Genomic DNA, 171,746 nt, shown 5'->3' on the forward strand with positions numbered 1-171,746 from the left:
GACTTTCCCATGGTGCTGGCCATGCCATTTGCACATGGTGTGGCCAGTGGCGACCCTTTGGCGGACCGCGTTATTTTGTGGACCCGAATTACCTTGCCCGAATACCCGGCACAAGGTGTGCAGGTGCGCTGGCTGGTGAGCACCACAGCCGATATGCAAAATGTAGTGCGCCGTGGCACCCAGCGTGTGGTGGCAGAGCACGATTACACCTTGAAAGTGGACGCTCAGGGTTTGCAGCCCGCCACCACTTACTACTATCAATTCAAAACCGGGCCACACAGCAGTATTGTGGGGCGTACGCGCACTGCTCCGGCTGATATGGTTTCAGCCATTCGACTGGCAGTGGTGTCCTGTTCCAGTTACTGGTCCAGTACCTGGAGCGGATACGGTGCCATTGCAAAACGTGAAGACCTGGATTTGGTGATTCACTGTGGCGATTACATTTACGATTTTGTGGACGAAGACGAACAGGTTCGGGCAAGGCGAAACATTGAGGACACCACCTATGTGGATTATCGTGACTGGCTAAACATCGACGAGTGCAGAAGGCGTTACGCACTGTTTCGTTCAGACCCCAACTTGATGGCCGCGCACCAGCAACACCCCTGGTTCATTACCTGGGACAACCACGACATCGACCCGGGTTTTGGCAATGAATTGCCCACTACCTTGCCGGAGGGTGTCGAGTCCACTTGCACTTTACAAGACACCACACGCGCTTTTTGGGAATGGACTCCCTCGCGCCCTGTGAAAGCCGATGGCAGCGGTGAATTCATTTTTTACCCAGACACCGAATACCCCGTGCCCGTCGATCCTTTGTTGGTGTACCGCAGTTTGAACTTTGGCCCACTGGCCAGCATTCGAGCGCTGGATACGCAAAGTTATCTGCCCGGCTATGGTTTGCAAGCCGATGCATCGCATTTGCCGGAAGGTTCACTGAGCCTCTTCGGCAAAACACAGTTCGATTGGCTACTTTCACAACTTCGCAAAGATGAAGCGGAAGGTGTGGTGTGGAAGGTGCTGAACAACCAAACCTGGATTGCGCCGTGGGTCGTGCCCAATGTAGTGGGCTCACCGGTTGTGCCGTTGCCTGTGCGCTGGAACGACTACAACACCGAGCGCAATTTGTTGATTTCGCAATTGCGCGGCACAGCCGATGTGCCTTCCGTAAATGGCACTGTGTTTGTCTCCGGCGACATGCACGGTAACTGGATTTCTGATGTTGTGGAAGACGATCAAACCGCATTGCTGAATGATTACCAGGTTGCCCCACCGGTGCCCACTTTGAGGCAGGGGACATCTCCAGAAAATCTTGCAGCCGGTTTTCAGCGGGCAGCCACGGCCAATTTGCCTGGTGTGAATTTGCGCGCCGCTTCAGCTGCTGTTGAGTTTGCACCTTCGTCCATGGGGCGGGGCGGTGCTGATGAAATCGTGGCCAATGCTTTGCCTGGCAGTCCATTTGCTGTTCACGTGGCCGCAAGCCGTGCCATTGAGGCCGCTACCATGCTGGGCAACAAGCATGTGCAATTCATGGAATGGGTAGAACACGGTTACGGCATTGTGCAACTGGAGCAAGACAAAGCCGTGTTTGAATGCTGGTGGCAAAACAAGCTGCAAGACAATGCTCCTGATGTGTTGGGTGTACAAATGGTGAGTTTTGCAAATGATGAGCCCACACGTTTGCCCACGCCACGATTCAAAAACCAGGTTGATTCAGTCATCCTGCATGGCATGTCTGTTCAACCCAGCAGCAGCTCTCGGGCAGCGCCTTTGGCTCCTGAACCTGTGCAGGTATTGGCGCGCTAATTGATCAGCAACTGGATTAAGTTCAACCCTAACAGAACCAGGGCCAGCGCCTGCCACAGCAGCACCGGATTTTTCTCGATCAGGGGTTGCCTGGCCACGCTGGCTTCCAGTTTGGTGTTGGGTACGGTGAGGTCTTGCAAAAATTCACTGAGCGCATCATAGCGATATCGTGGGTTTGGTTGAAGCGCTTTGCGCAGGCATGCCTCTACCCACAGGGGTAAATCACGGCGCGAGTGGTTGGCTGGAATGTAACGCAGGTCGCTATAGCTTTTCAGCGTGACTTGCTTCACCGACTTTTCCGCAAAGGGCAGGGAACCAGTCAGCATTTCATACACCACCACGGCCAGTGAAAACAAATCTGATTTGAATGTGCCCACTTCACCCATCAGGTACTCTGGGGCCACATAATTGACGCTCCCCTGTGGTACCGATTTGTCCAAGGGCGAAATCAGTTCATCTGCGCCAGCAATCAGGACTGTGCCGAAGTCGAGAATTTTCACCTGACCTGTTGAGTCAATCATGATGTTCTCGGGTTTGATGTCCTGGTGCACCATGTCGGCACGCTGGAATGCTCGCAGCCCGGCAACTACTTGTTTTACGATGCGACGCACTGTGTCCACACTGGGGGTGGGGTTCTCATAAATCCACTGCCGCAGGTTAATGCCTTCAATGTATTCGCCCAAATAATACAAAAACTGCTTGGGGCGTTTGGGCACATGGGTTCGCATCACATTCACATGTTGCACGCTTTGTCCCACCCATTCTTCGCGAACAAAACCGCTTAGGTACATCGCGTCCTCAGCGAAATTCAGCGAGGGTGTTTTCAACGTAAATTGTTCGCCAGTTTCCATGTCGCGCACACGGTACATGTGGCTGCGGGTTCCGCTGAATATGATTTCCTGTACCTCATAACCGTCTATTTTGTTGCCCACCTGAAGCGCTGGCGGTATGGGTAATTGCGTCAGTTTGCGGTGTACTTCATCCAGCGTTTCATGGGGTAGGGCATCCACCGCCATCAGCAACACAGTCAGGTTGTCATCGCTACCTGCATTCAAGGCGGCTTGTACCATTTTTTTGGCCAGCAGCTCCAAGTTGGTGCTGCCATGCTGTGCAATCAGGGCGAGCATCTCGGTACGTTTCAGAACACCATGAACGCCATCGGTGCTCAGCAACACCAAATCACCTACCCGCAATTCATATGTGCTGTAGTCCAACTCCAGGTGACGGTCAGCACCCAGCGCACGCGACAAATATTCCTGTCCGCGTTCAATTCGCACGTGGTCCTGAGTAAGGCGCTCAATCGTATCGCCACGCACGTGATACACCCTGGAGTCCCCGACATGAAAACAGTGCAGGGTATTGGATTTCAATACCACCACGCTGAAAGTGGTCAAAAGGCTGTCGTTGTGGCTGGCCCGGTTGGTATTCTGTTGATAAATCCACGCATTCAGACCGGAAATGATTTGTCGGGCTGACTTGTGAACGCTCCACGTGTAGGGCGTGGCGGCATAGTCATCGAGAAAACTGGTCACAGCTGTTTGGCTGGCCACATGGGAATCGGCGCAACTGCTCACGCCATCGGCAATGGCCGCCGCAGCACCTTTGAGCAAGTTCGATTCAGCTTGCCCACACCAGGCAGCAAATGCATCCTGATTCACAGGCTTTGGGCCTGCGATGGAATAACCACCAAACCGGACTTGCAGTGTGCTGCTCATGGTGCCTTTGCTTTTCTTTGTCTATTTATCCCACGCGAATCAGTTCAACTGTACCGTCTTCTTTCACCTCGGCCATGTGTCCTTGCGGTTCCTCCATGAACAGCAGTGTAATGAAACCCACCACGGCTGTTAATGCAATCACGAAGAAGAAGGCCTGATAACTGACAAACGACAACACAGTGAGGTAGACCACCGCGCCCACGTTGCCGTAGGCCCCTGTCATGCCAGCGATTTGGCCGGTCAGGCGGCGTTTGATCAAGGGCACTGCCGCAAATACGGCGCCTTCACCAGCCTGCACGAAGAATGAGCAGGCCATGGTGGTGATCACAGCGAGCCATAGCGGCCAGCTGGATTCAGTCAATCCCATCAGGGCATAGCCCACAGCCAACCCTGCCGTCAGAATCAGCAGGGTGCGCTTGCGGCCAAATTTGTCGCTGATCCAGCCACCGCCGGGTCGCGACATCAGGTTCATGAATGCGTACATGGAGGCAACCAGGCCAGCGGTAACCGGGCTCAGGTTGAAGGTCTCGGAATAAAACAGGGGAAGCATCGACACCACGGCCAGTTCAGAACCAAAGGTTGCAAAGTACAACACATTCAACACCGCCACCTGCTTGAACTTGTAGCGGTGCAGTTCGGGCACTGGAGCCTTGAAAATTTCGCTGTTTACCTTGTAAGCGCTGTAGCAGTCGTACACCAAGATCAAGATCAACACGCCGTAAATGCCGTTGGCCACTGCGCTGCTCAGCATGCTGACACCTTCGGGCGACAATTTCCAGGTTAACAAGGCCAGTGCAGCGTACATGGGCAACTTCATCAACAGCATGAAGTAAAAGTCGCCCACACTGGTTACTTCCATGCCACCGCTTTTCTTGGGTTTGAAATAAGTGGAGCCCTTGGGCGTGTCGCTCACATTGAAATACCACACAAAGCTGAACAAGAAGCAAATTACACCAGTAATTGCAATTGCATATCGCCAGCCGTCAGGCCCACCCAGTAACAAGGCCAGTGTAGGTAGCACCATGGCTGCACCTGCCGATCCAAAGTTACCCCAACCGCCGTAAATGCCTTCAGCTGTGCCCAATTGATGGGCTGGAAACCACTCGCTGACCATGCGAATTCCAATCACGAACCCGGCACCGATAAAGCCAAGCAAGAATCGGGAAATGGCGGCCTGTGCAAAGTCGGTTGAAAACGCGAACATGAAACACGGAATGGCCGACACAAACAGCAGCACCGCGTAGACCAGGCGTGGGCCGAATTTGTCGGTCAACATGCCAATCAAGATGCGTGCAGGAATGGTCAGCGCCACATTCAAAATCAACAGTGTTTTAACCTGTTCTTTGCTCAAACTCAGCGATTCAGCAATGGCGCCGAGCATGGGTGCGTGGTTGAACCACACGAAAAAAGTAATGAAAAATGCAATCCAGCTCATGTGCAGGATTTTCATTTTCCCGGCAAAAGAGAACAGATTCAGTTTGGCGTGGTCGTTCATGACGAATGGCTCTTTTCTTGAATTCAAAATAAAAAGCGCCCACCCATCGAATCAATCTGTGGATTGACTCGGTGGGTGAGCGCCTTTGCCCGTTTTTGCTGCATATGAAAGCCAGTTGCACCCAAAAGGTGCACCTAACCCTCCCAGGCAGTCTCAATTTCCAGCTTTGGACTCGAAAACTGCGTGTACGAATGTTGCGATGCAGAAACTGTGCCAGCTTTCAAACCGTGAACCAAGAATGTCTATGACTGTCTATGCAATGTGGATAAAATGAGGTGGTCGTTCAAAGCAGTTGTTTTTGCAGTAACTCGTGTAGCAAAAAGGTGATTCAAATGCGTATGTTCAGCGTGTCAACAGGTGTGGTGCTAGGTGCTTCCTTGTTGTTGAGCGCATGTGCTTCGATGTACAGCGTTCGGCCTGTGGTGGCAGAAAACCAAGTGCCAGTTCAAAACCAGGGGTTTGAGTCGTTAAGCTCTAGTAAAAAACACATGGTGCAAGTGGGCTCGGTGTACAACTCAATGCGCCAATTTGACAATCCTCGCTTCAATGTGACCTTTGTGAACAAGGGAAAGTTTCCGGTGGAGTTTTCAACGGAGAACATCACCGTTACTTTGAATGGCGAGCCGGCCACTGTGGTCAGTTACGAGGCACAAATTCAGGATGTACAAAACCGACTTTCTTTCTATGGTTTCAGAGCTCCAATTTTTTACAGCCCGTTTTATCATTCCCCTTTTCACAGGGGGTTTCACGGAAGCGGTTTTCTGTTTCAAACCGATTTCAATGACAGACTTGATGTGCAGCAAGCCTTTGCCGACTTTGACCGAATTCAAAAGTACAGTTTGAAACCGAAGGTAGTGCGCCCGGGTGAGCAAACACAAGGTGAAATTATTGTGGCCCGAAAGTTATCGGCCAGCAGTGCGCAAGACATCACAGTGACGGTGCGTGTGGATGACGACATGCACAAATTTGATTTTGGTTACCTCCAAACCAATTAATCAGGGGCTGCTTACTGGAGTTCAGCGATTTTCCTGAACTCCCGAAGCTTGGTCCGCAAAAACAAAATCATTGCTTCACGGTCATGAAGTTCTGCACTCAAGTACTCCACCACCGTGGTCAATTGTTCTACTTCGGCCGATCGCTTTTGAATCAATTCACTGGCGCGTTCTTGCAGTTTGGCCAGTTGCCTGCACAAGGCGTCGTTTTCAATCAGCAAGGTATCCATCGATTTATTCATGCACACTGCGGCTTTCATGGGGCAATTCCTTCATGAATCAGTGAAGCGCGCCACCTGCATACTGCCGGTTGTGGCCTTGCAGGGTGGGTTGCTCCAAAGCTTGTTTGATTCTTTGAATTTCGGCTTGTGCAAAGCCCATCATGCCCAGCAAATCCCGAAAGGCGGTGGCTTCAAAGCGCATGGTCATGTAGTGAAGACAGAGGGATACCACCCCGGTTTCCTGACAGTAATAGACTGAACCGTTTTCGCTGCCTGCTAACCATTGACCCAGTTGAGCTGTACAGTTTTCCTGCTGCATGAAGAACTCCCAATTCGTTCAAATGAGAATTCATCGTAAATGATAATAATTATCAATACAAGTGTTTTTTGCAGTTCTGCACGTGAGAGGTATCTAGTTGGTATTTGTCTTCCGCACTACAGTCAATTTATTACCTACAGGGCTACTTTGTTCGCCCAGAATTCCTTTTTCAGTCACCAGTAAATCAGTGCGGGAGAACAGTGGTGGCTGGCCTTGCATGACCTGGGAAGTGCCAGTTGAAAAGGTTAGTGGATTAAATCCATCCACTTGTTCACCCAGAAAATTAAGCTTGATCACCTGCCCGGTAAAAAAGTAAGTGACGGCGAAACCGTCGGGAAGAATTGAAAAGTCGTCAGGCAGGCTTTCCAGCGTGGCCAGCACCAATGGCATTCCGGCGGATCCATCCTTTTGAATCGGCACTACATTCAAGCGGCCCAGGTTTGGTATTTCAGAATCAGTGAAGTACAGCAGATTTCCCCGGCGTTGAACACCATTTGGAAAACGACCTGCCAGGTCTAGCCATGTCGTTTGATTCTCCACTTGCAGCGGGTTGTTGGCGGCAACTTTCAGTTTCACAATTTTTGGAGTGGGCGGGCCATTGGTGGCAATCGGTCCATCCACTGCATACAGTGTTTGGCCGTCTGCACTGCTGGTTAGTCCATTGGCCAATCCCATGCTGTCATAGTCAAATACCGGTGAAATCGTCATAGGGGATTTGTTCAAGCCGCCTGCCCACAAAGTGCCGTCGCCACAATTGGCGTAAAGGGTATTCCTGGCAATCGCCAAACCCGTGAAGTTGCACACCCCGCTGGAAACGGTCTCGGCCGAGAAGTTATCACCATTTTTCACCACCTCAATCACGGATTGCCCGCCGGACACAAACAGCCTGCCTTCAGCTGAGAAAATCATGTTCTCTGCATCCGGAACAGTCAGCAATTCCTGCAAACTGGCACAAGCATTGTTAAAGCAAGGGCTGTTTTGTTCCAGTGATGATGCATTGGTGCGTGTTGTTGGCAGAGCAGTGGGCTCTTCGCCCGCGCATGCAACTAGAAACGATAGAAAAACAAAGAGCGACCAACAAAGACCTGTTCCAGATTGCATGTATCAAACTCCCCATGAGATGAAGCTTGTACTTTGAGAGCAAATGTTTGGATGTAATAATCAAGAATCAACAACATCGCAGGAGCAAATCCCCGTGCTCGAGAAAGTCTGGGCGGGTGTATTGCTGGCATGTCGCATTACGGAAACATTTTGTCGACCTTGAATTACAGCTTGAATCGCACCGCAACTGGGGATGTACCGGACTTGAAGTTGTTTCCGCTCACGGGGCTTTATCGCTATTTTGCCGATGCTGGCCGTTTTATTGAACGTGCAAGTGGCCTTAACTTGCCCGTGGTTACCATGGGTGACAATGCAAAACTTGAGAATGCTTATTTGCAACTAATTGAACCTGCTTGCTGCCACACGCATGGCCTGCTTAAGCAAGGGTAATGTGGATAGTGAACTGATTGACACGCTGACCCAGGTCAGAAGCTGGAATATTCTGGGTCAGCGTATGGAGTTGTATGACCAGCTTGGGCGTTTGCTGGCCAGGTTTGAAGTGCGTTAAGTTGTTTAATTCTGCAACAGCTCGAAAGTAAGGCCCGCATGCTGTTGCAATCGGCTTATCAGTTGTTCGCCCATCAGTGAGGCGGGTGTCCAGAACCCGCCAGCGTGGTTTTGAATGTCCAGGGCCAGGCACACCGCAGCCTCGCCCAGCATTTTTCCGGTTGAGCCATAACCCGGGTCCATATCGCCTGTTACTTTGGCTGTCAAAGTATTGCCCTTGCTGGTGGTGCCATAAAAGCGCAGGTCATAAGAGCCGCGTTGCTGCGAAGTTTCACTGGGGCCTTCGCCAGGTTTGGGAACCACGAATTTTTCAAGCACCCAACGGGTTGGCGGCAGTGCTGCACCGATCAAAAACCCAGCCATGCCGCTGGCCAGTCCCATCGCAGTCATGCGGCCTTTGAATCCATTTCCGGTCATCATCGCTTCGTCGTACTTGAATTCTTTTCCGTATCCATAATTTTGCAGCGCATTGCTTCGATGAACCACGCGCGTATTAATACCCGCCATAACAAAAGGTGCCAGCCAGCTTTTTGCCACGGGGTCAAATTCTGCGAAGCTTACATTGGGCTGGCGTGCAGCCAGGCGGGCAGGGGATATCAAGTATGGGTTGGCCAGTTTCTTCGCCAGTGAACGGTCAGCCGCAACTTCGCGCGTTACGTTGATCATGCTGGCCACGGTGCCACCTGAAAATTCACCCTTCAGTTTCCTGACCCACATGCGTATTTGTTGGCAAGGTTCACCATATTGAACGCTGGCCGCCTTCTGTAGAAACAGCACGCCCAAATCAGAAGGAATTGAATCGAAACCGCAGCAATGCACAATGCGTGCACCGCTTTGTTTGGCGGTGTCTTCGTGGGCTTCAATCATCCGTGCAATCCATTGCACTTCACCGGTGAGGTCGCAGTAGTCGGTGCCGGTTTCAGCACACACTTTCACCAAATCGGAACCATACAAAGCGTAAGGGCCCACTGTTGAAACCACAACCCTGGTTTTTGCACACAGATTTCGCAAATCAGTTTCTTTACCGGCATTGGCCAAAATGGTCGGAAGCTCTCGGGCCTGCTCACCCAAGCGGTTTTTCAACACTGCCAGTTTGTCGGCATCGCGCCCCGCAATCGCCCATTTGATCTCGCCATTCAAGCCATGGCGCTTCCACAGGTACTGCACCAAAATTTGACCGACGAAGCTGCTTGCCCCGAACACGATCACGTCGAATTCTTTCTTTTTCATTGCGCTGTATCTCCTGAATTTATTGTGTTTTGCCAGATTCTCTCACACTCGATAAACCTTGTATTGATATTCCGAATACCGATTATTTCTAGGCCCTAAGGGTGATAGGGAGTGACCGAAGCTTTAACCCGATCGGGGGGACGCAAATTGGATGTGGAATATTTAAGGTGAATCCATTCATCGGAGAACCCCATGGCCAGTCTTTCAGCAGTCAACTTTTTGTTCGATCCAAGCTCCCAATTGTTGCCATTCTGGATTGCGATTGCACAAAACGACCGTGAACTTGAGCTGGCCGCCAAAGCCCGTCAAATCGCTTACGGAAAGCATCTGCCTTTGCTGGGTGAAAAGCTGGCTGTACCCGATGCCGATGATCGCAACCCCGACTTTGCCGTGCTTCTGGCTTTTTCAAAGTTGGATGGAAGTTGCATTGGCACTGTGCGGGTTCAAATTGCCAATCAGCAGCAGCTTCGCCTTGAGGAGTCATATGCATTGCCCAAGGCCCTGAGAACAGGGCGAATTGCCGAGGTATCGAGGCTGGCCATACCTGCGCGTTCGAATGGTTTGGCATTGAGGTTGATGTTGATCAAAGCGGCCTACTGGTACAGCAGGGCGAATTTGGTGGACCGATGTTTTCTTTGTGTACGTTACCCGGTGGACAGGCAGTACCGACGGTTTGATCTGGATGATGTGCTTCAGCCTGATGAGTTTGTGGCCATGAAGCACATTGGCATGATTCCTCACCGAATTCTCTGGTTTGATGTATTTCATATCGAGGCACGCTGGTTATTAAGCGCGAATCCGCTCCACTCAGTTTATTTCTCCAGCTCTCATCCTGATTTGTTGCAAAACATTCAGATGCGTACCTTGCAACTGGAAACGCAAAATCAATTGCGCTCTATCGGATGATTTCCATGCCTATTGCTGTCGCAGACTCATTTCAGAAAACACCTTGGGTGCCCTTTCTGTCGGTGGTGTTGTTGAGTTTTTTTCTGCTGGTGTCTTTTGTCAACTTGTCGGTGCTAGGCGAAAACAGCCCCCCTGAAGTGCCACTGGTATTCTCGAGCCTTGCTGAAGAAGATGTGCAGGGCAGTTTGTTCAATGTAGTAGAACAATTAAAAAACCAAGCTGAGCAGACTGTGCTGCGCACCCACTTGAAAGAGACGCCCTATTGGGTTTATGCAAATGTGTCGCAAACCATGGCACAACAGTATGAACAAATTTTTTTCAGATCACGGCATGTGGTGCAGTCCAGCTGCTGGCTTGCATACCCCAACGGCACCTTGCAGGAAATTCAGCTGGAGACAAACCAGGGGCGTGTGGTGTCAGCAAACCTGACAAATCCTGTCAATCTGCAAGGTGTACTTTGCCAGTTCAAGTTCATCGGGCCCGCCAGTCTTGAAATTGGTTTGCAAACAGCTGCAAATTTCAATGAAACCATTCTGGTCTCCGAACGCCGCCAAAGTTTTCTTGAGGGTGTTCTTTATCTCATGATCGGCATGGTGGCAGTTGCCGCGTTCATGACCCGCAGCGTACTGTTTGTCAGTTACGGGTTCTGGCTGTTTGCCAGTCTTCGATTGGTGGCATTGTCGGAAGGTTGGGACCATTCAATTTTTGGTTTTGATTTGAAATCTGAGCCGCTCATGCGGGCCCGCATGCTGGCCTTGGCCATGTACTTCACCTCAACAGTGCTGATTGTGTGGCACCTGTTTGAAAACATTCGCCGAGAATCGTGGTTGGGTGTATTGCGCGCCCTGCAGTGTGCCAGTGTAATTCTCACTGCCCTGGCGCTGTTCTCTCCGTACCGCACCTTTCTGGAGTTGTTTTGGCCCATGAGCTTGGTTGCAGCCTCGGCTGTGGCTTGGGTAGTAATCCAGAATTTTCTGGAGAAACGTGACCGCGTTGCAATTTACTACCTCGCGGCGATGTTGATTTCCTTGGCTGGTGCAGTGGCTGAAGTTTTGTCAGCCTGGTTTGATCAACGTTTTCTGCTGCAGTATTTCAACAGTGCCTCGGTCACGGTGCTGGCCAGCCTCATGACTGCTGTTGCCTTGGCCGAGTTTTTAAGGAAAGCACAATGGCAACAACAGTTGGCAGCACAGGAAATAAAACAGGCCCACGAGCGCCTGGAGAGTGTTTTTGATATTGCGCCGTCAGCCATGTTTACTTGCACGCGCCATGGTCAATTGATCCACTTCAACAAACAGTTCACCGATTTGTTCCTGAATCGGGAGGGCATGCCCACGCTCGACTTTCTTCAGCCGCAGCGCCTTGCTGCGCTTTTTAATTTGCTGGAGCAACCCGGCAAATCATCACGGCGTGAATTGCCTGTTGTGGTGGGTGAGGGGCAAACACGTTGGTATGAGCTGGTGGTTAGTCGCGATCACCGGGAACTCGTGGGCGTGGTGGCAGACTTTACAGCCAGAAAAGACCGTGAGTTGGCCTTGCAGTACCAGGCCACACACGATGAATTGACTGGCGCCCTGAATCGACGTGGGCTGCAAAACATTATTCACAACAAGCTGAACAAGCGTGCAGCCAGTTTCACTTTCTTTTGTGTCGATATTCAACAGTTTTCGCGTTTGATCAGCGCATATGGCCTTGCGGTGTCTGACCAGTTGCTTCGAGCCTTTCACACTGAGCTGTATCGCCACATGAACGCCCATGGCGAGATTGCACGGCTGCATGTTGATCAATTCGCAATCATGATTCATCAGAACGACACGGAGCGTGCAGAAGAAGCCTTCAATGCATTTTTGTACAGGCTGGATTCAGTGCCGTTTCAATTTGACGGCAGAAGTATTCAAACCTCTGTGCTGGCTACACTGGTATTTCAGGGGCTGGTTGACAACGTGCTCGATGTCATGGAAACCGTTGAAATGTCCATGCGTGAGTCCAAGTTCAAGGCCAAACGCAACAACAAGGTTGAGCGGGTGGTGTTTGAGCAAAACCAGACCCGCAGTTTACTTGATCAATCCAGAACCATTCGCAGGCTCGATGATCAAAAATTGCCCACTGGTTTGACCCTGGCGTGGCAACCCATACTGGCTTTGAATGAGCACAACGGACCTTTGTATGCGGAAGCCCTGTTACGGATCAAGGATGAGAACGGCAAGCTTGGATCGGCCGGGTTTTTGATTGAGGCCTGTGAGCGGGGTGGGCACACCGCATTTCTGGACAATTGGGTATTAAGCCATACACTCGATTTTCTGGCTCAGCATGCACAGCAGTTAAACAAGTTGAGCGTGTTGAGCATCAATGTCTCACCCGGTTCTTTGAACGATGAAATTTTTCTACAGGACACGTTGGCGTTGATTCGCGTACATCAGCAGCACGCCTCAAAGTTGTGTCTCGAAATTACAGAAGTTGGTTCGGTGATCAATCTTCAGGCGGTTCAGAATTTCATTGAACAGGTGCGCAGCCTGGGCGTGCGCATTGCACTGGATGATTTTGGTGCCGGGTACAGTAATTTCCGGTACGCGATGGACCTGCACGCAGATGTCATCAAGATTGATGGATCGATTGTGAAGAACATTTGCCACAGCACGGAAAGCCATGCCGTGATTACTGCCATTGTGGGTTTGGCCCACGATCTGGGTTGCAAATGTGTGGCCGAGTGGGTCGAGGATTTACATACCCTGCGAGAAGTCAAAGAACTTGGCGTTGATTATGTGCAGGGTTACCTGGTATCCCCTGCAGTAGAATGCGAGCGTTTCCTGAACTTGAACAGCACACTGGAATTGATGCCCGATCAAAACCGGGCACGTCTGGTTCAATCTGTTTTGGAATCGGTGTCTGCCTGAACGCTGGTCAATTCACCATACTCCACCCAGAACCGTTTCACGATTGACTTTTCAAGTTGCCCCCGCTTGTTTAGGGGGCAGGCAAACCGCAGGGTCATGCGCAGGCATTTTTCGTCGATGCTTGCCCAGAACACTTCAGGCCTGGCCTTGGGCAAATCGACAAAATTGTCACGTTCAATTGCTGAAAAATGGCGTTCGGCTTCCTCTATCCAGTGTTTTCCAGCCTCGTCGGCCAGTTTCAGCGCAAGCGATTCCGCAGCCTGAATTTTTACAGACTTGTCAAAGTTGAAGTCGATCAGGTGAATGCCGTAGGAGCCATACACTGAAAGGTTTTTCATGGCTTGCGTGAATACGAGGCTGTTGGGCAATGTCAGCAGGCGGCCGGTTTGTTTTTTCGACGGACCAATTTCAGCCAGTTCGAAGGTTACAAAACCTGTATTCACCAACTGCCCTGTGAATTGGCCCACTTCAATCGTGCTGCCAATGCGAAGGCTTTTGTTCAGGGAAATAACCAAAGCGCCCCACAGGCACAAAATGAATTCTTTGCTGACAATCAACAGCGCACCACCAATGGCCGCCAGGGAAATCAGGAAACCAGTAATTTGCCCTGACCACAAAGCAAGTACCAGCAACAGGGCAGTGACCCACACAATGTTTTTACGCCGAACCCAGGTGGCCCGCACATTGCCCGTTTGCGGTGTGGCTCCATTGGTTTCCCGAAGCAGCCGCCAATGCATGAAGCGGTTGATCATGGCGGCCAACGTCAAAATTGCGATCGACAGGATCAGCTTGCCAAGCCGGCCTTCAAGAAAATTGAAAACCTGTTCAACCGTGGGTTCGAGGTCTTTGAAAAATTGAAGAATTTCCATCTTAGCTTCTGTTGGCTGCCCGTTGATCTTGCTGGAATATGGCTTCCAGTTCCTCGCGTCCCTGTCGACCTATTTCAATTACTTTCTCGCTGTCGCCCAGCACTTTGGCTTGCTTGTTCAACAGGCTTTCATCGTGTTGCTTGAATGTTTCTGCTTTCTGCATGGCCTGGCCGTCGCTGTAGCCCAGGGCATGCAGTGCCTCGGTGGCTGCTTCCAGTGCACCAGCGAACAATTCACGGATCACCGAATGCGCACCTGCTGCCTTCAATGCGAGGTAATCGTTTCGATTGTGTGCACGGGCGATGATGGTGATTTTCGGGTAATGATGAACAATGAACTCCACAATGGCTTGCGACATCTTCGGATCATCAATCGCCACAATCACGGTGCGAACTTTTGAAATACCCGCGGCTTCAAGAACTTCGGCACGCGAGGCATCGCCGTAATACACCTGATTGCCGAATTTCTTGACGAACTCAATGTGCTCGGCGTTTTTGTCCAGTGCAGTGAAGTGAATTTGATTGGCTGCCAGAATACGGCCAGTAACCTGCCCAAACCGGCCGAAACCGAGAATAAGTGCTTCTGATTCGCTGCTGTCAAACTTTTCGATGTTCTCGGGCGCTTTTGCAATTTGCTTGTCGGTGAATTTTTCAAACCACAACACCGCCGGCGCAGTCAGCGCCATGGAAATACCAATCATCAAATTGACCATGCCTGCGGTACCTTCGCCCAGCAAACGAAGATCCATGGCTTGCGCCATGATCACGAAACCGAATTCACCGCCCTGACACAACATCAAACCCAGCATCAGGCCACGCGGGAAAGGAACGCCCGCCAGCATGACCAGGCCGATGATGACCAGTGCTTTCAATGACATTAGGCCCAAGGTGCCGAACATCACAGTGAGTGGAGAATCAACCAGTAGACCGAAATTCAAGGTCATGCCAATCGAGATGAAAAACAGACCCAGACTCAATCCCTTGAAGGGTTCCACGTCGGCCTCCAGTTGATGGCGAAACGAGGAGTTGGCCAACATCATGCCGGCCATGAAAGCACCCAAACCCATGGAGAGGTTGACATGTTCCATCACCACCGCAGCGCCCAATACAATCAACAAGGCCACCACAGTCATGATTTCACGTCCGCCGTAGCGGGACAAAAAGTGCAGGGCTGGGTTGATGAGGTAGCGCGCAAATACAATCAATCCGAGAATGGCAGCAGGTGCAAGCCACCACTGTCCGGGGTCGGTGTCGGGCTCTATTGGGGCCAAGGCCTGCACGGCAAACAGAATGGGAACAACCGCGAGGTCTTGAAACAGCAACATGGAAAAACCACGCCGGCCGTCTTCATTGCCCAAGATACCTTTGTCGGCCATCAATTGAATGGCGAACGCAGTCGAGGAAAGGCCCAAAGCCAGGGCGATGACCAAGGCCGCGTTGCTGTTCATCTCGAACAGGAATGCCAGCACCCCGTAAATGATGCCCGCAGTAATGAACAACTGGCCCGAACCCAGCAACAAGACTTGCGCACGCATGGCCCAAAGCTTGGCGGGCTCCAGTTCCAGCCCAATGACGAACAGCAGCAAGATGACGCCAATTTCAGAGAAGTGCAGCACCTTTTCCGGGTCGTCGATCAGCCCCAGCACTTGGGGGCCAATGATTACGCCAGCTGCCAGATAACCCAAAATTGCGCCCAAGCCCAATTTCTTGAACAGGGGCACCGCCAGGGCGGCAGCCAGTAAAAAGTAAACAACACTTTCCATCATTTTGTCTCTCGATGTTTTTAGATCAGTTCGATCGCCAGTGCCGTGGCTTCGCCACCCCCAATGCACAAACTGGCCACGCCGATTTTTCCATTTGTTTTTTTCAATGCGCCGATCAAGGTACATACAATTCGGGCGCCGCTGGCACCAATGGGGTGACCCAAAGCACAAGCGCCGCCGTGAATATTCACTTTGTCTGCAGGCAGGTTCAAGTCAGCCATTGCAGCCATGGTCACCACAGCAAATGCCTCGTTGATTTCAAACAAATCAACCTGTGCGGCGTTCAGGCCGATTTTTTCAAACAGCCCTTGTAACGCACCAACCGGCGCGGTGGTAAACAAACTTGGCTTTTGCGCATGGGTGCTGTGCCCCAGTATGCGCGCCAAGGGCTTGATTCCCAGCTTTTCCGCATGGCTTTGTTTCATCATCACTACCGCGGCTGCGCCGTCGGAAATGGAAGAACTGTTTGCAGCAGTGACTGTGCCGCCGTCACGTCGAAAGGCAGGCTTCAATGTGGGTATCTTGGCTGGGTCTGCTTTCAGGGGCTGTTCATCGGTGCTGACGAATTCCGTGCCTTTGCGGCTGACCACTTCGATTGGTGCAATTTCCCATTGAAAGCTGCCATCCTCTGTGGCCTGCTTGGCGCGAGCCAGCGAGCGGATAGCGAATTCGTCTTGCGCCTGGCGGGTAAAACTGTACTGGTCTGCGCATTCCTCGGCGAAAGTGCCCATCAGCCGGCCTTTGTCATAAGCGTCCTCCAGGCCATCGAGAAACATGTGGTCCATCACCTGGCCGTGGCCCATGCGCATGCCGCTGCGGGCTTTGGGCAGCAGGTAGGGTGCATTGCTCATGCTTTCCATGCCGCCTGCCACCGCCACTTGGGTGCTGCCAGCCAACAGGCTGTCGTGCGCCATCATGATGGCTTTCATTCCGGAACCACACATTTTGTTGATGGTCGTGCAGGCACTACTAAGGGGTAAACCGGCCGTTAGCGCGGCTTGGCGGGCAGGGGCCTGGCCTTGGCCTGCAGGCAACACACAGCCCATGATGACTTCATCAACTTTCTCGGAAAGGGTGGGGTGGCCTGCGCGCAACACGGCTTGTTGAATGGCGTGTGCGCCCAGTTCGCTGGCTGTAAAACCAGACATGCTACCCTGAAAACCGCCCATGGGGGTGCGGGCGGCCGATACGATCACGATGGGGTCGTGGTTCATGGTGTGGGGTCTCCGGGAAAATAGGTGTTATTAATCCTATTTTCCCGTGCCCACAGGGGTTTTACACCCCGGCTCAGCAATTATGCGGCAGTTTTTTCAGGGCTTTTTTCAGCCTTCAGTTCGTCCCGCAATACCTGTGTGGCTTTCACCATAACCGCCAATGCCGCTTCTGTTTCTTCCCAGCCGCGGGTTTTCAGGCCGCAATCGGGATTCACCCACAGGTTCTCAGGTGGAATAACCTGCGCTGCCTTGCGGATCAGGCGCACAATTTCATCCTGTCCTGGCACGCGGGGCGAATGAATGTCGTAGACACCTGGACCAATTTCATTGGGGTAATGGAATTCACCAAAGCCGCGCAGCAATTCCATGTCGGAGCGACTGGTTTCAATCGTAATCACATCGGCATCCATGGCCGCTATGGCCGGCAGAATGTCGTTGAATTCGGAATAACACATGTGCGTGTGAATTTGCGTGTCATTTCGAACCGGGCTGGCTGAAATGCGGAAGGCTTTGCTGGCCCAGTTCAAATACTCGTCCCAGCGTGCTTTGCGCAACGGCAAACCTTCGCGGTAGGCCGGCTCGTCAATTTGAATCATGCCAATTCCTGCTGCTTCCAGTTCGGCCACTTCATCGCGTATGGCCAGCGCAATTTGCAAAGCGGTGGTGGCGCGGGCCTGGTCGTTGCGCACGAAGCTCCACTGCAAAATGGTGACCGGGCCTGTGAGCATGCCTTTTACTGGTTTTTCACTCAGGCTTTGGGCAAAGCGGGCTACATCCACTGTCATTGCTTTGGGGCGGGATACATCACCAAACAGAATAGGTGGCTTTACGCAACGTGAACCATAGCTTTGTACCCAGCCATTGGCGGAGAAAGTAAAGCCTTCCAGTTGTTCGCCAAAATACTCAACCATGTCATTGCGTTCTGCCTCGCCGTGTACCAGCACATCCAGGCCGATACGTTCCTGGAACTCAATGGCTTGGCGAATTTCCTGGCTGATGTGTTGCCAGTAAGTGGTTTCATCAATCTCGCTTTTCTTGAACCGTGCACGCAAGTTGCGAATGTTTTTGGTTTGTGGAAACGAGCCAATGGTGGTGGTAGGGTATGCGGGCAGGCTAAAACGCTTGCGTTGCAATTGCTGGCGAATTGCAAACTCGCTAGCACGCTGGTCGGCAGTGGGAGCCAATGCGGCCAGGCGAGCCCTCACTTCCGGGTTGTTCAGCAAGGGGCTTTGAGCGCGTTGTTTAACTGTGGCCTGGTGTTCATTCCACAAGGTGGCCAATGCGCCTGTCAGTGTTTTGCCTTGCAGTTGTGTTTTTGCGGCTTGCTTCAGTAGCTCCAGTTCTTCGAGCTTCTCGATGGCACCAGCCAGCCAGGGTTTTACAAGCGGGTTTACGGTGGTGTCGTTGCTGAACCGGTAAGGCACATGCAACAGCGAACAGCTGGGTGCTAGCCACACTTCATTTTTACCCGCCTCAAATGTTTTGGCGATTTGGTGAAGCGCTGCTTGCAGATTTGTTTTCCAGATGTTGCGACCATCGATCAAGCCGAGCGACAACACTTTGTAATTGGGCAGCCAGTCCAATACCAAAGGCAAGTCCTCTTCAGCGCGTACGCAGTCAATGTGCAGGCCGTCTACGGGCAATTTGCACACTGGGCTTGTATGCCCTTGCGTTGTTGAAAAATAAGTGGCCAGCAAAATTTTTACGCCGCGGCTTTTCAGTTGCAAGTAGCTGCGTTCGAAAGCTGTCAGGTAATTGCCGGGCAGGTCCAGGCCCAGAATGGGTTCATCCATTTGTACCCATTCAATGCCTTGTGTTTTAAGCTCGGCCAGAATTTGGCCGTACACGGGCAGCAGTTGTTCGAGCAAGTCGAATTGATCGAAATTTGCTTGTTTGCTTTTGCCCTGGTACAGAAAGGTGAGTGGACCAATCAAACTGACCTTGATGGGGTGGTTCAAGGTTTTGGCTTGTTCAATTTGTTCTACAAGGCTCGCTGTATGCGCTTTAAATACTGTGTTTGATGTGAATTCAGGCACCATGTAGTGGTAGTTGGTGTCAAACCACTTGGTCATTTCCAGTGCCCAGGTTTCGTGAACATGGGTACAGCTGTGGTTTTCGGTCGACTTTCCCCGAACCATGGTGAAGTAGCGTTGCAGCTTGGATTGTTCTGCTTTGAACTCGAAACGTGCAGGTTCGCAACCCAGCAATTGAATGTGGTCTGCCATTTGATCGTAGAAGGCAAAGTCGCCCACAGTAATGAAATCAAGTCCGGAATCAATTTGGGCTTGCCAGTGTTTCAGGCGCAATTCATGCGCGGTGCCGCGCAGTTCTTCCTCAGTGGTTTCGCCGCGCCAGTGGCTTTCCAGCGCAAATTTCAATTCACGGTTTTCACCGATTCTGGGAAAACCCAGGGTGTGCGTTTTAATCATGGTGTTTCTTCTTGTGTGGCAATTAAAACATCATGATCTGCATAAACGGAGTATTATTCAAACGAATAATATTATCGAAAATAGTGAATAGAATTCATGTCAAAAAGTATTCTGGAATTGCGCCACCTGCGTACCCTACAGGCCATTGAACAAACCGGCAGCCTTAGCCGTGCGGCCGATGTGCTGTGCATTACCCAAAGTGCGGTGTCGCATCAAGTCAAGGCGCTGGAAGACTGGCTGGGAGAAGAACTGGTATACAAGCAGGGTGGGCAAAGCCGTTTCAGCGTGGTGGGGCAACGCCTGTTGCAGCTGGCCGGGCAGGTGCTGGGGCAGGTAGACCAGGCTGAGCTCGATATTTTGCAAATGAAGCAGGGGGCAGGCGGCCCGCTGCGTGTGGCCGTGGAGTGCCACACCTGCTTTGACTGGTTAATGCCGTCGATGGATGTGTACCGCAACCGCTGGCCAGAAGTGGAACTGGACATTGTTTCCGGTTTTCATGCAGACCCTGTAGGCCTTCTGCACAAGGGCGATGCGGAACTTGCAATCGTTTCCGAACTTTGCGAGGAAGAGGGCATTGTTTCCTTTCCGCTGTTTCGGTTCGAAATGGTAGGCCTGGTGCCAGTGGATTCAAAGCTGGCCAAACGTGCTTATTTAAAGCCCTCTGATTTCGCTGGTGAAACCTTGCTGACCTACCCGGTACCCGACGACATGCTTGACGTGATCAAGCACTTTTTAACCCCAGCTGGTGTGCAGGTGAAGCGCCGCAGCAGTGAACTGACCGTGGCGCTGTTGCAATTGGTGGCCAGCAAACGCGGGCTTTCAGCCTTGCCAGCCTGGGCGGTGAAAGGCTATGTGGACCGCGGTTATGTGGCCCAAGTGCCTTTGGGTAGAAAGGGTTTGATGTCAACCTTGTATGCAGCTTTACCCAAGGCGATTGCGGGCAAACATTACACCGCCGACTTTGTGGCGGTGATGCGGGAAGTGTGCGCGCGGGAACTGGATGGAATTGAGTTGTTGGGGTGATACCTTACAGATTCATTCCACAAAAACATTGCAATAGTCCAGTGTGTATTTGCCGTCTGCTGACTTCTTCATGTACTGCCTGGTGTCGATCTGCAGAAAGACAGGACTTGTGTCTTGAATATTGCTTTTTCTGAGACGTTCCAGCAATTCCCATCGAGATTGCTGGGCGGGGCTAATCCGGTTTTTGATTGGCTCTATGCCTTTGAATCGGATCTGAATTGTTTTTTGGCAGTTTGGCGCTTTTATTGGAAAAAGATTTTTGTCGATTAATAATTCAAATTGTGACCAGTTTCTGACGAAAGATTCGAGCGTGGTTTGAGCGTCTTGATTCACCTTCAAAATACTTGTATCCGAAATATAGATGGTCGGTCTCTCGATGAACCGGATGGGTTCAGCGAAAACGGAGTTTAGATGGCTACAAGTTAAAATCACGAGCACACTAAATTTATTTGGCATCGCCAACCAGCTCCCCAACGGTTTGATTCCACACCTCCACATATTTGTCGGGGAATCCCTTGCTTAAAATTGTGTTGTAGTATTTTTTCCAGTAATTGGCCATGCCTACAATGTCTCCCGCATCAGGAATTGCTTCTTTCACCCTAGCGTAATGTACGCGTGCCATGGCTGTTGCATACGAATCGTTGTTGATGAGTTCTTCTTCTGCATTCGCTTTGTGGGAGGTTTTGAATTGCAAAACCTTGTCAGCCAGAGATTTGCGATAGCTGAGATAGTTGTCCCAAATGTCGTCATGCGTTGCCATTTCCATTTGATACAAGCCGCGAGCAGGACCGTTGCCCATTTGCTTTCGCCAGGTTAATCGGCTTTCAACCAACGCGGTTCCAAGTAGTAATTCAGCGATATTGTCGCCTCCCATATTCATTGTTTTGAGCGTGGGAATGATGATATCTCGATGAAAATAATGACAAATGGCTTTGGTCGGCATATTGGCTCCGTAGAATTAAGAGCCAAAGCGTAAGCCAGCGACTATGGGAGTTCAAATTCAGTGATTTCTACTCACTCCTTGTGATTAGTCCGTTTACCAGCTCGCCAGCTGAACATACACCGGTATACCCACCAAAATATTCAACGGAAATGTAATGCCCAAGGAAAGCCCAACATACAGACTCGGGTTTGCTTCCGGTATTGCATAACGCACCACAGCAGGCACGGCAATGTAGGAGGCACTGGCAGCCAGCACCATGAGCAAGGCCGTATCACCTACACTAGCGCCTGTGGTTTTGGCCAAAACCCAAGCCAGGGCGGCGTGTGCTATCGGCGCAATTACCGCATACGCCACCATCCAGCGAGAAACCGTTTTTAGTTTCGGAAGGTGTTTGGCTGTGGTCAAGCCCATGTCGAGCAAGAAGAAAGCCAGCATGCCCTTGAACAAGTCGCCGGTGAAGGGTTGCATGGCCTGTTTGCCTTCCGCGCCACTCATGTAGCCGATCAGCATGGCTCCCAGCAGCAAAAGCTGTGCGCCTTCGGTGAACGATTCTTGCAGCAGGTGAGCAAAGCCTTTTCCAGGTGCCGGGCTTGAATTAGAACCTTGCCCATGCTTGCGTGCCATGTTGGCAAACAGCACCGCCAAAATAATTGCAGGTGATTCCATTAAAGCCATTGCAGCAGCCATATGACCACCATAGGCTAAATCTGATTTTTCGAGGAACTGCACAGCGGTGATAAAAGTCACGGCGCTAACCGAACCATAGGTAGCCGCGATGGCGGCTGCATCAAATGCGGAAACACAGCGTTTCAATATGGGGTAGCTGATTAATGGCACCAACACCGCCAAAACCATTGCGGTACCCAAGCCGCCTAGCACCTGGGTGTTAAAGCCCGATTCATGCACTGCAAAGCCGCCTTTCAGGCCCAGGGCCATGAGCAGGTAAAGTGAAAGGAATCGACTGACCTGTGCAGGAATTTCAAGATTGGATTTGATCAGTCCACTGAAGATACCCAGGAGGAAGAACAGAATGGCGGGGTCGGTAAAGTTATTCATGATGCACGGAATATTGAAAGTGCGCCCATGCTATGCACAATGATCAATCATGTAAAATAAGAAAAAAAGAAAATATCATCATTAAAAGGTTATGCAAATGGCGAGGTATAAACCATGAACCTGACTCTTCGGCAGCTTCACCTGTTCACTGCGCTTGCTCGCCTCAAAAGCATTACAGCGGTTGCAAGGCATTTTCATGTCACTCAGCCCACAGTTTCAATGCAAATGAAGGAGCTGGCAGACTCAGTGGGGTTGCCTTTGTACGAGGTCATCGGTAAGGCGGTTTACCTAACCCCCGCTGGCCTTGAGCTTGAAGCTACGGCGCGTGCCATGTTGGCGGAACTGGAAGCATTTCAGCAGCGGATTGATGACATCAAAGGTTTTCGGCGAGGCAAGCTGACTGTGGCTGTGGTGAGCACGGCTGAGTATTTCGTGCCCCGCTTGCTGGGCGACTTTTGTGCAAAGTACCCGGAGGTGGAAATTGCACTGGAGGTGTTGAACCGAAATGGTGTTATTCAGCGCCTTGAGCACAATCTCGATGACCTCTACATCATGTCCAAACCTCCAGCGAATCTTGATGTGGAGGCCAAGGCCTTTATGACCAATTCACTGCAGGTGGTCGCACCCGCAGACCATCCATTAACCCAGCGCAAGCGCATCAAACACACCGAACTTGCCCGCTACCCATTTATTTTGCGGGAGAGGGGTTCAGGGACTCGCCTTGCTTGTGATTCGCATTTTGAAAGTTTGGGTTTTGAGCCGACTGTGCGGCTGGAACTGGGCAGCAATGAGGCCATTAAACAGGCGGTGCAAGGCGGCATGGGTTTGGCCGTACTTTCCGAGCATGCCCTGAATGCGGGCACGGCCGCAGGTAGTCTTCAGGTTTTGAATGTACAAAGCTTTCCCATTCACGCCAACTGGTACACGGTTCGGCCCAATGGCAAACGGCCTTCACCGGTGGCTGCCGATTTTTGGCGCTATTTGAATGTGGATTTAAAGAAAGGGCGCTGAATTGGGGTGTGGATTTAGGCCTCGCTTTAAAAACGAACGTTCGTTCGAATTCATCCTCCACCTTGATGGTCTTTTCTGCGTTAACCTTGTGGCTAATCGTGTATTTATTTCATAAAAACAGCAGTTTTGGAGACTTTTGAATGAATCTGAATAATTTGGTAGCCGTGGTTACGGGTGGTGCGTCAGGTCTGGGCCTTGCAACGGTGGAGCAATTTGTTGCTGCTGGTGCCAAGGTGGCGGTGTTCGATATGAACGAAGAGGCGGGCAAGGCCGCGCAAGCTGCGCACCCCGGCAAAGTGATTTTCCAGAAAGTAAACGTCGCGGATGCAGCGTCCGCTCGCGCGGGCATTGATGCAACTTTGGCTGCCTTTGGTGCCATTCACATCGCAGTCAACTGTGCAGGTGTAGGCACTGCAGGCAAAACGCTGGACCGCGACAGCAAAGCACTTCCCCTTGAGGCGTTTGCGAAAACCATCAATATCAACCTGATTGGTACATTCAACATTGCAAGCCTGGCTGCTGAAGCCATGGCAAAGAATGCACCCGATGAAGATGGCCAGCGTGGCGTGATCATCAACACCGCTTCGGTTGCTGCATTTGATGGTCAAACAGGTCAGGCTGCCTATTCGGCCAGTAAAGGTGGTGTGGTTGGCATGACCCTGCCCATGGCCCGCGATTTGGGCCGCTACGGCATTCGGGTCATGACCATTGCCCCAGGCATTTTTGACACGCCGATGATGCAAGGTGTTTCTGAGGAATACCGCCAGCCCTTGATCGCGATGGTTCAAAACCCCAAGCGGTTCGGTGCGCCCGCTGAATATGGTCGCCTGTGCGTGAGTATTGTCGAAAACAATTACCTGAATGGTGAAACCATCCGTATCGATGGCAGCATTCGCATGCAGGCGAAGTAACAGAAGCATTTGAAAAAGGATTCATCATGGGCACAGTAGACCAATTCAAAATGGCTGAAAATGAGGACATCACTTTGTTTCGGGACATGCTGCTGCGTTGTCTTGAAAAGGAAGTGATTCCGCACTACGACCAGTGGGAGAAAGAGGGCTGGATGCCCAAGGAAGCTTGGCTGATGCTGGGTGCAGCCGGCATGCTGGGGCCAGACATGCCCGAAGAGTTCGGTGCTGCCGGAGCTCCGTTCGAAGTGGCCCTGATGATTCTGGAAGAAACCTGCCGTTTGAATTTGCACTCACTCAGCACCGCGTTGAACGTGCATGCCAACATTGTGATGCCCTATATCAACAACCTGGGCACTCCTGAGCAAAAAGCACAGTGGTTGCCTCGTATGGTCACCGGTGAAATTGTGGGTTCAATCGGTATGACTGAGCCAGGGGCGGGTAGTGACCTGGCGGGCATGCGCACCAACGCAGTTCGCGACGGGAACGAATGGGTGATCAATGGCTCAAAAACTTTCATTACGAATGGTTTGCATTGTGGCCTGATCGTATTGGCCGCCAAAACCGACACCACCAAAGGCGCCAAGGGCATCAGCCTGTTTTTGGTGGATAGCAGCTTGCCTGGTTTCAAGAAAGGCAAGGGCATCAAAAAAATGGGTCAGCATTCCAATGACACCGCAGAGCTGTTTTTCGACAACCTGCGCGTGCCCGCCAATGCCTTGCTGGGTGAGGAAAATAAAGGCTTTATTTATTTGATGCAAGAACTGCCGCGCGAGCGCTTGGGCCTGGGTTCACAGGCTGTGGGTGCCTGTGAAGGTGCCATGGCCATTACTGCAGATTATGTGAAACAACGCAAGGCGTTTGGCAGCACCATTGCCCAGTTTCAAAATACGCGTTTCAAAATGGCCGAGCTTCGGGCGCAACTTGAATTGACCAAAGCGTATTTGAAGCAATGTGAAGCACGATTCAAAGTGGGCGCGATGACAACTGAAGAAGCATCCATCTTGAAATTGATGTCGACTGAGTTGCAGGTGAAATTAACCCATGAGTGCTTGCAGCTGTTTGGCGGCTACGGTTACACCGAGGAATATCCAATTTCACGATTCTTCACCGATGCGCGGGTGCAAACCATTTATGCAGGGACATCGGAAATCATGAAAGAGGTGATTGCCCGCGGTGAGTTGGGCCGGTAGGCGACGACTGTTATTTCGCCAACTCGACGGGGTGCCAATTTATCTCCAACTCGTCGGGGTTGCCCGATTCCTCACTGAAAATCGCTTGATCCCTTGTTGCATTCATTCTTGCTCACCGAGCTCGGCAAAAAATATGGCCGAGTCTCGGTGTTGGCTATTCGCCAAACGCCGCGCATGAATTCAAACGGGGCGATTTTCTTGAAGTTCGGAACAGGCAAACCCACTGCCGAGTTGGTTGTAGCTAGACCGGGTTTAAGCTTAATCAGCCAATTGCAATGATCGGACACAAAACCGCAACATCACGCTGGCATAAAGGGAAGTTAGTACTTTTTCAACACTTCCTTGTATCGCCTAAATGAAAAAAATCTTCGAGACTTTGCACGAACAGCGCTGGGACGACCACCGCTACTATCACCACAGCCGTATCAATCAAAGCCTGCATTTGCTCAGCGCGTTGTCATTCCTGTTTGGCTATGTGTTGCTGTTTATCGACCCTGTGTCTGCAGCCCTGGTGGCGTGGTTGGTGGCCATGACCAGCCGTCAAATCGGTCACTTCTTTTTCGAGCCAAAAACCTACGATTATGTGAACGATGCCACGCACGATCACAAGGAAGACATCAAGGTGGGTTACAACCTGCGTCGCAAAGTTATTTTGCTGAGTATTTGGGGTGCTTTGCCTGTGTTGATCTGGTTCAGCCCGTCTACGTTTGGATTGCCTCCCACTGGTGCAGACATGACCAGTTTTGTTCGCAGTGTAGGTGAGTCGTGGTTGTGGCTGGGCTTGGGTGGTTTGGTGTTTAGAACCATCCACCTGTTCTTCATCCGGGACATCGAAACAGGTTTGGTCTGGGCCCTGAAAATTATCACCGACCCATTCCATGACGTAAAAATTTACTACAAATCGCCTTTCTATCTGCTCAAAGGTCAGTTGATTGATCCCATGGACGATGTCAAGGCACGCCAGGTTTCACTGAGCACACGTCGCTGAATTTTCTTGTTGCTGTTGCAGGCCTCGCTGGTGTCCCACCAACCATCGGCCTGCATACAGCGAGCCGCTTGAATGAAGCGGTCGCAGAACACATCAAAATCTGCGTCCGTGTAGTTGTGGCTGAAAATCATTCGCCCTGAACCTACCCAACTCAACATCACGCCAGCTTGCAACAGGTAAAACTGAAACATCCAGTTAAAACGCGATGGGGTGTTGTACAGAATGGTGAAAATTGAAGTCATGTTTTGCACTTCAACAGGCAATTCCAGTTCTGTCAGGCGTTTGTTCAGTGCTGCACGCCTTGTGTTCCAGACAGTGTCGACGTTTTGATACATTCGTTCCACTTCAACACCATCAATGTGCTTGAGAAACAGGTTCATGGTTTGCATTACATAAGGATGCGAATTGAATGTACCCCGCGCAAAGCAGATATCAGCTGGCTTGTCGTTGCGGTAGCGTTTCATCAATTCAGCCTTTCCGCACAACACACCCACAGGCAGGCCACCACCCAGAGTTTTGCCGTAGGTCACCATGTCGGCACGCACCCCAAAATAATCCTGTGCGCCACCTTTGGCCAAGCGGAAACCCAAAAATACTTCATCAAGAATCAACACAATGCCGTTCTCGGTGCACACTTGCCGAAGCTGTTTGAGCCACTGGGTATAAGCCTCTTTGTCGTATCCCGCTTTACGGCCACTGCTGATCAAGGCGGAGTCTCCTGGCGCATTCGTATTGGGGTGCAGGGCCTGCAACGGGTTCACCAATACGCAGGCAATGTCTTTTCGGGTGGCCAGTACATGCAGTGTACGTCGGCTCATCTCTTGTAGCGTCAAGGTTCTATCTGCGCTCACAGGGTTACCGACACCTGGTTGTACATCGCCCCACCAGCCATGGTAGGCACCCGCAAAACGTACTATGCGTTGGCGACCGGTGTGGTATTGCGCAAGGCGTACAGCCTGCATCACTGCTTCGGTTCCGCTCATGTGGTATGAAATTTCATCCTGACCGGCCAATGCCAATATTCTGCGTGTGTTGTCCAGCACCACCGGGTGATAGGGGCCAAGCACTGGCCCCAATGGGTCCATGTCGATGGCTGCCTGGCGGATAAAACTTTTGTAAGTGTCGTAGCCCAGCAGGTTGGTGCCGTAGGCACCGGTCACATCAATGTAGTCGTTGTCATCAATGTCCCTCAGATGAACTCCCTCCGATTTGCTCAGAAAAAGTGCGGGCAACAAATTCTCGTTGACCATGTTTCTGAATTGGAAGGGAACGCGGTACTTGTGAGTAAACTGCGCATCGGAAATGCTGCTGATGGCTTGTTCCAGCAAACGTTTTCCCTGTGGGGCACGCCCCAGCAAATCCCGGGACAACCTGTGGAAACCTTTGCGGCGTTTTTCCACGACCGTATCATGGGCACCGTCGCAATTGAAAAACGAATCGCCCTCGAGGCTGTAATGCGGTATCAGTTTCGATATGCGCTTGGCCATGCGAACATGACCGCTTAAGCCGGGGTGTTTCGCGCGCGACAGTTGAAGCCGGCGGTATGCTTTGAATACAAGGTATGCACTGGCGCTGGCGCCAATGAGTAAAGTCAGGCTGTCAAGGTTCATACACATTTCTGTCAAATACAACAGGTAAGGTTGTACGCCATCTCGGTGACAGGCTGATTAAATTGCAAAAAAACACACAGGTACATTCTGCGCATCAGGCGTCCCGCATTCAGTTGCAGGAAAGCGCCAACTTCATGTTGACCAACCGAATCCCTCGCTTGTTCAGCTCTTGGTTGATGGGCAAGGTGAGCAAAATCAGACACCCATGGTTCGCACAACCTGCCTTGTGGTTGTGGCGCCAATTTGCCGATTTAAACCTGCACGAGGCGCAAAAGCAGCAATTCAATTCCATTCACGATTGTTTCACCCGTGCATTGAAGCCGGGTATGCGGCCTGTGGCTAGCAGTGCCTTGGGTACCAGCCCTTGCGATGGAATTCTGGGCGCCCATGGCCTGGTGGAGGACGGCAGCCTGCTTCAGGTGAAAGGTTTTCCGTACGCCATCGAAGAATTGCTGGTAGACCCAGTAATGGCCATGAAATTTCATGGGCATCAATACCTCACCATCCGGATTACAGCCAGCATGTATCACCGGATGCATTCGCCAATTGATGGGGTGGTGGAGCAGGTGGATTACATTCACGGCGACACTTGGAATGTGAACCCGGTGGCACTTAAGCGGGTAGAAAAGCTGTTTTGTAAAAATGAACGTGCGGTGTTAAGTGGCAGAACCGCGCAAGGTGAACCATTCGCCATTGTGCCGGTGGCGGCTATTTTGGTGGCGGGCATTCGCTTGCATTGCACTGGCCGTGTGTTTAATCAAACCGACCGCGGGCCTCAACGCGTGCGCACCCACACGCCCATTCACAAGGGTGAAGAACTGGGTTGGTTTGAGCACGGATCCACCATTGTGTTGTTGGTGCCACCACACTGGAATCTTGTCGAGAGCTTAAGTGAAGGAAGCCGATTGTTCATGGGGCAAGCCCTGTTTGAATAATTCGGTTATTCTTTCGCCCTATGGACATATTGATCAGCGAAGAAAAGGGCGTTCGCCAACTGCATTTCGGCAGTGACTGGGTACAAGGGGCCATGCGCATTGCAAGGCCCTATGCACTCGAGCTTGAATACACCCGCGAAATGATGGCGCCATTGCTGCTGAATTCTGATTCAAATTGGCCACGCTCCGCTTTGTTTGTCGGTCTTGGGGTGGGGGCCTTGCCCAAGTTTTTACACAAGCACAGGCCCGCCTGCAAAGTCACCGTGGTGGAAATATCGCATGCAGTGGTTGCCGCTGCGCAAATGCATTTCAAACTGCCGCCGTTTTCCCCAACCTTTCAGGTTGAAGTGAGTTGCGGCGCAGACTACGTGGCTATTGCGGCAAGCCGCTATTCCCGGCAATTCGACTTGATCATGGTGGATGGTTTTGATGGCAAAGCCAAAGTAGGTCCGTTGAATTCGACTGCGTTTTACCTGAACTGCAAGGCCTTGTTGAGTGAGCAGGGGTACCTGGTCGCCAATCTTTTAAGCAATCAGAAAGATTCAACCCAGAGCAAGCAGCGCTTGCTGGATGCGTTCGATGGGCATGCAATGGCTTTGGCACCTTGCGCCAGTGGCAATGTGATCGCCGTGGCCCATGCTGGCGCTGGTTTTTCCTTCAGCGAGGCCGACTTGTACAGCAACTGTCAACGCCTAAAAGATGAAACTGCCCTAAATTTGTCTAATACAGTGGCCAAACTTATCGAGGCTTCTCCCAAAGTTTAAATTGCATGCCTAAAATAGGACACAAATTAAACTTACAGAGACTCTGCAGCCATGCAAAACAATCAAGAATCCATTTGGTTTTCCACTCCCAATCTGGAAAACATGAATGCCATGTGTAAAAACACAGCCTGTGAGGCGTTGGGCATCGAAATCACCGAAGTGGGGCCCGATTACATTCGCGGCACCATGCCTGCAGACACCCGCACGTTTCAGCCCTTTGGCCTGGTTCATGGCGGAGCAAATGTGGTGCTTGCTGAAACCTTGGGAAGTATTGGTGCCAATTTGCTGGTTGACAACAGCAAATTTTATTGCGTTGGACAAGAGGTCAACGCCAATCATCTGCGTGGCGTTAGAAGCGGCAAAGTGACGGGCACAGCCAAGTTATGGCATGCCGGCAAAAGCTCGCAAGTCTGGAATATTGAGCTGTACGATGACAGTGGAAAGCTCAGTTGTATTTCCCGACTCACCATGGCCGTTGTGCCCGTTCCCGGTTCAAAATAATTCATGTCGAAAGTTACTGTGAAACAAGATAAAAATGTTCTCGGCGGGCCCTTGCTTGCCTGTTCTTACGCGCCTCTTACTGGTTTTATGCGAGACGGTTGTTGCAGTACCGGTCCCAACGATTTGGGTCGCCATGTGGTGTGTGCAAAAGTCACTCAAGAGTTTCTGGAATTCCAGTTGCGCATGGGCAATGATTTGATCAGCCCCATGCCCCAATATCGATTTGCCGGGCTAAAGCCCGGAGACCGATGGTGTGTATGCGCCAGCCGCTGGCTGGAGGCCTATGAGGCTGGGGTGGCGCCGCCTGTGTATTTGGAGGGAACCAATCAAACTGCACTGGATATCATTCCTTTGGAAACCCTGCTTGAACATTCGATTGTTTGAAGGCTCTCATGGTTAAAAAACTTGCCTCGCAGTGGCTGTCTGCGGCCCGCATAAGCCCCACGGCTTTGTACACGGGGCAGGTGTGGCAAACCACAGGTCGCTCTATTCCCGAATTGAAATCCATGCCCGCCAGTGCATTGCACCTTGCACTGGCACCTTCCATGTTTGTGTCCAGAAGTTTCGGTGGTCCGACACTCGAAGATTTTTTGTTGGCCCGGCATGATCTGATCGATTACCACCTCACTGAACTGATTGAGTCAGGAAAAGTCACTCAAATTATTGAAATCGCTGCCGGTTTATCGCCACGCGGAAGCCGTTTTGTTGAGCGCTACGGCGACAAAATCACCTATATTGAAGCTGACTTGCCGGGTATGGTCGCCCAAAAGAAAAAGCTGCTGGCCACACGCTTGAGGGCCTGTCCGAATCACCACATCAAAGTGGTTGATGCTTTTGCCGAGCAGGGTGCACACAGTCTGGATGGTTTGGCCATGCAGTTGGATCGCAGCCAAGGGTTGGCCATCGTAACCGAAGGGCTATTGAATTATTTTGACAAAGAATCTGTATTGAACCTGTGGGCCAGGATTTCATCGACACTGGCTTTGTTCCAGCACGGGGCTTATCTTTCCGACATTCACTTGCAGGCCCAAAATTCTGATCCCCTCGCACAGGCTTTCGTAGCGGGGCTTGGCATTTTTGTGCGGGGTAAAGTGCACCTGCATTTCGAAACTGCGGGTCACCTGCAATTGGCCATGGAGGAACTGGGCATGGCTTGCCAGGTGCTTAAGCCCAGCGACTTTGCAGCGCAAATTCCTGCGTGTTCAGGCAAAGGTGCAGACTTTTGCCGCATTCTGTTTGCGCGCCCCGCCAGTGCGGTAAAGTAGACTGACAAGAAAAAGCAGAACCACCAGCAGGAGACAACATGCGATTTGAATTATTGCGAGGCGTAGTGGCCTCGGCAATGTGTTTTGCCCTGAGCGGCACCGTTGCCATCGCCCAAACCGGTTCAGTGAACGCCTTGGGCGCTGAAATAGCCGGCAATGCGGCCGGTACCATTCCTGAATGGACTGGAGGGCTTACCAAAGCGCCAGCCGGGTTTGATCCCAAAAAGGGCTACGTTGATCCATTTGCAGGTGAAAAACCCTTGTTCGTGGTGAACCAAAGTAATTTGGCTCAGCATGAGAAATTTTTGCCTGCTGGGCAAATCGCCTTGATCAAACGCTATCCGAACTACAGCATTCCCGTTTACAAAACACATCGCACAGCCGCATTTTCTTCAGAAATGATGACCAGTATCGGAGCCGAAGCTGGCAAGGCCAGGCTAGCGCATGGCGGCCTTGCAGTTGAGGGGGTTCAATCCACCAGCGTGCCTTTCCCTCAACCCAAAAACGGTCTTGAGGCGGTCTGGAACACCTTGCTTCGTCGCCCGGCACAAACTTTAAGGTCGCACACGGCTGGCTTTGTGGCAGGCAATGGCGCCAAGCCGATTACATTTGCCAGCAGCCAAACCATTGCGTGGGCGCCAGCAGTAGGCAAGGCAGGCAGCACGCTGTTGTTTGCACTGATCGGCGAATCTACAAAGCCTTCAGCACAATCAGGCGAAGCGTTGTTGGTGCTTGACACCCTCAATTTCAAAGAGGACACCCGTAATGCATGGATCGTGAATTCCGGTCAGCGTCGGGTATTGCGCGCACCTGAACTGGTACATGCTGCACCGGCGGGCAATACCGATGCTTTGCGTACCGTGGACGATATTTATGGATTCAATGGTTCACCAGAACGTTTTGAGTGGAAGCTGCTTGGCAAGCGTGAAATGTACATTCCTTATAACAATTACAAGCTGAGCGACAAAAGCCTGAAGTACGACAATATGCTCAATGATGCTTTTTTGAAGCCAGAGTTGACCCGGTTTGAACTGCACAGGGTGTGGGTGATCGAAGGCATATTGAAGCAGGGCGCAGAACACATCTACTCCAAGCGCATTATGTATGTGGATGAAGACAGTTGGTATGTGGCATTGATGGACCAGTACGACACTAAGGGAGAGTTGTGGCGCGTCAAAATGTTGTATTTGATGCAGGCCTACGATGCGCCTGGCTTGTATACCTCTGGGGAAGTGCAACATGACTTGAATGCTCGCAAGTCTGTATTCAGTGCTTTCCAGAATGAAGAACCCGCCACTGAATTCAATGTGGCCGTGAAACCGGGCGACTTTACGCCCGCCGCACTTCGTAAACTGATGCGCTGATCCTGAGTGAAAATGCTTTGGTGATTTAGAGTGCTTTTTCATCAGCACCGGGCGACCAGCTACTACAATGTCGCCCAACTTACTTTGTATTCGCAAGGACTTTTCGCAGCATGGCCGAGCAGGACAAACCCGACAACGCCGAAGTCAATTCTGATGCTATCGCCGATGGCAGCACCATGGACCGCATCAAAACCGGTGCGTTTGAGCGAAACGTCGCATTGACACGCATGGGGGTAGGTGCTGGTGCCAAAATTGCTGGGCACACAGTTCGCAATTTCTTCCGCCGTGGTGAATCCAAAGACGAGGCCAATCGGAACTTTTATCGCGCGCAGGCGAAAGAACTGGCTGATGAGTTGGGTCGTCTGAAAGGTAGCGTGATGAAAGCAGGGCAAATGCTTTCTCTCTATGGGCAATATTTTTTGCCTGAAGAGGCTGTGGAGGTGTTGGCCACACTTCAAGACAACACCCCCGCAGTCAGTTGGTCGTTTGTTGAACCGCAATTGATTGATGCGCTCGGTGAAAGAACAATTGCGAAGCTCGACATTCATCGAAAGCCGATTGCTGCTGCATCCCTGGGGCAGGCTCACTTGGCGACCATTAAGGCCACTGGTGAGCAGGTTGTGGTCAAGATTCAGTACCCGGGTGTGGCCAACGCCATTGACACTGACATACGCACCTTGTCGCGCTTGATTTCCGCGACTCGCCTGGCTCCCAAAGCGCTTGATTTGACCGATGTGTTCAATGAACTGCGCGATATGCTTGTGCGTGAATGCGATTATGTCCAGGAGCGGGAATTCACCGAGACGTTTTACGACAGGCTGGCTGATAACCCACGTTTTATTGTGCCCAAGGTGTACCCCGAATTTTGTGCCCAACGTGTGCTGACAACACGCTATGAGCCTGGGTATTCCGTTTCTTCCAAAGAAGTTCAGGCCTTGTCGCAAAGCCGCAGAAATGCTTTGGCTCAAAGCTTTGCCGAGCTGTTTGTCACCGAGTTTTTTGAATGGAATCTGGTTCAGACCGATCCTCATTTCGGAAATTACCGGGTTCGTATTGATCCCGATGGTGAGAACGATCAGATCGTAACGCTCGACTTTGGTGCAACCCGTCCTTTCGACAAATCTTTTGTTGAAAGCTATGGGCGCATTGTTCGGGGATCCCTTCAAGCCGACAGGCAAGAAGTGGCCCGGGGTGTTCTGGACATTGGATTGATGGATGCCAGTACCCCCCAGTCTTTTCTGGAAGGGTTTGGCGATTTGACCGAACTGATAGTAGAGCCGTTTCGCAAACCATTTGACCCCATGGTGCCTGATCGGCTTTATACACCGGGCGGTGCTTACCGATTTGGCGACACCGATTTGCCAGCCAGGGTTGGTCAAACTGCAGCCTTGAAAATGATGTCCAAGCATTTCAAGATACCCCCTCAAGAGATCATTTTTTTGCACCGCCGTATCGGTGGGGTGCTGGTTACCCTGAAAACCCTGCGAGCTGAACTGCGCCTGCATGCGTTGCTGAAACCTTATTTGGATTTGAATTAAGTTCGAATCAAGCCAGTTTTCTTTGTCCGGAATTGTCAACTGAAACTCTGTTTTGAAACAAAAACAGCAGGAACCTTTGCGTCTTAGAGCGCTCTAAATGTGCGTTAATGGTTATCGCACTGCATATTGATTATCTTTATTGAGCATATAGAGTAATTTGCATTGCTCTACCCATCGGCTTGTGATCAAATGATTAGAGTTGTCCTAGACAAAAAGGCGAACAGGATGTCAACAGCGCAAGACTCAATCGGTGTGGTGGTACTGGAACCCAACAAACAGTTGTTGGACAAAATTTGTGTGTTCGCCCAAAAAGTATGGGGTCAACACGAGGTTTTACCCCGTCAAACCGGCAAAGAACTTGCGTTGGCCGCTGAGAACCTAGGTGTGGGAGTTGTGGTTGTTCGTGCCAGCTTTCAACGGTCAAGCGCCCTGATTCAAAACACTTTGCTCGACATGTATGCGGCAGGCACACAAATCCTGATTATTCAGGACACTCCCTTCAGAGTATCCGAGGCAACATGGGCTTCCTTTGCTGGGCTTCACTTTTTGTCCGACAAGGCCACAGACGATCAACTGAATGATTTGCTCACAATGACCTTGGTTCGACATTGCATGCCCCAGTTCAACAAATTGATTTGACCTAGACAGACAATCTAAGTCATTCACAATTATCTGCCACTGTCAGCGTAAATTTATAGTGTCCCCATGCCCCAGCAGCTCAAAGTTGCTGGGCGCCACATTGTGCTTTTCCAGTGCAAGTTTCAAATCGCCAATAGGTTGATCAAGTGGTTCATCGGTCAACTCGAACGTACCCCAATGAATGCCCATTGATTTCGCCGAGCGTACATCTTTGTGAATTTGCACGGCCTCATCCGGGTTAATGTGCTGGGCTTTCATAAACCAGCGAGGTTCGTAAGCGCCCACCGCAATTGCGCTGAAGTCGAATGGCCCCAAGCGCTTCCCAATTTCTTCGAAGTCTTTGCTGTAGCCTGTGTCGCCAGAGAAATAGAAGTTCAGCTTGGGGTTTTTCATCGTCCAGCCACCCCACAGTGATTTGTTCCGGTCTGTCAGCGTGCGCGCAGACCAATGATAAGCGGGTACGAAGGTAATCTGGTTTTCTCCAATGGTGTGAGTTTCCCACCAGTCCATTTCCCTGACCTTTTTAACACCCCAGCTTTTCAAAAGCGACTCAAGACCAAGCGGTACAAGAAAGAGGGCATCAGGCTGCTGCTTGGCCAGTTTGACCACGGTGTTGTGATCGAGGTGGTCGTAATGACTGTGACTTATCACCACCACATCAATTTTTGGCAGGTTTTCAACACGGCTTGGCGATTGAACCTTGCGGGATGGACCCGCCCATTGCACTGGAAAGGCGCGAACTGAAAAGTGAGGATCGGTCAACAGGGTGAAGCCGTTGGCCCGCACCATGACGGTTGCATGCCCAAGCCAGGTGGCTGTGGTTTCCGAGTACTCGGAAAGCTGGCTTTTGTCGAATGCCTTTTGGGGGAAATCAGCGTAGCTGGCTAAGAATTTACCTGGAGGAGGGGGCAAATCTTTTCCGAATCGTTCGCGGTACCAACGAAGCAGGTCAGACATAGGTTTTGAAACAATGGTGCCATCGGAATTTACAAAGCCATCAGGCCTGTGGTGGGGCTTACTCGAATCAAAATAGGGATTTGATGCAGCACAACCCTGAATTAAAAAACCGGCAACGACACTCAGCACACCTGCGACTACATACTTCATGGTTCAACACGGATGAATTAGAGTTCCTTCCACTGCGTCGCCAAATAAACAGCAACAGGCAAGCCGAAGTAGAGCAAACAAAGTACTCTGAAATGGTCCATTGATTCTACCGCAGTGCTGCTGTTTGTGTTTAATTCAAGGCCACCCAGTTGTCCAGGGTTACCGGCAAAGGCCAGCTCAAGGGTGCTGCTGGTTTCAAACAAGGGTGCAATAAATGCAGGCTCAAGGACAAAAGCACAACCCAACACCCACAGCACGAAAAACACAGTGAATCGCTTGATACTCATCTTGATTACTCCTTTGACTATTTTTTGTCGCCCTGAAAACAACTGTACAATAAACACTGTAACTGTGTACAGTATTTTTTAGTTTCTGTGGTTTTTTGTAGTCTTGTACAATGCACCCGTACAAAATCAGACTGTTACAATTCAAATCCACTTGTTTTATCCATACAGAGAGGAGCTTTATGCAGTCCCAAAGAATCTTGATCAACGCCAAAGACGGCGGCCAGTTCGGTGCTTATCTGTCCCTTCCACCCACAGGCAAAGGCCCGGGTATTTTGTTGATTCAAGAAATTTTTGGTGTCAATCAGCATATTCGTGAGGTCGCAGATCAGTACGCCAGCGATGGCTTTGTAGTGCTTGCTCCAGACGTATTCTGGCGTCAGGAAGCGGGTGTAGATATTGGCTACGACGATGCCGGGTTCAAAAAAGGATTTGGACTGATGCAGGGTATGGACTTCCCCAAGGCAGTTGAAGATTTGTGTGTCGCCGCCGAAGCTTTGAGATCTCGTCCCGAAGTGATTGGGAAAGTGGCCAGCCTGGGTTTTTGTATGGGTGGAATGTTGTCCTACCTGGTGGGAACTACAACAGGGGCGGTAGACGCAAGTGTTTGCTACTACGGTGGTGGAATTCACACTGCACTTGATCGTGCTCCACAGGCCAGAATTCCGATGTTGATGCACTTTGCCGAGAAAGATGGCTTCATTCCCATGGAAGCAGTTTCCCAGATCAAAGCGGCATTTCAGTCCAATCATGGCGTGGAAATCCACACCTATCCGAACGTAGACCATGGCTTTAATTGTTGGGGACGCCCAATGTATCAACAAAAGGCGGCAGCATTGGCCAGGGGCCGATCGCTGGATTTTTTGTCCCGAGCCATCTCGGCCTGAGCCAACTTTAAAGGCGGTCTTCTTGAAAGCAACATCGGCCAGCGCTGTATCCCTGAGCAAGGTCGTCGCAAAGGCAATTGACGATTCATGGAGCAGTCATCCATTGCTGTGTTTACTCTTTGCCGTAGGTGTTCTTGCCTCGATTGTGTTTTGGACGCAGTTGGGCGACTTGGCCTGGTTTGGACAGCTTTTGCTGCTGGTCGTGGTTGTGGTGGTTTCCTATGTCGCGGGCAGGGTACTGACCCGCGCATGGATGAGTTTTCAGCTCAAGGAAAGTTTGTTGAACCTGGGCAGTCAGGACGCCGCGCCTGATTATCTGGCGGGAAAAGATTTTTTCGAAACTCTGGTTAACACGGTACACAGGTTGAATCAGCAACAGCATATGTTGCTGGCTGGTTTTGAAGAAGAAAAACGCCGCCTGCTCAGTGTCGAGAACTGCCTGAACGGTTTTGTGGTCGAGTTCAGCGTGACCGAGCAGGGGCGCGTGCGGGTCGAGAATGTCGACAATTCGATTGAACGTTTTTTCTCGCTGACCCGGGCTGAATTCATTGCCGATTGGACTCTCGTTCTTAAGCACATTGATTCAAAGTATCACGCCGCGATACGTACCGTGTTGTCGCGTCCAGAGGCTTTTCCAAATCGGGAGTCGCTGGTTTTTTCAACCACGCGGCGTAGTGGGGTAGAGCCACAATATTTCCAGTTGACACTGCAGCGCGAAGCAAAAGCGCCGGGAGTTGGCATGTATGCGGTTTGTCTTGATGTGAGCGACTTGGTGCTGGCCAAAGAGCAGGCCGAGAGCGCCGATCGCGCCAAATCGGAATTTTTGGCGACCATTAGCCATGAATTGCGTACACCATTGAATGCGATTATCGGTTTTTCCAAGCTACTTGAGGAGCAGCTGGATGACCCAGAGTTGCGTGGTGATGTTCGCAATATTTCCAGCTCTGCAACCAGCCTGCATTTGATTTTAAGTGATGTGCTGGAGTATTCGCGAATTCAGGCCAATGGTTTAAAGCTGGATCCTTCGCCATTTGATCTGGATGCCATGGTGCGCCAGGTGTATTCACTCAACCGCAACCTGGCTCTTAAGAAAAACATCGAGTTTTCTTTGGTGAATGAGTCTGAGGGCCCTTGCTTTGTGCACGGCGACGCAAACCGACTAAGGCAGGTGGTTCAAAACCTGGTTTCCAATGCTTTGAAGTTCACTGACACCGGTTATGTGAGAATGCGTTTAATGACCTCACAACCCACGCAAGGGCGAACAGAGGTTTTCATTGAAGTGGCTGACAGCGGTATAGGAATCAGTCAGCCAGCCTTGCAAAAACTGTTTCAGCGATTCAGCCAGGCCAGCCGTGAAATTAACCGCCAATATGGTGGCACCGGCTTGGGTTTGGCGATTTGCAAGGGGCTTGTCGAGCTGATGGGTGGGCGTATTGATGTGAGTTCTGAACCAGGAGTGGGCTCGGTGTTTACCGTCAGTTTGAATTTGCCGCTGGCCTCTGCCCAAGGCCAGGCCAAGTCGAGTAAGGCGGTTGAGTCGCCCTCGAGGGCGCTGAGTATTCTGGTGGTGGATGATCATCCCATGAACATCAAGTTGCTGGACCGCTACCTTGGAAAAAGAGGGCACCAGGTGGTGCAAGCCACAGGTGGTTTGCCGGCCGTGGAACTGTGCGAGAAACAGTGTTTTGACTTGGTGTTGATGGACATTGACATGCCCGATCTCGACGGGCATGAAGCCACGAAAGTGATCCGGGGATCCGAGAACGCAGCTTCAAAACACAGCTTTATTTGTGCCTTGTCGGGTTTGTCGGATGACAAAAGTATTGCCATGTCGACACAGGCCGGTATGAATTTGCACATGACCAAACCTGTTTCTTTCGAGAAGCTGGACAAATTGATTGAAGAGATCGCCCAGAAAACAGCTTGAATACCGCTTGGAAAAAAGGCTTGGCTTACACAATGCCCAGTTGCTTTTCGAGATAGGACTTTGCTTTTTCCAGCCAAATGGTGAGTGCAGCCAGCAAGTCACTTTGACTGAATGAGCAACTTTCCCCGCCGAACATGGCGGTGCTTTCCAGGCGCTCTAGAATGCTTTCAAGGGCACCTTCGAATACCGCAGGTAAATCGCGTAACAGGTCTTTTTCTTGCCGGAACGCGAAAATTAATGCGCTGGTGTTTTCAAATTCATTATTTTCGAGTGAATCTGATAGCTTTTTTATCCGCAACAGCGGATCTGCTGGTATGTTACTCATGAGTATTATTTAACCAAATTATTATTTCGGCAGTGTACTCCAGCACAAGGAGCACGGCCTGAAAACTGAGGAGAATTTGACATGGACAGCAAACTTTCACTGGATAAAACAGCCTCCGTGGCCTTGAATTACGATGCCGTTCTGGCCGACCTGGAAGCAATTGAGCCGTTGATCTCAATTTTCCCCAAACTGGAAAGTCTGAACAAGCTCGGTCCGAATACTTTTGAGTGGAAGCTTAAGCCCATTGGTGCCATGGGCGTGTCTCATGCGGTTCACTATGCAGCCACTTATGAAGTGGACAAAGCCAACGGGCGTTTAAGCTTCAAAGCCAAAGAAGGCGTGGGTAATGCAAGTCTTTCCGGCTTGTTTCAGTTCAAGCCCAATGGCAAGCAAGTCGATATTGAAATTGAAATCAACGGGCAGCTGCGGGACATCAAAGTACCTATGTTGTTGAAGGCGGCCACACCTGGTTTTATTAAAACCATGTTTGACGGTCTGGTGGATCGATTCATTGAAAAACTGGGGGAGAAGTATGGCAAGTAACAAGCCAGCCAATTACGATACAGGCAAAGCCATGCGCACCAAGGTATTGGGTGCCGACTATGTGGCCAAGGCGGTGTCAAATCCCGATGATTTTGCGGCACCGCTTCAAGACATTGTCACCGCCCATGCTTGGGGCACTGTGTGGCCCCGCGAAGGGCTTGAGCCCAAAATTCGCAGCATTGCAACAGTGTCCATGTTGATAGCGTTGAATCGTCCCAATGAATTGAAGTTACACATGCGCGGTGCAATCAACAATGGCGTTACCGCAAATGAGCTGCGCGAGTTGATCATTCACGCCAGCGTGTATTGTGGGTTTCCGGCTGCCATGGACAGTATGCGCCATGCCAAGGCTTTGCTTGAAGAGCTGGAAGCTGAGAAAACGGCTGCCAAGTAGTTGGGTGGATTTACAACTGAAAGACAAACCGGCGTTGGGAATTAATCCAGACGCCGGTTTTTTTATGGATATCTCGGATTACTTTTCAACGAATGCACGCTCGAACACGTAATCGCCGGGTTCACCCACGCCGGGTGACACCACAAAGCCCTTGGCATCCAGAATACCGCGAATGTCTGCCAGCATGCTTGGGCTGCCGCAGATCATGGCACGGTCAGTTTCAGGATTCAGGGGTGGCAAACCAACATCCTTACACAATTCGCCATTTTCCATCAGCGTTGTAATACGCCCTACGTTCTTGAACTCTTCACGGGTTACGGTGGGGTAGTAGATCAGTTTCTCTCGCACCATGTCGCCAAAAAATTCGTTGTTGGGCAACTCTTCAGTAATGAATTCGCTATAAGCCAATTCGTTCACGTAGCGCACACCGTGAACCAAAATCACTTTTTCAAAGCGCTCATACACATCGGGATCTTTGATCAGGCTCATGAAAGGGGCCAGGCCTGTGCCGGTACCGAACATGAACAGGTTTTTGCCAGGTTTCAAGTCATCAAGAATTAGTGTGCCTGTGGGCTTTTTACCCACCAGTACGGAGTCGCCCACCTTCAAATGCTGCAAGCGGGATGTCAGTTTGCCATCGGGCACCTTGATGCTGAAAAACTCAAGATGTTCCTCGTAATTTGCGCTGGCGATGCTGTATGCGCGTAGCAGTGGCTTGCCTTCAACTTCCAGGCCAATCATCACGAAGTGACCGTTGTGAAAACGCAGCCCTGGGCTTCGCGTGGTTTTGAAGCTAAAGAGCGTGTCGTTCCAGTGATGGACTTCAGTGACTTGTTCTTGAATCAGGTTTGACATGGTTGCGGCTTTAATTCTCGTAAGTTTTTCAAACGGCCCAATAATAACGCACTGCATCAAAAAACGCTGTAAGTCATTCTATTTTTTAGTTATTTGCTTATTTGGAGTTTCTACTCTAACCCGTTGGAAAGAATACGGCTTCAATGGGGGTTATAAAGTGGAGTCGAAGGTACACCACAACAATATCCAATAAGGGCACAAAACCCATGACAGAGACAAACGAAAAACAGCGGCAGATGAGCCAAATGGTTGTACATTCAGGCGATGTGGAACTGGCAGTAAGCAGCCATGGTGAACCCCACAACCCCAGCATTATTCTGGTGCACGGCTACCCAGACTCTAGCACCGTGTGGGATCCCGTGGTTGATATTTTGAAGCATCACTTTCATGTAGTCACTTATGATGTGCGCGGCTGCGGCAAGTCGACAGAGCCCGGCTGGATGTGGGACTACTCTCTGGGCAAACTTTCTGAAGACCTTCAGGCTGTAATGCGGGCTGTGTGTCCCACTCAGCCGGTTCATTTGGTAGCACACGATTGGGGTTCGATTCAAACTTGGGAAAGCGTGACTGACCATCGCTTGAAATCCCGCATTGCCAGCTACACCAGCATTTCAGGCCCATGCCTGGACCACATAGGCATGTGGATGCGAAACAGTTTTGCCGCCAACAATCGAAAAGCCTTGGGCAATGTGATGGGGCAATTGATGCATTCCTGGTATGTGTATGCCTTTCAGCTGCCATTTTTAGCGCCGACCGCGTGGAAAATGGGCTTGGACAAAGCCTGGCCAGGCATAGTGAAAAAAATGGAGGGTGTGGAACACGATACCAACCCCACGCAGCGTAAAGATGGTGTGAACGGCATTAACTTGTACCGTGCCAATATGCTGCCCCGTATCAGCAATCCGCGTTTGCGCCAAACCGAGGTGCCGGTGCAATTGCTGGTGCCGACCAAAGACAAGTTTGTAACCACCGCACTGGTAGAGTCTTGTTATCCATATGCCCACAATGTGTGGCGCCGCGACATTGATGCCCAACATTGGGTTGTGCAAAGCCATTCCGAGTGGGTTGCCAATTGCGTGTCGGAATTTGTGGAGTTTGCGGAAACTGGTCGAGAGAATCCGGGCCTCGCCAAAGCCAGGGTGCAGATATAAATGAAGTGTGATATTGAATGAAAAAAACCCGGCGTTGCCGGGTTTTTTTGTTTCTGCTGAAGCGGTGTTTATATAATGCCCAGCTTTATCATCACCATCAACTGGCCTTCACCCACCAAGCCACCCAGAATGGCGCCAGTCATAATCAAAATCCATTCTTCCTGCTTGAACACCGGGCGCAGCAGCCCCTCGAACTCCAGCGGTGTCATGGCTTGCATTTTCTTGCCCACCACGTTCTCAATATCGAGCGATGTTTGCACGTAAGTTTCGGCATGCATGATCACATCGGCAAGGCGGGCCATCAACATTTCGGAGGTATCTTGCTTCATGCGCTGGAATGATTCTGCGCCCACAGCCATCACCACGAAAGGCTTCACAATGCTGGCCTTGCTGTCCACCATTTCGCGCACGCGCTCGTCTACCATTTTTTGAACACGTTCAGAAAGAGGGCCCGCCACCATTTCACCGATAATGGTTTGGGGGGTAAGAATGTCGCGCGCAATAATTTTTGCGTAATCAGCAGCCACTTTTTGCTGGCGTTTCAGAAACAGGCCCTGAATGGTATACGAACCAAAAGGAATCGGTTTTTTGGGTTCGAATAAAATATTCAGTGCGATCCAGTCCGAAATAAAACCCACCAGGAAACCGAATACAGGCAAAATCCATGGCTCTTTCAGCAGTACCCAAAGAACCATTTGAACCACACCGATCATGAAACCGAAGTAAAGGCCTGACACACCGAAAAATTTGAATTCTTCGCGTCCTACTTCTTGGAAAATTCGGTTGAGAAGGTGTTTGTCCTTCATCAGGATTCGAATGACCAAGGCTTTCAAATCCAGAATTTGATCGATATTGCCCTTGATGTCTTCCATCACGCTTGCGATTACACCCGGCACATCTTTCTTCACTCGATCAATCAGCTTCTTCTGTGCAAAGTTGGGCAAACTTTCCCAAAGACGCGGCTGGTGCTTGGACATTACTTCTCGAATAATCGTCTCTATCACCTCCATTGCAGGGCCTTCCAGTTCTTTGCCCAGGCGTTCTGAATCCAGTTTGGAAACCACTTCATTGACCGACACAAGTTTGGTGGTAATAGTGTCGACTGCAATAGAGGCCATACGCAGTGCATTGCGCGGCACAATGCCTTGCCAGCCAAAGAAGGGAGGGATGCCCACAAACTTCATCGGGTAGAACATCATTTTGACCGCGGCAATCTTGGTGATATATCCAAGGATGGCGGCAACTACAGGGATTGAGAGGTAAAAGAGGTAGTTCTGCTGAACATCAGCGTAAATAGTTGCCCAATCCATGAAAGGCGTCCCCTTAGAATCTTATTTTTTGTTGGTAAAGTATAAAAATATATAGTCGTCGATCTATTTTTTGGACGGCTTTTTCTAATCTGTCTTGTCTCGTTCGCCAGTATAACGATCTATGGCTGCCCGCTAGGGGGTGGAAATTAGATCAATTATTTTAATAATTACTTCAGGATGATCGTTTTGGATTTCTCCTTCCTACATTTGGGGCTTCCTGTCTGGGCCGTTTTCTTGGCCATGGCAGCAGCGGGACTTTTTCTGGCCTGGTTTTTTCAGGCCGCAGCACTTTGGCTGATGTTCAATCCAAAAGAATTCAAGGGTTGGCGTATTCCTTTGTTCAGGAAACTCGGTTTACACCAGTTGGGTCTTGAGGGCTTGGGCTGGCAGGGTTTGGTGCCACACCAAAAATCGGTCATGGCTGAAATAGCGGTGCGTTTGATGACTCACAAACTACTGCCCCTGGATGAAATGATCAAGCGTATTCCAGCACAGGGGTTGTCGGATCGCCTGACCCCACCCATGCAAGAAACCGCAGACCTCGCATGCCGCGAGGTGATGCTGAAGCACAAGCCCACCTTGTGGGAGAGTTTGCCGAGCTTTTTACAGAACTCGATTATTTTCAGAATTCGCGGCATCGTGCCCGAAGTGGCCAAACAGATCATTCTGGATCTGCAAAAAAAGCCTGCTTATTACCTGAGCCTGAAAACGCTCGTTCTGGATGTGGTGACCAGCAAACCATATTTGGTTGTTGACCTGTTCAAGAGCGCAGGCAAAGACCCCATGGCTTACCTCATCCGTTTTTCACTGTTTGCCGGGTTTGTGGTGGGTGTATTGCTGGCAGGAATTTCACTGTTTGATATTCAATGGTATTGGCTGATTGTGGTGGGTATGGTGCTCGGGGCGTTGGCCAAGGAATTGGCGCTGGAAAGCCTGTTTTTCCATCCTGATCACGGCACTATTCGTTTGGGAAAGTTCACGGGTTTCTTTTTCCGCGATCAAAAACACATTGCTGAATTGTTTGCGCAAACTGCGGCACGTGAAGTGTTGACTACCGAAAATATTGTGCTGGCACTTTGCCGTGGGCCCAATGCAAAGAATTTGTCATCATTGATTGATTACCATGTGCAAAGGGTGATGGATCTTGAGTCCAGCGGTATCAAGCCTTTGCTGGTGACCATTTTGGGCGCAGAGCAGTGGGTGGCCATCAAGCGCGATGCTGCAAAAATTTTCGCCAGTAAACTGGAAGCACACTTGATGGCAGCGCGTGTGTACCTCAACGATGCCTTGAGAATTGAGGAAGTGATTGTAGAACGTTTGTCTGGCCTGCCGGCCATGGAGTTTGAGAAGGCGCTGCGCCCAGTATTTTCCCGATATGAATGGATGATGCCCTTGATTGGCGCGGTGTGGGGCGCCGTTTTGGCTGGGGTTTTACTGATCCTGATTTAAATGGAAGTAGTTTTGAATCCGCATTCCAGTTGTCAGAGTATTACTTACAAATTCGACAACACAAACACTTAAAGATTTTGGAGGCGACATGTCCACACAGGTAATTGGTTCAGTCAATGAGTTGGAAGGCCCGGTCAGCATCATGCGTGACGGCGAAACCCGATCATTGGCAGCCGGCGATTCCATCATGGCTGGCGATGTAATCACGGCCAGCGATTCCGGGCGTGCATCCATTGTTTTGTCCAATAGTTACGGCGAGCCGATTGGCAATTTGCTGGTTGCGCCCACTGGCAGCGTGATTGCAGATACCACATTGAAAAACGGTCAAACAGCACTGGTATTCGAAGCCTTGTCGGACGATGGCGTCACGATTGCGAATCTGGATCCTGATTTTGCCGAAATGGTTGAACTGCAGGGTGTTGAGCAAGCGGGTGCGGAAGGCGGCATGTTTGGTTTGTTTGGCGGGGGCTTGCTGGCAGGTGGTTCAATCGGTGGCTCGGCTGCGGCCTTAGGTGCTGGTGCGGTTGGCTTGGGTTTACTTGCTTCTTCAAGTGATGATGAAGGTTCGGGCCCGACCAATTCCACCGGTGGTGGTACTGTGGACGACAACGACGATGGCGGCAATGGCGGTGGCGATGACGGTGGCGATGACGGTGGGGGTGATGCCGGTGGCACAACCGGGACGCCTTTGGATGCAGCGGTAGATCCCGTCTTGGACGCTTTGGCAGGTACGCCCCTGGCGGCAGTTTCAGAGCCTTTGGCCGATGGTTTGGGCATGCTGGGTGATGCAGCCGGTGGTGATGGCAGCGGCGGTGGTGGCGAAACAGAAGGCCCCACAGGAACCCCCCTGGATGCAGTACTCGGCCCGGTAGCTGATGCAGCTGGCGGCGGCGGTGATGGCGATACCGGTGGAGATACCGGCAGCGGTACAACCGGCACTCCCTTGGACGCAGCACTTGATCCCTTGCTGGGCGCAGCGGCGGATTCGCCTCTGGCACCTATTACCAGCATGCTGGACCCAACCATTATTACCGATGCAATCGGCGGTGGTTTGCCGGTTTAATCAAACGCTTTGCAGTGAATTCGCCTTTCTAGCGGGAGGCAAAACGTGACAAAATCGGGCAAGTCTAACTTGCCCGTTTTTGTTTATGGATTTGATCAATGCCAAAGGTGTTCCCACTTGGGGGCGGATGTCTGACTTGCCCAGCCATATCAATTGGCAGCAGTACGATGCGCGCAATGCCATGGGCGCGAAACGCATGGACTGGCAACGGCGTTTTCTGTTTAAGCACTTTGATTTTTACGGTGTGCTGGGCCAGGGTTTTACATTTGGCTGTGGCATGGTTCGCCTTGGCCTGCTGAATTCAACATTTGCGTACCTTCACACCGCACAGGGTTTGCATCGAGTTCAATTTGATATGCCTTTGGATTTGGGCTTTCAAAGCGACTACAAGCCAATTGGTCAAAGTACCTGGACTCACCCATTCAAGACAAATCACCAGGTGGTGGCAGTGCGCGGGGAAACATCACGTTCGCTGAACTTCAGGTTGGGTGATTCATTTCACGGCCAGGTCTCCATTGATTGTCGCAAATCTGAAACCCTTGCTTTGAATACGCCTGTTGCCAACACAGGTTTCGCCTATGCACAGAAAAGCAGTGGCGGGGCTGTTACTGGCCATGTGCATTTGAACGGCGTTGATTACCTGATCGATCCAGAGAAAGACGGTTGTTACCATGATTGGACCGCCGGTTTTTTGCGACGCGAAACCTTCTGGAATTGGGCATGTGCCAGTGGCCGTGCTGCGCCCGGTCAGCCTTTGCTTTCACTAAACGTGGCACGTGGGGTGAATGAAACCAGTGCGCACGAGAACGTACTTTGGGTCAATGGTCAATTGAATAACCTGCCGCTGGTTCTTTTTGAGTATGAGCGTGACAATATTCACGCACCCTGGCGAGTGTATTCGCAGTGCGGCGCTGTCGATTTGCAGTTCACACCTCACGGCAGCATCGACGACCACCGAAACCTATTGGTCTTGGCCAGTCGGTTCAATCAGTGTTTTGGTGAGTTCAGGGGCACCGTTACTCTGAAAGAGACCGGTGCCACCTACTCACTAGATGGTTTGACGGGGTGGTGCGAGGACCATTACGCCAAGTGGTAGTGCTTAAACCTCAACCATTTCGAAATCGCTCTTAGCCACACCACAGTCTGGACAAAGCCAGTCTGCTGGTACATCGGCCCAAAGTGTCCCGGCGGGAATGCCCTCTGAAGGCATTCCGGCAGCCTCGTCATAAATCAAGCCGCAAACGATACAAACATAAGTTTTCATTTCAAGATCTCCAACAACATTTGAATTTTTGTGCCGCAATGCTATCAAGTTGTGTGAAAAAAAGTTGGTACGACGCTCAAGTCATAGGAAATGGCGATGGTTTGATGATAACTAATAGATTTAGGGTAAACGACAATCATTAGAACGCAAGGCTTTCTGTTGGGTGTAAGCCTGCTGTGTGAAAAACAGGCTAGACTCACGCCTATACAAACAAAGACCATACCAGACAAGATTCGAGGAGAGTGTGTATGTCAGTGAGTACCGACACCGTACGCGAGGCATTGCGTAGTGTCATTGACCCCAATTTGAACAAAGACTTCATCAGCGCCAAACTGATCAAGAATATTCAAGTAGACGGCGGCGATGTCAGTTTTGATTTGGAGTTGAGCTATCCAGGTAAAAGCCAGCTGGATGGTTTGCGCAAAGCGGCCATCGCGGCAGTGCGTTCACAGGTTCCAGGCGTTGAAAACGTCAGTGTTAACGCAACCATCAAAATTCAAACCCATGCCGTGCAGCGTGGCTTAAAGCCGATGCCCAACGTCAAGAACATCATCGCAGTTGCCTCTGGCAAAGGTGGTGTGGGCAAAAGCACCACCGCTGTGAACCTGGCCCTGGCGCTGGTTGCAGAGGGTGCACGTGTGGGCATGCTGGACGCGGATATTTACGGACCTTCGCAGCCCACCATGCTGGGCATCACCGGGCGACCACAATCGGACGACGGGCAAATTATCGATCCCATGGAAGGTCATGGCGTACAGGCCATGTCGATCGGTTTTCTGATCGATGAAGACACACCCATGGTGTGGCGCGGTCCCATGGTAACCAGCGCACTTGAACAGTTGTTGAAGCAAACCAACTGGAAAGACCTGGATTACCTGATTGTGGATATGCCACCGGGCACCGGCGATATTCAGCTAACACTGTCCCAGAAAGTGCCAGTGACTGGCGCAGTCATCGTGACCACCCCGCAAGACATCGCTTTGCTCGATGCACGCAAAGGCCTGAAAATGTTTGAGAAAGTGGGTGTACCCATTCTTGGCCTGGTTGAAAACATGGCCATTCATGTGTGCACAAACTGTGGTCACAAAGAACATATTTTTGGTGATGGTGGCGGCCAGAAAATGGCCAAGGATTACAACATTCATTACCTGGGTGGCTTGCCGCTCGACATGCGGATTCGTATGCAGGCGGATTCTGGCAAACCCACAGTGGTGGCCGATCCTGACGGCGATTTGGCGAAAACATACAAGGAAATTGCGCGCAAAGTGGCCATCCGCATTGCTGAACAGTCCAAAGACATGTCCTTGAAGTTTCCTTCAATTGTGGTTCAAAACACTTAAAACCTCTTTTCCAAGGCGCCTCGGGGGCTCATGTGCCTAAAGACGAACTGACCTTTCACAAAGTGGCCAGCCCCGCGCCAAAGGCGGGGTTGGCCGGTGTGTGGTCGGCTCCGCAACTGGTTCTGGATTCTGGCGGAAATCTAGCTGTATGGGCCGAGCAGGGTATGGCCCAACCGCTTGCCAGTCGCGCACATCAATTTCCCTGGCTGGTACTTCACGGTGGCCCAGGCGGAAGTTTGGGTGCCTCCCATGTGGCACCGATTCGATACGCAGGTTTGCCCTGGTTTGGGTTTGATCAGCGCAACAGCGGTTTGAGCGAAGATCTCGATCTCAGCGTGATCGACTTGCAGCGTTTCGTCGATGACGCGCTTGAAGTTGCCGATCGGCTAAATATTCCGAAGTTTCATATACTGGGCGGTTCGTGGGGTGGCACTCTGGCCCTTGCCATTGCGGCTTATCGCCCCTCTAGGGTGGCCAGCGTTGTATTGCGCGCCCCGTTTTTGCCAATGCGTCCGCGTGTGGATGCTTTTTTTGAGTTGCTGGAGCGAATTGCCCCAGATTATTTTGCAGAACACTTCGGACCGGGAGCCCGAACCGATTTTGTTTGCGAATGTTTTGAGGTCGCCACGCCCGAGCACCTTCTGGAATTATCGGTGGCGTGGAACAAACTGGAGACCGCTTTGCTGACTGGCAAAGCAGGGGGCTTTGACAGCAAAAGGCCTTTTTTAAGCGATGTTCAAGAGCTTGCATTGGTACGCAAATACCGCTTGCAAGCGCATTTCCTGCGGCATGACTGCTTTTTGTCTCCACAAGATCTTCTCTCTTTGTTCTCGAAAATTAGCCTGGCACCTTGGCCAATGTCGATTATTCAAGGCATGAATGACCGTGTGTGCCCCCCGGGGGGTTCAAAACTGCTGTCGGAAATTGTTGTGCGTTCTAACTTGATCGAGTTGCCCGGCACAGGGCATCTTCCTGATTCTGCTGAAATGATCAAGGCCATTTCGCAGGAAGTGTCCCGTCATCATCTGTTGGTCTGACGCAAACACGCGCGGAACCTTCCCTGACTCTAGCTTACTTAATACATATCCAGTTAACTGAGTCACTTTACTTCATGAATAAAAACAACACGCCTCGCTCGCCTTTGGGTTCGCAGTCTCAAGCATTCAAAGCTCAAGGGTCGCAAGGGCCTAAATCAGAACGACCCGCCACAGCCCGCATGGAATCGGGCTTCTCCGTGGAAGAGGCAAATTTGCTGCACGAGGCGATTTCTTTGGCCGGAATGCGCTGGTTTGATGGGTTGGGCGTGATCATGGCCAAAAAAGAGCAGTTCGAGTTGTCGTTTCGCGCCGGCGAGTCGCAAAATGCAAGATGGGTGGTGATGGCTTTTCCCCTGTACAACATGAACGAGCCAAGCTCTGCTGAAATATGTCTGCATTTTTTGGCGGAAGCGCATGCCATGGTTCATGTACTTGATTTTCAGTATCAGGTGGGCATCAACATGGAAACGGAAAACCTGGAGTTCCTGATGCAGTTGCCCCTGCAAGGCGTCACGGGTGCACAAATGGCGAATTTGATACAGGTGTTTTTTGATGCCTTGGCCAATTCGGTGATGCAGGAATTAACCGAGATTCTCGATGGGATGAATCAGTGATGTCCTGTCTCATGTAACATTTCGGCTATTGAACTTCATTAAAGCAAAGTGAGCATGAGCATTAAATCGGACAAGTGGATTCGCAGAATGGCTGAAAGCACGGGGATGATCGAGCCCTTTGAGCCGGGCCAGGTTCGTTATGCAGGCGACAAAAGAATCGTGTCGTATGGCACGTCGAGCTATGGTTACGATATCCGCTGTGCCGACGAGTTCAAAATTTTCACGAACATCAACAGCACCATTGTTGATCCCAAAAATTTTGACGAGAAAAGTTTCGTAGATTTTAAAGGCGATGTGTGCATTATTCCGCCGAACTCGTTTGCCCTGGCTCGCACAGTTGAATATTTCCGCATTCCCCGCAATGTGCTCACCATTTGCCTGGGAAAAAGTACGTACGCGCGTTGTGGCATTATTGTGAACGTCACGCCTTTTGAGCCTGAGTGGGAAGGTTATGTGACGCTCGAGTTTTCAAACACCACACCATTGCCGGCCAAAATCTATGCAGGTGAAGGTTGTGCCCAGGTGCTTTTCTTTGAAAGCGACGAGGTGTGTGAAACGTCTTATCGCGACCGTGGTGGCAAGTATCAAGGCCAGGTGGGCGTTACTTTGCCAAAAACCTGATTTCGCAAGGGCGGTTGAATGTTCCCTTTCCAGTCATGGATCAACTGAACATTCAACTTGGCCAACATCAAAGCCAGCAAGGCGACCCCACAAGCTATTGCGCCTACTGTGGAAATTCCGACCAGAAATGGCGACATGGGTATCGAGATCGCTGCGGCGGCGCCCACCGAAACCGTCATTCCCAGCCGACAGCCCAATACGATTCCAAGCTTTTTCCCCAACAAATGATTGCCGATGGCAACGCCAATATGCTTGTCATAAGAAACAAGCAATTTGTTGATGCCCTGAAAAGTACCGTACGCGATGTGCATCAGCGACCGCGTTACCAGACCATACTGATGAAGATTTTGCCAAATGTAGTTGCAGTTGGCTTGTCGTTTCGATACCAAATGCTCTGGCACTGAGCTTCGGTGCCTCGACATGTACTTCACCCAACTTTGAATCGCACAGTTCCTCCGATTTTCGGTCTTGCCAGTCTTGTCCAGTATTTTGGTGAGTATTTGTTCTTTGCATGCAAGCAGCTTCCTCGCTACGATCAAGTAAGCGCTCGAATCAAAACTCGATCTTGTTGTCGCCTGGGCTATTTCTGCCTCGGTTCTGAGTGTGGTCATGCCTGTCTTGATCAAACCCAGGGCTGCAATACTCAAGATTGAAGAAACGCAATACAGTGCAGCACCCGCCACTTTGTGCACAGCCATACCACCCAAATTCAGCTGACCAGAAATTACACGACCAACTGCAGACGCAATCACCAAGGCCATGTCGGATTTTTCACCGGATGAAATGAGGTTTCTTGTCAAACGTTCGGCCAGCCCGGAGATGTCGGCCAAACCTTCAGCCATTTCCTCCGTGTGTTTGGCAAGGTGTATTAATGCGCGAACCCCCCGACTTCTGTATTGCTCCGGCAGTACCAAAGCCTTGTCAAACCCATGGGTGTGACCAGTTTTACTCAACACTTTTGCGCGTATTTTGGCAACACGTTCAAAGCCCATGTCGTAGTTATTCATGTAGTTGTCCAACCGCTTGGTCAAGCTGCGAGCCGGGCGAAAAGTCGCTGTGGACGGGGTAAATTGACCGGGCGAGGCTGATATGGAATTGATCTGCATGTTGGGCAGGTAAGGAGGACAATAAGCAGGAAAGTCGCCTATTGAACCCGCGCCAGATGACATTTCTATGAAGTCACTACATAGAGGGATAAATGCGCGACAATAGGGCTTGGAACAGGGGGCTGCGTAGTGGATAATGCAGCCTTGTTTTGTGTTGAACCCCGATCACAGGAAGATCAATGAAATTTCGTTTTCCCATTGTCATTATTGACGAAGATTTCCGCTCCGAGAACGCATCTGGTCTCGGCATTCGCGCCCTGGCAGACGCCATCGAGAAAGAGGGCGTAGAGGTATTGGGAGTCACGAGTTATCACGATCTTTCCCAATTCGCGCAACAGCAAAGCCGCGCCAGTGCGTTTATTTTGTCCATCGACGACGAAGAATTCGGCTTAGGCAGCAAGAAGGAAATCGAAGACGCCCTTCAAAATTTGAACAACTTTGTGCAAGAAATTCGCTTTAAGAACGCGGATATTCCAATTTACTTGTACGGTGAAACCCGCACTTCGCGCCACATTCCCAATGCAATTTTGAAAGAATTGCATGGTTTTATTCACATGTTTGAGGACACCCCTGAGTTTGTGGCCCGGCACATTATTCGTGAAGCCAAAAGTTACCTGGATTCCCTGGCACCACCGTTTTTCCGCGCCTTGGTGCATTATGCGCAAGATGGCTCTTATTCCTGGCATTGCCCAGGGCACTCCGGTGGTGTGGCGTTTCTGAAAAGCCCGGTTGGGCAAATGTTTCACCAGTTTTTTGGCGAAAACATGCTGCGTGCCGACGTGTGTAACGCGGTGGACGAGCTGGGCCAGTTGCTGGACCACACAGGGCCAGTTGCCGCTTCCGAGCGCAATGCAGCGCGGATCTTCAATGCTGACCATTGTTTTTTTGTGACCAACGGAACTTCGACGTCCAACAAAATGGTATGGCATGCCAACGTTGCGCCCGGCGACATCGTGGTGGTGGACCGCAACTGTCACAAATCGATTTTGCATTCGATCACCATGACCGGTGCCATTCCCGTGTTCTTGACACCCACGCGAAATCACTTGGGCATTATTGGTCCAATTCCGCTGGATGAATTCAAGCCCGAGAGCATTGCCAAGAAAATTGCGAACCATCCGTTTGCCAGCAAAGCCAAGAACAAAAAGCCCCGCATTTTGACGATCACGCAAAGCACCTACGATGGTGTGTTGTACAACGTGGAAATGATCAAGGAAGTACTGGGTTCTGAAATTGACACCTTGCACTTTGATGAAGCTTGGTTGCCGCACGCCAGCTTCCACCCCATGTACAAAGACATGCATGCGATTGGTCGCGACCGCCCGCGCACCAAAGACTCTCTGGTGTTTGCCACGCAATCTACCCATAAAATGTTGGCAGGTTTGTCTCAGGCTTCACAAATTCTGGTGCAGGAAAGTGAAAACCGCAAACTCGATCGCCATATTTTCAACGAAGCCTATTTGATGCACACATCCACCAGCCCGCAATACGCCATTATTGCAAGCTGTGACGTGGCTGCGGCCATGATGGAGCCTCCAGGCGGTACCGCTTTGGTTGAAGAAAGCATCATGGAAGCGCTGGATTTCCGTCGCGCCATGCGCAAAGTTTCTGAGGAGTTTGGAGACGACTGGTGGTTCAAGGTGTGGGGCCCTGACGTGTTGAGCGAAGAGGGCATGAGCCCGCGCGACGACTGGTTGATCCACACCACCGACACCTGGCACGGTTTTGGCAAAATGGCCAATGGCTTTAACATGCTTGATCCGATCAAGGCGACCATTGTTAACCCCGGCCTGGATGTGAACGGTCAGTTCTCTGATGCGGGCATTCCTGCCTCGATTGTGACCAAATATCTGGCTGAGCACGGTGTTATTGTTGAAAAAACAGGTTTGTATTCATTCTTCATCATGTTCACCATCGGCATTACCAAGGGCCGTTGGAATACTTTGGTGACTGCGCTTCAGCAGTTCAAGGACGATTACGACAAAAACCAGCCGTTGTGGCGTGTCATTCCTGAGTTCTGCCAAGCCCATCCACGCTATGAACGCGTGGGCTTGCGTGATTTGTGCAACACGATTCACGACATGTATCGCAAGAAGGATGTGGCACGTTTGACTACAGAAATGTATTTGAGCGACATGCAGCCCGCGATGGTGCCTGCCGATGCCTACGCCAAAGTGGCTCATCGAGAAATTGAGCGTGTGGCAATTGATGAACTGGAAGGTCGCATTACGTCAGCCCTGCTGACACCCTATCCTCCGGGCATCCCGTTGCTGATCCCAGGCGAAATTTTCAACGCCACGATTGTGGATTATTTGCGCTTTGCACGCGATTTCAACAAACAGTTCCCGGGCTTCGAGACCGATATTCATGGTTTGGTCGAGATTGAGGACGAACAGGGCAATGTGAGTTACTTTGTGGATTGCGTGAAGGTATAAAAGGTTTCGGGGACGCGTTGTTGACAGCGCGTCCTCTGCTGCGCTTCGGTTAAGCCCGGTTTGTTGTATCAAGTGCTTGCATCAAATCGGCAATTAAATCTGCCGGCTCCTCCAGCCCAATGGCCAAACGAAGTATTGGTCCGCAGCGGCCGTCCTCGTCTGCAAGGTGGCGTCTTCGGCTGTCAGGGATGTTCACCACCAATCCCAAACTTTCAGGCCCACCCCATGAATACGCAATCTTGAACAGCTTCAAGTTGTCGATGACTGCGCAAGCCTGTTCATCTGTGAACTCAGGATTTAGCACCACAGAAAATATGCTGGCAAAACCATGAAAGTCACGTTTGTAAAATTCATGACCAGGGCACTCAGCGAATTCAGGGTGAAGCACGCGTGCAATCGCCGGGTGTTGTTGCAAGGCTTTGGCCACCACCAAACCATTCTCGGCTTGTTGTTTGTAGCGTAAGGGCAATGTGAGCAGTCCACGCAAGACCAAGTCGCAATCGGCTGGTGAAACGCCGAGGCCCAAAACACGGTTCTTGCGCTCTACATCCGCGAAAGCTCGGGTGTTGTTGCTTAAGACAGCACCCATCAATACATCGGCATGGCCACACTGGTATTTGGTCAGCGCTTGCACACTGAAGTCGAAACCATGCTCGAATGGTTTGTAGGCAATTCCCGCCGCCCACGTGTTGTCGATGCCAGTGCGTGCACCATGGGTTTTCGCAAGGGCCACAATGACTTGTAAATCGGGCACTTCAAAAGTGAGTGAGCCTGGTGCTTCAGTCCACACCAGGGTGGTGTTGGTGCGCAAGCCTTCCGCCACACTACTTGCGTTGCAGGGGTCGTATTCTGAAAACTCCACGCCATAGTCCACATGAAGGCTTCTCGCCAAGGCTTGCACGGGGCCATACACATTTTCCGGAATCAACCAATGGTCGCCGCTTTTCAGGCAGGCTTGGGCTACCAGTGCAATGCCGGTCAGCCCGGAAGGGCACACCAGCGCGTGGGTGGCACCTTCTATTTCAGCCAGTTTTTTCGCCAGCGTGTACTGCGTGGGGTTGCCATGCAAGCCATAGCTGTAGTCAAGCCCGAGTGGGTTTACTGTTGCGCGTTGGGCTGCCGTGTTGTCAAAAAACGTGCTGGATCCTCTGTACACGGGTACGGGCAGCGCGGAGAAGCCCGCGCTACTGACCGGTTTCGAGTGAATGATTTCAGTGCTTTGGCCACGCACGGCGGGCTTGTGTTTGAAGGTACTCATAGGGCGCGCCTTGCATGCTCACTCACAGTGTTTTAATCATGACTTGCGACTTACGGTTCCAGTCGTAAAGGCGTTTTCGTTCGATTGGCAGTTTGTCCACATCTCCTACCACAAAGCCGCGCTTCAGGAAAAAATGCGATGTTTGTGTGGTCAGCACAAACAGCTGCTTTAAACCTTGTTTGCGTGCGTCGTGTTCAATTTTTTTCAGCAAACGTTCCCCATCTCCTGTGCCTTGCCAAGAGGGGTGCACCACCAGGCAGGCCAGCTCAGCCACGCCCTCCGTGTGGTAAGGGTACATGGCCGCGCATCCCCACAAAATGCCATCGTGTTCCAGCACAGTGAAGTGGTCGATGTCCCGTTCAATTCGATCGCGGCCACGGCGCACCAGCACGCCAGCCATTTCAAGTGGTTCGATCAGGGTTTTGATACCGCCAGAGTCATCCAGTGTCGCCTGGCGCAAACTTTCCAGGTTTTCCTCGGAAACCATGGTGCCCACGCCGTCGTGCGAGAACAGTTCCAGCATGACACCGCCATCCAGGTTCAGCGGCACAATGTGCGCACGTCCTACCCCGCCTTGCACCGCCAGAATACAGCACTCCAGATAATCCTTGGTCAATTCGGGCAGGTCCTCCTGAAGCATGATTTCCCGGGCACGGTCCAGCTCGAGTTCTTCCATCAGTTTGCCGCTCTTGTCAAAAATACCTTCAATCTGGGTGACGAAAATCAGCTTGTCTGCTTTCATCGCGCGTGCAGTGCTGGTAGCCACGTCTTCCATGGTCAGGTTAAAAGCCTCGCCAGTGGGCGAAAAGCCAATGGTTGACAGCAACACGATTGCGCTGCTGTTCAAGCTCATTTGAATCGCGGTCACGTCGATTTTTCGAACCAGACCGGTGTGTTGCAAATCCACGCCCTCCAGAATACCCATCGGCCGCGCCGTAATGAAGTTGCCGGAGATGACGCGCATCGAGGAGTGCGCCATGGGTGTGTTGGGCAAACCTTGTGAAAATGCAGCTTCAATGTCCAGCCGCAGTTCACCGGCTGCTTCCTTGGCGCACTCCAGTGCACCTTTGTCGGTGATTCGCCAGCCCTTGTGAAAAGCGGGTTGAATGTTGCGCAAGGCCAATTGCTCTTCAACCTGTGGGCGCGAACCACACACCAGCACAATGCGCATGCCCATGGCGTGTAAGAGTGAAAGATCTTGCGCCAGTGAATTCAGATAGCCCTGGTGGGCGAGTTCACCATCGACAGCCACCACGAAGGTTTTACCCCGAAAGGCATGAATGTAAGGCGCAACAGTTCGCAGCCATTGAACAAAGGTTTGGCTGTTCATGGAAAGGTCGTCGTTGCTGGGGGCGTTACTCATTGGCTTGGGGGCTGTCCTGAAAAAAGGGAATACACTGTGGGCAGCCGCGGCCGCTCGTTCGATTGATTATAATTTCCGATTGAGCGTAGTCCAGTCTTCGCTTTGTTTTTCCCCGATTTGATCGGAATTTGAACCCAATATTGGTTATTTGTGTTGTCAAAAGAACAAACCCTTCAGTCCCCACCCGAAATTCGATACCCCGAAGAGCTGCCGGTTTCCCAACGCCGTGAGGAAATCAAGCATTTGATTGCAGCGAATCAGGTGGTGATTGTGTGCGGTGAAACAGGTTCGGGTAAAACCACGCAGTTGCCAAAAATGTGTCTGGAACTTGGGCGGGGCTTGAACGGGCAAAGTATTGTGCACACGCAGCCTCGTCGATTGGCGGCCACCGCCACTGCCAAGCGCATTGCACAGGAATTGAATTCCGAAGTGGGGCAATGGGTTGGTTTTAAAATCCGCTTTCAAGACCAATCCAATGCCAGCACTGCGGTGAAGTTGGTAACCGACGGCATTTTGCTGGCTGAAAGCCAGACTGACCCACTGTTCAAGAAGTACGACACCATCATCATTGATGAGGCGCACGAGCGTAGCCTGAACATTGACTTTCTTTTGGGATACCTGAAAGACGTCTTGTCCAAGCGCCCCGATTTGAAATTGATTGTGACTTCAGCCACCATCGATGCAGAGCGGTTCTCCAAACATTTTGAAAATGCCCAAGGCAAGCCTGCTCCGGTGATCGAAGTGTCTGGTCGTTTGTACCCGGTGGAAATTCGTTACAAAGACCCCAACGATTTCGACACCAATCGCCGCAAGAATGCACCAGTCAACCCGGCCGACGAAGTGGATGAGGATGCATTTCAGGCAGCCACACTCGATGCGGTAGAAGAACTTTGCCGCGAGGGGCAGGGCGATATTTTGATGTTCTTGCCAGGAGAGCGGGAAATTCGCGACATGGCGAATTTCCTGAGCAAAAACCTGCGGCAATCGCTGGAGATACTCCCGCTGTTTGCAAGGCTCACCGCACAGGAACAGGAGCGCATTTTCAAGCCCAGCGGGCGCAGGCGAATTGTGTTGTCCACCAACGTGGCGGAAACCTCGCTGACTGTGCCCGGTATTCGATATGTGATCGATTCAGGCGTGGCCCGCGTAAAGCGCTACAGCTACCGCAACAAGGTTGAAATGTTGCAGGTGGAAAGAATTTCCAAGGCATCAGCCAACCAGCGGGCCGGCCGCTGCGGTCGCGTTGCGAACGGTGTGTGTATCCGCTTGTACGCCGAGGCCGACTTCGCAGGCCGTGCCGATTACACCGATCCGGAAATTCTTCGATCCTCGTTGGCGTCGGTTATTTTGCGCATGAAAAGCCTGCACCTGACCGAGGTGGAAGACTTTCCCTTTTTGCAACGCCCGATGGGGCGCGCGATTGCCGATGGCTATCAGCTGCTCAGTGAACTGAATGCACTAGACGATGCTGGGCACTTGACCAAAACAGGCCGGGCACTGGCCAAGTTGCCGCTTGACCCCCGAATTGCCCGCATGCTGTTTGAAGCCAGTCAGCGCGGTTGCCTAAACGAGTTGCTGGTGTTGGCCGCTGCCTTGTCGATTCAAGATCCACGCGACCGTCCGATTGACGCTCAAGAGGCTGCAGACAATGCCCAGCAGCAATTCGATGACGCAGAATCTGATTTCATGTCCTTTCTGAAATTATGGAATTATTATATTGATTTAAAACAACAAAATTTGACAAATCGTGACATGAAAAATGCGCTCCAGCGCAAGTTTCTGTCTGCGAACCGCCTGCGCGAGTGGAGTGAAGTTCATCAACAGCTTACCGCCATGGTGAAAGATCAAAAGTGGACTTTGAACGCCACACCCGCTACCTACGATCAAATTCATCTTGCACTGATGGCAGGTTTACTGGGCAACATCGGTTTGAAGCATGAGACGGATCCGGTTTATCTGGGCGCGCGCAGCATCAAGTTTTCAATTCATCCAGGTTCAAACCTGTTCAAAAAGGGTGGCAAATGGATCATGGCTGCCGAACTGGTTGAAACCACCCGCTTGTATGCCCGCAGTGTCGCCAAAATTCAACCTGACTGGATCGAGAAGGTCGGCGCGCATTTGGTGAAGCGTAACCACAACAATCCGCATTGGGAGAAAGGCTCTGGTCAAGCCGTAGCTCTGGAAACAGGCACTATTTATGGCTTACCCATTTACTCTCAGCGCCGCGTGAGCCTGGCGAGGTTTAATCAAGCCGATGCGCGCAGGTTGATGATTCACGAAGGCTTGGTGCCAGGACAGGTAAAGACCACCGTGCCATTTTACGTGCACAACCGCAAGTTGGTTGAAGACCTGGAAAAGCTGGAGCACAAAGCCCGTCGTCAGGATATTTTGGTAGACGAAGCCCTGATTGCACAGTTCTACGACGACAAGCTTCCAGCTGGAGTGTACAACCAGCAAACCCTGGAAAATTGGGCGAAACAAGCCAGCAAGGAAGACCTTGCAGCGCTGTACCTGAACAAGGAAGACCTGCTGAGCAAGAAAGCAGGCGACATTACTACCGAGTTTTATCCTAAAAAGCTGGAAATGGGCGGCTTGGCGTTTGATCTGACTTATCACTTCGAGCCCGGAAGCCCCCGCGATGGAGTCACACTGACCATTCCTCTGATGCTGTTGAACCAGGTAAACCCGGGCCGCACTGAATGGCTGGTACCTGGCATGTTGAAAGAAAAGGCCTTGCTGCTGTTGAAAAGTTTGCCGCAGAAGCTTCGCCGTCACTGCGTACCCGTGCCGCAATTTGCCGAAAAGTTTGCTCAAGCGCATTTCGATTCAAACTTTTATGAAAAGCCGCTTCTGGAACGCCTTCGAGATTTCGTGGCCAGTGAAACTCCCGCACGGCCATTGCTCAGCGATTTCCGAATTGAAACCCTGCCGCCGCACCATTTCATGAATTTCAAGTTGATCGATGAGCATGGGCGCCAACTGGATATGCAACGCAGTTTGTCTACCCTGAAGGCGGAATGGGGCCGCAAGGCGCAAGAAAGTTTCAAAAGCTCCGATGTAGTGGAGCAGGTGCGTGCTCAGGTAGGAGGGCAGGCGGGCGCTGCTTCACCGGCCTCTGAAGCACGCAAACTTTCGCCCAATCCAGCAAAGTCCTCCTCTGGCAGCAACAGTGCGTTCAACGATCATCCAATCACCGACTGGAGCTTTGGCAGTTTGCCCGACATGCTGGAGATCAAGCGTGCAGGTCAAACCTTCTTTGGTTACCCTGCTTTGAAAGACATGGGTGAGCATTGCATTATTGAGGTATTCGATGAAGAGGAGATTGCCCGCAAAGTACATCTGGATGGCGTGCTTCGCCTGTTCAATATTGCCCTGAAGGAGCCCTTGAAGTACCTGACCAAAAACCTGATTGATTTTCAGAAGGTAGCCATGTTGTACATGCCGCTGGGTTCGTCGGAAGAGCTGCAACAGCAGTGGATCAAACTGACTTTGATGCGCAGCGCGCTTGCGGCAGGATTGCCCACCACGCAAGACGAGTTCAACACCAAAGCGCAGGAGGCACGCAGCCGCATGAATCTGATCGCCCAGGAAATCGGGAAAGTTCTTTTGATTATTCTGAATGAGTACAGTGCGCTTAACAAAAAACTCCAGGCAGTGTCGAAATTATTCCCTGAATGCGTTGCTGACATTCAAAACCAGTTGAACTGGTTGCTGCCCAAGGGTTTTTTGCTGAAAAAGCCATGGGAGCAATTGACCCATTACCCGCGTTACTTGAAAGCGGCGCAAATACGCCTTGAGCGAGTGCGTAATTCGGTTGATCGAGACAAACAGTTGATGAAAGATGTCATGGATCTTCAATTACACTGGGTTCGTGCCAGTTCACAATTGAAAGGTCAGGAAGATGAAAGCCTGAGCCAGTTTGCCTGGCAACTCCAGGAGCTGCGAGTTTCGCTATTCGCCCAAGAACTTCGTACGCCAATGCCGGTTTCTGTCAAGCGTTTGCAAAAGGCATGGGAAACCATGGCAAGGCGACAACAATAAAGGGAAGGTTTATGAACAACGCAATGTCCATTCTTTTTAACGCGCTGGTTGATTCATTTCGCCCAAAAATGCTGATGTTGACTTTGGTGTCGGTGGCCATTGCATCGGTGTTCTGGATTGTAATTATCTGGCTGTCGGTTGATCCTTTGGTCAATGCCGCGACCTGGGCACTGGGTTATCTTGGTTTTGACTTTTCCGCCGAAGCAGTCGCAACCGACGCCGCATTCATGGGCTGGTTGAAAGTCATTTTGGTGCCGCTGGCCGTGTTTGGTCTGTTGTGGCCGATCGTGGCCACTTCGGCCGTGTTGCTTGCGGGTTTGTACGTTACTCCACCGGTGGTCAATTACCTTGCTGAAAAGGAATTTCAAGGAATCCAAAAGAGGGGAGACTCTGGCATTGTCATGAGCCTGTGGGTGACTTTGAAAGCAGTGGTCATTTTTCTGATTGCATGGATTGTCACACTGCCTTTGTGGCTCATACCAGGCATGGCATTTGTGTTGCCTATTTTGCTGACCGCCTATTTGCTCATGGCCGTGATGAGGTTCGATTCTTTGGCTGGGCATGCCACCAAACTGGAAATGAAAGAAATCAAAAAGCGCGACAGCACCTCCGCCTGGTTGATTGGTTTGGTGTGCGCATTTTTAAGTTTCATTCCACCAATTTTGTTGATCATGCCGGTGATGTCGGCTTTGGCATTTACCCGCCATTACATGGGCGCACTCGTGCAGGTCAGAAACAACAACACAATCGACATGCCCGCGATTGAATCCAACTAAATACACAAAGAGCAAAAAAATGGCAGTACCTAAAATTGGCCTTATCGTAGTGGGCGACGAGATTTTGTCGGGCTTAAGGCAAGACAAACACATACCTGCCGTGATCGAGCGTTTAACCGCCCGTGGCCTGCATTTGTCTTGGGTGCAAATGGTGGGTGACGACAGGGAGTTTTTAACCGCTACCTTGAAACGCTCATTTGCCAGCGACCACATTGTATTGAGTTGTGGGGGCATTGGCGGTACACCCGATGATCACACACGGCAAGCAGCAGCCCAGGCACTGGGCCTGCCGATTGTGCGCCACGAAGGTGCCGTGGAACTGATTCGTCAGCGTTGCGAGGAAAGCGGGCAGCCCCTGGATGAGTTTCGGCTGCGCATGGCTGATTTTCCGGAAGGCGCCAGCCTGATACCCAACCCTTATAACCGCATTGCCGGCTTCACCATCGGGCAACATCACTTCGTGCCTGGTTTCCCGGTAATGGCCTGGCCGATGATTGAATGGGTGCTCGATACGCTCTACCCTCAGTTTCATCATCGGGAGCTTGAATACAAGAGGGCTTTGTTGTTGTTCAACACACCAGAAGCCCGAATAACGCCAGTGATGGAGCAACTGGAGGCCCAGTACCCCGATTGCAAGTTGTATAGCCTGCCCAGTGTGGGTGACAACAAACTGGCTCGCCATATTGAGCTTGGGGTAAAGGCAAGGGGCGATTTTGCTAAAAAAGAAGTAGTTTCGAATGCGTTTACAGAACTGGTGAAAGTTCTGGAAAGCATGAATTGCGAGTTTGAGTTAATCAATTAAAAAAAAGCCTGCCACAAAAGAGGGCAGGCTTTGAGAATTCGTTCCAGGAGGAACGAGGAGACATCTTTACAGGCAAAACAAGCTTAAGCTGCTTTGCGGGCCTTTGTAGTGGCTGTGTTGGAGGCTTTGATGGTTGCCTTGGTTGCGGCTTCCACGTTGGCTTCTGCCATTTCAACAGCTTGTTTGGTGGCCTTGCTTACACTGTCGTAAGCGGTGTTGGCTGCAGTAATTGCTGATTTCATCAGTGCGACAGCACTTTCTGAACCGGCAGGTGCATTCTTGCTGGCTGACTCAAACAGCTCAACGAATTTTTTGTTGTTTTCGGCGACTTGCTCTTCAACCAGCTTGGCTGCTTCAGAAGCAATACCAGAGGACAGGGAGTACAGGTCTTTGCCGTAGGACACAGCTTTCTCTGACAAAGGTTGTGTCACTGATGTTGACACCGCAACGAATTCTTGAATGTCTTTTGCAGAGGACAAGGCTTTTACGGCCTCAACACTGTCTTCCATGTAAGCTTTAACAGCGTTAAGATTCAGTTCAACCACTTTTTCAACGTTGCTGAACGATTGCTGGCTAAGACCCAGGATCTTTTCAAGGTTGGCTTTTTGAACGTCGAGAAATTGTTCGGGGGTCATCATCATAGTTTGCTCCGTCAGGTTTCGTACCACTAGGGTTATTTTCGACACCGTTTGATGCGGTGCACAAATTGAATTCTACCAAAAAAAATTCTCTTGTCAACAAAAATGTTGCAACGCAATAAATCAAGTTCGTTCTGTTGTATTAATCATGATTGAAGCTTTTTATACCGATGAATTTGTTCTTCCATTGCCCCAAGGGCACAGATTTCCAATGGAGAAGTACCGAATTCTGCGCGATAAAGTGCATGCAAGTGATTGTTTTATAGAATTATCTGTGCCGAACGCCGCAACGCCAGGGCAGTTGGCGTTGGCACATTGCCCTTACTACATTGAACGAATAGAAACTGGCAATGTTTCGAGACATGAACAACGTGACATCGGTTTTCCTTGGTCAGAACGGATGGTGGAGCGTTCCCGTCGTTCCGTGGGTGCCACCGTGTCGGCTGTTCGAAGTGCGCTGCAACACGGCGCTTCGGTCAATTTGGCAGGGGGTACGCATCACGCCAAGCGGAACAAGGGCGGCGGCTTTTGTGTGTTCAATGATTTGGCGGTGGCTGCACGCGTTTATCAAACAGACGCAATAGCCTGGTTAAACACAAATCAAACCAGATCAAATACCCGAGGCCTTGGGAATAAGGTGTTGGTGATCGATCTGGATGTACACCAAGGAGACGGTACCGCTGAAATTTTGGGTGGTGACGACAGCGTGTTTACTTTTTCAATGCATGGCGAGAAAAATTATCCCTTTCAAAAAGAAAAAAGTGACCTAGACATCGAGCTACCCGACGGAACTGGTGATGATGAATACCTCACACAACTGGAAAGGGCATTGAACGAGATCAACCAACGATTTACGCCAAATATGGTGCTGTATGTGGCAGGGCTCGATGTTCACCAATCTGACCGTTTGGGCAAATTGGCCTTGAGCGATGAGGGTATTCGGCTGCGCGATCAAGTGGTGCTGGAATGGGTGCAACACCGCAACTTGCCGGTTGCCGCAGTGATGGCAGGGGGGTATTCCCCAGACCTTGAGCATTTAACCGACCTGCAACTTGGGGTAATCAAGCGCTTGGCCGACTATGGTCGACACTATCAAGAACCCCTAAAAACTACACTGAACAGGTAGATTTAAGAAATCGCTCGAATTAGATGACTTAAAACCCTGTTATCACTCGATCTGGGGCCTTGGCGGTTAACCCAATTCTGCGTAGAATCCAACAAAACATTCGTTCGAATAATAAAGACAACACACCATGATCTACAAAGCATTTCTCGGCTCAACACTTCTTGCTTTATCCATGGTGTTCAGCCCCGCTGTAATGGCTGCTTCCGGCCAGTCCGAGCGTGCAAACCTGAAGGAAGCTCACGATCCGCTGTCTTTGAACAGCTCAGTGGCTTTGGTGGCCGACGCAGATTCCCTCGAAGTGCTGTATGCAAAAAATCCCTCGGCTGTGGTTCCAATCGCATCAATTACCAAGATCATGACCGTCGTGGTCACGCTGGAGGCAGGGCTTGATCTTGATGAGGTGATTACCATCACCACAGAAGACATCGATTACTACAAAAATACCCGTTCACGCTTGAAGCCCGGCAGTGAGTTCACCCGTCGCGAACTGATTCATCTGGCTCTTATGGCCTCCGAAAACCGAGCTGCCTCTGCCTTGGGACGTAGCTATCCAGGTGGTTTGGCAGCGTGTGTCGCTGAGATGAACCGCCGGGCGGCTTCGCTCAGAATGTTTAATACGAACTTCGCTGAAACCACGGGACTTTCGGTTGAAAACAAATCCAGCGCCAACGACTTGGCGCGCATGGTTTTGCATGCCCAGCGCTTTCCCCTGATTCGTCAGTTTTCTACTGATCCCCAGTTTTCGGTGCAGTCGGGCAAGGGGCAATTGAACTTCAGAAATACCAATCGCCTGATCAAAAACAAGGAATGGGATATTCAGGTTCAAAAAACCGGCTTTATCAATGAAGCTGGGCGTTGTTTGGTGATGAAGGCCAAGGTGGGTGATCGTAACCTGGTGATCGTATTGCTGGATGCATTGGGTTCTCAGGCTAGATTTGCCGACGCAGAGCGTATTCGCGAATATGTAATGGCCGTGGCACCCAGCACTGCCGCATATGTAACAAAATAAAGTTAAAGTCGGAATCGTCCGCTAGGTGGGGTTACTCGACCCTGCCAGCCCAGCGATGCGCTTATTCGTTGCGCTGTATGAATCAGTTCTTGTAGCCAATCTTCCTGAATGCGGTCTGCTGGCGCAGATATCGACAGACCAGCAATCAGTTTTGATGAATCGTCATAAATGCCGGCCGCCATACAACGAACACCCATTTCAAGTTCTTCATTGTCGCGCGCGAATCCCTCCGTTCTCACCAGCAACAGTTCCTTTTCCAGCTTTTCAAGCGTGGTCAGACTGTTCAGTGTAGTACCACGCAAAGTGGTTCTCTCGGCGTACAGCTTCAAGTTCTCTGGTGATTCATTGGCAAGAAAAAGTTTGCCTGTTGAGGTTAGGTGCAAGGGCGCACGGCCTCCGATTGCACGTACCACCTGCATGCCTGATCGTTCGCTGTAGGCGCGGTCCACGTACACAATTTCATCACCTTGTCGAACTGACAGGTTCACGGTTTGTCCAGTCAGACGGTGCAATTTGCGCATCAGCTCCAGTGCAGCATCACGTACGTTCAATCGGGCTTTCACCAAATTGCCCAGCTCAAGCAAGCGCATGCCCAGGCGGTACAAACCCGGGTCGGTGCGGTCAACCAGTCGGCAAGCCACCAGGTCATTCAAAATTCGGTGGGCAGTGGAGGGGTGTAGCTTGGTGTCGCGGGCTAGGTCTTTCAATGCAACGGGATCTTGGTGTTCGGCCAAGGCGTCCAACAATTGCATCATTCGCTCAATCACCTGAATACTGGTGCGTCCAACCGACTCTTCGCTCATACGGGGTAGTTCCTTTTCATGCAGTGAGAAGTTTAAACCATATTGTGAAATACGTCACTCGTTATGGTTATCACTACTGGCCGGAAAGCGGCGTGCTGCATACACTTGAACAGTTTTCGTTCATTTTGGGGAAATACCTTGCGCGTCGGTTTGTTTGTTACCTGCCTTGTAGATTCCATGCGACCCTCTATCGGTTTTTCAACCATTGAGTTGCTGGAATCGGCCGGTTGCGAGGTGATGGTACCTCAGGCCCAAACCTGTTGCGGTCAACCCGCCTGGAATTCAGGTGACCACGATAGCACGCACAAGCTGGCCCAAAAATGGCTGGCTGAGTTCGAGCAGTTTGATTACGTGGTTGCTCCATCGGGTTCTTGCGTTGGGATGACAAAAACCCATTACACCGAAGTATTCAAGAACGACCCTGATTTGAAAATGCGCGCGGCCCGTTTGGCTGCTCGCACCTACGAGCTCACTGACTTTTTGGTCAATGTACTGGGCGTGGACAAGATCAAACTTGGTGTGAGCGAACTTAAACAGATTACCTATCATGATTCTTGCAGTGGGCTGCGCGAGTTGGGTGTGCAGAATCAACCCCGCACCTTGATTGGCAAAATGGGTGGCGTAGAAATTCTTGAAATGAAAGACAGTCGGCAGTGCTGCGGTTTTGGTGGCACGTTTGCCTTGAAGTATGGCGAGGTTTCCAGTGCAATTTGTACCGATAAGTGCGAGCAGGTACAAGCGACCGGTGCACAGGCTGTGGTGTTGGGCGACCTGGGCTGTATGTTGAATATTGAAGGCCGTTTGCGCCGCATGGGTGACAACACACAAGTGTTGCATGTGGCCGAATTGCTCACGGGCCGCAAGCCCGGTCAAATTTAAAGTGGGGCAGTAACACCATGCAAGTACAAAGCATGTTTTTTGAACGCAAGGCCAGTGAAAAGCTGAATGATCCGCGCTTGCAGGAAAACTTGAAACGTTTGTCTTCGAAGTTCGTGAATGCACGTGCCACCAGTATTCTAGAGCTGGAAGATTTTGAAGGCACACGGTCTGCGGCAGTTGAAATTCGCAATCGAAGCATCAAGAATCTGGATGTATGGCTTGAATTGTTTGAACAGAAAGCAGCAGAGACTGGTGCCAAGGTATTGTTTGCACGTACACCGCAAGAGGCAGCCCAGCTGGTTGTGAAAATTGCCAAAAAGCACAGTGTTAAATCAGTCATCAAATCGAAGTCGATGGTGACTGAAGAAATGGCATTGAACAAAGCGCTTGAGGCGGCGGATGTGAAAGTGCGCGAAACCGACCTCGGCGAATACATTCTTCAAATCAACGACAACGAGCGTCCCAGTCACATTATTGCGCCGGTGGTTCACAAAGACAAAGAACAGGTGGCGGACCTGTTTGAAAAGCATCACCATTTGCCCCGCAAAACCGACATCGCTGAAATGACCCGAGAAGCGCGTGAAATTCTGCGTCCTCAGTTTTTGGCTGCCGACATGGGTGTCACGGGCGGCAACTTCATCATTGCAGACACCGGCTCAGTGGCTTTGGTGACGAACGAGGGCAACGAAGGCATGTGCACCATTAACCCCCGCGTGCATGTGGCTATTACAGGTGTTGAAAAGGTGGTGCCTACCCTTGAAGACTTTGCCACTTTGATCCGCTTGCTACCACGCTCGGCAACCGGGCAAAGCATTTCCAACTACGTGTCGTTGTTAACTGGCCCCAAGCGGGAAGGCGACCTGGATGGTCCCGAACACATGTATTTTGTGATTCTGGATGGTGGGCGCACTGGCTTGCTGGGTGGGGAGTTTGAAGAAATGCTTCGCTGTATCAAGTGTGGTGCTTGCATGAATCACTGCCCGGTGTATCAAAAAATTGGTGGCCATGCCTACGGTTGGGTTTATCCCGGCCCGATGGGATCAGTGCTTACACCCAGCTATACCGGTATTGAAAAAGCGCTTGATTTGCCGCAGGCGGCTACTTTGTGCGGCGAGTGCCATGTGGTTTGCCCTGTGAAAATTCCGCTGCCCGATTTGCTTCGCAAATTGCGAGAGCAACAATTTTCCAGAGGGCTTCGTCCATGGCAGGAAAAAGCAGCATTCAAGGTGTGGGCTTTTGTGGCACAGCGGCCTGCTTTGTATCGCGTATTGTCACGCATGGGCATTAAGGCCATGGCATGGTGGGGAAAACGCAAAGGCGGTATACACAGTTTGCCGGGCGCCAAGGGCTGGACCGATCAACGTGACTTTCCCGTGCCCACGGGGGAAACCTTTTCAAATCTGTATCAGCAACGCAAGAATAAGTAGACTTATAACTTACATTCAGCAAGATGAATGTCTGAGAACAAGGAGCGGCGTTCAGAAAGCCGCTCCTTTTATTTTGTTCTCATCTTTAATTTGCAATTTACATGGATGGTGGCAGCGCATTCAGTCACCAATTCAGGGCCTTTGTAAATGAGGCCTGTGTATATTTGAACCAGCTTTGCACCCGCGCGAATTTTCTCTACGGCATGCTCACCGCTGGAAATACCGCCCACGCCAATGATTGGGATGTCGTCGCCCAACTCTGCATACAAACGCTTGATCACGTGGGTCGACTTCTCCAGCACGGGTGCTCCGCTTAGGCCACCTTGCTCATCACCATGGGGAAGGCCAGCCACGCTGGTTTTGTCGATTGTGGTGTTGGTTGCAATAACACCGTCAAAACTGAAATGGGTAAGCCGCTTGGCAATCGCATCAATTTGATCGTCATCCAGATCAGGGGCAATTTTCAAGGCCATGGGTTTGTACAATCCATGTTCATCGGCCAAGGCTTTTTGTTTTTCTTTCAGTGAGCCCAATAAAATATCGAGGCTATCGCCGCCTTGCAGGTCGCGCAGGTTTTTGGTGTTCGGTGAAGAAATATTGACTGTGATGTAGCTCGCGTAGGGATACACCGCTTCCAGCGCGGCCAAGTAATCATCTGCAGCATTTTCAACCGGAGTAAGCGCATTCTTTCCAATATTGATCCCCAATATGCCCGGGTAATTGCTGGCCTTTACATTCTTTATCAACGTGTCCACACCCTCGTTATTAAAGCCCATGCGGTTAATCAATGCATTGGCTTTGGGCAGCCGAAACAGCCTTGGTTGCGGGTTGCCGGGTTGAGGTTTGGGCGTTACCGTACCTACTTCAAGAAAACCAAAACCCATCAGGCCCAATTCGCTGATGTAAGCGGCGTCTTTGTCCAGGCCAGCTGCCAGGCCCACTCGGTTCGGGAAGTCGATACCCATGACCTTTACGGGGTCAGCAACCGCTTTGGGTGAAAAAAACTTGAGCAAACCGAGCTTGCGCAGCATTTGCAGATTGCTGAAAGTAATGTGGTGTGCTTTCTCGGGATCAAGGGAAAACAGGGCAGGGCGAACAAGCGAATAGGGAAGCAGCATGGCGGTTTTCAGACACCGGTAATTTGGATTGAATACCCCGCATTGTAACGGGGAAACTACGGGCTTGATTAGCGGCTTGGTTCAGGCGAGGGCTGCCACACGTTGTCCTGAAGAATTTCTGCCGAGGAAAAGCGTGCCTTGTAAGCCATTTTCTCGCTTTCCTTGATCCAGTAACCCAAATACAGGTAAGGAAGTTCAAGGTCCCGACATTGCTCAATTTGCCAAAGCACGCCATAGACTCCCAGGCCGCTTCGTTCCTCAGGATCGAAGAAGGTATACACCGAGGACAGCCCATCGGTAAGGATGTCAATGATGGACACCATCACCAATTTACCGTCAGGGTTTCGGAATTCAACCAAACGGGAATTGACCCGGGTTTGCAGCAAAAATTGGGAATACTGTTCACGGCTGTCTTCATCCATCCCGCCACCGTGATGGCGGGCCGACTGGTATTTCAAGTACAAAGCGTAGTGTTCAGAATTAAAGTGAAGGCGTTGTACGCTGGGTTTCAGGCTTGCAAAAGTCTTTACAGTGCGCCGCTGGCTTCGATTGGTGTGAAACTGGGATACTTTCAAGCGAAGGGGCTTGCATGAATTACAACCGTCGCAATGGGGCTTGTAGGTGAACAAGCCGCTGCGACGAAAACCCATGCGAACCAACTCGCTGTATACATCGGCGTTGATTAAGTGGCTTGGGGTTGCCACCTGCGACCTGGCCAGACGATTGTCCAGATAGCTGCAGGGGTAGGGTGCAGTCGAATAAAACTGCAAGGTAGAGAAGGGCAGTTCCTTAGGTCTGGTCATACGTCCATTTAAGTTCGCGGGGTTCCCAATTCAAGGTGGGCTGCACAATGGAATTCGCCATTTCAGTCTCAAACACCTTTCTGCTTACCGTGCGGGCACCCATTGACATCAAATGCCCGGTAGCCTGCTGGCAATCAATTATGTGCACATTCTGAGATTTTAGCCAATACACAAAATGAGCGAAGGCCACTTTGGAAGCATCGGTTTGCGTTGCGAACATGCTTTCACCGTACACCATTTTACCCAAGGCCACGCAATACAGGCCGCCGATGAGCTGGTTGCCTTGCCAGTGTTCAATCGAGTGGGCCAAACCGCGTTGGTGAAGCGTTGTGTAGGCCGAAATTACTTCTTCGGTGATCCAGGTGCCGTCCTGACCTGGTCTGGGCGCCGCGCAGGCACGCATCACTCTCTCAAAGGCGGTATTCAGGCGAATGGCGCTTCCCGGGGTGCCGTGCATTTTGCGAATCGCCTTGGCCAGCGAGCGGTGTAGCTTGAATTCAGTGGTATACAACACTGCGCGTGGGGAGGTGCTCCACCAAAGCACAGGTTCACCTTGGGAATACCAGGGAAATATGCCGCGTGCATAACTCGCTTCAAGCCAGTCCGCATTGATTTCCATGCTGGCTGCAAGAAGGCCTGGTGGGTATTCAAGCGCTAGTGCAGTGCTGGGGAATTCGCCAGGAGAGTCCAGCCAGGGTATGGTGGTTTTTGTCATCCGGCCTTGAATTGAGAATCAGTCCAGTCCGTGTGATCGAAAACATCGCCCGTATGCAGGGTGTACCGTCCCGCTTTTCGGTCTGCAAAAAACAGGGTCAGTGTTTTTGACACAGTTTTAAAAGCCAGTTCATCCCAAGGAATTTCTTCTTCGGAAAACAGTTTCACATCCAGGCTTTCTTCACCCGCACAGAAGGTGGGGGTGGGCATCTCGGCGCGGAAAAAAATATGAACCTGTTCAGCGCGAATTACATCGAACATGGTGAACAGAGGGCCCAATGTGATTTGAGCGCCGGCTTCTTCCAGTGTCTCGCGGGCGGCACCTTGGTGCGTGGTTTCGTTCAGTTCCATGAAGCCTGCGGGCAGGGTCCAAAAACCGTGGCGGGGTTCAATGGCTCGTTTGCAAAGCAAAACCTTGCCCTGATAGGTTGGAATGGTGCCAACTACAATCTTTGGGTTTACGTAATGAATTGCGCCACATCCTGGGCAACAACTTCGTTCTCGGTTATCGCCGGCAGGAATGCGAAGTTCAAGCGGGGTGCCACATGTGCTGCAGTATTTCATTTGTTGTTTGCTTCTATTTTTTTGAAAAAATCACTTGCAGTGTAACCGACAAATATGTGTATAATTCGGGCTGCTCAAATTGCTGAGGCAATGCAGGCAGAAGGCAAAAAGAATTAAAAGTTTTGCATTAAAGTTTCAACAAATCGTATTAAATACAGTTGACAACTTAAGCGGAATAATTAATAATCTCGGTCTTCGCTTCGGGGGTATAGCTCAGCTGGGAGAGCGCTTGCATGGCATGCAAGAGGTCAGCGGTTCGATCCCGCTTACCTCCACCAAAGCACACGGTTTTAGGTCCCCATCGTCTAGAGGCCTAGGACACCGCCCTTTCACGGCGGTAACACCGGTTCGAATCCGGTTGGGGATGCCAAATTTGGCACAAAACGCTTCTCACCCAAAGGGTCAGAAGCGTTTTTTATTTACGACTGCGAGGTGACCATGGGTCCGATCTTGAATAAAGCAGTTTTCTTCGCACTGGCGGCAGTTGTTTTGCCAGTCATTCAAGGTTGCGCAGTAGTAAGCGCCACAGCGGGCGCTGCCATTTCAATTACCGGGGCCGTTGTGTCAACAGGCATCAAAGTCACGGGCGCTGTTGTTGAAGCTGGTATTGATGCGGTCAGCGATGACGACCAAGAACTTGAAGAGTAAAGCCTCCTCTAAAGCTTGCTTACCAATTCATCTTGATTGTGTCCCAACTTTCTTAACCTACACCCCAACCACTGGGGGATATCAGAACTTATTCACTGCACTTTGGTCTCGTTGAAGGTACTTTCATACGTGATAACCTTTCTCGTCGCATTCGCAGTGGAGCCTTTGGCTTGATCAAACGTCTGGTTTATTTTCTTGTTCTCGTTCTCCTCTTGGGGGCTGCCTACTCTGTTTCTCAAACACTGCTGGGAAATTCGTCTGCCACCGCGTCCAATCAGGGCACCAAAGGCGCAGCGCCCAAGGTCTTGGTTGAGGTTGTAAAGCTTGAGTCCACCGCAAGTTCGTTTGGTGCCATTGCAACCGGCTGGGCCGACAAATCTGCAGAAGTCTTTGCCATCGTGGATGAGAAAGTCACTCAGGTTTTGTTCAAGCCACAACAAAAGGTAAAAAAGGGCGAGTTACTGGTTCAACAAGACGATCGAGAAGAACAGCTGGCTCTTAGGCTTGCGGAAGTGCAACTGAAGAACACAAAAAGCTTGCTGGACAGATACAAACAAGCTGTGGGTAAGGGGGCAGTGCCACAAACCCAAGTTGATTCAGCTCAAGCCGATTACGAGGCTGCGCAAGTGGCTGTTGATCAGGCCAAACTCGCCATCTCCAACCACCAAATTCGTGCTCCATTTGCGGGTGTTGTGGGCATTACAGACATTGATCCCGGCCAGCGAATTGGCCCTGGCGTAATGATCACCGGTGTTGATTCCCGTGAAATCATCTATGTGGACTTTGAGGTGCCCGAGACCTTGGTTGGTCAATTGGACGCTGCCAACATGGATCAAATCGAGGTGGCGGTTACCACGCCATCTGTACCTGGCCAGGAATTCAAGGCGCGTGTGGTTGCCTTGGACAGTCGTTTGAATGCTGAAAAGCGATCGCTGCGAGTTCGGGCAAATATCAGCAATCCCGATGACTTATTGCGCCCGGGCATGTCGTTCGCAGTGCAAATGGCAGTGAAGGGGCAAATGTTGGCTTCCGTGCCTGAAATAGCTTTGCAATGGGATCGAGAAGGCTCTTATGTCTGGATGATTCGAGACGGAAAAGCTTACCGTGAGAACGTGCGCGTGGCCGACCGGCGGCAGGGCCGCGTGTTTCTCGATGGCAAGATCAAAGAGGGCGAATCTGTGGTGGTTGAAGGTGGTTTGCGGCTTGCAGAAGGCGTAGTTGTCGAACAGGTTGAGGATCCCTTGCAATGAGTCGCGCCACCGACGGTTTAACCGCACTGGGTTTGAAAAGACCCGTGTTGATTGTGGTGCTCAATTTGCTGATTATGTTGGCTGGCATTGTCAGCATGTTCGGTATTGAAGTTCGAGAACTTCCGGACATTGACAGGCCTGTCGTGCTTGTGCGCGCGGTTTATCAAGGTGCTTCGCCCACCACTATGGATGCGGAAGTAACATCCAAAGTGGAAGGTGCCGTGGCCAGAGTCTCTGGCGTCTTGCGCATTCAAAGTTCAAGTGAGGAAAACAATATGCGCGTGCGCATGGAGTTTTCTCCGGACATTGATGTAAACACTGCTGCCAACGATGTGCGGGAGGCTATAAGCCGAATTACCAATCAACTGCCTGAGAACCTTGACCAGCTTTTGGTGATCAAGGCCGATGACGATGCACGGCCTGTGGTTCAGCTTGCTGTGTACAGCAATACCTTGGCTATGCAGGATCTGGCCGAACGGGTTGAGCGAGATTTGGTTCCAGCATTTGTCTCAATTGATGGAGTTGCAGATGTTCCCTTGAACGGGAATCAACCCCGCGTACTGCGAGTGCTTCTAGACCCGGCCAAATTGGCCCGGTACGGCATGGTAGCCACTGACGTACTAACCAGCCTTGAAACCATGAATCTCGATGTACCGGCAGGCAGTTACCTGTCGGGCAAGCAAGAATTGCTGGTGCGTGCAAATGCCTCCACCATCGACACTGAAGCAATTAATTCTATTTTGATAAAAAATGGCGTACGGGTTCGCGATGTGGCCGAGGTGTACTACGGCCCCATGTCGGCTGAGTCGTATTCTTTGCTGAATGGCCGGGCTGTGGTCGGCATGGGAGTATTGCGGCAGGCCGGTGGGAACACCATCGCCATTGCCGGCGATGTGAAAAAGCGCATGGCTGAGATTAATGCGCAGTCCAAAGACTTGCAAGTGATCATGATTTCCGACGACTCGGTATTTATCAAAGGTGCCTTGCAAGAAGTATTGATGTCCCTGGTGTTCGCGGTGGTCGTCGTGTTGATCGTGATTGCCCTGTTTCTGGGGCAATGGAAGGCAGTGCTGATTCCTGCGGTAACCATGCCAGTGTCACTCGTGGGTACTCTGGCCGCAATTTGGTTGGCCGGTTTTTCGGTCAACATGTTGACATTGCTTGCTTTGGTGCTGGCAACAGGATTGATTGTCGACGATGCGATTGTGGTGCTTGAAAATATTCAACGCCGCAAAAAACTAGGTGAAAGCATTACCGTGGCCTCGGTATTGGGCACGCAGCAGGTTTTCTTTGCTGTCATCGCCACCACCGCTTCTTTGGTAGCGGTGTTTTTGCCCATCGCTTTTTTGCCGGGTGAAACAGGGCGCCTGTTTCGGGAGTTCGGCATGGTCTTGTCCATGTCTGTGATTATCAGTACTTTTGTTGCCTTGAGTTTGTGCCCCATGTTGGCCGTTAAATTGTTGAAAGACGATGTACCCGCAACAGGTCAAACCGCTCGAATCATGGGCCCACTCCAGGGTTTTGGTGATCGAATAGCCAATGCCTACTTTCGCACTTTGGATACTTTCTTGAAACATCGTCTGGTGTTTTTGCTGGTGTTTCTGGGTATTGCCATTGCGGGTGGCCTGACATTCACTTTGTTGAATCAGGAGTTGGTGCCCCCGGAAGACAGGGGGCGACTTGTGGTGGATTTCACCGGGCCCGACGGTGCTTCTCTTGAATACAGTGGCAGGCAGGGGCAAATCGCCGAGAACATCATGAGGCCCTATCAAGAGCAGGGACTGATCACGGACATGTTCACGATTGTGGGTCGATACGACAAAAACCGTGTGGCCATTCAAGCCAATCTGGCAGACTGGAGCCAGCGCGACACCACTCAGCAGGAACTCGCGGCCAAATTGAGCAAGGAGTTGTCCAGTATTCCTGGTGCTCAAGTGCGTTTTCAAAATGAAAGCAGCTTGAACATTCGCGGTGGCGGCGGTGGTTTGCAAATTGCTTTGCTGGGCGACGACTACGATGTTTTGGCCAACAATGCAGATTCGCTGGCGGATGCCTTGATCAAGCAGATTGATGCGGTTCAGGATGTACGCGTTCAGTATGACACCTCCCAGCCTGAACTTGGATTTGAAATCGATCGCGAGAAAGCCAGTGATTTGCAGGTGCCTGTGAGCCGCATTACCCAAACTTTGCAAATCATGGCTGATGAATATCAACTGCTTGATCTAAGCGTTGGTGATCAGGCCGTGCCAGTGATGCTGGGCTCCAGCAATGGCAGCCTGAACTCACCATTTGACTTGCTGAACATATACACCAGTAGCGACACCGGGCAACTGGTACCCCTTGCTTCAATGATCAAGGTACAAGAAAGGGGTGTGGCTGCAGAACTTGACCGCCATGCACAGCGCAGGGCAGTTGAACTGAACATAGGCATACCGCCAGGTACCGATCTTGGCACCACCATGCAACAAATACGCGCTGTTGCAGATAGCACTTTGCCATCTTCGGCCACATTGATTTTTCTGGGTGAAGCAGCAACGCTGGAAGAAACGTCCAACGAAATGTTGATCACTTTTGCCGTGGCGTTGATTGTGGTGTTTCTGGTGTTGGCGGCGCAGTTTGAAAGTGTTGGCAGTGCGTTGGTGGTGATGTTTACTGTTCCGTTTGGTTTGGCTGCAGCAGTGTTTGCCCTGTTGATTACCAACCAGTCGCTCAATTTGTTCAGTCAAATTGGCTTGGTGTTGCTGATTGGCTTGATGACCAAGAATGCGATTTTGCTGGTTGAACTGATGGATCAGCTTCGCGATGAAGGGTACAGCATTGAATCGGCCATTCGGGAAGGTGCACGTATGCGACTTCGTCCGATTGCGATGACGGTGCTTTCTACCTTGTTGGGTGTGTTGCCCCTGGTGTTGACTTCAGGCCCAGGTGCAGAGGCACGGGAGGCGATTGCCTGGGTGGTGTTGGGCGGTTTGGGATTGTCTACCCTGTTTACCTTATACCTGGCACCCATGGGCTACAGCTTTATTGCGCCTTACATGAAGCCAAGGGCGCATGCCGCGGAGTTGCTGGACAAGGAGATTGAAGAATACGAGGCCAGTGTGAAAAAGGGTGAGGTGAAGGCATGAAGCGCATTGCCTGGATGATTGGTCTGGTATTGCCACTGGCTTTGTTGTCGGGATGTGCTGTTACTGCGCCTGATCTGCCCAAATCTTCGACGAAACCACCTGAAAAATTTGTAGCGCAAAATATTCTTCAGAATCTAAGCAGCGTGAAAGACGCTGGCGTGGCAGGTGTGCGTTGGTGGGAGGGTTTTAACGACTCTGTTTTGAATGAGCTGGTGAGCACGAGCATACAAAACAATTTCCAAATCGCTTCGGCTGCAGCGCGTGTCAAGGAAGCCCGCGCGCTGCTACAACTCAGTGAGGCTGGTGATTCCTTGTTGGTTGAACTGGATGCCGAGGTCAGTGGCCAAAAATCAGATCGAAACAACAACACCCCCAACAATTCGGGTAGCAACAATGCACGGGATGAACGCAGTGCTTTGTTGGGTTTGGGTTTTATGTTGCCAATTGATTTGGCTGGTCGGGTTGAGCAGGAAGTTCGAGCAGCGGCAGCCAATTTGATGGCTGAGCAGGCTGGTTTGCGCGCGCAAATTATTGAAACCAGCACAGCCGTGGCCCAAGAGTATTTGAGTTTGCGTGGCAATCAAAAACAATTGGCTATGTTGCGTGAATCTGTTGAGTTGCAGGAAAAAACGCTGGCCATTGTTCAAGCTCGATTTGAAAGTGGTTTGTCACCCGAGCTGGACGTTCGGCGAGCTGAAACTTCAGTCGAAAATCTGCGAGCGAGTATTGCCCCATTGCAACAGGCACTGCAAGACTCCCGTCACCGTTTGGCGACCCTGAGTGGTCAATTTCCGGGGGCTTACGAGCAATTGCTCAGGCCTGAAGGCGATTTGCCAGAGTACGGCTTGGGCATTCCGGCGAGCGTGCCTTTTCAGGTAGTACAAGCACGCCCGGATGTTCAATTGGCGCAGGCCCGGTTTGCACAGGCGGCCGCTGATGTGGGTGTGGCACAAGCTGATTTCTACCCCAGTATCGAATTGATGGCCAACATACAAATTGGCAGTACCGCGATCAATTCAAACCCCGCGACCAGCATATTGATCGGTGCTTTGGCCGCTTTGTTGAATCAAGTGATATACGACGGTGGCGCACGCGACGCTCGATTGAATGCAGCCATGGCCAGAGCCGAGGGTGCCCTGGCCGAGTACGAGCAGGTGCTGAGAGTGGTTACCCAAGAGGTTGAAAATTCCTTAACTGCAATTGACTCCTCAGCATCACGCCAAACTGCGCTCGGCAAGGCAGTTGTATCGAGTAAACGGAGCTTTGAGCAGGCAGATGCCCTGTACCAGTTGGGCTTGGTGAGTTTTCTGGATGTGGTGGATGCACAGCGCGTGTATGCCAACGCCGAACAGGCCTTGGCCACGGAACAAACCAATTACGCCACCTTGATTGCTGGCTTGTTCCGTGCACTTGGTGTGCAGTCGTAATTAAAACCGTTCGGTGAAGCCAATCCCGAAGAAGTGGGTGTCCAGTTGCACATTGCCCTGAAAGTCGCCACCGCGTACTTCGGCGGGTGTAATCCCAGTGTTGTTACCAACAGGTGCGGGGTCTGTGTCCAGTTTTTGGTAGGCAAAGTGAATGCTGGTGTCACGGCTTAAATCGAACTGACCACCAAAAGCAAAATACTGTCGATCACTGTCTGGCAAAATCGTGATTCGGGTGGCATCGTCAATCACGCTGTTTTCAATCGCATAGCCCGCTCGCAACGTCAGCCTTTTGTACAGCTTGTAATTCAAGCCAACTCTATACGACTCTGCTGCTACAAAATTTTGCGGGATGTTTTCCAGCGTTCGACCATTGCTTTCACGTACAAAATTCAAGGTGGTTACCGAGAAATCCTGGCGCGTGTAGGTGGCCATCAAATCCAGTTTGGGTGTGGCGTGGTGAAACACGGAGAGGCGCAGCTCATCGGGCAGCGATATTTCCTGCTTGATGATTTGTTCTGGTGCCAAATCCCCGGCTGCCTGCGGACCGTTTACACCCAAGGCACCAAACGCCAAGTTGTTGATCAGGCTGTCGCTATTCAGAAAAGCGCGAAATGCGGCTTGCTCGGGTGAGTCATCAAGCTTGAACTTGCCACGGTTGCCCGTGAATTCGGTTTTCGGTCGATAAGAAATACCCACGCGCGTGTTTTCGGTGGGCTCCCACAGGCCACCCAGCTGTGCGTTGAATGCCCAGCCAAACATGCGCAAACCCGCGTTGCTTTCACCGGGAATCGGTGGGGCTCCAATAAGTGCGCCTGCAGGCCCTTCAAGAAGTGCAGCAGAACCCGGGGCCAAGGCTTCCACAGCTTCGCGGTAATTCAGCTTCAACTTGATGGACTGAAAATAACGCTCATAAGAACCGTTCAAACCCCAAGACAAAGTCGGGCTTAACTTGTAACCAAAGCCAAGGTTCAGGCGGGTCACTTTGAAGTCAATATCGCGGCCTTGATTGCGTCCCGGGAAATTTTCATCGTAATGAATCACCAGGCCATGAGAGGCAGAAGCGCCAAAGCCCATCACGAGTTTTTCGTTGATTGGAATCGCAATAAACAGGTTGGGTGCAAGCGCGCCAGCGTCATAGCCGTCTTTGCGACTGAACACCTGACCATTTTGGCCCTGTGGCGCACCGGAGTCTGCACCATCGTTGTTTTGTGTGGAGGTGTAATCGGTACCAATCGTGACTACGGCAGCGCCTTGGGTCAATTCAGCGCGTTTAAACCGGGTCAGGGCGGCCGGGTTGGCGAACAAAACCGATGCATCACCAGCCTCGGCAGCTTGCCCTGCCGACGCATTTCCCATGGCACTGATGCTTGTGGCGTCAAATGCAGTACCGCCAGCATGGGCGGAAGTGCAGTAGACCACGCTCAACAACAGGGCAGTGGTCACACGGTTCAATGGAAAAAAAGAATCCATTCTTCGGGCAGAAGAATTCATGGGTATTGTCTCCGGTATTGTGGTCAATGCACTTGCGAGGGGTGGTCGCTCGAAGTAGTGACTTTTATGTAGTCATTTCAGTGTATCACCAAAGCGAAAAAATGTTACTTTCAAGTATTGAAGTAGATTGGTCACTCTAAAAGCCGGCTTTGAGCTTGATTCCTGGCACTAAACGTGTCGCCCACCCGCAATGGGGTTAGTCCAATCTTGCAATTCAGTAAAACTCAAGGTGACCGTTAATTGAAGTAAGTAAAATTCTGTATTGAAGGGGTGTGTCATGGCGCGTATTGGCTCAAAACAGCTTGCTTTGATGGCACTCGCTTTGACGACTGGGTGTTTTTACCTGGGGGGCATAAATGCCGCTGAGCCACTTGCCCTGAAGGTGAGCGGTAAACTGGGAAACCATGGAATTGCACCTTTCCACTTGCCTGATCAAGAAAAGCTTTCACCAAGCCTGTTGGGCAAAGTCAATTTGTTCCGGGGTGTCGTGGTAGACGAGGGCGCAGTTGCTCAAACCAGGCTGAGTTCATCGAAAGCTGGCTTGATCCTTTCTGAAACAAAGCCTGAATCTTCAATCAAGGCAATTTACGGCGGTTTGCAAGTTTCGCTGCAAGAAAATTTGAGTCTTGTTTACACCCCTGGCCGCCTGTCCAGCGCAACGCTGAACAGCGAAAGTCAGGGGCTGTATTTGCTTACCAATCGCGGTGGTTTGGCCAATTGGTTTTTTGGTGTTCAGTCCAATTCTTACTCCACTGCCGCTGACTCACGCCGTGTTTCGAATTCTGCACAGTTTGGCGTCATCGTCGGCTTGAATTAATCTGTTTGAATGAAAAGTTTTAACTTCCATTCGCTCTGAATACCCGATTACTGCACAGTCTCGCCATGGCGACCCGAACCTTCCTTAAATGCGGTTGCGCCTTCGACAGTTTCACCTGAAGTGAGGGTATTCAAGCCAAACTCAAATTCTTCCTCAAGCGCCTCACGTTCACCAAAACCCCACTGGGTCAATACGCTTTGTCTGTCGTTGCGCATGCAGGTTTGTGGGTGTTTGCACAATAGACCTGCCAGCTCGATAGCACCCTCCAGGGCTGTGCGTTCTTCTTCCAGCCGGTTGGCCAAACCCCATGAAAAGGCTTCCACAGCGTTGACAGGGCGACCGGTCAAGATCATGTCCATTGCCCGGCTTTGACCAATCAGGCGTGGCAAGCGCACTGTTCCGCCATCGATCAATGGCACACCAAAGCGTCGACAAAATACACCAAACACTGCTGTGCTGTCTGCAACTCGCATGTCGCACCAGGCAGCCAACTCCAGGCCGCCCGCCACGCAGTAGCCAGATACCGCGGCAATCACTGGCTTACTCAACTCCATTCGGCTTATGCCCATGGGGCCTGCACCATGTCGTTCCATTCGGTTTACACGGCTGGGGTCACCCGATGCAACAGCTTTCAAGTCTGCGCCAGCACAAAAGTTACCGCCTTCACCAGTCAAAATGGCAACGCGAGCTGTTGCATCCGTTTCAAATGATTGAAATGCTTTTTCAAGCTGGTCGGCGGTGTAACGATCGACACAGTTGCGAGCCTCGGGTCGATTGATTGAAATTCTCCAGATCTCGCCTTGCTGTAAGATCTTGATGTCGACGGGTTCTTCTGCTTTGTTGTCCATCATGCGCCCTTTGTTAGATTTTGAATTGAACACAGCCTCCAGCATACCGCGAGTTAAGTCGCCGCGGCTGCCTGCGCGTTTGGTGAGCACTCGAACCGGACTTTATTTTGAATGGGGCATGAAGGCCCGTGCAAAACTTGCTGAATCCTGCCGTATTGTTTTGTCGGATGAAGCGGCCTGGAATTTGAAAGCGGATTTGATGCGTTCTGTGTGGCGAGCCCCACCAAGCATGCAGCTTCCTGACAGCTTGCTTGACACACAGCTTGATTTTCCCATTGAAGCAGCCAGCCTGAACGACATTCAGCGGGCCTGGACCATTGCGATTCGCCGACGATATGGTGGTCATGTTCTTAAACTGGCACTGCGAGTGGTGCCCAAATACACCACCTTGCTTGATTTAAGCCAAGTGGCAGCGTTTAAAACAGTGCTTCAGGACAGGCTTGGCGAGAATCTTTCTTTGGCGCCTTTACTGGCCCAAGACCGCGGCATGTGGCGCAATTTGCCCAATTGGCAGATGGTCAAGAACCGCATGTTGGCGCAAGGCATGAGCCAACAAACCTGGCGGTGGTTAACACGTCAAAAAACCGCTTACATTGCCCGAATTAACTGGGGGCAATTGAGTCACTTGAGCTGGGTGAACTTTCATGCCGCCTTGGACCGAAAAATTCCGATTTCGTGGGTCGACAAGCAAACGGCAGCTTTGCTGGGTTTCGGGGGACTAAGCACCTGGCTCAGGCGCAATCACGAGAATTTGAATACGGTGGCGGCCTTGAATATTTTGCGGGGAACCCGCCTGGCGCTGGAGCGCCGTGAAAGCAACTTGAAGCTTGAACACAGAAGAGAGTTGGAGTTAGAGGAGTTTCCCTTAATTGCAGACTGGTTGCTTGGCAGTGCGGCCAGCGCGACCAAACGCCCCGTGATTATTTCCAGAAACTGGACCTATGACACTTTAATGGCCCGGCAGGCACATTGGCATTTGGTCGAGCTTGATTTGGACTTGGGGCGTCAGAATGTATTTTGGCCAGAGATTCTTGGCATGGGCAATTTGGGTGACAACATTGAGTTTATCGAATTGAACTCGTTGAATGCTTTGCTGAGCGAAGCCAAAAAAATGCACCATTGTGTGCCGTCTTACATTGATCGTTGCATGGCAGGCGATATTTGCATTTTTCATTTGCAGATTAAAGGACACACCCCACAGCGTGGCACAGTGGAATTGCGACGTGTGGGCGCCAAAGCCTGGCAAATCAGTCAGTTGAAAGGGCCATGCAATGCACCGGTTTCAAGCCAGTTGTGGAGCGCGGCTCACTTGTTGTTAAGTCGTGCGAATTAAGCTGAAGTTTAATTGGATTCAAGCTGCCTGATTGTGCCGACCCGCGTGGGCTTCTTCGGCTTCACGTAACGCTTTCCTGGCTTTGGCAGAAAACTCCGCGATCGAAATTTCGTGAATTTGAAAAATGATCATTCGGGCATACAACTCGGCCAAACAAGATGCTTGGGGGCACAGTGTCATGGTGTCCCGGGATGAAGGATATTTCGAGCGCCAATAATTGATGGCACGTTCAAGTTCAATAATCGAAATTGGCGGTTGCGCTTGCGCTGGCATAATTACACCTGCTTGGTTATTCCTGAATTCAAGTATAAACCAAAAAGCTGTTTTTATATACAGTGAAATTTCAGAGAACGCGCTTTAAGAAATTGGCAATTTCAACCACCTCTTCACCGCAAACTGAATGGGCCATGGGGTAGGTGTGCCACTGAACATCAACTCCTTTATCTTGCAACAACTTGACTGCCTTTTCACCACGCTCCATGAGCACGATGTTGTCCTGCTCGCCGTGAGCCGCCAGCAATGGAATACCGAGATTGATCGGGTTTAATTCAGCATCCAGCGTGTTTTCGCAAGGCAGGTAAGTAGACAAGGCAATCAAGCCTGCCAGTTTGTGGCGTGTACGCAAACCAAGCTGGTAAGTAATTGCACCACCTTGTGAAAAGCCGGCCAGCACAATTTGTTCGGGCTTGAAACCCAATGCAATCTGGTCTTCAATCAATTGTTCAATGGTGGCCTGGCTTTGTCGTATTCCACCCTCATCTTCCTGACGTTGCAAATCAACATTTTTAATGTCGTACCAAGCGCGCATCACATAACCGCCATTGATACTGACCGGAATTTTAGGCGCATGAGGAAACACAAAGCGGGTGTTGGGCAAACCCATTTGCTCAAGCTCTTTGACAATGGGTACAAAGTCGTAGCCATCCGCGCCCAAGCCATGCAACCAAACTACACAGCCCGTGGGTTGTGGACCGGTTTCAACAACAACGCATTCAATCTTTGAGTTCACGCTCACGATGCACTTCCTTCAGTGGACTTTCGAAGGGCAGATTTTGGACGAAATGCCTTGATCACTGCCTCATTGGTTTCCATATACGGGCCGCCAATCAAATCGATGCAATAAGGCACGGCGGCAAAGATACCTTTCACAAGGCTATTGCCTTCCGTGTCTTTCAAACCTTCCAGGGTTTCTGCGATGGCTTTGGGTTGGCCAGGCAAATTCAAAATCAGGCTTTCACCACGAATTACAGCCACCTGACGAGACAATATCGCAGTTGGTACAAAATGCAGGCTGATTTGCCGCATTTGCTCGCCAAAACCCGGCATCTCCTTGTGAGCCACAGCCAGGGTTGCTTCAGGTGTTACATCACGCTTGGCGGGGCCTGTACCACCCGTGGTGCAAATCAAATTGCACTCGTGTTCATCGGCCAGTTTCTTCAAGGCGTTTTCAATCTCGGCCTGTTCATCTGGAATCAACACCTCAACAAACTCAATCGGGTTCAGCAACGCGTTTTGAAGCCAGGCTTTAAGGCTCGGAATGCCTTGATCCTGATAAACACCTGCGGAGGCACGATCGCTCACCGACACCAAGCCAATTTTTACGACATCAAAACTCATGACTCGCCTCCGTCCGCATCTTGCTCGGCTTTCTCTTCGATCAAACGGTAAATAATCTGAAACAACTGTCGAAAATTTCGGGGAGCTTTTTTGGCGGCACGTTCCTGCACTGCCTGCCTGATGATCGGGTTCAGGTTTTCCCGCGCGGCGGCGGGGTAGCTTTCAATGAACGTCGCCAACAGACCAGGCTCTTCAATCAGGCGGTCGCGCCACTGTTCCGCCGCATGCAGGTGGAGCACCTTCAGTTTTTGCTCAACGGTCTCGCCATTCACCCAGGCTTGCACCTCCTCGTGCTCTTCGTCACGCATCAGTTTGCCAATAAACTGCATTTGCCGCTTTTTAGCGCCAAATGATTTGCACTTGTGAAATTCTGCGATCTCGATAAGCAGGCGCTCACCAATCGGTGCCCGCTTGACTTTGTCATAGGGCATTTCGCACAAGGTTTTGCCCAAATCTTGCAGGGCCAGCATGTCTCGCTTCACCGAGGACTTGCTGGGGCGATCATATTCTTCAAACTCGCCCTGTTTGTCGTTTTCTGGTTCCATGGGCTGTATATTAGCCATTTTTGGCAGCACTTTTCGCAGGGCAATATGGGCTTTAGCTTTAAATCCGAGACATTTCAGGAATTAACCGAATACGCATTGAAAAAAGCCAAATCACTGGGAGCGACCGATTGCGCGGTCGATATCAGCGAAGCGGTTGGCCAGTCGGTCAGCGTGCGCATGGGTGAAATCGAAACCATTGAACACACACGTGACAAAAGCTTTGGCGTCAGCGTGTTTAAAGGCAAGAAAAGGGGCAATGCCTCTTCGTCTGATTTCTCGCTGGAAGCAATTGACTCTGCAATTCGAGCAGCGCTGGACATTGCGAAGTACACGGCTGCGGATAAATTCGCAGGCCTGCCCGATGAGGAAAACATCTCCAGACGGCACCGTGATCTTGATTTGTATCATCCGTGGAATTTAAGTACCGCCAAAGCAGTCGAGAAAGCCTTGGCCATGGAACAGGCGGCGTTTGATGTCAGCAAGCAGATTCGAAATTCTGACGGTGCCAATGTGTCCACCGAATCAGGGCATTTTTATGCAGCCAACAGCAAGGGCTTCAAAGGTGGCTATCCATATTCGCGTCACTCATTGTCTGTTTCGCCGATTGCGCAAGCCAAGAAGTCCAAAGACAGCCCAATGCAGCGCGATTTCTGGTATTCCTCGGAACGCAAGGCCAAAGACCTGGCCAAGCCCGCAAAAATTGGCGCCTATGCTGCGCAACGAGCCTTGGCTCGCTTGGGTTCTAAACCAATTACCACCCGCAATTGCCCTGTAATTTTTGAAGCTCCCATCGCGGCAAGCTTGGTAAGCCATTATGTGGGTGCGGTGTCGGGCTCCTCCCTGTATCGCAAAACCAGTTTCTTGTTGAATTCATTGGGCAAACCCGTTTGGGCCCCGCACATCACCATCAAGGAAGACCCGTTCATTGAAGGTGCGCACGGCAGTTCACCTTTCGATGAAGAAGGAGTAAAGGTAAAGGCCCGTACAGTGGTGAAAAAGGGCGTGTGCAACGGCTACTTTCTTTCGAGTTACTCGGCTCGAAAATTGGGCATGGAAACCACCGGCAACGCGGGTGGCACGCACAACCTTATCCTCAGCTCGACCAAAACAGTCATGGGCGGCCTTGATGCGCTGCTCAAAACCATGGGTACGGGCTTGTTAGTTACCGAGATGATGGGGCAGGGTGTGAATGGTGTGACTGGCGATTATTCGCGTGGTGCCTTTGGCTATTGGGTGGAAAACGGCATCATTGTTCACCCGGTTGAGGAAATTACAATCGCAGGTAACTTGAAAGACATGTTGGCCAATATTGTGGCCGTGGGCGACGATGCGTATTGGCGCGGCAGTAAACATGTGGGCAGTATTTTGATCGAATCCATGACCGTTGCAGGGAATTAAAGCAAACAAGGAGACCAAGCAATGGAACGTCGTTCCTTTCTCAAAAAAGCGGGTTTGGGAGCAGCCGCCACCGCAACAGCGGCTTCAGGAACAGCCGCATTCGCCGCCGATGGCCCCAGTGTGCGCTGGCGCCTCACCTCCAGTTTCCCCAAAAGCCTGGATGCGCTTTGGGGCGCAGCACCTCAGTTGGCCAAGCGCGTGTCTGAATTGACCGGTGGCAAGTTTGATATTCGCCCCTTTGCGGCTGGCGAAATTGTGCCTGGCCTGCAGGTGCTGGATGCAGTGCAGCGTGGCACGGTGGAATGTGGGCACACTGCGAGTTACTACTATGTGGGGAAAGATGCGACTTTTGCTTTTGAGACAGGTATGCCTTTTGGTTTAACGGCTCGCCAGCAAAACGCTTGGATTTACCATGGCGGTGGCCTGCAAATGACCCGAGAGTTTTTGAAGGACTACAACATCATCAATTTTCCTGGCGGTAACACGGGTACCCAAATGGGCGGCTGGTGGCGCAGGGAGGTCAAAAACCTGAATGATCTGAAAGGTTTAAAAGTTCGAATTCCGGGCTTTGGCGGGAAGATCATGGCAGCCTTGGGCGCCGTGCCACAAACCATAGCCGGTGGCGATATTTACCCTGCATTGGAAAAGGGCACCATTGATGCAGCCGAATGGGTTGGGCCATATGACGATGAAAAACTGGGTTTTCAAAAAGTGGCCAAGTTTTATTATTACCCTGGGTTTTGGGAGCCGGGCCCATCATTGAGTTTCTATATCAATTTGGACGCCTGGAGCAAACTGCCCAAGAGTTATCAGGCTGCACTGGAAGTAGCTGCGGCCGAGGTGAATATCACCATGACGGCGGAATACGATGCCAAAAACCCGGCTGCATTGAATAGATTGATTCAATCGGGTGCGCAACTTCGAATTTATCCCCGCGATATTCTGGATGCCGCCTACAAGGAAGCCGAAAAGCTTTACGCCGACGAATCCAAAAACAATCCAAAATTCAAGAAAATATTCACATCGTGGAATCGTTTCCGCAACGACCAGAACAACTGGTTCCGAGTTGCTGAAAATTCCATGGCCTCATACATACCCAGATCGAAGTAAGTTTTTGACCTACGCAAGAGGGGTCAGATATAAAGAGCGGCTGACTGGCCGCTCTTTTTCGTTTAATGGAACCAAAAGCCTGGCACAAGTCACCCAACGCAGTGTCGCCCCTATCGGGGTTGTTCGCACTTCTTTTGGCTGTCGTAATGAATGGCAAGGGCACTATTCACTTCTGAACGACGGCTTCTGACACTTGACTTGTATGGGACAAATTTATGTCGACTCCTAATCAACTACGCGTATTTATTATTGATGATCACCCAATCATTGCCATGGCTTTGCGCGACATCATGAATTCGCGCTATACCGACCTTGAGGTCAAGCTGTTCAGTCGCATCGGGCCCGCGCTTGAGCACAGCCGTTTCGAGCAACCAGACCTTGTACTGCTTGATTTGGGCTTGCCTGATATGGCGCCAGAAAAAGTGCTGGAAACCGCGCTGGAAACTTTTGATTACAGCCGCACGCTGGTCATTTCTGGCAATGAAGAGATTTTGGGTGACATGGCCGATGAATACCCTGAAACGGAATTTGTATCCAAAGGCATTACCCAAGATCGCGTGCTCAGTGTGTTGGACAGTATGGTTTTGCGTTTGCGCCGCAACAACTGGACCGATCAAATCAGTCAAAAAACGCAAGCCGCAAGCGGGTTCACGATTGGTCAGCGAATGGCCCGAATCACTGAGCGGCAAGTGTCTGTGTTGTACCGAATTGCCAAAGGCGAGTCCAATCATGAAATTGCTCAGAATTTGGGCCTGTCTCCTGAAACGGTGAAAACCCACGTTCGAAGCATTCTGGCCCGCCTGAATGCCCGAAATCGCCTGGAGGCCGCAATGCTTTACCGAGCTTGGCAGGAACAAAAAACCGATGAGGTTTATTCCGATTAAGCTGCACTTCATGAGACAAATCAACCGGCTTAGTGCATGGGTACAGCAACACTACGATGCATGCTTGCTGGCATCCCTGTGTTTGTTGCCTTTGTCTTTTCAATTGATGGGCCTGGACACTGGGGCTCAATCCCAGTTGGCTTATATTGCCTTCATCAGCGGGTGCCTGCTCAATGCCAAAGTGTCCTGCAGGCGTGCCTTTCGGGTGCCGCCCACAGAGAAACTCTGGTTTCTGGTTTTTGCTTCAGCTTTCGGTGGCTGGGTGTTGTCGCTGAACTGGCAGCACCTCAGCTTTGCGGTGTTGTGCTGGGTTTCACCGTTTACGCTGCTGGCAGTTTTATTGGAAAGGCAGCACCGGTACAGCATTGCAAAACAACGGATTCAAAACCGGCGAACCCAGCAAGCCCGGTGGCGAAATTCAAAACACAGTGTGCTCAGCGAATGGAAAGACAGGTTGCGCTGGCTGGCTGGTGTTCAGCATGACATGCGTCAGCCCTTGCATGCACTGGGTTTGTTGGTGGGTCACCCCTCGCTGGATACTTTCCATCAACATGCCGCGTCCAATCAGGTTATTCGTCAAATGACCAGTTGCCAAAGGTGGCTTCACGACTTGGCTGAAAACATGCTCGAGGCCACCCGGCTTGAACTAGGTGAGCAACGCGAGAAAAGAATTGAGAGTGTTTCAAGCACCGAGCTTTGCAAGTCGCTCGAGGGCTGGATGGGACAGTTGGCTGAAACCAAAGGGCTGACTTTCCATGTCGATGTGGAGGAGTTCCTGATTCACACGGATGCCCGCCGATTGAAACGGGTTATGGGAAATTTGGTGTTCAACGCGGTAGAACATACGCTTGAGGGTGGTGTGGCATTCTCCTATCGACGCCATGGTGGAATTCACCGGTTTACCGTCAAAGATTCAGGCCCAGGCCTGCAGGAGGACATATTGCAGCACAAGGCGGCAAGGTACTCAACCTTTGGCAGCGACCTTCCTAAAACAGGCATAGGTTTGTATGTGGTCAAGCGCCTTTGCCAGGAAATGGAATGGAATTTGTCGATGTGCAATGTCAAGGAAGGGGGCACGGTGTTTGTGCTTGAACTTGCCGATCGAATTTCAAACAAGGCTGAAGTTGTGACCTTGAACTCGAAAAAAACGGGTTAAGCCGATTGCCAATGACCTGGGCAGCTATTCGCTGAAGCTTGGAACAAAAGGTTGTTGCTCGGCCGGGTCGTTCCCACCCCCGTAATTCTGCGTGGGCAGGTCCAGTTGCAATGGGCTGTCTTGGTACTTCACCTTTTCTTCCTGGATCACCAGCTGTGGAAAGGCAAAAATAAGCACCACCATCAACAATTGCAAGGCAATGAACGGCAGGGAGCCCTTGTAAATTTCAATCGTTTTTACCACCTTGGGTGTGACCGATTTCAGGTAGAACAGCGAGAAGCCAAACGGCGGGGTCAGGAAAGAGGTTTGCATGTTCATGGCGATCATGACGCCGAACCACACCAGGTCAATGCCCAGTTTGTCAGCCACTGGTACAAGCAATGGAATTACGATAAATGCAATTTCAAAGAAATCAAGGAAACAACCCAACACAAAAATCAGGATTTGCACAGCGATCAAGAATCCAAGTTCGCCACCTGGCAAATCACCCATCAGTTGTTCCACCCACAGATCGCCTTCAACCGCCCTGAAAGTAAGACCAAACACGGTAGACCCAATCAAAATAAACAACACAAAGCAGGAAAGTTTGGTCGTGGAATCGATTGATTGTTTCAGCAAATCCAGATTCAACCGTTTCTTGGATGCCGCGATCAGCAAAGCACCAACAGCACCCATGGCGCCGCCCTCGGTGGGCGTGGCAATGCCCAGAAAAATGGTGCCCAACACTAGAAATACCAAGGCCAAAGGAGGCATTAGCACAAACACCACAGCTTTCAATATTCGCGCGCCCGAATTGCTTTGACCGATGTAGCAGGCCTCTGGGGGCAAAGCAGGCAGGGCGTTCTTTTGAACGCGTGTAATTACAAACACATAAGCGATGTAAAGAAGCACCAGTAACAAGGCAGGAATTAGCGCACCTTGGTACATGGCCCCCACTGAAACCCCCAGTTGATCGGCCATGACAATTAAAACCAGCGACGGTGGAATAATTTGGGCCAGTGTTCCCGAAGCGGCAATAACGCCAGTAGACACCGATTGACTGTAGCCATATTTCAACATGATGGGCAAAGAAATAAGCCCCATGGATATGACCGAAGCCGCCACTACGCCAGTGGTGGCGGCCAACAAAGCGCCTACCAATATCACTGCATAGGCCAAACCGCCGCGCACCCGGCCAAACAATTGGCCGATGGTTTCCAGCAGGTCTTCGGCCATGCCACTGCGTTCAAGTACCAAGCCCATGAAGGTGAAGAATGGAATAGCGAGCAGGGTTTCATTGCTCATGATTCCGAATATCCGGTCGGGCAGCGCTTGCAGCAAAGCCACGTTCATTAACCCTTGCTCAATCGCGATGTAGCCAAACAGTAGCCCGTTTGCAGCCAGGGCGAATGCGACAGGAAAGCCGCTGACCATGAACAGCAGCAGGACTGCGAACATGAGGGGCGCCAACCATTCAACCGGAATTATTGGCATGGTGTGGGGTGTCCCTTGATTACGGCGATTTTTTTGATGATTTCGGAACAAACTTGCAAGCCAAGTAAGGCGAATCCCAAAACGATTAATGCCTTGGCTGGCCAGCGGATCAAACCACCTGGGTCGGCAGAGTATTCATTGATTCGAAATGACTCATAGGCGAATTCCCAGCCTGACACAAGAACAAAACCGATTAGAGGCAAGGTAAACAGCACATGCCCCAGAATGTCGATCCAGGCGCGCGTTGACTCAGAAAACCGGTTTGAAAGCACGTCGATGCGTACATGTGCATTTTGTTGCAGGGTGTAAGCGGCGCCCAATAAAAACACAGCGCCAAACAAATACCACTGAATTTCAAGCAAGCCATTGCTGCTGGTGTCAAAAAATTTTCGCACTACAGCGTTGTAGGCCGACACCAGCGTAGTGATTAAAATTAACCAACCCACGGCAAGCCCCAGCCTGGTGTTCAGGTCGTCAATGCCGCGTGAGATGGCCAACAATCCCTTCAACTTTACAAACCCAGCCGTTGACGGGCTGCAGCCGCGGCAGCCATGACCTGACCCGGGTTGGTGCCCCCTATGTGGTTGCGGGCCTGTAGCGAGCCTTCGAGTGTGAGTACCGCACACAATTCTTGATTCACCAAGTCGTCGCTGTAGCCCAACTCGGTCAATTTCAGGGCCTCTTGAAGTTGGGCCACGGTCAAAGCCTCCAGGCCACACTGCTGGGTATCGCAGTAGCGCACCGCGCGCGCAACTGCCTCGTGCGCATCGCGGAAGGGCATGCCGCGCTTGACCAAAGCATCAGCGAGGTCTGTGGCTGTCGCATAGCCTTCCAGTGTAGCCGCACGCATATTGTCAGCCTTCACTTGAATGCCCTCAACCATTTCAGCAAAAATAGTGAGCGTGTCGACCACAGTATCAACGGTGTCGAAAAGGGGCTCTTTGTCTTCCTGGTTGTCTTTGTTATAGGCCAGTGGCTGGCCTTTCATCAAGGTCAGCAGGCCCATCAGGTGCCCGTAAACACGTCCTGTTTTGCCGCGCGCAAGTTCCGGCACATCCGGGTTTTTCTTCTGAGGCATGATGGACGAACCGGTGCAGAAACGATCGGGCAGATCGATGAATGCATAACGTTGGCTCATCCAGATAATCAATTCTTCAGACAGGCGCGACACATGCATCATCAAGATGCTGCTGGCCGAGCAAAATTCAATTGCAAAATCACGGTCTGAAACGGAATCGAGACTGTTGCGAGTGGGGGCATCAAACTCCAGCAGTTCCGCTGTGCGATTGCGATTGATGGGGAATGTGGTACCCGCCAGTGCGGCAGCGCCCAAGGGCAGCCTGTTAATTCTCTTGCGGCAATCGTGCATGCGTTCCAGGTCGCGTTCAAACATTTCTGCATAAGCCAGCAAGTGGTGCCCGAAAGTAACGGGTTGTGCCACTTGCAAGTGGGTAAAGCCCGGCATGACGGTGTCGTGGTTCCGTTCAGCCACAGTGATTAGTGCTTTGATAAGCACCTTGAGCAATCCCTGAATGCGGTCTACCTCGTGGCGCAAAAACAGGCGAATGTCCGTGGCCACCTGGTCATTGCGAGAGCGGCCTGTGTGCAGACGTTTGCCAGCGTCACCTACCAATTCGGTAAGCCTGCGCTCTATGTTCAAGTGCACGTCTTCAAGATCCAGTTGCCATGTGAACTGACCCGCCTTGATTTCACTCAGAATTTGGGACATACCGTTTTGTATTGCCTGAAGGTCGGACGCTGCAATGACTCCAGCCTCAGCCAGCATGGTGGCATGTGCCAGTGAGCCCTGAATGTCGAACTCAGCCAGCCGTTTGTCAAAAAACACGGATGCAGTGTAGCGCTTGACCAGCTCGGACATGGGTTCGTTGAATCGGGCTGACCATGCTTCCTGTTTTTTGGACCATTGGTTCGACATGGGGAATCCTTTATGCACTTTGGAACAGGGCCTAATTATAAGGGGTTGCCGTGCTAGACTTTCATCATGAACGCCTTCTCACAGCCTTGCTGTGGGGAATTGATTGAAATTTATCCACTGAATCGCGACTAGCTGTGTCGCCACACTGAATGAAAATAAGAATTGCATCAAGGGAAAGCCGCTTGGCCATGTGGCAGGCTGAACATGTTCGAGACCTGTTACTGGCTTTGCCTGAGGTTTCTGGCGTTGAAATTGTGGGAATGACTACCAAGGGCGACCAGATTCTGGACCGCTCACTCGCAAAAATTGGCGGAAAAGGACTTTTCATCAAAGAACTGGAGCATGCCTTGCTTGAAGGGCGGGCCGATTTGGCCGTGCATTCTGGCAAAGACATTCCCATGGATCTGGATCCTGAGTTTCAACTACTGGGCTTCATGACTCGCGAAGACCCACACGATGCATTTGTGTCCAACGACTATGCCAGCTTGTCTGATTTACCGGCAGGTGCTGTGGTTGGCAGCTCCAGCTTGCGCAGACAGGCACAAGTGTTGGCGCGTTATCCGCATTTGAAAGTTGAGCCTTTGCGCGGCAATCTGGATACTCGATTGGGCAAATTGGATTCAGGTCAGTATCAAGCCATAGTCTTGGCTGCTGCCGGTTTGAAACGCCTGGGTTTGCATTCAAGAATACGCAACGTGATTGAATCAACCGACATGTTGCCCGCCGTCGGTCAGGGTGCTTTGGGCCTGGAAATTCGCGCCGGTGATTCAAAATTGGCCGAGTTGGTAAAGCCACTGATTGACCCGGTGTGTACCGCGTTGGTAAGCGCAGAACGTTCAGTGTCCAAAGCGCTCGGCGGCAGTTGCCAAGTGCCCATTGCTGGCTATGCAACCTTGAACGATGCACACACTTTCACTTTGCGGGGCCTGGTGGCCAGCCCGGATGGCAAGACCGTGATCGAGAAAAGTGCGCAGGCAAGCCTGCAACACTGGGAAGCTGCCGCGGACCTGGTCATCGAAGGTTTGCTTCAAGAAGGTGCGCAGGCCTTGATTGAATCGGCTGTTCAACAATTTAAAGGATAACTCCCGGACATGACTCACACTTTGGTCGTTTGCAAACCCAAGTTGCCCGATCAGTATCTGACTCAGCGCGTTGATTTAAAGCGTCAGCTTGATCAAATGCATGCGGGCCATGTGATGTATTTTCCGGTGTTTGAATTGGTACCAGATTTGGCGACCATATTGACCATTCGGCAATGGCTTGATGCTGTTACCGAAAAACCCAACCATTTAATCGTTTTTGTAAGTCCTTCGGTTCTCGAAATTGCAGTGACCAACCTGGGGCAATGGCCTGCCCATGTTTACTGCGGAGTAATGGGGCGGCAAAGCGCCAAGTTGGCCATGGACTTGGGTATTCCCAAAGACAAAATTATCGCCCCCACTGGCGAAAACGACCTTGAAACCGAGGATTCCGACGGGCTGGCCCGCTTGCTGGCCACACATTTTGAAGCGGGTAGCTGCCGGGTAATGGTATGCAAAGGCCCCAGAGGCCGTATTGGATTTCCCAAGAAGCTTGAGGAAATGCAACACGATGTGACCGTACTTGAGTGTTATGACCGCAAGGTGATTGAGCAAAGCAATGCGCAGTGCGAGGCACTGTTTGCCCGAGCGGCTGAGGCGGTGCTCTGGATTACCAGCAGCGAAACCATAGAGGCGCTTGATTCGCAGTTGGCACGCAAATCGGAATTTCAACTCAAGGTGTTGAAAGAAACCGCCACCGTATTGACCACACACCCCCGCATTACGGTCAAATGCAGGGAATTGGGATATGCCCATGTTGTCCAGATAGCAACAGGGATACAATCGGTGAATTCATGGCTGAAATCCAACAAGAAAAGCATGGAAAACAACAATCAAACCAACTCTGCCACGCCTGCTGTCAACCCGCAACCGGTTGTCACCTCCCAATCCAGACCGGCTTCTGCCAGCGCTTCCCAGCCCAATGGGCAGTGGTTGGGCAAAGCTGCATTTTTCATCTCGGTGCTCAGCTTTGTACTCATTTTGCTGATTGCGTTTGCCGGGAAAAACCAGATTGAAAAAACACGCATGGCCTTTGGCGAGCGGATTCAGAAAGAGTCGACCACACTTGATTTGGTGAAAGAAGAAATCAGCAAATCGAGCGATCTGGCGAAAGACCTGAAAACCCGTTTTGACCTGTTGGAGCTTGCCCAGAAAGAGGAGGCCAGCCAACGCGCCAGTCTTGAGGAGGTTTATAACAGCCTGTTGGCCAGCCGAACGGAAGTGTCGCTTAGCGAAGTAGAGCAGTTGATATCAATTGCCAAACGCCAGTTGTATTTGTTGGGCAATGTAAAGGGAGCGTCTATTGCCCTGTCCCAGGCCATCGACCTGCTGGAGGGCACAGAGAAACCTTCTTTGTTGAATTTGCGCACCGCGTTGGAAAAAGACTTGACCGAAATCAAGGCCCTGCCTAGCGACGATTTGCTGAGGCTGGCGATTTCTCTTGATTCGGTGGTTAACTCTGTTGAAAGTTTGCCCATGCTGTCAAGCGCGCAGGCCACCACTGATCAAACATTGGCGCAGTTGACCGAAGAAGAAGCATCTGAGGTAGTAGCCGACACCCAAGCGCCAGCAGCCAACGAACAAGCGCAAGGGTTTGAGAAAGCCTGGGCTTCCATTAAAAAAGTGGCTCAAACAGTTTGGTACGACATCAAATCATTGATCGAAGTCACCAAAGTAGACAGCCCTGAAGTGCTCATGTTGTCCAGTCGTCAAGAAACTGATTTGCGCAATACACTGCGTTTGTCCTTGTTGAATGCACGAATTTCGCTCTTGTCGCGTCAGGCCACTTTGCTGAAATCTGATCTTGAGCGATCAGGCAATTTGTTGAATACCTACTTTGACAGTAAATCCATCCAAGTGCAGCGCGCTCAAACTGTACTGGCTGAAATTGGCGAAGTTCAACTTGATTTGGTGTTGCCAGAATTGCAGGCTACCTCTGCCGCGCTGAGGCTGGCCGTTGCCGGGCAGCAGGGGGAGCGCCAATGAAGCAGCTGCTTGGTTTGTTGCTGGTTGTCGTGGTGGCCGTGGCGGTCACTTTGATGGCTCAGGGCAATGCTTCCAAAGTATTGATCTTTTTCGGTCAGTACCGAATCGACATGTCGCTTAACTTTGCGGTAGTGGCAATTTTGCTGCTGTTTCTGGTGTTTTACGTCATGATGCGCGCTTGGCGTGCATCCAGCCAGCTCCCCGGAAAATTCAAAGAGTATTGGATGAACCGCAAGCAAAACGCCTTGTTACAAGCCAATACACAGGGTTTAATCGCCTTGATTACTGGCGATGAGCAAGGCGCCCAAAAAGCGTTGAACCAAGCCAGTAAAACCGGGATTGAAACGGATTTGAGTTACTTGATTCGCGCCATGTCAGCCATTCAGGCTGACCGCTACGATGTGGCCGAGGAAATCCTGAATCAGGAAAAAGCCAAGGTGGGCGAGCACTCGCACGCCTTGGTTGTATTGCGTGGAAAGGTGGCTTTGTCCAAGCAAGACTTTTCGGGTGCTTTGAGCATGCTGGAAGCCATGGACCCCTTGGCTGCAAAATTACCCCAGGTTCAGCGATTGCGCATGCTGGCCTTGATGGGTCTGGCCCGTTGGCAAGATGCTTTGGTTCAATACCGCGCCTGTGTCGCCGTATCGGCGCTCACCAACGGTGAGAAAAATGAAGCCTTGATGCGCATTTATGCTGGTCTGGGAGAAAGTGCAGGCCAAGACGCTTCAAAAATGAAAGAGGTGTTGTCCAATGCAAAACCTGCTGAGCTTGAGAACGTGGGTGTATTGCGCACGCTAGCCACTGGTTTGCAGAGGGCTGGATTGGTTACTGCGGCCCGCACGCTGCTTGAAATGGCTTTGAACAAAAATTACAACAGGGATTTATTGCCGATTTATCACCAGGTTGCTGTTCTGGAGCCACGGGAGGCATTGCCCAATGTAGAGCGTTTGCTGGCCCACCAGCCTGCCGATTTGCGTTTGCTGGAGTTGGCCGCTGATGTGTGCGAGCGCGAACAACTGTGGGGTAAGGCGATTTCCAGGTTTGAAGCGGTGTATGCCAAACAGCCTTCCGCACATGTGGCGGGCAAGCTGGAACGATTGTATGAGGCAGCCAACCAGGGTGAACGTGCCAAAACCTGGCGAGAGAAATTGAACAATCATCTTCAGAACGACCGGCAGCTTGCTTAAAGCATTATTGGTTACAATACGACCAAATTTTATTTTTGAGGATTAATCAGCATGGGCTACGAAAGCATTTCCCCCGGTAAAGACCTACCCAATGATGTGAACGTGATTATCGAGATCGCCGCGAACTCGGATCCTGTGAAGTACGAAATTGACAAGGAAAGTGGTGCTTTGTTTGTAGACCGTTTTGTGGGTACATCCATGCAGTACCCTTGCAACTACGGTTACATTCCACAAACTCTGGCAGCCGATGGCGACCCCGTGGACGTATTGGTCATGACCCCATACCCATTGCAGCCTGGTTGCGTGGTGCGTGTACGCCCAATCGGCATGTTGAAAATGACCGATGAATCGGGCGGTGATGCGAAGTTGCTGGGCGTTCCTGTAGAAAAGCTGTTGCCGCAGTACAAACACTATCAAAGCATTTCCGATGTACCTCAAGAATTTCTGGCGCGCATTCAGCACTTCTTTGAACACTACAAAGACCTTGAAAAAGGCAAGTGGGTAAAAATCGAAGGTTGGGGTGACATGACAGACGTCGAAAAAGAAATTCGTGACGGCGTGGCCAACTACAAAGGCTAAGATTGTTGCTTTAACCGCACTGAAAAGCCAGCCTTCGCGTTGGCTTTTTTTTATAGCTGTCCTGAACCGCTTTCCCGAAAAGCAGTGTGTTCATTTAACTCAACTGCATACGAGTCCAGGTGCGCTTTTTCCCGACGCAGAAAGTTTTCAATTGGTAACTTGAACCCGTTGTCGTGCACGTAGTGTGCACTCACCATGGTTTGCGGGTTCAGGCCACGCGCCATTTTGTGTTCACCTTGCGCGCCGCCTTCAAACCACTCTATGCCTTGCTCAATCGCAAAATCAATTGCCTGGTAATAACACAATTCAAAATGCAGGCAGGGCAGGTTTTCAATAGAGCCCCAATAGCGGCCATACAAACGTTCCTCGCTGTACAGAAAAAACGAGCTGGCCACAGGCTGACCATGCAGGCTGGCCTGAATGATCAATATCTGCTCACCCATGGTTGTACAAATTTGCCTGAAAAATTCAAGATTTAAATAAGGGCTGGAAAAGTGCTCCATGTAAGTGCGGGAATAGCACTGATAGAAAAATTCCAGTTCAGCTTCGCTGATTCGAGACCCATGAATGCGTTGAATTTCCAAACCATCCACATGTGCTTTTCGACGTTCGGCGCGAATATTTTTTCGCTTTTTCTGGTTCAGGCTTTCCAAAAACTCATCGAAATCATCAAATTGTTTGCCCGTGGCCGGGTTTTGGTTTTTCCAGTGAAATTGCACCACATACCGGCTACTGTTGTTCAGGCTGGTTGCATCACTTAATAACAGTTGTTGATCTTGTCGGGTTAAAAACAAAGCATGCAGGGTTGAAATTTGTACACCCAGCAGTTCAGTGTTCTCGGCAGCCTGCCAGGTCAGTTGTGCAAGTCCTTGAGCCAATGCTTTGCCAGCCTCGGGTGTGGCGTGGAGCACTTTGGGTGCCAACACCGGGGTAAAAGGGATGGCACACAGCAGCTTGGGGTAATAACGCTGCCCGCTGCGCTCGTAAGCCTGAGCCCAGGCCCAGTCAAAAACATACTCGCCATAGGAATGCGATTTCAAATACAAGGGCATGGCTGCCAGAAGCTCGCCAGTGTCCCCATGGATGGCCAAATGCAGCGGCCCCCAACCGGTTTCGGCTGTTGCACTGCCGCTCGCCTCTAAGGCCAGCAGGTATTCATGACGAAGAGCAGGGTGAAGCACACCACCATTGCATTTGCACACAAGTGAATTCCATTCAGCTTGTGCGATCTCGCCAATGGATTGGCAAATCTGCATGCGATAATTCATAAAGGCGACAACTACTATGCAGGTACCCAGTGAGTTTATCCCGAGTCCGATTGGCTATTGCGCAGTTGAACCTGACTGTAGGCGATTTAAAAGGCAATTGCGCAAAAATTGTTGATTACGCGCACAAGGCAGCCGCACAAGGCGTGCGAATTCTTCTCACCCCCGAGCTGTCCATCACTGGTTACCCACCTGAAGACCTGCTGTTGCGCCCCTCATTTCAGCGCCAAACCGACACTGCATTCGAGCACCTTCGTCGAAATCTGGCTGCACTCGATTTGTATGTGGTGGTGGGGCACCCAGTAAGCCGGGAAGGTGAACTGTTCAATGCTGCCTCTGTGCTTTATCGCGGGCAAGTGGTGGGCATGTACCACAAGCACGATTTGCCGAACCGCGAGGTGTTCGATGAGCAGCGCTACTTCACACCCGACAACCGTCCCTTGGTGTTTGAGGTGGATGGTATTCGTTTTGGCGTAAACATTTGCGAAGACACCTGGAACCGTTATGCGCCTGAAGCCGCAGCGGCTGCGGGAGCTGAAGTGCTGTTGGTGCCCAATGCATCGCCCTACCACATGGGCAAACAAACCATTCGTCAATCCATGGTGGCCAAGCGTGTTCAGGAAACCGGCATGGCCATTGTGTATGCCAACATGCTGGGTGGACAAGATGAACTGGTTTTTGATGGTGCATCTTTTGCAATGGATGGTAAGCAGCATGTGGCCATGCGCTTGCCTCAGTTTCAAGAGGCGCTTGCCATGCTGGACGCCGTCGCCCGTCCCGGTGAGCCTATCGTGCTGGAAGCCCACCAGCCATGCGTGTCCGAGCTTGAACTAACTGCGCAGGTGTACGAAGCCCTGAAAATGGGTGTACACGACTACGTCACAAAGAACCGCTTTCCCGGCGCGATTATTGGCTTGTCAGGTGGTGTTGATTCTGCAATAACCTTGGCGATTGCAGTGGACGCTTTGGGCGCCGACAAAGTGCGCGCCGTGATGATGCCTTCGCCATACACTGCCGATATCTCGCTGGATGATTCTCGCGACATGGTCAAGCGCCTGGGGATTCAGTACGACGAAATTTCCATCCAGGACTGCATGAGGGCCTTTGACTCAAGCCTGGCTCCCTTGTTCAAGGGCTTGGCGGCAGATACCACCGAGGAAAACCTGCAAGCTCGTATTCGCGGCACCATGCTTATGGCCATTTCTAACAAAACCGGCCGCATTGTGTTAACCACTGGCAACAAAAGTGAAATGGCCACTGGTTATTGCACCTTGTATGGCGACATGGCGGGTGGCTTTGCGGTGATCAAAGACATATTCAAAACACTGGTGTATCAGCTTTGTGAATACCGCAACAATCTGTCTGAAGTCATTCCGACCCGAATCATTACGCGCCCTCCGTCGGCTGAATTGCGACCCGATCAAGTGGATCAGGATAGCTTGCCACCCTATGATGTACTTGACGCCATTTTGGCCCGCTACATGGAAAAAGACGAATCAGTTGAAAACATCATTGCCAGCGGCTTTCAGAAGGAAGATGTGTTTAAGGCTGTTAAACTGCTTCGTATCAACGAATACAAAAGAAGACAGGCGCCCGTGGGTATTCGGGTCACGCACCGAGCATTTGGTCGCGACTGGCGCTATCCAATTACATCCAAGTTCAACGATCTAGAAGGATTCCAAGAATGAAACTGGTCAGCGCAATCATCAAGCCTTTCAAACTGGACGAAGTACGTGAGGCATTGTCGGAAGTGGGTGTCACCGGCCTCACCGTGACCGAAGTGAAAGGCTTTGGTCGTCAGCGTGGTCACACTGAGTTGTACCGTGGTGCCGAGTATGTGGTTGATTTTTTGCCCAAGGTAAAAATTGAACTGGTGATTGAAGACAAGCTGGTTGATCAAGCCATTGATGCAATTCAAAATGCTGCACGCACCAACAAGATTGGTGACGGGAAAATTTTCGTGACCGACGTTGAGCGCGTTATCCGCATTCGCACCGGTGAACAAGGCGAAGCAGCCATTTAAACAAAAAAGCCCAGGTTCTTCACTTGGGCTTTTTTTACAGCGCTTGGTTTAGCGGATTGTTAACCCAAATGGCTGTGAATGATTTCCGCAAAGGTGGGTGCCAAGGGTTCTGGCAAATCATGGCCCAACCCTTTGATCAAATGGAGTCTTGAATTGGGCACCAGTCTGGCGATTCGTTCAGAACATGCCTTTTTCAACAATGGATCATCCAGCCCATGGATCACGCAAGTGGGTACTTTGATTTCCCGTGTGTAATCTTCGATCGAACCTGTGGCCACTACGCAGTGGGTTTGCCGCAGCACACCTGCCGGTTTGTAGGCTCGGTTGTACGATTTGCGGGCACGCTCCCTCAATTTCAATGGGTCGGGCGGGTAGCCGGGGCTTCCAATGGCAATAAAAACCCGTTCCACATGCGCCACCACATCGTCAATTTTCTGGCTTTTGGGTTTTTTCAGGAACATGTTGTGCAACACATTCGGTGTGGGCATCGGCAACTTTGGGTTGTTGGTACTCGACATCAAGGTGACCAGCTTTCCTATTTTCTCGGGAGCCTTTGCCGCCACGATTTGCGAAATCATGCCGCCCATCGAAATACCGAGCAGGTGAGGGCGCTTTAATTCAAGTGCATCAATCAGACCAATTGCATCGTTGGCCATGGTATCCAGCTTGTAATTGGTGGGTGTTTGCATGCCCAGCTTGTTGCGAATGAATGTGGCTGGTACGTTCACTTTCATGCTGGTCGGGTGTTGATCAGTTAAGCCAATGTCGCGGTTGTCAAACCGAACCAGTCGATAGCCTCGCTGCAACAAAGGTGAGCAAAACTCATCGTTCCACATGGTGAGTTGGCAGCCAAGGCCCGCCACCATGAAAATAGTCTCGCCATCGGCAGGGCCGGCACTTTCCCAGGCCATATTCAGCCCAGTAATGCTGGATTTGGCAAAACCTTGTTGCCATTCAATGGGGTTGCTCGCAGCTTTCATCTGTGCTGTCTCCGTGGTGTGTCTTGTTATTGTCGGGCTTTGAGTATCACCAGCAGGGCGCCTGCGCCACCGTCTCGGGGTGGGGCTTGGCAAAAAGCAAGCACTTCGTCTTTTTGCACCAGCCAGCGTTTTACTTTTTCTTTCAGCACGGGTTCTTTGCCAATCGAACCCAAGCCCTTGCCGTGAATGATTCTGACACAACGAATGTCATGTTTTACGCTAGATCGCAAAAATTCACCCACGGCAGTACGTGCTTCATCCGAGCGCAGTCCATGCAAATCAATTTGGGCCTGAATAACCCATTGCCCTTTGCGCAGTTTCTTCAGGGCTTCTACGCCAACGCCATTGCGGCGATAGGACAGTTTGTCGTCGGTTTCCAGAAACCGCTCAACATCCATTTCATCGGAAATGCTTTCCCACAGCACAGCTTCATCATCAAGCTCGCGCTGCCGGGCAATCGGGGCTGGTTTTTCCAGTTCGTGAATTTTCAGATTGGTGTTGGGCAGCGGGGTGACATCGCGAACCAGTTTCTTAAACAGGTTCGCCTCATCCTGCAGCTTTTTGAGTTCAGCCGCTTTGATTTTCTCCTGGCGTTCAGCCTCCAGGCGCTGCTCTTTGAGCGAGCGCCTGACGCCTTCAAGATCTGCCATGGAGGTCAGCTTTTTCAATGCAGTATTTCTTAAAGGGGCTCTTGTCAGCCTTCTTGAGCTTCCAGCCAGCGCTGTGCGTCCAGTGCAGCCATGCAACCCGTGCCTGCGCTGGTAATTGCTTGACGGTACACATGGTCTTGCACGTCGCCAGCCGCAAAAACGCCTTCGATGCTGGTCATGGTCGCCAAGCCGTTCAAACCGCTTCGGGTTGTGATGTAACCGTTCTTCATGTCGATCTGACCCTCGAAGATGTCGGTATTGGGCTTGTGGCCAATCGCGATAAATACGCCCTGAAGCGCCAAGTCCTGGGTTTCACCAGTTTTTGTGGATTTAATACGAGCGCCATTCACACCCATTTCATTGCCCAGTACTTCATCCAGCGTGTAATCCGTTTTCAGCTCGATTTTTCCTTCCTTCACCTTGTCCATCATTTTGTCGATCAAAATGGCTTCGGCTTTGAATTTGTCGCGGCGGTGAATCACGGTGACCTTTTTGGCAATGTTGCTCAGGTACAGCGCTTCCTCAACTGCGGTGTTGCCACCACCCACCACGCACACTTCCTGATTGCGATAGAAAAATCCGTCACAAGTGGCACATGCAGACACGCCTTTGCCCGCAAACTCTTCCTCAGAAGGCAAGCCCAAATACATGGCACTGGCGCCTGTTGCAATAATCAACGCATCGCAGGTGTAAACGCCCGAGTCACCTTTTAGCGTGAATGGACGTTGTTGCAGTTCAACCGTGTGAATGTGATCAAAAATGATTTCGGTATTAAAACGCTCGGCATGGGCCAAAAAGCGGCTCATCAGGTCCGGGCCCTGCACGCCTTCGGCGTCGGCTGGCCAGTTGTCCACGTCTGTGGTGGTCATCAGTTGGCCACCTTGGGCCATGCCGGTGATCAAAACAGGGTTTAAATTGGCGCGGGCGGCGTACACTGCAGCAGTGTATCCGGCGGGGCCAGACCCCAAAATCAGTACTTTGGCGTGGCGTGGCGTGTTAGAACTGGTCATTGCTACCTCTTTTGTGCTTCAAATGGTGTCTGCTCGAGATATTTCTCTCGAACTTTGTCAGAATACAGACTTCAATTATATGCTGCATTGCGGGCTACTCTTAATACAGTGAATTCCAGGACCACACAAAATACAGGCACCTTACGTATCAGCAAATTGTTGCTGGAAATACGTTGGCTGTGTCTGCTTGTTTTTTCCATCTACCTGTTTCTGATTCTGGTGTCGCACAGCAGCAGCGATGACAGCTTTTCCCATGAATCGGGCAGCAGCGTAGTCAACAATTTTGGCGGCGCAGTCGGTGCCCATTTGTCGGATCTGCTCTTTTTCATCGCAGGCTACTCGGCCTACGCGCTGTTGGGCTTGTCTTTTTTTATGCTGTGGCGTGCCCGGAGAATGGTGGACGCCATTGAACTGCCGGGCTTTAACGAACCCTTGCCCAAGTGGATTGCCTGGGTAAGGCCCATTGGCTTTGTTGTGTTGTGGGTCGGTTTAATGGGGCTTGAGTCTTTGTCGATTTTCAAAGGCGAAGGCCTCCCAGCGGGTGCCGGTGGCGTTGTCGGACAAACCATCTCCAGTGTATTTCAACAGCTTCTGGGGCTATCGGGCGCGGTGATGTTGCTGTTGTTGTGCACAGCGGCTGGCCTGAGCGGACTTCTGGGCTTGAGCTGGGCGGTGATGGCCGAGCGCGTGGGCGGTTTTCTGGAAGGCTTGGTATTTAAAACCAAGGAATTGATTACCGCTTATTTCGATCGCAAGGAAGGCAAGAAAGTTGCCTTGGCCCGCGTAGAGAAAGTAGAGCAAAAACGCGAAAAGTTTGAAGAACACAAGCCAATCCGGATTGAACCAGTTGCCGTGGCAGCCGAGCCATCGGTGCAAGCCATCAAGGAAAAGCAGCAACCGTTGTTTGCTGAGTTGACTGAAACCGAGCTGCCGCCTTTGGGCCTGTTGGACGATGCGCCGGCTGCGATTGAAACCGTGTCAGCCGACACGCTTGAATACACATCGCGCTTGATAGAGAAAAAATTAAGCGACTTTGGCGTACAGGTTCAAGTGATGGCAGCGCAGCCTGGCCCAGTGATTACCAGGTTTGAAGTTGAACCTGCTGCGGGTGTGAAAGGCTCACAAGTGGTGAATCTGGCCAAAGACCTGGCTCGCGCACTGAGTTTGGTGTCCATTCGCGTGGTTGAAACCATTTACGGCAAGAACCTGATGGGGCTGGAGTTGCCGAACCCGCGTCGCCAAGTGGTGAAGCTGACCGAGATTTTGGGTTCGCAGGTGTACAGCACCAACAAATCGCCCGTGACTATGGCCTTGGGTAAAGACATCGCCGGCAAGCCGGTGGTGGCCGATTTAGCCAAGATGCCACACCTGCTGGTGGCGGGTACCACCGGCTCGGGTAAATCGGTGGGTATTAACGCCATGATTTTGTCGCTGCTGTACAAAAGCGGCGCCGAAGATGTGCGCTTGATTCTGATTGATCCAAAAATGCTTGAAATGAGCGTTTACGAGGGAATTCCTCACTTGCTGTGCCCAGTGGTAACCGACATGCGCCAAGCTGCCAATGCCTTGAATTGGGCTGTGGGCGAAATGGAAAAACGCTACCGCCTGATGAGTAAAATGGGTGTGCGTAACTTGGCTGGATATAACGCGAAAATTGCAGAAGCCAAGAAAAGCGGTAACAGCATTCCCAACCCCTTTAGCCTGACGCCCGATGCGCCCGAACCATTGGACACCTTGCCGATGGTGGTGATCGTGATCGACGAGTTGGCCGATCTGATGATGGTGGTGGGCAAGAGAATTGAAGAACTGATTGCTCGTTTGGCCCAGAAAGCCCGTGCGGCGGGCATTCACCTTATTTTGGCCACACAAAGACCTTCAGTCGATGTAATTACCGGCCTGATCAAGGCCAACATTCCAACCCGAATTGCATTCCAGGTGTCATCGAAAATCGATTCCCGCACCATTCTCGACCAAATGGGTGCTGAAGCACTTCTTGGGCAGGGTGACATGTTGTACTTGCCGCCCGGTTCCGGCGTACCACAGCGTGTGCATGGTGCATTTGTATCGGATGAAGAAGTACACCGTGTGGTTGAATACCTGAAAGAGAAGGGCGGAGAGCCCAACTACATTGAGGGCATTCTAGAGGGCGGCACCACGGAGGAAGGTGGCAACGCCAGCATGGACGCCACTGCGGGCAGTTTCGATGGCGAAAAAGATGCACTCTACGACCAAGCCGTGGGCATTGTGCTGAAGCACCGCAGGGCATCCATTTCATTTGTGCAACGCCATTTGCGCATTGGGTACAACCGTGCAGCACGCCTGCTGGAAAGCATGGAACAGGCGGGCTTGGTATCGGCCATGCAGTCCAACGGCAACCGCGAAATTCTGGCGCGAGCCGAGGCAGGCCAGGATGATGAATAATCATGACCATTAATTCAGCATTCATCCATTAAGTTCGGTAAAGCCTGTTTACCCCGGGCAACAACATGCGTTATTCAGGGTGAGGCACCTTAAAGGAAGTAGAAATCAATGCGAATTCAACAATTCTTGTTTCGATCAATTCTGGCTGCGGCTTTGAGTGCTTGCGCACTTGGGTCGGCTTGGGCGTCTGCCCAAGAGGCGCTGAACAACTTTGTAAAAAACCGGGGCTTTGCCGAAGGTCAGTTTTCACAGGTGGTTATTTCTCCCAGTGGCGCGGTGAAACAGCGCGGTACTGGCGAATTTTCTTTTTCACGGCCAGGCAAATTCCGTTGGGAAATCAAGAAACCCTATCCCTTGCTGTTGCTCTCCAATGGCAGCAGCGTGGTTTCTTATGATGAAGACATGGGTCACGCCACACAAAAGCCCATTGGCAATGCCATGGATTCAACACCTGTCGCCCTGTTGTTCGGCAGTAAAAACGTTGACAAGTTGTTTAATCTGAAAGACGAAGGCATGAAAGACGGCAAGGAATGGCTAGTCATTCGTCCGAAAGACAAGGACAACCTGTTCGACTACGCCCGTATTGGCTGGAAAGACGGCTTGCCAGTGAACCTGGAAATTCATGACGCTTTGGGCCAGGTTACCCAGCTGGAATTGAGCAATTGGGATTTTTCCAAGCAACGCCCGGCAGGCTTTTTTGACTTCAAGGCACCAGCCGGTGTGGATTTGATTCGAACCCAATGACCACCCCTGATCTGTTTGGCGACAGCACTGAGCAACGTTCTTCACCGCCGAATCAAGGCGGTGTCGCAGGATCGGTTCCGTTAGCCGAGCGGATTCGCCCAAACACACTGGCCGAAGTGGTGGGCCAAACGCACCTGCTTGGCCCTGGCAAACCGCTTACCTTGCTGTTTGACCAGCAACATGTTCACTCACTGATTTTGTGGGGCCCACCCGGTGTGGGTAAAACAACTTTGGCCCGCTTGCTGGCAGGCGCTGCAAAAGCGCAATTCATCGCCTTGTCGGCTGTGCTGGCCGGGGTCAAGGAAATTCGCGCTGCAATTGAACAGGCAGGCGAGTATGCCAAGGTGGGTAAATCCACCATTTTGTTTATCGATGAAATTCACCGCTTCAACAAATCACAGCAAGATGCCCTGTTGCCTTTTGTTGAATCGGGTTTGGTCACATTTATTGGCGCAACCACTGAAAACCCATCTTTTGAAGTGAATTCAGCCTTGCTGTCGCGCTCACAGGTGTATGTACTGAACAGTTTGAATGCCGATGATTTTACTCGTTTGCTCAAACGTGCTCAGGCGGAATTGGGGACTGGTATTGTGGTGGAAGGCGACGCGTTCGATGCTTTGTGCGCCTATGCCGATGGAGACGCACGCCGTTTTCTGAATTTGGTTGAAATTACGCTTCTTCAAATCAAGGCACAGGGCCTGAGCAGCCTTGATTTACCAGCCTTGAAGCAAATTGCTCCCTCACAAATTCGTCGATTCGACAAAGGGGGCGATGCCTTTTACGATCAGATCTCGGCCTTGCACAAGTCGGTTCGTGGCTCTGACCCCGATGCAGCCCTTTACTGGTTTTGCCGTATGCTCGATGGCGGAGCTGACCCGCGCTACATGGCCCGCCGAATTGTGCGCATGGCTTGGGAAGACATCGGCTTGGCCGATCCCCGAGCTTTTACCATCGCCAATGAAGCGGCGCAGACCTATGAACGGCTGGGTAGCCCAGAGGGTGAATTGGCTTTGGCCCAATGCGTGCTTTACCTAGCGATTGCGGCAAAAAGCAATGCGGGTTACAACGCTTACAAACAAGCGATGGCACACGTGAAGCAAAGCAGCTCCATGCCCGTGCCAATGCACCTGCGCAATGCACCCACCCAGCTGATGAAAGAACTGGGACATGGCAGTGGCTATCGTTATGCCCACGACGAGGAAGCTGGACATGCCGCGGGAGAAAGCTATTGGCCCGAGGGTATGCAAACGCCGCAGTTTTATCAGCCCACTGATCGTGGACTCGAAGGTAAAATTGCCGAAAAGCTGAGTTGGCTTGCACAGCGCAATGCCGAAGCCCGTCAAAAAAAGTAAGAAGCGCCCCATGTCGCCCTCACTGGGCATGAAGTTTTAGTACCATCACCGCTATCCACTCCAACTGCATTCCGAGAAATTTTCATGTTAGACATTCAATTGCTTCGCAAAGACTTGACCAATGTGGCCGAAAAACTGGCCCAACGTGGCTACAGCCTCGACATTGCGCAGTTCAATGCGCTGGAAGGCAAACGCAAGCAACTACAAACCAGCACCGAAGAGCTGCAAGCCAAGCGCAACAGCATGTCCAAGCAAATTGGTCAGCTGAAAGCCAAGGGTGAAGATGTTTCTGCCGTGATGGAGGAAGTGGCCGGCCTTGGTGATGAATTGAAACGCAATGAAACCGAGTTGAGTGCTTTGCAAGAAGAGGTCAACGCATTTTTGTTGAACATTCCAAACCTGCCGCATGAATCAGTGCCCGCAGGTAAATCTGAGGAAGACAACGTTGAACTTCGCCGCTGGGGTACCCCAGCCCAGTTTGATTTCCAGGTGAAAGACCATGTGGATTTGGGCGAGAAACTTGGCCTTGATTTTGAAACGGCTGCCAATTTGTCAGGTTCACGTTTTGCCGTGTTAAAGGGGCAAATCGCCAAACTGCATCGGGCATTGGCGCAGTTCATGCTCGATACCCACACCGAGCAACATGGCTACACCGAACACTACACACCCTACATCGTTCGTGGCGAAACCCTGAAAGGCACTGGACAGCTTCCGAAGTTTGCTGATGACCTGTTTTCAGTCAAGAAAGGCGGAGAAGAGGGAACTTCTGAACCTTTGTACCTGATTCCGACCGCCGAAGTTACCTTGACCAACCTGGTGGCTGACCAAATGTTGAAAGCAGGCGATTTGCCCATCAAAATGACCGCACATTCACCCTGTTTCCGCTCCGAGGCGGGTAGCTATGGCCGTGACACCCGTGGTCTGATTCGCCAGCACCAATTCGACAAAGTAGAAATGGTGCGCATTGAGAACCCGGAAAACTCCTATGCGGCACTGGATGAAATGACCCAGCACGCGGAAAATATTCTGCAAAAGCTGGGGCTTCCTTACCGGGTTATCGTTCTGTGCACTGGTGATATGGGCTTTGGCTCTAGCCGCACGCACGACATTGAAGTGTGGTTGCCTGCCCAAAATACTTACCGTGAAATTTCGTCTTGTTCAAACTGTGAAAGCTTCCAGGCGCGTCGCATGAAAGCCCGCTTTAAAAACGAGGCAGGTAAAACCGAGTTTGTGCATACTTTAAATGGTTCAGGCTTGGCGGTTGGGCGTACCTTGGTGGCGGTGCTTGAGAATTATCAACAAGCCGACGGCTCGGTAAAGGTGCCTGAAGTTCTTCAGCCCTACATGGGCGGAAAAGCTGTACTTCAGCCATAAAATTGCCCAACTTTTGGCTTTCAGGCCTGTTGTGCCGGCAGAAGCAGGGGGCACAGCACGCAGGCCAGTGCAGACAGCACGCTAAAGGTCCACAACATGGCATGTGTGTTTTGCCCAGCCAGCAGGCTGACCACCGCCCCCACAATCAAGATTAGAAACCCGATCGCCGTGTTGCTGACAGCCACATAAGCAGAGCGGGTTTCTGCAGTGGCCATGTCCACAAGCAGGGTTTTTCTACCCAAACGCACACCCGCCAGGCACACCGAAGTCAGGAAATAAGCACCGGTAAACAGCACCAAGGCGCTGAATTCAATTTCAAATTTCAAAACCAGCAGTACAGCAATGCCTACCGCGGCGTTGATTGCACTGGCGATTGCCATCAAGGTGCGGCTTGAATAATCGGCCAAACGTCCCCACAAATAGCCCGACGCGGTATTGGCCAGACCAGAAACGATCAAAAACAGGCCGATCAAAGCGGCGTTGCCCAGGGCGTCCTGGGCGAGAATAATCAGCATGGGTGCGCCCAGCGACACGCTCAATAACAGGGTGCGAACAATCACGAAATTGCGAAAAGGTTTGTCATCTTTCAACAAACGAAGCGATTTCAAAGCCTCAATGCCCGCATTGCCGCCGCCTGTGGTTGCGCCTGGCTCTTCCCGGATCGCCCAAATCGCGAAAGAAGCGACAATCCAGCACAGCCCAGCAATGCCAAAAAGACTGGCTAGGATCAATTCATTGTTTTTGATTTGGTTGTAGAAACCCAGATTGAGCCCCAAGAGCAAGGTAAACAGCCCCGAGACGCTCGTGGCCAGGCCCATAAGCGTGCCGCGCCGCGATTTCGAGACGGTTTTTCCCAGTACGTCTTTGGCTGCAACTGAACATATACCCCGTGCAAAACTGAATACCAACAGGGCGGCAAACACCAGCCAACTCGCATTTTCTGCCTTCAAATCAAGGAATAACGCAAACCCGCATGCCCATAGGGCAAAGCCGCTGAGCAAGCCTCCGAACAACCAAACATACTTTCTCAGTGCTATGGCCCTTATTTTTGCGGCTATAAACAGCTGTGGAAGCAGCACACCCGACTCGCGAATGGGCACGGCCAAAGACACTAGCAGCATGGGCGCTCCCAGCAGGCCAAGAACCCATGGAAACACCAAGCGTGCACTGGCTATTTCGTCAGCCAATTTGGTGAAAAAGTTGCCAAGCAAGTGCAGAAAAAAATTGACGGGTTGGTGTTTGCAGGATTCATCAGGAATATCCTTGCAAACGCGTGCGTCTTCGTCGCCTGTGATCAGGTCGTAGAGGGCTGTAGTGGCAGGTTTGGCTTTTTGCATCGGGATACTTTATCAACTAAAAAGGCACCCGAAGGTGCCTTTCCGATCAAACACTGGCTGTTGATTGCCAAGCGAGCAGTTTACTGCGCGCCAACTGTTGCCTTGATGGCTGCGATGAACTTCTCGCTTTGCGCTATGTTGCTGACTGTCGCTTCAAGACCGTGGCGGGCAGAGGCCAGGCGGATAAAGCGCTCCATGCGGCGGGTTTCGTGTTTGTTCCAGCGAACAGTGAATGACACAACACGGTTGTCGTCAATCCAGACATTGCTGGGTTTCAGGAACATGAAATCGCCCAAAGCTACTTTGGGCAAGCCAACTTGACCGCTCGCGTCCACGCCGGTGAACTGAACCAGCAGTGGGGTGCCATTTTGAAGCCAACTGTTGTTTTCAATAGCATCACAGAAGATGGAACAGGTTGACCAGGTAAGTCCGCTGTAGCGAACCATAAATGCCAGTCTGGATTCCTCGAAATTATCTGTTACATCTGAACCCACTGCAGCCAAATCTTCAGGTTTTACTTTAAGCGCCAGGAGTTCTTGCTCAAGTGTACTGTAAGCAATGCTAGAACGAATTTGATCCGGAATAGGCTTAACCTGTAACCAGTGGAACAGGCAATAAGACCGAGTCAAACGCTCTGCAATTGAACTCATGATGAACTCCTGAAAAACATGCTGCAACGTTATTGGTACTGGGCTCGGAGTTTTTCAGATTCATACCGAGGCTCTAACCAAATTCCCTTGACTTCACAAACAATCAACAATCGAAAACCATGCTGATTTGTGTGTCAGTTACAAGAGAAGGTTCAATTATTGTTAACGCTGAACCCGGAAATTGGAATACCAATTTCCCAAATAATTTGCTCACGCTGCTTTTTCCTGATCTTTCGCAGGTGCTCCTATTCTTTTAACTGAATATTCATTCAAAAATTGGGGTAGCAAATTGTCCCAATCGGGGTTTAAGGACTCAATCAGCAACAAGCGCATGTCGCGTGGCCAGTTCCGCACTCGGCGAAGTCGGGCCACAAATTTGTCATGGTCAGTCCAGACTTCGAAGTAAACAAGGCGATCAAGTCGATGGTAGTGTGCATAATCACGGCGAAGCCCCTGCAGGTGTTCGTCCATGCGCGTGGCAAGACAGTTGGTATCCCCCAGGTAAAGGGGGCCATTGGGTTTGTTGTTCGACAAAATATAAAGCCAGTATTTGTCTTGCTTTCTGGCGGTGTCGTTCAAGCTACTGTCCGTGTTCTTGCTCAATTCATCCTCCGCACCATTGGGGCTTTAGGGCAATAAGTGGTTGTAAGCACAATACTTATTGATTGTATGTGTATTGCTTATTTTGCTGTGCAAGTTTCTCCCTCTTAATGGGTGCTGCCATCGCTATTTTTGACGGATATTCGGTGGTACTATATCCGTGGACAATTATTTCCTGATGCCAAAATAATTTTGGCGGTCTGATTATTTATATATTTATCAAAGGCTTATATGCTTACAGCTATCCTGGTGGATGGTCCGTTCTTCATTCGCAGAATTCGCCAAATTTTCCCAAGTTCAGTCCACCATGACGCAAAAGTCATGGCCGATCTGGTGTGGCGTTTATCAGCCGCTCATTTATTTGAACGCAATCAGCCTAAGCGCCACTTGTTCCGCATTTTTTTCTACGACACGCCCGTGTTTACGCAACGTGTAACCTTGCCGGTTTCCAGACAACAAATTGATTTGTCAAAATCCAAAGAAGGGCAATTCCGGGTGGCGTTTCAGCGTCAATTGCAAAGAAAACGGAAATTGGCTGTGAAGCTGGGCGAAGCGCGCGAAGCAGATACCTGGAAACTGAATGAGGATGCCCTAGCTGATTTGCTTGGCAAACGCATTACCGTAGACGACCTGGCCGATGAGGACTTCACCCCCGATTCCCACCCCAAGGGGATTGAATTAAGAATGGGTGTAGACCTAGCTACCCTGGCCTACAAACGACAGGTTCAGCAGGTGGTCTTGCTGACCGGAGATGGTGCTTTTTCAAGTGCGGCAGAATTGTTGCGTCACGAGGGCGTTGATGTAGTGCTCGATCCGATGTGGCAAAACATTTCTGAAGATCTGTTTTCCTACATTGATGGGCTGCGCTCGACCTGCCCCCCACCAGACAGGGCAGCAGATTTCCTGGCCCGAATTGGATCCGATACTTACGATCACGACGATTTGCCCGCAGAATAAAAAAAGCCCACGTCAAAGTGGGCTTTTTTCAGCACCCGGCGAGGTGCATTACATCAATCAATCCCCCATGCCTTCTGCGTAAAGGTCGTTGATTCGATCCTTGAACGCCTCAATCACCTTCACGCGTTTTACCTTGAGGGTTGGCGTTAAAAGACCATTGTCAACCGTCCAGGGTTCTTTGGTGGTGATAATGCGGCGCACGCGGATATAACGCGGCAAATGCTGCAAACGCTCATTGGCCCTTTTGATCAGTTCTTTTTCATTGGAGTTGGCAGTGACCGCAATCATGCCAATGAAAGGTCGCCCCTCGCCGATCAATACAATTTGCTCGAACACATCGTCACCAATGATGGCCATTTCTGCATCCTGCGGGGAAAACTTTTCGCCGTTGGACAACACCATGATGTCTTTGATTCGACCCCGAATATAAATTCGTTTGTCCTTGATTTCAGCCACATCTCCCGTGTGCAGCCAACCGTCTGAATCGATCGCTGTTTTTGTGGCCTCATCGTTTTGCCAATACCCCAACATGATGTTGGGACCACGTGCCAGCAATTCGTCATTTTCACCCAGCATGACCTCCACATTGGGCAGAGCAGGGCCCACAGATTCGGGCACATTACCTTCGGGACGGTTGACCGAGATGACCGGGCAAGCCTCAGTCATGCCGTAGCCGTGAAGAATGGGAAGCCCCATGGCGATAAACGCCTTTGCAATTGTGCTGTCCAGTGCCGCACCACCCACAACGGCCAAACGCAAGCGGCCACCGAGTCTTTCCAGAATAGGTTGAGCCACTTTGGCGCGCAGAAGAGGGAGTTGAAAGTGATCGACAATGCCACCTTTGCCCTGTTCCATCCGCCAGCCCACATCCACCAGCTTTTCGAATGCCTTTCGCTTGAAGCGAGAGTCTTTGACAGAGGCTTGAATTCGGCCGTAAAACTTTTCAAAAATGCGCGGTACAGCAAACAGAACCGTGGGTGCCTGTGTTGCCAGGTCTTCTGGCAATTGGTTTATACCACGCGCGTAAATCACTTTTGCACCCACACGCAGGGGCAGGTAATAACCGCCAGTGCGCTCGAACATGTGCGACATGGGCAAAAATGACAAAAATACGTCTTCCGGCTTTGCAATGTCCAATTGGAAACAGCTATCTACGTTGGCGATCACGTTTTTGTGCGACAACATCACTCCCTTAGGGCGACCCGATGTGCCCGAGGTGTAGCAAATTGTGGCCAGCGTGTTTTGCTCAAGATCAAGCAGTTCGAAAGGCTCCAGCTTTTTATCCAGGCTTTTCAGCACATGAACCGCATTTTCCACGCCATCGGCTTCTTTTTCGATGTCTGATTTGATCGACAACACGCGAACGTCTTTTAGATTCTCTTTCAACAGGTTGCGGGCAATGCGGTCATTTTCAACAACCACTGCGCGCGATCCGGAATCCTGAATGCAATAGGCAATGTTGCTGGCGTTGTCATCCACATACAGCGGCACTGAAACAAGGCCCATGGCCACTGCACCCTGGTCAAACGCCACCCAGTGAACACTGTTCTTCAGGCAAATGGCAACCCTGTCGCCGGGCTGTAAGCCCATGGATCTGAAAAAAGCCTGCCAGGAACGTGCAAGATCGATCATTTCCCGGGCTTTGAAATCAACCCACTCGTTGTCGATGAACTGACGGTACAACACGCGATTGGGGGTGTCGTCATGTTGAAACAAGAATGTGGCGATGTTCGCCATAAGGAGGTCTCCCAAATTTCTGTTTTTATAAAATTGACCGTAGTGTACTGAACAGTTTAAGGATTGATAAGAACACTCATTCTAGATTTACATTCAAGGCCTTGATAACCGCAGGTCGGGCACTTAGTTCTTCATACCATTTGTGCACTGCAGGATAATCACTTAGTTCTATTCCCTGGCGTTGCCAGCGATAAACCCAAGGATACAAAGCCATATCGGCAATGGAATAGTTTTCCCCTGCGATGTAAGGAAATTCGTTGAGCTGTTTGTTGATAACCTCATAGAGCCTTTTGGCCTCATTGGTGTATCGATTGATAGCATATTCAATCGGTTCAGGCGCGTAAATCCGAAAATGATGTGCCTGCCCCAGCATCGGACCAACGCCACCCATTTGAAACATCAGCCATTGAATGATCGATAGGCGTTCCCGGTGACTATTACCGAAAAACTTGCCGGTTTTCTCGGCCAAGTAAATCAGAATGGCACCGCTTTCAAACAATTCCAGTGGTTTTCCGTCAGGGCCATGCGGGTCAATAATCGCCGGTATTTTGTTGTTGGGGCTGAATTTCAAAAACTCGGGCTTGAATTGATCGCCCTTGCCAATATCAACCGCAACAGGTTTCCATTGAAGTCCCATTTCCTCGCAGGCAATGTGGATTTTGTAGCCATTGGGAGTTGTCCAAGTGTAGACCTGAATCGGTTCATTTTGCGCAGTATTCAATCAACGCTCTCCAGTGATGCAAATGGGCTAACACGTTCGTGCTAGGTCATTTCAAGGATACCTCACTGAATGTGGTCATGCGTATGCTTACGCTAACAGGAACAATTGAACCGAGAGTAGAGATGCCGATTTTCTGGACACAAGCCGCTCGAATAATTCACCTTTCGGTGTTTTCGATTCTCTGTGCTTTATTGACGCTGTTTCCCCTGCCGGGGCTCAGCCTTGAAATTTCCACACCAGTGGGAATGCAGCAAATTGGTCAAATCCTGAATCTGAAAAGTACGCTCAGCAACATGCCAGAAGGAGCTGAATCGCAATTGCGATCCACATGCCTGAAGGCTCGAATATATGCTTCGGGAAATAATCCGGGCAGTTATGAAAGTACCCTCTCGCGAGAGGTACTGGTGAATTTTGACCCAACGATTCGCCGAGGAGGCTTGCTTGAATTCAAGTCGGTAGCACCTGTTGAGGACGCAGTGGTTGAAATGGAGTTGGTGTCGGAGTGCCCATTGATCGTGTTCAGTACAAAATGGACATTGCTGTTGAAACAGGGTGGGGTTGAACAGGGCAATCCGATTAATGTAAACACTACTGGCAAAGAATCTGCTTTTGACCCTGAAGGTTCTTCGTTGTTGGCCAATTCCAGAAAAGCACCAGTACCACAGCTTGACAGCAAGCCAGCATGGATGACTCAAGATGAGCGACATGAAATAAAGCCTCAGCAAGCATTGAGCGAGACTCCCGCGGTTGTTTTAACGACACCAGAAAATGATGAGGCGGCAAGTAACAATGAAGTTGTGAAGGTGGCATCGCTTAATACAGATTTGTTTGGTGCCGGGCTCATTGAAAGCCGAAGGGAAACCAGCGATATAACTGGCGGGCTGGGTCTGAATGAATACACTGGGGAAACAGTTGCGAACCGTAACCTACAAGAGTGGCTGCTGCCGGTATCGTTGACTGCAGCGGTTCTATTGATGATTACTTTGTTACTTTATCGACGACATTCAGCTCAAAAAGCAAACATGCAGTTGGGGGTTAATGAGTACGGTCACGATGATCGTCGTGCCAATAATTCACAGCCGATGGATGTGGCGACCATCAGCCGAGAACACGTTATGGCGTTTTCAGGAGAGCCTGCATCGATATCTGTGGGTAGCCATCGGGTGTTGGAGTCTTTGATTGGAAATGATGAACAAGACTTTGACGCCGACCTGAATTCGTCTGTCCATAACATGAACACCGGTTTGATCGACCCCGTGTATCGATCGTCTCTAAAAATCAGTCTTGAGTTGATCAATCGGGCCGACATTCCCAGCTGGAAATTACCTGCATCTTATCTGGGTTTGGTCGAGTCGCGGAACAAATCACTGGAGCTGCACAGAACGATCGATGCTTTGTTGTTGCGAAGTCAAATTGGCTTGATTGAATTGGCTTTTCAGGACGCCAAACAGGGCCAGTTGACCCCGGCGCAGTCTTCATTGGAACTGCTGGAGCAGGTACTTGGCAATGAGTTACATGACACAGAGTTCAGACCAACGCTTTGCGTGCCCGATGTGGTCAAAAGTCATGTGCGCGCAAAAATGTGCGAGATCGCGGGCGCCGATAAGCGCCAGTTACTCCGTGAAAACCTTGTGAACTTGAACAGCCAGGTGCTTAGCCCCGCACTTTGCTTTAATTCAAATGCATGGCGCGAATTCTTGAGTGAGGAAGGTATTCTAGATTAGCCATCACATTGCTGTTCACGACACGCTTAGGGACTCTTCCAGTTGCTCAATCTCAAGCATCAGTTCCAGCAACTCAGTTTCCGCGTTCTCTAGGCGAGCGGCGATCAAGTTGCGCTCATGGTGCAGTTCCGTGGCTTTTTTCGAATCGTCGGGTTTGCTGTAGTCGCATTTGGCCAAAGCTTGATCAAGTTTGGCCATTTTAGGTTGATCAGTCTCAATTAGCTTTTCAAGTTTTTTAACCTGATTGCCCAATTGTTTGATTCGTTGGCTCACAGCTTGCCTGTCTATGGGTGCTGCCACAACTGCGACAGGTTTGTTGTTCGAATTGCCTTGTTTTGCATTGCGATTTTCCGCACTGGTTTCTTTGCGCAGCAGCTCCGCATAGTCATCCAGGTCGCCGTCAAATTCGGTCACGGCACCTTGGTGAACGCGCCAAAAGCGATCAGTAATAGATTCCAGCAAATGCCGGTCGTGAGAAACCATCACCAGGGCTCCTTCAAATTCCAGAAGGCTGCTGGCCAAGGCTTGGCGAGTCGCAATGTCCAGATGGTTTGTGGGTTCATCCAGCAATAGCAGGTTGGGGCGTTTGTAGGCTAAAAGGGCCAAAGCCAAACGCGACTTTTCACCGCCCGAAAAACTGCCAACCAATTGACGAACTTTGTCGTCTCTAAAGTGATAGCGTGCCAAGAATTCACGCGCTTTTTGCTCGGAAATTTGCCGCTCAAGACGTGACATGTGCTGCAAGGGTGTGGCGTTCATGTCAAGCGATTCAATTTGGTCTTGCGCGAAGTACCCGTAAACCAGTCCTTTGCCCTCAACCCGCTCACCGCCCAACATGTTGAGCTCGCCCACCAATGTTTTAACCAAGGTGGTTTTGCCGTTGCCGTTGGCACCCAACAGACCGATACGGTCGCCAGGGCGAAGTTCAAGACTGATACTTTTTAGAATGGGCGTTGCACCTTCATATCCACAATCGCTTCGATTCAACACCACCAAAGGGTCTGGACTTTTGTGGGGTTCCATAAACGGAATTGCCACATGGGGTTCTACTTGCAAAGTTTCAATCAACTTGATCTTTTCAAGTCGCTTTACCCGGCTTTGTGCTTGTTTGGCCTTGCTGGCTTTGGCCTTGAAACGATCCACAAATTTTTGCAGCTTTTCCATTTCACCGGCAGCCTTTTTGTTGGCTTGGCTAACCTGGTCTGCACGCTCGGCAAAAGCACGCTCAAACGCCGAATAGCCACCCGTGTATTTGGTCAGTTTTTCGCTGTTCAGGTGCACGGTGTGGGTACACACCTCGTCTAGAAAATCACGGTCATGTGAAACCAGAATAACCGTACTGTTGACTTGCTTGATCCACTGCTCCAGCCACACCACCGCTTCGATGTCCAGATGGTTGGTGGGTTCGTCCAACAAAATAAGGTCGGCCCTTGAGCCTAGCACTTTGGCAAGGTTCAAGCGCATTTTCCAGCCGCCAGAAAACTCGCCAACTTTGCGTTGAAGGTCTTCTGTTTTAAACCCCAAGCCGTGAAGAATGGTGGCCACACGCGCTTCAGCAGTGTAGCCATCCAGGTTCTCAAGTTCTTCATACAAGTGGCCAAGTTGCTCCATGTCGCCGCTTTCTTCAACGGCATGAATTTTTTGGCGCACTTCGTGCAAGGCCCGGTCACCTTCCAGGGCGAAATCAATCACGCTGAGGTGGTTGGCTGTTACTTCTTGATCAATCCAGGAAAGTCGCCACACCTTCGGCAGGTCGATACTGCCCTGATCAATGTGAAGCTCGCCGAGAAGGGCACTTAGAAAACTGGATTTACCAGCGCCATTGTGACCAATAAGCCCCACTTTTTCACCGGGAAACAGAGTGAGTTCAGCATTGGTTAAAATAGGCTTGCTGCCCCGCGCAATGCTGAGGTTGTTGATTTGAATCATTGAATGGGTTTAGACCAAGTCTTCTTTGTTGAGCAAAAACACCTGTTCGTCACCTGCCGAGGTTTCAAGCCAAATGGGATTTAAATGTGGAAAGGCTGCTTCGAAATGCAGTTTTTCATTGCCAAGCTCAACCACCAGAAAACCGCCGTCTTTCAGGTGTTTGGGGGCTTGTTCAAGAATATCCTGAATCAGATCCATACCGCTGTCGCCACCGGCCAAAGCCATGCGTGGCTCATGCAGATACTCTGGGGGTAGCTTTTTCATGGAGGCCTCATTGACATAAGGCGGATTGGTCAAGATGAAATCGTATTGCTTGCCATTCAGGTTTGAAAACAAATCAGATTCAATGGCATGAACACGCCGCTTCATCTCATGCAGTTGTATGTTCTCGCGCGCGACACTCAAGGCCTCAGTCGACAAATCGACGGCATCAACCTGCGCATTTTCAAACACGTATGCAGCCAGAATCGCAAGGCAACCTGAGCCTGTGCACATGTCCAGAATCTCGAATGGCATTTCAGGGGCATTTACCCAGGGCGTTAACTGGTCGGCCAGCAGTTCGGCGATGAAGGAGCGCGGGATGATGACCCGTTCGTCGACCTTGAAGGCGTGTCCTTGCAACCAGGCCTCGCCAGTGATGTAACTGGCCGGCTTGCGATCAGCTACACGTTGGGTAATAAAACGTGTCAGTCGATTGGCTTCTTGAATGGTGACACGTGCGTCCCAAAACGGCCCGACGTCGCCAATCGGCAAACTGAGCGCTGACTGCACCATATAAATGGCTTCATCAAATGCGTTGCTTGAGCCATGGCCAAAAAACACCTGGCCACGGCGCATTTCGCTGACATAAAACCGCACCCAGTCGCGAACGGTGTGTAGTTCTTTGGGGTCGACTGCAATGTGTGCGGTGTAATCCTGATTCATGAATTGCCTTGGCTGAAATCGGTTTGCCCAATGGTGAGTACGCCGTTTAATTCGACGACCGGGCGTTTAATAATGCTGGGGTATTCCAACAGAAGGGCTTTTGCACCCTCGGGTGACTGGGCTTTGCCTTGCAGGCTTTCGTCCAGACCACGCCAAGTGGTGCCTTTGCGATTGATGACTTTATCCAACCCGAAGGTACTGATCCATTCGTCGAGCAGCAATGCGGGTACACCATGTTTTTTGAAATCATGGAAAACAATTTCCACATCATTCGATTTCAGGGATGCAATCGCTTTTTTTACGCTGTCGCAGTTCGGAATTCCATATACCTTGGCTGTCATTCTGTCGGGTGCTCCTTTACTCTGCGTTGCGCAGCAATTCATTGATGCCAGTTTTCGCACGTGTTTTTGCATCAACACGCTTGACGATCACCGCGCAGTACAGACTGTACTTGCCACAAGCGCTTGGCAGTGAACCGCTGACCACAACCGAGCCGGCTGGAATTCGGCCGTAAGTCACTTCACCTGTTTCGCGGTTGTAAATTTTTGTACTCTGCCCAATGTAAACACCCATGGAAATCACAGAGTTTTCTTCAACGATTACGCCTTCCACTACCTCAGAACGTGCGCCAATAAAACAGTTGTCTTCGATGATTGTGGGGTTCGCCTGTAGAGGTTCCAACACGCCACCAATGCCTACGCCACCGCTCAAATGGACGTTTTTACCGATTTGTGCGCATGAACCCACAGTGGCCCAAGTGTCCACCATCGTGCCTTCGTCGACATACGCACCAATGTTCACGTAGCTGGGCATCAGCACGACATTTTTGGCAATGAAACTGCCACGGCGGGCCACGGCAGGCGGTACTACACGGAATCCACCTTTCTTGAAGTCTTCTTCGGTGTAATCGACAAACTTCGTGGGCACCTTGTCATAAAACTGGGTGAAGCCACCGGCAGCCATGGGCTTGTTGTCTTCCAGGCGGAAAGAAAGCAGCACGGCTTTCTTGATCCACTGGTGGGTAACCCACTCACCACTTTCTTTGGAGCAAACACGCAGTTCACCTGTATTCAGTTTTTCCAGTACGTCGCCAACAGCAGCACGAACATCGGCTGGCGCTGAGGATGGAGAAATGTCTGCACGGTTTTCCCAGGCGGCTTCGATAATGGATTGATGATTTGTTGTCATGGTGATTTCCTGTGTCAGAGATTGTTTTTAAATTTGTTGTGCGATTCGATTGGCGGCTTCATTGCATTCGGCCAGGCTGGCCACCAGCGCAATTCTCACATGGTTGCTACCGGGGTTAAAACCATTCACCTCACGACCCAAAAAGCTTCCGGGCAACAGGGTAACATGGGCTTGCTCAAATAGCCTCTTGGCGAATGCGGTGTCGCTTTGCCCCACATCAGCCCAAAAATAAAAGCCGGCGGGTGGAATGTGCAGATCAAGCTTGCCTTCAAGAATGGCGCTGAAGGCTTTGAACTTCTCGGTGTACAAGCGGCGGTTCTCGGCAACGTGTTCTTCATCGTTCCAGGCCGCCACGCTGGCCATTTGTATGGTGGTCGACATGGCAGAACCATGGTAGGTGCGGTAGCGAAGAAATGCCTTGATCAGGTCTGCATCGCCCGCTACATAACCAGAACGAAGCCCAGGTGCGTTAGAGCGCTTGGAGAGGCTGGAAAACACAATCAAGTTGTTGTAATCCGATCGGCCAAGCCGGCTTGCTGCTTCAAGCCCGCCGATGGGGGCTGCGGTGCCATCAAGGTAAATTTCTGAATAACACTCGTCCGAGGCGATGACAATGTTGTACTCGTCAGCCAAATCAAACAGCTTTTGCCAATCCTCAAGTGAATAGACCGCACCAGTAGGGTTGTTCGGGGAACACACATACATCAGCTTTGTCTTGGCCAATACATCGGGGCTGAGTGCGTGAAAATTTGACAATCCACTGGCCGGATCAATGTTCACAAACACAGGGCTTGCGCCACCTAAAAAAGTGGCGCCTTCGTAAATTTGATAGAAGGGGTTTGGAAAAACCACGTGGCTGTCGTTCTCACAACCATCCAATACCACCTGTGCGAAAGAAAACAAAGCCTCACGCGAGCCCAGAATCGGCAAAACCTGAGTTTCCGGGTCGACCAAGGCATCAAAACGGCGCAGTATCCAGTCAGAAATTGCTTTTCTCAACACCGGCAAACCTTGTGTGCCCGGGTAAACCGACAAGCCATCGAGGTTATCGATCAATGCCTGCTTGATCAGCGCAGGCGTAGGGTGCTTGGGCTCACCAATGGACAGATTGACGTGGGCCAGGCCACCTGTGTGCTGGCTGCCCGCGAACAATGCCCGAAGGCGTTCAAATGGATAAGGCTGAAGTTTGTCGAGGTTTTTCAATCGGTTCACCGGAATTGCTGTTTCGCTGCGCGCTTTTTAGCCACGAGTGGGGTTCATGGTTGAAATGGAATCCAGTTCAACTTTCGGCAAGGGCTGAAAGCCTGAATGGCGGTGTTCAGCCACCACCGTGGTGTATACACCACCCCGAACATACCATTTCGCAGTTAGTTTCATGTAGCGGGGATCGGTTGCGGCCACCAGGTCGTCCAGAATCTTGTTGGTTACAGCCTCGTGGAAAGCACCTTCCTCTCTGTAACTCCACATGTACATTTTCAGGCTTTTCAGTTCTACGTTCTTCTGGTTGGGCAGGTAGTCGATCACCAAAGTGGCGAAGTCTGGCTGCCCGGTCAAAGGACAAAGACATGTAAATTCAGGTACTTCGATGTGAACGTGGTAGGGCCGATCCGGGTTCGGGTTCGGGAAAGTCTGTAAATCGCGGCTGGGTTTGTTACTCATAATTCTCTCGTGGGGCTCTTTAGCCTGTTGTGGCCTTTGGCCTTTGTGGCGTTAAACAACTCAATCATCCTGCCAACTAAGGGCGGGGGCCCGGCGTAAAGCGCGAAGGCTTTGCTATTATAAGGTCAGCGGGTTTTCAAGTTCCCGTGGGTTGAAGTTTTTATTCGTTCTATTGGTCTCATTTCCACTTCATCGTGCGATTAACTCACATTCGTTTAGCTGGCTTTAAGTCATTTGTTGAACCAACGTCCTTTGCCGTGCCCAGTAATTTGGTGGGTGTGGTGGGTCCGAACGGCTGTGGCAAATCCAACATTATCGACGCAGTACGCTGGGTACTGGGTGAATCCAAGGCGTCGGAGTTGCGTGGCGAATCCATGCAAGACGTCATCTTCAATGGCTCCACCAACCGCAAAGCGGCCTCGCGTGCCAGCGTAGAGCTGGTGTTTGATAACGCAGAAGGCAGGGCAGGCGGAAGCTGGAACCAATATTCCGAAATTTCAGTTAAACGCGTGCTCACACGCGATGGCGCTTCAACCTATTACATCAACCAGCAGGCGGTTCGCCGCCGCGATGTCCAGGATATTTTCCTGGGTACAGGTCTTGGGCCACGCGCCTATGCCATTATCGGGCAGGGCATGATTGCCCGTATTATTGAAGCCCGCCCGGAAGAATTGCGCATTTTTCTGGAAGAGGCCGCAGGTGTATCGAAATACAAGGAACGCCGCCGGGAAACCGGCAATCGTTTGGCCGACACACGCGACAACCTCACCCGTATCGAAGATATTCTTCGCGAATTGACGAGCCAGATTGAGCGACTGGAGCAGCAAGCCACTGTGGCGCGGCAGTTCAAGGAACTTGAAGAGGCTAAAAATACAAAGCAGCGCATGCTTTGGTACATACGCTATTCCGAGGCGTTAGAGCAGAAAAATACAGGCCAGGCCAAGCTTGAACGTGCCAAAGCTGATCTTGAGGCCATTCAAAGCAAATCGATTAGCACCCAAACTGAACTTTTCGCTGTGCGTGAAAAGCAGGTGGATGCCCAGCAACAGCTTGAAAACGACCAAACCCAATGGATTGAATCCAACAGGCAAGTAAGCCGTCTTGAAGCTGATTTGCGCGTGATGGCTGAATCACGTGCACGCCTGGGTACCCGAGTGGCCGAGCTTGAACTTGAAATTCAAAACTGGACCGTTCGGGAAGAAGACGCGAAGGCACGATTGGAAGAAATCAGTGGTTCTACTGAAGAACAGCAAGCCGAGCTGGAAGAGAGGATCATCGCGCTTGAAGAAGCTGAGCTGGCAGTTGAGCCTGTGGAGTTGGCCTTGCAGGCTGCGCGATCCGCTGTAGACCAAAAACGCGCCGGTGTCATGCAAATACAGCAGGCACTTGGTCAGGTTTCCTCTCAACAAGAATCAGCCAGCCGTGCCGAAAACACGATTCAAGTGAAATTGGATCGGCTTGAAAGCGAAAAGCAGCAAATTGCAGCACCTTCGGTACACGAAATGGACGAAGTCCAATCTCGGGTTCATTCCCTTGAACGGGAGCTTGACGATGCCACCGGCAACCTTGCTGAATTTGAAAGCAAGTTGGCTGCTGGCAGTGCCGAACTTGATCATGTTCAATCGGCATTCAATACTGAGCGGGACAAGCATGCCAACGCGCAGGCGCAATTGCAGGCACTTGAGAAATTAAACGAGCAACTTGCCGAAAGCGCTGAGTTAAAGCCCTGGGTTGAAAGCAGTGGCCTTGGCGATACACCACGCTTATTGGGCAAGTTACAAGTGGAGCGAGGCTGGGAAAGGGCACTTGAATCGGCGCTGCGGGAGTCGCTTGACAGCTTTCAGGTACGAACGCTTGACATGGTTGAGGGCTTTGCCAAACAGCCACCCCCCGCACGCGTGGCTTTCATGGAATCGGCGAGTCAGGGCGGTGGTTCAAACCTTTCTGTTGGCCCGGAAGACCTGGCCAGCTTGGTGCGCAGCAACGACTCTGCCATTCAGCAATCTTTGATTCAATCACTGGCTGGGTACCTCTTGGCCCCCGATTTGCAAGCCGCACTGGCGAAACGAAAAACCCTGAAGCCAGGCCAGCGGATCTTCACGCCACAAGGGCATTGTGTCAGCGCCACAGGGGTGTCTTTTTATGCGGCAGACAATGCGCAAAGCGGTCGGCTTGAGCGCCAGCAGCAAATAGAAGCCCTGCGTACAGAAGTGCGCGCGCTAGACATGTTGAAAAATGAATCCATGGCCAAGCGCGACCAACTGCAATTGCGCACTGGTGAAATGAAAGCCCATGTGGTGCAAGCGCGTCAACTGGTTGAAAGTTTGACCAAGCGACTGCATGAAGCCCAGGTACAACTGATTCGCTTGCAAGAGCAGCAAAGCAGGGCCGATAGCCGCCGTGAACAGATTGGTTTAGACCTGGCTTTGTTGCAAAGCGAACTGGAAGAACAGCGGGCAATTTTGCTTGAATCGGAAGACAAGTACGCCGAACTGGATGAGCAGCTTGCCGTCGCCAGCGATGCGCTCGAAAGCCAGAAAGACAAAGTGACTGAAGCAGAACAGGCGCTGCGCGACAAGCAGGTGCAGGTGCAGAATGCGCTGCGTAAAAAGCAGGATGCAGAATTCAATATTCGTAATCAGGAATCTCGCCAACGAGAATGTGAACGAGACATTGCTTTTGCAAGCAGTCAAATTCAGCAAATTCAGCAACGCAAACAATTGGCGCTGGCTGAACTTGAGGGGCTTTCTGAAACTGAAGGTCAGGAAGCATTGCAGGCTGCGTTGGAAGAGCGCGTAATTGCAGAAGAAAAAGTGGCAGTTTCTCGTGATGCGCTTGAACAAATCATGGCGAGGGTATCCGAGCTTGAACGTGCGGAAAAAGAAAGTGACAAGCAGGCTGATCCCCTGCGGGATGCGGTTCAAGACCTCGCATTAAAAATTCAAGCCGCTGAACTCACCATCGAACAATACAAGAATTTGATGGACGAAGTGCAGGCCGATGTAAACGAATTGGGTCAGCAATTCGTTGCCATGGATGTACCTCCGAAAGCATCAGTGCTTCAAGCCGAAGTAACCCGCCTTACCAACGGCATGCAAGAGTTGGGAGCAGTGAACCTGGCTGCGCTGGATGAACTGGCTGCTGCAACAGAGAGAAAATCATTCCTTGACCAACAGGCCGGCGACCTGATTGAAGCCATGGAAACCCTTGAGGATGCGATCCGCAAAATTGACAAAGAAACACGCGACCTTCTCTCCGAAACTTTTGGTGTGGTTAACGGACATTTCTCGCGCCTCTTTCCCAAGTTGTTCGGTGGCGGCGAGGCGCGCTTGGTCATGACTGGCGATGAAATTCTGGATGCAGGCGTGCAGGTATTTGCCCAACCCCCCGGCAAGAAAAACGGCACCATCCATCTCTTGTCGGGTGGCGAGAAGGCACTAACGGCCACGGCACTGGTTTTCGCAATTTTTGAGTTGAATCCTGCACCGTTCTGCTTGCTCGACGAAGTTGATGCACCGCTGGACGATGCGAACACCGAGCGTTTCACCCGCTTGGTCAAACAAATGTCTGAACAAACCCAGTTTTTGTTCATTTCCCACAATAAAATCGCCATGGAAATGGCGCAGCAGTTGATCGGCGTCACGATGCAGGAGAAAGGTGTTTCCCGCATTGTTGCTGTTGATCTGGCGGCTGCAGAAAAAATGGCAACGGAAACCGTATGAACGACCTACAACTTACCCTGCTGATTGTTGGAGGTGGTGGCATTGCTGCCATGATCGCCTACAACTGGTGGCAAGATTATCGACTGCGCAAACAAGCCAGCGAACGTTTTGGCGAAACTGATCAAGACCCGCTGTTGAATACGGGCTCAGTCAAATCCAGCTATGAGCGTACAGAGCCCGGGTTCTCGGGATCACAAGAGTTTGACTCTTCCCCTGAATTGGATGAAACGGACGGAGAAGCCGACTTTAATGCGCACCGCACTGACAGCCATTTGCAAAATGAACCGCAAATGACAATCGACAAACGCCTGTTTGCAGATTTCATCATCCGTTTCGACGAAGAAAAGGATGCCAACACCTGGAAGGCCCTGATCGACGGGTTGGAGCAAATCAATCGCAAGCGAATTATTTATTCTGCCAGCCCAGACGCCGCTGAAAACGCTGATACGTTATGGTTCAAGGCATGCCCCTATAGGGGCACCGCAAAATCCTTGAAAGCCAGTGTTCAAATTGCCAACCGCAAGGGTCCGCTCAGCTCAATCGAATTTTCTGAAGTGCTTGGAAAATTCAGGCGATTTGCTGAAGACCAGAATGCGGATATTGAATTTCCCGAGATGAAGGAAGTGGTGGCCAAAGCCGAAACGCTGGACCAAGCCGCGGCTGCTTTGGATACCTTGCTCGGTCTGCATTGCCTGTTACCTGAAACCGTACAGGAAAGCACCGCAGTCGACATGCTTGCTGTGGCAGGTTGGGTACAAAAAGGCCACCAGTGGTTTCTCAATGATGAATCTGGCACCCTGGCCAGCATGGTAATTCACAATGCACCCGGCAAACGCCTGTTGAGCTTTAGTATTGATGTGCCCAATTCAGCTGAACCTATTAAAGCTTTGGGCGATATTGTCACCGTATGCCATGGCATGAATGAAAAATTTGGTGCACCGCTAATGGACGATTCTGGCCGAACCTTGAGCACTCAAGCCATTGAGGGCATCTACAACCAGCTGATTGAACGGGTTCGTAATTTGACCGATTCTGGCTTCAAGCCAGGTGCACCTGTAGCTCGCATTTTGTTTTCATGACCAATCTGGATTTGTTTGACAGCAATGGCAGTGGAGACAAATCCGATGAGCGGGACGACTCTCCAAACGCGGCAATGCGCGGCCTGATTGACCTGCTGAACCGCTGGGAACATGCCTACTATGTGCTGGATGCACCTGAAGTGCCGGACTCGGAATATGACCGGGTTTATCAGGCACTTCAACAACTCGAAAACAGCCACCCCGACCTGATTCAGAGTGACTCCCCCACACAACGCGTTGGTGGCAAACCCGCGGATGGCTTCGAGCAGGTTAAGCACCGCGTACCCATGCTGTCGCTTGGCAATGCCTTTGAGGACAGCGACGTGCTTGCCTTCGATCGACGGGTCAAGGAACTGGCTGACCTGCCGATAGACACCACAATTGCTTACGCCGTTGATCCAAAATTTGACGGATTGGCTATCTCAATTCATTACAAAAACGGCATTTTCCAACAAGCGATTACTCGCGGCGACGGCACGGTTGGTGAAGACGTATCTACCAATGTAAAAACCATTCGAAGCTTGCCTCTGAAATTAAAGGGAAGCAAGGTGCCTGAGCATTTAGAAGTGCGTGGCGAAATTTTCATGTTCAAGAAAGATTTCGCACAGATGAATGAGAGGCAAGCGGAACTTGGCCTGAAAGTTTTTGCAAATCCACGCAATGCTGCAGCTGGCACCATTCGCCAACTCGACCCCAAAATAGCGGCAAGTCGACCGCTGCGGTTTTACTGCTATGGTGCGGCGCTTGAACGGGATCAGTTGCGTGAACTAAAAAGTCAATCCGCCATGATGCAATGGCTGGCTGGAATGGGCCTGCCTGTTTCAGAACTTAGCCAAACCGCCTTGGGTGCCGAAGGCTTGTTGACCTTCTACCGCAGCGTGGGCGAGCGCCGCAGCACATTGCCTTTTGAAATTGACGGTGTAGTTTACAAGGTAGATTCTTTTGACCTTCAAGATCAACTTGGTTATGTGGCCAAAGCGCCGCGTTTCGCAGTGGCCCATAAATTTCCGCCCGATGAAGTGCTCAGCCGCCTGCTGAACATTGAAGTACAAGTGGGCCGTACAGGGTCGATTACTCCGGTTGCAAAACTCGAACCCGTGAAAGTGGGTGGTGTGGTTGTATCGTCTGCCACCCTGCACAATCTTGATGAAATTCAGCGCAAGGATTTGCGGGTAGGTGACCAGGTTTTGGTTCGCCGTGCCGGCGATGTAATTCCCGAGGTGTTGCCTTTCCCGGGCAACCAGCGTCGCGCGGGAAGCTGCGCCTTTGTCATGCCGACACACTGCCCAATTTGCAATTCACTGGTTCAAAAAGAAGAGGGCGAAGCCGCCTTCCGGTGCACAGGCGGCTTGGTTTGCAAGGCCCAGCTTACGCAGTCGATTATTCATTTTGCGCATCGGCGTGCCATCGACATTGAGGGCCTGGGTAGCAAACTGGTTGAAGTTCTGGTTGACAAGGAATGGGTAAAAACCCCTGCAGACCTGTTTCGCCTCGAATTTGATGCCTTGGTTCAGCTTGAGCGCATGGGAGAAAAATCGGTACGCAACCTGCTGGACAGCATCGAAAAGGCCAAGCAAACCACATTCGGCAGGTTTTTGTTCGGCTTGGGAATACGGCATGTTGGCGAGGCCACGGCCCGTGATTTAGCAGCCCATTTCAAGAATGTGGATCGGCTGATGAGCGCCACAATTGAAGAACTGCTTGAGGTCAACGATGTTGGCCCTGTAGTGGCCGAATCCATAAGGCAATTTTTCGATGAACCTGCCAATCAACAGGTTGTACGCGAATTGATCTCACTGGGACTTGCCTGGCCAACCGAAGACACTCAAACAGCCGACGAGTCACATCCTTTCTTTGGGAAAACCTTTGTGCTAACCGGCACGCTTGGCCAATACAGCCGGGATGAAGCTGGCGCATTGATCGTCGCGCGGGGTGGGAAAGTAACAGGCTCGGTGTCCAAAAAGACAGATTACTTGTTGGCCGGGGAGGCCGCTGGCAGCAAACTGGACAAAGCCGCAGCCTTGGGCGTGACTGTACTTGATGAAAGTACATTTCAAGGTATGCTTTAAGCGAGAAAATTGAACAGAAAACGTTATTGTGTTGACTATTTTTTTATTTCTTCATTAATGGATTACGGAGCGAGCAATCATGACCCGAGTTAGAAAAGCTGTGTTTCCTGTTGCGGGTATGGGCACCCGATTTTTGCCTGCCACCAAAGCCAGCCCAAAAGAAATGATGCCTGTGGTGGACAAGCCACTGATTCAATACGCGGTTGAAGAGGCGCTTGAAGCGGGTTTGAGTGAACTGGTGTTTATCACAGGTCGAAGCAAGCGTTCCATTGAAGATCATTTCGACAAGGCCTATGAGCTTGAGGCTGAACTGCAGGCCCGCGGCAAAACCGCACTGCTTGAAATAGTGAAAAATATTGTACCCAGCCATGTGAACTGTATTTACATTCGGCAAATGGAACCTTTGGGACTTGGCCATGCTGTGCTGTGCGCAGAGCCCGTTGTTGGTACAGAGCCATTCGCTGTGCTGTTGGCAGACGACCTGATGGACGTAGACAAAGGCACCCCCTCTGTGACCCATCAAATGGTGAAGGTGTTTGAACGCGAACATGCCAGCGTATTGGCTGTGCAGGAAGTTGATCCCTCTGAAACCAAATCGTACGGTATCGTGTCCAGTACACCCTGGAACAATCGCTCCGAGCGGGTTAATGCCATTGTTGAAAAACCCGACCCCAAAGACGCACCAACCAACCTGGCGGTTGTGGGCCGCTACGTACTGAATTCTCAAATTTTTGATCACATCCGGAAAACGGGCAAAGGCGCTGGCGGAGAAATTCAGCTGACTGACGGTATTGCTTCACTGCTTGAAGATCAACCCGTGTTGGCTTACCGCTTCACGGGAACCCGCTTCGACTGCGGCTCGAAAATGGGTTACCTGAAAGCCACGGTGGAACTGGGCCTGAAACACCACGAGGTGGCTGCAGAATTTGCTCAATACCTTAAAGACAGGAAGTAAGCCATGTATGCAGTGTTGGGAGGCAGTGGTTTAAGCCAATTGCCGGGTTTTGAAATTACCATGCGCAAGGTTCAGCGAACACCCTACGGTGAACCCTCTGGCGCACTTACAATCGGCATGCTGGCGGGCCACGAAATTGTTTTTCTGGCACGCCATGGCTATGGGCATACTATTGCCCCCCATCAAATCAACTACAGGGCCAATATTTGGGCCTTGTCGCAACTCAACATCGACGGTATTTTGTCCGTAGCCTCTGTGGGTGGAATTCGCCCTGATTTGAAACCAGGGCAGCTGGTGGTTCCTGATCAAATTCTGGACTACACACACGGGCGCAATGCCACATTTTTCGAAGGCGACAACCAAGCAGTACGACACATCGACTTCACATGGCCGTATGACCAGGCGCTTCGCGCTTCATTGTGCCTTGCAGCCGATGCCATTGGTGAGCAAGTGGTGCAGGGCGGCTGTTATGCCTGTACACAGGGGCCTCGCCTGGAAACTGCGGCGGAAGTGAAGCGCTTGGCGCGAGATGGTGCCGACATTGTCGGTATGACCGGCATGCCAGAAGCCAGCCTGGCCCGCGAGCTTGAAATACCGTATGCGCACCTTGCTTTGGTGGTCAACCAGGCTGCAGGAGTGGGAGAAAGCGCTCAGGAAATTTCTCATGCCCAGATCAGCAAGACCGTTCACGAAGGAATGGGACGGGTCATGGGAATTATCAAATCGATGGTACAGCTGCACGACGAATGAAAGGGCAAATCAGCCCTTTCATTGTGTTTAAATTGAAAGCAACTCGAGTAGCTCAGCTTCCAGCTGAATTTGAAGCTTCCCGGAATTCAAAGACTGCCCGTACAGCAAAAAGGTATCTTCGGCCCTTTCGCCCAAAGTCATGATTTTGGCGGTTTGTACGTTGACCTTGTATTGGGCCAACAATCGCGTAATCGAGTAAAGCAGTCCTGTTCTATCGGTGGCAGATACGGTCAACAAATATTGGTTGCCTTTCTCATCTGGTTTCAAATCCACAGAAGGGCGCACAGGAAAGTGCCTGGATTGCCTGGACATTCGCCCAAAAACCGGTGGCTCAAGCGGTTGACGCTTGATTAGCCTGTCCTGAAGCTCTGCTTCGAGCAGCGACAGGGTTTCACGGTAAAACTCATGATGACTGTCGTGCTGAATCAGGAAAGAATCAAGGGCGTAACCATGCGAGGTGGTGTGAATTTTCGCATCCAGAATGCTCAAGTTCTTGGAATCAAAATATCCACAAATACGCGCAAACAGGTCCATTTCATCGCGGGTGTACACCAGCAATTCCAGGCCTTCACCAATCGGCGACAGACGTGCTTTCACAATCGGCTGCTCTGTATCTACGCGCCAGTATAGATGCCTCGTGTGCCAGGCAATGTCGCTAGGCCCTTGCCTGAGAAAGTAGGACACATCAAGCTGGGCCCACAATTTGTCCTGAACATCATCGGAAAGCGCATACAGGCGCAAAATTCGGCGCGCCTCCGCCTGCTGCTCGGCTAGCATCTGCCGGCGGTTGGGCGCCTCGCCACCCAAATACTTCAATGTCAGGCGGTAAAGGTCTTCCAGCAGTTTGCCTTTCCATGCATTCCACACTTTTGGGCTGGTGCCACGAATGTCGGCCACCGTCAGCAAGTAAAGCGCCGTCAGGTTGCGAGGAGTTTTTACAAGCGCAGCAAATTCCTTTAGCACTTCAACATCTGACAAATCTTTTTTCTGGGCTGTATTCGACATGGTCAGGTGATGCTTCACCAGAAAAGCCACCAAATCAGTGTTCTCCTGGTTCAATCCGTGATCTTTGCAGAATTTGCGGGCGTCCACTTCGCCCAGCACACTGTGATCACCACCCCTGCCTTTGGCCACGTCGTGAAACAGGGCGGCCACGTACAACAACCAATGGTCATCAAAGTTGGCCATCAATTGGCTGCAGTAGGGATACTCGTGGGCGTGTTCTGCCATCGTGAATCGACGCAAATTACGCACCACGGTCAGAATATGTTGGTCTACCGTGTACACGTGAAACAGGTCATGCTGCATTTGACCCACAATTTTCCGAAAAACCGGCAGGTACCTTCCCAATACGCTGGTTTCGTTCATGCGCCGCAACTCATGAACGATGCCTTGCGGTTGTTTGAAAAACTCGATGAACAAAGCCTTGTTGACCGGGTTTTTCCTGAAATCACTGTTGATTTTGACCCGGCTGTGCCACAACTGGCGCAACATTCTCGCGCTCATGCCTTTTAATCGCGGATTCTGTTGCATCACGATAAAGGCGCGAAGCATCGCGGATGGGTTTCTGGCAAATACTTCGTCGTCCCGAATATCGAGCAGAGAATCTGTTTCCTGAAACTCATCATCAATTACCACGGGCTCTGCATTGGAGCCGAAAATCGACAGCTCAATATTTTGGAGCAAAATAGTGTTCAGCTGCATGACGGCCTTGGCAGCCAAATAATACTGCTGCATCAGCTGTTCGCTTGATCGTTTCGCAGCAGTAGGACGGTAACCCAAAGACTCCGCCAACTGGGTTTGAACGTCATACACAAGCCGGTCTTCCCGGCGGCCAGTGGTGACATGCAATTGATATCTGATTTTCTTGAGTGTTCGTTCGTTGTTTCTTAACTTTGCAGCTTCAAACGGTGTGATCAACCCTTTTTTGGCCATTTCAGCCCAACTGTTGCCCAAGTTGGCTGCTCGGCAAACCCATAAAATGACATGCAGGTCTCGAAGTCCGCCTGGACTTTCCTTGCAATTCGGTTCAAGGCTGTATGGTGTCTCCTGATACTTGGCATGGCGCTGCCGAAGTTCCAGGGTTTTTTTTCGAAAGAAGGTTTTTACTTCAAGTAGTTTGTGAAGAGTAGAATTCAGCGCCTTGAAGTTACTGAAATTTCCAGCCAAAAATCGAGATTCTACAAGCGCAGTCTGAACGGTAATGTCTTTGCCGGCTTCCTCAACGCATTGCTGGGGTGTTCTAACGCTGTGGCCAATTTCAAGGCCAATGTCCCAGCCCGAACCACAAAAGGTTTCAAGCTTCTCGGTGTTGATCTCGTCCGGTTCCTGATCAATCAGGATCAACACATCCACATCGGAAAATGGAAACAACTCGCCCCTTCCATAGCCACCCACAGCAACCAGGCTGTATTGCTTTGGCATGCCAATGGCATTCCAGAGGGCAACCAGAGCCTCATCCACACAAATACAGCGCTTTCTCAGAACAGCTTCCACCGCAGATGCAGGTGTGTTCTGGTCAAAAGGTGTAAGCCATTGATGGGCTCGGCTTTTCAACTGGGTTTTGATGCTCACCCGCACCGCGTTCAGGTCAAGTGCGGCAGATTTGTCAGCCATGGTCGCCGGTTTGTAGCTCAATTCAAGCCGCCTGTGTTTTCAAACGAGGATTCGCTGGCGTGCCAGCAGACTGAGTTAAAATTTCATAGCCATCGGCGGTCACCAAAACTGTGTGTTCCCACTGTGCGGACAAACTGTGGTCTTTGGTCACAATGGTCCAGCCATCCGGCATTTCCTTGATCTCCCGGCGGCCCGCGTTCAGCATGGGCTCAATGGTGAAAATCATGCCTTCTTGCAGCCTCACACCTGTACCAGGCTTGCCATAGTGCAACACTTGGGGTTCTTCATGAAACTTCGTGCCAATGCCATGGCCACAAAATTCACGAACTACCGAGTAGCCGAAGCCTTCGGCAAACTTTTGAATGGCCGCACCCACATCGCCAAGCGTGGCACCTGGTCGCACTTGCTCAATGCCGATCCACATCGCCTCGAAGGTAATCTCGCACAACCGCCTTGCAGCAAGCGAACCCTCGCCAACGATAAACATGCGACTGGTATCACCGTGATAACCGTCTTTAATGACAGTGATGTCAATGTTGATGATGTCGCCGTTCTTCAGCTTTTTAGGGCCAGGCACACCGTGACAAATTTGATGATTGACCGACGTACAAATTGATTTGGGGTAGGGCGTGTAGCCTGGTGGCGCGTAATTCAATGGGGCGGGTATTGTCCCCTGCACATTCACCATGTAATCGTGGCAAAGTTTGTCGAGTTCTTCGGTAGTAATGCCAGCGACCACGTGTGGGCCGATAAAATCCAGCACTTCCGAGGCCAAACGGCCAGCAACACGCATTTTTTCAATGTCGTGCTCGTTTTTAATCACAATATCCATGGTTTTGTTTAATTCCTGCTTGAGCTAACGTATTTTAACCGAGTATAATCTTTGGCTGCTCTGGCGCTACAGCTAACTGACTCAGTTAATCAACTTAGTTAGTTGACGCTTAAGAGTAAATTTAATGGTTTGTGCGACAGGGTGCTAGTTATTGTTGGTTCATTAACCCAATGCTGGCCCAGTACAAACCCATTCAACCCTGTCTATACTGGAGAAATTCATGGCAGCATCAATGCGCGAAATGCTGGAAGCTGGTTGCCACTTTGGCCACCAAACCCGCTTCTGGAATCCCAAAATGGCCCCTTACATTTACGGCCATCGTAACAAAATTCACATTATCAACCTGGAAAAAACCGTTGTAATGCTCGACGACGCGCTGAAATTTGTGAAGCGCCTGTCAGCTAACCGCGGCAACATCCTGTTTGTATGTACCAAGCGCCAAGCCAAAGAGATCATCGCCGAAGAAGCACAGCGTTGTGGCATGCCTTACGTTGACCAGCGTTGGCTGGGCGGCATGTTGACCAACTTCAAAACTGTCAAAACATCCATCAAGCGCCTGAAAGACATGGAAGCCATTATTGCCGACGGCGGTACTGAGCGCATGTCCAAGAAAGAAGCCCTGATGTTCGCCCGTGAACTCGAAAAGCTGAATCAGTCAATCGGTGGCATCAAAGACATGCCCACTTTGCCTGACGCAATTTTCGTATGCGACGTGGGTTACCACAAAATTGCCATTACCGAAGCTGAAAAGCTGGGTATTCCGGTGGTGGGTGTTGTGGATACCAACCACTCACCAGCAGGCGTTAGCTATATCGTTCCCGGTAACGATGACTCCGCCCGTGCCATTCGTTTGTACGCCCGTGCTGTGGCCGATGCCGTTTTGGCTGGCCGCGACCAGGCTGTAAACGACGTGGTTGAAGCCATCAAAGGCGGCGACGACTTCGTTGAAGTGTCTGAAGAGGGAGCTGAGGGCTAATCAAGCCTTTGCCTTCCGCTGGGGCGATCAGTCGCCCCTTTTTTTTGTCTAATTCAGAATCCGACTTTAGGAGAAAATCAATGGCTGAAATTACAGCAGCAATGGTTAAAGTACTGCGCGAGAAAACAGACGCGCCCATGATGGAATGCAAAAAAGCCCTGACCGAAGCCGCTGGCGACATGGACAAGGCCGAAGAAATTTTGCGCGTCAAGCTGGGCAGCAAAGCCAGCAAGGCAGCCACTCGTGTAACCGCCGAAGGCTTGGTTGGTATTTATATCAATGATTCCAATAAGTTGGGAACAATCGTTGAAGTGAACTGTGAAACTGACTTCGTGGCCAAAAATGATGACTTCCTGGCTTTTGTAGCCAACGTGGCCAAGTTGATCGCCGACCATAACCCAGCCAATGTTGAAGCACTGTCAGCCTTGCCTTTGGGCGAAGGCACCGTTGAAACAGTTCGCGCAGCCTTGATCGGCAAAATCGGTGAGAACATGTCTGTACGCCGCTTCAAACGCGTGGAAGCCAAAGGCAGCCTGAGTTCATACATCCACGGCGGCAAAATTGGCGTACTGGTTGATTACACCGGTTCCGACGAAAACGTGGGCAAAGACGTGGCCTTGCACATCGCCGCAACAAAGCCCAAGGCTTTGCATGAAAGCGGTGTTCCACAGGAAGACATCGACCGCGAGCGTTCAGTAGCCAAAGCCAAAGCGGAAGAGTCTGGCAAGCCAGCCGACATCGCAGAGAAAATGGTGGAAGGTTCCATCAAAAAGTTCTTGAAAGAAGTTGCCCTGTTGTCTCAGCCTTTCGTAAAAGACGACAAGCTCACCGTTGAAGCCATGCTCAAGAGCAAGGGCAGCGAAGTGAATGGCTTTGACCTGTTTATCGTCGGTGAAGGCATTGAGAAGAAGGTAAACGATTTTGCCGCTGAAGTTGCCGCACAAGCCGCAGCTGCCGCCGCAGGCCGTTAATTCCTTTGTTTGAAGAGGGGTTTCTCGACAAGGGAAGCCCCTTTTTATTTGCATGTCGACGAAGTTCTGTGCTTTACGTTATAGAATCCTGACAATGATCCAATAAGAGGCTTGAATGACAGCATACAAACGTGTGTTACTCAAATTGTCAGGCGAAGCCCTGATGGGCGAAGACTCCTACGGCATCAACCGTCAAACCATTGAGAGAATGGTTGCTGAAGTTGCAGAAGTCTCCGCATCAGGAGTGGAATTGGCAGTTGTGATTGGTGGTGGCAATATTTTCCGCGGAATTGCCCCTGGCGCAGCCGGCATGGACAGGGCCACTGCTGACTACATGGGAATGATGGCCACCGTAATGAACGCGCTTGCTCTGCAAGATGCATTTCGGCGCGCGGGCGTCGAGGCCAGGGTTCAGTCGGCACTTAACATTGAGCAGGTTGTTGAGCCCTACATCCGACCTAAAGCGATCCGATACCTTGAAGAAGGCAAAGTCGTAATATTCGCGGCAGGAACAGGTAACCCATTTTTTACAACCGACACTGCAGCAGCATTGCGGGGCTCTGAAATTGGCGCTGAGGTTGTTCTAAAAGCAACCAAGGTTGATGGTATTTACACCGCCGACCCCAACAAAGATCCTACCGCCACACGGTACGAAAGAATTTCGTTCAATGAAGCGATTTCAAAAAACCTCGAAGTCATGGATGCCACGGCGTTCGCCCTGTGTCGCGACCAAAAACTTCCAATTCGGGTATTTTCCATCAACAAACCCGGCGCATTGCACCGAGCGGTTGCTGGTGAAAATGAGGGCACCTTGGTGCATATGTAACTAACTGGCCATTCGATCGACTAATTAATTCACTAATTAATTCACTTAGGCAGTGAGAATTCAATCATGAGCGTTGCAAACATTCGAAAAACGACCGAAGAAAAGATGGTGAAATCCATCGAATCCCTGAAAACCGATCTTCAGAAAGTGCGCACCGGGCGTGCACACACCGGTATTTTGGATCATGTTCAGGTCGATTACTACGGTTCCATGGTGCCCATTTCGCAAGTTGCGAACTTAAGTCTCGCAGATGCGCGAACCATCGTGGTTCAACCTTGGGAAAAGAACATGGCCAACGCCGTGGAAAAGGCCATTCGTGAATCAGACCTTGGCCTGAACCCTGCATCCATGGGTGAAACCATTCGGGTTCCAATGCCCGCGTTGACCGAAGAGCGTCGCCGAGAATTGACCAAATTCATCAAAGGCGAGGGCGAACAAACCAAGGTGGCGATTCGAAACCTTCGCCGCGACGCCAACGAAGCGCTGAAACGCCTGGTTAATGACAAGGAAATTTCAGAGGACGATGAGCGCCGCGCACAGGCGGACATTCAAAAATTGACCGACAAGTTTGTGTCTGAAGTCGATCAGGTTTTGCAGTCCAAAGAAGCCGAAATCATGACGGTTTAAATCATTCATGACCGTCTACACCAGCTCAACTCTGGATGTGCCCAGCACATCCAACATTCCAAAGCACGTTGCAATCGTGATGGATGGAAATGGCCGTTGGGCTAAAAGTCGCCTGATGCCACGATTTGCTGGGCACAAGCGGGGGGTGGATGCGGTCAAGCGCACCGTTCAGGCCTGTTGCGAACTGGGCGTAGAACACCTCACACTGTTTGCTTTTTCTTCAGAAAATTGGCGTAGACCCCCTGAAGAAGTCAGTTTGCTGATGCGCCTGTTCATCCGTGTGCTTCGCAAAGACGTAGAGGCCATGCACCGTGAAAATATTTGTCTGCGGATTATCGGCGACACCACAGCGTTTGAACCGGAATTGCAGGCGGCGATCGCCTCTGCTCAAGAACTCACCAAAGACAACAGCCGACTGTTTTTAAACATCGCTGCCAATTATGGTGGTCGCTGGGACATTCTCCAAGCTACAAAAAACATGCTGAAAAGCAATCCTGAATTGGCCAATAACCCGGATCAAATTTCGGAAACCGACCTTTCCAAGCACTTGTGTCTTCAAGGCAGCCCGGAACCAGATCTGTTCATTCGCACTGGTGGGGAACAAAGGGTATCCAATTTCCTGTTGTGGCAGTTGGCGTACACTGAATTTTATTTCACAGACAAATTTTGGCCCGATTTCGGCAAGCCGATGCTGCTCGAGGCCATTGATTCCTATAACAACAGAGAGCGACGCTTTGGTCGAACCTCCGAGCAAATTCAGCCCCCCGTGGCCAATGTTCGGCAATCCGCCCAGTGATTCAGTTCTCAATCGAGACATATCATGCTTAGAACGCGTGTGATCACGGCAGTGATCCTGCTGATCGTGTTGCTAGTTGTTTTGTTGTATGGCGGCGAAATTGGCTGGAATCTTTTCGTTTTAGCGGTGCTGGTGGGCGCATTTTGGGAATGGGCCCGACTTGGTCTTTTCGAACCAGCGAAAGCTGTCGTTTACGCAGTAGCGGGCGGAGCACTTTGTGTCTTGATAGAGCGTTCCTTAAATCTTCAAACCCAAGCCTTCCCCTTTCTTGCCTTGGCCAGTGTGTTCTGGGTTGCATTTGCCCCCTGGTGCCTGCGCAATGTGTCGGTGGGCATATTGGCCAAAAAAAGCATTCACGGCCTGGTGGGCTTTGTTCTGATTGCCGCAGCGGGGTTGGCTTTGGTTATCACCAAAACCTACGGCATTGTTTTTCTGCTAAGCACCATTGCAATTTGCTTTGCAGCCGATATTTTTGCCTACTTTTTTGGCAAAACCTTCGGAAAGCGCAAACTTGCGCCCCGAATTTCTCCAGGAAAAAGCTGGGAAGGTGCAATTGGCGGCGCGTTCAGCGTCGTGGCGCTTAGCTGGATTGTTGTTTTACTGGCTGGCACCTACCCTGAATTGAAGAATACTTGGCAGGCAATGGCATTTGATCGGTGGCATCCAATCGTATTCACCTTCTGGCTGGTGGTCTTAAGTGCTTACAGCGTGGTGGGCGACTTGTTTGAGTCCATGCTTAAACGCAGGGCAGGCCTGAAAGACAGCAGTCAACTGCTGCCGGGCCATGGAGGCGTTCTGGACCGGATTGATGCACAGTTGCCCGTGCTACCCCTTGCAATTTTGCTGATCAGTGCAATCGTGGCTTGAGTTGAACAATGGATTTGCAAAAACTACTTATTTTGGGTGCCACCGGCACCATTGGTGTCAACACTCTGGACGTGGTTGCAAGGCACCCTGACCGTTTTCAGGTGTATGGCCTGGCTGCTGGCAAAAATATTGAGTTGTTGTATTCACAGGCCTGCACTCATCGCCCCAAAGCATTGATTATTTGCGACAGCAAGGCACTCGATCAGTGGCACGCCTCAGGTTTCAGCGCGAAGCTTCGCGAACAACTCGGCTATCTTCCCGAAATCGGTGGTCAGGGAGAACTGGAATCGCTTTGCCAAAGCGAACAAGTTGATGTTGTTGTGGCTGCAATCGTGGGCTCTGCGGGGCTAAAACCAACGCTAAGCGCACTGCAGGCCGGGAAACGGGTGTTGTTGGCCAACAAAGAGTCGCTTGTTCTTGCCGGGCAGTTCATGATTCAAGCCTGTTTGGGCTCCGGCGCGACAATATTGCCCGTCGATTCCGAACACAACGCGATTTATCAGTGTTTGCCCGCCGATTATGATTTGAGCAAGGCATCCGAATACGGTGTAGAAAGGTTGATACTAACCGCATCTGGTGGCCCTTTCAGGAGCAAAAGCCTCGCGGAACTTTCTCAAGTCAGTCCTGCCCAAGCGATAGCGCATCCAAATTGGGTCATGGGGCGGAAAATTTCGGTGGATAGCGCCACAATGGCAAACAAGGGTTTAGAGTTGATCGAAGCACTGTGGCTGTTTGGTCTACCTGCCAGGCAACTTTCAGTGTTGGTTCACCCACAATCGATTGTTCATTCATTGGTGGAATACCGCGACGGCAGCATGCTGGCACAATTGGGTTGCCCCGACATGCGAACACCGATCGCCCATGTTTTGGGTTTGCCCGATCGAATTGAATCCGGTTCGCCACGCCTGAACTTGGCGTCTTTGGGTAAGCTGGACTTTGAAGAACCCGACTTGAGTCGTTTCCCGATGCTGAAACTGGCCTTTGAAGTGTTAGAGAAGCCTGACACCTTGGCGCCAGTGTTCAACGCGGCCAATGAAATGGCAGTGGACTTGTTTTTGAATGAAAAGATTGCTTACATGGACATTGTGAAGCTGACGCAGCTGTGCATGTCCCGTTTTGCGTCAACGTCAATTGCAAACCTGGACGATGCCTTTGCACTGGACGCTGAGGTGCGCGCCTTTGCAACCGAATGCGCCGAGAAGTTTTAAACACAGGATTTTAATGCTGAATTCAATTGTCTCATTCCTGCTTGCCTTGGGCATTTTGGTGTTCATCCACGAATATGGGCACTACTCTGTGGCCCGCTTCTATGGCGTGCGCGTAATTCGGTTTTCTGTGGGTTTTGGCAAACCCATATTCAGGTGGATTAACCGCAAAACCAAAGTGGAATGGACTGTTTCATGGATTCCCTTGGGCGGTTACGTCCGAATGCTGGATGAGCGAGACCCAGACAGTCTGAAGGGCCATGACATTGAGCTTTCCGAGGCGTTCAATCGCAAACCCGTTGGTCAACGCATTGCGATAGTATTGGCCGGCCCCTTGGCCAATCTCGTTCTTGCAGCCCTCATTTATGGCTTTTTGGCCTATATGCAGCCTATGGGCTTGGCCACCCAGGTTTCAGAGCCAATCGCAAATTCAATCGCTGCCAATGCTGGTTTGATGGGTGGCGATGAAATTACCGAGGTGAACGGTGACCGGACCAAAAACTGGAATGAAGTGTCCTGGGCCCTGATCAAGGCCAGGCTTTTCCGCGATGATCTTTCAATCAAAGTGAACCGTGGCGGACATGAGTTGTTTCTGGAGCCAGTTCAATCCTCGGAGGTTAATGCCGAGTTGGGGCCATCCTTGACGCGAGAACTTGGCTTTTCCCCGATCGAAAAAAGCGTCTCGGTCCGGGCCGTGGGCGAGGGCAGTGCGGCCGCCGCTGCGGGCTTCATGGCCAATGATCAATTGCTCAGCGTGGATGGCATACCCATTGAAACATCAGCCCAATTTACAAGCCTGATCAAAGAACGCCCGGCACAGGAAACCACAGTGCGCATTCGTAGAAACGATCTGGATATCAGTGTTTTGGCCGTGCCCGAGAAAACCCAGCTTGAAAATGGCGAAATCATCGGCCGACTTGGCTTGTCGATTGGCGGCGAATCGGTGATTGTGAACAATCCCCTGAATCCGCTTGAGTCGATCGTGGAGGGCACTGGCCGAATGATCGAAGTCAGCGTGTTTTCACTGGCTGCGTTGGGTAAAATGGTGATGGGCGATTTGTCCTGGAATCACCTCAGCGGGCCAGTGTCCATTGCATCCGCAGCGGGTGAATCATCAAGCCTCGGGATTCTTCCTTTTTTCGGTTTTCTGGCCATGGTTTCTGTTAGCCTAGGCATTTTGAATCTTTTGCCGATCCCCCTCTTGGATGGTGGGCACTTGATGTATTATTTGGCCGAAATCGTCAGAGGCAAGCCCGTTGATGAGGTTTGGCAAATTCGAGGTCAAAAACTGGGTATTTTGCTGATTGGCATATTGACCAGTGTTGCTTTTTTTAATGATATCCAAAGGCTAATTTTCTAAAGGCCTTCATATATTGGTTCCAGCCTGACGGGGCTGGTAGGAACGATCTGAATGACAATAAGAAGTACTCTGTTTCCCGCGCGCTTGGTTTACCCAGTCGTGGCCACCTGCGCTTTGTCGGTGGGCGTTGTACATGCTCAGACAAACCAGTTTGTGGTGAAAGACATCGAGGTAGAGGGGTTGCGCCGCACTGAGGCGGGCACGGTATTTAGTTACCTGCCTATTCGCGTGGGTGATACATTCACCGACGAGAAAGCCCTTCAGGCCATTCGCTCACTGTTCGCAACCGGTTTTTTTGAAGATGTCAAAATTTCGGCCAAAGGTGATGTGTTGGTGGTGACTGTGGTTGAACGCCCGGCAATCGCCTCAGTAGAAATTAACGGCACCAAAGAATTTGACAAGGAAACCCTGAAAGAGGCGCTGAAAGGTGTCGGTATTGGTGAATCCCTGATTTTCGACAGGTCGCTTCTTGACAAAGCCGAGCAGGAGCTGAAGCGTCAGTATCTGTCACGCAGCAAATATGGCGCACAGGTTCAAACCCGTGTTGACCAATTGGCGCGTAATCGCGTCGGCATTACATTCAACGTCGATGAAGGCGAATCTGCCTCAATCAAGCAATTGAAAATTCTGGGAGCAAAAGACTTCAAGGAAAAGGAACTGCTTGAGGAGTTCGAGCTGAGCACCGGCGGCTGGATGTCGTGGTACAGCAAGAATGATCAGTATTCCCGGCAAAAGCTGAGTGGCGACATTGAAAAGTTGCGTTCGTTTTACTTGAATCGTGGTTACGCCGATTTCAACATTGAAAACACCCAGGTTCAAATCGCACCCAACAAGCAAGATATTTTCATCACCATCACCATCAAGGAAGGTGAGAAATTCACTTTCGGTGACATTGAGCTTTCAGGCCAGTTGCTGGGGCGCGACGATGAGTTGCGTTCGCTGATCAAGATGAAGAAAGGCGAGACCTTCAATGGCGAATTGTTGACTGACAGCTCCAAAGCCATTCAAGACCGCCTGGGTAACTATGGCTACGCATTTGCCAATGCCAACGTGATTCCCGACCTCGATCGTGAAAAGCGTGTGGTGAACATCAACATGGCCGTAGATACGGGCAAGCGGGTTTATGTTCGCCGCATGAATGTGGGTGGTAACACCCGTACCAAAGACGAAGTCATTCGCCGTGAGTTCCGTCAGTTCGAATCGTCCTGGTACGACTCCAGGAAAATTCAGCTGTCCAAAGAACGTGTTGACCGCTTGGGATATTTCTCCAACGTGGATATCGAAACCCAACCCGTACCAGGAACATCGGATCAAATCGATGTGAACATGCAGGTTGAGGAAAAACCGACAGGCAATCTGTTGCTGGGTGCTGGTATTTCAAGTACTGACAGCTTGGTACTTTCAGCTGCCATTCAGCAGCAAAACCTGTTTGGAACCGGTAAAACCGTGGGGCTGGAATTAAACACCAGCAAGGTAAACCGCACAATTTCATTCTCACAAACAGATCCGTACTTCACGATCGATGGGGTTTCCCGCAGCTTCGAGGTGTACAACCGCCGCACAGACCCCAGCGAGTTGAATCTGGGTGACTACATCATCGAAACCACTGGTGCCGGGCTGCGTTTTGGTTATCCCATCAGCGAATTCGAACGCATCTCGTTTGGTGCAGGTTACGAAGGCACAGACCTTGAAGTGGGCCCATTCAGCCCGGACCGTTTCCAACGATATGTAAATGACTTTGGCAACTCAAGCTACGCTGTTTTGCTCAACGCGGGTTACTCATTTGATTCACGCGACTCGGCGATTGCCCCGACACGTGGCCGAGTTACCAGGTTGACTGCTGAATACGCAACTCCGCTGGGCGATCAGGAGTTCATTCGCACCACTTATCAGGAACAGTTTTACTTCCCCATTGGCAAGCTTTACACCTTGGCATTAAACGGCGAGATCACAGGTGGTTTTGGTTTGGGCGACTCGCCTTACCCAATTTTCCGCAATGTATACGCAGGTGGTATTGGTACGGTTAGAGGCTATCGCTCATCCACTTTGGGACCCCGTGACGCCGACAATGTACCCATTGGCGGCGCCAAGCGCGTTATTGCCAATGCAGAGTTTTTCTTCCCGATACCGGGTATGTCGAAAGACCGTACCTTCAGGGCGTTTACCTTCCTGGACGCGGGCAATGTTTTCCAAACCAATGAGAAAATCAAGTTTGGTGAATTGCGTTACTCAACCGGTTTAGGTATTTCCTGGCTGTCCCCAGTTGGGCCTTTGAAGTTCAGCTTGGGTGTACCGCTGAACCGAGAGCCACAGGACGAAACCCAACGTGTTCAGTTCACGATTGGTACAGGCTTCTAAATTCGAATAAATATTGGAGAATGGTTTTGAATAGTGTGAAAAAATTTTTGATTGGCAGTGCTTTGTCCTTGGCGGTTGTGCTGCCAACCATGTCTCACGCCCAAGCAGCGACCAAGATTGGATTTGTGAACACAGAACGAATTTTGCGCGATTCCAAATTTGCAGTGGAGTCCCAGAAGAAACTGGAACGTGATTTTTCAAAGCGCCAGAAAGAACTGGAAGACCTCGCTACCAAAGTGAAAGCAGAGGCCACCAAACTGGACAAAGACGCCATCACCTTGCCTGAAGCAGAGAAGGTTCGCCGTCAACGTGATCTGGCTGAAATGGACCGTGATTTCCAACGCAAGCGTCGCGAGTTTGAAGAGGACTTGGCTCAGCGCAAAAACCAGGTGGTGGGTGAGTTGGTAGAGCGCGCGAACCGCGTGATCCGTCAAATTGCGGAAAAGGAAAATTACGACATCATTTTCCAGGAAGCCGTGTATGCCAACAAGCGCATTGACATTACTGACCAAGTTCTCAGCAGCTTGGACAACGCGAAGTAAACCATATCAATGAATTTCATTGAAACGAAGCTCAGCACACTGCTTGAGCAGTTTGGCGGTCGACTGGCTTCGTTTGGTGGTGACCCGGCAGTGTCTGATGACATTCATCTGGCCGGAATTCAACCGCTGGAAAAAGCCGGGGTCAAACATCTCGGCTTTATTGCCAATCCCAAGTTTCGCGACCAACTGCTCTCAACAAAAGCGGGTGCAATTCTTGTCCGTGAATCCCAATTCGAGTCGCTTTGCCAGTTCCTCAAAGACAGCGCAGGGCCCGTACCCACTTCAGTCGCATGGGTGGTCAGTGACCCTTACCTGTACTACGCCAAATTGCAACAATGGTGGGTTGCTCACAGCGAATTCAAACCTGCGCCGGGCATTCATCCGCGTGCTGTTGTAGATCCAACCGCCACAATCGCTCCCAGCGCGATGATTGCAGCCAATTGCGTAATTGGCGCCCACACCAAAGTGGGCGAGGGCAGTCGAATTGAAGCTGGCGTGGTGTTAGGCAACCAGGTTGAAGTGGGTGCACATACTCGCATTTATCCAAACGTGACCGTATACGACGAATGCACGATTGGCTCGAATTGCATTGTGCATGCTGGTGTGGTGATCGGTGCGGACGGTTTTGGCTTTGCCAATGAAAAGGGGGCCTGGGTCAAAATACCGCAGGTGGGTCGTGTACTGATTGCAGACCATGTGGAAATTGGTGCCAACACCACCATAGACCGGGGTGCGCTAGACGACACCCTAATCGGTTTTGGCGTAAAACTGGATAATCAAATCCAGATCGCTCACAATGTCACGGTGGGCGAACACTCCGCGATGGCTGGCTGCGTAGGTGTTGCAGGCAGTACCAGCATAGGTGCTCGCTGCACGGTGGGTGGCGCGGCCATGGTGTTTGGTCATCTCAACATTCCAGATGGTACGCATGTGTCGGGAGCGTCAGTGGTGATGAGCAGCATCAAGGAGCCGGGCGCCTACACCGGAATTTTTCCGTTACAAGAACACAAGGATTGGGAGAAAACTGCGGTTACTCTCAAACAATTGCTTAAGTTGCGCGGTGAAGTGCGTGAGCTTAAAAACAAGCTTTAAAAAAACCAGCTGAAATAACAATAAACCCAAATTTAAAAGTGTGAACTCAGAAGCTATGAATACGCCAGTTATGGACATCAAAGGCATTTTGGAAAATTTGCCGCACCGATACCCTTTTGTGCTCGTTGATCGAGTGCTTGAACTCGAGCCCAATGTTCGAATTTTGGCCCAGAAAAATGTCAGCTACAACGAACCTTTTTTCCCGGGACATTTCCCGATTCACCCAGTCATGCCTGGTGTGTTGATCATGGAAGCCTTGGCGCAAGCTGCAGGCCTACTGTCGTTTAAATCCATGGAAGCCGCGCCCGACAAGAACCTGGTGTATTACTTCGTGGGTATCGATAATTGTCGTTTTAAGCGCCCCGTTGTGCCTGGTGATGTTTTGATGCTGGATGTTCAGGTGGAGCGTGTTTCGCGCGGTATCTGGAAGTACGCTGCGAAAGCGCTGGTGGATGGCAATGTGGTCGCGCTTGCTGATTTGATGTGCACGGCCCGCGAAGTTTAAGGAACACGTTTAAATGCCCATACATGCGTCAGCTATAGTCGACCCCAAGGCCGAACTGGACAGCACAGTTGAAGTTGGACCATTTTCAGTCATTGGTCCCCATGTAAAAATTGGTGCCCGTACCAAGGTGGGGCCCAACATGATTATCAGTGGCCACACCACCATTGGCCAAGACAACGTATTTCATGGCTCTGCTACCATTGGCGGCGATCCGCAGGACAAAAAATACAAAGGTGAACCCACTGAACTGATCATCGGCGACCGCAACACCGTTCGGGAGTATTGCACCTTCAACACGGGCACTGTGCAAGACGGTGGCAAAACCACCATGGCCAACGACAACTGGATTATGGCGTATGTGCACATTGCGCACGACTGCCACATTGGCAGCAACACCATCATCGCCAACAGCGTGCAACTGGCTGGCCACGTCATTATTGGGGACTGGGTTATTCTTGGTGGTATGAGTGGTGTGCATCAATTCATTCGCGTGGGCGACCATGCCATGACCGCCTTTCAAACCAAGTTGATGCAAGACGTTCCTCCCTTCGTGATGGCAGCGGGTTACCCGGCAGCACCAGCCGGAATAAACTCGGAGGGCTTGAAGCGCCGGGGGTTTTCACCCGATACGATTTTGAATATCAAACGGGCCTACAAGGCAATTTACCGCCAAGGACTAAGTATCGCAGAGGCCAAAGAGGCAATTGATGCGTTAACCACTGCGGCACCCGACGATGCAAAGCCACACCTTGTTCACATGAAAGTGTTTCTTGACGAAGCCACTCGCGGCATTATTCGTTAAGCCATGGCGTACACCCGTACACCTTACAGCACTCAGCCTGTGGACCTGGCGATTGCCGTGGGCGAGGCCTCAGGGGACTGGATAGGCGCCTTGGCCATTGCTCATCTGATACAAACCCAAACGCTGGCCATGGAGGGCATTGCAGGCCCCAAGCTTCGCGATTTGGGTGTGAAACCCTTGCATGGCTCGGAAGAGCTGTCGGTGCGGGGCTATGTCGAGGTGCTGCGCCATTTGCCACGCTTGCTGAAGATGCGCAAAAATCTTATTCAGCACTGGTCAATCAGCAATCGACCCAAAGTGTTTGTGGGTGTAGATGCCCCGGATTTCAATTTGAACCTTGAGCTCGCCTTGCGTGAAAGTGGCGTGCCCACGGTTCATGTGGTGTGCCCATCGATTTGGGCTTGGCGAATGGAGCGCATTCACAAGATAAAAGCCGCCTGCAGCCATGTATTGTGCATTTTTCCATTCGAGCCTGAAATTTTAGCCAAAGAAGGGATTTCAGCCACCTACATTGGCCACCCCATGGCTGCACTGGTACCGGAAACAATCGACCCAATGGCCTACCGCGCTGGCCTGGGCTTGCAGAGCGAAGGGCAATTGCTCGCCGTGTTGCCCGGCAGCCGTGGTGCAGAGGTGAAGCACATCGGCCCCGCATTTGTTCAAGCCTGTATTGAATTACTCAAGCAAAAACCGGACTTGCGTTTTGTAACACCCATGCCACCGGCCAGCAAATTGCTGGACATGTTCAGAACCATGATCCCGGCACAACTACTGGATCGCTGGGCATTGATCGAGGGCAAGTCTCATGAATGCATGGCCTCAGCCGATGCAGTGATGCTGGCCAGCGGCACCGCCACACTCGAGGCGATGATGTACCGCAAACCCATGGTGATTGCCTACAAAATGCCGTGGCTAAGCTACCAAATGATGAAAGGCAAGGGCTACCAGCCTTATGTGGGATTGCCCAATATTTTGCTGAATGAATTTGCGGTGCCCGAACTACTGCAAGACGATGCAACACCGGCTGCGCTCGCGCAAAAAGCACTGTTTCAACTTGACAATGATGCCAATCGGGAGCGGCTTCAAACACTGTTTGCAGAACAGCACCAACGCCTGTTAAAACCTTCTGGAGAAATTGCCAGCCGCGTTATTCAGCAGGTGATGAATGGCTAGGCTTCAAGAGTGGTCAGAAATTCAGGCGCACGCTGCACAGCTCGGCTTGCTGGTGATTGGCGTGGATGAAGCGGGGCGAGGCCCACTGTGCGGCCCAGTGGTGGCTGGTGCAGCCTTGCTGAATCAGCCCAATACCATTGATGGATTGGCTTGCTCCAAAACGCTCACTGCCAAGAAGCGAGACAGGCTCGCAAGCGCAATTCACGAACATGCCAAAGCATGCGCAGTAGCCCACGCCACTGTTGAAGAAATTGATCGCTTGAATATACTCCAAGCCAGTTTGCTGGCCATGTGGCGAGCCGTTGACTCGGTGCTTTCACAAACCGGACTGAAACCGGAGCAATGCTTGATCGTGGTGGATGGCAACAAATTGCCAAAATGGCCTTACCAAGCGCTTGCTGTGGTGAAAGGCGACACCAAAATTCCTGCAATTTCAGCTGCCTCAATTTTGGCCAAGGTGGCCCGCGATGAATGGTGTAAAACCCACGCGCTGCAATACCCACAGTATGAACTGGACGTGCATATGGGCTACCCCACTGCGCGGCACATGGCTTTGCTGAGGGAACATGGGGCTACGCAAGTACATAGAAAATCGTTCCGTCCAGTGCGTGAGGCACTGGAACGAGCACAACAGAACCCATCGTTCTAAAGGCGATCATGAGTTACGAGCGCCATTTTACGCAAATTGAATCGGCCCAAAATGAACGGCTGAAAGCTGCCGTCAAACTGCTTTCCTCCAACCATGGGTTGCGCAACAGTGGCCTGGCCGCAGCCGAGGGTTTGCACCTTGCAGAAACGCTGCTGCACCTGCCGGGTGTGCACATTGAATCGGTCTGGATTCCTCAAAGTTTGTTGAACAAACCTGAATGGTTGACCATGTCGGCCCTGAGCGATGTGCTTGAGAACGGTGAGGTGCGCTGTCTGGTGCTTAGCGACGCACTTTATTCAAAACTCAGCAAACTGAGCACCCCCACCGGGCCAATGATCTTTTTCAAACCGGTGAATGCCAGCGCAGCCATTGATTTAAACCAAGATGTTGTCTTGCTGGACGGCATTCAAGATCCAGGCAATGTGGGCACCCTGTTGCGCAATTGTGCAGCGGCTGGGATTCAGCAAGTGGCCTTGAGCGACCACAGCGCCTGGGTGTGGAGTGACAAGGTGCTGCGTGCAGGTATGGGCGCTCAGTTCGGCTTGCAGCTGTACGCTGAAGAAGACTTGCTGAAAGCGCTTTCATCGGCTAAATCAAAAATACCGGTGCGCGTGACCAGCCTGCATCCCAAAAGCGTTGACCTGTTTAACGCCAATTTAAAAACTGTGGGTGTGTGGGTATTCGGCAGCGAAGGGCAAGGCGTAAGCCAAGCCTGGCTGGACCGCGCCAGTGAACACATTCGAATTCCACAAAGCAAAACCATTGAAAGCCTGAATGTTGGCAGCAGCAGCGCAGTGTGTTTATTTGAACAATTCAGGCAAAGGCGGTAAAATCAAATACACTGTACACTTAAACAGTGGTATCTGGATTTCGCTGCATGCACCTGCACCTTGTTTGGTTGAAAAAAGACCTGCGCCTTAGCGACCATGCTCCCTGGCATGCGGCGATTGCAGCCGCCAGGGAAAGCAAAGGTTGCGTGGCGGCTTTGTACTGCCTTGAACCCAAACTGATCAAGCAGCCCGACAGTGCTCCCCAGCATTTTGAATTTGCCCGTGAATGCTTACAGGAATTGGCGGAGCAATTGCCCGAGTATGTGCCCTTGCTGTTGGCCAAAGCCAATGCGCCAGTTGCCTTGCAAACACTGGCCTTGTGTTGCCAGCAACTCAGCATTTACAGCCACGAGGAAACTGGCAACTGGGCCAGCTTTGCGCGTGACAAGGAAGTGAAAGCCTGGTGTGCAAACCATGCCGTGCCCTGGTTTGAATTCCCCAACAATGCGGTGGTGCGCAAGCTTGAAAATCGCGATGAATGGGGCAAGCTTTGGCTTGAAACCATGCGCAAACCAGTACTTCCCGCGCCAGAGTTTTCAGAATTACCTCAGACCACTTGGTTTGATTTCCCGCAGAACTTGCAGCAGCAACTAGAAGCCAATGGTTTGCCCTGTGTTCAATTGAACTGTTCACTTTGGCCGCAATGGGCTCAGTATGTGCATTTTTACCCCAAACATTTAACGGACAAAACCCTGCGTCAGCGGGGTGGCAGGCAACAGGCACAACGCTGTTTGAGTGAGTTTTTGAGCGAACGCGGCATGAATTACCGCTTTGAAATGTCCAGCCCATTGAGCGCTGAATCGGCCTGCTCACGCCTGTCGCCTTACCTTGCTTTTGGTGTAATTTCCATTCGGGAAGTGCTGGAGGTGTTGGGCCAGGCGCGTCAGCAACTGGCAGAAAGCGATATACCACCCAAAGCACAAACACAGTGGAAGCAATCCCTGAAGTCGTTCGAGAGCCGTTTGCATTGGCATTGCCACTTCATTCAAAAACTGGAAAGCGAACCCGAGCTTGAATTTCGATCAGCTCACCGTGGGTTGAATGCCATGCGCAATTTCGCCGAGCTTAGCCCGGAAGAAAATCAAAAAGCGCTGGCGTGGATCGAAGGGCGTACCGGTTTTCCAATGGTGGATGCCTGCATGCGAATGTTGCGCGCCACGGGTTGGGTTAACTTCCGCATGCGTGCGATGCTGGTGGCATTTGCCTCGTATCAGTTGTGGCTGGATTGGCGACACACGGCGCCCATGTTGGCGCGTGAATTTCTCGACTACGAGCCTGGCATTCACTACCCGCAATTTCAAATGCAGTCAGGAGTCACAGGCATCAACACCTTGCGCATTTACAACCCTGTGAAACAGGCCAAAGATCACGATCCCAATGGGGTGTTCATCAGGCGCTGGATACCAGAGCTAAAAAACATCCCCGATCCATGGATAGGGGAGCCCTGGAATACACCTCAACTCATTCAGCAAGAGTGCGGATGCGTGATTGGGGTGGACTACCCGTGGCCGATAGTTGACCCTGACACAGCCATTTCAAAAGCACGTTTCAATATTACAGAGTTCAGGCACCGCAAGGGTTTTGTTGAAGAATCAAAGCGTGTGTATGAAAAACACGGCTCAAGAAACCCAAACCGCAATGGCAATAACCGCGGCAGCACACGACCGCGCAACAACAAACGACCCGACGAGCCGGAGATAGAAACCGATTCTCAGCAAAGTTTGTTTTAAGCCAGCTTGATCAAGGCGCAAACTTAGTAAATTGGGGAACCCAAATTCAATTGCTGCAGTATCGTAGTTGAAATTTCTTCAATGGATTTGCTGGTCGAGCTAAGCCAACTGATTCCCTCTCGACGCATCATGAACTCTGCCGCCTTGATCTCTTGCCTGCAATTTTCAAGCGAGGCGTATTTGCTACCCGGGCGACGTTCGTTGCGTATTTCGCTCAAGCGTTCTGGCGAAATGGACAGTCCAAAAATCTTGTCTTTGAATGGGGGCAGGGCTGCAGGCAATTCACCTCGCTCGAAGTCTTCAGGAATCAAGGGGTAGTTGGCGGCCTTGATACCGTATTGCATGGCCAGGTAAAGGCTTGTTGGGGTTTTACCCGAGCGGGAAACACCCACCAAAATGACGTCGGCTGCCTGTAGGTCTTTGTGAGTTTGACCGTCGTCATGCGCCAGTGTGTAGTTAATCGCTTCAATGCGGTTTTTGTACTGCTCGTTGTCTGCAATGGTGTGCGACCTGCCAATGCGATGTGTGCTTTTGATGTCCAGCTCTTTTTCCAAGGGTTCCACAAAGGTGAGGAACAAATCCATGAACACACCATCAGCCTGCTTCACGACATCGTTGATGACAGTGTTCACCAGGGTGCTGAACACTATCGGTTTCTGGCCATCGTATTTCGCAATGTCATTGATCTTTTGTCGAGCTGAAATTGCCTTCACTTCTGAATCAATAAAGGGAATGCGAATTTGCTTGAAACGTATGCCTTCAAATTGGGACAACACCGAGTGGCCGAGGGTTTCCGCTGTAATGCCTGTGCCGTCTGACACAAAAACCACGGTGCGCTCCTGGCTTACATTTTCTGACATGAATCAATCCTGTGTGTATCGGTGGCAAAAGGTCGGGTTACAGTTACAATCATAAAAAGAAATCAGGGGAAATAGTCGATGCGCGTGCACCCAAATCGCCGCATTCACTATTTCTTTTGAACTACAAGGTGAATCAATGTCAACAAATCAAGGAGTTAGCCCAACAGCACTCGTTGCGCCATTCGAGAAGCTTCGAATGGAAGATGTAGAAACTGTCGGTGGTAAAAACTCGTCTTTGGGTGAAATGATCTCCCAATTGGCCGAAACTGGCGTGCGAGTACCTGGTGGTTTTGCCACCACCGCCCATGCCTTCCGTGAATTCCTGAAAGCCAACAATCTGGTTGAGCGCATCAACGCCAAGCTCGATGCCCTGAATGTGGATGATGTTCGCGCACTGACCCAAGCAGGTGCCGAAATTCGCCAGTGGGTAATTGATGCGCCACTGCCTGCCGATCTGGAAAAAGAAATTCGCGACTCCTACACCACCATGATGGCCCAAAGTGGTGGGGATATTTCAGTGGCGGTTCGTTCATCGGCCACAGCAGAAGACTTGCCAGACGCTTCCTTTGCGGGGCAGCAAGAATCTTTCCTGAACGTGAGCGGCATTGACGATGTGCTTGAGAAAATCAAGGAAGTGTTCGCATCGCTGTACAACGATCGCGCCATTTCTTACCGCGTACACAAAGGATTTGCCCATGCAGGTGTCGCCCTGAGCGCGGGCGTGCAGCGCATGGTTCGTTCTGACAAAGCGGCCTCAGGTGTCATGTTTACCATGGACACTGAAAGTGGTTTTGATCAAGTGGTGTTCATCACTTCCAGCTACGGATTGGGTGAAACCGTGGTGCAGGGCGCGGTAAACCCCGACGAGTTTTACGTCTTCAAACCAACTCTGGCCGAAGGCAAGTACCCGATCATTCGCCGTCAAATTGGATCCAAATTGATCAAGATGGAGTTTGATGCGCTGAAGGAAAGCGGGAAAAGCGTGCGCACCGTCGATGTGCCCGCCGAGCAACGCAACCGTTATTCGCTGAATGACGAGGATGTGATCGAATTGGCCAAGTACGCCATGATTATCGAGAAGCATTATGGCCGGCCAATGGACATTGAGTGGGGCAAAGACGGGATCGACGGCAAGCTCTACATTTTGCAAGCTCGTCCTGAAACCGTAAATTCCCAAAAAGACAATGATGTGCAGCTGCGCTACAAGCTCAAAGGCAACTCTGCGATTCTAAGTTCAGGCCGCGCCATCGGTCAGAAGATCGGTGCGGGCTCAGTGCGGGTAATCAATGATTCCTCGGAAATGGACCGTGTACAGGCCGGCGACATTTTGGTGACCGACATGACCGACCCCAACTGGGAACCAGTCATGAAGCGCGCAGCGGCCATTGTGACCAACCGAGGTGGCCGCACCTGCCACGCCGCGATCATTGCCCGCGAACTGGGCATTCCCGCTGTGGTGGGTTGTGGCGATGCCACCGAGAAGCTCACAGAGGGCATGCTGGTCACAGTAAGCTGCTCGGAAGGTGACACCGGCTACATTTATGAAGGCCTGCTGGAAACAGAAGTCAGCGAAGTCAAGCGCGGCGCGTTGCCTGAAATTCCCGTGAAAATCATGATGAACGTGGGCAACCCTCAATTGGCCTTTGAGTTTTGCCAATTGCCTAACAAGGGCGTTGGCTTGGCCCGCCTCGAATTCATTATCAACAATGCCATCGGCATTCACCCGAAAGCCATTCTTGATTATCCGAACGTGGATGCCGACTTGAAGAAAGCCGTGGAAAGTGTGGCGCGTGGCCATGCCAGCCCGGTTGCATTTTTTGTGGACAAATTGGCAGAGGGAGTGGCCACAATCGCCGCTGCTTTCTACCCAAAGCCGGTTATTGTTCGCATGTCCGATTTCAAGTCCAATGAATACCGCAAACTGATCGGTGGCAGCCGCTACGAACCCGAAGAAGAAAACCCGATGCTCGGTTTCCGCGGCGCGGCCCGATACATCTCGGAGGAATTCGCGGAGTGTTTCGAGATGGAATGTTTGGCCTTGAAACGTGTTCGCGAGCAAATGGGCCTGGACAACGTTCAAATCATGATTCCGTTTGTACGCACATTGAACCAGGCAGCCAAGGTGGTTGACTTGTTGGCGCGCAACGGTTTGAAGCGCGGCGACAACGGCTTGAAAGTAGTGATGATGTGCGAGGTGCCGTCCAACGCCGTGTTGGCAGATCAGTTCCTGGAGTACTTTGATGGCTTCTCGATTGGTTCCAACGATCTGACCCAGCTTACCTTGGGCCTGGACCGGGATTCAGGGCTGGATATTTTGGCCGCTGATTTCGACGAACGCGACCCTGCCGTGCGTGCCTTGTTGAGCAAAGCCATTGAGGCCTGTAAAGCCAAAGGAAAATACGTGGGCATTTGCGGGCAGGGGCCTTCAGATCACCCGGACTTTGCCTTGTGGCTGGCTGGTGAAGGAATTGAATCCATTTCGCTGAATCCTGACACAGTGATTGACACGTGGCAGAAACTGGCCGACAGGTTCAACAAAAAGTAAAAAGGAGTCACACCATTGAGCAATTTGTCACTGTGGTTGGTATTGGCAGGTATCTTGTTGATTGCCGAAATAACCACGGGTACGTTTTACCTGCTCATGGTGTCCCTGGGAGCGGCCATCGGCGCATTGATGGCCTACCTCGGTCACGGTCTTGAAATTCAAATTGGCGCAGCCGCTGTGTTTGCAGTGGCTGGCAGCCTTCTTCTTCGCAACCGTTCGGTCAAACGAAGCACAACAGACAAACAACACGATGTGCTCGACATTGGCAACAAACTTGAAATTCCTAGCTGGAATGCGGGTGGGCGCGCCAATGTGCAATACCGTGGCGCCACTTGGGCAGCAGAGAGCACCGACAGCACGCCTGTAACCGGCCTGCATCAAATTGTCGATGTGCAGGGCAATGTCCTGAAAGTCAAAAGCGTATCGACACACGCGTAATCGGCCTGACCTTGTTCCAAGGTTTGCCAATCAAAGGAGAAAATTCATGGAAGTTTCAATTGTCATATTGATTCTGGCGATTGTGTTTGTCAGCCAGGCGCTGCGCATTGTGCCGCAGCAAAGTGCGTGGGTGGTAGAGCGTTTGGGGAAATACGACCGAACCTTGCAGGCAGGCTTGAATTTTCTGGTGCCCTTCATTGAGCGGGTTTCGTACAAGCACTCCCTGAAAGAAATTCCCTTGGATGTACCTAGCCAGGTGTGTATTACCAAGGACAACACCCAGCTTCAAGTGGATGGTATTTTGTATTTTCAGGTGACTGATGCGATGCGGGCCAGCTACGGTTCAAGCGACTACATCAGCGCCATTACCCAACTGGCGCAAACCACCTTGCGATCGATTATTGGCCGCATGGAGCTCGACAAAACTTTTGAAGAGCGCGACATGATCAACGCGGCGATTGTAAATGCTTTGGATGAAGCGGCGCTGAACTGGGGCGTTAAGGTATTACGATATGAAATCAAAGACTTGACTCCACCTCGTGAGATTTTACTTTCAATGCAGGCGCAAATTACAGCCGAACGGGAAAAGCGCGCCCTGATTGCTGCGTCAGAGGGGCGCAAACAAGAGCAGATCAACATTGCCAATGGTGAACGGGAATCTGCAATTGCCCGCTCCGAGGGTGACCGGATTGCCGCCATCAACCGCGCCCAGGGTGAAGCCGGTGCAATCAGGGAAATTGCCGAAGCCACCGCCGACGCCTTGCGAAAAGTAGCCGCAGCGGTGGCCGAGCCAGGGGGAATGGAGGCAGTGAACCTGAAAGTGGCCGAACAATATATCGAAGCATTTTCAGGCGTTGCCAAGGCTGGAAATACCCTGATATTGCCAGGCGACCTGTCCAACATGGGTTCCATGGTGGCGGCAGCAATGCAGGTGGTAAAGCAGGGCAAATAATTCCCCTTACAGAGAGTTCAGGTTCGGTGAATCTTCATCAACCGTTCCTGCTCTCGCTTCCAGTCCTTGTCCTTCAGGGTATCCCGTTTGTCATGCTGCTTTTTACCCTTGGCAAGGGCCATGTCTACTTTCACCCGGCCATTTTTGAAATGCAGGTTCAGGGGCACCAGTGAATAACCTTTTTGCTCTACTTTACCAATCAAGCGGTTAATTTCCTTCTTGTGCATCAATAACTTGCGTGTGCGGGTGTTCACAGGGTTGACGTGGGTGGATGCACTGGTCAGTGGCGAAATATGGCAGTTCAGCAACCACAGCTCGCCGTTGCGAACCACGATGTGGCTTTCCTTGATTTGAACACGGCCATCGCGAATGGATTTGACTTCCCAGCCTTCCAGCACAATACCCGCCTCGTACTTCTCTTCAATGAAGTAATCAAAACCTGCTTTTTTGTTGTCAATAATGCTCATGAATTCGGTGAAAACGTCCTTTGGGTGCGGCGTAGCGTGAAAAACGCTAAAATAGAGAGTTTAATCCTTTCTCCGAGCGGTAAACAAACCCTTCAGCATTCATGGCCATTGTAGAAAAGTCCGTGTTGGTTCATTTTTCCACGCAACAAATGTTCGATTTGGTGCGGGCGGTGGCCGATTATCCCCAGTTTTTGCCGTGGTGCGGTGCCGGAAGTGTTGAGCCTGTTGGCGCCAACATCGAAAAAGCGACCGTAGAAATTGCGTTCAAGGGTGTCAAACAAAGCTTTTGCACCATGAACAAACTGACACCACACGAGGAAATCCACCTGACCTTGGTGGAAGGTCCGTTTACCCATCTCGAGGGCACCTGGCATTTCATTGAACTGACGCCCGAAGCCTGTAAGGTACATTTCAAACTGACCTACGAGTTCTCAAGCAAGGTACTGGAGCAATTGGTGGGGCCGGTGTTTACCAGCCTTGCCAACAGTTTCGTGGATTCCTTCATTAAACGTGCAGAGTCGTTACACAGCACCGGGGCGGGGCAGTGATGCTTATCCACTGGCTTGAACTTGGCCCAACCGACGGCGGTGTGCTTGTGTCAATGCCCAGGCCATTGAATGTGCCCGAAAAAACCACAGTGGAGCAGGCACTTCAGGCCATTGGCTTGAGCAGTGAACGCATTGCATTGTTACTCAAGGAACGCGCAGTGTCGGTGTATGGCCTTTACGCCACCGAGGGCATGCTGCTTCACCCGGGCGATCGCATTGAAATTCTGGATGGGCTTAGCTTCGACCCAATGGACAGTCGCCGCAGGCGTGCTCAACACAAGGTGCTGACAAAACGCCAGAAAGAATTGGCCAAATACGAGCGGCGAAGCCGCAAGCAATCAAAAACCGTCCCTTAAAACTTAAATTCCCCGGTTTTTCTGTTTGTAAACCAAAACAGGCATGCTGGGTATCCTTTATAATTCGCTTTTGCGCAAGGAGAAATTGCATGCGTGTCACGCAGAAAGCGTTAACGTTTGATGATGTATTGCTGGTTCCTGCGTTCTCAGACGTTCTTCCCAAAGACACATCCCTGTCTACCCAACTGACTCGAAACATCAGCCTGAACATTCCTCTGGTGTCTGCCGCCATGGACACGGTGACTGAAGCCAGGTTGGCCATTGCCATGGCACAGGAAGGTGGTATCGGTATTGTTCACAAGAACCTGACAGCAACGCAGCAAGCGGCCGAGGTGGCCAAAGTAAAACGCCATGAGTCTGGCGTGCTTCGCGACCCGATCACGATCGAGCCTGAACTCACCGTTCGCCAGGTCATTGCTCTTACACAGCAACACAAAATTTCGGGACTGCCAGTTGTCAAGAATGGCAAGGTGGTGGGCATTGTTACGAACCGCGACCTACGTTTCGAAACAAAACTGGACCAGCCTGTTTCCAACGTCATGACCCCACGAGAGCGTTTGGTCACCGTATCCGAAGAAGACAGCCTGGAGCAGGCCAAGGCCTTGATGCACAAGCACCGCTTGGAGCGCGTGTTGGTGATGGGTGCAGACAACGCGCTGAAAGGCTTGATTACGGTTAAGGACATTCAAAAAGCCACCGAACACCCCTTCGCCAGCAAAGACGTTCACGGCAAATTGCGCGTAGGTGCAGCCGTGGGCGTGGGCGATGGCACAGAAGAGCGTGTTGAAAAGCTGGTGGCTGCTGGCGTAGATGTAATTGTTGTTGATACAGCCCACGGCCACAGCAAAGGCGTGTTGGACCGCGTACGCTGGGTAAAGCAAAACTACCCACAGGTGGATGTAATTGGCGGCAATATTGCCACGGCCAGCGCTGCGTTGGCTTTGATGGAGTATGGCGCAGACGGCGTGAAAGTGGGTATTGGTCCAGGTTCAATTTGTACCACGCGGATTGTGGCTGGCGTGGGTGTTCCCCAAATCAGCGCAATTGCCAATGTGGCCAAGGCCCTAAAGGGCACTGGTGTGCCTGTGATTGCAGATGGTGGCATTCGTTATTCCGGTGACATTTCCAAGGCTCTGGCAGCCGGTGCAAGCGCCGCCATGATGGGCGGCATGTTTGCCGGCACTGAAGAAGCACCAGGTGAAGTCGTTTTATTCCAGGGCCGCAGCTACAAGGCTTACCGCGGCATGGGCTCCTTGGGCGCGATGACACAGGGGTCTGCGGACCGCTACTTCCAGGACCCGGCCAACAATGCCGACAAACTGGTGCCCGAGGGTATTGAAGGCCGAGTGCCCTACAAAGGCTCCGTGCTGTCCATCATTTTCCAGTTGGTAGGCGGCGTCCGTTCTTCCATGGGCTATGTCGGCTGCCGTTCAATTTCTGAAATGCACGAAAAGGCAGAGTTCGTTGAAATTTCATCTGCTGGCATTCGGGAATCACATGTGCACGATGTTCAAATTACCAAAGAAGCACCGAACTACCATGTCGATTGACAAGGCCTGAATACAGCGAAGCCGCCATGCAAAAACCTGACATTCCACACAACGAAGAAGAAAGAACACGGGCAATCCAGAATTTGGGGATGATTTATTCCCCCTCCGAGGCCCGGTTTGATCGAATCACGCGTTTGGTTTGTCGGCACTTTGACATTGATACGGCGCTGGTCACCATTGTTTACAAAGAAATTCAATGGTTCAAATCGCTTCAAGGCCTGAATGCCTGCTCCACAGACAGAGAGGTGTCTTTCTGTGGACATGCCATTCTCAGTGATGAACCTTTGATTGTTGAAAATGCGCTGCTGGACCCCCGGTTCATGGACAACCCTTTGGTTGTCGACGGACCGAGAATACGGTTTTATGCAGGTCAGCCCGTTCGGGATGCATTCGGTATCACGATCGGTACGCTTTGCGTGATCGACAGCGTTCCCCGCGCATTCTCCCAGGAAGACAGGCAGGATCTACGAGATTTCGCGCGCCTGGTTGAAGTAGAACTGGCCAAGCCAATAGAGGACAATGTCGTGAGCCGGTTTGTGCGTTCTTTGAACGAAAATCAAAGGTCTTTGCTGATTGATCCAATCGTCGGCTCTTGGAACAGACGCGGATTTGAAGCACTGCTGGACAAAGAACTCGAGTATGCCTTGCACAAGGGAGAAGACCTTTCCTTGCTGCATGTGAAACTCAGTTCATTTGATTTGATTTTGAACCGGTTTGGTCACGATCGCATTGTTGATTTCACCAAGTTCACTGCGTCCATTATTCGAGACATGTTGCCCAATGGCTCAAGTGTTGGATCCCTAGGGGCAGATGCCTTCGTGGCTGTGTGTTCGGGCATGACCAATTCGGAGGTGGCACGTTTGCTGGAACAGCTGAAAGCTCGTTTTGGTGAAACCACGCTCGAAACCCATGGCGTGAAAGCTCTGGTTGATGTGGACATCAACTTTCTCAGCCTGTCAGGCGACGAACTTCAATGCACGGCAGTGCAGGCAGTGGATCGGCTATTAAGTCTTAGTTAAGCATCGGCCAAGCCCTGCACAACATTGCCTTGGGCCAATTACCTTTAATACATTCAAAGAACGCTTCATGAATCATCAGAAAATTTTGGTACTCGACTTCGGGTCACAGGTCACACAACTCATTGCCCGACGCGTGCGCGAATCCGGTGTTTTCTGCGAAATCCTGCCTTGTGATGTTGAATCTGAACGCATCAAGAACTATGGCGCTTCAGGCATTATTTTGTCGGGCAGCCACCAATCCGCCTACGAAGAGAGCACCGACAAAGCACCCGAAATTGTTTTCAATCTAGGTGTGCCAGTGCTGGGTATTTGCTACGGCATGCAAACCATGGCCATGCAACTCGGCGGCAAAGTTGAAGCGGGTACGGTTCGGGAATTTGGTCATGCCCAAATTCGGGCCCACGGCCACACCAAACTGTTTGATGGTATTCAAGACGAAACCAACGAACATGGCCATGGCCTGTTGAATGTGTGGATGAGCCACGGCGACAAGGTGACCGAACTTCCACCCAACTTCAAGTTGATGGCTTCTACACCCTCGTGCCCAATTGCCGGCATGGCTGATGAAACACGTGGGTTCTATGCCGTGCAATTTCACCCTGAGGTAACGCACACTAAAAAAGGCAAGGAAATACTGGCCCGCTTTGTACGCGACATTTGCGGCTGCAAAGGTGACTGGTCCATGCCAAGTTTTGTGGATGAAGCGGTTGAAAGAATTCGTGCCCAGGTAGGCACTGATGAAGTTATTTTGGGCCTCTCGGGTGGTGTTGATTCTTCCGTGGCCGCGGCATTGATTCACAAGGCAATTGGTGATCAGCTCACCTGCGTGTTCGTGGACCATGGCTTGCTTCGTTTCAAAGAAGGCGAGCAGGTTATGGAAACCTTCGCCAAACATTTGGGTGTGCGTGTTGTGCATGTGAACGCCACCGAAGAATTCATGGGGCAGCTGAAAGGAGTTACCGATCCCGAGGCCAAACGCAAAATTATTGGTAAAGCATTTGTGGATGTATTCCAGCGTGAGGCTGGCATGCGTGCCAACGCCAAGTGGCTTGCACAGGGCACGATTTACCCGGACGTGATTGAATCAGCGGGCGCAAAAACGGGCAAAGCCACCAGTATCAAAAGCCACCACAACGTGGGCGGTTTGCCCGATACGCTGAATTTGAAATTGCTTGAACCCCTGCGTGACTTGTTCAAGGACGAAGTGCGTAAACTTGGCGTTGAACTTGGCCTTGACCCTGAAATGGTTTACCGCCACCCGTTCCCCGGGCCGGGCTTGGGTGTTCGAATTCTTGGCGAGGTGAAAGCCGAGTATGCTGAAATTTTGCAGCGTGCCGATGCCGTGTTCATTGAAGAATTGCGCAACACCAAAGCCACAGCCAAAGACGCAGCGGCTGAGCTGTGCACCGAGGAACAAATTGGAAAAAGCTGGTACGACCTGACCAGCCAGGCTTTTGCAGTGTTCTTGCCTGTGAAATCGGTGGGTGTAATGGGCGATGGCCGCACCTACGAATATGTGGTGGCCATTCGCGCAGTACAAACCCAAGACTTTATGACAGCACACTGGGCACACCTGCCTTATTCATTGTTGGGCCGTATCTCCAATCGCATCATCAATGAAGTAAAGGGAGTAAACCGGGTGGTCTACGACGTATCGGGCAAGCCACCTGCGACCATTGAGTGGGAATAAGCCAATAAAGCACATCCCGTCACTTACCTCAGCCTTACAGAAGAGCCCGCAAATGCGGGCTTTTTTGCATCCAGGGGGTGAGGTTTGCCCTAATTCCCGAATGAAAACACACATGCCACCATCATTGACGATATTTAACCATCGGCGCAGCCCGGCACCGGTGGGTACAACGACAATGACAACATGGAGAACCCATGGCAGAAGTAGTGTTGGAGACAAGGGCGTTGACCAAGGAATTCAAGGGATTCACTGCGGTCAGCGATGTGAATTTAAAAGTACAGCGTGGTCACATCCACGCGTTGATCGGCCCCAATGGCGCAGGTAAAACGACCTGTTTCAATTTGTTGACGAAATTTTTAACGCCCACTTCGGGCCAAATTTTGTTCAACGGCAAAGACATCACCAGTGCAAAGCCAGCCCAAATCGCCAGGCAAGGCATTATTCGGTCGTTTCAAATTTCCGCAGTATTCCCACACCTCACAGTGCTTGAAAATGTACGAATTGGCTTGCAACGCCCATTGGGTAATTCGTTTCATTTCTGGAAAAGTGAGAAAAAACTCTCGGTGCTCAATGACAAGGCCATGGCTTTGCTTGCGCTGGTTGACCTGGAAAGCTTTGCAGACACCCTGACCGTAGATTTGCCTTACGGCAGAAAACGTGCGCTTGAAATTGCAACCACATTGGGCATGGAACCTGAATTGATGCTGCTGGATGAGCCCACCCAGGGCATGGGCCACGAAGACGTGGACCGCGTTACACAATTAATCAAGAAGGTTTCTGCTGGCCGAACCATTTTGATGGTTGAACACAATATGAATGTGGTGGCGGGTATTAGCGATCGCATCTCCGTGCTACAACGCGGCGCAGTGCTGGCTGAAGGCAGTTACGCTGAGGTTTCGCGCAACCCCGAGGTGATGGAGGCCTACATGGGCTCCACCACTGGAGTTCTGGAGGGTGCGCACTGATGAGTAATGCATCGACAAGCACTGCGCTTGAAATCGCCGGGCTTAATGCTTGGTATGGCGAATCACACATTTTGCACAACCTCAACCTGACTGTTAAAACCGGTGAGGTGGTAACACTATTGGGAAGAAACGGGGCAGGGCGCACCAGCACCCTGCGCGCCATCATGGGATTGACTGGTTCGCGGAAGGGGTCGATTAAAATCAATGGCACCGAGGCGATTAACATGCCCACCCACAAAATTGCCCACTTGGGTGTGGGTTACTGCCCGGAAGAACGGGGCATATTCTCTTCCCTGTCTGCGGAAGAAAACCTGATGCTGCCACCCTTTGTTTCAAAAACTGACAAAGGCATGAGCGTGGCAGAAATTTACGAGATGTTCCCTAACCTGGCCGAACGCAAAAAAAGCCAGGGCACGCGTTTGTCAGGTGGTGAACAGCAAATGCTGGCCGTTGCGCGCATTCTGAGAACTGGCGCCAAACTCTTGCTGCTGGATGAAATTTCTGAGGGGCTTGCGCCTGTTATTGTTCAAGCCCTGGCCAAGATGATTACCACCCTGAAATCGAAGGGGTACACCATTGTGATGGTGGAACAGAATTTCCGTTTCGCAGCCCCACTGGCCGACCGGTTTTACGTGGTGGAACACGGCCAAATTGTGGAGGCTTTTGCTTCCTCGGAACTCGATGAAAAAATGCCCGTGCTGCATTCGTTGCTGGGCGTATAAAAAACCAACCTTTCAAGGGATTGGACTTAAACCAAAGGAGATGATGATGAAATTAAAACCAATCGTAACTGGACTGACCGCACTTTTTGCATTTGCTGCCAGTTCGGCCCAGGCACAAATTTCCAATGACACCATCAAGATTGGTGTAATCACCGACATGTCTGGCCTGTACGCCGACATTGACGGGCCTGGTGGTGTCGAGGCTGTAAAAATGGCGATCGCTGATTTTGGCGGCACCTTGAATGGCAAGAAAATCGAACTGGTGTTTGCTGACCACCAAAACAAGGCTGACATTGCAGCCAGCAAGGCACGCGAGTGGTTTGACACTGAAGGTGTCGACATGCTGATTTCAGGTACTAACTCCGGCACGGCTTTGGCCATGGCCAAAGTAGCCGATGAAAAGAAAAAACCCAACTTTGTAATTGGCGCCGGTACTGCCCGCATTACCAATGAAGAATGCAACCCTTACAGTATTCACTATGCCTATGACACGGTAGCAATGGCCAAAGGCACTGGTTCAGCTGTAACTAAGCAGGGCGGGAAAACATGGTATTTCCTGACCGCGGACTACGCCTTTGGCACCTCGCTGGAAACCGATACCACCGCAGTGGTAAAGGCCAGTGGCGGCACTGTAAAGGGCGCCGTTCGTCACCCTCTATCAGCGTCTGACTTTTCCAGTTTCATGCTGCAAGCGCAAGCCTCGGGTGCACAAATTCTAGGCCTGGCCAACGCCGGTGGTGACACAGTCAACTCTATCAAGGCGGCCAATGAATTTGGAGTTACAGGCAGCATGAAACTTGCCGGTTTGCTGATGTTCATCAACGATGTGCACGCATTGGGCTTGGGGCAGACCAAGGGCATGTACCTCACCGACAGTTGGTATTGGGATCAAAATGACGAAACCCGCAAGTGGTCCAAACGCTTCTTCGACAAAATGAAAAAAATGCCCAGCAGCCTGCATGCAGCCGATTACTCGGCGACTCTGCAATACCTGAACGCTGTGAAAGCTGCGGGTACGGATGATGGCGCCAAAGTGATGGAAGCGCTACGCAAACAAAAGGTGAACGACATGTATGCCAAAAACGGCTACTACCGCGCCGACGGCAGCATGATTCACGACATGTTCTTGATGCAGGTGAAAGACCCCAAGGAATCCAAAAAGCCTTGGGACTACCTGAAGGTTGTTCAAGCCATTCCAGGCGAACAGGCATTCACCACCAAAGCTGAGACCAAGTGCGCTTTGTGGAAGTAATGCATTAAAACCAAAACAAGACCAATGCCCCTGAGGTTTAACCGCCCAGGGGCTTTGCGGGACACGTACTCATGGAAATATTTGGAATTCCCTTGCAGGCCTTTCTTGGGCAGTTATTGCTTGGCCTGGTGAATGGCTCGTTTTACGCCATGTTGTCACTGGGTCTTGCTGTTATTTTTGGCTTGCTCAACGTGATCAATTTTGCCCATGGCGCGCTGTACATGATGGGTGCATTTTTCGCGTGGATGGGCATGGCCTATTTCAACCTGAATTATTGGGTGATGCTGCTGCTTGCCCCCTTGTTGGTGGGCGCCTTCGGGATACTGATTGAAAAAACAATGTTGCGCTGGCTTTACAAGCTTGACCACTTGTATGGCTTGTTGCTGACCTTCGGCATTACCTTGATGCTGGAAGGAATTTTCCGCTCGATTTACGGGGTTTCCGGTCAACCCTATTCAGTGCCAGAAGCCTTGCAGGGTGCGACCAACCTAGGCTTCATGATTCTGCCCAACTACCGTGCCTGGGTCGTTGTGGCCTCGCTGGTGGTTTGTTTTGCCACCTGGATCATGATTGAAAAAACAAAACTTGGAGCCTTGCTTCGTGCCGGTACTGAAAACCCGCGACTGGTGGAGGCCTTTGGCATCAATGTACCCTTGATGGTGACGCTTACCTACGGCTTTGGTGTGGCACTGGCTGCATTCGCGGGTGTACTGGCTGCGCCGGTTATTCAAATTTCACCGTTGATGGGATCCAACCTCATCATCACCGTGTTTGCGGTTGTGGTGATTGGTGGAATGGGATCTATTCTGGGTTCAATCATTACCGGGCTCACCTTGGGCATTGTGGAAGGATTGACCCGTGTGTTTTATCCAGAATTGTCAGCCACAGTGGTGTTCATCATCATGGCGATTGTGCTCATGATTCGCCCGGCCGGTTTGTTCGGCCGCGAGAAATAAAGGGTTTGACACGATGAACAAAAATACAATTATCGCGATTGCGGCAATCATTCTCGCCCTGGCGGCACCGTTTTTCATGTACCCGGTGCTGCTGATGAAACTGCTGTGTTTTGCACTGTTTGCATGTGCATTCAACCTGTTGATTGGCTACACCGGTTTGCTTTCCTTCGGGCACGCCGCTTTTCTGGGCGGCGCCGGTTACATTGCCGGGTATGTCATTCGAGACCTTGGTATGCCCTTTGAGCTTGGTTTGCTGGCGGGCGTGGCATTTGCAGCGCTCATTGGTTTAATCATGGGTGCTTTGGCCATACGACGGCAGGGCATTTACTTCACCATGATTACGCTGGCCCTGGCACAAATGCTGTATTTCATCTTTTTACAGGCGCCATTTACCGGCGGTGAAGATGGTTTACAAGGCATACCGCGCGGCACCTTGTTTGGTGTTGTCGACCTCAGCAACGACTTGACACTTTACTTCGTGGTATTGGCCATTTGCATCGCAGGCTACGCCCTGATTGTTCGCACTGTGCATTCGCCCTTCGGGCAAGTTCTCAAGGCGATCAAGGAAAATGAACCACGCGCAATATCACTGGGTTATGACGTGGACAAATACAAGTTGCTGGTGTTTGTTTTGTCAGCTGCATTGTCGGGTTTGGCAGGCGCAACCAAAGCCTCGGTGCTTGGCTTTGAAACATTGACGGATGTGCACTGGACGATGTCTGGCCTGGTGGTGCTGATGACCTTGGTGGGTGGCTTGGGCACTCTGGCAGGCCCCATTGTGGGTGCCATTGTGATTATTGCCCTGGAAAATCGCATTGGTGAATTTGGCACCTGGATGGCGGTGACCACCGACATTGCCTGGTTCCGCTCACTTGGGGAACAGGTCACGATCGTGACTGGTTTCATTTTCATTGTGGTTGTGCTGGCCTTCCGGCGCGGAATTGTTGGGGAAATTATTGCGTGGAACCAACGCAGATTGCTTAAGTCGGGTCAGTAAACTGAAGCCGCCCACAGACCAAGAACCCGGCCTGGTGCCGGGTTTTTTTATGTCAAACTGAGAACACTTTATTGGGCTTACTTTGAAAACCATGCAAACCCGCAAGCTGTCCGACAAATTTTCGATACTGGCCCACCAAGGCCAGCCAGAGGACACGCCATGGATGGAACTTGCATTGCAGCAGGCGAGGCTTGCTGCACAGGCTGGCGAAGTACCGATTGGCGCAGTCGTGGTAATCGATGGCAAAGCCGTTGCCAGGGCACACAACGCACCAGTTTCATTGAACGATGCCTGCGCACACGCTGAAATTCAGGCCATTCGCCAAGCCTGTCAGGCGGTTGGCAATTACCGCCTGGGTGCACAAGCCACCCTATACGTCACACTACAACCCTGCCTCATGTGCATTGGTGCAATTTTGCATGCGCGGCTGGGTCGCGTGGTGGTGGGTTGTGCACAGTCACGCTACAACGGGGATTTGAAACAGTCCTTGTCAGTGTTCGAGCAAGCGCAAGCCTGGCACCCCTGTGTTTTTGAAACTGGTTGTATGGGACAGGAAAGTGAAGAATTGCTGGGCAATTTTTTCAAAGCGCGCCGCAAGCAGCGAGAAGAAACTGTTGCTGAATTGGCCAGTCTGATGCACCTGCCCAATGCCAACAAACAAACAATTGACGTACTTGCGCAACTTGGCTTTCACACTCCGCATGATTTTTTACAGACAGGACTGCAGCAAGCCAGTGAAAGATTGGCTGAACATAGCCGCGTGTTGAAAGCAGGGCAGCACACCCAGCAGGCCGCTATTCTGGCCAGTTTGTGCGATTATTTCAACGGAGAACCCGTGCGTTCGTGGAAACAGTATCTGTGAGCTTACTTTTTAAACCGGAATTGAATTGAACAGCAAACCGCCCATCTCGACAAACCAGGCCCTGAACCAGCTGGTCATGTTTTCGCCCAGTGGCGCGCTGGTTGATGAAACCTTGCTCGACCGGGCCTGCAACCATTTGAGCAGTCAACATGGGTTCAATGTGATTGAAATGCCTGAATCACGCCGGCGCACACAGCGCTTTGCAGGTGACGAAGCCACGCGTATGGCCAGCATTGAAAATGTATTTGCCATGAATACCCCCAGCCTGCTGATGGCCACCCGAGGGGGTTACGGCTTAAGCCGATTGATGCCACTGTTGAATTTTCCGGAACTTGCTGCATTGCTGAATGCAAATGCGCATGTGTTGTGCGGCCACAGCGACATTACCAGCCTGCAATTGGCGTTGCTGAAAGTTGGCGCACAACCTGCCACCTTGTTGCACGGGCCCATGGCTTGCTTCGATTTTGGAGCAGAGCAGGGTGCCGACCCACTCACGCTTGAACACTTTTTGCGTGCCGTAGAAAAACAGGCAGTACATATTGAATGGCCTGCTGAATGCATCGGACTGAGCGCAGAACAACAAAGCAGTGCAATTGAAGGTCCGGTATGGGGTGGCAACCTCACCTTGCTGTGCAGTCTTTTGGGAACCCCTTGGTTACCCAGTGTGTCTGGCGGCATCTTGGTGCTTGAAGATGTGAACGAGCCAACCTACAAAATTGAGCGCATGCTGCTTCAGTTGCTGCACGCCGGCGTGTTGACCCAACAAAAGGCCATTGTGTTGGGTAATTTTTGTGAACCCAAACCTGGCGCACACGACAATGGCTACAACTTGCGCAGCGCCGCTGAATTTGTTCAAAGCCAACTGACACATGTACCAGTATTGTTGAATTTTCCATTTGGTCACTGCACCCCCAAGGCTTGCTGGTTTCAGGGCGGGCAGGGCACCTTGACCATGACTGGCGGGCACAAGGAATTCAACGCACGCCTGGTTCAAACCGTTCGCTAGTCGCAACCTCCGAGCCCACATTCAACGCACTCAAAGCCCGGGCATGTATAATGCCCCCTTCGTTAAAAATCACTGAATTTTCCAATACTTATGCTCACCGCAGCCAATATCACCATGCAGTTCGGCGCCAAGCCGCTTTTTGAAAATATCAATGCCAAATTTGGCGATGGCAACCGCTATGGTTTGATTGGCGCAAACGGCTGCGGCAAATCCACTTTCATGAAAATTCTGGGTGGCGACCTGGAGCCCAGCAGCGGCACTGTGGTGATCGAGCCCAATGTGCGGCTGGGAAAGTTAAGCCAGGATCAATTTGCGTTTGAAGAACACCGCGTGCTGGATGTGGTCATGATGGGCCACAAGGAAATGTGGGCTGCAATGACGGAACGCGATGCCTTGTATGCGAACCCCGAAGCCACCGACGACGACTACATGCGCGCAGCTGACCTTGAAGCGGTGTATGCCGAATTCGGCGGCTACGAAGCCGAGGCCCGGGCAGGTGAGTTGCTGCTGGGTGCGGGTATTCCGCTTGAAAACCACAATGGCCCAATGAGTGAAATTGCCCCAGGCTGGAAGCTGCGGGTGCTTCTGGCACAAGCCCTGTTCTCGAAACCTGATGTGCTGTTGCTGGATGAACCCACCAATAACCTGGATATCAATACGATTGCCTGGCTGGAAAACGTACTAAACCAGTATGAGAGCACCATGATCATCATCAGCCACGACCGCCACTTTCTCAATGAAGTGTGCACCCACATGGCTGATCTGGATTACGGTACATTGCAAGTAGTACCCGGTAATTACGACGATTACATGCTGGCTGCAGCCCAGGCACGCGAACGAGCACAAGCATCCAATGCGCGTGCCAAAGAACGTATTTCCGATCTGCAAGACTTCGTACGCCGTTTTGCGGCCAACAAATCAAAGGCGCGCCAGGCCACCTCGCGCCAAAAGCAGATCGAGAAAATCAAGCAAGACACAGTCATCCTGAAACCCTCTTCACGGCAGAATCCGTTCATTCGCTTCGAGCAGAAAAAGAAGATGCACCGCTTGGCTGTGGAGCTGGACAACATTAGCTTGGCCTACGGCGACAACAAGGTGATCCGGGACTTCTCCATCATGGTGGAGGCAGGCGACAAGGTAGGTATTGTGGGCGCCAACGGCATGGGTAAAACCACACTACTGAAGCTGCTGGCCAAGGCTTTGGAACCCACTTATGGTGAAGTGAAGTGGTCTGAGAATGCAGACCTGGGTTACATGGCACAAGACGTAAGCGACGAATTCAATGTGCCTTTGAATTTGCGTGAATGGACCGAGCGCTTCTCTCAGGAAGGCGACGACGACCAGGCCATTCGCGGTATTTTGGGGCGTTTGCTGTTCTCGAATGATGAAATTTCCAAGCAGGTGAAAGTGTGTTCAGGTGGTGAGAAAAACCGACTGGTGTTTGGTCGCCTGATGCTGGGGCGCCACAATGTTTTGTTGCTGGACGAGCCTACGAACCATCTGGACATGGAATCGATCGAATCACTTCAATACGCACTGGAGAAATACGAAGGCACAGTGTTTGTGGTGTCGCATGACCGCCAGTTTGTTTCTGGCATTGCCACGCGAATTTTTGAAATGCGTGAAGACGGCATTACCGATTACCGCGGCACCTACGAAGAATACCGCGAGAGTTTGGGGCTGAACTGATAGAACAGTGCTGCTGGTAGAGATACTGAATTGGCGGGGATGCTTATGGTTTTGCTCAGTCTGCCGATTCAAGATCAAGTCGCCCGGTTTGGAACGCAGCGAGGGGCGACCTGCAAGGTCGATGCGAAGACGCGCTGGCGTTTCGCATGCCCCGAGCCAGTTTCAAACAGGGGAA

At 51.2% G+C, this 171,746-nt stretch carries 155 protein-coding genes, 2 tRNA genes and 1 pseudogene (1 of these 158 only partly in view); 101 read left to right on the top strand and 57 right to left on the bottom strand.

Features of this window, described 5'->3' with window-relative positions:
- Nucleotides 1–1,806: the 3' portion of an alkaline phosphatase D family protein gene (locus PY990_RS05395; protein ID WP_275270749.1), read on the top strand. The gene continues 192 nt to the left of window position 1, outside the view; 1,806 of the gene's 1,998 nt are visible here — the last part of the coding sequence; the start codon falls outside the window, past its left edge; its stop codon occupies nucleotides 1,804–1,806.
- On the opposite strand, the gene PY990_RS05400 is transcribed toward PY990_RS05395, so the two are convergent.
- Both PY990_RS05400 and PY990_RS05405 read right to left on the bottom strand, forming a co-directional pair.
- The gene (locus PY990_RS05400; protein WP_275270750.1) at nucleotides 1,803–3,521 is read right to left on the bottom strand and encodes a bifunctional protein-serine/threonine kinase/phosphatase; all 1,719 of its coding nucleotides are present in this window, start codon (nucleotides 3,519–3,521) and stop codon (nucleotides 1,803–1,805) included. The two genes, PY990_RS05395 and PY990_RS05400, sit on opposite strands and share 4 nt — an antisense overlap.
- Before the next feature lie 25 nt (nucleotides 3,522–3,546).
- On the bottom strand, nucleotides 3,547–5,016 hold the full coding sequence (locus PY990_RS05405; protein ID WP_275270751.1) for a NarK family nitrate/nitrite MFS transporter: 1,470 nt from the start codon (nucleotides 5,014–5,016) through the stop codon (nucleotides 3,547–3,549).
- Between the two features lie 332 nt (nucleotides 5,017–5,348).
- Between PY990_RS05405 and PY990_RS05410 the strand changes: the two genes are divergently transcribed.
- Complete coding sequence (locus tag PY990_RS05410; RefSeq protein ID WP_275270752.1) at nucleotides 5,349–6,011, top strand: hypothetical protein; 663 nt, start codon at nucleotides 5,349–5,351, stop codon at nucleotides 6,009–6,011.
- Between the two features lie 11 nt (nucleotides 6,012–6,022).
- Here the strand turns inward: PY990_RS05410 and PY990_RS05415 are convergent, their stop codons facing one another.
- The 3 genes from PY990_RS05415 to PY990_RS05425 all read right to left on the bottom strand — a co-directional run bounded on the left by PY990_RS05415 (nucleotide 6,023) and on the right by PY990_RS05425 (nucleotide 7,457).
- Nucleotides 6,023–6,268: a hypothetical protein gene (locus PY990_RS05415; RefSeq protein WP_275270753.1), complete on the bottom strand. Its 246-nt coding sequence runs from the start codon at nucleotides 6,266–6,268 to the stop codon at nucleotides 6,023–6,025.
- A gap of 19 nt (nucleotides 6,269–6,287) precedes the next feature.
- Nucleotides 6,288–6,548 (bottom strand): hypothetical protein, encoded by a 261-nt coding sequence (locus PY990_RS05420; RefSeq protein ID WP_275270754.1) that lies wholly within the window; start codon nucleotides 6,546–6,548, stop codon nucleotides 6,288–6,290.
- Nucleotides 6,549–6,641: 93 nt separating this feature from the next.
- Complete coding sequence (locus tag PY990_RS05425) at nucleotides 6,642–7,457, bottom strand: hypothetical protein (RefSeq protein ID WP_275270755.1); 816 nt, start codon at nucleotides 7,455–7,457, stop codon at nucleotides 6,642–6,644.
- A 321-nt stretch (nucleotides 7,458–7,778) separates the two neighbouring features.
- On the opposite strand from PY990_RS05425, the gene PY990_RS05430 reads away from it, so the two are divergent.
- Together PY990_RS05430 and PY990_RS05435 are read left to right on the top strand one after the other, a co-directional pair.
- A complete protein-coding gene (locus PY990_RS05430) occupies nucleotides 7,779–8,039 on the top strand; it encodes a hypothetical protein (protein ID WP_275270756.1) in 261 nt (86 codons plus the stop codon).
- 1 nt (nucleotide 8,040) lies between these two features.
- A complete protein-coding gene (locus PY990_RS05435) occupies nucleotides 8,041–8,157 on the top strand; it encodes a hypothetical protein (RefSeq protein WP_275270757.1) in 117 nt (38 codons plus the stop codon).
- A gap of 5 nt (nucleotides 8,158–8,162) precedes the next feature.
- Here the strand turns inward: PY990_RS05435 and PY990_RS05440 are convergent, their stop codons facing one another.
- Nucleotides 8,163–9,386 carry a saccharopine dehydrogenase family protein gene (locus tag PY990_RS05440; RefSeq protein ID WP_275270758.1) on the bottom strand — a complete coding sequence of 408 codons (1,224 nt, stop codon included), beginning with the start codon at nucleotides 9,384–9,386 and terminating at the stop codon, nucleotides 8,163–8,165.
- 192 nt (nucleotides 9,387–9,578) lie between these two features.
- Here PY990_RS05440 and PY990_RS05445 point away from each other — a divergent pair, with 192 nt between their 5' ends.
- Nucleotides 9,579–10,292 (top strand): N-acyl amino acid synthase FeeM domain-containing protein, encoded by a 714-nt coding sequence (locus PY990_RS05445; RefSeq protein ID WP_171099269.1) that lies wholly within the window; start codon nucleotides 9,579–9,581, stop codon nucleotides 10,290–10,292.
- 5 nt (nucleotides 10,293–10,297) lie between these two features.
- The gene (locus PY990_RS05450) at nucleotides 10,298–13,186 is read left to right on the top strand and encodes an EAL domain-containing protein (protein WP_275270759.1); all 2,889 of its coding nucleotides are present in this window, start codon (nucleotides 10,298–10,300) and stop codon (nucleotides 13,184–13,186) included.
- Here PY990_RS05450 and PY990_RS05455 read toward each other — a convergent pair.
- The 4 genes from PY990_RS05455 to metE all read right to left on the bottom strand — a co-directional run bounded on the left by PY990_RS05455 (nucleotide 13,156) and on the right by metE (nucleotide 19,460).
- Entirely contained in the window at nucleotides 13,156–14,055 is a 900-nt protein-coding gene (locus PY990_RS05455; protein ID WP_275270760.1) for a mechanosensitive ion channel domain-containing protein, read from the bottom strand. The two genes, PY990_RS05450 and PY990_RS05455, sit on opposite strands and share 31 nt — an antisense overlap.
- A 1-nt stretch (nucleotide 14,056) precedes the next feature.
- A complete protein-coding gene (locus tag PY990_RS05460) occupies nucleotides 14,057–15,820 on the bottom strand; it encodes a monovalent cation:proton antiporter-2 (CPA2) family protein (RefSeq protein WP_275270761.1) in 1,764 nt (587 codons plus the stop codon).
- 17 nt (nucleotides 15,821–15,837) lie between these two features.
- Nucleotides 15,838–17,031 carry an acetyl-CoA C-acetyltransferase gene (locus tag PY990_RS05465; RefSeq protein ID WP_275270762.1) on the bottom strand — a complete coding sequence of 398 codons (1,194 nt, stop codon included), beginning with the start codon at nucleotides 17,029–17,031 and terminating at the stop codon, nucleotides 15,838–15,840.
- Between the two features lie 80 nt (nucleotides 17,032–17,111).
- Nucleotides 17,112–19,460 (bottom strand): 5-methyltetrahydropteroyltriglutamate--homocysteine S-methyltransferase, encoded by a 2,349-nt coding sequence (gene metE, locus PY990_RS05470; protein ID WP_275270763.1) that lies wholly within the window; start codon nucleotides 19,458–19,460, stop codon nucleotides 17,112–17,114.
- 96 nt (nucleotides 19,461–19,556) lie between these two features.
- Here metE and PY990_RS05475 point away from each other — a divergent pair, with 96 nt between their 5' ends.
- On the top strand, nucleotides 19,557–20,483 hold the full coding sequence (locus tag PY990_RS05475; RefSeq protein ID WP_275270764.1) for a LysR family transcriptional regulator: 927 nt from the start codon (nucleotides 19,557–19,559) through the stop codon (nucleotides 20,481–20,483).
- A 12-nt stretch (nucleotides 20,484–20,495) separates the two neighbouring features.
- Here the strand turns inward: PY990_RS05475 and PY990_RS05480 are convergent, their stop codons facing one another.
- The 3 genes from PY990_RS05480 to PY990_RS05490 all read right to left on the bottom strand — a co-directional run bounded on the left by PY990_RS05480 (nucleotide 20,496) and on the right by PY990_RS05490 (nucleotide 22,482).
- Complete coding sequence (locus PY990_RS05480; RefSeq protein WP_275270765.1) at nucleotides 20,496–20,945, bottom strand: hypothetical protein; 450 nt, start codon at nucleotides 20,943–20,945, stop codon at nucleotides 20,496–20,498.
- A complete protein-coding gene (locus tag PY990_RS05485) occupies nucleotides 20,929–21,426 on the bottom strand; it encodes a hypothetical protein (protein ID WP_275270766.1) in 498 nt (165 codons plus the stop codon). The genes PY990_RS05480 and PY990_RS05485 overlap by 17 nt, the downstream gene beginning before the upstream one ends.
- A 93-nt stretch (nucleotides 21,427–21,519) precedes the next feature.
- Complete coding sequence (locus tag PY990_RS05490) at nucleotides 21,520–22,482, bottom strand: sodium-dependent bicarbonate transport family permease (protein WP_275270767.1); 963 nt, start codon at nucleotides 22,480–22,482, stop codon at nucleotides 21,520–21,522.
- A gap of 114 nt (nucleotides 22,483–22,596) precedes the next feature.
- On the opposite strand from PY990_RS05490, the gene PY990_RS05495 reads away from it, so the two are divergent.
- The 4 genes from PY990_RS05495 (at nucleotide 22,597) to PY990_RS05510 (ending at nucleotide 26,582) form a co-directional block, all read left to right on the top strand.
- A complete protein-coding gene (locus tag PY990_RS05495; protein WP_275270768.1) occupies nucleotides 22,597–23,493 on the top strand; it encodes a LysR family transcriptional regulator in 897 nt (298 codons plus the stop codon).
- A 140-nt stretch (nucleotides 23,494–23,633) separates the two neighbouring features.
- Nucleotides 23,634–24,404 (top strand): SDR family NAD(P)-dependent oxidoreductase, encoded by a 771-nt coding sequence (locus tag PY990_RS05500; RefSeq protein WP_275270769.1) that lies wholly within the window; start codon nucleotides 23,634–23,636, stop codon nucleotides 24,402–24,404.
- A 26-nt stretch (nucleotides 24,405–24,430) separates the two neighbouring features.
- The gene (locus PY990_RS05505) at nucleotides 24,431–25,594 is read left to right on the top strand and encodes an acyl-CoA dehydrogenase family protein (RefSeq protein WP_275270770.1); all 1,164 of its coding nucleotides are present in this window, start codon (nucleotides 24,431–24,433) and stop codon (nucleotides 25,592–25,594) included.
- Nucleotides 25,595–25,949: 355 nt separating this feature from the next.
- Nucleotides 25,950–26,582, top strand: a complete 633-nt coding sequence (locus PY990_RS05510) for a hypothetical protein (protein WP_275270771.1) — start codon at nucleotides 25,950–25,952, stop codon at nucleotides 26,580–26,582.
- Here PY990_RS05510 and PY990_RS05515 read toward each other — a convergent pair.
- On the bottom strand, nucleotides 26,519–28,192 hold the full coding sequence (locus PY990_RS05515; protein WP_275270772.1) for an aminotransferase class III-fold pyridoxal phosphate-dependent enzyme: 1,674 nt from the start codon (nucleotides 28,190–28,192) through the stop codon (nucleotides 26,519–26,521). The genes PY990_RS05510 and PY990_RS05515 overlap by 64 nt on opposite strands.
- 62 nt (nucleotides 28,193–28,254) lie before the next feature.
- Between PY990_RS05515 and asd the strand changes: the two genes are divergently transcribed.
- The 8 genes from asd (at nucleotide 28,255) to PY990_RS05555 (ending at nucleotide 35,198) form a co-directional block, all read left to right on the top strand.
- A complete protein-coding gene (gene asd, locus PY990_RS05520) occupies nucleotides 28,255–29,127 on the top strand; it encodes an archaetidylserine decarboxylase (protein ID WP_275270773.1) in 873 nt (290 codons plus the stop codon).
- A 20-nt stretch (nucleotides 29,128–29,147) separates the two neighbouring features.
- A complete protein-coding gene (locus PY990_RS05525) occupies nucleotides 29,148–29,891 on the top strand; it encodes a spermine/spermidine synthase domain-containing protein (RefSeq protein WP_275270774.1) in 744 nt (247 codons plus the stop codon).
- A gap of 51 nt (nucleotides 29,892–29,942) precedes the next feature.
- Nucleotides 29,943–30,392 (top strand): hotdog fold thioesterase, encoded by a 450-nt coding sequence (locus PY990_RS05530; RefSeq protein WP_193976794.1) that lies wholly within the window; start codon nucleotides 29,943–29,945, stop codon nucleotides 30,390–30,392.
- Between the two features lie 3 nt (nucleotides 30,393–30,395).
- Nucleotides 30,396–30,776: a DUF2237 family protein gene (locus PY990_RS05535; protein WP_275270775.1), complete on the top strand. Its 381-nt coding sequence runs from the start codon at nucleotides 30,396–30,398 to the stop codon at nucleotides 30,774–30,776.
- Nucleotides 30,777–30,784: 8 nt separating this feature from the next.
- Nucleotides 30,785–31,657, top strand: coding sequence for a class I SAM-dependent methyltransferase (locus PY990_RS05540; RefSeq protein WP_275270776.1), 873 nt, complete (start codon nucleotides 30,785–30,787; stop codon nucleotides 31,655–31,657).
- 38 nt (nucleotides 31,658–31,695) lie between these two features.
- Complete coding sequence (locus tag PY990_RS05545; protein WP_275270777.1) at nucleotides 31,696–33,021, top strand: DUF1329 domain-containing protein; 1,326 nt, start codon at nucleotides 31,696–31,698, stop codon at nucleotides 33,019–33,021.
- A 110-nt stretch (nucleotides 33,022–33,131) separates the two neighbouring features.
- Complete coding sequence (locus PY990_RS05550) at nucleotides 33,132–34,559, top strand: ABC1 kinase family protein (RefSeq protein ID WP_275270778.1); 1,428 nt, start codon at nucleotides 33,132–33,134, stop codon at nucleotides 34,557–34,559.
- A 225-nt stretch (nucleotides 34,560–34,784) separates the two neighbouring features.
- Nucleotides 34,785–35,198: a hypothetical protein gene (locus PY990_RS05555; protein ID WP_171099234.1), complete on the top strand. Its 414-nt coding sequence runs from the start codon at nucleotides 34,785–34,787 to the stop codon at nucleotides 35,196–35,198.
- Between the two features lie 42 nt (nucleotides 35,199–35,240).
- On the opposite strand, the gene PY990_RS05560 is transcribed toward PY990_RS05555, so the two are convergent.
- Nucleotides 35,241–36,305: an MBL fold metallo-hydrolase gene (locus PY990_RS05560; protein ID WP_275270779.1), complete on the bottom strand. Its 1,065-nt coding sequence runs from the start codon at nucleotides 36,303–36,305 to the stop codon at nucleotides 35,241–35,243.
- Nucleotides 36,306–36,322: 17 nt separating this feature from the next.
- Nucleotides 36,323–36,592, bottom strand: a complete 270-nt coding sequence (locus tag PY990_RS05565) for a hypothetical protein (protein ID WP_146106701.1) — start codon at nucleotides 36,590–36,592, stop codon at nucleotides 36,323–36,325.
- A 179-nt stretch (nucleotides 36,593–36,771) separates the two neighbouring features.
- Here PY990_RS05565 and PY990_RS05570 point away from each other — a divergent pair, with 179 nt between their 5' ends.
- On the top strand, nucleotides 36,772–37,476 hold the full coding sequence (locus PY990_RS05570) for a dienelactone hydrolase family protein (protein ID WP_275270780.1): 705 nt from the start codon (nucleotides 36,772–36,774) through the stop codon (nucleotides 37,474–37,476).
- Nucleotides 37,477–37,498: 22 nt separating this feature from the next.
- A complete protein-coding gene (locus PY990_RS05575; protein WP_275270781.1) occupies nucleotides 37,499–39,403 on the top strand; it encodes a hybrid sensor histidine kinase/response regulator in 1,905 nt (634 codons plus the stop codon).
- A 25-nt stretch (nucleotides 39,404–39,428) separates the two neighbouring features.
- On the opposite strand, the gene PY990_RS05580 is transcribed toward PY990_RS05575, so the two are convergent.
- A complete protein-coding gene (locus PY990_RS05580) occupies nucleotides 39,429–39,728 on the bottom strand; it encodes a hypothetical protein (RefSeq protein ID WP_008250842.1) in 300 nt (99 codons plus the stop codon).
- A gap of 81 nt (nucleotides 39,729–39,809) precedes the next feature.
- Between PY990_RS05580 and PY990_RS05585 the strand changes: the two genes are divergently transcribed.
- Nucleotides 39,810–40,271 carry an SRPBCC family protein gene (locus tag PY990_RS05585; protein ID WP_275270782.1) on the top strand — a complete coding sequence of 154 codons (462 nt, stop codon included), beginning with the start codon at nucleotides 39,810–39,812 and terminating at the stop codon, nucleotides 40,269–40,271.
- On the top strand, nucleotides 40,261–40,665 hold the full coding sequence (locus PY990_RS05590; RefSeq protein WP_275270783.1) for a carboxymuconolactone decarboxylase family protein: 405 nt from the start codon (nucleotides 40,261–40,263) through the stop codon (nucleotides 40,663–40,665). Before PY990_RS05585 ends, PY990_RS05590 begins: the two co-directional genes overlap by 11 nt.
- A 78-nt stretch (nucleotides 40,666–40,743) precedes the next feature.
- Here the strand turns inward: PY990_RS05590 and PY990_RS05595 are convergent, their stop codons facing one another.
- The gene (locus PY990_RS05595; protein WP_008250838.1) at nucleotides 40,744–41,520 is read right to left on the bottom strand and encodes a ferredoxin--NADP reductase; all 777 of its coding nucleotides are present in this window, start codon (nucleotides 41,518–41,520) and stop codon (nucleotides 40,744–40,746) included.
- A 206-nt stretch (nucleotides 41,521–41,726) separates the two neighbouring features.
- On the opposite strand from PY990_RS05595, the gene PY990_RS05600 reads away from it, so the two are divergent.
- Nucleotides 41,727–42,671: an alpha/beta fold hydrolase gene (locus tag PY990_RS05600; RefSeq protein WP_275270784.1), complete on the top strand. Its 945-nt coding sequence runs from the start codon at nucleotides 41,727–41,729 to the stop codon at nucleotides 42,669–42,671.
- Between the two features lie 68 nt (nucleotides 42,672–42,739).
- Here PY990_RS05600 and PY990_RS05605 read toward each other — a convergent pair whose 3' ends face one another.
- Nucleotides 42,740–43,981, bottom strand: a complete 1,242-nt coding sequence (locus PY990_RS05605; protein WP_275270785.1) for a DUF445 domain-containing protein — start codon at nucleotides 43,979–43,981, stop codon at nucleotides 42,740–42,742.
- A 240-nt stretch (nucleotides 43,982–44,221) separates the two neighbouring features.
- Here PY990_RS05605 and PY990_RS05610 point away from each other — a divergent pair, with 240 nt between their 5' ends.
- The 3 genes from PY990_RS05610 (at nucleotide 44,222) to PY990_RS05620 (ending at nucleotide 47,589) form a co-directional block, all read left to right on the top strand.
- Nucleotides 44,222–45,430 carry a DUF445 domain-containing protein gene (locus PY990_RS05610; RefSeq protein WP_275270786.1) on the top strand — a complete coding sequence of 403 codons (1,209 nt, stop codon included), beginning with the start codon at nucleotides 44,222–44,224 and terminating at the stop codon, nucleotides 45,428–45,430.
- Nucleotides 45,431–45,518: 88 nt separating this feature from the next.
- The gene (locus PY990_RS05615; protein ID WP_275270787.1) at nucleotides 45,519–46,493 is read left to right on the top strand and encodes a hypothetical protein; all 975 of its coding nucleotides are present in this window, start codon (nucleotides 45,519–45,521) and stop codon (nucleotides 46,491–46,493) included.
- An 85-nt stretch (nucleotides 46,494–46,578) separates the two neighbouring features.
- Complete coding sequence (locus tag PY990_RS05620; RefSeq protein ID WP_275270788.1) at nucleotides 46,579–47,589, top strand: DUF2804 domain-containing protein; 1,011 nt, start codon at nucleotides 46,579–46,581, stop codon at nucleotides 47,587–47,589.
- 3 nt (nucleotides 47,590–47,592) lie between these two features.
- On the opposite strand, the gene PY990_RS05625 is transcribed toward PY990_RS05620, so the two are convergent.
- On the bottom strand, nucleotides 47,593–47,757 hold the full coding sequence (locus tag PY990_RS05625; protein WP_040513190.1) for a rubredoxin: 165 nt from the start codon (nucleotides 47,755–47,757) through the stop codon (nucleotides 47,593–47,595).
- A gap of 248 nt (nucleotides 47,758–48,005) precedes the next feature.
- Between PY990_RS05625 and apbC the strand changes: the two genes are divergently transcribed.
- The 4 genes from apbC (at nucleotide 48,006) to dcd (ending at nucleotide 51,369) form a co-directional block, all read left to right on the top strand.
- Nucleotides 48,006–49,097 carry an iron-sulfur cluster carrier protein ApbC gene (apbC, locus tag PY990_RS05630; RefSeq protein WP_275270789.1) on the top strand — a complete coding sequence of 364 codons (1,092 nt, stop codon included), beginning with the start codon at nucleotides 48,006–48,008 and terminating at the stop codon, nucleotides 49,095–49,097.
- A 32-nt stretch (nucleotides 49,098–49,129) separates the two neighbouring features.
- Nucleotides 49,130–50,134: an alpha/beta hydrolase gene (locus tag PY990_RS05635; RefSeq protein ID WP_275270790.1), complete on the top strand. Its 1,005-nt coding sequence runs from the start codon at nucleotides 49,130–49,132 to the stop codon at nucleotides 50,132–50,134.
- Between the two features lie 74 nt (nucleotides 50,135–50,208).
- The gene (locus PY990_RS05640; RefSeq protein WP_275270791.1) at nucleotides 50,209–50,748 is read left to right on the top strand and encodes a hypothetical protein; all 540 of its coding nucleotides are present in this window, start codon (nucleotides 50,209–50,211) and stop codon (nucleotides 50,746–50,748) included.
- Between the two features lie 54 nt (nucleotides 50,749–50,802).
- Nucleotides 50,803–51,369, top strand: a complete 567-nt coding sequence (gene dcd / locus PY990_RS05645; protein WP_105029183.1) for a dCTP deaminase — start codon at nucleotides 50,803–50,805, stop codon at nucleotides 51,367–51,369.
- Here dcd and PY990_RS05650 read toward each other — a convergent pair.
- Nucleotides 51,333–52,376, bottom strand: a complete 1,044-nt coding sequence (locus tag PY990_RS05650; RefSeq protein WP_275270792.1) for a hypothetical protein — start codon at nucleotides 52,374–52,376, stop codon at nucleotides 51,333–51,335. The genes dcd and PY990_RS05650 overlap by 37 nt on opposite strands.
- Before the next feature lie 278 nt (nucleotides 52,377–52,654).
- On the opposite strand from PY990_RS05650, the gene PY990_RS05655 reads away from it, so the two are divergent.
- Nucleotides 52,655–54,910 (top strand): arginine/lysine/ornithine decarboxylase, encoded by a 2,256-nt coding sequence (locus PY990_RS05655; RefSeq protein ID WP_008250818.1) that lies wholly within the window; start codon nucleotides 52,655–52,657, stop codon nucleotides 54,908–54,910.
- Between the two features lie 49 nt (nucleotides 54,911–54,959).
- Here PY990_RS05655 and PY990_RS05660 read toward each other — a convergent pair whose 3' ends face one another.
- Both PY990_RS05660 and argA read right to left on the bottom strand, forming a co-directional pair.
- Nucleotides 54,960–56,168: a PLP-dependent transferase gene (locus PY990_RS05660; RefSeq protein ID WP_275270793.1), complete on the bottom strand. Its 1,209-nt coding sequence runs from the start codon at nucleotides 56,166–56,168 to the stop codon at nucleotides 54,960–54,962.
- Between the two features lie 22 nt (nucleotides 56,169–56,190).
- On the bottom strand, nucleotides 56,191–57,531 hold the full coding sequence (argA, locus tag PY990_RS05665; RefSeq protein ID WP_275270794.1) for an amino-acid N-acetyltransferase: 1,341 nt from the start codon (nucleotides 57,529–57,531) through the stop codon (nucleotides 56,191–56,193).
- 150 nt (nucleotides 57,532–57,681) lie between these two features.
- On the opposite strand from argA, the gene hrpA reads away from it, so the two are divergent.
- From hrpA to PY990_RS05680, 3 genes are read left to right on the top strand one after another with little or no spacing between them, the layout of a single operon-like run.
- Nucleotides 57,682–61,572, top strand: a complete 3,891-nt coding sequence (gene hrpA, locus PY990_RS05670; RefSeq protein WP_275270795.1) for an ATP-dependent RNA helicase HrpA — start codon at nucleotides 57,682–57,684, stop codon at nucleotides 61,570–61,572.
- 11 nt (nucleotides 61,573–61,583) lie between these two features.
- Nucleotides 61,584–62,348, top strand: a complete 765-nt coding sequence (locus PY990_RS05675) for an EI24 domain-containing protein (protein WP_275270796.1) — start codon at nucleotides 61,584–61,586, stop codon at nucleotides 62,346–62,348.
- A 19-nt stretch (nucleotides 62,349–62,367) separates the two neighbouring features.
- Nucleotides 62,368–63,150, top strand: a complete 783-nt coding sequence (locus PY990_RS05680; protein ID WP_171099200.1) for a competence/damage-inducible protein A — start codon at nucleotides 62,368–62,370, stop codon at nucleotides 63,148–63,150.
- Nucleotides 63,151–63,233: 83 nt separating this feature from the next.
- On the opposite strand, the gene PY990_RS05685 is transcribed toward PY990_RS05680, so the two are convergent.
- Nucleotides 63,234–63,788 carry a phasin family protein gene (locus PY990_RS05685; RefSeq protein WP_275270874.1) on the bottom strand — a complete coding sequence of 185 codons (555 nt, stop codon included), beginning with the start codon at nucleotides 63,786–63,788 and terminating at the stop codon, nucleotides 63,234–63,236.
- 211 nt (nucleotides 63,789–63,999) lie between these two features.
- Between PY990_RS05685 and PY990_RS05690 the strand changes: the two genes are divergently transcribed.
- Nucleotides 64,000–64,914 (top strand): histone deacetylase family protein, encoded by a 915-nt coding sequence (locus PY990_RS05690; RefSeq protein ID WP_343075068.1) that lies wholly within the window; start codon nucleotides 64,000–64,002, stop codon nucleotides 64,912–64,914.
- 127 nt (nucleotides 64,915–65,041) lie between these two features.
- Entirely contained in the window at nucleotides 65,042–65,923 is an 882-nt protein-coding gene (locus PY990_RS05695; RefSeq protein WP_275270798.1) for a serine hydrolase, read from the top strand.
- 2 nt (nucleotides 65,924–65,925) lie between these two features.
- Here the strand turns inward: PY990_RS05695 and PY990_RS05700 are convergent, their stop codons facing one another.
- Entirely contained in the window at nucleotides 65,926–66,726 is an 801-nt protein-coding gene (locus tag PY990_RS05700) for an IclR family transcriptional regulator (RefSeq protein ID WP_105029174.1), read from the bottom strand.
- A 138-nt stretch (nucleotides 66,727–66,864) separates the two neighbouring features.
- On the opposite strand from PY990_RS05700, the gene PY990_RS05705 reads away from it, so the two are divergent.
- Nucleotides 66,865–67,605, top strand: a complete 741-nt coding sequence (locus PY990_RS05705) for a (Fe-S)-binding protein (protein WP_275270875.1) — start codon at nucleotides 66,865–66,867, stop codon at nucleotides 67,603–67,605.
- Between the two features lie 17 nt (nucleotides 67,606–67,622).
- A complete protein-coding gene (locus PY990_RS05710; RefSeq protein WP_275270799.1) occupies nucleotides 67,623–69,032 on the top strand; it encodes a LutB/LldF family L-lactate oxidation iron-sulfur protein in 1,410 nt (469 codons plus the stop codon).
- Nucleotides 69,033–69,100: 68 nt separating this feature from the next.
- Here the strand turns inward: PY990_RS05710 and PY990_RS05715 are convergent, their stop codons facing one another.
- From PY990_RS05715 to PY990_RS05730, 4 genes are all read right to left on the bottom strand, one after another.
- The gene (locus PY990_RS05715; RefSeq protein WP_275270800.1) at nucleotides 69,101–70,150 is read right to left on the bottom strand and encodes a quinone-dependent dihydroorotate dehydrogenase; all 1,050 of its coding nucleotides are present in this window, start codon (nucleotides 70,148–70,150) and stop codon (nucleotides 69,101–69,103) included.
- Between the two features lie 68 nt (nucleotides 70,151–70,218).
- Nucleotides 70,219–70,953, bottom strand: a complete 735-nt coding sequence (locus tag PY990_RS05720) for an arginyltransferase (protein WP_275270801.1) — start codon at nucleotides 70,951–70,953, stop codon at nucleotides 70,219–70,221.
- Nucleotides 70,940–71,668 carry a leucyl/phenylalanyl-tRNA--protein transferase gene (gene aat / locus PY990_RS05725; RefSeq protein ID WP_275270802.1) on the bottom strand — a complete coding sequence of 243 codons (729 nt, stop codon included), beginning with the start codon at nucleotides 71,666–71,668 and terminating at the stop codon, nucleotides 70,940–70,942. The genes PY990_RS05720 and aat overlap by 14 nt, the downstream gene beginning before the upstream one ends.
- Nucleotides 71,665–72,231: an NUDIX hydrolase gene (locus PY990_RS05730; RefSeq protein WP_275270803.1), complete on the bottom strand. Its 567-nt coding sequence runs from the start codon at nucleotides 72,229–72,231 to the stop codon at nucleotides 71,665–71,667. Before PY990_RS05730 ends, aat begins: the two co-directional genes overlap by 4 nt.
- A gap of 202 nt (nucleotides 72,232–72,433) precedes the next feature.
- Here PY990_RS05730 and PY990_RS05735 point away from each other — a divergent pair.
- From PY990_RS05735 to PY990_RS05760, 6 genes are all read left to right on the top strand, one after another.
- A tRNA-Ala gene (locus tag PY990_RS05735) sits at nucleotides 72,434–72,509 on the top strand.
- A 16-nt stretch (nucleotides 72,510–72,525) separates the two neighbouring features.
- Nucleotides 72,526–72,601 (top strand) — tRNA-Glu (locus PY990_RS05740).
- 80 nt (nucleotides 72,602–72,681) lie between these two features.
- The gene (locus PY990_RS05745) at nucleotides 72,682–72,879 is read left to right on the top strand and encodes a hypothetical protein (protein WP_275270804.1); all 198 of its coding nucleotides are present in this window, start codon (nucleotides 72,682–72,684) and stop codon (nucleotides 72,877–72,879) included.
- 170 nt (nucleotides 72,880–73,049) lie between these two features.
- Nucleotides 73,050–74,129: an efflux RND transporter periplasmic adaptor subunit gene (locus PY990_RS05750; protein ID WP_275270805.1), complete on the top strand. Its 1,080-nt coding sequence runs from the start codon at nucleotides 73,050–73,052 to the stop codon at nucleotides 74,127–74,129.
- Entirely contained in the window at nucleotides 74,126–77,254 is a 3,129-nt protein-coding gene (locus PY990_RS05755) for an efflux RND transporter permease subunit (RefSeq protein WP_275270806.1), read from the top strand. The genes PY990_RS05750 and PY990_RS05755 overlap by 4 nt, the downstream gene beginning before the upstream one ends.
- Nucleotides 77,251–78,681 carry an efflux transporter outer membrane subunit gene (locus PY990_RS05760; protein WP_275270807.1) on the top strand — a complete coding sequence of 477 codons (1,431 nt, stop codon included), beginning with the start codon at nucleotides 77,251–77,253 and terminating at the stop codon, nucleotides 78,679–78,681. The genes PY990_RS05755 and PY990_RS05760 overlap by 4 nt, the downstream gene beginning before the upstream one ends.
- Here the strand turns inward: PY990_RS05760 and PY990_RS05765 are convergent, their stop codons facing one another.
- Nucleotides 78,682–80,172, bottom strand: a complete 1,491-nt coding sequence (locus PY990_RS05765) for an OmpP1/FadL family transporter (protein WP_275270808.1) — start codon at nucleotides 80,170–80,172, stop codon at nucleotides 78,682–78,684.
- 277 nt (nucleotides 80,173–80,449) lie between these two features.
- Between PY990_RS05765 and PY990_RS05770 the strand changes: the two genes are divergently transcribed.
- Nucleotides 80,450–80,989, top strand: coding sequence for a hypothetical protein (locus PY990_RS05770; RefSeq protein WP_275270809.1), 540 nt, complete (start codon nucleotides 80,450–80,452; stop codon nucleotides 80,987–80,989).
- A gap of 47 nt (nucleotides 80,990–81,036) precedes the next feature.
- Here PY990_RS05770 and PY990_RS05775 read toward each other — a convergent pair whose 3' ends face one another.
- Nucleotides 81,037–81,840: a crotonase/enoyl-CoA hydratase family protein gene (locus PY990_RS05775; RefSeq protein WP_275270810.1), complete on the bottom strand. Its 804-nt coding sequence runs from the start codon at nucleotides 81,838–81,840 to the stop codon at nucleotides 81,037–81,039.
- Between PY990_RS05775 and PY990_RS05780 the strand changes: the two genes are divergently transcribed.
- Nucleotides 81,839–83,170 (top strand): PcfJ domain-containing protein, encoded by a 1,332-nt coding sequence (locus tag PY990_RS05780; protein ID WP_275270811.1) that lies wholly within the window; start codon nucleotides 81,839–81,841, stop codon nucleotides 83,168–83,170. The genes PY990_RS05775 and PY990_RS05780 overlap by 2 nt on opposite strands.
- Nucleotides 83,171–83,188: 18 nt before the next feature.
- Here the strand turns inward: PY990_RS05780 and PY990_RS05785 are convergent, their stop codons facing one another.
- The 4 genes from PY990_RS05785 to yjgA form a co-directional block, all read right to left on the bottom strand.
- Nucleotides 83,189–83,443: a DUF3717 domain-containing protein gene (locus PY990_RS05785; RefSeq protein WP_275270812.1), complete on the bottom strand. Its 255-nt coding sequence runs from the start codon at nucleotides 83,441–83,443 to the stop codon at nucleotides 83,189–83,191.
- Nucleotides 83,444–83,513: 70 nt separating this feature from the next.
- Nucleotides 83,514–84,179, bottom strand: a complete 666-nt coding sequence (locus PY990_RS05790) for an alpha/beta hydrolase (protein WP_275270876.1) — start codon at nucleotides 84,177–84,179, stop codon at nucleotides 83,514–83,516.
- A 2-nt stretch (nucleotides 84,180–84,181) separates the two neighbouring features.
- The gene (mog, locus tag PY990_RS05795; RefSeq protein WP_275270813.1) at nucleotides 84,182–84,787 is read right to left on the bottom strand and encodes a molybdopterin adenylyltransferase; all 606 of its coding nucleotides are present in this window, start codon (nucleotides 84,785–84,787) and stop codon (nucleotides 84,182–84,184) included.
- Entirely contained in the window at nucleotides 84,784–85,350 is a 567-nt protein-coding gene (gene yjgA / locus PY990_RS05800) for a ribosome biogenesis factor YjgA (RefSeq protein ID WP_275270814.1), read from the bottom strand. Before yjgA ends, mog begins: the two co-directional genes overlap by 4 nt.
- Nucleotides 85,351–85,377: 27 nt before the next feature.
- Here yjgA and pmbA point away from each other — a divergent pair, with 27 nt between their 5' ends.
- The 4 genes from pmbA (at nucleotide 85,378) to PY990_RS05820 (ending at nucleotide 89,880) form a co-directional block, all read left to right on the top strand.
- Complete coding sequence (gene pmbA / locus PY990_RS05805; protein WP_275270815.1) at nucleotides 85,378–86,730, top strand: metalloprotease PmbA; 1,353 nt, start codon at nucleotides 85,378–85,380, stop codon at nucleotides 86,728–86,730.
- Nucleotides 86,731–86,751: 21 nt separating this feature from the next.
- Nucleotides 86,752–87,840, top strand: a complete 1,089-nt coding sequence (locus PY990_RS05810; protein ID WP_275270816.1) for a TRAP transporter substrate-binding protein — start codon at nucleotides 86,752–86,754, stop codon at nucleotides 87,838–87,840.
- A gap of 215 nt (nucleotides 87,841–88,055) precedes the next feature.
- Nucleotides 88,056–88,724 carry a response regulator transcription factor gene (locus tag PY990_RS05815; protein WP_105029158.1) on the top strand — a complete coding sequence of 223 codons (669 nt, stop codon included), beginning with the start codon at nucleotides 88,056–88,058 and terminating at the stop codon, nucleotides 88,722–88,724.
- Nucleotides 88,725–88,734: 10 nt separating this feature from the next.
- On the top strand, nucleotides 88,735–89,880 hold the full coding sequence (locus PY990_RS05820) for a sensor histidine kinase (RefSeq protein ID WP_275270817.1): 1,146 nt from the start codon (nucleotides 88,735–88,737) through the stop codon (nucleotides 89,878–89,880).
- 24 nt (nucleotides 89,881–89,904) lie between these two features.
- Here PY990_RS05820 and PY990_RS05825 read toward each other — a convergent pair whose 3' ends face one another.
- The 3 genes from PY990_RS05825 to argH are packed head-to-tail and all read right to left on the bottom strand — an operon-like array spanning nucleotide 89,905 to nucleotide 93,289.
- Complete coding sequence (locus PY990_RS05825) at nucleotides 89,905–91,353, bottom strand: TRAP transporter large permease (RefSeq protein WP_275270818.1); 1,449 nt, start codon at nucleotides 91,351–91,353, stop codon at nucleotides 89,905–89,907.
- A complete protein-coding gene (locus PY990_RS05830) occupies nucleotides 91,344–91,850 on the bottom strand; it encodes a TRAP transporter small permease subunit (protein ID WP_275270819.1) in 507 nt (168 codons plus the stop codon). The genes PY990_RS05825 and PY990_RS05830 overlap by 10 nt, the downstream gene beginning before the upstream one ends.
- Nucleotides 91,851–91,864: 14 nt before the next feature.
- Entirely contained in the window at nucleotides 91,865–93,289 is a 1,425-nt protein-coding gene (argH, locus tag PY990_RS05835; protein WP_275270820.1) for an argininosuccinate lyase, read from the bottom strand.
- 149 nt (nucleotides 93,290–93,438) lie between these two features.
- Here argH and hemC point away from each other — a divergent pair, with 149 nt between their 5' ends.
- Genes hemC through ppa form a run of 4 tightly spaced genes read left to right on the top strand, consistent with a single transcriptional unit; the run spans nucleotide 93,439 to nucleotide 98,120 of the window.
- On the top strand, nucleotides 93,439–94,371 hold the full coding sequence (gene hemC, locus PY990_RS05840) for a hydroxymethylbilane synthase (RefSeq protein ID WP_275270821.1): 933 nt from the start codon (nucleotides 93,439–93,441) through the stop codon (nucleotides 94,369–94,371).
- Between the two features lie 9 nt (nucleotides 94,372–94,380).
- Entirely contained in the window at nucleotides 94,381–96,354 is a 1,974-nt protein-coding gene (locus PY990_RS05845) for a uroporphyrinogen-III C-methyltransferase (RefSeq protein ID WP_275270822.1), read from the top strand.
- The gene (locus PY990_RS05850; protein WP_275270823.1) at nucleotides 96,351–97,541 is read left to right on the top strand and encodes a heme biosynthesis HemY N-terminal domain-containing protein; all 1,191 of its coding nucleotides are present in this window, start codon (nucleotides 96,351–96,353) and stop codon (nucleotides 97,539–97,541) included. The genes PY990_RS05845 and PY990_RS05850 overlap by 4 nt, the downstream gene beginning before the upstream one ends.
- A 51-nt stretch (nucleotides 97,542–97,592) precedes the next feature.
- Nucleotides 97,593–98,120: an inorganic diphosphatase gene (gene ppa / locus PY990_RS05855; protein WP_008252865.1), complete on the top strand. Its 528-nt coding sequence runs from the start codon at nucleotides 97,593–97,595 to the stop codon at nucleotides 98,118–98,120.
- Between the two features lie 50 nt (nucleotides 98,121–98,170).
- On the opposite strand, the gene PY990_RS05860 is transcribed toward ppa, so the two are convergent.
- Nucleotides 98,171–99,376, bottom strand: a complete 1,206-nt coding sequence (locus PY990_RS05860) for a GNAT family N-acetyltransferase (RefSeq protein ID WP_275270824.1) — start codon at nucleotides 99,374–99,376, stop codon at nucleotides 98,171–98,173.
- Between the two features lie 41 nt (nucleotides 99,377–99,417).
- On the opposite strand from PY990_RS05860, the gene PY990_RS05865 reads away from it, so the two are divergent.
- Entirely contained in the window at nucleotides 99,418–101,073 is a 1,656-nt protein-coding gene (locus tag PY990_RS05865) for an NAD+ synthase (RefSeq protein WP_275270825.1), read from the top strand.
- A complete protein-coding gene (locus tag PY990_RS05870; RefSeq protein ID WP_008252857.1) occupies nucleotides 101,070–101,408 on the top strand; it encodes a P-II family nitrogen regulator in 339 nt (112 codons plus the stop codon). The genes PY990_RS05865 and PY990_RS05870 overlap by 4 nt, the downstream gene beginning before the upstream one ends.
- Nucleotides 101,409–101,467: 59 nt before the next feature.
- On the opposite strand, the gene PY990_RS05875 is transcribed toward PY990_RS05870, so the two are convergent.
- Genes PY990_RS05875 through trxB form a run of 3 tightly spaced genes read right to left on the bottom strand, consistent with a single transcriptional unit; the run spans nucleotide 101,468 to nucleotide 104,048 of the window.
- Nucleotides 101,468–102,388, bottom strand: a complete 921-nt coding sequence (locus PY990_RS05875; RefSeq protein ID WP_275270826.1) for an alpha/beta fold hydrolase — start codon at nucleotides 102,386–102,388, stop codon at nucleotides 101,468–101,470.
- A gap of 26 nt (nucleotides 102,389–102,414) precedes the next feature.
- Nucleotides 102,415–103,038, bottom strand: a complete 624-nt coding sequence (locus PY990_RS05880; protein WP_275270827.1) for a Smr/MutS family protein — start codon at nucleotides 103,036–103,038, stop codon at nucleotides 102,415–102,417.
- A gap of 44 nt (nucleotides 103,039–103,082) precedes the next feature.
- Nucleotides 103,083–104,048, bottom strand: a complete 966-nt coding sequence (gene trxB / locus PY990_RS05885; RefSeq protein ID WP_275270828.1) for a thioredoxin-disulfide reductase — start codon at nucleotides 104,046–104,048, stop codon at nucleotides 103,083–103,085.
- 108 nt (nucleotides 104,049–104,156) lie between these two features.
- On the opposite strand from trxB, the gene PY990_RS05890 reads away from it, so the two are divergent.
- From PY990_RS05890 to serS, 4 genes are all read left to right on the top strand, one after another.
- Nucleotides 104,157–106,469 carry a DNA translocase FtsK gene (locus PY990_RS05890; protein ID WP_275270829.1) on the top strand — a complete coding sequence of 771 codons (2,313 nt, stop codon included), beginning with the start codon at nucleotides 104,157–104,159 and terminating at the stop codon, nucleotides 106,467–106,469.
- Nucleotides 106,470–106,577: 108 nt separating this feature from the next.
- Nucleotides 106,578–107,213 carry an outer membrane lipoprotein periplasmic chaperone LolA gene (lolA, locus tag PY990_RS05895; RefSeq protein ID WP_275270830.1) on the top strand — a complete coding sequence of 212 codons (636 nt, stop codon included), beginning with the start codon at nucleotides 106,578–106,580 and terminating at the stop codon, nucleotides 107,211–107,213.
- Nucleotides 107,210–108,565, top strand: a complete 1,356-nt coding sequence (locus tag PY990_RS05900; protein ID WP_275270831.1) for a replication-associated recombination protein A — start codon at nucleotides 107,210–107,212, stop codon at nucleotides 108,563–108,565. The genes lolA and PY990_RS05900 overlap by 4 nt, the downstream gene beginning before the upstream one ends.
- Nucleotides 108,566–108,649: 84 nt before the next feature.
- Nucleotides 108,650–109,939, top strand: a complete 1,290-nt coding sequence (serS, locus tag PY990_RS05905; protein ID WP_275270832.1) for a serine--tRNA ligase — start codon at nucleotides 108,650–108,652, stop codon at nucleotides 109,937–109,939.
- A gap of 20 nt (nucleotides 109,940–109,959) precedes the next feature.
- Here serS and PY990_RS05910 read toward each other — a convergent pair whose 3' ends face one another.
- From PY990_RS05910 to PY990_RS05920, 3 genes are all read right to left on the bottom strand, one after another.
- Nucleotides 109,960–111,276: an MFS transporter gene (locus PY990_RS05910; RefSeq protein WP_275270833.1), complete on the bottom strand. Its 1,317-nt coding sequence runs from the start codon at nucleotides 111,274–111,276 to the stop codon at nucleotides 109,960–109,962.
- Between the two features lie 80 nt (nucleotides 111,277–111,356).
- Nucleotides 111,357–111,926, bottom strand: a complete 570-nt coding sequence (locus PY990_RS05915; RefSeq protein ID WP_105029140.1) for a hypothetical protein — start codon at nucleotides 111,924–111,926, stop codon at nucleotides 111,357–111,359.
- 210 nt (nucleotides 111,927–112,136) lie between these two features.
- Nucleotides 112,137–112,529: a GIY-YIG nuclease family protein gene (locus PY990_RS05920; RefSeq protein ID WP_171099137.1), complete on the bottom strand. Its 393-nt coding sequence runs from the start codon at nucleotides 112,527–112,529 to the stop codon at nucleotides 112,137–112,139.
- A 228-nt stretch (nucleotides 112,530–112,757) separates the two neighbouring features.
- Here PY990_RS05920 and PY990_RS05925 point away from each other — a divergent pair, with 228 nt between their 5' ends.
- Nucleotides 112,758–113,483, top strand: a complete 726-nt coding sequence (locus PY990_RS05925; protein ID WP_105029138.1) for an NYN domain-containing protein — start codon at nucleotides 112,758–112,760, stop codon at nucleotides 113,481–113,483.
- A gap of 57 nt (nucleotides 113,484–113,540) precedes the next feature.
- Here the strand turns inward: PY990_RS05925 and PY990_RS05930 are convergent, their stop codons facing one another.
- Together PY990_RS05930 and PY990_RS05935 are read right to left on the bottom strand one after the other, a co-directional pair.
- Nucleotides 113,541–115,220, bottom strand: coding sequence for an AMP-dependent synthetase/ligase (locus tag PY990_RS05930; protein ID WP_275270834.1), 1,680 nt, complete (start codon nucleotides 115,218–115,220; stop codon nucleotides 113,541–113,543).
- 76 nt (nucleotides 115,221–115,296) lie between these two features.
- A complete protein-coding gene (locus PY990_RS05935) occupies nucleotides 115,297–115,941 on the bottom strand; it encodes a glutathione binding-like protein (RefSeq protein ID WP_275270835.1) in 645 nt (214 codons plus the stop codon).
- Nucleotides 115,942–116,063: 122 nt separating this feature from the next.
- On the opposite strand from PY990_RS05935, the gene PY990_RS05940 reads away from it, so the two are divergent.
- Nucleotides 116,064–117,665: a hypothetical protein gene (locus PY990_RS05940; protein ID WP_275270836.1), complete on the top strand. Its 1,602-nt coding sequence runs from the start codon at nucleotides 116,064–116,066 to the stop codon at nucleotides 117,663–117,665.
- 15 nt (nucleotides 117,666–117,680) lie between these two features.
- Here the strand turns inward: PY990_RS05940 and PY990_RS05945 are convergent, their stop codons facing one another.
- The 6 genes from PY990_RS05945 to queF are packed head-to-tail and all read right to left on the bottom strand — an operon-like array spanning nucleotide 117,681 to nucleotide 123,365.
- On the bottom strand, nucleotides 117,681–119,594 hold the full coding sequence (locus PY990_RS05945) for an ABC-F family ATP-binding cassette domain-containing protein (RefSeq protein WP_275270837.1): 1,914 nt from the start codon (nucleotides 119,592–119,594) through the stop codon (nucleotides 117,681–117,683).
- Between the two features lie 9 nt (nucleotides 119,595–119,603).
- On the bottom strand, nucleotides 119,604–120,518 hold the full coding sequence (gene prmB, locus PY990_RS05950) for a 50S ribosomal protein L3 N(5)-glutamine methyltransferase (RefSeq protein WP_275270838.1): 915 nt from the start codon (nucleotides 120,516–120,518) through the stop codon (nucleotides 119,604–119,606).
- Nucleotides 120,515–120,859: an ArsC/Spx/MgsR family protein gene (locus PY990_RS05955; protein WP_275270839.1), complete on the bottom strand. Its 345-nt coding sequence runs from the start codon at nucleotides 120,857–120,859 to the stop codon at nucleotides 120,515–120,517. Before PY990_RS05955 ends, prmB begins: the two co-directional genes overlap by 4 nt.
- A 16-nt stretch (nucleotides 120,860–120,875) precedes the next feature.
- The gene (dapD, locus tag PY990_RS05960; RefSeq protein ID WP_275270840.1) at nucleotides 120,876–121,706 is read right to left on the bottom strand and encodes a 2,3,4,5-tetrahydropyridine-2,6-dicarboxylate N-succinyltransferase; all 831 of its coding nucleotides are present in this window, start codon (nucleotides 121,704–121,706) and stop codon (nucleotides 120,876–120,878) included.
- A 27-nt stretch (nucleotides 121,707–121,733) separates the two neighbouring features.
- Nucleotides 121,734–122,918 carry a succinyldiaminopimelate transaminase gene (gene dapC / locus PY990_RS05965; RefSeq protein WP_275270841.1) on the bottom strand — a complete coding sequence of 395 codons (1,185 nt, stop codon included), beginning with the start codon at nucleotides 122,916–122,918 and terminating at the stop codon, nucleotides 121,734–121,736.
- A 27-nt stretch (nucleotides 122,919–122,945) separates the two neighbouring features.
- The gene (queF, locus tag PY990_RS05970) at nucleotides 122,946–123,365 is read right to left on the bottom strand and encodes a preQ(1) synthase (RefSeq protein ID WP_105029129.1); all 420 of its coding nucleotides are present in this window, start codon (nucleotides 123,363–123,365) and stop codon (nucleotides 122,946–122,948) included.
- A gap of 194 nt (nucleotides 123,366–123,559) precedes the next feature.
- Here queF and smc point away from each other — a divergent pair, with 194 nt between their 5' ends.
- From smc to PY990_RS05995, 5 genes are all read left to right on the top strand, one after another.
- Nucleotides 123,560–127,087, top strand: a complete 3,528-nt coding sequence (gene smc, locus PY990_RS05975) for a chromosome segregation protein SMC (protein WP_275270842.1) — start codon at nucleotides 123,560–123,562, stop codon at nucleotides 127,085–127,087.
- Nucleotides 127,084–128,166: a hypothetical protein gene (locus PY990_RS05980; RefSeq protein WP_275270843.1), complete on the top strand. Its 1,083-nt coding sequence runs from the start codon at nucleotides 127,084–127,086 to the stop codon at nucleotides 128,164–128,166. The genes smc and PY990_RS05980 overlap by 4 nt, the downstream gene beginning before the upstream one ends.
- A 74-nt stretch (nucleotides 128,167–128,240) precedes the next feature.
- Nucleotides 128,241–130,235, top strand: a complete 1,995-nt coding sequence (ligA, locus tag PY990_RS05985; protein ID WP_413789504.1) for an NAD-dependent DNA ligase LigA — start codon at nucleotides 128,241–128,243, stop codon at nucleotides 130,233–130,235.
- 79 nt (nucleotides 130,236–130,314) lie between these two features.
- Nucleotides 130,315–131,190 carry a UTP--glucose-1-phosphate uridylyltransferase GalU gene (gene galU / locus PY990_RS05990; RefSeq protein ID WP_008252567.1) on the top strand — a complete coding sequence of 292 codons (876 nt, stop codon included), beginning with the start codon at nucleotides 130,315–130,317 and terminating at the stop codon, nucleotides 131,188–131,190.
- 3 nt (nucleotides 131,191–131,193) lie between these two features.
- A complete protein-coding gene (locus PY990_RS05995; protein ID WP_275270845.1) occupies nucleotides 131,194–131,940 on the top strand; it encodes an S-methyl-5'-thioinosine phosphorylase in 747 nt (248 codons plus the stop codon).
- A gap of 27 nt (nucleotides 131,941–131,967) precedes the next feature.
- Here PY990_RS05995 and PY990_RS06000 read toward each other — a convergent pair whose 3' ends face one another.
- Nucleotides 131,968–134,529, bottom strand: a complete 2,562-nt coding sequence (locus tag PY990_RS06000) for a [protein-PII] uridylyltransferase (protein ID WP_413789505.1) — start codon at nucleotides 134,527–134,529, stop codon at nucleotides 131,968–131,970.
- A 49-nt stretch (nucleotides 134,530–134,578) separates the two neighbouring features.
- Nucleotides 134,579–135,400: pseudogene (gene map, locus PY990_RS06005) on the bottom strand (type I methionyl aminopeptidase); the annotation flags it as partial.
- Nucleotides 135,401–135,608: 208 nt separating this feature from the next.
- On the opposite strand from map, the gene rpsB reads away from it, so the two are divergent.
- The 17 genes from rpsB to PY990_RS06090 all read left to right on the top strand — a co-directional run bounded on the left by rpsB (nucleotide 135,609) and on the right by PY990_RS06090 (nucleotide 152,697).
- Complete coding sequence (gene rpsB, locus PY990_RS06010; RefSeq protein WP_275270846.1) at nucleotides 135,609–136,364, top strand: 30S ribosomal protein S2; 756 nt, start codon at nucleotides 135,609–135,611, stop codon at nucleotides 136,362–136,364.
- An 80-nt stretch (nucleotides 136,365–136,444) separates the two neighbouring features.
- Nucleotides 136,445–137,335, top strand: coding sequence for a translation elongation factor Ts (gene tsf / locus PY990_RS06015; RefSeq protein WP_275270847.1), 891 nt, complete (start codon nucleotides 136,445–136,447; stop codon nucleotides 137,333–137,335).
- A gap of 115 nt (nucleotides 137,336–137,450) precedes the next feature.
- Entirely contained in the window at nucleotides 137,451–138,161 is a 711-nt protein-coding gene (gene pyrH / locus PY990_RS06020; RefSeq protein WP_105029121.1) for a UMP kinase, read from the top strand.
- 66 nt (nucleotides 138,162–138,227) lie between these two features.
- Nucleotides 138,228–138,788, top strand: coding sequence for a ribosome recycling factor (gene frr, locus PY990_RS06025; RefSeq protein WP_105029120.1), 561 nt, complete (start codon nucleotides 138,228–138,230; stop codon nucleotides 138,786–138,788).
- Between the two features lie 7 nt (nucleotides 138,789–138,795).
- A complete protein-coding gene (locus PY990_RS06030; protein WP_275270848.1) occupies nucleotides 138,796–139,584 on the top strand; it encodes an isoprenyl transferase in 789 nt (262 codons plus the stop codon).
- A 24-nt stretch (nucleotides 139,585–139,608) separates the two neighbouring features.
- The gene (locus PY990_RS06035; protein WP_275270849.1) at nucleotides 139,609–140,451 is read left to right on the top strand and encodes a phosphatidate cytidylyltransferase; all 843 of its coding nucleotides are present in this window, start codon (nucleotides 139,609–139,611) and stop codon (nucleotides 140,449–140,451) included.
- Nucleotides 140,452–140,459: 8 nt separating this feature from the next.
- Nucleotides 140,460–141,659: a 1-deoxy-D-xylulose-5-phosphate reductoisomerase gene (gene dxr, locus PY990_RS06040; protein ID WP_275270850.1), complete on the top strand. Its 1,200-nt coding sequence runs from the start codon at nucleotides 140,460–140,462 to the stop codon at nucleotides 141,657–141,659.
- A gap of 13 nt (nucleotides 141,660–141,672) precedes the next feature.
- A complete protein-coding gene (gene rseP, locus PY990_RS06045) occupies nucleotides 141,673–143,016 on the top strand; it encodes an RIP metalloprotease RseP (RefSeq protein ID WP_275270851.1) in 1,344 nt (447 codons plus the stop codon).
- Nucleotides 143,017–143,067: 51 nt separating this feature from the next.
- Complete coding sequence (gene bamA, locus PY990_RS06050; protein ID WP_275270852.1) at nucleotides 143,068–145,374, top strand: outer membrane protein assembly factor BamA; 2,307 nt, start codon at nucleotides 143,068–143,070, stop codon at nucleotides 145,372–145,374.
- 20 nt (nucleotides 145,375–145,394) lie between these two features.
- Nucleotides 145,395–145,916 (top strand): OmpH/Skp family outer membrane protein, encoded by a 522-nt coding sequence (locus tag PY990_RS06055; RefSeq protein WP_275270853.1) that lies wholly within the window; start codon nucleotides 145,395–145,397, stop codon nucleotides 145,914–145,916.
- Nucleotides 145,917–145,925: 9 nt separating this feature from the next.
- Nucleotides 145,926–147,008 carry a UDP-3-O-(3-hydroxymyristoyl)glucosamine N-acyltransferase gene (gene lpxD, locus PY990_RS06060; protein ID WP_275270854.1) on the top strand — a complete coding sequence of 361 codons (1,083 nt, stop codon included), beginning with the start codon at nucleotides 145,926–145,928 and terminating at the stop codon, nucleotides 147,006–147,008.
- Between the two features lie 55 nt (nucleotides 147,009–147,063).
- Nucleotides 147,064–147,513: a 3-hydroxyacyl-ACP dehydratase FabZ gene (gene fabZ, locus PY990_RS06065; protein ID WP_232222716.1), complete on the top strand. Its 450-nt coding sequence runs from the start codon at nucleotides 147,064–147,066 to the stop codon at nucleotides 147,511–147,513.
- A gap of 13 nt (nucleotides 147,514–147,526) precedes the next feature.
- Nucleotides 147,527–148,315 (top strand): acyl-ACP--UDP-N-acetylglucosamine O-acyltransferase, encoded by a 789-nt coding sequence (gene lpxA / locus PY990_RS06070; protein WP_275270855.1) that lies wholly within the window; start codon nucleotides 147,527–147,529, stop codon nucleotides 148,313–148,315.
- Between the two features lie 3 nt (nucleotides 148,316–148,318).
- Nucleotides 148,319–149,488 carry a lipid-A-disaccharide synthase gene (gene lpxB / locus PY990_RS06075; protein WP_275270856.1) on the top strand — a complete coding sequence of 390 codons (1,170 nt, stop codon included), beginning with the start codon at nucleotides 148,319–148,321 and terminating at the stop codon, nucleotides 149,486–149,488.
- Entirely contained in the window at nucleotides 149,481–150,137 is a 657-nt protein-coding gene (locus tag PY990_RS06080; protein ID WP_275270857.1) for a ribonuclease HII, read from the top strand. The genes lpxB and PY990_RS06080 overlap by 8 nt, the downstream gene beginning before the upstream one ends.
- An 8-nt stretch (nucleotides 150,138–150,145) precedes the next feature.
- Nucleotides 150,146–150,967 carry a TrmH family RNA methyltransferase gene (locus PY990_RS06085; protein WP_275270858.1) on the top strand — a complete coding sequence of 274 codons (822 nt, stop codon included), beginning with the start codon at nucleotides 150,146–150,148 and terminating at the stop codon, nucleotides 150,965–150,967.
- Between the two features lie 47 nt (nucleotides 150,968–151,014).
- Nucleotides 151,015–152,697 carry a cryptochrome/deoxyribodipyrimidine photo-lyase family protein gene (locus PY990_RS06090; protein ID WP_275270859.1) on the top strand — a complete coding sequence of 561 codons (1,683 nt, stop codon included), beginning with the start codon at nucleotides 151,015–151,017 and terminating at the stop codon, nucleotides 152,695–152,697.
- Between the two features lie 23 nt (nucleotides 152,698–152,720).
- Here PY990_RS06090 and ppsR read toward each other — a convergent pair whose 3' ends face one another.
- Nucleotides 152,721–153,557 (bottom strand): posphoenolpyruvate synthetase regulatory kinase/phosphorylase PpsR, encoded by an 837-nt coding sequence (gene ppsR, locus PY990_RS06095; protein WP_171099090.1) that lies wholly within the window; start codon nucleotides 153,555–153,557, stop codon nucleotides 152,721–152,723.
- A 136-nt stretch (nucleotides 153,558–153,693) separates the two neighbouring features.
- Between ppsR and ppsA the strand changes: the two genes are divergently transcribed.
- Genes ppsA through PY990_RS06110 form a run of 3 tightly spaced genes read left to right on the top strand, consistent with a single transcriptional unit; the run spans nucleotide 153,694 to nucleotide 157,492 of the window.
- Entirely contained in the window at nucleotides 153,694–156,102 is a 2,409-nt protein-coding gene (gene ppsA / locus PY990_RS06100; RefSeq protein ID WP_275270860.1) for a phosphoenolpyruvate synthase, read from the top strand.
- A 15-nt stretch (nucleotides 156,103–156,117) separates the two neighbouring features.
- Nucleotides 156,118–156,540, top strand: a complete 423-nt coding sequence (locus PY990_RS06105; protein WP_275270861.1) for an NfeD family protein — start codon at nucleotides 156,118–156,120, stop codon at nucleotides 156,538–156,540.
- 46 nt (nucleotides 156,541–156,586) lie between these two features.
- The gene (locus PY990_RS06110) at nucleotides 156,587–157,492 is read left to right on the top strand and encodes an SPFH domain-containing protein (protein ID WP_105029107.1); all 906 of its coding nucleotides are present in this window, start codon (nucleotides 156,587–156,589) and stop codon (nucleotides 157,490–157,492) included.
- Nucleotides 157,493–157,509: 17 nt separating this feature from the next.
- On the opposite strand, the gene smpB is transcribed toward PY990_RS06110, so the two are convergent.
- Nucleotides 157,510–157,959, bottom strand: coding sequence for an SsrA-binding protein SmpB (gene smpB, locus PY990_RS06115; protein ID WP_105029104.1), 450 nt, complete (start codon nucleotides 157,957–157,959; stop codon nucleotides 157,510–157,512).
- Nucleotides 157,960–158,060: 101 nt separating this feature from the next.
- On the opposite strand from smpB, the gene PY990_RS06120 reads away from it, so the two are divergent.
- From PY990_RS06120 to PY990_RS06180, 13 genes are all read left to right on the top strand, one after another.
- Nucleotides 158,061–158,507 carry a type II toxin-antitoxin system RatA family toxin gene (locus PY990_RS06120; RefSeq protein WP_275270862.1) on the top strand — a complete coding sequence of 149 codons (447 nt, stop codon included), beginning with the start codon at nucleotides 158,061–158,063 and terminating at the stop codon, nucleotides 158,505–158,507.
- A complete protein-coding gene (locus PY990_RS06125; protein WP_275270863.1) occupies nucleotides 158,507–158,863 on the top strand; it encodes an RnfH family protein in 357 nt (118 codons plus the stop codon). The genes PY990_RS06120 and PY990_RS06125 overlap by 1 nt, the downstream gene beginning before the upstream one ends.
- An 89-nt stretch (nucleotides 158,864–158,952) precedes the next feature.
- Entirely contained in the window at nucleotides 158,953–160,413 is a 1,461-nt protein-coding gene (gene guaB, locus PY990_RS06130) for an IMP dehydrogenase (protein WP_275270864.1), read from the top strand.
- 26 nt (nucleotides 160,414–160,439) lie between these two features.
- Complete coding sequence (locus PY990_RS06135; protein WP_171099084.1) at nucleotides 160,440–161,432, top strand: sensor domain-containing diguanylate cyclase; 993 nt, start codon at nucleotides 160,440–160,442, stop codon at nucleotides 161,430–161,432.
- A gap of 67 nt (nucleotides 161,433–161,499) precedes the next feature.
- Entirely contained in the window at nucleotides 161,500–163,122 is a 1,623-nt protein-coding gene (guaA, locus tag PY990_RS06140) for a glutamine-hydrolyzing GMP synthase (protein ID WP_275270865.1), read from the top strand.
- Between the two features lie 194 nt (nucleotides 163,123–163,316).
- Nucleotides 163,317–164,087: an ABC transporter ATP-binding protein gene (locus PY990_RS06145; protein WP_275270866.1), complete on the top strand. Its 771-nt coding sequence runs from the start codon at nucleotides 163,317–163,319 to the stop codon at nucleotides 164,085–164,087.
- Complete coding sequence (locus PY990_RS06150; RefSeq protein ID WP_275270867.1) at nucleotides 164,087–164,809, top strand: ABC transporter ATP-binding protein; 723 nt, start codon at nucleotides 164,087–164,089, stop codon at nucleotides 164,807–164,809. Before PY990_RS06145 ends, PY990_RS06150 begins: the two co-directional genes overlap by 1 nt.
- A 46-nt stretch (nucleotides 164,810–164,855) precedes the next feature.
- Complete coding sequence (locus tag PY990_RS06155; RefSeq protein WP_275270868.1) at nucleotides 164,856–166,061, top strand: ABC transporter substrate-binding protein; 1,206 nt, start codon at nucleotides 164,856–164,858, stop codon at nucleotides 166,059–166,061.
- A gap of 71 nt (nucleotides 166,062–166,132) precedes the next feature.
- The gene (locus PY990_RS06160; RefSeq protein WP_008249371.1) at nucleotides 166,133–167,017 is read left to right on the top strand and encodes a branched-chain amino acid ABC transporter permease; all 885 of its coding nucleotides are present in this window, start codon (nucleotides 166,133–166,135) and stop codon (nucleotides 167,015–167,017) included.
- A gap of 13 nt (nucleotides 167,018–167,030) precedes the next feature.
- Nucleotides 167,031–168,014: a branched-chain amino acid ABC transporter permease gene (locus tag PY990_RS06165; RefSeq protein ID WP_275270869.1), complete on the top strand. Its 984-nt coding sequence runs from the start codon at nucleotides 167,031–167,033 to the stop codon at nucleotides 168,012–168,014.
- Between the two features lie 91 nt (nucleotides 168,015–168,105).
- Nucleotides 168,106–168,876: a nucleoside deaminase gene (locus PY990_RS06170; RefSeq protein ID WP_275270870.1), complete on the top strand. Its 771-nt coding sequence runs from the start codon at nucleotides 168,106–168,108 to the stop codon at nucleotides 168,874–168,876.
- A gap of 25 nt (nucleotides 168,877–168,901) precedes the next feature.
- Nucleotides 168,902–169,882, top strand: a complete 981-nt coding sequence (locus PY990_RS06175; protein ID WP_275270871.1) for an LD-carboxypeptidase — start codon at nucleotides 168,902–168,904, stop codon at nucleotides 169,880–169,882.
- A gap of 90 nt (nucleotides 169,883–169,972) precedes the next feature.
- Nucleotides 169,973–171,571, top strand: coding sequence for an ABC-F family ATPase (locus PY990_RS06180; protein ID WP_275270872.1), 1,599 nt, complete (start codon nucleotides 169,973–169,975; stop codon nucleotides 171,569–171,571).
- The last annotated feature ends 175 nt before the right edge of the window (nucleotides 171,572–171,746 follow it).

This window comes from Limnobacter olei (genome assembly GCF_029087225.1).
GTDB classification, from domain to species: domain Bacteria; phylum Pseudomonadota; class Gammaproteobacteria; order Burkholderiales; family Burkholderiaceae_B; genus Limnobacter; species Limnobacter olei.

What these genes read in the sequence shown, in the direction of transcription:
- PY990_RS05400 (WP_275270750.1), bottom strand. Translation starts at nt 3,521, where the DNA reads ATGAGCAGCACACTGCAAGTCCGGTTTGGTGGTTATTCCATCGCAGGC.
- PY990_RS05405 (WP_275270751.1), bottom strand. Translation starts at nt 5,016, where the DNA reads ATGAACGACCACGCCAAACTGAATCTGTTCTCTTTTGCCGGGAAAATG.
- PY990_RS05410 (WP_275270752.1), top strand. Translation starts at nt 5,349, where the DNA reads ATGCGTATGTTCAGCGTGTCAACAGGTGTGGTGCTAGGTGCTTCCTTG.
- PY990_RS05415 (WP_275270753.1), bottom strand. Translation starts at nt 6,268, where the DNA reads ATGAAAGCCGCAGTGTGCATGAATAAATCGATGGATACCTTGCTGATT.
- PY990_RS05420 (WP_275270754.1), bottom strand. Translation starts at nt 6,548, where the DNA reads ATGCAGCAGGAAAACTGTACAGCTCAACTGGGTCAATGGTTAGCAGGC.
- PY990_RS05425 (WP_275270755.1), bottom strand. Translation starts at nt 7,457, where the DNA reads ATGATTTTCTCAGCTGAAGGCAGGCTGTTTGTGTCCGGCGGGCAATCC.
- PY990_RS05430 (WP_275270756.1), top strand. Translation starts at nt 7,779, where the DNA reads ATGTCGCATTACGGAAACATTTTGTCGACCTTGAATTACAGCTTGAAT.
- PY990_RS05440 (WP_275270758.1), bottom strand. Translation starts at nt 9,386, where the DNA reads ATGAAAAAGAAAGAATTCGACGTGATCGTGTTCGGGGCAAGCAGCTTC.
- PY990_RS05445 (WP_171099269.1), top strand. Translation starts at nt 9,579, where the DNA reads ATGGCCAGTCTTTCAGCAGTCAACTTTTTGTTCGATCCAAGCTCCCAA.
- PY990_RS05450 (WP_275270759.1), top strand. Translation starts at nt 10,298, where the DNA reads ATGCCTATTGCTGTCGCAGACTCATTTCAGAAAACACCTTGGGTGCCC.
- PY990_RS05455 (WP_275270760.1), bottom strand. Translation starts at nt 14,055, where the DNA reads ATGGAAATTCTTCAATTTTTCAAAGACCTCGAACCCACGGTTGAACAG.
- PY990_RS05460 (WP_275270761.1), bottom strand. Translation starts at nt 15,820, where the DNA reads ATGATGGAAAGTGTTGTTTACTTTTTACTGGCTGCCGCCCTGGCGGTG.
- PY990_RS05465 (WP_275270762.1), bottom strand. Translation starts at nt 17,031, where the DNA reads ATGAACCACGACCCCATCGTGATCGTATCGGCCGCCCGCACCCCCATG.
- metE (WP_275270763.1), bottom strand. Translation starts at nt 19,460, where the DNA reads ATGATTAAAACGCACACCCTGGGTTTTCCCAGAATCGGTGAAAACCGT.
- PY990_RS05475 (WP_275270764.1), top strand. Translation starts at nt 19,557, where the DNA reads ATGTCAAAAAGTATTCTGGAATTGCGCCACCTGCGTACCCTACAGGCC.
- PY990_RS05485 (WP_275270766.1), bottom strand. Translation starts at nt 21,426, where the DNA reads ATGCCGACCAAAGCCATTTGTCATTATTTTCATCGAGATATCATCATT.
- PY990_RS05490 (WP_275270767.1), bottom strand. Translation starts at nt 22,482, where the DNA reads ATGAATAACTTTACCGACCCCGCCATTCTGTTCTTCCTCCTGGGTATC.
- PY990_RS05495 (WP_275270768.1), top strand. Translation starts at nt 22,597, where the DNA reads ATGAACCTGACTCTTCGGCAGCTTCACCTGTTCACTGCGCTTGCTCGC.
- PY990_RS05500 (WP_275270769.1), top strand. Translation starts at nt 23,634, where the DNA reads ATGAATCTGAATAATTTGGTAGCCGTGGTTACGGGTGGTGCGTCAGGT.
- PY990_RS05505 (WP_275270770.1), top strand. Translation starts at nt 24,431, where the DNA reads ATGGGCACAGTAGACCAATTCAAAATGGCTGAAAATGAGGACATCACT.
- PY990_RS05510 (WP_275270771.1), top strand. Translation starts at nt 25,950, where the DNA reads ATGAAAAAAATCTTCGAGACTTTGCACGAACAGCGCTGGGACGACCAC.
- PY990_RS05515 (WP_275270772.1), bottom strand. Translation starts at nt 28,192, where the DNA reads ATGAACCTTGACAGCCTGACTTTACTCATTGGCGCCAGCGCCAGTGCA.
- PY990_RS05525 (WP_275270774.1), top strand. Translation starts at nt 29,148, where the DNA reads ATGGACATATTGATCAGCGAAGAAAAGGGCGTTCGCCAACTGCATTTC.
- PY990_RS05530 (WP_193976794.1), top strand. Translation starts at nt 29,943, where the DNA reads ATGCAAAACAATCAAGAATCCATTTGGTTTTCCACTCCCAATCTGGAA.
- PY990_RS05535 (WP_275270775.1), top strand. Translation starts at nt 30,396, where the DNA reads ATGTCGAAAGTTACTGTGAAACAAGATAAAAATGTTCTCGGCGGGCCC.
- PY990_RS05540 (WP_275270776.1), top strand. Translation starts at nt 30,785, where the DNA reads ATGGTTAAAAAACTTGCCTCGCAGTGGCTGTCTGCGGCCCGCATAAGC.
- PY990_RS05545 (WP_275270777.1), top strand. Translation starts at nt 31,696, where the DNA reads ATGCGATTTGAATTATTGCGAGGCGTAGTGGCCTCGGCAATGTGTTTT.
- PY990_RS05550 (WP_275270778.1), top strand. Translation starts at nt 33,132, where the DNA reads ATGGCCGAGCAGGACAAACCCGACAACGCCGAAGTCAATTCTGATGCT.
- PY990_RS05555 (WP_171099234.1), top strand. Translation starts at nt 34,785, where the DNA reads ATGTCAACAGCGCAAGACTCAATCGGTGTGGTGGTACTGGAACCCAAC.
- PY990_RS05560 (WP_275270779.1), bottom strand. Translation starts at nt 36,305, where the DNA reads ATGAAGTATGTAGTCGCAGGTGTGCTGAGTGTCGTTGCCGGTTTTTTA.
- PY990_RS05565 (WP_146106701.1), bottom strand. Translation starts at nt 36,592, where the DNA reads ATGAGTATCAAGCGATTCACTGTGTTTTTCGTGCTGTGGGTGTTGGGT.
- PY990_RS05570 (WP_275270780.1), top strand. Translation starts at nt 36,772, where the DNA reads ATGCAGTCCCAAAGAATCTTGATCAACGCCAAAGACGGCGGCCAGTTC.
- PY990_RS05580 (WP_008250842.1), bottom strand. Translation starts at nt 39,728, where the DNA reads ATGAGTAACATACCAGCAGATCCGCTGTTGCGGATAAAAAAGCTATCA.
- PY990_RS05585 (WP_275270782.1), top strand. Translation starts at nt 39,810, where the DNA reads ATGGACAGCAAACTTTCACTGGATAAAACAGCCTCCGTGGCCTTGAAT.
- PY990_RS05590 (WP_275270783.1), top strand. Translation starts at nt 40,261, where the DNA reads ATGGCAAGTAACAAGCCAGCCAATTACGATACAGGCAAAGCCATGCGC.
- PY990_RS05595 (WP_008250838.1), bottom strand. Translation starts at nt 41,520, where the DNA reads ATGTCAAACCTGATTCAAGAACAAGTCACTGAAGTCCATCACTGGAAC.
- PY990_RS05600 (WP_275270784.1), top strand. Translation starts at nt 41,727, where the DNA reads ATGACAGAGACAAACGAAAAACAGCGGCAGATGAGCCAAATGGTTGTA.
- PY990_RS05605 (WP_275270785.1), bottom strand. Translation starts at nt 43,981, where the DNA reads ATGGATTGGGCAACTATTTACGCTGATGTTCAGCAGAACTACCTCTTT.
- PY990_RS05610 (WP_275270786.1), top strand. Translation starts at nt 44,222, where the DNA reads ATGGCAGCAGCGGGACTTTTTCTGGCCTGGTTTTTTCAGGCCGCAGCA.
- PY990_RS05615 (WP_275270787.1), top strand. Translation starts at nt 45,519, where the DNA reads ATGTCCACACAGGTAATTGGTTCAGTCAATGAGTTGGAAGGCCCGGTC.
- PY990_RS05620 (WP_275270788.1), top strand. Translation starts at nt 46,579, where the DNA reads ATGGATTTGATCAATGCCAAAGGTGTTCCCACTTGGGGGCGGATGTCT.
- PY990_RS05625 (WP_040513190.1), bottom strand. Translation starts at nt 47,757, where the DNA reads ATGAAAACTTATGTTTGTATCGTTTGCGGCTTGATTTATGACGAGGCT.
- apbC (WP_275270789.1), top strand. Translation starts at nt 48,006, where the DNA reads ATGTCAGTGAGTACCGACACCGTACGCGAGGCATTGCGTAGTGTCATT.
- PY990_RS05640 (WP_275270791.1), top strand. Translation starts at nt 50,209, where the DNA reads ATGAATAAAAACAACACGCCTCGCTCGCCTTTGGGTTCGCAGTCTCAA.
- dcd (WP_105029183.1), top strand. Translation starts at nt 50,803, where the DNA reads ATGAGCATTAAATCGGACAAGTGGATTCGCAGAATGGCTGAAAGCACG.
- PY990_RS05650 (WP_275270792.1), bottom strand. Translation starts at nt 52,376, where the DNA reads ATGAATAACTACGACATGGGCTTTGAACGTGTTGCCAAAATACGCGCA.
- PY990_RS05655 (WP_008250818.1), top strand. Translation starts at nt 52,655, where the DNA reads ATGAAATTTCGTTTTCCCATTGTCATTATTGACGAAGATTTCCGCTCC.
- PY990_RS05660 (WP_275270793.1), bottom strand. Translation starts at nt 56,168, where the DNA reads ATGAGTACCTTCAAACACAAGCCCGCCGTGCGTGGCCAAAGCACTGAA.
- argA (WP_275270794.1), bottom strand. Translation starts at nt 57,531, where the DNA reads ATGAGTAACGCCCCCAGCAACGACGACCTTTCCATGAACAGCCAAACC.
- PY990_RS05675 (WP_275270796.1), top strand. Translation starts at nt 61,584, where the DNA reads ATGAACAACGCAATGTCCATTCTTTTTAACGCGCTGGTTGATTCATTT.
- PY990_RS05680 (WP_171099200.1), top strand. Translation starts at nt 62,368, where the DNA reads ATGGCAGTACCTAAAATTGGCCTTATCGTAGTGGGCGACGAGATTTTG.
- PY990_RS05685 (WP_275270874.1), bottom strand. Translation starts at nt 63,788, where the DNA reads ATGATGACCCCCGAACAATTTCTCGACGTTCAAAAAGCCAACCTTGAA.
- PY990_RS05690 (WP_343075068.1), top strand. Translation starts at nt 64,000, where the DNA reads ATGGAGAAGTACCGAATTCTGCGCGATAAAGTGCATGCAAGTGATTGT.
- PY990_RS05695 (WP_275270798.1), top strand. Translation starts at nt 65,042, where the DNA reads ATGATCTACAAAGCATTTCTCGGCTCAACACTTCTTGCTTTATCCATG.
- PY990_RS05700 (WP_105029174.1), bottom strand. Translation starts at nt 66,726, where the DNA reads ATGAGCGAAGAGTCGGTTGGACGCACCAGTATTCAGGTGATTGAGCGA.
- PY990_RS05710 (WP_275270799.1), top strand. Translation starts at nt 67,623, where the DNA reads ATGCAAGTACAAAGCATGTTTTTTGAACGCAAGGCCAGTGAAAAGCTG.
- PY990_RS05715 (WP_275270800.1), bottom strand. Translation starts at nt 70,150, where the DNA reads ATGCTGCTTCCCTATTCGCTTGTTCGCCCTGCCCTGTTTTCCCTTGAT.
- PY990_RS05720 (WP_275270801.1), bottom strand. Translation starts at nt 70,953, where the DNA reads ATGACCAGACCTAAGGAACTGCCCTTCTCTACCTTGCAGTTTTATTCG.
- aat (WP_275270802.1), bottom strand. Translation starts at nt 71,668, where the DNA reads ATGACAAAAACCACCATACCCTGGCTGGACTCTCCTGGCGAATTCCCC.
- PY990_RS05730 (WP_275270803.1), bottom strand. Translation starts at nt 72,231, where the DNA reads ATGAAATACTGCAGCACATGTGGCACCCCGCTTGAACTTCGCATTCCT.
- PY990_RS05755 (WP_275270806.1), top strand. Translation starts at nt 74,126, where the DNA reads ATGAGTCGCGCCACCGACGGTTTAACCGCACTGGGTTTGAAAAGACCC.
- PY990_RS05760 (WP_275270807.1), top strand. Translation starts at nt 77,251, where the DNA reads ATGAAGCGCATTGCCTGGATGATTGGTCTGGTATTGCCACTGGCTTTG.
- PY990_RS05765 (WP_275270808.1), bottom strand. Translation starts at nt 80,172, where the DNA reads ATGAATTCTTCTGCCCGAAGAATGGATTCTTTTTTTCCATTGAACCGT.
- PY990_RS05770 (WP_275270809.1), top strand. Translation starts at nt 80,450, where the DNA reads ATGGCGCGTATTGGCTCAAAACAGCTTGCTTTGATGGCACTCGCTTTG.
- PY990_RS05780 (WP_275270811.1), top strand. Translation starts at nt 81,839, where the DNA reads ATGCGCCCTTTGTTAGATTTTGAATTGAACACAGCCTCCAGCATACCG.
- PY990_RS05775 (WP_275270810.1), bottom strand. Translation starts at nt 81,840, where the DNA reads ATGATGGACAACAAAGCAGAAGAACCCGTCGACATCAAGATCTTACAG.
- PY990_RS05785 (WP_275270812.1), bottom strand. Translation starts at nt 83,443, where the DNA reads ATGCCAGCGCAAGCGCAACCGCCAATTTCGATTATTGAACTTGAACGT.
- mog (WP_275270813.1), bottom strand. Translation starts at nt 84,787, where the DNA reads ATGAGTTTTGATGTCGTAAAAATTGGCTTGGTGTCGGTGAGCGATCGT.
- yjgA (WP_275270814.1), bottom strand. Translation starts at nt 85,350, where the DNA reads ATGGCTAATATACAGCCCATGGAACCAGAAAACGACAAACAGGGCGAG.
- pmbA (WP_275270815.1), top strand. Translation starts at nt 85,378, where the DNA reads ATGGGCTTTAGCTTTAAATCCGAGACATTTCAGGAATTAACCGAATAC.
- PY990_RS05810 (WP_275270816.1), top strand. Translation starts at nt 86,752, where the DNA reads ATGGAACGTCGTTCCTTTCTCAAAAAAGCGGGTTTGGGAGCAGCCGCC.
- PY990_RS05815 (WP_105029158.1), top strand. Translation starts at nt 88,056, where the DNA reads ATGTCGACTCCTAATCAACTACGCGTATTTATTATTGATGATCACCCA.
- PY990_RS05820 (WP_275270817.1), top strand. Translation starts at nt 88,735, where the DNA reads ATGAGACAAATCAACCGGCTTAGTGCATGGGTACAGCAACACTACGAT.
- PY990_RS05825 (WP_275270818.1), bottom strand. Translation starts at nt 91,353, where the DNA reads ATGCCAATAATTCCGGTTGAATGGTTGGCGCCCCTCATGTTCGCAGTC.
- argH (WP_275270820.1), bottom strand. Translation starts at nt 93,289, where the DNA reads ATGTCGAACCAATGGTCCAAAAAACAGGAAGCATGGTCAGCCCGATTC.
- hemC (WP_275270821.1), top strand. Translation starts at nt 93,439, where the DNA reads ATGAAAATAAGAATTGCATCAAGGGAAAGCCGCTTGGCCATGTGGCAG.
- PY990_RS05845 (WP_275270822.1), top strand. Translation starts at nt 94,381, where the DNA reads ATGACTCACACTTTGGTCGTTTGCAAACCCAAGTTGCCCGATCAGTAT.
- PY990_RS05850 (WP_275270823.1), top strand. Translation starts at nt 96,351, where the DNA reads ATGAAGCAGCTGCTTGGTTTGTTGCTGGTTGTCGTGGTGGCCGTGGCG.
- ppa (WP_008252865.1), top strand. Translation starts at nt 97,593, where the DNA reads ATGGGCTACGAAAGCATTTCCCCCGGTAAAGACCTACCCAATGATGTG.
- PY990_RS05860 (WP_275270824.1), bottom strand. Translation starts at nt 99,376, where the DNA reads ATGCAGATTTGCCAATCCATTGGCGAGATCGCACAAGCTGAATGGAAT.
- PY990_RS05870 (WP_008252857.1), top strand. Translation starts at nt 101,070, where the DNA reads ATGAAACTGGTCAGCGCAATCATCAAGCCTTTCAAACTGGACGAAGTA.
- PY990_RS05875 (WP_275270826.1), bottom strand. Translation starts at nt 102,388, where the DNA reads ATGAAAGCTGCGAGCAACCCCATTGAATGGCAACAAGGTTTTGCCAAA.
- PY990_RS05880 (WP_275270827.1), bottom strand. Translation starts at nt 103,038, where the DNA reads ATGGCAGATCTTGAAGGCGTCAGGCGCTCGCTCAAAGAGCAGCGCCTG.
- trxB (WP_275270828.1), bottom strand. Translation starts at nt 104,048, where the DNA reads ATGACCAGTTCTAACACGCCACGCCACGCCAAAGTACTGATTTTGGGG.
- lolA (WP_275270830.1), top strand. Translation starts at nt 106,578, where the DNA reads ATGCGAATTCAACAATTCTTGTTTCGATCAATTCTGGCTGCGGCTTTG.
- PY990_RS05900 (WP_275270831.1), top strand. Translation starts at nt 107,210, where the DNA reads ATGACCACCCCTGATCTGTTTGGCGACAGCACTGAGCAACGTTCTTCA.
- serS (WP_275270832.1), top strand. Translation starts at nt 108,650, where the DNA reads ATGTTAGACATTCAATTGCTTCGCAAAGACTTGACCAATGTGGCCGAA.
- PY990_RS05910 (WP_275270833.1), bottom strand. Translation starts at nt 111,276, where the DNA reads ATGCAAAAAGCCAAACCTGCCACTACAGCCCTCTACGACCTGATCACA.
- PY990_RS05915 (WP_105029140.1), bottom strand. Translation starts at nt 111,926, where the DNA reads ATGAGTTCAATTGCAGAGCGTTTGACTCGGTCTTATTGCCTGTTCCAC.
- PY990_RS05925 (WP_105029138.1), top strand. Translation starts at nt 112,758, where the DNA reads ATGCTTACAGCTATCCTGGTGGATGGTCCGTTCTTCATTCGCAGAATT.
- PY990_RS05930 (WP_275270834.1), bottom strand. Translation starts at nt 115,220, where the DNA reads ATGGCGAACATCGCCACATTCTTGTTTCAACATGACGACACCCCCAAT.
- PY990_RS05940 (WP_275270836.1), top strand. Translation starts at nt 116,064, where the DNA reads ATGCCGATTTTCTGGACACAAGCCGCTCGAATAATTCACCTTTCGGTG.
- PY990_RS05945 (WP_275270837.1), bottom strand. Translation starts at nt 119,594, where the DNA reads ATGATTCAAATCAACAACCTCAGCATTGCGCGGGGCAGCAAGCCTATT.
- prmB (WP_275270838.1), bottom strand. Translation starts at nt 120,518, where the DNA reads ATGAATCAGGATTACACCGCACACATTGCAGTCGACCCCAAAGAACTA.
- PY990_RS05955 (WP_275270839.1), bottom strand. Translation starts at nt 120,859, where the DNA reads ATGACAGCCAAGGTATATGGAATTCCGAACTGCGACAGCGTAAAAAAA.
- dapD (WP_275270840.1), bottom strand. Translation starts at nt 121,706, where the DNA reads ATGACAACAAATCATCAATCCATTATCGAAGCCGCCTGGGAAAACCGT.
- queF (WP_105029129.1), bottom strand. Translation starts at nt 123,365, where the DNA reads ATGAGTAACAAACCCAGCCGCGATTTACAGACTTTCCCGAACCCGAAC.
- PY990_RS05980 (WP_275270843.1), top strand. Translation starts at nt 127,084, where the DNA reads ATGAACGACCTACAACTTACCCTGCTGATTGTTGGAGGTGGTGGCATT.
- ligA (WP_413789504.1), top strand. Translation starts at nt 128,241, where the DNA reads ATGCGCGGCCTGATTGACCTGCTGAACCGCTGGGAACATGCCTACTAT.
- galU (WP_008252567.1), top strand. Translation starts at nt 130,315, where the DNA reads ATGACCCGAGTTAGAAAAGCTGTGTTTCCTGTTGCGGGTATGGGCACC.
- PY990_RS05995 (WP_275270845.1), top strand. Translation starts at nt 131,194, where the DNA reads ATGTATGCAGTGTTGGGAGGCAGTGGTTTAAGCCAATTGCCGGGTTTT.
- rpsB (WP_275270846.1), top strand. Translation starts at nt 135,609, where the DNA reads ATGGCAGCATCAATGCGCGAAATGCTGGAAGCTGGTTGCCACTTTGGC.
- tsf (WP_275270847.1), top strand. Translation starts at nt 136,445, where the DNA reads ATGGCTGAAATTACAGCAGCAATGGTTAAAGTACTGCGCGAGAAAACA.
- pyrH (WP_105029121.1), top strand. Translation starts at nt 137,451, where the DNA reads ATGACAGCATACAAACGTGTGTTACTCAAATTGTCAGGCGAAGCCCTG.
- frr (WP_105029120.1), top strand. Translation starts at nt 138,228, where the DNA reads ATGAGCGTTGCAAACATTCGAAAAACGACCGAAGAAAAGATGGTGAAA.
- PY990_RS06030 (WP_275270848.1), top strand. Translation starts at nt 138,796, where the DNA reads ATGACCGTCTACACCAGCTCAACTCTGGATGTGCCCAGCACATCCAAC.
- PY990_RS06035 (WP_275270849.1), top strand. Translation starts at nt 139,609, where the DNA reads ATGCTTAGAACGCGTGTGATCACGGCAGTGATCCTGCTGATCGTGTTG.
- dxr (WP_275270850.1), top strand. Translation starts at nt 140,460, where the DNA reads ATGGATTTGCAAAAACTACTTATTTTGGGTGCCACCGGCACCATTGGT.
- rseP (WP_275270851.1), top strand. Translation starts at nt 141,673, where the DNA reads ATGCTGAATTCAATTGTCTCATTCCTGCTTGCCTTGGGCATTTTGGTG.
- bamA (WP_275270852.1), top strand. Translation starts at nt 143,068, where the DNA reads ATGACAATAAGAAGTACTCTGTTTCCCGCGCGCTTGGTTTACCCAGTC.
- PY990_RS06055 (WP_275270853.1), top strand. Translation starts at nt 145,395, where the DNA reads ATGGTTTTGAATAGTGTGAAAAAATTTTTGATTGGCAGTGCTTTGTCC.
- lpxD (WP_275270854.1), top strand. Translation starts at nt 145,926, where the DNA reads ATGAATTTCATTGAAACGAAGCTCAGCACACTGCTTGAGCAGTTTGGC.
- fabZ (WP_232222716.1), top strand. Translation starts at nt 147,064, where the DNA reads ATGAATACGCCAGTTATGGACATCAAAGGCATTTTGGAAAATTTGCCG.
- lpxA (WP_275270855.1), top strand. Translation starts at nt 147,527, where the DNA reads ATGCCCATACATGCGTCAGCTATAGTCGACCCCAAGGCCGAACTGGAC.
- lpxB (WP_275270856.1), top strand. Translation starts at nt 148,319, where the DNA reads ATGGCGTACACCCGTACACCTTACAGCACTCAGCCTGTGGACCTGGCG.
- PY990_RS06080 (WP_275270857.1), top strand. Translation starts at nt 149,481, where the DNA reads ATGGCTAGGCTTCAAGAGTGGTCAGAAATTCAGGCGCACGCTGCACAG.
- PY990_RS06085 (WP_275270858.1), top strand. Translation starts at nt 150,146, where the DNA reads ATGAGTTACGAGCGCCATTTTACGCAAATTGAATCGGCCCAAAATGAA.
- PY990_RS06090 (WP_275270859.1), top strand. Translation starts at nt 151,015, where the DNA reads ATGCACCTGCACCTTGTTTGGTTGAAAAAAGACCTGCGCCTTAGCGAC.
- ppsR (WP_171099090.1), bottom strand. Translation starts at nt 153,557, where the DNA reads ATGTCAGAAAATGTAAGCCAGGAGCGCACCGTGGTTTTTGTGTCAGAC.
- ppsA (WP_275270860.1), top strand. Translation starts at nt 153,694, where the DNA reads ATGTCAACAAATCAAGGAGTTAGCCCAACAGCACTCGTTGCGCCATTC.
- PY990_RS06110 (WP_105029107.1), top strand. Translation starts at nt 156,587, where the DNA reads ATGGAAGTTTCAATTGTCATATTGATTCTGGCGATTGTGTTTGTCAGC.
- smpB (WP_105029104.1), bottom strand. Translation starts at nt 157,959, where the DNA reads ATGAGCATTATTGACAACAAAAAAGCAGGTTTTGATTACTTCATTGAA.
- PY990_RS06120 (WP_275270862.1), top strand. Translation starts at nt 158,061, where the DNA reads ATGGCCATTGTAGAAAAGTCCGTGTTGGTTCATTTTTCCACGCAACAA.
- PY990_RS06125 (WP_275270863.1), top strand. Translation starts at nt 158,507, where the DNA reads ATGCTTATCCACTGGCTTGAACTTGGCCCAACCGACGGCGGTGTGCTT.
- guaB (WP_275270864.1), top strand. Translation starts at nt 158,953, where the DNA reads ATGCGTGTCACGCAGAAAGCGTTAACGTTTGATGATGTATTGCTGGTT.
- PY990_RS06135 (WP_171099084.1), top strand. Translation starts at nt 160,440, where the DNA reads ATGCAAAAACCTGACATTCCACACAACGAAGAAGAAAGAACACGGGCA.
- guaA (WP_275270865.1), top strand. Translation starts at nt 161,500, where the DNA reads ATGAATCATCAGAAAATTTTGGTACTCGACTTCGGGTCACAGGTCACA.
- PY990_RS06145 (WP_275270866.1), top strand. Translation starts at nt 163,317, where the DNA reads ATGGCAGAAGTAGTGTTGGAGACAAGGGCGTTGACCAAGGAATTCAAG.
- PY990_RS06150 (WP_275270867.1), top strand. Translation starts at nt 164,087, where the DNA reads ATGAGTAATGCATCGACAAGCACTGCGCTTGAAATCGCCGGGCTTAAT.
- PY990_RS06155 (WP_275270868.1), top strand. Translation starts at nt 164,856, where the DNA reads ATGAAATTAAAACCAATCGTAACTGGACTGACCGCACTTTTTGCATTT.
- PY990_RS06160 (WP_008249371.1), top strand. Translation starts at nt 166,133, where the DNA reads ATGGAAATATTTGGAATTCCCTTGCAGGCCTTTCTTGGGCAGTTATTG.
- PY990_RS06165 (WP_275270869.1), top strand. Translation starts at nt 167,031, where the DNA reads ATGAACAAAAATACAATTATCGCGATTGCGGCAATCATTCTCGCCCTG.
- PY990_RS06170 (WP_275270870.1), top strand. Translation starts at nt 168,106, where the DNA reads ATGCAAACCCGCAAGCTGTCCGACAAATTTTCGATACTGGCCCACCAA.
- PY990_RS06180 (WP_275270872.1), top strand. Translation starts at nt 169,973, where the DNA reads ATGCTCACCGCAGCCAATATCACCATGCAGTTCGGCGCCAAGCCGCTT.